At 41.6% G+C, this 230,686-nt stretch carries 216 protein-coding genes, 12 pseudogenes and 2 other annotated features (1 of these 230 cut by a window edge); of the genes and pseudogenes, 32 read left to right on the top strand and 196 right to left on the bottom strand.

Annotated features, from left to right (window positions below; genetic code table 11):
- Positions 1-453, bottom strand: the start of a protein-coding gene (locus tag O3642_RS01140) for an SEC10/PgrA surface exclusion domain-containing protein (protein WP_371605204.1). Its footprint begins 3,396 nt before the window's first position; 453 of the gene's 3,849 nt are visible here — the first part of the coding sequence; it begins with the start codon at positions 451-453; its stop codon lies off the left edge, out of view.
- A gap of 160 nt (positions 454-613) precedes the next feature.
- On the opposite strand from O3642_RS01140, the gene O3642_RS01135 reads away from it, so the two are divergent.
- A complete protein-coding gene (locus O3642_RS01135) occupies positions 614-940 on the top strand; it encodes a helix-turn-helix domain-containing protein (RefSeq protein WP_003013607.1) in 327 nt (108 codons plus the stop codon).
- Positions 941-1,010: 70 nt separating this feature from the next.
- On the opposite strand, the gene O3642_RS01130 is transcribed toward O3642_RS01135, so the two are convergent.
- From O3642_RS01130 to O3642_RS01095, 8 genes are all read right to left on the bottom strand, one after another.
- Positions 1,011-1,430, bottom strand: a complete 420-nt coding sequence (locus O3642_RS01130) for a hypothetical protein (protein ID WP_371605203.1) — start codon at positions 1,428-1,430, stop codon at positions 1,011-1,013.
- Positions 1,431-1,901: 471 nt separating this feature from the next.
- On the bottom strand, positions 1,902-2,594 hold the full coding sequence (locus tag O3642_RS01125; protein ID WP_371605202.1) for an HAD family hydrolase: 693 nt from the start codon (positions 2,592-2,594) through the stop codon (positions 1,902-1,904).
- Between the two features lie 27 nt (positions 2,595-2,621).
- Complete coding sequence (locus O3642_RS01120) at positions 2,622-6,617, bottom strand: ATP-dependent helicase (protein WP_371605201.1); 3,996 nt, start codon at positions 6,615-6,617, stop codon at positions 2,622-2,624.
- Between the two features lie 90 nt (positions 6,618-6,707).
- A complete protein-coding gene (locus tag O3642_RS01115) occupies positions 6,708-7,238 on the bottom strand; it encodes a hypothetical protein (protein ID WP_371605200.1) in 531 nt (176 codons plus the stop codon).
- A gap of 20 nt (positions 7,239-7,258) precedes the next feature.
- On the bottom strand, positions 7,259-9,892 hold the full coding sequence (locus tag O3642_RS01110; RefSeq protein ID WP_371605199.1) for an AAA family ATPase: 2,634 nt from the start codon (positions 9,890-9,892) through the stop codon (positions 7,259-7,261).
- Complete coding sequence (locus tag O3642_RS01105; RefSeq protein WP_000534985.1) at positions 9,886-10,137, bottom strand: hypothetical protein; 252 nt, start codon at positions 10,135-10,137, stop codon at positions 9,886-9,888. Before O3642_RS01105 ends, O3642_RS01110 begins: the two co-directional genes overlap by 7 nt.
- Positions 10,138-10,207: 70 nt before the next feature.
- The gene (locus O3642_RS01100) at positions 10,208-11,158 is read right to left on the bottom strand and encodes a helix-turn-helix transcriptional regulator (protein ID WP_371605198.1); all 951 of its coding nucleotides are present in this window, start codon (positions 11,156-11,158) and stop codon (positions 10,208-10,210) included.
- A 17-nt stretch (positions 11,159-11,175) separates the two neighbouring features.
- The gene (locus tag O3642_RS01095; protein WP_371605197.1) at positions 11,176-12,513 is read right to left on the bottom strand and encodes a hypothetical protein; all 1,338 of its coding nucleotides are present in this window, start codon (positions 12,511-12,513) and stop codon (positions 11,176-11,178) included.
- Between the two features lie 878 nt (positions 12,514-13,391).
- Between O3642_RS01095 and O3642_RS01090 the strand changes: the two genes are divergently transcribed.
- Complete coding sequence (locus tag O3642_RS01090; protein ID WP_214259338.1) at positions 13,392-14,357, top strand: phage integrase N-terminal SAM-like domain-containing protein; 966 nt, start codon at positions 13,392-13,394, stop codon at positions 14,355-14,357.
- Positions 14,358-14,823: 466 nt separating this feature from the next.
- Here the strand turns inward: O3642_RS01090 and O3642_RS01085 are convergent, their stop codons facing one another.
- The 4 genes from O3642_RS01085 to O3642_RS01070 are packed head-to-tail and all read right to left on the bottom strand — an operon-like array spanning position 14,824 to position 17,017.
- Positions 14,824-15,372, bottom strand: coding sequence for a DUF6036 family nucleotidyltransferase (locus O3642_RS01085; protein WP_371605196.1), 549 nt, complete (start codon positions 15,370-15,372; stop codon positions 14,824-14,826).
- Positions 15,365-15,652 (bottom strand): hypothetical protein, encoded by a 288-nt coding sequence (locus tag O3642_RS01080; protein WP_371605195.1) that lies wholly within the window; start codon positions 15,650-15,652, stop codon positions 15,365-15,367. The genes O3642_RS01085 and O3642_RS01080 overlap by 8 nt, the downstream gene beginning before the upstream one ends.
- On the bottom strand, positions 15,652-16,110 hold the full coding sequence (locus tag O3642_RS01075) for a hypothetical protein (RefSeq protein ID WP_371605194.1): 459 nt from the start codon (positions 16,108-16,110) through the stop codon (positions 15,652-15,654). The genes O3642_RS01080 and O3642_RS01075 overlap by 1 nt, the downstream gene beginning before the upstream one ends.
- Entirely contained in the window at positions 16,100-17,017 is a 918-nt protein-coding gene (locus O3642_RS01070; RefSeq protein ID WP_371605193.1) for an IS1595 family transposase, read from the bottom strand. Before O3642_RS01070 ends, O3642_RS01075 begins: the two co-directional genes overlap by 11 nt.
- A 960-nt stretch (positions 17,018-17,977) precedes the next feature.
- On the opposite strand from O3642_RS01070, the gene O3642_RS01065 reads away from it, so the two are divergent.
- On the top strand, positions 17,978-18,796 hold the full coding sequence (locus tag O3642_RS01065; protein ID WP_371605192.1) for a hypothetical protein: 819 nt from the start codon (positions 17,978-17,980) through the stop codon (positions 18,794-18,796).
- On the opposite strand, the gene O3642_RS01060 is transcribed toward O3642_RS01065, so the two are convergent.
- Together O3642_RS01060 and O3642_RS01055 are read right to left on the bottom strand one after the other, a co-directional pair.
- Positions 18,748-19,215: a hypothetical protein gene (locus tag O3642_RS01060; protein WP_371605191.1), complete on the bottom strand. Its 468-nt coding sequence runs from the start codon at positions 19,213-19,215 to the stop codon at positions 18,748-18,750. The two genes, O3642_RS01065 and O3642_RS01060, sit on opposite strands and share 49 nt — an antisense overlap.
- Before the next feature lie 161 nt (positions 19,216-19,376).
- A complete protein-coding gene (locus tag O3642_RS01055; protein ID WP_371605190.1) occupies positions 19,377-19,694 on the bottom strand; it encodes a hypothetical protein in 318 nt (105 codons plus the stop codon).
- A 224-nt stretch (positions 19,695-19,918) separates the two neighbouring features.
- Here O3642_RS01055 and O3642_RS01050 point away from each other — a divergent pair, with 224 nt between their 5' ends.
- Complete coding sequence (locus O3642_RS01050) at positions 19,919-22,147, top strand: hypothetical protein (protein WP_371605189.1); 2,229 nt, start codon at positions 19,919-19,921, stop codon at positions 22,145-22,147.
- 380 nt (positions 22,148-22,527) lie between these two features.
- Here O3642_RS01050 and rplL read toward each other — a convergent pair whose 3' ends face one another.
- The 32 genes and pseudogenes from rplL to O3642_RS00890 all read right to left on the bottom strand — a co-directional run bounded on the left by rplL (position 22,528) and on the right by O3642_RS00890 (position 59,439).
- A complete protein-coding gene (gene rplL / locus O3642_RS01045; RefSeq protein WP_155171911.1) occupies positions 22,528-22,896 on the bottom strand; it encodes a 50S ribosomal protein L7/L12 in 369 nt (122 codons plus the stop codon).
- Between the two features lie 75 nt (positions 22,897-22,971).
- The gene (rplJ, locus tag O3642_RS01040; RefSeq protein WP_003001722.1) at positions 22,972-23,472 is read right to left on the bottom strand and encodes a 50S ribosomal protein L10; all 501 of its coding nucleotides are present in this window, start codon (positions 23,470-23,472) and stop codon (positions 22,972-22,974) included.
- Positions 23,473-23,510: 38 nt separating this feature from the next.
- Positions 23,511-23,645, bottom strand: a sequence feature (ribosomal protein L10 leader region).
- Positions 23,646-23,706: 61 nt separating this feature from the next.
- Positions 23,707-24,504: pseudogene (locus tag O3642_RS01035) on the bottom strand (formate/nitrite transporter family protein).
- A gap of 169 nt (positions 24,505-24,673) precedes the next feature.
- Positions 24,674-25,378, bottom strand: coding sequence for a glucosaminidase domain-containing protein (locus O3642_RS01030; RefSeq protein WP_155126986.1), 705 nt, complete (start codon positions 25,376-25,378; stop codon positions 24,674-24,676).
- 149 nt (positions 25,379-25,527) lie between these two features.
- A complete protein-coding gene (gene yihA / locus O3642_RS01025; RefSeq protein WP_371605188.1) occupies positions 25,528-26,130 on the bottom strand; it encodes a ribosome biogenesis GTP-binding protein YihA/YsxC in 603 nt (200 codons plus the stop codon).
- An 11-nt stretch (positions 26,131-26,141) separates the two neighbouring features.
- Positions 26,142-27,374 (bottom strand): ATP-dependent Clp protease ATP-binding subunit ClpX, encoded by a 1,233-nt coding sequence (gene clpX, locus O3642_RS01020; protein WP_195327400.1) that lies wholly within the window; start codon positions 27,372-27,374, stop codon positions 26,142-26,144.
- A gap of 208 nt (positions 27,375-27,582) precedes the next feature.
- Complete coding sequence (locus O3642_RS01015; protein WP_371605187.1) at positions 27,583-28,092, bottom strand: dihydrofolate reductase; 510 nt, start codon at positions 28,090-28,092, stop codon at positions 27,583-27,585.
- 145 nt (positions 28,093-28,237) lie between these two features.
- Complete coding sequence (locus O3642_RS01010) at positions 28,238-36,505, bottom strand: CshA/CshB family fibrillar adhesin-related protein (RefSeq protein ID WP_371605186.1); 8,268 nt, start codon at positions 36,503-36,505, stop codon at positions 28,238-28,240.
- 203 nt (positions 36,506-36,708) lie between these two features.
- Complete coding sequence (locus O3642_RS01005; RefSeq protein ID WP_251458332.1) at positions 36,709-37,548, bottom strand: thymidylate synthase; 840 nt, start codon at positions 37,546-37,548, stop codon at positions 36,709-36,711.
- 89 nt (positions 37,549-37,637) lie between these two features.
- Complete coding sequence (locus O3642_RS01000; protein ID WP_021153285.1) at positions 37,638-38,597, bottom strand: ROK family glucokinase; 960 nt, start codon at positions 38,595-38,597, stop codon at positions 37,638-37,640.
- A gap of 86 nt (positions 38,598-38,683) precedes the next feature.
- Positions 38,684-39,202 (bottom strand): hypothetical protein, encoded by a 519-nt coding sequence (locus O3642_RS00995; protein WP_024055631.1) that lies wholly within the window; start codon positions 39,200-39,202, stop codon positions 38,684-38,686.
- A 9-nt stretch (positions 39,203-39,211) separates the two neighbouring features.
- Positions 39,212-41,080 (bottom strand): ABC-F family ATP-binding cassette domain-containing protein, encoded by a 1,869-nt coding sequence (locus tag O3642_RS00990; RefSeq protein WP_371605185.1) that lies wholly within the window; start codon positions 41,078-41,080, stop codon positions 39,212-39,214.
- Positions 41,077-42,288: a CCA tRNA nucleotidyltransferase gene (locus tag O3642_RS00985; RefSeq protein WP_371605184.1), complete on the bottom strand. Its 1,212-nt coding sequence runs from the start codon at positions 42,286-42,288 to the stop codon at positions 41,077-41,079. Before O3642_RS00985 ends, O3642_RS00990 begins: the two co-directional genes overlap by 4 nt.
- Positions 42,285-43,052 (bottom strand): 4-hydroxy-tetrahydrodipicolinate reductase, encoded by a 768-nt coding sequence (gene dapB, locus O3642_RS00980; RefSeq protein WP_371605183.1) that lies wholly within the window; start codon positions 43,050-43,052, stop codon positions 42,285-42,287. Before dapB ends, O3642_RS00985 begins: the two co-directional genes overlap by 4 nt.
- Positions 43,053-43,062: 10 nt before the next feature.
- The gene (locus O3642_RS00975; protein WP_003010964.1) at positions 43,063-43,911 is read right to left on the bottom strand and encodes a DegV family protein; all 849 of its coding nucleotides are present in this window, start codon (positions 43,909-43,911) and stop codon (positions 43,063-43,065) included.
- Between the two features lie 3 nt (positions 43,912-43,914).
- Positions 43,915-44,289: a DUF1149 family protein gene (locus O3642_RS00970; RefSeq protein WP_003001888.1), complete on the bottom strand. Its 375-nt coding sequence runs from the start codon at positions 44,287-44,289 to the stop codon at positions 43,915-43,917.
- A 201-nt stretch (positions 44,290-44,490) separates the two neighbouring features.
- A complete protein-coding gene (locus O3642_RS00965) occupies positions 44,491-44,928 on the bottom strand; it encodes a hypothetical protein (RefSeq protein WP_371605182.1) in 438 nt (145 codons plus the stop codon).
- A gap of 280 nt (positions 44,929-45,208) precedes the next feature.
- Positions 45,209-47,176, bottom strand: a complete 1,968-nt coding sequence (locus tag O3642_RS00960; protein WP_227038269.1) for a fructose-specific PTS transporter subunit EIIC — start codon at positions 47,174-47,176, stop codon at positions 45,209-45,211.
- The gene (gene pfkB, locus O3642_RS00955; protein WP_227038270.1) at positions 47,173-48,084 is read right to left on the bottom strand and encodes a 1-phosphofructokinase; all 912 of its coding nucleotides are present in this window, start codon (positions 48,082-48,084) and stop codon (positions 47,173-47,175) included. The genes O3642_RS00960 and pfkB overlap by 4 nt, the downstream gene beginning before the upstream one ends.
- A complete protein-coding gene (locus O3642_RS00950) occupies positions 48,081-48,824 on the bottom strand; it encodes a DeoR/GlpR family DNA-binding transcription regulator (protein ID WP_003001800.1) in 744 nt (247 codons plus the stop codon). The genes pfkB and O3642_RS00950 overlap by 4 nt, the downstream gene beginning before the upstream one ends.
- 229 nt (positions 48,825-49,053) lie before the next feature.
- A complete protein-coding gene (locus O3642_RS00945) occupies positions 49,054-51,375 on the bottom strand; it encodes a CAP domain-containing protein (RefSeq protein ID WP_371605181.1) in 2,322 nt (773 codons plus the stop codon).
- 139 nt (positions 51,376-51,514) lie between these two features.
- Complete coding sequence (trmD, locus tag O3642_RS00940) at positions 51,515-52,231, bottom strand: tRNA (guanosine(37)-N1)-methyltransferase TrmD (RefSeq protein WP_371605180.1); 717 nt, start codon at positions 52,229-52,231, stop codon at positions 51,515-51,517.
- On the bottom strand, positions 52,221-52,739 hold the full coding sequence (gene rimM / locus O3642_RS00935) for a ribosome maturation factor RimM (protein WP_014713408.1): 519 nt from the start codon (positions 52,737-52,739) through the stop codon (positions 52,221-52,223). The genes trmD and rimM overlap by 11 nt, the downstream gene beginning before the upstream one ends.
- A gap of 36 nt (positions 52,740-52,775) precedes the next feature.
- Positions 52,776-53,558, bottom strand: a pseudogene (locus O3642_RS00930) (alpha/beta hydrolase).
- A gap of 75 nt (positions 53,559-53,633) precedes the next feature.
- Entirely contained in the window at positions 53,634-53,966 is a 333-nt protein-coding gene (locus tag O3642_RS00925; RefSeq protein ID WP_049486148.1) for a MazG nucleotide pyrophosphohydrolase domain-containing protein, read from the bottom strand.
- A 42-nt stretch (positions 53,967-54,008) separates the two neighbouring features.
- The gene (kphA, locus tag O3642_RS00920; protein ID WP_371605179.1) at positions 54,009-54,248 is read right to left on the bottom strand and encodes an RNA-binding protein KphA; all 240 of its coding nucleotides are present in this window, start codon (positions 54,246-54,248) and stop codon (positions 54,009-54,011) included.
- 20 nt (positions 54,249-54,268) lie between these two features.
- On the bottom strand, positions 54,269-54,541 hold the full coding sequence (rpsP, locus tag O3642_RS00915; protein ID WP_003007475.1) for a 30S ribosomal protein S16: 273 nt from the start codon (positions 54,539-54,541) through the stop codon (positions 54,269-54,271).
- A 123-nt stretch (positions 54,542-54,664) separates the two neighbouring features.
- Positions 54,665-55,353, bottom strand: a pseudogene (locus O3642_RS00910) (YjjG family noncanonical pyrimidine nucleotidase).
- Positions 55,353-55,847 (bottom strand): YkgJ family cysteine cluster protein, encoded by a 495-nt coding sequence (locus O3642_RS00905; protein ID WP_003001664.1) that lies wholly within the window; start codon positions 55,845-55,847, stop codon positions 55,353-55,355. The pseudogene O3642_RS00910 and the gene O3642_RS00905 overlap by 1 nt, the downstream one beginning before the upstream one ends.
- Before the next feature lie 308 nt (positions 55,848-56,155).
- A complete protein-coding gene (locus O3642_RS00900; RefSeq protein WP_371605178.1) occupies positions 56,156-56,800 on the bottom strand; it encodes a hypothetical protein in 645 nt (214 codons plus the stop codon).
- Positions 56,801-57,108: 308 nt separating this feature from the next.
- Positions 57,109-58,935 (bottom strand): translation elongation factor 4, encoded by a 1,827-nt coding sequence (gene lepA, locus O3642_RS00895; protein ID WP_371605177.1) that lies wholly within the window; start codon positions 58,933-58,935, stop codon positions 57,109-57,111.
- A gap of 66 nt (positions 58,936-59,001) precedes the next feature.
- Positions 59,002-59,439 (bottom strand): GNAT family N-acetyltransferase, encoded by a 438-nt coding sequence (locus O3642_RS00890; RefSeq protein WP_371467914.1) that lies wholly within the window; start codon positions 59,437-59,439, stop codon positions 59,002-59,004.
- A gap of 195 nt (positions 59,440-59,634) precedes the next feature.
- On the opposite strand from O3642_RS00890, the gene O3642_RS00885 reads away from it, so the two are divergent.
- Genes O3642_RS00885 through pepT form a run of 3 tightly spaced genes read left to right on the top strand, consistent with a single transcriptional unit; the run spans position 59,635 to position 62,431 of the window.
- On the top strand, positions 59,635-60,390 hold the full coding sequence (locus tag O3642_RS00885) for an XRE family transcriptional regulator (RefSeq protein WP_031577084.1): 756 nt from the start codon (positions 59,635-59,637) through the stop codon (positions 60,388-60,390).
- Positions 60,387-61,208 (top strand): Cof-type HAD-IIB family hydrolase, encoded by an 822-nt coding sequence (locus O3642_RS00880; RefSeq protein WP_371605176.1) that lies wholly within the window; start codon positions 60,387-60,389, stop codon positions 61,206-61,208. The genes O3642_RS00885 and O3642_RS00880 overlap by 4 nt, the downstream gene beginning before the upstream one ends.
- 2 nt (positions 61,209-61,210) lie before the next feature.
- Entirely contained in the window at positions 61,211-62,431 is a 1,221-nt protein-coding gene (gene pepT / locus O3642_RS00875; protein WP_371605175.1) for a peptidase T, read from the top strand.
- A gap of 249 nt (positions 62,432-62,680) precedes the next feature.
- Here the strand turns inward: pepT and O3642_RS00870 are convergent, their stop codons facing one another.
- From O3642_RS00870 to O3642_RS00790, 17 genes are all read right to left on the bottom strand, one after another.
- Positions 62,681-64,420: an ATP-grasp domain-containing protein gene (locus tag O3642_RS00870; RefSeq protein ID WP_118095213.1), complete on the bottom strand. Its 1,740-nt coding sequence runs from the start codon at positions 64,418-64,420 to the stop codon at positions 62,681-62,683.
- Complete coding sequence (locus O3642_RS00865; protein WP_024055662.1) at positions 64,417-65,508, bottom strand: carbamoyl phosphate synthase small subunit; 1,092 nt, start codon at positions 65,506-65,508, stop codon at positions 64,417-64,419. The genes O3642_RS00870 and O3642_RS00865 overlap by 4 nt, the downstream gene beginning before the upstream one ends.
- 124 nt (positions 65,509-65,632) lie before the next feature.
- Positions 65,633-66,556 carry an aspartate carbamoyltransferase catalytic subunit gene (locus O3642_RS00860; RefSeq protein ID WP_031577073.1) on the bottom strand — a complete coding sequence of 308 codons (924 nt, stop codon included), beginning with the start codon at positions 66,554-66,556 and terminating at the stop codon, positions 65,633-65,635.
- Between the two features lie 46 nt (positions 66,557-66,602).
- On the bottom strand, positions 66,603-67,121 hold the full coding sequence (gene pyrR, locus O3642_RS00855) for a bifunctional pyr operon transcriptional regulator/uracil phosphoribosyltransferase PyrR (protein WP_003001719.1): 519 nt from the start codon (positions 67,119-67,121) through the stop codon (positions 66,603-66,605).
- Positions 67,122-67,380: 259 nt separating this feature from the next.
- Positions 67,381-68,019 carry a Pr6Pr family membrane protein gene (locus O3642_RS00850; protein WP_129824599.1) on the bottom strand — a complete coding sequence of 213 codons (639 nt, stop codon included), beginning with the start codon at positions 68,017-68,019 and terminating at the stop codon, positions 67,381-67,383.
- A 44-nt stretch (positions 68,020-68,063) separates the two neighbouring features.
- The gene (locus O3642_RS00845; protein WP_003016288.1) at positions 68,064-68,399 is read right to left on the bottom strand and encodes a zinc ribbon domain-containing protein YjdM; all 336 of its coding nucleotides are present in this window, start codon (positions 68,397-68,399) and stop codon (positions 68,064-68,066) included.
- A 128-nt stretch (positions 68,400-68,527) separates the two neighbouring features.
- Entirely contained in the window at positions 68,528-69,280 is a 753-nt protein-coding gene (locus tag O3642_RS00840) for an HAD family hydrolase (protein WP_129824598.1), read from the bottom strand.
- Positions 69,255-69,659, bottom strand: coding sequence for a PaaI family thioesterase (locus O3642_RS00835; RefSeq protein WP_049507390.1), 405 nt, complete (start codon positions 69,657-69,659; stop codon positions 69,255-69,257). The genes O3642_RS00840 and O3642_RS00835 overlap by 26 nt, the downstream gene beginning before the upstream one ends.
- Positions 69,660-69,742: 83 nt before the next feature.
- Positions 69,743-70,840 carry a hypothetical protein gene (locus O3642_RS00830; protein ID WP_129824597.1) on the bottom strand — a complete coding sequence of 366 codons (1,098 nt, stop codon included), beginning with the start codon at positions 70,838-70,840 and terminating at the stop codon, positions 69,743-69,745.
- Positions 70,841-70,843: 3 nt separating this feature from the next.
- Complete coding sequence (locus O3642_RS00825; protein WP_371605174.1) at positions 70,844-71,470, bottom strand: ATP-binding cassette domain-containing protein; 627 nt, start codon at positions 71,468-71,470, stop codon at positions 70,844-70,846.
- Positions 71,471-71,839: 369 nt separating this feature from the next.
- Complete coding sequence (locus tag O3642_RS00820) at positions 71,840-72,307, bottom strand: 8-oxo-dGTP diphosphatase (protein ID WP_173020169.1); 468 nt, start codon at positions 72,305-72,307, stop codon at positions 71,840-71,842.
- Between the two features lie 123 nt (positions 72,308-72,430).
- Complete coding sequence (locus O3642_RS00815; RefSeq protein ID WP_049493087.1) at positions 72,431-72,994, bottom strand: hypothetical protein; 564 nt, start codon at positions 72,992-72,994, stop codon at positions 72,431-72,433.
- Between the two features lie 30 nt (positions 72,995-73,024).
- Positions 73,025-73,648 carry an NAD(P)H-dependent oxidoreductase gene (locus O3642_RS00810; RefSeq protein WP_129824596.1) on the bottom strand — a complete coding sequence of 208 codons (624 nt, stop codon included), beginning with the start codon at positions 73,646-73,648 and terminating at the stop codon, positions 73,025-73,027.
- A gap of 13 nt (positions 73,649-73,661) precedes the next feature.
- On the bottom strand, positions 73,662-75,650 hold the full coding sequence (uvrB, locus tag O3642_RS00805) for an excinuclease ABC subunit UvrB (RefSeq protein WP_313790436.1): 1,989 nt from the start codon (positions 75,648-75,650) through the stop codon (positions 73,662-73,664).
- A gap of 262 nt (positions 75,651-75,912) precedes the next feature.
- Positions 75,913-76,602 carry a hypothetical protein gene (locus O3642_RS00800; protein ID WP_061590608.1) on the bottom strand — a complete coding sequence of 230 codons (690 nt, stop codon included), beginning with the start codon at positions 76,600-76,602 and terminating at the stop codon, positions 75,913-75,915.
- Complete coding sequence (locus O3642_RS00795; RefSeq protein WP_371605277.1) at positions 76,583-77,395, bottom strand: hypothetical protein; 813 nt, start codon at positions 77,393-77,395, stop codon at positions 76,583-76,585. Before O3642_RS00795 ends, O3642_RS00800 begins: the two co-directional genes overlap by 20 nt.
- A gap of 1 nt (position 77,396) precedes the next feature.
- Positions 77,397-78,107 (bottom strand): ABC transporter ATP-binding protein, encoded by a 711-nt coding sequence (locus tag O3642_RS00790; RefSeq protein WP_129299205.1) that lies wholly within the window; start codon positions 78,105-78,107, stop codon positions 77,397-77,399.
- A gap of 158 nt (positions 78,108-78,265) precedes the next feature.
- On the opposite strand from O3642_RS00790, the gene O3642_RS00785 reads away from it, so the two are divergent.
- Positions 78,266-78,937 carry a response regulator transcription factor gene (locus tag O3642_RS00785; protein ID WP_134974767.1) on the top strand — a complete coding sequence of 224 codons (672 nt, stop codon included), beginning with the start codon at positions 78,266-78,268 and terminating at the stop codon, positions 78,935-78,937.
- Positions 78,922-79,998 (top strand): sensor histidine kinase KdpD, encoded by a 1,077-nt coding sequence (locus tag O3642_RS00780; RefSeq protein WP_049493105.1) that lies wholly within the window; start codon positions 78,922-78,924, stop codon positions 79,996-79,998. The genes O3642_RS00785 and O3642_RS00780 overlap by 16 nt, the downstream gene beginning before the upstream one ends.
- 102 nt (positions 79,999-80,100) lie before the next feature.
- On the opposite strand, the gene O3642_RS00775 is transcribed toward O3642_RS00780, so the two are convergent.
- Positions 80,101-81,039 carry a type II CAAX endopeptidase family protein gene (locus O3642_RS00775; RefSeq protein WP_155124852.1) on the bottom strand — a complete coding sequence of 313 codons (939 nt, stop codon included), beginning with the start codon at positions 81,037-81,039 and terminating at the stop codon, positions 80,101-80,103.
- A 261-nt stretch (positions 81,040-81,300) separates the two neighbouring features.
- Between O3642_RS00775 and O3642_RS00770 the strand changes: the two genes are divergently transcribed.
- The gene (locus O3642_RS00770) at positions 81,301-83,484 is read left to right on the top strand and encodes an amino acid ABC transporter substrate-binding protein/permease (RefSeq protein ID WP_371605173.1); all 2,184 of its coding nucleotides are present in this window, start codon (positions 81,301-81,303) and stop codon (positions 83,482-83,484) included.
- Complete coding sequence (locus O3642_RS00765) at positions 83,484-84,224, top strand: amino acid ABC transporter ATP-binding protein (protein ID WP_003007564.1); 741 nt, start codon at positions 83,484-83,486, stop codon at positions 84,222-84,224. Before O3642_RS00770 ends, O3642_RS00765 begins: the two co-directional genes overlap by 1 nt.
- A gap of 348 nt (positions 84,225-84,572) precedes the next feature.
- Here O3642_RS00765 and O3642_RS00760 read toward each other — a convergent pair whose 3' ends face one another.
- From O3642_RS00760 to O3642_RS00730, 7 genes are all read right to left on the bottom strand, one after another.
- Entirely contained in the window at positions 84,573-86,315 is a 1,743-nt protein-coding gene (locus O3642_RS00760; protein WP_251457408.1) for an ABC transporter ATP-binding protein, read from the bottom strand.
- On the bottom strand, positions 86,312-88,039 hold the full coding sequence (locus O3642_RS00755; protein WP_251457405.1) for an ABC transporter ATP-binding protein: 1,728 nt from the start codon (positions 88,037-88,039) through the stop codon (positions 86,312-86,314). Before O3642_RS00755 ends, O3642_RS00760 begins: the two co-directional genes overlap by 4 nt.
- Positions 88,040-88,458: 419 nt before the next feature.
- The gene (locus tag O3642_RS00750; protein WP_155124848.1) at positions 88,459-89,658 is read right to left on the bottom strand and encodes an MFS transporter; all 1,200 of its coding nucleotides are present in this window, start codon (positions 89,656-89,658) and stop codon (positions 88,459-88,461) included.
- 58 nt (positions 89,659-89,716) lie between these two features.
- Positions 89,717-90,454: a DUF1003 domain-containing protein gene (locus O3642_RS00745; protein WP_371605172.1), complete on the bottom strand. Its 738-nt coding sequence runs from the start codon at positions 90,452-90,454 to the stop codon at positions 89,717-89,719.
- A 68-nt stretch (positions 90,455-90,522) separates the two neighbouring features.
- On the bottom strand, positions 90,523-91,869 hold the full coding sequence (gene asnS / locus O3642_RS00740) for an asparagine--tRNA ligase (protein WP_003007581.1): 1,347 nt from the start codon (positions 91,867-91,869) through the stop codon (positions 90,523-90,525).
- A gap of 149 nt (positions 91,870-92,018) precedes the next feature.
- Positions 92,019-93,197 carry a pyridoxal phosphate-dependent aminotransferase gene (locus tag O3642_RS00735; RefSeq protein WP_155198890.1) on the bottom strand — a complete coding sequence of 393 codons (1,179 nt, stop codon included), beginning with the start codon at positions 93,195-93,197 and terminating at the stop codon, positions 92,019-92,021.
- Between the two features lie 16 nt (positions 93,198-93,213).
- On the bottom strand, positions 93,214-93,627 hold the full coding sequence (locus O3642_RS00730; protein ID WP_371605171.1) for a DUF5590 domain-containing protein: 414 nt from the start codon (positions 93,625-93,627) through the stop codon (positions 93,214-93,216).
- 291 nt (positions 93,628-93,918) lie between these two features.
- On the opposite strand from O3642_RS00730, the gene O3642_RS00725 reads away from it, so the two are divergent.
- Positions 93,919-94,365 carry a MarR family winged helix-turn-helix transcriptional regulator gene (locus O3642_RS00725; protein WP_003001765.1) on the top strand — a complete coding sequence of 149 codons (447 nt, stop codon included), beginning with the start codon at positions 93,919-93,921 and terminating at the stop codon, positions 94,363-94,365.
- 118 nt (positions 94,366-94,483) lie between these two features.
- On the opposite strand, the gene yaaA is transcribed toward O3642_RS00725, so the two are convergent.
- Entirely contained in the window at positions 94,484-95,209 is a 726-nt protein-coding gene (yaaA, locus tag O3642_RS00720) for a peroxide stress protein YaaA (RefSeq protein WP_320910651.1), read from the bottom strand.
- Positions 95,210-95,275: 66 nt separating this feature from the next.
- Between yaaA and O3642_RS00715 the strand changes: the two genes are divergently transcribed.
- From O3642_RS00715 to O3642_RS00705, 3 genes are all read left to right on the top strand, one after another.
- Positions 95,276-95,776 (top strand): DUF1836 domain-containing protein, encoded by a 501-nt coding sequence (locus O3642_RS00715; RefSeq protein WP_049498294.1) that lies wholly within the window; start codon positions 95,276-95,278, stop codon positions 95,774-95,776.
- The gene (locus O3642_RS00710; protein ID WP_151378817.1) at positions 95,751-96,398 is read left to right on the top strand and encodes a hemolysin III family protein; all 648 of its coding nucleotides are present in this window, start codon (positions 95,751-95,753) and stop codon (positions 96,396-96,398) included. The genes O3642_RS00715 and O3642_RS00710 overlap by 26 nt, the downstream gene beginning before the upstream one ends.
- Positions 96,399-96,461: 63 nt before the next feature.
- On the top strand, positions 96,462-97,751 hold the full coding sequence (locus O3642_RS00705) for a PLP-dependent aminotransferase family protein (RefSeq protein ID WP_371605170.1): 1,290 nt from the start codon (positions 96,462-96,464) through the stop codon (positions 97,749-97,751).
- Between the two features lie 33 nt (positions 97,752-97,784).
- Here the strand turns inward: O3642_RS00705 and O3642_RS00700 are convergent, their stop codons facing one another.
- The 14 genes from O3642_RS00700 to O3642_RS00635 all read right to left on the bottom strand — a co-directional run bounded on the left by O3642_RS00700 (position 97,785) and on the right by O3642_RS00635 (position 111,507).
- A complete protein-coding gene (locus tag O3642_RS00700) occupies positions 97,785-98,033 on the bottom strand; it encodes a hypothetical protein (protein WP_371605169.1) in 249 nt (82 codons plus the stop codon).
- Between the two features lie 92 nt (positions 98,034-98,125).
- Positions 98,126-99,880, bottom strand: coding sequence for an ABC transporter ATP-binding protein (locus O3642_RS00695; protein ID WP_371605168.1), 1,755 nt, complete (start codon positions 99,878-99,880; stop codon positions 98,126-98,128).
- A complete protein-coding gene (locus O3642_RS00690) occupies positions 99,867-101,621 on the bottom strand; it encodes an ABC transporter ATP-binding protein (protein ID WP_371605167.1) in 1,755 nt (584 codons plus the stop codon). Before O3642_RS00690 ends, O3642_RS00695 begins: the two co-directional genes overlap by 14 nt.
- 1 nt (position 101,622) lies before the next feature.
- Positions 101,623-102,288 (bottom strand): MmcQ/YjbR family DNA-binding protein, encoded by a 666-nt coding sequence (locus O3642_RS00685; protein WP_371605166.1) that lies wholly within the window; start codon positions 102,286-102,288, stop codon positions 101,623-101,625.
- Positions 102,289-102,391: 103 nt separating this feature from the next.
- Complete coding sequence (locus O3642_RS00680; protein WP_320910645.1) at positions 102,392-103,027, bottom strand: copper homeostasis protein CutC; 636 nt, start codon at positions 103,025-103,027, stop codon at positions 102,392-102,394.
- Between the two features lie 21 nt (positions 103,028-103,048).
- The gene (locus O3642_RS00675) at positions 103,049-103,651 is read right to left on the bottom strand and encodes a hypothetical protein (protein ID WP_320910644.1); all 603 of its coding nucleotides are present in this window, start codon (positions 103,649-103,651) and stop codon (positions 103,049-103,051) included.
- A gap of 120 nt (positions 103,652-103,771) precedes the next feature.
- Entirely contained in the window at positions 103,772-104,728 is a 957-nt protein-coding gene (locus tag O3642_RS00670) for an ABC transporter permease (protein ID WP_003011503.1), read from the bottom strand.
- Positions 104,728-105,789 carry an ABC transporter permease gene (locus tag O3642_RS00665; RefSeq protein ID WP_049489017.1) on the bottom strand — a complete coding sequence of 354 codons (1,062 nt, stop codon included), beginning with the start codon at positions 105,787-105,789 and terminating at the stop codon, positions 104,728-104,730. Before O3642_RS00665 ends, O3642_RS00670 begins: the two co-directional genes overlap by 1 nt.
- Positions 105,782-107,317: an ABC transporter ATP-binding protein gene (locus O3642_RS00660; protein ID WP_371605165.1), complete on the bottom strand. Its 1,536-nt coding sequence runs from the start codon at positions 107,315-107,317 to the stop codon at positions 105,782-105,784. The genes O3642_RS00665 and O3642_RS00660 overlap by 8 nt, the downstream gene beginning before the upstream one ends.
- Positions 107,318-107,446: 129 nt before the next feature.
- Positions 107,447-108,508: a BMP family protein gene (locus tag O3642_RS00655; RefSeq protein WP_003001669.1), complete on the bottom strand. Its 1,062-nt coding sequence runs from the start codon at positions 108,506-108,508 to the stop codon at positions 107,447-107,449.
- 75 nt (positions 108,509-108,583) lie between these two features.
- Positions 108,584-108,973, bottom strand: coding sequence for a cytidine deaminase (locus tag O3642_RS00650; RefSeq protein ID WP_003007631.1), 390 nt, complete (start codon positions 108,971-108,973; stop codon positions 108,584-108,586).
- Positions 108,960-109,622: a deoxyribose-phosphate aldolase gene (gene deoC / locus O3642_RS00645; RefSeq protein ID WP_003001619.1), complete on the bottom strand. Its 663-nt coding sequence runs from the start codon at positions 109,620-109,622 to the stop codon at positions 108,960-108,962. Before deoC ends, O3642_RS00650 begins: the two co-directional genes overlap by 14 nt.
- A 17-nt stretch (positions 109,623-109,639) precedes the next feature.
- Entirely contained in the window at positions 109,640-110,917 is a 1,278-nt protein-coding gene (locus O3642_RS00640; RefSeq protein ID WP_049506549.1) for a pyrimidine-nucleoside phosphorylase, read from the bottom strand.
- Positions 110,914-111,507 carry a class I SAM-dependent methyltransferase gene (locus O3642_RS00635; RefSeq protein WP_037615364.1) on the bottom strand — a complete coding sequence of 198 codons (594 nt, stop codon included), beginning with the start codon at positions 111,505-111,507 and terminating at the stop codon, positions 110,914-110,916. Before O3642_RS00635 ends, O3642_RS00640 begins: the two co-directional genes overlap by 4 nt.
- A 90-nt stretch (positions 111,508-111,597) precedes the next feature.
- Between O3642_RS00635 and coaA the strand changes: the two genes are divergently transcribed.
- From coaA to O3642_RS00620, 3 genes are all read left to right on the top strand, one after another.
- Positions 111,598-112,518 (top strand): type I pantothenate kinase, encoded by a 921-nt coding sequence (coaA, locus tag O3642_RS00630; protein ID WP_003001846.1) that lies wholly within the window; start codon positions 111,598-111,600, stop codon positions 112,516-112,518.
- 96 nt (positions 112,519-112,614) lie between these two features.
- Positions 112,615-112,863 carry a 30S ribosomal protein S20 gene (rpsT, locus tag O3642_RS00625; RefSeq protein WP_128861136.1) on the top strand — a complete coding sequence of 83 codons (249 nt, stop codon included), beginning with the start codon at positions 112,615-112,617 and terminating at the stop codon, positions 112,861-112,863.
- 66 nt (positions 112,864-112,929) lie between these two features.
- Positions 112,930-113,439, top strand: coding sequence for a DNA topology modulation protein (locus O3642_RS00620; RefSeq protein ID WP_003001866.1), 510 nt, complete (start codon positions 112,930-112,932; stop codon positions 113,437-113,439).
- A 29-nt stretch (positions 113,440-113,468) separates the two neighbouring features.
- Here O3642_RS00620 and ldcB read toward each other — a convergent pair whose 3' ends face one another.
- The 16 genes from ldcB to hemW form a co-directional block, all read right to left on the bottom strand.
- The gene (gene ldcB, locus O3642_RS00615) at positions 113,469-114,248 is read right to left on the bottom strand and encodes an LD-carboxypeptidase LdcB/DacB (RefSeq protein WP_155126016.1); all 780 of its coding nucleotides are present in this window, start codon (positions 114,246-114,248) and stop codon (positions 113,469-113,471) included.
- Positions 114,249-114,258: 10 nt separating this feature from the next.
- The gene (locus O3642_RS00610; RefSeq protein ID WP_371605164.1) at positions 114,259-116,046 is read right to left on the bottom strand and encodes a hypothetical protein; all 1,788 of its coding nucleotides are present in this window, start codon (positions 116,044-116,046) and stop codon (positions 114,259-114,261) included.
- Positions 116,047-116,112: 66 nt separating this feature from the next.
- Complete coding sequence (locus tag O3642_RS00605) at positions 116,113-117,192, bottom strand: DUF6574 domain-containing protein (protein ID WP_155126019.1); 1,080 nt, start codon at positions 117,190-117,192, stop codon at positions 116,113-116,115.
- Between the two features lie 164 nt (positions 117,193-117,356).
- Entirely contained in the window at positions 117,357-117,641 is a 285-nt protein-coding gene (locus tag O3642_RS00600) for a rhodanese-like domain-containing protein (RefSeq protein ID WP_070449063.1), read from the bottom strand.
- A gap of 20 nt (positions 117,642-117,661) precedes the next feature.
- Positions 117,662-118,153, bottom strand: a complete 492-nt coding sequence (locus O3642_RS00595; protein WP_320910639.1) for a prolyl-tRNA synthetase associated domain-containing protein — start codon at positions 118,151-118,153, stop codon at positions 117,662-117,664.
- A gap of 12 nt (positions 118,154-118,165) precedes the next feature.
- A complete protein-coding gene (locus tag O3642_RS00590; RefSeq protein WP_320910638.1) occupies positions 118,166-118,750 on the bottom strand; it encodes a uracil-DNA glycosylase family protein in 585 nt (194 codons plus the stop codon).
- Positions 118,751-118,803: 53 nt separating this feature from the next.
- Positions 118,804-120,210 (bottom strand): dipeptidase PepV, encoded by a 1,407-nt coding sequence (gene pepV, locus O3642_RS00585; RefSeq protein WP_371605163.1) that lies wholly within the window; start codon positions 120,208-120,210, stop codon positions 118,804-118,806.
- A gap of 34 nt (positions 120,211-120,244) precedes the next feature.
- Entirely contained in the window at positions 120,245-120,850 is a 606-nt protein-coding gene (locus O3642_RS00580) for a nitroreductase family protein (protein WP_003001591.1), read from the bottom strand.
- A 148-nt stretch (positions 120,851-120,998) separates the two neighbouring features.
- Entirely contained in the window at positions 120,999-121,841 is an 843-nt protein-coding gene (locus tag O3642_RS00575; RefSeq protein WP_371605162.1) for a metallophosphoesterase, read from the bottom strand.
- Between the two features lie 10 nt (positions 121,842-121,851).
- Positions 121,852-123,687, bottom strand: a complete 1,836-nt coding sequence (uvrC, locus tag O3642_RS00570) for an excinuclease ABC subunit UvrC (protein ID WP_369087673.1) — start codon at positions 123,685-123,687, stop codon at positions 121,852-121,854.
- 192 nt (positions 123,688-123,879) lie between these two features.
- On the bottom strand, positions 123,880-124,863 hold the full coding sequence (locus tag O3642_RS00565) for a lysostaphin resistance A-like protein (RefSeq protein ID WP_369087674.1): 984 nt from the start codon (positions 124,861-124,863) through the stop codon (positions 123,880-123,882).
- Positions 124,860-125,480, bottom strand: a complete 621-nt coding sequence (locus O3642_RS00560; protein WP_371605161.1) for a TIGR01906 family membrane protein — start codon at positions 125,478-125,480, stop codon at positions 124,860-124,862. The genes O3642_RS00565 and O3642_RS00560 overlap by 4 nt, the downstream gene beginning before the upstream one ends.
- Entirely contained in the window at positions 125,473-126,243 is a 771-nt protein-coding gene (locus O3642_RS00555) for a TIGR01457 family HAD-type hydrolase (RefSeq protein ID WP_369087676.1), read from the bottom strand. The genes O3642_RS00560 and O3642_RS00555 overlap by 8 nt, the downstream gene beginning before the upstream one ends.
- The gene (locus tag O3642_RS00550) at positions 126,244-126,930 is read right to left on the bottom strand and encodes a hypothetical protein (protein ID WP_369087677.1); all 687 of its coding nucleotides are present in this window, start codon (positions 126,928-126,930) and stop codon (positions 126,244-126,246) included. It lies immediately after the preceding gene.
- Positions 126,920-127,675, bottom strand: coding sequence for an acyl-ACP thioesterase domain-containing protein (locus O3642_RS00545; RefSeq protein WP_070662416.1), 756 nt, complete (start codon positions 127,673-127,675; stop codon positions 126,920-126,922). Before O3642_RS00545 ends, O3642_RS00550 begins: the two co-directional genes overlap by 11 nt.
- A gap of 3 nt (positions 127,676-127,678) precedes the next feature.
- Positions 127,679-128,809 carry a radical SAM family heme chaperone HemW gene (hemW, locus tag O3642_RS00540; protein WP_371605160.1) on the bottom strand — a complete coding sequence of 377 codons (1,131 nt, stop codon included), beginning with the start codon at positions 128,807-128,809 and terminating at the stop codon, positions 127,679-127,681.
- Between the two features lie 319 nt (positions 128,810-129,128).
- Here hemW and O3642_RS00535 point away from each other — a divergent pair, with 319 nt between their 5' ends.
- Positions 129,129-130,652 (top strand): ATP-binding cassette domain-containing protein, encoded by a 1,524-nt coding sequence (locus tag O3642_RS00535; RefSeq protein ID WP_371605159.1) that lies wholly within the window; start codon positions 129,129-129,131, stop codon positions 130,650-130,652.
- A 32-nt stretch (positions 130,653-130,684) separates the two neighbouring features.
- On the opposite strand, the gene proC is transcribed toward O3642_RS00535, so the two are convergent.
- The 24 genes from proC to O3642_RS00415 form a co-directional block, all read right to left on the bottom strand.
- Positions 130,685-131,500 carry a pyrroline-5-carboxylate reductase gene (gene proC, locus O3642_RS00530; RefSeq protein WP_371605158.1) on the bottom strand — a complete coding sequence of 272 codons (816 nt, stop codon included), beginning with the start codon at positions 131,498-131,500 and terminating at the stop codon, positions 130,685-130,687.
- A gap of 3 nt (positions 131,501-131,503) precedes the next feature.
- Complete coding sequence (locus O3642_RS00525; RefSeq protein WP_371605157.1) at positions 131,504-132,751, bottom strand: glutamate-5-semialdehyde dehydrogenase; 1,248 nt, start codon at positions 132,749-132,751, stop codon at positions 131,504-131,506.
- Positions 132,752-132,761: 10 nt separating this feature from the next.
- Positions 132,762-133,871: a glutamate 5-kinase gene (gene proB / locus O3642_RS00520; RefSeq protein ID WP_371605156.1), complete on the bottom strand. Its 1,110-nt coding sequence runs from the start codon at positions 133,869-133,871 to the stop codon at positions 132,762-132,764.
- A 349-nt stretch (positions 133,872-134,220) separates the two neighbouring features.
- A complete protein-coding gene (locus O3642_RS00515; RefSeq protein WP_023918361.1) occupies positions 134,221-135,111 on the bottom strand; it encodes an RluA family pseudouridine synthase in 891 nt (296 codons plus the stop codon).
- On the bottom strand, positions 135,101-135,562 hold the full coding sequence (gene lspA / locus O3642_RS00510) for a signal peptidase II (RefSeq protein WP_023918362.1): 462 nt from the start codon (positions 135,560-135,562) through the stop codon (positions 135,101-135,103). The genes O3642_RS00515 and lspA overlap by 11 nt, the downstream gene beginning before the upstream one ends.
- Before the next feature lie 3 nt (positions 135,563-135,565).
- Positions 135,566-136,468 (bottom strand): LysR family transcriptional regulator, encoded by a 903-nt coding sequence (locus tag O3642_RS00505; RefSeq protein ID WP_003001728.1) that lies wholly within the window; start codon positions 136,466-136,468, stop codon positions 135,566-135,568.
- A gap of 127 nt (positions 136,469-136,595) precedes the next feature.
- Positions 136,596-138,002: a 6-phospho-beta-galactosidase gene (lacG, locus tag O3642_RS00500; RefSeq protein ID WP_049474595.1), complete on the bottom strand. Its 1,407-nt coding sequence runs from the start codon at positions 138,000-138,002 to the stop codon at positions 136,596-136,598.
- Between the two features lie 87 nt (positions 138,003-138,089).
- Entirely contained in the window at positions 138,090-139,787 is a 1,698-nt protein-coding gene (locus tag O3642_RS00495; RefSeq protein ID WP_023918364.1) for a lactose-specific PTS transporter subunit EIIC, read from the bottom strand.
- A complete protein-coding gene (locus O3642_RS00490; RefSeq protein WP_003007713.1) occupies positions 139,787-140,104 on the bottom strand; it encodes a PTS lactose/cellobiose transporter subunit IIA in 318 nt (105 codons plus the stop codon). The genes O3642_RS00495 and O3642_RS00490 overlap by 1 nt, the downstream gene beginning before the upstream one ends.
- A 34-nt stretch (positions 140,105-140,138) precedes the next feature.
- The gene (locus tag O3642_RS00485; RefSeq protein WP_049472541.1) at positions 140,139-140,972 is read right to left on the bottom strand and encodes a PRD domain-containing protein; all 834 of its coding nucleotides are present in this window, start codon (positions 140,970-140,972) and stop codon (positions 140,139-140,141) included.
- A gap of 450 nt (positions 140,973-141,422) precedes the next feature.
- Positions 141,423-142,403 (bottom strand): tagatose-bisphosphate aldolase, encoded by a 981-nt coding sequence (lacD, locus tag O3642_RS00480; RefSeq protein WP_155124826.1) that lies wholly within the window; start codon positions 142,401-142,403, stop codon positions 141,423-141,425.
- A gap of 1 nt (position 142,404) precedes the next feature.
- Positions 142,405-143,334, bottom strand: coding sequence for a tagatose-6-phosphate kinase (locus O3642_RS00475; protein ID WP_155124825.1), 930 nt, complete (start codon positions 143,332-143,334; stop codon positions 142,405-142,407).
- Between the two features lie 10 nt (positions 143,335-143,344).
- Complete coding sequence (gene lacB / locus O3642_RS00470; RefSeq protein ID WP_003002763.1) at positions 143,345-143,860, bottom strand: galactose-6-phosphate isomerase subunit LacB; 516 nt, start codon at positions 143,858-143,860, stop codon at positions 143,345-143,347.
- A gap of 16 nt (positions 143,861-143,876) precedes the next feature.
- Positions 143,877-144,302 carry a galactose-6-phosphate isomerase subunit LacA gene (gene lacA / locus O3642_RS00465; protein ID WP_003007724.1) on the bottom strand — a complete coding sequence of 142 codons (426 nt, stop codon included), beginning with the start codon at positions 144,300-144,302 and terminating at the stop codon, positions 143,877-143,879.
- Between the two features lie 201 nt (positions 144,303-144,503).
- Positions 144,504-145,979, bottom strand: a complete 1,476-nt coding sequence (locus O3642_RS00460) for a PTS galactitol transporter subunit IIC (protein WP_371605155.1) — start codon at positions 145,977-145,979, stop codon at positions 144,504-144,506.
- A gap of 94 nt (positions 145,980-146,073) precedes the next feature.
- On the bottom strand, positions 146,074-146,379 hold the full coding sequence (locus O3642_RS00455; RefSeq protein WP_003002828.1) for a PTS sugar transporter subunit IIB: 306 nt from the start codon (positions 146,377-146,379) through the stop codon (positions 146,074-146,076).
- 35 nt (positions 146,380-146,414) lie between these two features.
- Positions 146,415-146,891 carry a PTS sugar transporter subunit IIA gene (locus tag O3642_RS00450; RefSeq protein ID WP_049485466.1) on the bottom strand — a complete coding sequence of 159 codons (477 nt, stop codon included), beginning with the start codon at positions 146,889-146,891 and terminating at the stop codon, positions 146,415-146,417.
- 190 nt (positions 146,892-147,081) lie between these two features.
- Complete coding sequence (locus O3642_RS00445) at positions 147,082-147,828, bottom strand: DeoR/GlpR family DNA-binding transcription regulator (protein ID WP_003007732.1); 747 nt, start codon at positions 147,826-147,828, stop codon at positions 147,082-147,084.
- Between the two features lie 212 nt (positions 147,829-148,040).
- Positions 148,041-148,334, bottom strand: a complete 294-nt coding sequence (rpmA, locus tag O3642_RS00440; protein WP_003002805.1) for a 50S ribosomal protein L27 — start codon at positions 148,332-148,334, stop codon at positions 148,041-148,043.
- Positions 148,335-148,351: 17 nt separating this feature from the next.
- A complete protein-coding gene (locus tag O3642_RS00435) occupies positions 148,352-148,696 on the bottom strand; it encodes a ribosomal-processing cysteine protease Prp (protein WP_003002581.1) in 345 nt (114 codons plus the stop codon).
- 15 nt (positions 148,697-148,711) lie between these two features.
- The gene (rplU, locus tag O3642_RS00430; RefSeq protein WP_003002830.1) at positions 148,712-149,026 is read right to left on the bottom strand and encodes a 50S ribosomal protein L21; all 315 of its coding nucleotides are present in this window, start codon (positions 149,024-149,026) and stop codon (positions 148,712-148,714) included.
- 34 nt (positions 149,027-149,060) lie between these two features.
- Positions 149,061-149,148, bottom strand: a sequence feature (ribosomal protein L21 leader region).
- 140 nt (positions 149,149-149,288) lie between these two features.
- Positions 149,289-149,831: a hypothetical protein gene (locus tag O3642_RS00425; protein WP_254732382.1), complete on the bottom strand. Its 543-nt coding sequence runs from the start codon at positions 149,829-149,831 to the stop codon at positions 149,289-149,291.
- Between the two features lie 52 nt (positions 149,832-149,883).
- Positions 149,884-151,104 carry a tRNA uracil 4-sulfurtransferase ThiI gene (gene thiI, locus O3642_RS00420; protein WP_301356633.1) on the bottom strand — a complete coding sequence of 407 codons (1,221 nt, stop codon included), beginning with the start codon at positions 151,102-151,104 and terminating at the stop codon, positions 149,884-149,886.
- 18 nt (positions 151,105-151,122) lie between these two features.
- Entirely contained in the window at positions 151,123-152,265 is a 1,143-nt protein-coding gene (locus O3642_RS00415; protein WP_155126072.1) for a cysteine desulfurase family protein, read from the bottom strand.
- 192 nt (positions 152,266-152,457) lie between these two features.
- Between O3642_RS00415 and O3642_RS00410 the strand changes: the two genes are divergently transcribed.
- Positions 152,458-152,892 (top strand): DUF6556 family protein, encoded by a 435-nt coding sequence (locus O3642_RS00410; protein ID WP_371605154.1) that lies wholly within the window; start codon positions 152,458-152,460, stop codon positions 152,890-152,892.
- 222 nt (positions 152,893-153,114) lie between these two features.
- On the opposite strand, the gene O3642_RS00405 is transcribed toward O3642_RS00410, so the two are convergent.
- The 10 genes from O3642_RS00405 to O3642_RS00360 all read right to left on the bottom strand — a co-directional run bounded on the left by O3642_RS00405 (position 153,115) and on the right by O3642_RS00360 (position 162,403).
- Complete coding sequence (locus tag O3642_RS00405) at positions 153,115-153,552, bottom strand: hypothetical protein (protein ID WP_371605153.1); 438 nt, start codon at positions 153,550-153,552, stop codon at positions 153,115-153,117.
- Positions 153,553-153,589: 37 nt separating this feature from the next.
- Positions 153,590-154,060, bottom strand: coding sequence for a hypothetical protein (locus O3642_RS00400; protein ID WP_371605152.1), 471 nt, complete (start codon positions 154,058-154,060; stop codon positions 153,590-153,592).
- 120 nt (positions 154,061-154,180) lie between these two features.
- Complete coding sequence (locus O3642_RS00395) at positions 154,181-155,251, bottom strand: PotD/PotF family extracellular solute-binding protein (protein ID WP_371605151.1); 1,071 nt, start codon at positions 155,249-155,251, stop codon at positions 154,181-154,183.
- On the bottom strand, positions 155,248-156,021 hold the full coding sequence (locus O3642_RS00390) for an ABC transporter permease (RefSeq protein WP_320910614.1): 774 nt from the start codon (positions 156,019-156,021) through the stop codon (positions 155,248-155,250). The genes O3642_RS00395 and O3642_RS00390 overlap by 4 nt, the downstream gene beginning before the upstream one ends.
- Entirely contained in the window at positions 156,018-156,824 is an 807-nt protein-coding gene (locus O3642_RS00385) for an ABC transporter permease (protein ID WP_155126085.1), read from the bottom strand. Before O3642_RS00385 ends, O3642_RS00390 begins: the two co-directional genes overlap by 4 nt.
- Entirely contained in the window at positions 156,805-157,962 is a 1,158-nt protein-coding gene (locus O3642_RS00380; RefSeq protein WP_003002881.1) for an ABC transporter ATP-binding protein, read from the bottom strand. Before O3642_RS00380 ends, O3642_RS00385 begins: the two co-directional genes overlap by 20 nt.
- Positions 157,963-158,169: 207 nt before the next feature.
- Positions 158,170-159,066, bottom strand: a complete 897-nt coding sequence (gene murB / locus O3642_RS00375; protein ID WP_371605150.1) for a UDP-N-acetylmuramate dehydrogenase — start codon at positions 159,064-159,066, stop codon at positions 158,170-158,172.
- A gap of 117 nt (positions 159,067-159,183) precedes the next feature.
- On the bottom strand, positions 159,184-160,164 hold the full coding sequence (locus O3642_RS00370) for a hypothetical protein (protein ID WP_371605149.1): 981 nt from the start codon (positions 160,162-160,164) through the stop codon (positions 159,184-159,186).
- An 83-nt stretch (positions 160,165-160,247) separates the two neighbouring features.
- Positions 160,248-161,114: a homoserine kinase gene (thrB, locus tag O3642_RS00365; RefSeq protein WP_371605148.1), complete on the bottom strand. Its 867-nt coding sequence runs from the start codon at positions 161,112-161,114 to the stop codon at positions 160,248-160,250.
- Between the two features lie 2 nt (positions 161,115-161,116).
- A complete protein-coding gene (locus tag O3642_RS00360) occupies positions 161,117-162,403 on the bottom strand; it encodes a homoserine dehydrogenase (RefSeq protein WP_003010956.1) in 1,287 nt (428 codons plus the stop codon).
- 175 nt (positions 162,404-162,578) lie between these two features.
- Between O3642_RS00360 and O3642_RS00355 the strand changes: the two genes are divergently transcribed.
- Complete coding sequence (locus O3642_RS00355; RefSeq protein WP_371605147.1) at positions 162,579-163,457, top strand: polysaccharide deacetylase family protein; 879 nt, start codon at positions 162,579-162,581, stop codon at positions 163,455-163,457.
- A gap of 185 nt (positions 163,458-163,642) precedes the next feature.
- Here O3642_RS00355 and O3642_RS00350 read toward each other — a convergent pair whose 3' ends face one another.
- Both O3642_RS00350 and O3642_RS00345 read right to left on the bottom strand, forming a co-directional pair.
- Positions 163,643-164,212: an HD domain-containing protein gene (locus tag O3642_RS00350; protein ID WP_155126096.1), complete on the bottom strand. Its 570-nt coding sequence runs from the start codon at positions 164,210-164,212 to the stop codon at positions 163,643-163,645.
- 99 nt (positions 164,213-164,311) lie between these two features.
- Positions 164,312-164,881 (bottom strand): TetR/AcrR family transcriptional regulator, encoded by a 570-nt coding sequence (locus tag O3642_RS00345; RefSeq protein WP_371605146.1) that lies wholly within the window; start codon positions 164,879-164,881, stop codon positions 164,312-164,314.
- 129 nt (positions 164,882-165,010) lie between these two features.
- Between O3642_RS00345 and O3642_RS00340 the strand changes: the two genes are divergently transcribed.
- The gene (locus O3642_RS00340; RefSeq protein WP_371605145.1) at positions 165,011-165,853 is read left to right on the top strand and encodes a DegV family protein; all 843 of its coding nucleotides are present in this window, start codon (positions 165,011-165,013) and stop codon (positions 165,851-165,853) included.
- 193 nt (positions 165,854-166,046) lie between these two features.
- Here O3642_RS00340 and O3642_RS00335 read toward each other — a convergent pair whose 3' ends face one another.
- The 3 genes from O3642_RS00335 to O3642_RS00325 are packed head-to-tail and all read right to left on the bottom strand — an operon-like array spanning position 166,047 to position 170,097.
- Positions 166,047-167,693 (bottom strand): hypothetical protein, encoded by a 1,647-nt coding sequence (locus O3642_RS00335; protein ID WP_371605144.1) that lies wholly within the window; start codon positions 167,691-167,693, stop codon positions 166,047-166,049.
- Positions 167,683-168,426 carry an ABC transporter ATP-binding protein gene (locus O3642_RS00330; protein WP_003010968.1) on the bottom strand — a complete coding sequence of 248 codons (744 nt, stop codon included), beginning with the start codon at positions 168,424-168,426 and terminating at the stop codon, positions 167,683-167,685. The genes O3642_RS00335 and O3642_RS00330 overlap by 11 nt, the downstream gene beginning before the upstream one ends.
- A gap of 39 nt (positions 168,427-168,465) precedes the next feature.
- On the bottom strand, positions 168,466-170,097 hold the full coding sequence (locus tag O3642_RS00325; RefSeq protein WP_371605276.1) for a M20/M25/M40 family metallo-hydrolase: 1,632 nt from the start codon (positions 170,095-170,097) through the stop codon (positions 168,466-168,468).
- Between the two features lie 208 nt (positions 170,098-170,305).
- Here O3642_RS00325 and O3642_RS00320 point away from each other — a divergent pair, with 208 nt between their 5' ends.
- Positions 170,306-171,787 carry an alpha-amylase gene (locus O3642_RS00320; RefSeq protein WP_371605143.1) on the top strand — a complete coding sequence of 494 codons (1,482 nt, stop codon included), beginning with the start codon at positions 170,306-170,308 and terminating at the stop codon, positions 171,785-171,787.
- Positions 171,788-171,975: 188 nt separating this feature from the next.
- Here the strand turns inward: O3642_RS00320 and trxA are convergent, their stop codons facing one another.
- The 11 genes and pseudogenes from trxA to O3642_RS00265 form a co-directional block, all read right to left on the bottom strand.
- Complete coding sequence (gene trxA / locus O3642_RS00315) at positions 171,976-172,290, bottom strand: thioredoxin (RefSeq protein ID WP_003002728.1); 315 nt, start codon at positions 172,288-172,290, stop codon at positions 171,976-171,978.
- Positions 172,291-172,387: 97 nt separating this feature from the next.
- Positions 172,388-175,417, bottom strand: coding sequence for a CocE/NonD family hydrolase (locus O3642_RS00310; RefSeq protein ID WP_371605142.1), 3,030 nt, complete (start codon positions 175,415-175,417; stop codon positions 172,388-172,390).
- 120 nt (positions 175,418-175,537) lie between these two features.
- Complete coding sequence (locus tag O3642_RS00305; protein WP_155172098.1) at positions 175,538-177,523, bottom strand: peptide ABC transporter substrate-binding protein; 1,986 nt, start codon at positions 177,521-177,523, stop codon at positions 175,538-175,540.
- Positions 177,524-177,652: 129 nt separating this feature from the next.
- Positions 177,653-178,690 (bottom strand): M42 family metallopeptidase, encoded by a 1,038-nt coding sequence (locus O3642_RS00300; RefSeq protein WP_155172100.1) that lies wholly within the window; start codon positions 178,688-178,690, stop codon positions 177,653-177,655.
- A gap of 86 nt (positions 178,691-178,776) precedes the next feature.
- Positions 178,777-179,151 carry a hypothetical protein gene (locus tag O3642_RS00295; protein ID WP_155172102.1) on the bottom strand — a complete coding sequence of 125 codons (375 nt, stop codon included), beginning with the start codon at positions 179,149-179,151 and terminating at the stop codon, positions 178,777-178,779.
- 23 nt (positions 179,152-179,174) lie between these two features.
- Entirely contained in the window at positions 179,175-179,540 is a 366-nt protein-coding gene (locus O3642_RS00290; protein WP_155172104.1) for an EndoU domain-containing protein, read from the bottom strand.
- Between the two features lie 7 nt (positions 179,541-179,547).
- Entirely contained in the window at positions 179,548-180,072 is a 525-nt protein-coding gene (locus O3642_RS00285; RefSeq protein WP_241672661.1) for a hypothetical protein, read from the bottom strand.
- Between the two features lie 156 nt (positions 180,073-180,228).
- Entirely contained in the window at positions 180,229-181,227 is a 999-nt protein-coding gene (gene galE, locus O3642_RS00280) for a UDP-glucose 4-epimerase GalE (protein WP_371605141.1), read from the bottom strand.
- Positions 181,228-181,291: 64 nt separating this feature from the next.
- Entirely contained in the window at positions 181,292-182,764 is a 1,473-nt protein-coding gene (gene galT / locus O3642_RS00275; protein ID WP_155172108.1) for a UDP-glucose--hexose-1-phosphate uridylyltransferase, read from the bottom strand.
- A pseudogene (locus tag O3642_RS00270) lies at positions 182,761-183,420 on the bottom strand (HAD family hydrolase). Before O3642_RS00270 ends, galT begins: the two are co-directional and overlap by 4 nt.
- A 9-nt stretch (positions 183,421-183,429) precedes the next feature.
- A complete protein-coding gene (locus O3642_RS00265) occupies positions 183,430-184,596 on the bottom strand; it encodes a galactokinase (protein ID WP_151378755.1) in 1,167 nt (388 codons plus the stop codon).
- 141 nt (positions 184,597-184,737) lie between these two features.
- On the opposite strand from O3642_RS00265, the gene O3642_RS00260 reads away from it, so the two are divergent.
- Complete coding sequence (locus tag O3642_RS00260) at positions 184,738-185,739, top strand: LacI family DNA-binding transcriptional regulator (RefSeq protein WP_003002635.1); 1,002 nt, start codon at positions 184,738-184,740, stop codon at positions 185,737-185,739.
- Positions 185,740-185,768: 29 nt separating this feature from the next.
- A complete protein-coding gene (gene birA, locus O3642_RS00255) occupies positions 185,769-186,704 on the top strand; it encodes a bifunctional biotin--[acetyl-CoA-carboxylase] ligase/biotin operon repressor BirA (RefSeq protein ID WP_371605140.1) in 936 nt (311 codons plus the stop codon).
- Positions 186,705-186,752: 48 nt separating this feature from the next.
- Here birA and O3642_RS00250 read toward each other — a convergent pair.
- A pseudogene (locus tag O3642_RS00250) lies at positions 186,753-187,216 on the bottom strand (immunity protein YezG family protein).
- Positions 187,217-187,655: 439 nt separating this feature from the next.
- Between O3642_RS00250 and O3642_RS00245 the strand changes: the two are divergent.
- Together O3642_RS00245 and O3642_RS00240 are read left to right on the top strand one after the other, a co-directional pair.
- Positions 187,656-188,510: pseudogene (locus O3642_RS00245) on the top strand (VOC family protein).
- A gap of 86 nt (positions 188,511-188,596) precedes the next feature.
- Positions 188,597-188,854, top strand: a complete 258-nt coding sequence (locus O3642_RS00240; protein ID WP_003002739.1) for a metal-sensitive transcriptional regulator — start codon at positions 188,597-188,599, stop codon at positions 188,852-188,854.
- Positions 188,855-188,945: 91 nt separating this feature from the next.
- Here O3642_RS00240 and O3642_RS00235 read toward each other — a convergent pair whose 3' ends face one another.
- The 3 genes from O3642_RS00235 to O3642_RS00225 are packed head-to-tail and all read right to left on the bottom strand — an operon-like array spanning position 188,946 to position 191,213.
- On the bottom strand, positions 188,946-189,242 hold the full coding sequence (locus tag O3642_RS00235; RefSeq protein ID WP_155172116.1) for a rhodanese-like domain-containing protein: 297 nt from the start codon (positions 189,240-189,242) through the stop codon (positions 188,946-188,948).
- On the bottom strand, positions 189,232-190,887 hold the full coding sequence (locus O3642_RS00230; RefSeq protein WP_155172118.1) for an FAD-dependent oxidoreductase: 1,656 nt from the start codon (positions 190,885-190,887) through the stop codon (positions 189,232-189,234). The genes O3642_RS00235 and O3642_RS00230 overlap by 11 nt, the downstream gene beginning before the upstream one ends.
- A gap of 20 nt (positions 190,888-190,907) precedes the next feature.
- Positions 190,908-191,213: a rhodanese-like domain-containing protein gene (locus O3642_RS00225; RefSeq protein WP_003002677.1), complete on the bottom strand. Its 306-nt coding sequence runs from the start codon at positions 191,211-191,213 to the stop codon at positions 190,908-190,910.
- A 328-nt stretch (positions 191,214-191,541) separates the two neighbouring features.
- Here O3642_RS00225 and O3642_RS00220 point away from each other — a divergent pair.
- A pseudogene (locus tag O3642_RS00220) lies at positions 191,542-191,771 on the top strand (helix-turn-helix domain-containing protein); the annotation flags it as partial.
- Here O3642_RS00220 and O3642_RS00215 read toward each other — a convergent pair.
- From O3642_RS00215 to O3642_RS00155, 13 genes and pseudogenes are all read right to left on the bottom strand, one after another.
- Positions 191,769-191,986: pseudogene (locus O3642_RS00215) on the bottom strand (hypothetical protein); the annotation flags it as partial. The pseudogenes O3642_RS00220 and O3642_RS00215 overlap by 3 nt on opposite strands.
- A 359-nt stretch (positions 191,987-192,345) precedes the next feature.
- A complete protein-coding gene (locus tag O3642_RS00210) occupies positions 192,346-192,825 on the bottom strand; it encodes a hypothetical protein (protein ID WP_003011446.1) in 480 nt (159 codons plus the stop codon).
- Between the two features lie 157 nt (positions 192,826-192,982).
- Entirely contained in the window at positions 192,983-193,420 is a 438-nt protein-coding gene (locus O3642_RS00205) for a hypothetical protein (protein WP_371605139.1), read from the bottom strand.
- Between the two features lie 48 nt (positions 193,421-193,468).
- Positions 193,469-193,564 (bottom strand): annotated as a pseudogene (locus tag O3642_RS00200) (TipC family immunity protein); the annotation flags it as partial.
- On the bottom strand, positions 193,564-194,094 hold the full coding sequence (locus tag O3642_RS00195) for a hypothetical protein (RefSeq protein WP_371605138.1): 531 nt from the start codon (positions 194,092-194,094) through the stop codon (positions 193,564-193,566). The gene O3642_RS00195 and the pseudogene O3642_RS00200, both read right to left, overlap by 1 nt.
- Positions 194,095-194,218: 124 nt before the next feature.
- Positions 194,219-195,172, bottom strand: coding sequence for a hypothetical protein (locus O3642_RS00190; RefSeq protein ID WP_371605137.1), 954 nt, complete (start codon positions 195,170-195,172; stop codon positions 194,219-194,221).
- Between the two features lie 6 nt (positions 195,173-195,178).
- Positions 195,179-195,274 (bottom strand): annotated as a pseudogene (locus tag O3642_RS00185) (beta-carotene 15,15'-monooxygenase); the annotation flags it as partial.
- Positions 195,275-195,668: 394 nt separating this feature from the next.
- Positions 195,669-196,385 (bottom strand): hypothetical protein, encoded by a 717-nt coding sequence (locus O3642_RS00180; protein ID WP_371605136.1) that lies wholly within the window; start codon positions 196,383-196,385, stop codon positions 195,669-195,671.
- A 13-nt stretch (positions 196,386-196,398) separates the two neighbouring features.
- Positions 196,399-197,058 carry a hypothetical protein gene (locus tag O3642_RS00175; RefSeq protein ID WP_371605135.1) on the bottom strand — a complete coding sequence of 220 codons (660 nt, stop codon included), beginning with the start codon at positions 197,056-197,058 and terminating at the stop codon, positions 196,399-196,401.
- Between the two features lie 76 nt (positions 197,059-197,134).
- Positions 197,135-197,833 carry a hypothetical protein gene (locus tag O3642_RS00170; protein WP_371605134.1) on the bottom strand — a complete coding sequence of 233 codons (699 nt, stop codon included), beginning with the start codon at positions 197,831-197,833 and terminating at the stop codon, positions 197,135-197,137.
- 66 nt (positions 197,834-197,899) lie between these two features.
- Positions 197,900-198,670: a hypothetical protein gene (locus tag O3642_RS00165; protein ID WP_371605133.1), complete on the bottom strand. Its 771-nt coding sequence runs from the start codon at positions 198,668-198,670 to the stop codon at positions 197,900-197,902.
- A gap of 23 nt (positions 198,671-198,693) precedes the next feature.
- Entirely contained in the window at positions 198,694-199,098 is a 405-nt protein-coding gene (locus O3642_RS00160) for a glycosyltransferase (RefSeq protein ID WP_155172127.1), read from the bottom strand.
- A gap of 243 nt (positions 199,099-199,341) precedes the next feature.
- Positions 199,342-199,646, bottom strand: a pseudogene (locus O3642_RS00155) (hypothetical protein); the annotation flags it as partial.
- 174 nt (positions 199,647-199,820) lie between these two features.
- Here O3642_RS00155 and O3642_RS00150 point away from each other — a divergent pair.
- Together O3642_RS00150 and O3642_RS00145 are read left to right on the top strand one after the other, a co-directional pair.
- Positions 199,821-200,924: an ABC transporter permease gene (locus tag O3642_RS00150; RefSeq protein WP_371605132.1), complete on the top strand. Its 1,104-nt coding sequence runs from the start codon at positions 199,821-199,823 to the stop codon at positions 200,922-200,924.
- A 1-nt stretch (position 200,925) separates the two neighbouring features.
- Positions 200,926-201,615, top strand: coding sequence for an ABC transporter ATP-binding protein (locus tag O3642_RS00145; protein WP_155126137.1), 690 nt, complete (start codon positions 200,926-200,928; stop codon positions 201,613-201,615).
- A 48-nt stretch (positions 201,616-201,663) separates the two neighbouring features.
- Here O3642_RS00145 and O3642_RS00140 read toward each other — a convergent pair whose 3' ends face one another.
- The 20 genes from O3642_RS00140 to yghU form a co-directional block, all read right to left on the bottom strand.
- On the bottom strand, positions 201,664-202,983 hold the full coding sequence (locus tag O3642_RS00140; protein WP_155126139.1) for a HAMP domain-containing sensor histidine kinase: 1,320 nt from the start codon (positions 202,981-202,983) through the stop codon (positions 201,664-201,666).
- Entirely contained in the window at positions 202,980-203,633 is a 654-nt protein-coding gene (locus tag O3642_RS00135; RefSeq protein WP_002891287.1) for a response regulator transcription factor, read from the bottom strand. The genes O3642_RS00140 and O3642_RS00135 overlap by 4 nt, the downstream gene beginning before the upstream one ends.
- Positions 203,634-203,705: 72 nt before the next feature.
- Positions 203,706-205,082: an ABC transporter permease gene (locus tag O3642_RS00130; RefSeq protein WP_155126141.1), complete on the bottom strand. Its 1,377-nt coding sequence runs from the start codon at positions 205,080-205,082 to the stop codon at positions 203,706-203,708.
- 12 nt (positions 205,083-205,094) lie between these two features.
- On the bottom strand, positions 205,095-205,736 hold the full coding sequence (locus tag O3642_RS00125) for an ABC transporter ATP-binding protein (protein WP_155172136.1): 642 nt from the start codon (positions 205,734-205,736) through the stop codon (positions 205,095-205,097).
- A 6-nt stretch (positions 205,737-205,742) separates the two neighbouring features.
- A complete protein-coding gene (locus O3642_RS00120) occupies positions 205,743-207,005 on the bottom strand; it encodes an ABC transporter permease (protein WP_155172138.1) in 1,263 nt (420 codons plus the stop codon).
- A 206-nt stretch (positions 207,006-207,211) separates the two neighbouring features.
- Complete coding sequence (locus O3642_RS00115) at positions 207,212-207,409, bottom strand: DUF3272 family protein (RefSeq protein WP_371605131.1); 198 nt, start codon at positions 207,407-207,409, stop codon at positions 207,212-207,214.
- A 38-nt stretch (positions 207,410-207,447) separates the two neighbouring features.
- Complete coding sequence (dnaX, locus tag O3642_RS00110) at positions 207,448-209,124, bottom strand: DNA polymerase III subunit gamma/tau (RefSeq protein ID WP_155172140.1); 1,677 nt, start codon at positions 209,122-209,124, stop codon at positions 207,448-207,450.
- Positions 209,124-209,621, bottom strand: coding sequence for a GAF domain-containing protein (locus tag O3642_RS00105; protein WP_070449165.1), 498 nt, complete (start codon positions 209,619-209,621; stop codon positions 209,124-209,126). Before O3642_RS00105 ends, dnaX begins: the two co-directional genes overlap by 1 nt.
- Positions 209,622-210,107: 486 nt before the next feature.
- Positions 210,108-210,788 (bottom strand): YoaK family protein, encoded by a 681-nt coding sequence (locus O3642_RS00100; RefSeq protein WP_049472456.1) that lies wholly within the window; start codon positions 210,786-210,788, stop codon positions 210,108-210,110.
- 193 nt (positions 210,789-210,981) lie between these two features.
- Positions 210,982-211,620: a uridine kinase gene (gene udk / locus O3642_RS00095; RefSeq protein ID WP_003007856.1), complete on the bottom strand. Its 639-nt coding sequence runs from the start codon at positions 211,618-211,620 to the stop codon at positions 210,982-210,984.
- 140 nt (positions 211,621-211,760) lie between these two features.
- Positions 211,761-212,870: a hypothetical protein gene (locus O3642_RS00090; protein WP_155172143.1), complete on the bottom strand. Its 1,110-nt coding sequence runs from the start codon at positions 212,868-212,870 to the stop codon at positions 211,761-211,763.
- 124 nt (positions 212,871-212,994) lie between these two features.
- Positions 212,995-214,041 (bottom strand): dTDP-glucose 4,6-dehydratase, encoded by a 1,047-nt coding sequence (gene rfbB / locus O3642_RS00085; RefSeq protein ID WP_003002700.1) that lies wholly within the window; start codon positions 214,039-214,041, stop codon positions 212,995-212,997.
- A gap of 269 nt (positions 214,042-214,310) precedes the next feature.
- A complete protein-coding gene (locus tag O3642_RS00080) occupies positions 214,311-214,904 on the bottom strand; it encodes a dTDP-4-dehydrorhamnose 3,5-epimerase family protein (RefSeq protein WP_023918495.1) in 594 nt (197 codons plus the stop codon).
- Positions 214,904-215,773 carry a glucose-1-phosphate thymidylyltransferase RfbA gene (gene rfbA, locus O3642_RS00075; protein WP_049485426.1) on the bottom strand — a complete coding sequence of 290 codons (870 nt, stop codon included), beginning with the start codon at positions 215,771-215,773 and terminating at the stop codon, positions 214,904-214,906. Before rfbA ends, O3642_RS00080 begins: the two co-directional genes overlap by 1 nt.
- Positions 215,774-215,956: 183 nt before the next feature.
- Positions 215,957-216,391 (bottom strand): hypothetical protein, encoded by a 435-nt coding sequence (locus tag O3642_RS00070; protein ID WP_155172147.1) that lies wholly within the window; start codon positions 216,389-216,391, stop codon positions 215,957-215,959.
- Between the two features lie 118 nt (positions 216,392-216,509).
- Positions 216,510-216,791 (bottom strand): ZIP family metal transporter, encoded by a 282-nt coding sequence (locus O3642_RS00065; protein WP_155172149.1) that lies wholly within the window; start codon positions 216,789-216,791, stop codon positions 216,510-216,512.
- 252 nt (positions 216,792-217,043) lie between these two features.
- On the bottom strand, positions 217,044-218,135 hold the full coding sequence (locus O3642_RS00060; protein WP_371605130.1) for an NAD(P)/FAD-dependent oxidoreductase: 1,092 nt from the start codon (positions 218,133-218,135) through the stop codon (positions 217,044-217,046).
- A 6-nt stretch (positions 218,136-218,141) separates the two neighbouring features.
- Positions 218,142-218,939 carry a Nif3-like dinuclear metal center hexameric protein gene (locus tag O3642_RS00055; RefSeq protein WP_371605129.1) on the bottom strand — a complete coding sequence of 266 codons (798 nt, stop codon included), beginning with the start codon at positions 218,937-218,939 and terminating at the stop codon, positions 218,142-218,144.
- Entirely contained in the window at positions 218,926-219,615 is a 690-nt protein-coding gene (locus O3642_RS00050) for a tRNA (adenine(22)-N(1))-methyltransferase TrmK (RefSeq protein WP_270299623.1), read from the bottom strand. Before O3642_RS00050 ends, O3642_RS00055 begins: the two co-directional genes overlap by 14 nt.
- A gap of 177 nt (positions 219,616-219,792) precedes the next feature.
- On the bottom strand, positions 219,793-220,581 hold the full coding sequence (gene yghU, locus O3642_RS00045) for a glutathione-dependent disulfide-bond oxidoreductase (RefSeq protein ID WP_371605128.1): 789 nt from the start codon (positions 220,579-220,581) through the stop codon (positions 219,793-219,795).
- A 136-nt stretch (positions 220,582-220,717) separates the two neighbouring features.
- Between yghU and add the strand changes: the two genes are divergently transcribed.
- Entirely contained in the window at positions 220,718-221,737 is a 1,020-nt protein-coding gene (add, locus tag O3642_RS00040; RefSeq protein WP_371605127.1) for an adenosine deaminase, read from the top strand.
- 323 nt (positions 221,738-222,060) lie between these two features.
- Here add and O3642_RS00035 read toward each other — a convergent pair whose 3' ends face one another.
- The 5 genes and pseudogenes from O3642_RS00035 to recJ form a co-directional block, all read right to left on the bottom strand.
- Positions 222,061-222,744 (bottom strand): DnaD domain-containing protein, encoded by a 684-nt coding sequence (locus O3642_RS00035; RefSeq protein WP_045759626.1) that lies wholly within the window; start codon positions 222,742-222,744, stop codon positions 222,061-222,063.
- 9 nt (positions 222,745-222,753) lie between these two features.
- Complete coding sequence (gene metA / locus O3642_RS00030) at positions 222,754-223,698, bottom strand: homoserine O-succinyltransferase (protein ID WP_371605126.1); 945 nt, start codon at positions 223,696-223,698, stop codon at positions 222,754-222,756.
- A 101-nt stretch (positions 223,699-223,799) separates the two neighbouring features.
- Positions 223,800-224,312: an adenine phosphoribosyltransferase gene (locus tag O3642_RS00025; RefSeq protein ID WP_023022957.1), complete on the bottom strand. Its 513-nt coding sequence runs from the start codon at positions 224,310-224,312 to the stop codon at positions 223,800-223,802.
- 152 nt (positions 224,313-224,464) lie between these two features.
- Positions 224,465-224,996, bottom strand: a pseudogene (locus tag O3642_RS00020) (TipC family immunity protein).
- 58 nt (positions 224,997-225,054) lie between these two features.
- Positions 225,055-227,280, bottom strand: coding sequence for a single-stranded-DNA-specific exonuclease RecJ (gene recJ / locus O3642_RS00015; RefSeq protein WP_371605125.1), 2,226 nt, complete (start codon positions 227,278-227,280; stop codon positions 225,055-225,057).
- A 480-nt stretch (positions 227,281-227,760) separates the two neighbouring features.
- On the opposite strand from recJ, the gene O3642_RS00010 reads away from it, so the two are divergent.
- Entirely contained in the window at positions 227,761-229,653 is a 1,893-nt protein-coding gene (locus O3642_RS00010; RefSeq protein ID WP_371605124.1) for a Cna B-type domain-containing protein, read from the top strand.
- Between the two features lie 190 nt (positions 229,654-229,843).
- Here the strand turns inward: O3642_RS00010 and O3642_RS00005 are convergent, their stop codons facing one another.
- Positions 229,844-230,608 carry a hypothetical protein gene (locus O3642_RS00005; RefSeq protein ID WP_155173053.1) on the bottom strand — a complete coding sequence of 255 codons (765 nt, stop codon included), beginning with the start codon at positions 230,606-230,608 and terminating at the stop codon, positions 229,844-229,846.
- Between the last annotated feature and the right edge of the window lie 78 nt (positions 230,609-230,686).

Here is a 230,686-nt window from a genome sequence, read left to right as displayed (position 1 = left end):
TTCCTTTTTCTCAATATCAGCTTTTACTTCTGATATTTCATTCTTGGTTTTTTCAATTTTTTCAGGCGTAGCTGATTCTTTATTCGCCTCAGCATTCTTTAAGTCAACATTTGCATCGGAAACTTTTGATGCAGCGACTGCTTCCGAAGACTTAGCGTTTTCTAATGCACTTTCTTGATTTGAAACCGATTTATCCGTTTCTTCCTTGATAGTTCTAGCTTCTTCTACAATTTCCGCAGTTGGCGTTTTCGTTACGGTTGCAATTCCATTATGGACAAATACCCCGTCTACTTGTTTTATATTTGTAGACGAAGGAGACGCCGATTCAACACTTAATGTTGACTCATTTGGCTGAGTTGCAGTTACTTCATCCGCTTGTACAACAGAAAATCCCGCAAAAGCTGTAGCTATTGATACAGCGGATACAGTTGCTTTGATCGTTTTCTTTTTCATAATTCCCACCTTTATGATAGAGTATTGAGCAAATTATCACTATATAATTATAAACACCCGAATTATACTATATTTTAGCAACTTTGTAAAGTTGTAACCAACCTTTCGAGAACTAGAACCTAACCTTATAAGGCTGTAAAATAGTCTTAAGAGGTGAGCAATGTCAGAATTACAAAAGTATATAAGCAAACGAATACGGATTTTGCGGATTCAGTCCGGGATGACTCAGGAACAGTTAGAAGAAAAAGCAGATCTTGGTACCAATTATGCCTATAAGCTGGAAAATTTAGAGCCCAATATAAAAATTAGTACGCTTGAGAAAATTATAGAAGCTTTAAATGTTGATCTACAAACTTTTTTTGATTTAACACTTAAAGAAGAAAGTACTGACTTAGCACAGCTTATCGACACTATCAAATCTTTACCAGAGTACAAACAAAATAAAGTCATTTCAGCTATTAACACAATTATTAACGAGACAAAATAAAAAAGAGTGGAAAAGGATAAGTATAATAACGATTCCTTTCCCACTCTTTTTGTGCATAAAAATCTGGCTATTAGCTATTAGAGCCTGCGATTCTTGGGTAACCAAACGTCATATCGAGGTTATCTTTCTCGTAATTCTTGATCAATTCCCAGAAATCTGCAACTGATAACGCTGCAACTGATTCATGCCAATTGAATTTAAAAAACAAATCTAAGAGAAATTTAATTACTTGATGAACTTTGGCTGTCTGTTCTACAGTATCAAATGTAATTAAAATTTTCTCACACAACGGATCAATTAATTCAATTTCAATATTATCATTTACAAAATTGAATGACACTTCTTGGTCCTGGTCATTCAAGATTGAGATATACTGATCCTCTTCAAATGTTGAATAAAACATTCTAATATTAATTTCTTCATTGTGATTAATTAACTCTGAAAGATATTGTTGAGTTAAAGAAATCACATGGTTTTTATACGTTTTCATTTTGTTTTCCTCTAATTAATTTTTTTAAATATGATTTTTCATTCGTGAATTTTCACGGTGGCCTCACTCTCTCTAATATTATTAAATGATTGTTCTTGAGCATCTGCTACCTCCTTTTTTGAGGAACAAAAAAAGACAGTTCAGCACTGCCTTTTTTTTATCTATACTATTATTATGCCATTTTTCTGTAAAAATAAAAAAATGATTTTTCAAAAAAGGTACTGTCTCCAAAAGTTTAATTTTTACTGCCTAGTTTTTGGCTTGCAGTTCATAATCTGATGGAGGTTTTACAATATTTTTTTGTCTATCAAGAACAACTTTATATCTCCTCTGTGTCCTCAGAACCACACCAACGACATTTTTGAAAGTTATCTGTTTCATCGACATCATAGCTATAGTATCCTAAGCAATCATTACAGTAACGATCAATTTCCATATTATTATCCTCCGTCTGCACTTTTAGATCTAAATTTAACTAATGTCGGTTATAGAATAAATCACATCTTTACGTTCAACAACAACATTACAATCTACTCTCTCTTTTCTTAGTTTATCCAATAACTTTTGATTTGGATTTATAGCCGTAGGATGCCCAGTCATTTGAAGCATTGTAAAGTCACCTGTTGTATCTCCATAAGAATAAGAATTCTCTAAATCAAAAGGTAATCCTTCTAAAATTTTCTTCTTAGACTCTGAATCCCACATAGGAACAACTTCACCACTATACTTATTTCCATCATTTAAGTATTGGGATGCAAACCATAAATCAGCACCCAATTTCTCCGCCATTTTTTCTACTAGAAAATCGGGAGAACCAGAAATAAAAATAATCTTATGTCCTTGTTTTTTATGCCATTTAATACGATCGCGAGTAAAACGATAGAGTTTTTTACTTTCTTTTTCAATCACCTTTTTGGCTACAAACTCAACATCAAGAATTTCTTTATTTGAGATATATTTTGTATACAGTTTAGATGCTGTATACAGATAATCATCATAATCTAGTTCTCGATTTTGCCAAGCATTTTTATGAGGTTTTAGTTCCATCTCTACTGATATTGGAAAAACATCATAAGCAATACACTTCTCCATATGATGAAGAAGAAGGGAATCTCTAAAAATAGTCCCATCAATATCAAAAATTGCTGCAATTTCTTGACTCATTTATTCTCCTAACTCCCTAGCCATTATCTAATTTTTCTTATTTGAATGCGCTTCTACATTCTCTTTCAATAATTGAAAATCTACAAATTCTCCCAATCGACAATAATCACAATCATCCTTACCACAACCACTAGTAAAATCAGCTACATTCACTTTATCCCAGAATTCTTGAATCTGAGTTAGAACCAAATCCATATCCTCTTTTGTAACATTTACAGCATGGATGGAGTATCCTTCTTTTGCATAATCGTCATCTAGGAAAATATATTGCGTTTCAATTCGTTTACCAGTAGTATCTATTTCAGAAGAATTTTCTAATAAGATATTATATAAGACTGCTTGACGCCAATAATCACGTCCTACTGTAAGCTCTTCAACACCTCTCTGAGCAGAACCTGTCTTATAATCTACTACTCGAATAAGATCATTGTCAAATTCTAACTTATCTATAATCCCATTAATTGAGTATTTATCTCCTAATTTGACACGAAGTTCTTTCTCTAAGTTGACATTCTTCCCTTTTAAACTATCAGGAATATAATGATCAAAAAGATTGGTTAGTAAGCGATGCCCATATTCTTTTAATTCTTCTACGGACATTGTATCGATGATTTCCTCTTGATGAAGGCTCAATGAATTATCGTAATATTTAATTGCTTCCTCTAATTGTAAATCTTCTTTATAAATTCGTTCCATAGTTTCATGAATTACAGTACCAAACACAGGACCAGTTGGGGCATGTTTAGCTGTTACTTTTGCAGACTTTTCTTTTGATCCTGCTGATAATCCAGCTGGTTGAGATAACTGTAAAATATCATCAAAATAGATACTCTTCGGACAGTCTAAGAAATGATTTAACTTGCTAACACTTAGACTCTTATAGTTGGATCGGACTTGTTTATAGGTCGCAACCTCTAAGGCTTCGGTATTCTCAAATTTAGGTGCTGTATTAGCTAATGCTTGGAGGCAGTAGTAGCAAGGGTAATTATCTCTGTCCTTTTTCAATACTCCACAACCAGAATTAAAATCACCTTGTTTAATTTTCATAATAGATTCTTTAATCTGATCAAGTACTATATCAACTTCCTTTGGAGTGATTCGTATATCTTCTGTCTCAGAAAAACCATCTTCATTATTTGAATTCTCAACAAAAACATATTTAACGAGTATTTCTTTGCCAGAAATATCGACACCAGCATTTGTAATGAGGATATAATAGAATACAGCCTGACGCCAGTAATCACCACCGTGGGGTTCTTTTTCACTCGGTGGCACTAGTTTATCTTTAGCATTTCCTGCTTTTCCTGTTTTGTAGTCAATTAATCGTATAATACCTTCTTCACACTCAATTTTATCAATTTTTCCGTTTATCTCAACATCAGATACGGCCGATAAATCAACTGTTGTGTCCAATAAATCGCCTAGCTTGATTCCTTTGATATGCTGCTCGACTGCAATTACGCCATCTTTGAGGTAGCCATCTTTCTTGTAGAGATTTTTAATAATATTTCTTCCTCTAACATAAGCATCCTTCTTTATTCTATCTGAAGATAATTGATAAGATTTTTCTTCAAAGATTGTCTCAAATAATTGTAAAGCTTCTTCTAAAGGAAGAACTGTTTTTACTGTTAGTTCTGAACTTTGCGAATCATCCATAGAAATATATATTTTTTCTAATACTTCGTGAATGATGCTACCAAATACCATAGCTTCGTTTGTTTCAGATGGTAATTTTAATCCCTTATTGAAATAAAAACTCAAAGGACATTTAAGAAAAGCATTTAATGTACTAACACTTAAACTTAACTCACCTAAAATCTCACTCAGAATATCGTCAGAAAACTTTGGTATTACTACTTCGTCTATAGCTTGACATTCCTCGAAAGATCCTGTTACATCCACCGGATCGGTAAAATTCTCAAATTCATTAATAAAGTGTGTTTTAGCCGAATCATCAGAATAGGAGAGATGGAGAACCTTCTTTGCTCGAGTCATTGCAACATAAAATAGGCGACGATTCTCCTCTTCTTTTAGTTGAGATTCATTCTCAACTTTTCCATTTAAACTTGGTGGATAAGAGAATCTACCCGAATTATTTTCACCTCCTGGCCATTTTCCATTATTCTTTCCATCATTACATTTCATCATAAATACATGTTCAAACTCTAGACCTTTTGAACCATGGGCTGTCATTAATTGAACACAGTTACTTGGAGAACCTGAAATTTCTTCAATTGGTAAACTAACTTTCATTTCTTGTAAGGACGATAATTGATTCAAAAATCCTTTTACAGTCAATTTAGGGTGGAGCAGACATTCTGTTGACATTAACTTATAAAGTTCATTTAGAACTGAAACCAAATGATATTTTTCTTTTGATTTCATAATATATTCATCAATTCCTAGAGTTTTCAATATATCACTTAGGACATACATAGGAGATAAGTAATTTTCTGATCTACTAACTTTCTTTCGAATCGTTTCTAATTTTTTATCAATTTCTGCTATGGAAGGAATAGTAATTTTTTCATCCTTCTTGAGATTCCGTATTTTTGCGATTTCTGAGAGTTCCACCTCAAAAAAATCAAAATATACGATATTGCGAAGTGCTCTGATATCTCTGGATGGTTGACAAAGATATTTTAAAATAGCTACTATTTTTTTGAAGATAGGTTCTTTGAATAAATCCTGATTTTCTTTCATTTGAACGAAAATACCATTATCACGGAGAATCTTCGCAAACTCTTCTCCATAGGAATTTCTTCCATAGATGACTCCAATTTCCTGAGGAGATACACCCGACTGAATCAACTCTTCAATCTCACTCAGTACACCATACATTTCATCTTTTGCATTTGAATATGATTTCAAGATTGGCAATTGATAATCATAATTTTTATTATCGCCAGCTGCAACAAGAACTTTCTCTTCTCTTGGATTAAGACTGATTAGTTGTCTCGAAGCATCAATGATAGCTTGTGATGAACGATAATTTTCTTCAAGAACTATTTTCGTAGGTTTATACTTCTTATCAAAAATTTGAATATTATCTGCACTCACTCCTTGAAAACGATAAATACTTTGATCATCATCTCCTACAACAAAAATATTTGGATTCTTCTTCCCTTTTACTAATAAATCTACGAGTTTGTTCTGAATAACTGAAGTATCCTGAAATTCATCTACAAACAAATATTTTATACCCTCAGAGACACTTCTTTGGAAAGCATCATCTTCCTCCAACTTTTCAATGGTCCATAGAATCATATCATCAAAGTCAAAATAATTGTGATTGCTAATATCATCGCTATACTTTTCAACAATTTCAACTCCAGCAAGTAACTTTTCCATATTTTCTTGTAATTCTTTTAATGGTTTATCTTTATAATCTCCAACTTTCTTGTCTTTAGACTTAGAATTTATAGCATACTTAAATTTACTATACAACTCATCTCCAGGTATAGATAAATCAATCATTTTAAAGTATTCATCTATCTCTTTTTCGAAGTCATCCTTATTTAGATTCTCACGTTTCATTCTTGTAAAGAGTTCTAAAAGCTGTTCTTTAGAAGAATAACGATTCCCAGAATTTTTATATAAAGGACTCTCTTCTGTAACATGCTCATCTATAATTTCTTTGAGAATTTCATACTTAGCTGCAGTAGTAATTACTTTAGGCTCTTCACCAAATAAATCAGAGTTTTCTAATATCAACTCGCTACAAAAAGAGTGGATAGTCGATACTCTAACGTTACGGCCTTCTTCCCCAATCAATCCTTCCAAGCGATCCAACATTTCAGATGCACCTGCCTCTGTATATGTCAAACAGACAATCTCTTCTGGATTTGTATGATAATTTGTCAAAATATTGGCAACTCGACGAGAAAGAATCTGAGTTTTACCTGTACCAGGGCCAGCAATAACCATCACAGGCCCTTCTACAGTATCAACTGCTCTTTTTTGTTGTGAATTCAACTTTTGATATTCTTGTTCATATATGTCCTTAAAATTCTTCATTACCATTTTCTTCTCCTCACTTACTAATCATCGCTTTTAAAATAATTATAACATAGTAATAAATCTATTTGTATTCGTTTACAAGCATAAAGACTATTACATTTTAAAATCACTTCTCCTTGTTTCTATGATTCTTATTGCGGATTTTATAGCATGAAATTCATCAATCAAGTTTCCAATAAGATTGTAATTTTGCCTAGTCAGTCTTCCAGACATTACTTTTTGAGAGATTTCTTGGAATTTAAACAAATGACTCTCTACACTTAGCAACATTTCCTTTGTATCCTTTAGGTAATACTTTCTTGCTAAATTTCCAACTTCTTCCTTAAATGAGTCAACATTATACTCATGAATGGTAACCTTATTTCCCTCCATAAGGATATCATTTGCTTCATAACAAGTAATAAATTTTTGTTCAAGTGTATTACATACAAAGATGACACCATAATCTGAAATGTACTTTTTAGCTTCTGGTTGTTGTTCAACGGACGAATCATAAACTGTTAAACTGCCAATTTGTCGCCCCACCCATTTAGGAAGTAAATCCGTACTCACCTGGAATCGTTCCTGAGCTCTTTGAACAAAATGCTCCGTCCATGTATACTGTGGTGCATAAGAAAGTCCCATACTCATTCTCCTTCCATTTATTATTGACTTAAAACTTCAAAAACTAATTCAACCCCATCAGAATCTATAATCACCTTATCTCCCTTATTAAGACGATTATTGATAATTAACTCTGACAAAGGAGTTTCGATCAGTTTAGTAATACCTCTCCGAATTGGTCTAGCACCATTCTCAGGATCGTAGGTTCTTGTAGCAAGCAATTCTACTGCTTTTTCTGTACACTCAAGTTCATATCCACTTTCCTTAATCATCTCTACTTCTTTTTCAAGTAACAATCTTGTAATTCGAAGAATTGTTGATTCCGAAAAAGGTTTAAAGGTCACAATTTCATCAATACGATTTAAAAGTTCTGGACGGAAAAAATTATGGACTGCTTCCATCGTTTGTTCCCGAATAATCTGTTCACAAATTTCATTCGTTTCAACCATTGTGAATCCAACTCGTTTATCCTTTTTAATTGCATTTAAACCTAAGTTAGAGGTTAAAATAATGATCGTATTTGTAAAATCAACTTTTTGTCCCATACCGTCCGTTAGAATACCGTCATCAAAAACTTGTAACATCAAATCATAGACTTTAGGGTGAGCTTTTTCAATTTCATCAAGTAGCACAACTGATTTTGGATTACTTTTAACAGCATTTGTTAAAATTCCACCTTTACCAAATCCAGCATAACCTGGGGGAGCGCCTATTAATTTTGAGACTTCATGTTCTTGTTGATATTCTGACATGTCTAGTCGAATGAGGTCATCTACAGATCCCGTTAATTCCTCAGACAAGACTTTTGCTGTTTCTGTCTTACCAACACCACTAGTACCTAGAAATAAAAAGACTCCAATCGGTCGTTTAGGATTTCTAAACCCTGTTTTAGAACGAATGACAGCTTCCGCTATAGAATTTGTAGCATCCGATTGGTCAATAACTTTCTCAGCCAAAATATTTTTTAAATTAGAAAGACGGAGCAACTCTTCGTTATCTGCGTCTTTTCCAACCTTCATATCTTGATTTTTGACCTTAAGATTAGTTTTATGTTCCACAGCCTTTTTTATATCATCTTTTGTAATTTTAAGATCATAGTTAGTAGAAGTTAAATTATTACGTGCTCCCTGAAATTCACTTAGTTTAAGATTAAGTTTTCTTCGTATTTCTTCAACAGCCACCTCGTTGTATTCAATTCCTTGTGCAATTTCCAACTCTTTCTTTAATTCGTCAACTTCATTTTGATAGTCTCTAATTAGAGTAACTTCTTGATTCGCTTCAATACGAACCAGGGCTCCAGCGTTATCGATGATTGTAAAAGCAGAATCAGGAAGTTTTTCCCTTTTGAGATACTTTTTAGCTAATTTAACTGCTAACTCAATTGTGTCATTCTCAAAATTTGCATGATGAAAATTTTCATATGCTGGTGCTACCGTCTCAACAATTTTAATCGTATCTTCGACACTTGGTTCCTCTACCATTACTTTTTCAAACCGTCGTACGAAAGCTGTATCACCTGAAACATATGCACTCCATTCCATAGGGGTTGTTGCTCCAATAATTCGGAAATCACCACGTGCCATTAAAGGTTTTAACAAATCTGTTAGGTGTTTTGCTCTTCCTAGCATATGAATTTCATCAATAAATAAGATAACGTCTTTTTCCCGTTTCATCTCTTCTATGAATCTTTTAATACATTCGCTTGGAAATGCTCCAAATGTTGCACTTAAGTCATTTAAACTAAACTGAAGTATTTTCTTACCCTTTAAAGACAAAACTTCATCTCTAGCAATACGCATTGCAATTCCATCAACTATTGCAGACTTTCCTACACCACCATCACCTAATAAAACAACATTATTTTTATCTCTACGTGTGAGAGCAATCTCTACCTTTCGAATTTCATCATCACGTCCAACAACCTCCATTAACTCCCCATTTCGGGCTTTTAAAGTTATATCTGTTGCTATATCATTTAATAGAGAATAGTCTGGATTTGATAATTTTGAGGAGATATGCGCTGCTCTTCTTTCTTTACTAGCTCTCTCTCTTTCAGCCTTCCCATCAGATAAATCTCGAAATCGAAACCACGAATTCGTAAAGACATCTAATAGGCCATCATCAGAATAACTACTTCTACCAGTCGACAAATATTGTTTGTAAATCAGTTGATGCGCATTAGTTTCCTGCTCTTGAGAAATTCCTGATAAAAGCCAATAAGAATCGATTACACCATCAGGAGAATTCTGTAAGCGCATCTCTTCAGCAAAATCAAAAATCAACTTCAAATATTCAGAAATCGGAAATTCATCACACTCAGAAAGATAATACGTAGAAGAAGGCTCTTGAATAATTTCTACAGGTGATGAAGTAATCCATTCATGCATCACTCTCCTTTTAGATAAATTTTTTAACTCGTCGGTTTCAAGAGTACAACGTTGTTCACTTCCAATAAATTTTCCTTTAGAATACTCTTTTAACAACTTACTTTTTGTCAAAGAGTAATATCCTAAAGCATAACCCATCCCCGTATCGCAAATGTCTAATATACAAAATAGAATATCCTGTGTTTCGATCACCTTATAGTCTTTTTTAATAATCCGATGATTTAATTGTTCCAACGCAAGTTTTAATTGCCTACTGACTTTGTATTTAACAATATTTTTTTCTAGCATGAACTTTCTCCTTTTACAATTTTATTAAGGACCTTTTTGGCATCTTCATTCAAATACAATACCTCTGAATATTCATCAAATCCAGAGGACCAAGCAAGGAATTTACCTTCTACCAATTTTTTTAGATCTGACAAAGATAATGAGATCATCTGTCCACCGTAAAAGTTACGGTGATAATCTGATACTTCTTTAAAAGTTTCTAACCATTTAATTTCGAAATCCTCTTCAATTCTTTTGCTACCCATCTCTTAACCTCCTTTATAATTCGTAACTTAATTATAAAAAAAGACATGGACAAAATATGTCCATGTCTTTTTATTTTTTATAATTTTTTAACATTTTTTCTAGGGAATTTTGTATACTATCAGCTAAACTTTGAGGATATAATACTGTGATTTCATCTTCTTGTCCCAAAATCCATCTCTTAAGTCCTGGTGTATCCTGAGTTTCAATTTGAACGATCATATCTCCCTTATCACATGAAATAATTTCGTGATTTGGAAATTGATCAAAGACAATTTCCTGGATCCCTGTATAACGTAATTTTACATTAATTTTGTCTCCCTCGAAAGCGTCCACCTTTTGATTTCGTACATCCCCATCACGATACTTCCGTCCATAAGAAATCTCTGGTTTCTTTACATATGATTCACTAAGTCTCTCAATTCTATCAACTCGAAACGTTGTATAATTCTCGTGTTTCAAATGGTAGGCAACCAGATAAAAATAGTGGGCATCATAATAGAGAGAAACAGGAAAAATAATATGGCTTTTGGCATCTTTTAAAGGGGCTTTATATTCTATTTCGAGCATTCGTTCCCTACGAATAGCTTCCGATAATTTCCAAATCGTGTCAATTCTGTCCCTATCATTAGTCAGTGACTTATAGTTAAAACGCTCACTGCTAATAATGGAAATTACCTCTTTTTTTTCTTCAATTGAGAGTAAAGCTAGAAGGCCTTCGAGTAATGAATTAAGTTCTGATTTGTTTAGTGCACGATTCTCCAAAAGGATTTTTGAGATTACTAAAATATCCTTTTTATTAAAGATTGTTTTGCCAATCAAACGGTAAGTATTGTCTAAAGAATCGAATACAATCTCTAAGCCTAAATGAGATTTTTCTTCGAGTGTTCCTTTCAATCTACTTATATCTCTTTGAATTGATTTGGGATCAACACCAAACTCTGTAGATAATCTTGCTTTTGACAGTCTTTCACCTGCTTGTAAACGAAGAAAAATTGTTAGTAGTCGCTCTTGAGAGTTCATCATTATTCACCACTTAACTATCTTTCCACTTTAGTAAGTAACGATTTAATACTATTAAAGTCATTAAGTTTAGTTTTTTTGAATTCTTTAGAATTCTTTCTATTAACTGCTCTAAAATTAGGAACTGAGATAACATTACCATCTGTTATCCCCCCTCCTTGTCGTCCTGTTTGACAATAAAAGAAACCTTTTTCTAGCAAACTTAGAACTAACTCGTTATCAAAACTTTGATTTTTTCCTTTTACTTCTTTAAATATTTTTTCAAACAAGTTTTTCCATGCCGTATCATACTTACGAAGTACAAATATAGGGTTTTGCTCCTTCTCGTTTTCTTTTTTATTTATTAGATATAAATATACTCTTCTTAATATGATATAGATTCCTAATCGTGATAAATCTGAATAATTAATAAACTTGTATCCAATTTCTCCTGATTTTAAAGATGGATTAGATCCAGAAAAAGGATAGATTTCCAAATTACAGAATTGTTTACTAAACTTTTCAACTTGCTCTCTCTTCCCCTCTAGCTCCTTAATATTTGGCACTTTTTTGTCTTGTATTAGCTGATAATAGAAATTTTTTAAAAAATAAAATTCAATTAAATCTTTGCTACGTTTCGAAAAACTATATTCTTTTTCAAAATCTTCTTTAGTAAAGATGTTAAACATATGATTAAAATCACTTTCTAGCGCACTCTCCTCACTAAAAATAACTTTTTTTACAAACTCACTAAAAATAACTTTTTTTACAAACTCACTATCAATCTTTTCTAATTTATATCTATGCTCTAATTTATATCGTTCCTTTATAATCTCCTCAATGTTTTCATTTCTATTATTTTCCTCCCTATTATCAGCTGTTTTTTTATAATAATCTTTTAGAAATAACGCAGATTCTTTTTTCTTTCCCCATAAACTATCACTGACATAACCTCTTGGATTTTCCATACAATGAAAAATTATAGCTTTGTCAATATCTCCATGACAATGTTCTGGTATTTGATATCTCATATTCGTATATTTCTGTTTATTTTCTTTTATTTCTTTTTTTAACTTATCATCTTCAAATTCTTTCCATCTCTCATCAGCATCTAAAATATCTAACCAAGAAAAATCCTTATTAGAATCAGGATCATAAACAGCATTTACGAATTTATCAATTAAATCTATACCTGCTCGTTGATGCCAAGGACTAAACTTTTTTAAAAAACTCTCTTTATTTTCTATGTCTTCTATATCGAAACCCTTTGTATCAGGGCTCTTGACTATAGCCGCAAAAAATATCTCTAAATTTCTTTCTAAAATATCTCTTTCTTCTTTTGTTAATTTTTCTTCTACTTTTATTTGCTTATCCATAATATAATTCTCCTATGTTTGATTTTGATATTATTTTATTTAATAATTATATTTTAACACATTTAGTGGACAAATTATGTCCATGCTGAAAATTTTATAAAGAAAATATCAGAAAAGCAATTTGTTATATTATACATCACCTAAACGAACTATTGAATCTACAAGATGAAAACATAGAATGCATGGATTATACCATCTTAAATTTAATATTGAATATCTAGAATATGTTATGAAAAATGAAAAAAACTATCCACCTATGGATGTACTGACCCCAAAAGTTAAATTTTTACTGTCTATCTTTTGGGTTGCCGTTCAAAACGAGTGGGTTTTTCTTTTTTTTATTTTTATAAAAAAATGGCATACTATTATTGTAAATTAAATTGAGTAAGTAGAGCCATTAGTCATATGGTGAGAAAGTTTGTTACTGGGCACGGTTAACGTACTTATTTCTCATATGCTAGTCATTGCAAAGGAAAAAACTAAGAAAAAAAGAAAGAAAATCTAAATGGTTATTCTCTACTGAATAACATGAAGTAAAGAATAACCATTTAGTAGATAAAAAGTAAAGAAAAACGTGTTTAAGGTAAAATAAAAAAGGTGAAAATAAAAGTAAAAACTAAAAAAATAACTAGTTTACCAAAGTAAAAAAATAATGTAATAAAAAAAGTAAAATAGAAAAGTTTTATAAGCTCGAACAAGCAATGACATCTTTATGATCCTTCCAAACATAGATTACGGTGAGTACTGAAAATCTATCGCAAACATTAAACTTCAAGAGTTAGCCTCGATGGGAAGTATCAAAAGCATACCCAGCTTATTAAAAAAGGGTGGGAGGCAGTTTAACAATAATATGTATTTATTTTAGAAAGGAATGTATAATGCCAAGAAAAAGAAACTCCCTCAAGCACGATTTATTTATTGCAGCTTCAAAAAATATCACAAACAATCGAACGAGGACAAGCTATAAAAGAGCAATTACTCGCTTCACAAAGTGGGCTAAAGAACACAATATTAAGAAAAAATCAGATATTACTGAAGAAGTAATTCAACTATACCAACTAGATCTAAATGATGATCCAAAACAATACTCTGTTGCTACCATCCATACTTATTTAGCACCTATCTGCAAAGCAGTTGATATCAACATGAATAGAATTAGAAAAGACAAGCGTTCCAGTGACAAAATTATCCGAGGTCGTGTAAAATCAAAAAACTCACAAGGTAAACATCAAGAAACAGACTCTCGCTTCTCTCGGCTGGTTAATTTTCAGCGGGCAGTTGGGATTCGTAGATCCGAATTAAAAAAATTAAAAGGAAAAGATATTCGAAAAGATAATAATGGAAATTACTATGTTTTAGTTCAGCGTGGGAAGGGAGGAAAATTTCAACCTCAACTTATTCTTCCTCAAGATGTTCCAGTAGTCCTCGATACTTTTAAAAATAAACAAGAGGATGATTATATCTTTACAGATGTGGAAATGAATAATCTAATCAATCTACATGGGATGCGAGCTCAACATGCAAGAGAGTGTTATTACTTCTACTTGAAGAAACTCCAAGATAATCCAAATTTCAAGGTGAATTTAAAAAATTTTTTAATAGAACGTTGGGAGGTTGGTCACCAAAATTTAAGGGATAAATCATTAAAGAAATTTGAGAAACAAAAGAAAAACTTCATTAATGAACTAAGAGATGAACCTTATAAAATTCGTGGATCAAACTATAAAAAAGCCTTAAATTCAGCCCTGCCTACAAAATATAATCGTTTAGCCTTGATGGCTGTCTCGGTCTTCCATCTTTCCCACTGGCGTCTATCCGTTACAGTTACCAACTATATTCTTTAAAGTATTTCATTTTCGACTAAAAAATGAAGAAAAAAAACGGAAAAAAACAGTTTTTCGGCGTTTTTATGGCATACTCAAAATATAGACTGTTGTATAGCTAACAGTTTTAACACATTCTTCAGACATAATATAATTTTAAAGGAGTAAAAGAATGTCAATTAAAAATCTTTTGCAAAGAGAATTCAAAGGCTCAAATTTTGAAATTCGTTAAAAACTAATAACAGAAACCTATTTCACTAGCTTTTTAGATTACGTGAGTTTACCTGAGTCAATCTCTAAATTAATTAAAGAAGGCTATGCTGATAAAGGAAATCAGTTAGATGAATACATTGATTTTGCACTTCATCATAATTTAATTACTATGCAAAAAAATATGGGAACTATATACCAGTTTACACCAACCACAAGATATAGTATTTCCGATAATATCAAAAAAGGCGACTTCCTTTTGAATGGAAATCGTCTTTTAATAATGTCTAAATTCTTTAGAGTGTTCTCTCATATACTCTGCCAACCATTCCATACCATAGGCAATTTCAAAGACTTCCAATATCAGTGAAATGTCTGGTTGAAAACCGTATTCTTTGAGCTTGTGAATAACATCTTTTATGGAACGGATTTTAACCAGCTTAATAATGTCCCCAGCATCCTGCCTGTCTCTATCTCGTCCGCTTTCTAGTTTCATTCCGAGAATGTAAGAAAGTGTCGGAACAAGGACAGTCAGGTTTGAATAGCTATATGCCTTCTCACAGATAGAGCGTGGCGGTATTCTATTCATATTGGCAACGTTATTGTTTAACCACAGTTCTTCAGGCTCGTTCACTCCGAAATCATTTCCAACTTTCTCAATAATGCTTCTAATTTTAGTATCTTCTTGATAAAAGGCATCGACATCTTGCGTTCCTCGGAGATTATAATACTCAAGGACGAAGCCACCAACGCAGATAATTTCAAGTTCAATGTTTTCCTTAGTTAATTCAGTATTGAGAGCTTCAAATAAGATTTTCTTATCCATAATTCCCCTCTCTAAATAGCTTCAGAATATCTTTTGGTTGACTTTTACGATTTGCTTGTAAAACGTGTTCTCTTGTATATGTGCCGTCTGTCAAGGCATCTTGAAGAGTTGCCTTTTGGAAAGGTGTCAAGATAGGATTTTTCAACAACCTTTCCACGTCATCATTAGTCAATTTTGTATCGTCGTCTTGAATAACCTTATAAAGATAGCGAAACCATAAATCGCCATCACTTCCAGCATGTTCGCTGGCTCTTACCATGTAATCATACCATGTTGTCATTATTCGTCTCCCTTATCTTCTCTAGAGTTATAGTGCATTGCTATCCAAAGTTTCTTATCAAAATCAGATAGTTCTTTTTTCTTTGGATAAACGCAGTCATTCAAATCAGGGAATTTGAGACTATACTTTTTCTCAAAAAAGTTTTGAAACTCCTCTTTATTCTCTGCGACATCAATCAAGGCTTCTAGCTCTACCATGTGTTTAGCAATTGCTTTTTTATCTACTTTTTTGAGGCTTTCTTTCAACGCATCGTAGACACAAGTCTTTGTTAGTTGAGCGTAAAAAGAACGATGGTTAGTAACAAAATCAAAACTGTACTTCTTATTCCAGAATTTCGTATACTTGTCATAAAATCTATCAGAAAGACTAACCTGATACCCAATTAGTTTACTATCAACTCTTCGAGAAATAGACCTTTCCAATTCAAAATGTAAATCATTTAGTGTATTAGTAGCCATAAATCAGCTCCCTATATTTAGTACGGACACAGGCATTTGAAAGTAAGAAATTAAAACGCTGACTATCCGAATAATCACGAGTATTGTAACGGAAAACAAATTCATCTACATAGTCTTGAAGATATTTCTTAGACCATGAATGATAAATTCCTAAAACGCCACGTTTCAATCCAGCCCAAAAGCCTTCAATCGTGTTAGTATAAACATCGCCTTGTACATATTCACGAGCACCGTGATTTACAAAGTTATGTTGATACTTCTTAGCCACTTTATTATAACCCAGCCATTCGTCTGTGTAAAGTTGAGCAGTCTCTTTGACATATTTAACGATTTGCTCGGTCAATGTTTTTGTCTTTGTATCTGGCACATGATGAGCATTGACTTTTCCTTGGCGTTGTACCATACCTACTACAGCAGATTTATCTTTCAAAGAACGTCCTTGTGCGTTTTTGACTTTCTTAGAATTATGGCGGTTCTTGTTTTTACCGCCAATATAGGTTTCATCAACTTCTACAACATCATCAAGACCATTGCCATTTTCAGTACCAAAGCATTTGCGAATACGTTCCAGCATAAACCAAGCTGTTTTTTGCGTAACACCTATGTCTTTTGATAGTTGCACAGACGAAATGCCTTTTTTATGGGAAGTTACAAGCCAAATTGCAATGAACCATTTACGCAGTTCAATCTTAGTATTATCAAAAAGAGTGCCAGTTTTGACATTGAAGTATTTTCCTGTATTCTTGCAACGATATTTATTACCTTTGCATTTATACACTTTTGAAGTAGCATCAAAAGGACTGACAATCACATCACCCCAAATCATATTTTCTAAATGGTCTATACATGACTGTTCGTCAGGAAAAGTAGATTGTAAATCGAATAATGATTTAAATTCAAACTTCATAACTGTTACTCCTCACTTCTTAAGTGTATTATACCGAATCAAAGAGTATCTGTCAATAAAAGTGTAAACTTCTACTATACAAAATACAAAAATTTTGATATAATAGAAGTATCAAAACATAAAGGAAATTGAGTATTATGAACGCAATCACAGCTCACAGCTCACAGCTCACAGCTCACAGCTCACAGCTCACAGCTCACAGCTCACAGCTCACAGCTCACAGCTCACAGCTCACAGCTCACAGCTCACAGCTCACAGCTCACAGCTCACAGCTCACGCTGATTATGTAATCGGACGTGTTTTTTGTCAAGCACTAAAACAGGCTTTTTCACGTTTTTGTGGAGAAGTCTTTTCTGTTGTTCCTCAACTCAATGAGTTTATTGTTGGAGGTGTAAAATGACTCCTCTAGCTATTGATAGAAGTTGGCAATCTGGAAACGAAAGGGCTGACAATCTGTTTTTTTGGAGAACATTTGGCTTTGAAGAAAAGGAAACAATATAACCAAAAAAATTTTTAAGCCAATTATACTCAATTATGTACTTTATTTAAGTGAACACTGGAATTTTTTACTACTCTCAATTCAGGTGAAAATGTACTTTATTTAAGTGAAAACTAAAAATATTTCAAATGTACATTTTGACAATAAAAAAACACTCTAATATCAATTTAATGAAATTTAGAGTGTTTTTATTTATCTATATTTTTTTAAACTGTACAAAGTGTTCTTGCAAAATACCACTCCAGAATAATGTACAAAACAAAAATAAAGTACACTTTTTAAAGAATGTACTTTATGCTTCTAATTCAGTTGTATCAATGGTTTAAGTCTTGTTTAGTCAATTGTACATAAACTTTTAGTTTAAAACACTTAAAAACATAGAAGTTACTGAAGAAAGTATGACATAAAATTACGAAATATTATATAATAGAAATGTAAAAAAAGAAAGAAGAGGATTAAGAATGAAAAACCCATGGAAAAAAATCTACAAAGGTGATCGTTCTGGAGAAAGGTTTATTGTAGCAGAATCAGATAAGCCTTATATTGAAGAATTTTTAGATAATAAAAGATACGTTCCAAAAGAAGAGCATAAATTGCATTTCAACATGATGTCGCAACAATTTATCGGAAATATTCTAAAAGCAAAAGTAATCTTTCTATCGAATAACCCAAGATACGACGATGATTATCTTGATCAATATTTACATACAAATGGATATGAAGATATTGTCGAAAACAATCTAAAACTAACTCCAAGCGCAAAATTCCATGCTTTTGACCTTTCTTTAGAAAAACGTGGAAAATACTGGAGCGACAAATTTAAAGTCTGGTTTCCAGAAGAGGTTTCTGAAAAAATTAGGCTGAACGAATTGAAGTTGAATAGTCCAGAAGAATTTGGTGAAAAAGAAACAGAATTAAATGATAAACTAGACGAATTCTTCACAAAAAATATTGCAATTATAGACTTCTTCCCTTATTACTCCCTTTTTCTTGATAAAAAATGTGAAAAATTAGCAAACAAAGATTACTTGCCATCCCAAAAATTTGTCTTTGAGGTTCTAAAAGAAAGAATCGAAGACAAAAATGATGATGTTGTGATTGTTTTGCTAAGAGGCCAATCTTTGTGGCATAAAGCTATCCCAGAACTGAAAGACTATAAAGAACGCTATCATGTAACAAGTTGGCAAAATCCGTCAATCAAACCAGAATGCATTTTAGATGTATCTGGAAATCATGTGACAGAAAAAATTGAGCGATTAATTGAAGAAATGAAAAAATAAAACAGAAGGATTTTCCTTCTGTTTATATGTTTAGATAATTTTTTAATGGGGTCGGCAGGGCTTACATTTGCTTCAGTTAAGGATGAATTGGCTTTTATTGAACCTGTTTTATAATTGATGTCTAAACCTTTTTGAGCATTTGGGATAAAGACATTAAATTCATTCATGATAACATCATCTTCTTCTACTTCAAACGCTTCTTTATTTGGCGTTTTAGCTTCTAAAATAACACCTCTAGGAAGGTATTCAAATTCTTGCTCTGCCCCTTCTGAATTCTTTTTAAAGATAGGCGTAACTCTATATTCAACATCAATTCCTTTTTCTAATGTATTAAGTATAACATTCTCAAAATAGAACATACCACAAGCTTTTCCAGTTTTGTGCTTAGTATTAGCTCGATTGCACCAATTAGTGATCATAACGAGGTTTTCCCGTTTACGGTAATCAAATTCGTCACAATAAGCAATAATTGAATCTGCTATTAAATGTCCTCGATTAAAAATATCCTCACTTGAATGCACTGAACAATCAATGTCTATTTGTTGTTTGCCATAGGCATTATCAGGTTTAGTGCTCCAGTCTAAATACTTCCCTTTTTTTCCTTATGGGTCTTGGAAGATTCAGAATTATCTTTGTTATTATTAAACCGTTTAGACAACAATACCTTTATTGTTTTAATTTCAATATTTTGTTTTTCGTCCAAAATAACTTTATGCTGACAAATACTAGGCCATTTATCATCATCAAACATCTTATTGTTATTCAGAATGTAGAATCCACCATCATCATCTAAAGAATTTTCTAGCAAATTCTTTAATTTAGGGTAGTCAAGGTAAGCTTGTTTAATATCTAATTCTGAAGGCTTTAACTCTACTGTATATTTATCACTACTGCTCATATGTTGTCCTCCTAAAAGTATAATTTTCCTTTCCTAAATTATAACACGGCTTTTACATGATTTAATCAGATAAATATAGAACTAAAATGTACATTATTCACTTCCTAAAATAATGTACAAAACAAAAATAAAGTACACTTTTTAAAGAAGGTACTTTATGTTTCTAATTCAGTTATATCAATGGTTTAGTTCATGTTAAGTCAATTGTACATAAACTTTTAGTTTTGGTACTAACAGAGAATACAGACGGTATTGTAAAAGGTACTTTATTTGAGTTTAAGAATAATATTGCAGACCTTAATATTGTTCTCGTACAAGCTGTTCATTATCTTTCTAAGTTGAGAAACAAAGGTGGTATTCCAATACCTAGTAAAATTGTCTTAATTGATATTAGTAAAGACCATGCTTACGTTTATGATGCCACCCAATATCGTTCTGAAATTGAGCAAGATTATACAAATAGTGCTTCTAAAGATGTTAAACAAGTAACGCTTAAAAATGCTACAAAGCCTGAAAATGAGTTTGATTTTACAGTATTTCAACCAAACAATCCTAAAAATAAAGCACTAAAAGACCTGTTCAATGTGGAAGTCTATCAAAAATTTGATATAAATTTTCCAAATGTCTTAGGTTGGGCAAATTATATTTATCATTACGATAAATCCGCAACTAAATCCCAAATGTTTGAAATGCTTAAAAATCCATCTAATTCCATAGTTGAGAACTATATCTTACCTTGGAATGGAGACGAAACAGATTTTGATGCCGTGATGGACGCCTTGAATGACCCTGTAAACAGAAAAGACCTAGGAGCGTTTTATACACCGTTACCTTATGTTAAAGAAGCTACAAAACTTGTTCGCCAAGCTATTGGTAGTCTTCCTAAAGGTATGGACTATGTTATTTTGGATAGATGTGCTGGCACAGGGGCATTAGAGCATTATTTAACCGAAGAAGAGTTAAGCCATGTTGTCTTGAATACTTATGAAATCAAAGAATGGCTTGTTTTATATAACAAATACATTGGAAAGGTGAGAGCCATTATCCCACTGCTTACAATGGTACAAGCAGGCATGGGAAACTTAGTAACAGGTGGAGATGCCTTGGCAAAAGATTTTTTGACAATTCCAATGGAAACAGATGGAAAACATAATACCTTACAAGAAATCATAGATGACAAAAATGTTGCGATTATTGGTTATGAAAATCCCCCTTATTCTAGCGAATTAGCTCGTGCTCAAGAAGGAAATATTAAATCAAAAGAAAAATTCAGCTACATAAGAAAATTGATGTCTGATGAATTTACTGGTGATAGTAATCATGCTAAAGACTTACTCAATCAATTCGTTTGGTCATTTGAAAAATATTTTATGAGAGATGAAAATGACTATTATATTTTGTTTGCTCCTGTTAAGTATTGGAAATCAGTTGGTCTGATGAAAAAAGTCTTTGTTGATGGTTTTCTAGCAAACAGAGGGAACTTCAAAGCACAAGAAAGCTCTGTCTTAGTTGCACTTTGGAAAAACAATCAAGATACAGAAACTGAAAGTATTACTGTATCTGCTAAAGAAATTTGGAAAGATGATAAAAAATGGGGGACTGGAAAAGGGGTTGCAGTCATTGATGTCCCAGAAGATGCCGTTCTCAAAGAGGTTGAAAGGGTAAGCATAAAAAAAGTTTACAAAACGCTTGGAGAGTATTACTCAAAGAAGCTTAAATCAGACGCATTATCCAAAATAGCTACTGGTTATGATGGTAAAGAAGTTCCGTTGAAAAATTATGGAAAGCCTATTTATAACGATAATATTTTGGCAGTGATAGAAGCCAGTGGTTTTGGCATTACCCCACAGGATATACGAATGACTAGAATTGCAATATACCATGGTCGAGGTAGTCAAGTCAGAGTCAATAATTACGCGGAGCAGACAGCTTTATTTGTCGCTAAACAATATCCGCAGAAAAACTGGTATGAGAGAGATGTTTACTATACAACTGCTGATAAAGGGGATTTGTATAAAGAGGATACAGATTTTCTTAGAAAAGCTACATTATGGACTTGTATCTCTCAAAAAAATCATTGTTTGAGCTTTGATGGCTCTGATGGGAGGTTTTACAATAACGAAATGTGCCTAGATGAGAACTCTCTAGTCCGTAAAGAATTGGTCGAACAAGAAAAATATGGAAAACTTGATAGATCTGACTTAATGTTGCTAGGTGTCTTCGATGAATTACTTGAACTAGCTAAAAATACTCAAGAATATAATCCAAAATACAATTATGGCACTTATCAAATTGAATTGGATATAAATACATCATACAAAGATGGTAACGGTAAAAAGATTTTCAATAATGAAAAAGTTAACACTAAACTAAAAGAGCTTAAAACAAGGTTATCTGATTACTACGAAAATGAGCTTGAAAGTAAACTATTTGAGTATGAACTATTGAAATAGTGAAAAGACGATTTCTAAACGGAAATCGTCTTTTTTCGATATTGTTGAAGTACTACATCTTGTGATTGGTGTAAACTTGTATATAGTTCCCAAAAATATTATTCAAGCTACTGATCTTGGTTTAGCGTGGGTGTGGTGGGCTTATGCAACCAGTTGAATGCAATGATTGAATTTAGGTTAAAATAGCACTATAATTTCTGCATATCATAAAACTAACAAAAGAATAATAGTGTCTATTTTGTTGTAGAAAAAAATCCCCGCCAAGATCTAACTTGGCGGGGATTTGGTGGGGAATAACTCCCCTATTTAAAATTTAAATCACCTTAAGCAATTCTTAACCTTAATATACTAGGCTTTCGCATTCAATTTGCGTTACTCGATTATTTAAGAGTAACTGAAGCTCCAGCTTCTTCCAATTTAGCTTTGATTTCTTCAGCTTCAGCAGCTGCAACACCTTCTTTGATGACACCAGGTGCACCATCAACAAGTTCTTTAGCTTCTTTAAGACCAAGACCAGTGATTTCACGTACAACTTTGATAACGCCGACTTTCTTGTCGCCTGCAGATGTCAATTCGATATCGAATGAATCTTTAGCAGCACCAGCGTCAGCAGCACCAGCTGCAGCAACAGCTACAGGAGCAGCTGCAGTTACACCAAATTCTTCTTCGATAGCTTTTACAAGGTCGTTCAATTCAAGGATTGAAGCTTCTTTAATTTCAGCAATAATGTTTTCAATGTTCAATGCCATTGTTATTTCCTCCAAATAAGTTTTAATTTTATGTTTTTATTTTTTTGTAGCTAGGCTACGCTGCGTAGCTTAAGATTAAGCTGCGTCTTCTTTGTTGTCTGCAACCGCTTTGACTGCAAGAGCAACGTTGCGCACTGGCGCTTGAAGTACAGAAAGGAGCATAGAAAGAAGTCCTTCGCGGTTTGGAAGAGTTGCAAGTGCAAGAATCTCTTCTTTAGATGCGACAGCGCCTTCGATTGCACCACCTTTGATTTCAAGTGCTTCAGCGTCTTTAGCAAAATCGTTCAAAATTTTCGCAGGTGCGATAACATCTTCGTTAGAAAATGCTACTGCAGAAGGTCCAACGAATACAGATGCAAGATCTTCAAGACCAGCTTTTTCAGCTGCACGACGCAAGATTGAGTTTTTAATAACTTTAAACTCAACTTCGCTTCCGCGAAGGTTGCGACGGAGAACTGTATCTTGCTCAACTGTCAAACCGCGAGAATCTACAACGACGATTGATGCAGCAGCTTTCATTTTTTCAGCTACTACGTCAACTAGTTCCGCTTTTTTAGCAATAATTGCTTCACTCATTAGTGTGTTCACCTCCGTAATTATTTTGCTTGGGGAATTTTTCCAAAAGAAAAACGCGCCCAAACCTAGACACGAAAGTACAATACGCTTCTTTTAATTGATACGTTTTGTCCTCGGTAGGATTTTTATGAGTCGAGCTCCCCTACTGTCTTAGGCAGTTTTTTCAAACCGTAAAATAGTTTATCACATATAAAAAAAGAATGCAAGTACTTTTGCAAACTTTTTTTATATTTTTTAGTCGTTGTAAAGACTCTTGATATTATTCAACCAAGCATAGGCTAGTCCCATTAGGACTCCTCCTCCTACCCAGTTGGCAAAGAAGGTAACACCATAGTGACGTAAAATATTTAAAAATTCAAAATGTGGCAATTGACTAGATACTGAATTAAAGCTTAATAATGAGAAAGAAGCAAAATTAGCCGCCAAGTGTTCATTGGTCATAAAGACAAACATATAAATAGCAGATAGGGCTAAGAGCACTTTCGCTGTTTCATCTTTGAAATATAGATAAGAAAGAATAGCAATATTTACAAAGATATTGGCAATGACACCTTCAAAGAAAACCACTTGATTGCTCCGTTGGAGTTTATTTTCTGCCACCGTGGCTAGGAATCCTTTTGGATCGATATGAGCAAAGGCAGTGGTTTGATTGAACAGAAAAGCTACGATTAAAGCACCAATTAAATTAAAGAAGGTACAATAAAGAAGAATCTCCAAAGCTTTCTTCCAGTGAATTTTCTTTAGATAGGTTCCCGCCGTCAAATACATCATATTTGAGGTGGTTAATTCCGCATTTAAGAATAAGAGGTAAACCAACCCTCAGGCAAAGATGAATGGAAATAGGAAACGACCCGTTCCAGGTACAAAGGTATTTAATAAGTCAGCTGCAACCGCTCCGACCGCCGTACTTAAAGTAAGAAATCCTCCAGCAAAAATAGAGCGAACTGCATAGCGAGTTTTAGATTTCTGATAAAGATCCTCTTTCTTATTACACGCTGCTCCCACTTTTTGAATAAAACTAGATTCAGACATAATATTCTCCTTATGTAATGTTTGTGAATAAAATCATTATATCATAGACAAAATAGTTTGAAAAGGTTTTCAGGAAGAATTCTTAAAATTCACAATATATACGTTTTATATCGAATGTACGAATGTAGTAAAAACCAAACAAAAAAACAGGCATCTGCCTGCTTTACTTTTAATAATTTAAACGGTTAGCCCAAGCGATATCCAAATTCAAGATTTCTTGTGAAGTGAACTGTTGACGATATGGATTGTATACCGAACCAGTGATACCACCCTGAACATTTGGTGAATCATATTGAGTCAAATTATAGGTTTCAATGATATGATTGAGCTTTGCGTAGTAGCTAGTATCTGTCGCATAAACACCTGTCAAAGCTGCTGTTGCGTCTTGATAACTTGATGTGTTACTCTTCCAAGCACCTGCAAAATGTCCTTGTTTCAAAACTGCTACATAGTCTTGCAATGATTCATAGTAAGATGGGTATGAACGGAAAGCATCATTAATCGTATACGCATTTCCAGCACCATCATCTTCCCAAGTTTGCATCACTGCAGATTGCCCAGCATAACTTCCTTTAATCCCAAAAAGGTTGTAATGTGGATAAGAAGCCAAACCAGACTGTCCTGATCCACTTTCCAAGATCGCTTGTGCAATCATAACGGAAGCATAAAGATCATTCTCTTGACCAAGCTGACGAGCTGACTCACCAATTTGTGAGATGAAAGCTTCAGTTGGGTCTGAGTATGCTTGGTAAGTTCCATCATTAGCACCAACTGATGTTACGTGCTCGCTCATAGCAGCGGCAAATGTCCCCACTGCTAATACAGAAACGAACAAACCAAATAATTTCGTTTTATTCCGTATTTTCTTTCTCATAATACAATTTATCTCCAATTAATTTTTTATCATCTTTTATCTTTATTGAGATTATACCATATAAATAGAAGAAAACAAAGCCACTTATATTACACTTGTATTACAATTGCGAGATAAATCCAAAACAAAAATGACATTTTCATGTCATTTCAATTTATTTCGTAAAATGCATTTTCCAAAATAGCATCCCATGACTTTTCTAGTCCTTCCTTGGTTACCGAAGAAAAGACAATAAAAGTGTCTGCTGGATCAAAATCTAATTTTTTCTTAATGATGGATTCATGTTTGTTCCATTTTCCACGTGGAATCTTATCTGCCTTGGTCGATACTAAGATCACAGGGATCTCATAATATTTTAAGAATTCATACATCTGAACATCATCTGCAGAAGGTTCATGACGAAAATCGACTAGGCTAACGACTGCTTTTAAGTTCTCACGACTGGTGAGGTATTCTTCAATCATCCGTCCCCACTTCTCGCGCTCTTTTTTAGAGACACGTGCATAGCCATAACCAGGTACGTCTACCAAACGGAGTTTGTCATCGATATTGAAGAAATTTAGCAATTGGGTTTTTCCTGGTTTGCCAGATGTTCTGGCCAGGTTCTTTCGATTTAAGAGAGTATTAATAAAAGAAGACTTGCCGACATTTGATCGACCGGCAAGTGCAACTTCTGGAATCTCATCTTGAGGATAATGACTCTTATTTGCAGCGCTTAAGAGGATATCCGCATTATGTGTGTTAATTTCCATATTTAATCTTTCTATGCTGTTTCAAGAACTGGTTTTTCTATTCCGTCAACAGCTTCTTTTGTGATTCGTACAAGTTTGACATCTTCTTGACTTGGAATTTCAAACATGACATCCATCATGGTTTCTTCGATAATCGAACGAAGACCACGAGCTCCAGTCTTTCTTTCGATAGCTTTATTCGCAATCTCTTGAAGAGCTTCATCATCGAATTCCAATTCAACATTGTCATAAGAAAGCAAGGTTTGGTATTGTTTTACCAAGGCATTGCGTGGCTCTTTTAGGATACGGACAAGATCCTCAACTGTCAATTGTTCAAGAGCTGCAAAGACTGGAAGACGACCAATCAATTCTGGGATAATTCCAAATTTTTGAATATCTTCTGCAATGATTTCTTGCATGTAAGAGCTGGATTCATCGATGGCTTTATTGTTTTTACCGAAACCGATGACCTTTTCACCGAGACGTTGCTTAACAATTTCTTCGATCCCATCAAAAGCCCCCCCTACGATAAAGAGGATGTTCTTGGTATCCACTTGGATCATCTCTTGTTGAGGGTGTTTACGTCCCCCTTGAGGTGGCACACTAGCGACGGTTCCTTCGATGATCTTCAAGAGAGCTTGTTGCACCCCTTCACCAGAAACGTCACGTGTGATCGAGACATTTTCACTTTTCTTAGCAATCTTATCGATTTCATCGACATAAATAATGCCACGTTCTGCACGCTCAATATTGAAATCCGCTGCCTGAAGAAGTTTTAAGAGAATATTTTCAACGTCTTCACCCACATAACCGGCTTCAGTTAAAGCTGTTGCATCTGCAATAGCAAATGGAACATTCAGGCTACGAGCCAAAGTTTGGGCCAAGAAGGTCTTTCCTGAACCAGTAGGTCCAATCATGAGGATGTTTGATTTTTGCAATTCAACATCCGTCTCATCTTCGCGTGTATCGTGGAAGTTAATGCGTTTGTAGTGGTTGTATACCGCTACAGCAAGGGCACGTTTAGCCCGATCTTGACCGATGACGTAGTGGTTCAAGATATTGAGCAATTCGATTGGTTTTGGAACTTCGCTAAGGTCAGCAAGTACTTCTTCAGCAAGCTCCTCGCGGATGATTTCTTGAGCTAACTCTACACATTCATTACAGATAAACGCATTGTTTCCTGCAATGATTTTTTGGACTTCATCTTGACTCTTTCCGCAAAATGAGCAATAAACCATCATATCATTGTTTTGATTCGTTGGCATGTATTTCCTCTTTCTGTCATTTTCTGTTTCTATTTAGTTTAAAATAAGGTCATGTAAAAGGCGTGAATAGAATTCACAAGATTGGTAAAAGCATTTAGTAAGAATAAAATAGCGAGGCCGAACCGTTTTTTACGAAAGGTTTGTAAGGCGCAAATCAAACAGATGACACATAGGACAGCTGTAAAAAAACCAAAGACACTTCGCTCCATTAGTCTAAATCCTTTCTCTTATAATAGTTGACCGTAAAATCATATGGATTCTTCTCATCTTTCGGATGATAGACTTGACGGACTCTTTCATAGTGGCTCTCTTCAAATGTTGGTGCCAATGTATCTCCATCAATCGTTGCATGAATCATGGTCTGGATCAATTCTTCTAACTGGTCAGAGAAGAGCCTTAAAATCTGACTGCCTCCAATAATATAAAGATTCTTCTCTTGGTTCTGATACCACTCCAAGACTTCTTCCTTGCTGTGCATGACGAGTACAGCATCATTTTCAGGATCATAGGCTTGATCTTGCGTTAAGATAATGCTAGTCCGACCTGGTAAAACCCGTTTTTTCATACCATCAAAGGTCACTCTTCCCATAAGAATCGCTTGTCCCATGGTTGTTTCTTTGAAATGCTGAAGCTCAGCTGGCAGATACCAAGGCATGACTTGGTACTTTCCAATAATGCCATTTTCAGTTTGAGCCCAGATACCAATAATCTTTTTCATTCTCTCATCCTTTACACTGATACTTCTATTTTATCAAATTTTCTTATAAAAGACTGATTTCAACTATCTAGTTTGGAGGATATTTTTTCAAATACAAACAGAAAAACCGCGAGATTTTCGCGGTTTTTCTTAGCCACAAGTTAGCTTAGTCTTCTTTTTTGCGTTTTGCAAATCCGAATAATGACAGACCTGCTAAAGCACTAAAGATTGCAAGACCAGCAGTAGAAGATTCTTTTGTTCCTGTGTTTGGAAGTTGTGCAGTTGGATTTTGTGGATCGATATACTTCACTTCTTCTTTCGTTTCTGGAATGACAGGAATCGTTGGTTCTTCTGGTTTTGGTTGTGGAGTTGGTTGTGGTTCTGGTGTTGGTTGTGGCTGTGGAGTAGGCTGTGGTTGTGGCTCTGGTGTCGGAGTTGGATCCGGTGTTGGAGTTGGTGTCACAGTCTTCTTGTAGATATGTTGAATGTTTCCATCTTTATCTACAATAGTCTTCACAAAGTCATAACCTGGGATATCTTTCTTCGGTTGTTCCCCATCTTCTGTAGGGTTACCTGGGATAGGAACACCATTTTCGTCTACGTATGAAGTTGTAACTTTTTCATAGACGTGTTCAGTATCACCATTAGGCAATTTCTTCGTTTCCACAAAGCGGTAACCTGGAATTTCAGCTTTTGGTTCTTCTCCATCAACTGCAGGATATCCTGGGATTTCCTTACCTTCTTTATCAACAAACTTAGTGATTGGAAGGACAGTTGGTGTGTAAGTTGCAGAAGCTTTGGTTCCGTTCACATCTTCGCGAACCACTGTTACAGCTGGTGCAGTTCCAGTGAATTCAGGTTCTGGTGTGAAGGTTACGGTTCCGTCTGCTGCTACAGTGTATGTACCAACACCTGGAATTGTCTTCGTAGTTGAACCATCTTCAAATGTTGCTGGAACTTTGTCATTCATTGGTACACGGCTATCACCTTCTGTGAAGGTTGGTTTGCCTGTTTGGGTTTGACCCTTCTTACCAATTGAAGTAACTGATTCTGCAGTTGGTGTAACTGGTGTTACTGTTGGTGTGTAAGTAGCGGTTATTGGTGTACCGTTCTTATCAACACGTTTCACGGTTACGCCTGTACCTGTTCCTGTGAATGATTTTTCTGGTACAAAGGTTACGGTTCCGTCTGGAGAAACGGTGTAAGTTCCTTCTCCTGGAATAACTTTAGTAGTTGATCCATCTTCAAAGGTTGCAGGCACATCATCATCCATTGGTACACTTGGGTTACCAGGCGTGAAGCTTGGTTTACCTGTTTGGGTTTGACCTTGGATATCTGTAGATGTTGCAGGATCAGCTGTTGGTGTAACAGGCGTTACGGTTGGTGTGTAAGTTGCGGAAGCTTTTGTTCCGTTCTTATCTTCACGAACCACTGTCACTGCTGGTGCAGTTCCAACAAATGATTTCTCTGGTACAAATGTCACTGTTCCGTCTGGGGCTACTGTGTAAGTACCAACACCTTCAACTGTCTTCGTAGTTGAACCATCGTCAAATGTTGCTGGAACATCGTCGTTCATTGGTACACGGCTGTCGCCTTCAGTAAATACAGGTTTACCTGTTTGAGTTGCACCTTGCACATCAGTAGATACTGCTGGACTTGCAGTTGGTGTAACAGGCGTTACGGTTGGTGTGTAAGTTGCGGAAGCTTTTGTTCCGTTCTTATCTTCACGAACCACAGTTACAGCTGGTGCAGTTCCGACGAATGATTTTTCAGGTACAAATGTCACTGTTCCGTCTGGGGCTACAGTATAAGTACCAACACCTTCAACTGTCTTCGTAGTTGAACCATCGTCAAATGTTGCTGGAACATCATCGTTCATTGGTACACGGCTGTCACCTTCAGTAAATACAGGTTTACCAGTTTGTGTTGCACCTTGCACATCAGTAGATACTGCTGAAGTTGCAGTTGGTGTAACAGGTGTTACAGTTGGTGTGTAAGTTGCAGTAACTGGAGTACCGTTCTTATCAACACGTTTCACTGTTACGCCTGTACCTGTTCCTGTGAATGATTTTTCTGGTACGAAGGTTACGGTTCCGTCCGGAGCAACTGTGTAAGTTCCTTCTCCTGGAATAACTTTTGTTGTTGAACCATCTTCAAAGGTAGCTGGTACATCATCATCCATTGGGATTGCAGGGTTACCAGGTGTGAAGCTTGGTGTACCTGTTTGTGTTTTACCTTGGATATCTGTCGATGTTGCAGGATCAGCAGTTGGTACAACTGGAGTGATCTTCGGTGTGTAAGTTGTCTCAGCAACTGTTCCGTTTGTATCTTTACCTTGAACCTTAACTGGAACAACATCACCTGAGTAAGATTTATCCGTTGGTGTGAAGGTCACAACACCTGTTTCTTTATCAACAGTGAAGGTACCGATCACATCACCTGCTGGTGATTTAGCAACTACAGATTCTGCTGGCTGACCATTTTCGTCTAGAAGAGTAATGGTATCCTTGTCGATTGGTGCAACTGGGTCACCTTCAGTGAAGGTTACAGTTCCAGTTTGAACCACACCTTGAGGAGCTTCTGATTCAGCTGGACTTGCTGTTGGTGTTACCGGTGTCACAGTTGGTGTGTACTTAGCAGTAACTGGAGTACCGTTCTTATCGACACGTTTCACCGTTACGCCTGTACCTTCTCCTGTGAATGATTTTTCTGGAACAAATGTTACGGTTCCGTCTGGAGCAACAGTGTAAGTACCTTCACCTGGAATTGTCTTGGTTGTTGAGCCATCTTCAAAGGTTGCAGGTGTATCATCATCCATTGGGACATTTGGATTACCTGGTGTGAAGGTTGGAGTACCTGTTTGCGTTTGACCTTGTTTGTCAGTAGATGTTGTATCTTCTGCAGTTGGTGTAACTGGTGTTACGGTTGGTGTATATGTCGCAGAAGCTTTTGTTCCGTTCTTATCTTCACGAACCACTGTTACGGCTGGTGCAGTTCCAACGAATGATTTTTCTGGTACGAAGGTTACTGTACCGTCTGCTGCTACTGTGTAAGTACCAACACCATCTACAGTCTTCGTAGTTGATCCATCATCGAAGGTTGCTGGAACATCATCGTTCATAGGCACACGGCTGTCGCCTTCGGTGAATTTAGGTTTACCAGTTTGAGTCGCACCTTGGATATCAGTTGTTTCAGCTGGTGTAGCTGTTGGAGTTACTGGTGTCACAGTTGGTGTGTACTTGGCTGTGATTTCAGTACCGTTCTTATCCACCCGTTTCACTGTTACGCCTGAAGCAGTTCCAGTGAATGATTTTTCTGGAACGAAGGTTACGGTTCCATCTGGAGAAACAGTGTAAGTTCCTTCGCCATCTACTGTCTTAGTGGTTGAACCATCTTCGAAGGTCGCTGGAGTATCTTCATCGATTGGAACATTTGGATTTCCTTCGGTGAAGGTTGGTTTACCAGATTGTGTTTGACCTTGAATATCTGTCGATGTAGCATCTTCAGAAGTTGGAACAACTGGAGTAATCTTCGGTGTATAAGTTGTTTCAACTGTTGTTCCATTTGCATCAGCTGCTTGAACCTTAACTGGGACAACATCACCTGAATAAGATTTATCTGTTGGTGTGAAAGTAACTACACCTGTGTCTTTATCAACTGTGTATGTACCGATCACATCACCTGCTGGTGATTTCGCTTCTACTGATGCTGCTGGTTGACCATTTTCATCAAGAAGAGTAATCGAATCCTTGTTAATTGGAGCTACTTCATCACCTTCAGTGAAGGTTACAGTGCCAGTTTGAACAAGACCTTGAGGTCCAGTAGATTCAGCTGGTGTTGCAGTTGGAGTTACTGGAGTTACAGTTGGTGTGTAAGTTGCAGAAGCTTTAGTTCCGTTCTTATCTTCACGAACAACTGTTACGGCTGGTGCTTTACCTGTGAATGATTTTTCAGGAACAAAGGTTACAGTTCCGTCTGCTGCTACTGTGTAAGTACCAACGCCATCAACTGTCTTAGTTGTTGAACCATCATCGAAGGTTGCTGGAACATCATCGTTCATTGGCACACGGCTGTTGCCTTCAGTAAATACAGGCTTACCTGTTTGGGTTTGACCTTGCTTACCTGTTGTTTCAACTGGTGTCGCTGTCGGTGTGACAGGAGTTACAGTTGGTGTATAAGTTGCAGAAGCTTTGGTTCCGTTCTTATCTTCACGAACAACCGTTACGGCAGGTGCTTTACCTGTGAATGATTTTTCAGGAACAAAGGTTACAGTTCCGTCTGCTGCTACTGTGTAAGTACCAACGCCTTCTACTGTCTTGGTAGTTGAACCATCGTCAAATGTTGCTGGAACATCTTCATTGATTTCTACTGTTTTCTCAACGCCATCAACTGTTACGGTTCCACCCTTGAATTCAGGTTTACCTTTTTGAGTTGCACCTTGAATGTCAGTTGTTTCTGCTGGAGTTGCAGTTGGAGTCACAGGTAATACAGTTGGTGTGTATGTTGCAGAAGCTTTGCTTCCGTTCTTATCTTCGCGGACAACGGTCACGGCTGGTGCAGTTCCGACAAATGATTTCTCAGGAACAAATGTCACAGTTCCATCTGCTGCTACTGTGTAAGTACCAACACCTTCAACGGTCTTAGTTGTTGAGCCGTCGTCGAATTTTGCTGGAACGTCTTCATTGATTTCAACAGTCTTCTCAACACCATCAACAGTTACTGTTCCACCCTTGAATTCAGGTTTACCTGTTTGAGTAGCACCTTGGATATCTTCTGTTTCAGCTGGTGTTGCTGTCGGTGTGACAGGAACGATTTCAGGTGTGTAGGTTGTATCTACCTTGATACCGTTAGAACTTTCAGCTTGAACCTTGGCTGGTGTCACTGCACCAGTGTAAGATTTATCAGTCGGTGTGAAGGTCACTTGACCAGTTGTAGGATCGATTGAGTAAGTACCGATTTCAGTCGTACCATCAGCAGCATAAGCTGGTGTCGTTGAAACTTCGTTACCATCTTTATCTAGCAATGTGTAGCTATTGTCTTTAATGGTAATAGCTTTATCTTCACCGTTTACTTGAACAGTTGTTCCTGCAAAGGTTGGTGTACCGGTTTGAGTTGCACCTTGAACATCTTTAGAAGTTGCAGGGTTTGCAGTTGGAACTGCTGGCACAACAGTTGGTGTGTAGGTCGCATCTGAAGTAATGGTTGCAGTCTTACCATTAGCATTTGTAATAGTAGCAGTTGCCTGAACAGTTACTCCTTTTGCAGTACCGACAAAGTCTTTTTCTGGCGTAAATGTTACTGCTCCAGTCGTTGGGTCGATAGTATAGCTACCTTCACCTGCTACTGTCACTGTTGTTTCATCAGTTGGTTGACCAGTTGCTGGATCTACCAGTTTCTTGCTAGTGATTTCAGCAGTCTTATCATTACTCAAATCAAAGGTTGGTGTTTGTGTTTGAGGAACATTTTGAACATTCTCAGAAACCTTGTCTGTAGGAGTCACTGTGATTGGAGTAACCGTTGGTGTGTATTTAGCGCTTGCTGTCTTAAGGTATTCATCACGGACGGTACCGTCTTTATCTTTTCCGACAGGAGCTGTTACAGATACGGTAACACCTTGAGCTGTACCTGTGAATCCTGGTTCTGGAACAAAGGTTACTTTACCAGTAGCATCATCAATGCTGTAAGTTCCTTCGCCCGCTACTGTTACAGAGGTTGCATTGGTTACTTGACCAGTCGCTGGGTCCACCAATTTAGCAGGGTATTCCAAGCTTGGAGTGACAGAGATCTTTTCGCCATTAGCATTCGTTGTAGTTGTGTTAAAGGTAGGTGTACCAGTTTGAGTCGCACCTTGGACATCTGATGAAGTCTTATCTACCCCTTCAATTTCCGTTGGTGTAACTGTTGGGATGTATAGACCGTCCATAGTATTGATGGCAGTATCGACATTGGCTTCATCGGCTGGGAATTTTGTTGACCAACCCGTATCGTAGCCATTGCTGTCTGTACGACGGATAGAGATACCGTCAGCTGTTCCAAGGAAGTGATCTTCGGGAATGAACTCAACATCCACAGATGTTCCGTTTGAAGTGATCTTGTACTTCCCTTGACCAGCTACAGCATAGTAGCCATCTGCACCAGGTGTTACGACTTGCCCTGTACGGTTATCTATCATTTGTGGAGCTACTGTTTCATCAATTTTCGCTGCTTCTGTCAGGCTATACCCTTGCAAACCTCGAGCAGTAAAGGCTACAGTTGCAGTTTGCTTCGCCCCTTGAAGACCACTTGTTTCTTTGAATTCTCCTTTTGGTGGGTGGGTGATTTGAGTCTTGAAGTCCTCAACTTCCCCTGACAAGGCCATACCTGTTGGACTTTCAATTTCTTTAGCATTCTTAGCGATACGAATCCGAACACCCAATTCATTGACACTAGGATCAATATAGGTTTTACTCTTTGTAAAGCTTAACGTAGCCGTTCCATCTTGGGTAATAGTTGTTAAATCAGAACGTTCATCTTCATCGAAGGTTCCGTTTTGGTTGAAATCTATCCAACCATAGATGTTAGCTTCTGCTGCTCCATCCGTATGAGCTTCCACTGAAATCGTGTAATTACCTGGACGTGTCCGGTCCATCTTGATCAGCTCATTGGTTTTTCCTTTGAGATCATTTGGAAGCAATTGGTCGATGCCTTCATCCGCAGTGGTCGCCTTGTCATCACCAGTCCAATCAAGCGTATTGTTTTCATCCATATCAGGGCTTAAGTGACCTAGATAAGGTTGAGATACTTTTTTACCTGTAATTCCATCTACAGTTGCAATCGAATGAATCGCCTTACCGTATGATTCAGGCGCATCTCCTTCATCAAGCGGGAAAAATCCAACCATAGCAGATTGTTTACCACCTGAAGCAATGTAAAGACCGATTTCAGAAGCTCCCTTTGTCATAACAAGAGGAACAGCAACATCACTTGCAGAAATATTTGGACCGAAGACACCTGTACCGAGACCTCCAGTTGTTAAATCGGCACTTCCAAAATACTTCCAAGCGACCTCTTTTTTGTCTGGTCCAACTTGAGTTGTTCTACGAAGTTGGTCAAGATTAGTTCTACCGAAATTCATACCGTTTATTTTGGTGGTAGGATTTGAACCAAATAAATTGTCTGTATCTTGTGGAATGTAGTTTACATTATATCTTCTAGTCGATTTTTTCCATTCCCCTATATGTTTCCATCCTTCTCCATTGGTGGTAAACAGAACCAATTCACCAGGGTTAGCTGACTCACCATCTGCCATGACAATGGCAGGTTTGACGGCTTTGCCACGGAAGGTCGCAGAAACTTCAAACTGGATCCCAATGTTCCCGCCGGTTAATTCTGAACTAATAGTAGTTTTCTTAGTTGTACCAGTATCAATCCCCTCGCTTTTAATTTCAGTCCAACGGTTTTGAGGCTCGGCAATAACCTTAGCTTCTTCACCGGCATTAAATTCCGCCAAGGTAAACGGATTTGCATTTCCATTCACATAACCATTTCTAGCATTGGGGTCATAGGTCGCTTTTTCAGCTTCTGTTGCTCCTCGTTCTTCAAGGCGTTTTTTGTATATTTCTGTCGCTTGGAAAGGCTTCAAAGATTTTACCTTGATGGTTACAACATAGCCAGGCATGATTTCCTTGGTGTAGGTCGCGCCGACTTGGAGAGCAAGTTCCCCTTTTGATGTTGTAGTAGTCCCTGTCCAGTTGGCTGTATCGCCAAAGTCCAACCAGGAGATTTGACTAGCAAGGTCTGCAGCATTTACATTTGTTGTAAAGCCAGGTTTTTCAACTTTCGGAGTTGAAGTTGCGTCTTCAACGTCATCCCCGATCAAGCTTGGATCATTTGGGTCACCAAGAGCACGACGATTACGACGCTTAGGACCAGAAGTCTCTGCTGTCACAGCATTGTTTTCTGAGGCTGGTGCTACGACACCAGCAGCCACTTCTTCTTTCTTATCTGTTGCAGCTGCTTCTGGCGCCTTGTTTACTGGCGTAGCTGCTTCTAATTTTGGAGTTGCAGCTGTTGATGTTTCCGGTGCAGTTGAGGCAGCGGATGCTGCTGTGCTTGTGCTACTTGCTTCACTAGTTGAAGCAGGTGCTGTTGATGTTGCTGCAGCAGTTGAAGTCTCTGGTGCAGTGATTGCTGCGTTTGCATCATAAGTTGTAGCTGCTGTACTAGTTGTTGCGGCAGTTGATGCTGCTGAAGTAGCTGTTGAAGTTGCGGGCGCTTCCGACGCTGTTGCAACTGCTGCTACATTTTCACTTGTCGTATCTGTCTTTTCTTCTGCGGCTGCACTTGCGGCTGTCCCAACCATGACAAGTGTCCCCAAAAGTACTGAGCAAACACCCACATTCAATTTACGAATTGAGAATCTGCTAATACGATCATTAAATAAGTCTTTCCCCATCTAATGGACCTCCATATTTATCTATAAATTAACATTCTTTTTAAAATTGTTTAGTTTTTTCCAAACCTTATCTATTTTAACAAAATCCGAACGATTTTCAAAACATTTTGACTCAAAAATGAGTAAAAATTTTTAGCTAAAATTGTTTTAATTCTGAAAGGATTTTAGCAATAGATCAAGGCATCAAAAACTTGATTTTATCACTAAATCGCAAGATCAAACTTCAATTGTGGCTTCACTGGATCATAATCGACCAGTTCAAAATCTTCTGCTTTGATGTCAAAGAAATTGGTTCCATCTGGCACATTTAAAACCAAGTGTGGCTGGCAATCTGCTGGCTCTCGCCGGAGTAACTCTTCTGCCTGTTCAAATTGATTATCATAAATATGAAGGTTATTAATGAAGTAAAAGAACTTTCCAACCTTCCAGCCAAAGTGCTTGGCAATCATCATCTGTAGCGCTACATACTGCATGGCATTGATATGGTGGGCCACCAACATATCATTGGAACGCTGGGTCAAGGTCGCATCTAGATAGATTTCTCCATCCACGCGCCGCACGTCAAACATGGTTTGAAACGCACATGGCAAAAGACCTTCTGTCTCTTCAAAGGCATCATAGTCCCAGAGCGAGATAATATTGCGGCGATTCCAGGGATTGGCTTCTAATTGCTTGAGAATTTTATTGGTGATGTCATGCTTTTTGACCACTGCACCATAGCGCTGACCGATGGTCCGACTCTCCCCCACTTCCCAGTCCTTCCAATAATGGACATTGTACTTTTCTTCTAAAACTTCTAAACTATTGGACTGATCTTGGTAAATCCAGAGCATCTCTTTGATAGCGGATTTAATAGCGATAGGACGAAGGGTCGTAATTGGAAACTCGCCTTTTGCAAGATCAAACTCCATAAAGGCTCCCGTGATGTATTTGGAGTTGGCAGTTGTTCCATCCTTGTATTTAGGGCGTGCCTGTTCTGACCAAACGCCTTCTTCCATGATTTTCCGAATGTTTTCTTTAAAAATTGTATCTGCTTTTGTCATATACCCTCCTTGAATCCAGTTTTGTCTTCATTATATCACAGGATACAGAAAAAAGGAGATCCTAGCACGAACCAGATCTCCATTTCATCTTATTGTAATACAAGGGATGCAGCACCGATCACACCTGCGTCATTTCCCAAAGTAGCAAGCGCCAATTGAGTAGATTCACGTACTTGTGGGAATGAGTTTTCTTCAAAGACCTTGCGCACACCATCCAAGAGGAAGTCTCCAGCAGCAGATACCCCACCACCGATAACGATCTTAGACGGGTTCAAGGTTGAACCAATATTGGCTGCAGCAAGTCCAAGGTAACGTGAGAAGTTCTTATAAACGATCAAAGCAAGAGCGTCACCCTCTTTTGCTAGATCAAAGACCGTTTTAGCTGTCACTTCTTCACCATTGTCGATCAAGACTTTCAATTGAGAGTCCCCTTCGTACTCATCTGCATAACGACGAGTCAAGTTGACGATCCCTGTTGCTGACGCAACCGTTTCAAGACAGCCTTTTTTACCACAGGTACATTGGATTGGATCATCAAAGTCAACCGTGATGTGACCAAGTTCCCCAGCAGCTCCACGCACACCATGCAAGAGACGACCTTCAGCGACGATACCACCGCCAACACCTGTACCAAGTGTCATGAAGACAACATCTGGTTGGTTTTCACCAGCCCCTTTCCAACGTTCACCCAAAGCAGCAACGTTGGCATCGTTATCAATGAAGAATGGAATATGAAGAGCACTTTCGATCTTTTCTTTAACTGGTTGAAGGGTCTTCCAGTTCAAGTTGTAGGCCCCGATAACTGTACCTTTTTCACGGTCCACGACACCAGGTGATCCCATTCCAATTCCTTGGAACTCAGAAGCATCAAGCTCAAGCATTTTCAAACGATGCGCGATGGATTCGATCATATCATCTACGATATGGCTACCTTCATCCAAGATATTTGTTTTAATAGACCATTTTTCTTGAACTTCCCCATCCAAAGTAAGGATGGCAAACTTAATGGAAGTTCCCCCAAGGTCAATCCCAATAATTTTTTTAGACATCTGTAACTCCTTTCAAACTTGTAAACACCTACAGTTCTATTATATCAGACTTTTTATCAAACGCAAAGGTTTGCACGTAACTTTTCTTAACTTTTTAACAAGAGACTAAAGGATTGAAATCCTAGAATGAGGAAAATCAAGCCAATAATATTTAAAAGAAAGACACTAATCGAGAGTGGGCTAACAATTAAGAATAAACCGATGAAGAGCTGTAGCAAGGCAAAGAAAATATAACGCTTGGACAGTTCTTCAACCTTTCTCGAGTAGAAATTGGCTTTTCGGAAGTTTAGAATCGAACGGTAGATCAGCCAAATTCCTAAAGTGACTGGAAAGACAATCGGCAAGGTCTTGTAGCCATAGAGCAGTAAGTAGACCGCAAAAACCAAGGCGACCATACTATGAAAGAGCTGTTGCTGCTGAATGATACCAGCCTGACGCAATCGGTAATAGCGTGAAAAACGCGAAAGGGAGATTAAAAAGAAACCACAGGAAATCAACCAGCTAAAAGAGCCGATGTGCTCAATCGGATTGATAAACAAGACGATACCGATAATGGTAAAAATAGTGGCTGAAATCCCAAGGGATATCCGGTTCAATTGATTCATAGGGCCTCCTTATTCATCTAATTCGCTCAAGTATTCATAGCGATCGTACTTTTCAAGCAATCGCTCATTTTCCTGATCCAATTCCTTTTGAAGGGCTGACAATTTGCCAAAGTCAGAGCCGTTTTCATTCATCTCCACTTCAATCTCTGCGATCCGATTTTCAATGGCTTCGATATCTGCTTCAATGCTCGCCCACTCCTGCTTCTCCATGTAGCTCATGCGCTTCTTCTCTTCTTTTGGCTTAACTGGTTTCTCTTTTTCAACCTTGTGACTGGCCGTTACTTGAGCAGCTTCAAAGGCTTTTTCATCTAGGTAATCCGTATAATTGCCAAAGAACTCACGAATGCCCCCATTTTCAAAAGCCAGGATCTTGCTTGCGACCTTATCTAGGAAATAACGGTCGTGACTAACGGTAATAACTGGCCCACCAAAGTTTTGAAGGAAGTTTTCCAAAACCGTCAAGGTTGCGATATCCAAGTCATTGGTCGGCTCATCGAGGAGAAGCACATTGGGTTTTTCAATCAAGAGTTTCAAGAGAAAGAGACGCTTCTTCTCCCCACCGGAGAGTTTTTCGATCAAGGTTCCATGCATAGAGCGTGGGAAGAGAAATTGCTCCAAAAGATCTGCGATCGAAGTTGTTCCGACAGTCGTCTTCACTTCCTCCGCAACCTCTTGTAAGAAATTGATCACGCGCTTGCTCTCATCCAAGCCATCGATCTGTTGAGAGAAATAAGCCACCCTCACGGTTTCCCCAATGATCACTTGCCCTGACTGAGGCTGGAGTCGCTCAGCGATCAGATTGAGTAGGGTCGATTTACCGACACCATTGTCCCCGACGATCCCGATGCGGTCCTTGTTTTGCACCAAGAGGTTAAAGTCCTGTAAAATCGGCTTGTTTTCAAAAGCAAAACTCACCTCTTTAAACTCGATGACTTTCTTTCCAATCCGGCTGGTCTCAAAGTTCATCTCTAGATCCGTCTGGTTGCTTTGGCCAGACAAGTCTTGCTTAAGATCATGGAAACGATTGATTCGAGCCTGTTGCTTGGTCGCACGCGCCTGGGGTTGTCGCCGCATCCAGGTCAACTCCTGCTTATAGAGTTGCTGCTTCTTATGAAGAAGGGCTGCATCACGCTCATCTTGCTCGGCCTTTAAGCGGACATAATCCTGGTAATTGCCTTGATACTCAATCAAACTAGCTCGATCCAACTCAAAGATCCGTGTTGAAATATTATCCAAGAAATAACGATCGTGGGTAATGAAGAGCACGGTTTTCTTAGAGTTCTTCAAGAAATTGGTCAACCATTCAATAGTATCAATATCTAGGTGGTTGGTCGGCTCATCTAGTAAGAGAAGGTCGTGGTGAGACAGCAAAACCTGGGCCAGTTGAACCCGGCGACGCAAGCCTCCAGATAGATCTCCAACTTTTGCATTTAAGTCTTCAATCCCAAGTTTTGAAAGGACTGTCTTGACCTGACTTTCGATTTCCCAAGCATTAAGTGAATCCATCTCCGCCATCACCTTTTCCAGACGTGCTTGGTTCTCTTCTCGGTAATCCGCCATCAAGAATTCATAATCACGAATCAGCTGCATTTCACGCAAATCACTAGATAACACCGTATCCAAAACAGTTTTTTGATCATCAAAGTCTGGCTCTTGCGTCAAGTAACCAATCGTATAATCACTCTTGGCAGAAAAAGGACTCACATCTCCATCAAATCCAGAGCGACCAGACAACACATCTAACAGAGTGGTTTTTCCAGTCCCATTGACCCCGATCAATCCGATCCGATCCAAGTCGTGAATAATAAAGGAAATCTCACGAAAGACGGTCTTATCTCCGACAGATTTGGTTAATTTCTCGACAATAAAATCGCTCATTTTTCCTCCTCTTTTACTTGCTGGATATAGGCGATGATGGCCTCTTTTTCATTAGCCAATTCCCCATCGACAATGGCATATTCGATCTTTGTCAACATCTCTCCCAAGGCTGGACCTGGTTGAAAACCATAGTCTTTGATCAACATACCGCCATTGACCACCACTTCATGCTTATCATGAATGGTCAAGCTATCATAAACACGCTCGATGGCCAAATAATCCACACTCAAGGCATAGGCTTCCCGGAGCTCTTCTGCCACTAGCAACAAATGCTTCTCATACTTGTAGCAGGCACGCTTGTCTAGACTTCCATTTTCTCGGAGCTTAAGAATCTCCACGATCTGCTCCACCGTCTTGGCAAAGTCTCTAGAGGTCTTCCATTTCTTAAAGAATCTTGGAATATCTTGAATCTCTAGTGCTAAGACTAAAGCAGCCCAGGCTTGCTCAGAAGTTGAAAAGGTATACTCCAACTCTATGTCAAACAAACGCTCGATCGCTTCTTTGCGATCCTTCATCTCTGGCAGATAGTGATAGGCTCCACTTGCCAGCATAGCCTCCAAGCCCTGTCTCCAGTATGGAGAAAGCAAGAGTTTATCAAACTCGATGAAGGTACGCTCTACTGAAATCTTCTCAAGTAATGGAGCACACTCCTTCATGGCATCAAAGGTTGCCTCTTCTAATTCAAAGCCGAGACTGGCTTGAAAACGAAATCCTCGCATGATCCGGAGCGCATCTTCGTTAAACCGTTCATGAGGAAGCCCAACGGCCCGAAGGACCTTGTTTTCTAAATCTTCTAGTCCATGAAAGAGGTCAACAATTTCTCCTTTTTCATTTAAGGCAAAGGCATTAACCGTAAAATCACGACGCTTGAGGTCTTCTTCTAGTGAGCGTACAAAAGACACGGAGCTTGGACGGCGATAATCTACATAGACATCCTCCGTCCGGAAAGTCGTAATTTCATATTCTTGCCCATTTTCAAGGACCAAGACAGTCCCGTGTTCGATACCGACATCTACTGTGCGATCAAAAATCGCCTTGGTCTCTTCTGGGTATGAGGAGGAAGCGATATCGACATCGTGAATGGGACGATCCAAGAGGGCATCTCGGACAGATCCCCCTACAAAATAGGCCTCAAAACCAGCTGCTTTAATCTTCTCTAATATTGGTAAAGCCTCCTGAAACTCAGAAGGCATCTTTTCTAATCTCATAGTAAGTGTTCCAAACCATAAACAAGCTCATGACGCTTGACAACTTCTTTAATCCCTAGATTTACTCCTGTCATGAAGGAAACACGATCATAGGAATCATGACGGAGAGTCAACCCTTCGCCTTGGCTACCAAAAATCACCTCTTGGTGAGCGACTAAGCCAGGCAATCGAACTGAATGGATGCGCATCCCTTCAAACTCTGCTCCTCTTGCTCCAGGCATCAACTCTTCTTCATCTGCTGCACCTTGCTGGATCTTCTCGCGCTTCTCAGAAATCAACTCAGCTGTCTTAATTGCTGTTCCACTCGGTGCATCTTTTTTCTTATCGTGGTGCAATTCGATAATTTCCACGTTCGGGAAATACTTGGCTGCTTGCGCTGCAAATTGCATCAAGAGCACGGCTCCAATGGCAAAGTTCGGCGCGATCAAGCCACCCAAATCCTTTTCACGTGAAAGGTCTGTCAATTCTTGGATCTGCTCAGGAGTGAATCCAGTCGTTCCCACAACAGGCGCAAAGCCATTCTCAATTGCAAAGCGAGTATTCTCGTAAGCGACCTTGGGCATGGTAAAGTCGACCCAAACATCTGCCTCTAGACCCACAACATCTTCTTTGCGGTTAAAGACAGGGACTCCTGCAGCCTCTGTCTCATCAGTAAATGGATCGATCAAGCCGGCTAATTCTAGCTCAGGATCTTCAGAAACCATCTTATAGGCTGCTTGTCCCATTCTTCCCTTGAAACCTGCGATAATGACTTTAATTGACATAGAATTCTCCTTAAACGATAGGGATATACCCAACTGCTAAGCTATGGTCACCTAAGTGCGTCCCAATAACTCCTCCAAAGGTAGCAAAAGGAATGTCACCTTCCACTCCTTCTTCGATGAGCAGTTGGCGAAGTGCTTCTGCTTTTTCAGGGACATTGGCATGGATGACAAAGACTTGGTAATGACCATCTGCGATATCAGATACAACAATCTCTACCAAGCGTTTCATGGCTTTCTTTTCCGTCCGGACTTTCTCAAAGACCTCAATCACGCCTTCATCATTAAAATGAAGAATAGGCTTGATGCTTAAGAGGTTCCCAAGAATAGCAGCCCCATTTGACAGACGACCACCTTTAACCAAGTGGTTCAAATCATCCACCATGATATAGGCAGAGGTTCCATCAATCTGGTGTTGGACATTGGCAACAATTTCATCAAAGGAACGGCCTTCACCAGCCCATTTCAAGCAGTCTTCTGCCATCATTCCTAGAGGTGCACTGGTGATTTTTGAATCCGGAAATTCGACGGTCAAGCCTTCAAACTCGTCCTTCAAATATTGGATATTTTGGTAGAAACCAGAAATACCAGATGATAAGAAAAGACCGATAGCATGCGTATAGCCCTTAGCTGTCAAACCAGATAAGACTTCTTCTAACTCTGCTACACTCGGCTGGCTAGTCTTTGGCAATTCCTTAGACGCAGCCATCTTTTGGTAGAACTCATCGTGTGTCAGGTTCTTCCCTTCAACATAAGACTCCCCATCGATATAGATCGGGATCTCTAAAATAAATAAGTCGTCGTGATGGAGCACGTCTTGCGTTAAATAGGCAGACGAATCCGTGATCACTGCTAATTTCATTGATTAAAACTCCAAATTAATACCCGGTAAATCGAGGGCAATTTCTGTGACTTCATAAGTCAAACGGTTGAGCATATTCAAGCAAGGGCGAGCCAATTCTTCCACTTCGTCTTTGCTGAATTCGCTTGGTTCATTGACATAACGACCAAACAAGTGGTTGATTTGAGTGATGGTTCCACTGATCACAAAACCGTCAAAAACAATCATGTAGCTCAAGATGACAATCAAAGAAGTCGTGTTTTGTTCTTGATCACGATTGATCAATTGAAAGTTTACATCTACTTTTGTTTCAGGGATGCCATTTTCTTTTTCCCACTCAAAATTACGAGCATCATAGTGGTATTGGCTGACAAATTCTTTTTCACGTTGAATATCCATTTTTATTCTCCTAAAAATATGCGTTATGTTTATTATATCATAATTCAGCTCAAGATACCAACGTAGAATGAGGTGATTTTTTCGCTAGTACAAGAAGAAAAGACCAGGGAAGTTTGGCCAGTCTTTAACTTGTTTTGCTCAATTCTTCGCTAACTCTTTTGTAAGGATCGAAAAAACAAGATAAAGACTTTTGAATGAAGATTAGTCATAATAATACCAACCGCCATCCCTATAAATTCTTATGGGTTGCATCTCATAAATTCCAAATTCCTTTGGTGTGCTGGTAGCATTATTTATAGAAAAGCCAACCATGAATTTTGTTTGTTCATTCTGATTCACCTTTCCTCGCAGTGTTAACATATAGCCACCGCCTTGAGGTGTTCCATTGCCTACCTGACCAACTTCCATACTCTCCCAATCAAACTGAACACTTTTAACCTTAGGACTCAAAGATTTTACAAAATCAGCCATTTCTTTTTCGTGTTCCTTTAAATAAACCAGTTGCTTCTCTCTAGCGCTAGGTTGCTTGCTTGGTTGAGTGTCATTTAAAAAGATGTTTTGTTTTTGACTAGCGATAATCACACCTCCTGCTAATACAGAAGCGATGGCTAAAAGAATTGCCAGTTTACCTTTTTTCATGCTTCATCCTCCTTGATAAGGAAAAGTTATAATAATTGTATCGAAATCTATAGAGATAAGCAACTTCATCACTAGTTGGTGTTTTTGCGCAACAAAAAAGGGAGTGGGAAAGAACTCTGACGAATTAAAAGAGTTCGTATTCCCACCCCCGCACAGTTGATTAGGTCATCTTTGGAGCTTGTATAGTGAACAAAGATGCCAATCAACCACTGCGTCATATATTTATTTCTATCAGACTTCAAAGGCTGGACGATTTTTGCCCAGCCTCTTTTAGATAGAATTAGTTTTTAGGTTTGCGAAGCAATCCGAACAAGATACCACTTACGACTGCACCGATCAATACGAACAAGATGTAAAGAAGTGGATTTGATGTAAGGGCGATAACGAAGATTCCTCCGTGAGGAGCCATGAGTTTCAAGCCTGCAAGACCAACAAGGGCACCTGTCAATGCTGAACCTGCGATGAAGCTAGGGATGGCACGAGCTGGGTCAGCTGCACCAAATGGAATGGCACCTTCTGTGATGAAGGAAAGACCCATAACAATGTTTGTCAAACCAGAATCGCGTTCTTCTTGTGTGAATTTATCTTTAAACAATACAGTTGCTACGAATACTGCCAATGGAGGAACCATACCAGCTGCCATAACAGCTGCCATAACAATAGAACCACCTGAAGCAACAGATTCAGCAAGTGTACCTGTAGCGAAGACATAAGCGGCTTTGTTAACTGGTCCACCCATATCGACAGCCATCATACCGCCGACGAGAAGTCCAAGAAGGACAGCTGAGCTACCTGACAAGCTTGAAAGGAAGTTATTAAGACCAGTATTGATAGCAGCCATTGGAATATTGATGAGGAACATCAAGAATCCTGTCAAACCAACACCAAGTAATGGCAAGAGAAGGATAGAGCGGATACCATCGAGTGAACGTGGAAGACCTGCAAGGGCTTTGCGAAGTAAGAGAACAACTCCACCTGCAAGGAAACCACCTACCAAAGCTCCAAGGAAACCTGATGATACGGCTGCTGGTAATTCACCTTTAGCAGCACCGTAGGCGATATTTCCAAATGCTGACCCTGAGCTAGCAATAGATCCAGCGATAAACCCTGCTACAAAACCAGGTTTTTCAGCGATTGAGAATCCAATGTAACCTGCAAGTACAGGAAGCATAAAGCCAAAGGCTACTCCACCAATTGTTTTAAATTGTGCTGCTAATACATGATAAGAACCAAGACTAGACAATTGATCTTGAGGCACACCCATAACTTGGTCAATCAAGAAGGCAAGGGCGATCAAGATACCACCACCGATAACGAATGGAAGCATTTGAGAAACCCCACTCATCAAGTGTTTGTAGAAGGCTCCACCCAAGCTCAATTTTTCTTGGCTAGCGCTAGCTTGTGCAGCATTTTCAGCGTGGAAGACATCTGCTTTGCCATCCAAGATGGTTTGGATTAATTCTTCTGTCTGACGGATACCGGCTGCGACTGGTTTAGAGATCAATTTTTTGCCATCGAAACGAGCGGTTTCAACTGCTTTATCTGCTGCAATGATGACCCCTTCAGCTTTGGCGATTTCTTCAGCTGTCAAGCGGTTGCCGACACCAGATGCACCGTTGGTTTCAACGCGGACTGTAACACCCATTTCTTCACCTTTTTTGATGAGGGCTTCTTCTGCCATGTAAGTGTGGGCGATACCCGTTGTACATGCTGTTACGGCAACGATGAGAGGTTTGTCAGATGAAGCTGCTTCTTTGACAGCTTCTGCTTTTTTCGCTTCTTCAGCTGCAGCTTCTTGCTCTTCTGCATCAAAGGCTGCGATCACTTGATCAGGAGTGCTTGCTTGGCGAAGTTTGTCCGCAAATCCTGGTTTCATCAAGTACTTAGACAATTCAGCTAGGGCTGCCAAGTGAGTATCGTTTGCTCCTTCTGGAGCTGCGATCATGAAGAACAAGTCTGTTGGTTGACCATCAAGCGAAGCATAGTCCACACCCTTGTTTGATTTTGCAAACAAGACTGTAGCTTCTTTAACTGCTTCATTTTTGCTGTGGGGCATGGCAATTCCGTCACCCAAACCAGTTGAAGTCTGTGCTTCACGGTTCATGATTCCAGCCTTGAAGGTGTCAAAATCTGTCACCACACCATTGTCAACGAGCGATTGAACCATCTCATTGATTACGCCCTCTTTATCTGTTGCCTGAAGGTCAAACAACATCACGTTTTTGTTTAAAACGTCTTGAATTTTCATAGTTTTTCTACCTCTACTTTTTCATAAGTTTCTTTTATATAGTCAGCTGTTGCCAAATCATCTGAGAAGGTGGTCGCTGTTCCACAAGCCACGCCCCATTTGAAGGCTTCGATGACATCTCCCGTCGTTGCGAGCTTCCCAGTGAAGCCTGCTACCATGGAATCTCCAGCCCCGACAGAATTCTTCACTTGACCCTTGATTGGTTTTGCGAAGTAAGTGCCGCTTGGACTGACAAGGAGAGCACCATCACCCGCCATGGAAATAATGACGTTTTGTGCTCCTTTTGCCAAAATTTCTTTGGCATAGCGTTCAATTTCTGGCAATTCCGTCAAGGTAACGCCAAAAATATCTCCCAACTCATGGTTGTTTGGTTTGACCAATTGGGGATTGAACTCCAAGGAATCAATCAAGGTTTGCCCTTCAAAATCACAAACCACTTGCGCACCTGTCGCACGTGTTGCTGCGATCAATTGTTTGTAAATGGCATTGCCGAGTGAAGATGGAGCAGATCCTGCAAAGACTACAACATCATCTTCTGTTAAGCTCGATAAGATGTTGAGCAATTCTTGCAACTGAGCTTCCGTCACTTCTGGGCCATTCCCATTGATCTCTGTTTCCTCATCGGCCTTGATCTTGACATTGATCCGTGTATCTTGGTCCACTGTCACAAAGTTGGTTGAAATGGCTTCGCTAGTCAGTACGTCTTCAATGAAGCGTCCGGTGAAACCACCGATAAATCCAGTCGCTGTGTTCTCGATATCGAGACGTTTTAAGACACGACTGACATTGATTCCTTTACCACCGGCGAATTTATCTTCCGAAGCCATCCGATTGACCGCCCCTGTCTCTACATGATCGAGACGGACAATATAGTCAATTGCTGGATTCAGTGTTACTGTATAAATCAAACCTCTATAACCTCCGTTTTTTCTTTTAATACCTTTAATCGTTGCGGTTCACATTGATTGGTGATAATCATGGCTCGCTTGATAGGAGCCACTTTGACAAAGGATGTCACCCCAATTTTCGAATCATCCGCTAGGATATAAGTTTTTTTCGCATTTTCGATAATCGCACGCTTAACAGATCCTTCTTCCAGGTCTGGAGTGCTGTAAAATTCATCATCGATTCCATTCATTCCAAGAAAGGCCTTGTCAAAATTCAACTGACCGATCTGATTGAGCGCGATCCCTCCGATACTAGCATCTGTAGAAGATTTTACCTTCCCACCGATGATGACCGTTGGAACATTTCGCTCGACCAACTTGGTCGCATGGTGAATCGAGTTGGTCACCACGGTTACCGTTGGATTGACAATTTCTTGTACCAACAGTTCATTGGTCGTCCCGGCATCGATAAAGATCACGTCATGATCTTTGATCAATTCCGCTGCTTTTACCGCGATCTTTGACTTAACTTGAATGTTTTTGATAGATTTTTCTTTATTGCTTTCTTCCTCTTGAAGAAAATGCAGGCTTTCCGCACCGCCGTGAACCCGGCGAAGTTTACTTTCAGCTTCTAATTCATCCAAGTCACGTCGAACCGTTGATTCAGACGTCCCCAGCTCTTGTACAAGGGTTTCTAAGGAAACAAATTTTTCCTTCAGTACCTTCTCGAGGATGAATTGTTTTCGTTCAGACTTAAGCATTTCTCCTCCTTTTGCAATTGATTACAAAGACTATTATACTCCATCTCCAAAAAATGTCAACACTTTTTATCAATTTCTATCATTTTCTTTCAAAAATTCTAAAAGTGTACAAAAAAAGAGCAGGAAAGAACTCATTTTGTTAAAAGAGTTCTTTTCCCACCCTCATATATCTTCTTTGAAGATTTTAAGCAATAAAGTGTCTAAGTATCTATTCTATCTTCGGTATGTCTTAATCATTTTTTGAAGATTGTTTCTTTTTCTTGAAACCAAACAATCCAGCAAGTAACCCAACGGCAACACCTGTTGTTGCTACTGCATATTTGGAAGAATCTGTACTTGCCACAGCTTGGCTATTTTCTTTTTTGGGTTTGATTTCTTCTACTTTAGCTTCTCGTTTTGGAGCTGGAGTAGCTGTTGGTGCTTGCACTTGTGGACTATTGTTATTTGTTGGAAGAACCGTTGGTCTATCCGGGAAAGTTGTTGGATTGCTTGAGCGGATATCCATTGGCATATCTGCTGCTTCTAAAATAGCTGGATCTATCCGTGAGGCTAGATCTTCATATTGGGAATTCAACAGTTCCACGACACTTTGATAAGATTGAAGGGTTGTGAATTCTGCTTCCAATTTTTCTTTTTTATTCTCTAAATTAGCCACCGCAGCTGATAAAACGGATTGGGCTTTGACCAATAATTCTGGAGCATTTTTAAAGTCAGAAAGACGTTTTTCAGCAGCAACCAAGCGCTCTTGAGCCGCCTTCAAGCCCTCATGCGCTTCTTGAACGACTTGGGCTTTTTCTGCTTCTTCTGCTTTTAATAGATCTAATTTCTCACGCGTGGCCGCTAACAAATCTTTCGCTTTTTGAAGGGCTGCTTCTTTTGGTTGGATGGTTGCTTCAATCCGACCTCGAGATACATCAAGAGTCGCCTTCGCCTTTTCAACCGCATGGTCCTTGCTAACGAGAAGAATCTTGTAATTTTGGATGGTTTTTTGGACATTGGCCATCTCTACTGCCACATTTGAATTGGCATGGCGGGCATCTTCTAATTTGCCTTGCAAGATAATGATTTGAGACTCTTGATTGGCCTTGTCCAGCTTGAGATTAGCGACTTCATCAGATTTTGCTTTCACATCTGATCTTGTCGTCGTTGCGCCAGCTCCCTGACGCAATTGGTAAGCGAGTGCACTGGTTGACACTGCTGAATGGACCGGGCTGTGTAAGAAAGCTGCTTCTGACATGGCATTGCTAGGGTCATAAGCAACTGATAAAGCTGTCGCTTTGTTGTCTACCATTTGGAGGTAGTGACCAACCTTAGCAAAGGCCTCAGCCCCAATTTTCATATAAATGTCATTGGCATCGATTTGTGTTTCGTCTGTTGGTAGACCATATTGAGCCGCTACTTCCTGATAAGCCGCTTTTTCATTGTACCAAAAGTCTACCGCACCAGCAGGTGAGAAGCCATAAGCGATGTTCTCGTTTGGCAAATACTTAAACATATGCCAGTTGGCTTTTTTGAAGTATTCCAACTGTACTTGACTGGCTGGAAGGGAATAGGGATCCAGTTCCAATTCAGGCAAGCCGGCATTGCGACGATAGCTATTGATGGCATCCGCAATTTCAAGAGCTCGGAGGTTAGCTTGCAAAGAGCCAGACTCTCCAACCGTTAAGCCGTCTTCTTCCCGACCACGCTTGTAGAGGGCTAAAGCGCTTGCTGCAGCTTCATTGCCATTGTCAGCTAAGTGTTGCAAGTAACCTTCATAGGTTGCTTGACTTAACTGAACTGGGCTATTGGCCGCTGCTTGTTCTAAGGCTGCCAATTCTGCTTCCTTGGTAGCGATGACCGCTTTCAAATCTGTCAGACGCGTTTGAGCCAGTTGAATGTCGCTCTCAATTTGAGCCACTGTATCTGAGCCGGTTTGCTGACTCGCTTGCAAGGTTGCAAGGTAATTCTGAGATTCTCGGATACTTTGCTCGACTTGACTTTGCTCCAACAAAGCTTGGTTGAGCACATTCTCATCATTTGAAATCGGTGCTTTGACTTGGTTCAATTCATTTTGTGCTACATCGACCAAAGATTCCTGAGCAGTAACCTGATTTTCCTGTTGACGAACAGCCTCTACAACTTGATCATGTGCAGCTTCTGCTTCTCGAACTTTATTTTCTTCGATAGTCACATAGGCTTGAGCCACCTTGACGTCATTTTCTGCATTCTGAACTTGGGCATCCGAAGTCGTTGCGATCAGGTTTTCCGCATCCGTCACTTCTGCTTTCTTTTCTTCCAGCTCTTGCCCAGCCGCCTTGACTTCCGTTTGAGCATCGATCACTTTTTGCTCTTGGTAGTGGACATCTTTCACCACTTGGCCTTTTTGAGCAGTAATTTGCTTCAACTCATCAACTGTAATTGGTTTTTCAACTACTTCTGTGCTGTTGGTTTCTGGATTTTCATTTTGCTTGACCTCTTCGGCATTTGCTTTGTGATGAAACATACCAGATAGGACTGTTGTTGCAGCAATCCCAGTCGTGAAAACCGATTTCCCTAATTTCTTTCCCATTAAACTCACCCCCAAAACTTAATCATTTTCTTGAAGTTTCTCTACCCCTTAGCATACCACATTTTGTTACCAATAACTAGTAGGTTTAAAAAGTTTTTTTTCATAAATTTTTGAGGCAAAAGAAAAACAGCTGACGCTGTTAGTCTTCTTGTTTAATTTGTTCCAGTATCTTCTCTTCTTCTGCTGTCAACTCATAGTTTTCTAGCAAGTCTGGCCGACGTTCTAAGGTCTTTTTCAAACTCTGATAGAGGCGCCACTGACGAATATTTTCATGGTGACCACTCATGAGGACATCGGGAACCGTCATTCCTCTGTATTCATATGGCCGTGTGTATTGAGGATATTCTAGAAGACCAGAGGAGAAACTGTCATCCTGGTGACTGGACTCTTTTCCAATCACCTCCGGAATCAAGCGCACCGTCGCATCAATCATAGTCATGGCCGCTAGCTCGCCACCTGTCAAAACATAATCTCCAAGAGAAATCTCATCTGTCACCAAGGTCTTGATCCGCTCATCGTAGCCCTCATAGTGACCACAGATAAAGATCAATTCTTCTTCCTGAGCCAACTCTTCAGCATAGTCTTGGTCAAAGGTCCGACCAGCAGGATCCAGCAAGATCACGCGCGGATTCTTTTTCTCAATGGCATCAAAGGCATCAAAAATCGGTTGAGCGCGTAGAAGCATGCCTTGCCCGCCCCCATAGGGTTCATCGTCCACATGGCGCGCTTTCTCCGCATTTTCACGGAAATTATGGTAGTTGATCTCGAGAAGTCCCTTTTCACGCGCCTTTCCGACAATGGAATGCTCCAAAGGCGAAAACATTTCTGGAAAGAGGGTTAAAATATCAATCTTCATCGTCTAACCCTTCTAAGATATCTACATCCACCCGGTTTCCTGGAATATCGATATTGAGCACCACTGGTGGGATATAAGGCAAGAGAAGGTCTCGTTTCCCTTTGCGTTTCACGACCCAGACATCATTGGCACCTGGTTGCAGGATTTCCTTGATCTGACCGATTAGCTGGTCATTTTCGTAAACATCAAGGCCGATGATCTCATGGTAATAGAATTCGCCATCCTCCAAATCCGTCAAGTCTTCTTCTGCAACCTTGAGGCTAAAGCCTTTGAATTTCTCAATGGCATTGATATGGTACATATCCTTAAACTTGATGATGTCAAAGTTCTTGTGTTTGCGATGACTGGCAATGGTCACCGTCTGGACAAAACGATCCTTCTCATCAAAGAGAGCCAACTCAGCTCCTTTTTTAAAACGCTCTTCCGCAAAGTCTGTCACAGACAAGACCCGCATTTCTCCTTGTAAGCCTTGGGTATTGACAATCTTCCCAACATTAAAGTAATTCATTTTATTCTTTACATTCCTCTTTTAATTAATTTATCACTACAAGTCTCTAATAATAGTTGCAATTTTTTCCGACTCTGACCACTGTAGATAGTGGTGACTTCCACCTAGAATGAGTTTTGTATTAGAATTCCAATATTCTGAATCTCTGTACTCTTTTTCTCTATACGCCTGACAAAATACGAAAACAGGAATATTATCTGCTAAGGACAAACTATCAAAATCTTCAGCGGTAATAGTTACAGATATCTGAAATCCAGGAACTTGCTTTTCCAATTCTAAGCCCTTTTCTTCCATCAATTCCTAAATCAGGCTATCAGTTTCAGGTTCAAATGTTGCTTGAGTTAGTCCCTTAAAATAATTTTCCGGACCACATTCTTCAATCATCCTCATTTGCTCTTCCATTTCTGGATAAGGATTTTTTGAAAAATCAGCAAACATAATATTTTTTGTTGTTGGTTCAATTGCTATCAAAGCTTGACACTTAATTGGTTTACTCATTAACTTTAAAGCCAAAACACCACTTAAACTATGAACACAAAGTATATAATCGGAAATTTCCAACCCTTCCAGGATTTCGAATACCGCTTCAACAAGATTATCCAAATGAATTCCTGACTGACTATGAATCGGACTCCTACCTGTATTCGGAAAATCAATCGTTAAGTAACCTATTGAGGAAGGAAGTTTTTCAAGTATTGGTAGGAAATTTTCATAACTTGGTATCAAACCAGCACCATTTAAACAAACTAGTACTTTATTTCTCTTTTTATAAGTAACAGAGAGACAACCAATCTTTGTAGTTACTTCAAATCGGTTCATATCAAAATAACTCTTTCTAAACAACAATTCACTTAACATTCTTAGGTTTTATTTTATCACGTTCAAAAGATTTTCTCAAATGGACTTTCTTGCTAAAAAGCCTTCCAAATCTTGTTCGTGCTGATACTTGATGGCTGCCTTCTTGTCTTTTTCAAAAATGGTCTTCGTTAGGTCGATATGGTTGATAGCTGCAATTGCCACTGTGTAGTGAATGATATCTGCTAACTCCTTTGCTAATTCCTCGTTTGAATCTTGGACACCCTCTTTTCTACCTGAACGTCCATTTAAAACTTCAGCGACTTCTCCAACTTCTTCCACTAGTTTGATAAAAAGTCCTTCTTCTGTTCTAGATTGTTGGTAATGATCAAGTAAGTATTCCTCTAGTTGTCTAACTGTTAAATCTCTCATTCCTTCTCCTTGCAAAAAAAAGCGGGACCAAGTCCCGTCTTTTTATTTTTCGTCAATAACGATTCTTACTTTTTTATCTTCAGTTGGGACAGAGTAGACAATCGTTCTTATCGCAGAAATGGTGCGACCTTTTCGACCGATTACACGACCAACATCGCTAGGATCAAGGTCAAGGTGGTACTCCAAGAATTCAGGAGTATCTCCGATCTTGATGGTTAAGGCATCCGGTTGTGAAATCAAGGGTTTCACAATTGCAATAATGAGATTTTCAATCGTATCCATACATCAACCTACTTAAAAAATTATTTTGAGAATTTAGAATCGTGGAATTTCTTCATCACACCAGCTTTTGAAAGGATGTTGCGAACTGTATCTGAAGGTTGAGCTCCATCAGCCAACCATGCAAGAACGCGGTCTTCTTTCAAAGTTACTTGGTTTTCTTCAACAAGTGGATTGTAAGTTCCAACTGTTTCGATGAAACGTCCATCACGTGGTGAACGTGAATCTGCTACGTTAATACGGTAGTAAGGTTTTTTCTTAGAACCCATACGAGTCAAACGAATTTTAACTGCCATTTTTATAAGTCTCTTTTCTATATTTTAATTTTCGGTGAAATAGACAAGCTATTTAGCACATGATCTATTATAACACATTTTATAGAGCTGTCAAGAAAAAAACTTGACAGTATTTAAAATTTTTTATTTTATCAGTAAATCGGCGATTTCTTGATAGTTGCTAACGGTATAAGTCGGTACTACCAGGCTGGTATTTTCCTTACGATCAGGATTATACCAGACGGTATCAATCCCTGCAGCATTTCCTCCTGCGATATCCGCCGTCAAGGAATCTCTGATCATAAGGGTCTCTTCCTTGCTAAAACCTGGAATCAGTTGGCCAACTTTGTCAAAAAATGCAGGTTCTGGTTTCTGAGTATGAAGCTGTTCAGAGATAAAGACCTCTTTGAAATAAGAAGCAATTGTAGAATGAGCTAAGCGTCCTTCTTGAATGGCAGTCACTCCGTTCGTTGCACCATAGAGCTGGTAACCTGCTTTTTCAAGTCGAGCCAGTAAGTCCTCCGCACCGTGGAAAGACTGCCCCTGAAGACTGATGTAATCTTGGTAGCGAAGAGCCATCTCAGCCCCATCAACCGTGATCCCAAAGTGGGCAAACCCAATCGCAAACCGACTATCCACGAGCTCTTGCTTGGTTAATTCTTTTGTTCCAAATCCTTCCAGAGCCCTTGGTTCATGGGTTTGTAGTAATCTTTAAAGGCCTCTACATCTGGAAAATTCATGTCTTCTAACATCTGCGTCAAGGCTGTTTCTTCAGCAGATTCAAAGTCCAACAAGGTATGGTCCAAATCAAAAAGTAAAAATCTATATGCCATTACAAACGATCCTTCAATTTTTCTACAAATAAATAAGCCGCTGGGCAAGTGAGGGTATTCTTGATGGTTAGATGGTTGATCTGATAAATCTTCTTGCGATCGGTGTGAGGGAATTCCCGACAAGCTTTTGGACGAACATCATAAATGGAACAGAGATTGTCCCCACCAAGAAAGGGGCAAGGCATGGATTTAAAAACCTTGTCCCCATCTTCGTCAACTTGAAGAAATTCTGCCTCAAAAGCAGGAAGTTTCATCTTGAAATATTTGGCGATCCGCGTGATATCGGCTTCCTTAAAATCGGGCCCTAAGGTCTTGCAGCAATTAGCACAAGCCGTACAATCGATTTCTTGGAAAACTTCATCGTGGATTTCTTGCGCTATTTTATCTAAATTCTTAGGTGGCTTCTTCTTGAGATTCGCCAATACCTTGCGGTGCTCCTTTTGCTTTTGGAGAGCTAACTGATGGTATTTTTCAATATCAATTTCCTGTGTCATCCTCTATTTCCTCTTCTAAACAATAGAAGCATTATACCACAAAGACTGTGAAAAAGGGAGTGGGACAGAACTCCGAGAAATTCAAAGAGTTGAAAAGATTCCCCAAACCTTTTCAATCTTCCCACCCCCGCATAGCTCCAACAGTCTGGGAGACTGTTGGAGGTTGCAGATAAAGGAAACTTCGTTTCCCTCATTAGGCTATCTTTGGAGCTTAAAAAGCGAACAAAGATGCCAATCAACCACTGCGTCATACTGTTATTCTTATCAAACATCGAAGGCTAGATAGTTTAAGTCAAACTTCCTCTTCATCAATCCGTTACAGCGCCCGTTCCGTCTAAGCTCCATGTGTCTTCGATGTATGGGATAAAGGTTTTCAAGGTTTCTGCATCCCCTTCAAAAGAAATGGTATAAACTTTTTCACCCTTCTGGAAGATCCAAGTAATCAGGTATTGACCAGATTTCATGACAATTTGAAGCTGGTAGGCGTCTAGACCTGCGACTTTAGTCCGCGCTCCCGTCATCTTTCCAACATCCTGGTTATCTTGCCACATTACGGCTAGTTTCTTGGCTAGAAATTCAGCATTAAACTCGATATCTGCAGGAACTTTGGCCTTTTCCCGGGTAAAGCTGTTCAAGGTGACAATATTATAGCCACTGCCATCTGTATATTGGACAGCTTCTGTCCCATCGATATCCGTGAACTTGAACCATTTACTTGGAATATCGATGTATCCATAATCTGCATTTCCAATCCGCTTGGTTTCTTGACTGGGAGTGTTTTTCTTTGTAGAAGCAGTATTCTTTGACGAAGAGCTACTTGTTTGCTTTTCGACTTTACTGCTACTTTCTTTTGTAGAAGAAACTGCTGTGTCCTTTTGAGTAGTGTGACTACAAGCCATGAGTGCGCAGGTAGAAAGAATCGTCAGTGATGTGACCAATAATTTGTGTTTCATGCTCAACCTCCTTGAGAACGTTTTCTTTCTTCTAGTCTACCATGAAAGTGGGTATTTTAAAATAGGATAAGTGTCACATCTGATGGAACCTTTCTATTTCAGTTCATTTTTTTCAAGCCTAAAACAAAAGGCTGGGACAAAAGTCCTAGCCTCTTAATTGTTTTTGGATTGTCGAGCAAGACGCAGTGGTTGAGTGGGCTCTACTACACTGATTTCATCAGCTTTTACAGCCCTACTCAACTGTGCGGAGGTGGGACGACGAAATCGAATTCTAACGAATTACCGATTTCTGTCCCACTCTCTAATTGTTATTCTTCATCCATTGACAAGACAGATAAGAAGGCTTCCTGTGGTACTTCTACAGATCCAATTGCCTTCATCCGTTTCTTACCAGCTTTTTGTTTTTCAAGAAGCTTGCGTTTCCGTGAGACGTCCCCACCATAACACTTGGCCAAGACGTTCTTACGAAGGGCCTTGATATCTGTACGGGCCACGATCTTATGACCGATCGCCGCTTGGATAGGCACTTCAAACTGTTGACGAGGGATAATCTTCTTGAGTTTCTCAACGATCAACTTACCACGTTCATAGGCAAAGTCCTTGTGAACGATAAAGCTGAGGGCATCGACAGTATCGCCATTGAGAAGGATATCCATTTTAACCAATTTAGAAGGTCGGTATTCAGACAACTCATAGTCAAAGCTCGCATAGCCACGAGTAGAGGATTTCAATTTATCAAAGAAATCAAAGACAATTTCAGCTAGTGGGATTTGATAGATGACATTCACCCGATTTTCATCGATGTAGTCCATGGTCACAAAGTCCCCACGTTTGCGTTGGGCTAATTCCATGACAGCCCCAACAAACTCTTGTGGCACCATGATTTGGGCTTTGACATACGGTTCTTCGATCGAAGCGATCTTGGTTGGATCTGGGAACTCAGATGGGTTGGAGACATCCAGTGCTTCTCCATCTGTCAAATTAACCTTGTAAATAACAGACGGCGCTGTCATGATCAAGTCAATGTTGAACTCACGCTCCAAGCGCTCTTGGATAACGTCCATATGAAGGAGACCCAAGAAACCACAACGGAAACCAAAACCGAGGGCTTGAGAAGTTTCCGGTTCAAATTGAAGACTGGCATCATTCAATTGCAATTTTTCCAAAGCTTCACGAAGATCATTGTATTTGTTAGATTCAATTGGGTAAAGACCAGCAAAAACCATTGGGTTCATTTGCTTGTATCCATGTAGTGGCTCACTTGCCGGATTGGAAGCTAGGGTCACCGTATCCCCGACACGGGTATCCGCAACGGTCTTGATAGAGGCCGCTATATAGCCAACGTCTCCAGTTGCAAGGAAATCGCGTCCAACTGCTTTAGGAGTAAAAATACCAACCTCGGTGACATCAAATGTCTTACCATTGCTCATGAGTTGGATCTTATCGCCTGGTTTGACCATTCCATTGACCACTCGGACCTGAAGGATTACCCCACGATAGGCATCATATACAGAGTCAAAGATCAAGGCTTGAAGAGGGGCTTCAACATCACCCGTCGGTGCTGGAACTTTCTCAACGATCTGCTCCAAAATTTCTTCAATCCCGATACCAGCCTTGGCAGAGGCTAGGACAGCTTCACTGGCATCCAGACCGATGACATCTTCTACTTCTGCGCGCACCCGTTCTGGATCTGCAGCTGGCAAGTCAATCTTATTAATGACTGGCAGGATTTCCAAATCATTGTCCAAAGCAAGGTAAACATTGGCTAGAGTCTGGGCTTCAATCCCTTGAGCGGCATCTACTACGAGAATGGCACCCTCACAGGCAGCGAGCGACCGCGAAACCTCATAGGTAAAGTCCACGTGTCCTGGTGTGTCAATCAAGTGGAAGATATAGGTTTCCCCATCTTTAGCCGTGTAGTTCAATTCGATAGCATTCAGCTTAATGGTAATCCCGCGTTCCCGCTCTAGGTCCATACTGTCTAGAAGTTGGGCTTGCATCTCCCGACTAGACACGGTTTCGGTTTTTTCTAAAATTCGATCGGCCAAGGTTGACTTTCCATGGTCAATATGGGCGATGATCGAGAAGTTCCGAATCTTCTCTTGTCGTTTTTTTAATTCTTCAAAATTTGGCATAATCATCTTCCTAGTCAATTTAATCGTACTCTTCATTATAACAAAAAAGATAGGCCTTTGCCTATCTTAATTCATTATTTTCAAAAATCGCTTTTGTGTTTTATTTCCCTCATATCCAATCCGTTCGTAAAAGACATGAGCTTCTTTTCGATGAGAGGCAGAATTTAAACGGATAAAAGCATAATGCTTGCTTTTGGCAAGTTCTTCAACTCGCTCCATCAATTGGCGACCAATCCCACGTCCTTGAGCAGATGGAAAAACCGCTAGACCCAAAACATTCAGACCGGCGTCACTATAGAGACTTTCATAAACTTCTGCTTCCACATAGCCAAGAATATGGCCTGTTTGGTCCTCTTCATAAACAAAGCAAAAATGATCCGAATCTGGCGAATTAAATTTATCAATCTGAGCTGCCACTTTCTCCAGGGTCGAATCATACCCCAATGCTTGGTGACATAAATCTCTAATTTGACCTGCATCTTTAACTTGAACAGTACGAATCATGCCTTCACCTCCATGAACCCTTTGGTATTATCTTAGATCTTTTTCCTCAAAAAGTAAAGGAATATCTGATAAAATTTAAAATGAAAATCCGATTTATATCAAATTCATCTTTTTTCGCATTTCTCAGGGATTTCTATTTACTTTTTCGATTTAATTCATTATAATAGTAAGGGTAAATACAAGGAGGTGAGTACGTTGGCTAGAGGTCGTGGAAAAGCAAGCCCTCAAGACAAAGAGGCATTACGGATTATATCGGAAAAGATTAGAGAATTACTGAAAGAACAAGGAAAAAAACAGATCGAATTATCTCGTATTACTGGAATCCCTGCAAGTACCCTGACTGGATATGTAAAAGGAACTTCTCTTCCCGTTCCTGAAAATTTAGAGAAGATTGCAGCCTTTTTCCAGGTAGCAGTCGCTGAAATTGACCCTCGATTGCGCAATGATTTTGTAGTCATTGATTCAGAGATTGAACGATTGTATAAACAGCTCGATGAAGGAAATCAAGAAAATCTTCTTTCTTACGGAAAGAGTCTCTTGACCCATCAAAAAGAAAGACAGAAAATTGAAAAGCAATACCACTCTTATTCTGTCTATGATTCTTTTGCAGCTTACCAAAATCAGAAACAAGCGGATATCGTCTGGTTTGATCAAAAGATTCCTTACGATTTGGCTTTTTGGATTCATACAGATTCCCTCGAGCCTAAATACGAAAAAGGGGCTGTTGTGTTAATCAAGCAAACCTATTATGATCAGGCCGGGGCTATTTATGCCATTGATTTTGATGGGCAAACGTTGATCAAACGTGTCTTTCGTGAGGCCAACGGTATTCGACTGGTTTCCCTCAATAAGAAATATAGTGATCAGATCATTCCACTAGATGAGGAACCTGGGGTGATTGGAAAAGTGATTGATGGCTTTGTGCCTCTTGATTTGGAGGAAATCAAATGATTAAATTAATTGCGATTGACTTGGACGGAACTCTTTTGCATGAGGATAAGACTCTCTCTAAAGGCAATATTGAAGCTCTTCACCGGGCCCATGAAGCCGGCTATGATATTGTGATCTGTACTGGGCGTCCCTTAGCGGGTGTCCGTCCTATCTTTGAAGAGATTGGACTCCCTGACGGCAACTACTATATGATTATCAATAACGGGTGTACAACCTTGTCTACTCAGAATTGGGAAATCATTGGCAAGGAAGAATTGAGTCTTAAGGACATGCACCGGTTGCAAGTTTTGACGGAAGATACAGACGTCCAGCTAACCTTATTTGACATGGATCACTACTTAGTGGTCGCACCTGAAGCCAGTGAACTTGTCACGATGGATGCGGGCATTGTTAATAGTAAACCGACACCTGTCTCAGAAGAAGATCTGCCCAACCTTGTTCCTATTTTTCAAGCCATGTACGTAGGAGATCCTTCTGCTATTTATGACTTCCAAGCTCAGAACGAGGCTGCATTAGAGGCCGATTTTAACACTGTTCGTTCACAGGATATCTTGTTTGAAATCTTGCCAAAAGGCGCGAGCAAGGCTTCTGCTCTTCAAGCATTAAGTCAAACATTAGGCTACAGGAGAGACCAGGTCATGGCTCTTGGAGATGCAAACAATGACCTTGAAATGCTACGTTTTGCTGGTTACAGCGTCGCTATGGGAAATGGCAATGCTGCTGTCAAGGAAATAGCAGACTTCATCACCCTGACCAATGATGAGGATGGTGTGGCCCATGCTATTCACAAATTAATTGAAACTGAAAAAGGAGAATGATCATGAAATACCAAAATTTGTTGGACAGTTTTATTACCTATGTAAAAGTTAACACACGTTCAGATGAAAATTCTACAACCACTCCAAGTACCCAATCACAAGTTGATTTTGCAACAAACGTCTTGATCCCTGAAATGAAACGCGTGGGTCTTCAAAACGTCTACTATTTACCAAACGGCTATGCTATTGGAACGCTTCCAGCTAATGATCCAAGCTTTACACGCAAGATTGGATTTATCTCTCACATGGATACCGCTGACTTCAATGCCGAAAATGTCAATCCACAAATCGTTGAGAATTATGATGGGGGTGTCATTGCCCTTGGTGACTCTGGTTTCACACTCGATCCAGCGGATTTTGCTCATTTGAACAACTACAAGGGACAAACCTTGATCACAACGGATGGTACTACTCTTCTGGGGGCAGACGATAAGTCAGGTATCGCTGAAATCATGACAGCTATTGAATACCTGACAGCTCATCCTGAAATCAAACATGGAGAAATCCGTGTCGGCTTTGGTCCAGATGAAGAAATTGGAGTTGGCGCAGATCAATTTGATGCAGAGGATTTCGATGTAGACTTTGCCTATACTGTCGACGGGGGTCCTCTCGGAGAGCTTCAATACGAAACCTTCTCAGCAGCTGGAGCTGAAATTACCTTCAAAGGACGCAATGTCCACCCAGGTACAGCCAAAGGTCAAATGATCAACGCTCTTCAATTGGCCATTGATTTCCATAACAAACTCCCTGAAGGAGCACGTCCAGAATTAACCGAAGGCTATGAAGGCTTCTACCACTTGATGAACATCGATGGAACTGTCGAGGAAGCAAGTGCCAGCTACATCATTCGGGACTTTGAAACTGAAAGCTTTGAGAAACGCAAAGACCTCATGAAATCTATTGCCGATCAGATGAATGCGGAGCTCGGTAGCGAACGCGTTCTCCTCACCCTCAAAGATCAGTACTACAACATGAAGCAAGTGATTGCAAAAGATATGACGCCGATTACCCTTGCTAAGGAAGTCATGGAAGATCTTGGCATCACTCCAATCATTGAACCGATCCGCGGTGGTACAGATGGATCTAAAATTTCCTTTATGGGAATTCCAACACCAAATATTTTTGCCGGTGGCGAAAACATGCATGGTCGCTTTGAATATGTTAGCCTCCAAACCATGGAACGCGCCGTTGATACCATTATCGGTATTGTGACCAAAAAATAAGAAACAAAAAGGATTCGGATTATACATCCAAATCCTTTAAATATCATTGAGAATGTACCGAAACTTTCCGCTGTGAGAAAAGTGCCTGAAACAATTACGTTTCAGGCACTCGGAATTATTGAGACCTTAGGCTCAATAATTAGTCATGGAACTTCTACGAAGTTCGCTGACGTCCGTCCTCACCCAAGGAAAGTTTTAAAATATAATTTTATTTTCAATCTAAGGATTCGGATAGATTGTCCGGATCCTTTATTGTAGATTAGAAAGCTTGACAATTTCTTTGACCTGATCAATGGTCTGAATCAGGCGAAGGCTTGTCTCATTGATAGAAAGATAATAGACTTTATCTGCCAAAGATTCTGTAAAAGGACGATTCGTGAGTAAGATCACCTGTTGTCCTTTTTCTTTCAGCTCTTTCACCTGCTTTCTCACCTTTTGGTAAAAACGCTCATCGCAGATTTCTAGATCATCCACCAAGACACAAGCAGCGTCCAAACCCAATGATTCATTGGTTCCGTTTTGGGTCAGATAATAGGATGCGCCCGCTTTGACCTCATATAAGCCAGCTGATGGCTCAACCGGAAGGAAGGCTGGACCGGTTGCAACTTCTGCTTCTTTTTCCATTGCTACAAGATTGGCTAGGACCTGCAAATAGACAGGTGCTAATTTACTCAAATCCAAGAGTTCCTCAAACTCAAAACCACGTTTCAAAGCTTCTAAGATATAGAAGAGCCGGTGGGGCATATGACGAGCAATTTTCTGGATTAATTCATCATCGCTCATTTCCTCAGGAAAGATGGTCAGCAAGTTCTTGTCTTTAATGGTTTCTAGGGCTTGTTGATAAGCTTCATCGATTCTCTTTCCAAATCCATAAACTGCCCCATAAGAGTGAATTTGGGTATTGAGACGGGCATTTTTAGCAGCATCAGAAAAAATCGGAATCTTAAAGAAGATATAGTCCAAACTTGGTTCGTAAACGGCCTTTAAATCCTTTAACAAGGGGTGAGGCAAATGCTCAAGAGACCGCCCCAATTGCAGCTCTACTCCTTGCTCAAACAAGGAATAGCCCAAGCCCATAGAGGCCATCGAGATACTATCTGAAGCAAATGGATTAACTTCTAGGATATAAAAAGCATAGCTCGTCGGATCCAAAGCAAACTTGATCGAAATGGCTCCTGTCAGCTTCAAATAGCGACTGATGTGGATCGCTGCTTCACGAAGATTTTGAAACTCCCGGTCTGTCAGGGTGACCGCTGGCATAAATTGATAAGAGTCACTAGAGTGGATCCCGACAGGATCAATGCTTTCAATAGAGGCCGCCAGATAGTGATTGTCTTCGCGATCGCGCATGACTACAAAATCCAATTCCTTAAAGCCATAGGTCGAAAACTCTAGCAAACACTGCTGACTTGGAGAGACCGAAAGTCCCGTTTCTACTGCTTCGCACAAGTCATCTAGATTATGAGCAATCTTTCGCCCCTGCCCTTGCTTACTCGCTACCGGCCAGATCATAATGGGAAATTGAATGCCTTCAGAAAACTCAATGGCTTCTCGAACAGAACCAACCAGTGCGGAAGCGGGTACCTGGTAGCCCAACTCTTGAAAGAGGCGTCGTTGATCCGCCTGCTGATAAAAGGTGCGGTAGCGTTGAAGGCTCGGTCCGATAATTCTAATCGATGCGTCTTTGAAAAATCCAGTTTCTTCCAATCGAAACAAGAGGTTCAAAATCTGTTTATCCGCAAAGGTTAGGAGCAAGCGAGATCGAGTATAAGAAAGAAGAATCGTCCTAAGAGCATCCAGCTTAAGCTTACTGACTACAACCTGTTTTCCAGCTTCTTGGGTGATAGTATTTTCTTCGCCCAGATAAAGGACCAGAGCATTCCCATCCTTGGCATTAAGTTTTTGTGCTTCCTTTACCGCAGCCAAGAGGCTAATATCCTGATAAGAATCTCCACATAGGAGAAGCAATTTCTGGTTTTCTTTCATCATTCCTTCTCCCTTCTACTTTCGTGAATTTTGGCATCAATCAATTCTAAAAATTCATCGTAAAAATAGAGATTTTCCCTTGGCCCTGGACTCGCATCCACTTGGAATTGAACCCCTAAAATCGGTTGGTAACGATGGCGAAAAGCTTCGATACTATGGTCATTGACGTTTTCATGCGTGACCAATAAATCATGGGGTAGGCTATCGCGTGCGATACTATACAAGTGATTTTGACTCGTTATCTCGATTTTCCCTGTCGCAATTTCACGGACGGGAATATTTAAACCGAAATGCCCAACTTCCATGGGAGCTAGCTCAGCCCCGTAAGCTTGAGCCAATACCTGTGCTCCCAAGCCCATACCCCAGATTGGAATCTGACCATTGAGCTTTTTGATCAAGCGGCAGAGTTTTTTCACCTGATGGGGATCGCCAGGCCCACTGGATAAAATAACTCCATCGGGCTGCTGTTCCATCAGTTCATCATAAGAGATATCATAGGGATAAACTGTCACATTACAGTCCCTTTGACTCAGCTGGCGTAAGACAGAGTGCTTGACCCCTAGATCAATCAAGGCAATACTCTTTCCAAAACCTGGTACAGCATAGGCCGTTTTTGTAGAAACTTGACGCACTTGGTCTTTGGGAAGGACCGTTGCTCGCAACTGATCCAGTATATGCTCGATCGAATCCCCCTTGTTAATGACAGTCGCCTTCATCCGTCCATACTTGCGGACAATTTTGGCCACCTGTCGTGTATCAATCCCTACAATACCAGGGATCTTTTTTCGCTTCAAGAATTCATCCAAGGTCATCTGCTGCCGCCAATTGCTCGGCATCTCCACCAGATGCTGAACGACTACTGCTAAACAAGTGGGCGTAATCGATTCAGAATCATCCCGGTTGATCCCTGTTGCACCTATAACTGGAAAGGTAAAAGAGAGTATCTGGCCACTAAAAGCCTGATCTGTGATCAATTCTTGATAGCCTGTCATGGCTGTCGTAAAGACCAATTCACCAGTCACATATAGGTCTGCACCAAAGGCTTCTCCTTCAAATACAGTCCCATCCTCTAGGACCAATAATCGTTTCATCGAACCCCTCCCTTCTTTCATTCTAATCCAATTTTATCATAGTTCCTCAAAAAAAGGAAAGTCAGATTCCATGTAGCTCTCTACTCTGTCCTCTTTCTTTCCTTTCAATGAATTGTCAGTTATCTTATTTTGCACCGCGACCTTTAAGGACGGCTTCAATGATGGCCATACGGACAAAGACACCGTTGGTCATTTGTTCTACGATGCGTGATTTAGGAGCTTCTACCAAGTGGTCCGCAATTTCAACGTCACGGTTGACTGGTGCTGGGTGCATCAAGATCGCTGTATCTTTCATACGGTCATAACGTTCTTGAGTCAAACCATGAAGACGGTGGTAGTTTTCTTTAGAGAAGAGTGATTCGTAATCATGACGTTCGTGTTGCACACGCAAGAACATCATCACATCTACATCTTCAATGACTTCATCGATAGTGACGAAGGTTCCATAGTCTTCAAATTCCGCACTTCTCCATTCGTCTGGACCTGCAAAGTAGAGGGTTGCTCCCAAACGTTTCAAGATTTGCATATTTGATTTTGCCACACGTGAGTGATCCAAGTCCCCAGCGATACAAACTTTCAAGCCATCAAAGTGACCGAATTCTTGGTAGATAGTCATCAAATCAAGCAAGCTTTGGCTTGGGTGTTGACCTGAACCGTCACCACCATTGACGATAGAGGCTGTGATCGTTGGACTTTCAACCAATTCTTTGTAGTAGTCCACTTCAGGGTGACGGATGACACAGACATCCACTCCAAGAGCTGACATGGTTAAGATGGTATCGTAAAGTGTTTCCCCTTTGTTCACAGAGCTTGTCTTCACATCAAAGTCAAGGAGATCACATCCCAATTTCAACTCTGCCACTTCAAAGGCTTTGTGGGTACGAGTTGAAGGTTCAAAGAAAAGGTTAGAGATGATGTGTTGGTCTTCGTAGGATGCTTTAGCTCCGTTTTTGAACTCAATCCCACGTTTGATCAATGCCATTACTTCTTCATTGGTAAGAGTTTCCATTGAGACAAGGTTTTTAAGAGCGATTTGATTTTCAGACATGTTGATTCTCCTTTTATAATGTGAATGCAAATAATTTACAATTTGTTTAAGCTTCTTTGATGAGGACGCGGTCTTGACCGTCTAGCTCCACCATCTCGACAATGATTTCCTCTGACTTACTTGTCGGGATATTTTTCCCAACAAAGTCCGGACGAATCGGCAACTCCCGATGCCCACGGTCGACGAGAACCGCAAGACTCACTCGAGCAGGACGACCGTGACTGACCAGATTGTCAATGGCAGCGCGAATCGTGCGACCTGTATAGAGGACATCATCGATCAAAATGACTTCTCTATGAGCGATATCAACTGGTAAGACCGTCGTATCCTCAGTCGCCTTCATGTCATCTCGGAAAGGCTTGGTATCTAGTTCTGCTACAGGGACATCGATTTGTTCCAGCTGAGAGAGGCGTTCTTGGATCCGGCGAGCGATGTAAACACCACGCGTCTTGATCCCCACCAGCACAATCTGGCTCAAATCTTTGTTTCGTTCAATGATTTCGTAGGTGATCCGGGTAATGGCCCGTTTCATCGTCAAATCATCAACGACTTCTTTGGTTTTCATTCAGTCCTCCTTAGTTGTAAAAGAAAAACCTCCTTTTTCAAGGAGGTTCAGCAAATGGATGGTCTAAGAGGATAGAGTCTCGCTCTATGGTCCTAGCCATTGTTTTTCACAGTCTCCTTGCCTGCCTCACGGGACAGGATTAAAGGATTTATTTAATTGAGATAACTATATCACAGTTTCAAACGACATGCAAGAAAAAACTCAACATTTTTCAAAAAAATTTAAAAATATTTCTTTTCGTCCGAATAACGTTCGGCTTTTACTCAGAAACAGCCGATTTTCGCTTGATATTTTTGATCCCATAGAGCACATAGCCAGCCAAGAGATAGGCGATAAAAATGATCACCACCCATTTGCCAACAAAGGCCCAGCCGTATTTATTAACATTGATAAAGAAATAGGCAAAGGGACTATCTTTTGCACCTGGAATTGGCCACTTCAAGACCAATCCATTGAGAAGGGCAAAGAGCATGTAAGCCAGGGGAATCGAGGTCCAAAGGAAGGGATCGAGCTTACGGTATTGCTTGGCTTTATCAATCACTAGAGTATCAAAGAAGAACATCAAAGGAACGATGTAATGACAGAGGAAGTTTTCCAAACGATAAAACTTCTCTGGTGTCGCAATAGGCGCCAACATAAAGTGGTAGATGACACAGGTGATCATAATGGACATGGTAACTGCGCCTTTCATACGAAGGTAGCCCTGAGTCTGGGTCGAACGACCTCGAACCATGCGCCAAACCATGTCTCCCATAAAGAACATGACCAACATGTTAGATAAAATGGTGTAATAGAGCATCATGCCAAAGCCACCATGCTTGGTCAGTTGCAGATAAACACCGAGTACACTTAAGATAAACAATAGAAAACGATAGCTAAATAATAGTTTGAATTTCATAGTATCCTCCTGAAAGAAAAGGGGCTAGGCCCTTCTTTTTATCTTTAGATTTTCTTCACAAATTCTGATTTGAGTTTCATTGCACCAAAGCCATCAATCTTACAATCGATGTTGTGGTCTCCTTCCACGATACGGATATTTTTCACGCGCGTACCTTGTTTCAAATCTTTCGGTGCACCCTTCACTTTCAAATCTTTGATCAAGGTCACTGTATCGCCATCAGCCAATTTGTTTCCGTTGGCATCAATCGCTACGACACCCTCTTCTTCTTCGACCTCAGCTGGGTTCCATTCATACGCACACTCTGGGCACACCAAGAGCGCTCCATCTTCATAGACGTATTCAGAGTTACATTTTGGACAGTTTGGTAAGTTATTCATTTTTATCTCCTTATTCAAATTAACTTTCATAGTATACCATGAAAGCGAAAATTTGACAAATCCTGCTCGACTGTAGCATTTTCATAAAAAAAGGAGGCGACTTGGCCTCCCTACTTAGATGATATTTTTCAATCTTCCTGCAATTCTTGAATATCTCGAATCACGCGCACGCCTGCTTGATTCTTCTCGCGCAGTTCAGCATCAGAGTATGGGAAGGTATTGATCAAGACACTCTCCATCCCGATACTTTGGGCAACAGCGACATCTGTCGTAAAGTCATTCCCCACCATGACCGTTTTCTCAGAGTTCAACTGGTGTTCTTTCATCACTTCCAAGAGAAACTCTGGCTGAGGTTTGCGAATACCTGCATCAGATGACAAGTAAATGGCATGGAAAAGCTCTCTCAAACCAACCAAATCAATCTCCGGATTGGTAAAATCTGCTTGGGCATTGGATAAGAGAAAGATTCGGCAACCTGCAGCTTTCATATCCTCTAATACTTCTTTCGTATGAGGATAAAGCTCCAACCGCTTGCGAGAAAGGACACGGAAAGTCCGCGAAATCAAACGTCCCCACTCTTTGAGGTGGACAACACTATTCCCGCTTGGATGGCCTTCTAAATACAATTGCACAAAGATAACCGTCAGATCAATCTCAGGGTAGGCAACTTGTTTTTCCTTAGCCAAGTCTTCTTCTGCTTGTTGCACCAACTCTCTATAACGCAGTCGCAAGCCTTCTCCTGTGTAGCTTGCCCCGTAGGATTGGTAGATCTGAGCCATGGTATCCCATAAAATGGGACTCGACTCATCCGTTTCGATGTCGACCAAGGTTCCATAAAAATCAAAAATATAGTTTTTAAATGCGTACTTGTGCGGATTCATCTCTCACTCCCGTAACAAACATCGTAAAGGTTGCCTTGCAGACATTGGCCCCGTCTTGATTGGTAATATCGACATCCACAACTCGAGTCGTCCGTCCACTGTGGACACATTCGCCATGGATCGTGAGGACATCCCCCAGACGCCCTGCTTTTAAGTAATTGATCGAGGATTGCAAGGTCACCCCATCGACCCCTTGAGAAACCACGACTAAACCACTGATCTGATCACACAGGGTAAAGAGATAGCCTCCATGCGCATTTCCATAATAATTGAGCGAGGATTCCACGACCTTGGTTGTCACCACTACATGGCCATCTCTCATCTTTTCGATTTCATAATTTTCAAATGCAGCAATTGCATCAAAGTGAAAATCTTTCATATACTTGCCACCTTTTCTAGCATCTTTTCAACTCCTCTATCATACTACAATTAAGAAGCAGATACAAGCAAAGGGGCAATTCCTTAGAAGCAGAAAAGGAGACTCCAACTAAGTAAGAAGACGATACTAGGCACAATATATTTTCTTGGGTGCTTCCAACATTCTCTCTTTAAATTCCATTTTCTTAAAGGGAAATAGATTTCAATCAGTAAGTGCAAAACAGCTTCCACTACTGCTAGAATCATCACTCCTAGTAAAAATAGGATCCCCAAGTCAGGCATGACCACCATTTTTAATAACAGAGCAACAAATAGATTCACAGATAGGAAATAGGTCAGCAATACACGGTAATACATCAGGTAGAAGAACAGACTCTTAGGAAGAGACTTAACATGATCAATCAAATCTTTATCAGCGGAAATGAGAGTGGTTAATGGCGTATTGACAGAAGCAATCGTTAACAGGATGATGATTTTTAAAGGAGCCTCATAATCCTGTATCAGAATGAGAAGGAGGAAGATGAGAGTAAAGACAAAATTGATGGAAAAATAGCGCTCTTGAAATAAGGAAATCCAAAAATAATTGCCACTTTTTCTCTTTGCGACAAGCAACTGATCATTTTTTGAAATCGCGATTAAGTCCTCATTTTTAAAAATAAAGATAGTAACGAAGGCTGAAAGTAAGATCATATAGGACACTTGTTGAATCCATAAAGAAGATGCTGTAAGAACAGTCGTTACAAAAATGAGCACTCCTCCTAGAAGACTTGGCCTGGTATTGAACTGGATAAAGATATAAAACACACTCAATACCACCAGTAAAGAAAGGAGGACCAGCTTAAAGGATTGTAGCAGGTCTAACCTGACTCCTAAAAAGAGGATCAATAACAGCACGCGCTCTAGTAAATTGAGAAGAAAGGTTACCGTCAGAAAAGACCCTTTAAAACGATTGAGAGACAAAGGAAGCTGGTAGTAGGCCTGGACCCTGTCCATCGAAAAGTAGGAATACAGCAATTGAAAGGTTGATAGAGCAGTAACAATAGCCGTACTGATCAACAAGACTTGAAAGCTCGTAGAAAATTTTGCCCCAACAAGATAGTAATAAAGAGCAAAGGCTAAGGAAGTCAAGAACAAGAAGAGCCGATTTTTGGATACCACATCTCTAAAAATTGCTAGTAGCATGTTCTACCCCCTCTGACGATTGACGTCATGAAACCAATCTTCTAAATTCGATTCAATCGCGTCTAGGTGACCATCTTCAATATAATAAGCTGTATCACAGACCCGAACGATACTCTCTGCGATATGCGAACTCATCAGAATAGAGCCTTCTTCTTTATACTGCAATAGCAAACCATATAGAAATTCTGTCGCATCAAAATCAAGGCCATCAAATGGTTCGTCCAAAATAAGGAGGGTAGGTTTGAGATAAAAAGCTGTGATCAAGAAGACTTTCTTCTTATTTCCCGTTGACAAACTACCAATGTCTGTGTTGAGAAACTCTTCAAAATGAAAGCCTGAGATCAGGTCCTGCAATAACGTTTCATCTCTCTTTCGATGATACAAACGACAGACAAAATTAAAATAATGAACAAAATCCCAGTTTAAAAAACTATTGTTTTCAGTAAAAACTGTATAGGTACGGCTCTTATAGAAATTCGTATGAAAAGAGGTCGCCTTGTCTTCTATGGTAACAGTCTCAACTGCATACTGCCGATGATCAAAGACACTACTTAAAGCTTTTAGCAAGGTTGTCTTCCCAGCTCCATTTCGACCAATCAACCCCACTACAGAATGATTGGGTACAAGCAAATTCGTGTCTTTTATAACGGGCTTGTCTTTTTTATACCAAACGTTTAGCCCCCTTATGTTTAAACACTCACTCTTCATCGACGCACTCCTTTATAAAGGTAAGAAGCCCCAACTAAAAGCAACAGCAAAGCGTATAACCATTCCTTTTGAAAGGCAAAGACTAAGGCACCGATCAAGAAGCAAATTCCTATTAGAATTCTAAATTGTAATTTCATATCTTGCCTTCTTTCTATTCACAGTATGAAAGATTACAATTGTATTTTATGCTTATACTATAGTACTTTTTCTGAACAGATTCAAGCACGAATGAAATATTCTTTCTTCTTTTACCTTTCAAGCAAAAAAAGCTAGATCCCTCTAGCCCTTTGCTTAAAATCTTAATTTTTCCCAATCATCGTCTGTTCGTTTACGATAATAGTACTCGGACAAATCTGGGTCTTCCATCACTTCCAGCAGAGGAAGCATATCGTAGGATAAATCCAACTTTTCTAATTGATCCTTCTCAACCCAATAAACTTCTCCTTCTTCAGACGATCTTAGCTGGCCTGTAAATTCTGTCGCTTTGTAGCAAAAGACGATGTAGCGGCCGCCCTCATCTTGTGGCCAGTCTTTGACTGCGACCAGTTTTGGATTTGTAATTGTAAGTCCTGTCTCTTCGTAGATTTCACGAATGACGGATTCTACAAGGCTTTCTCCTTCTTCGATATGGCCACCTGGAAAAGCATAGCCAGCCCAGTGAGTCTTTTCAGGTGAGCGGTATTGGAGGACTACTTTCCCATTTTCAAGATCTTCGACCATGCAAAGATTGCACAGTATAGTAGGCGTTGTACGTGACATATATTTCCTTTCTATCATGTAATTCATTCATCAAAATAAACTTTTTTCTTTATCTCCTTATTCATCACAAAGGGATTCACCAACTCATGGTATTCATCAAAAATATCCAAAAGAAAGCCTCTCTCAAAGACAATGGTCTTCTTTTTTATCGAATTTTCCGACCTTATTTCTCTTATTTTTCCTCAATTTTATTATGAATAAGATCAAGGCCGCTAGAATGAAGAAGATCGCATAGGTCACGATAGGAAACCAGATGTATTTCAGATTCAAGGTGTAAAGTGCTGGAATATAATCTCCCATACGTCGTCCTTTGATCCCAAACCCAATATGCACAACAGACGTAATTGCATTCACGTACAAAAAGACGGTTGCGAAAAATTCAATGGAAGCTCGGTCTTCTTTCTGCACTCGAAAGACATTAAAATATAATCCATTCAGCAATAAATATAGATTCATAAATAAGGGAAATAGATAATTAAAATCACGGTAAGTCCTTGGGATTAGATGATTGTCAAAAAGAAAGACACCTAGGGTAGCTCCCATTGACAAAAACATGATAAAATCCAAAAGCATACCAATACCTGAATGCTTTTCAAGCCACAGGTTTAAGCGAACTAACCAGCTTCTTTTACTCTTTATTTTATTTTGATGGTTGACCTTCTTTACAGTATTTTTCTTCTGCTTCATTAACCTCATTTCCTAACGTTAAGGATTTACTCAGAGTTTTTTCATTTCTGCTGCTACCTTTTGGAGATGGTGTTCCCGCATGCTAGCGGTGTTCACATCCCGGCCGACTTCTCCCAAGATACAGACGCGCTTGGTTTTGATCCCACAGTGGTTCAAGACGGCATTCTTCAAAACAGAGATACCATAACTATCCGGAATGTTGAGAGGACCTGAAAAGATCTTGTACCACCAAGTAGGCGCCATGGAGGTCGCATATATACTAGCTGTTTTCCCTTTGAGCAACTTCTTGAATTGCTTGCCTCTGAGGTAATTCCAGATAAAGCTGCCCTGATCATTAGCCGAGTAAGCAATCCCAGGTGTGAAGACCCGATCAATCCAACCTTTCATGAGGCTCGGCATACTGCTCCACCAGATGGGATAGACAAAGATCAGGTGGTCCGCCCACTGGATCCATTCTTGAGAACGAAGGATAAAGGAATCTTCCTCCATCCGCTTTCGGTAACCATAGCGAAGGACCGGATCAAAGTCCTCTTCATTGAGACTGATCACTTGGAGCTCGTGGCGATTTGAGTCAATAGTTTCGACAATGGTTTGAAAAATAGCCTGACAGTAACTTTCCTTATCCGGGTGTCCATTGATGACTAAAATTTTCATACTTCCCCTCCGCTTAATCCAAAGCCTTGACTTCCAACATCCTATCGCGGATTTGCGCTGCCAGCTCGAAATCAAGCACTTCGACTGCTTCTTGCATTTGACCTTGCAGTTTCTTGACTAGTTCCTTGCGCTCTTGGCGGTTGAGACTGGTAATATCCACTTCCTTGTCCTCTTCCTTGGCCACCGCCTTGGTAACAGAGATCAGGTCACGGATTTCCTTCTTGATGGTTTGTGGAACAATGCCATGTTCTTCATTATAAGCCATCTGGATTTTCCGACGGCGAGCTGTTTCATCAATGGCTTTTTGCATAGACTGGGTCATGGTGTCCGCATACATGATGACGTGACCCTCACTATTACGGGCAGCACGACCGATGGTCTGGATAAGCCCACGTTCATTACGGAGGAAGCCTTCCTTATCCGCATCGAGAATAGCAACCAGACTGACTTCAGGTACGTCAATCCCTTCACGAAGGAGGTTGATACCGACCAAGACATCAAAAACGCCCAAACGCAAATCACGGATGATTTCTGTCCGCTCCAAGGTCTTAATGTCCGAGTGCATGTATTTGACCTTGACCCCCATTTCCTTGAAGTAATCGGTCAAGTCTTCCGCCATCTTCTTGGTCAGGGTGGTAACAAACGTCCGCTCTCCCCGTTCTACACGCACATTGATTTCACCCAAGAGATCGTCCATTTGACCCATGGTCGGACGCACTTCCACCTCAGGATCGAGTAGACCTGTCGGACGAATGATCTGCTCGATGACAGTATCCGTTTGTTCCATCTCATAATCACCCGGTGTCGCAGATACATAAACAATCTGGTGGACATGGCTTTCAAACTCCTCACGACGCAGTGGCCGGTTATCTAAGGCTGACGGCAAACGGAAACCATAGTTGACTAGCATTTCCTTGCGCGAGCGGTCTCCATTGTACATGCCCTTGATCTGTCCCATGGTCATGTGACTTTCATCGATCATAATGAGGAAATCTTCTGGGAAGAAGTCAAGAAGGGTGTAAGGAGGCTCTCCTTCACTCCGGCCATCCATGTGACGAGAGTAGTTTTCAACCCCATTGGTGTAGCCCATCTCCCGCAGCATTTCAATATCATACTCGGTCCGTTGTTTTAGACGCTGAGCTTCCAAGAGCTTGCCTTCTTTTTCAAAAACCTTTAACTGCTCTTCAAGTTCCGCTTGAATCTTGGCAATAGCTACTTCCATATGGTCGTCATTGGTCACGAAGTGAGTGGCTGGGAAAATAGCCAAGTGGTCCACATCTCCCAGAACTTGTCCCGTCAGAGCTTCAATCTCACGAATCCGCTCAATCTCGTCCCCGAAAAACTCCACCCGGAAGGCATGTTCATCACGCGAAGCTGGGAAAATCTCCACCACGTCCCCACGAACACGGAATTTCCCCCGTTGAAAGTCAATGTCATTGCGCTCAAACTGGATGTCCACCAGGTCATTGAGCAGTTTATCACGAGAAATCTCCAGACCCGGGCGTAAGCTGACCACGCTATCGGCATATTCCTTAGGCGAACCCAAACCATAGATACAAGAGACAGAGGCCACAACAATCACATCGTTACGCTCCAACAAAGCTGATGTTGCGGAGTGACGAAGCTTGTCAATCTCATCATTGACAGAGCTATCTTTTTCGATATAAGTATCGCTCGATGGCACATAGGCTTCTGGCTGGTAGTAATCATAGTATGAGACGAAGTACTCAACCGCATTCTCTGGAAAGAATTCCTTGAACTCTCCATAGAGCTGGCCCGCTAGCGTTTTATTGTGGGCGATAACCAGGGTCGGTTTATTGACTTGGGCAATAACCTGGCTCATAGTATAGGTCTTCCCCGTACCAGTCGCTCCCATCAGGATTTGCGCCTTCTCGCCACCCTCGATGTTATCCACCAACTGTTCAATGGCCTGCGGTTGATCCCCAGACGGTTGGTATTTGGATACTAGTTTAAATTTGTTATCAGTTACTCGATTAATCATCTCTTTGTCCTCACATATATAGACCTTATTTTACCATAAATCACTAGAATTCTCTGAGATGAGGAATGAAAGGGAAAACAACATATTACAAAATAATTAATTGGACACTCATTAGAGTGAAAACTAAACAAGACTCTCGCAATTACTTCGAAAGTCTTGTCTTTTATTCTAAAACAATGCAATACGTAATAAACTTCAGTGTCCATGATATACAAAATTAGCAAGGTTTGCTCATCGGTATCATTTTTACGAAATCAATTTACTACTTAACTTCTTGATTCCTTATCAAAAGGTAAAGAGTGGCTCCAAGTGAAAACACCAATTCCATAGCATAAACACATAGTTGCAAATAGGAAGCTCTCCCTAGTATTGTATCCGCAATAATATTGTAAAATAGATAACTAGTCATTGGTTCCACTACTCTTTCTATGAAAGGTTGTACCAAAATAGGAAATAGCAGCAAAATAGCTAAACTCCCCATTGGACTTTTGAAAAAATAACTTAAGAAGTAAGAAATCAAAAAATATTGGATGGAGCCAATCAAATAGAAACTGAAAAGTTCTAAACTGACACCATTTTCGCTACTAAAAAAATGAAACCATATAAGTAGTACAATGAAATTTAAGGTTGATTGGAGTACTACATCACATAATTCTACGAACAGGATCCGAATTGAACTTAAGATCCTTTTTCCACTTACCAAATAAACCAGTTTTGTTTCGTGTGATTGTAACTCAACAAATGCATTAACACACCCAATACCAACAGAGAGCATTGACGCAAAAACAAGAGCTTGCTTTATAGATAATTGTACAACAGTATCATTGATTGAAACTGGTAAAACACCTAAGAGACACACAAAACCTATCAAAAGTGACTGTATAGCTATCTGGTACTTTACGGGTTTTAAACTATATTTTTTGACGATAAGACTAAAAAATATTCTTGCCATTCTTCCTCCTCATTCGAATCATTTCTACAAGCATTATGAATACCAAGAACAAGATTCCTTCTACTACTAAAAGTGTAAATCCATATAATTGGCTCGTTTGAATCCCTTCAATTCGGCCAAAAGCAAATGACTTTGCTCCAATCAAAGGCAAGAGATTTTCTATTTTAGAAGAAATTCCTCTTAGAATACCTGATAAAGTGATTACCAATAACAAAACGTCTGCAATTAATGAAGTCATTGATTTTTTCGTTACTATTACGAAAAGTAAAGCTAATAAAGTAAGAACGATTGCAAATATCATAACTCTTACCGTGACATCTAAGAACAATGTAAATTCTAAATAATTCTTTAAAGTTGAATCTAGAAAAATGAGTAAGATAATAGCATTTACTATAGATAATACTAAAGTAGAAAGTATCGATAAAACAACCGAACTTGCAATAAACCCAGTAAGACGAACTTTCCAGTTTGGAATCAATAACTGGCTAAAATAATCATCACCAAATTGATAATGGGTTGAATAAACAAGTGAAACAAGAATTGGCAAGAAAATAACACTTGCTTGGTAGGGTGAAGATAAGAGAGCATCCCTGACTGTATGCACTGGATTCGATGATAACATAGATGGATCAAGGTTAACCGCTTGTCCATTTCCTTCTACTAAGGCATTTATCACCTGGATATTTTGAATTGAAAAAAATATGCTGACTCCCAAAATAAGAAAAAAAGTAACTTTAAAAGCAGGTAAACTACTATATTTATATAGGTCACTAAAAAAGGAACGCTTCAACAAATTATTCACCTTCTTTCCCTTCGAGTGCTTTAAAATATGCTTCCTCAAAAGAGCCAAACTGTTTCAAAATATCTTTTGTAGGAGCATCAATAACAATTTTGCCATTAGAAATACCAACCAAATGATCTACAGTTAATTCTAACTCACTCATATAATGACTTGTCATTAATACAGTTTTACCTTCATTGACAAAAGATTGTAAAAAATTACGTACCCAGCGAATTCCTTCTGGATCTAGTCCATTGATTGGTTCATCTAAAATTAAAATGTCAGGATTTGCTAATAAGGCTGTTGCTAACCCAAGACGTTGCTTCATTCCTAATGAATAGTCTTTTACCTTTTTATTTTTAGCTTCACTTAACCCCACCAACTCTAAACATTCCTTGCACCTATTTCTATCAACCCCACAAGCCAACCCAATCCACCGAAGATGCTGAAATCCTGTTCTGGTTGGGTAAGGTTGGCAACTGTCAAGGAACGATCCAACAATACAAAAAGGATTATCTCCCAATTGAGAGTATTTTTTTCCATCGATCAATGCCATTCCCATTTGACTATTTTCTAAGCCAAGTAAAATTCTGATTAAAGTTGATTTTCCAGATCCATTCGGTCCAATCAATCCAGTAATCTCACCTTTCTTAGCTTTGAAAGACACGTTTTGAAGGACAATTTTATTATTATATTCCTTATGTAGCTTTTGAATTGTTATCATTCATTCTTTTTCCCTTCTGACTTTTAGTGAAATTCCACCTTCACTTGGAGCAAGTATAACAGGAGAAAATCAGGAAATTCTCAGAATAATTATTTTTTTTATTTTCAACAAATTACATTCTATATTTGCTATAATATGCTCATATAATTGGAGGAACTATGAAGTATAAAATTTTAGCCATTGACGATGATGAAAAAATCTTACGATTAATAGGGAATTCATTAGAAGCAAACAACTTTCACGTGGAAACTCGTAAAAATATAGAGGAGATCAATATCTGTGACTTTACTGGATTTGATCTAATTTTACTTGACGTCATGATGCCTATTTCTGGTTTAGAAATTTGTCGTTCCATTCGTCCACAAATTGCTACTCCAATCTTATTTCTAACCGCTAAAGATTTTGAAGAAGATTTACTAAAAGGAATACAAGCCGGAGCCGATGATTACATTACAAAACCATTCAGCATTAAAGAATTGATTGCAAGAATTCAAATGCATCTTCGGAGAGAAGAAAGATCTCACCCTGCCTCTAAAGAAGAAATGAATTCAGATATTACTTTTTATCGAGATCGTCAAGAAGTTTATTATCAATCAAAGAGAATATCACTAACTAAGCGAGAGTTTGATTTACTTTATCTTTTAGCCAAAAATGAGAACCGAATATTTAGCATAGAAGAACTTTACAATTACCTCTATCCTGTAGACTCTGATGCACAACTACGATCCATTACTGAATACATCTATCAAATCAGACAAAAATTTAAGATTCATCAAATTGATCCAATCAAAACAGTATGGGGAGGAGGATACAAATGGAAAAAGAATTGACAATCAAGCAACTCATTAAGCGTACCTACCTTAAAATCATTTGGCAATTTCTTCTATGTCTGATACTTTTTTACATAGTTCCAGCTCTTCTATCTTCTGTGTCTGGAATTAATGAGAAAAATGCCAATCACTTTGCTTTATTTTTTAGCGTCAGTTCTTGGATTTATCTTTGCATCATTTTAATTTTTATCATTGTAATAAATATTAGACGGTTGTTAACCAAGATTCAAACAGAAATGAACATGGTTTATCATAGTGGTCTATATTTCACAAAAAATGAACATCACCATTTGCAGATTAAAGAATTCATTGAAACAAACGATCTGATCGAAAAAATGCAATCTGAAATAAAAAATAGAATTCAAAATGAAAAAGATCAAAAAAAAGAACTCATGTTTCAAGTATCTAGCGCTGCACATGATCTTCGTAGCCCTCTAACTGTCATCAGAGGAAATGCCGAATTCTTACAATCCACCGAGCAAACACCTCAAACAATGGAATGTCTAAAAGATCTGGAGCAAGCAAGTATTCAATTAAATGATTATTTTAACCACTTCATCCAATACTCCAAAACTTTTTATGACCATGATATTCAACTTGAAAACATATCAATTCAACAAGTAACTCATCAATTGAAGGAACAGATCACTCCTTTACTCCCGAGAAATACACAATTTGTTTTTTCAAATACAGTAACTCCATCAACACAAATTGCCATTCATTCCAATTTATTTTTTCGAGCAATCACAAATATTATTAATAATGCAATACAACATCAAAAAGATAATGATGCAAAGATCCAGCTAACAATGTCACAAGAAAAAAATCGATTAGTTCTAACCATATGGAATAATCAATCTACTTTTTCAAAAAATGTATTACAACATGCTGGAAATCTTTTCTATAAAGAGGACCAAGCAAGAACACCCTCTCAAGAAAGTCACTTTGGACTTGGTTTATCTTTCGTGAAACGCGTCATGAAACTTCATAATGGAACTATGCATTTAGAAAATACTCATAATGGTGCACAAGTCAAGCTAATCATTCCCATTATTATATAGAAAAAGCCGAACTCATCAATATGTGTTCGACTCAGAATGCAGACAAACGTCATTTTTGGTGTTTGTCTTTTTCATATATGACTTTCAGACATTACACAGAGGTTAGTCATCAAACTTTTCTTTCCTCTCACCTAAGCGATAGACAATCACTAGGGATACAATAAGAACTAGGGTGGTGATGATTGATCCTTCTGCTCCAAATGCCCCTCCGGTCAACCAATCAGGACCATATCCCATGCTAAAGCTAAAAATCGAGGCATCTGCGCCTGTGCCACTGACTTGAAAACCAAGGAGATTTCCTTGTACATAGTTCCAAGTGCCGTGTTGGGCGACCACTAGCCAGATACTATCCGTATAGATAAAAAGCAGACCAGCCAGCACTCCATCGAGGATGATATTCAGAACGGATAAGAAGGTCACTCCTGCATTTCCCATATGCAGAATGCCAAAGAGACTACTAGAAATCGCGATCGCTAAAGGCAGATTAGTTCTTGCAGCAATCCGAGTCAGAAGCCACCCTCGCGTCGCTACTTCCTCCGTCCCTCCTTGGAGGAGCCAAAATGGAAATAATCCTAGGATAAAAAGCAAGGGCTCTAAACTGAGCTCATTTAACACAAAAGACCCGATGCCACTTACTTGGTAGACAAGCGCGATCACTCCCATTTGAACAAGTGAAATCATGATCCCCCAGACTAGATACTTGAGCCAATTTCTTTTTACAAAGCCTAAGCTTGATAAAGCATTCTTCTCTATGACCTTCACCCAAAAAATAAAGAGAAATAATATGATTACAAAACTGAAAAGCTCATAATAGAGAAGATAATGGTAGAAAAATTCTTGAATACTTGCTGTCCCATTTCCTGGTGAAAAGAACTCCGCCAGAAAACCTATCACTAAGGAAAATGGTCCCACAAGTTCACTCCCAATCCAAAGTCCTCCTTCTATGAAGAGGGAGGCTAATAATATATAGAATAGTGTAGAAATAAGAACTGGCATAGATGTGTTTGTTTTTATATCCTGAATGATCTTTCCTTTCTTCATCGCAACCTCCTTGATCTAATAGGTCCATTGTAACAAAGAAAATCCGGAGCTGCAACACAGATTCATGTCAGATAATCTAACATGAACTAGTGAAAATTCTTGTTTTTAAGATTGATTTATGATATAATAGGTCTTGTAAAAAATAAATGATGAAATTCATACTTCTTTTCAGTATGAATTCTTTGTTTTTTTAAAGCCCTCTTAGGGTATCCCTTCCATTGCTCTTCTCGAGACAGTGGATTAGATATAAAGGAGAACGAAATGAAGAAAAAATTACTAGCATGTTTGCTTTTCTTATTTCCATTCGTTGCATTCGCTGGTCATGCTCATGCTGAAACGATCAAGGTCGTTTTCGACACAGCATATGCACCATTTGAATTTAAGGATTCAGATCAAACCTATAAAGGAATTGACGTAGAGATCTTGGACAAGGTCGCTGAAATCAATGGCTGGGATTTGGACAAATCCTTCCCAGGATTTGATGCAGCGGTCAACGCAGTTCAAGCTGGTCAAGCGGATGCCATCATGGCCGGAATGACCAAAACAACAGAACGTGAAAAAGTCTTCACCATGTCTGATACTTACTACGATACAAAAGTTGTCATAGCAACTACGAAAGCCGATAAAATCACGAAGTACAGCCAATTAAAAGGGAAGACAGTCGGTGTTAAAAACGGAACTGCAGCCCAACGCTTCCTCGATAAAAACAAGGACAAGTACGGCTACAAGATCAAGACCTTTGATACTGGTGATCTCATGTACAACAGTTTATCAGCTGGTGCGGTCGATGCAGTCATGGATGACCAACCTGTTATTCAATACGCCATCCAAAAGGGTCAGGACCTAGCTATCAATATGGACGGGGAAGCAGTCGGTGGCTTTGCCTTTGGTGTAAAAAAAGGCGGTAAGCATGAAAAGTTGATCACTGAATTTAACAAGGCCCTCGCTAAAATGAAAGCTGATGGAACACTTGATGAGATCATCAAGAAATGGACAGGTGAAAGCCAATCATCAAGTAACAGTGCCGTTCCAGAAACCACTACTCCTGCTGGTCAAAAAGCAACTCCTAAAAAATCAAAATATGTAATTTCAAGTGACTCATCTTTTGCACCATTTGTCTTCCAAAATGGAAAAAACAAATACACAGGAATCGATATGGACTTGATCAAAGCTATTGCCAAAGACCAAGGATTTACCATCGAGATTAATAATCCTGGATTTGATGCTGCGGTAAGTGATGTCCAATCTGGTCATGCGCAAGGAATGATCGCAGGGATGACCGTGACCGATGCTCGGAAAGAAACATTTGATTTTTCTGAACCATATTATACTGCTAACTCTATTCTTGCAGTCCAAAAGGATAGCAAGATTGATTCTTACGATGACCTAAAAGGAAAGACGGTCGGTGTTAAAAACGGAACTGCATCGCAGACCTTCCTTGAAAAGAATAAAAATAAATATGGCTACAAGATCAAAACTTTCTCTGACGGGGCTTCTATGTATGACAGTTTGAATTCTGGTTCTGTCGCTGCGATCATGGATGACGAACCTGTTATCAAATACGCTATTAAACAAGGACGTAAATTCAAAACACCTATCGAAGGAACTCCAAGTGGTCAACTAGCATTTGCCGTTAAGAAGGGTGAAAATCCTGAATTGATCGAAATGTTCAATAACGGTCTTGCAAACTTGAAGAAAAGCGGTCAATACCAAAAGATTCTCGATAAATACCTTAAAGCAGATAGCAAATCAAGTACTTCAAGTACAACAGCAGATGAAACAACGATCTGGGGCTTGCTCCAAAACAACTACAAACAATTGTTAAGTGGTTTGGGTGTCACTCTTGCCCTTGCCCTTCTCTCTTTCGCCATTGCTATGGTGATCGGTGTTATCTTTGGGATGTTTAGTGTTAGCCCTTATAAGTGGCTCCGCTGGACAGCTGAAATCTTTGTCGATGTCATTCGTGGGATCCCACTCATGATCCTCGCCGCCTTCATCTTCTGGGGAATTCCAAACTTGATTGAATCGATCACAGGTCACCAATCCCCAATCAACGACTTTGTCGCAGGTACCATTGCCCTCTCTCTCAATGCTGCTGCTTATATCGCAGAAATTGTCCGTGGGGGGATCCAAGCTGTACCGATTGGACAGATGGAAGCCAGCCGAAGCCTTGGGATCTCTTATGGAAAGACCATGCGCAAGATCATCTTGCCACAAGCAACCAAACTCATGCTTCCAAACTTTGTTAACCAATTCGTCATTGCCCTAAAAGATACAACTATTGTGTCTGCAATCGGATTGGTAGAACTCTTCCAAACTGGTAAGATCATTATCGCTCGAAACTACCAAAGTTTCAAGATGTATGCGATCCTTGCCGTCTTCTACCTCGTGATTATCACCTTGCTAACACGATTTGCAAAAAAATTAGAAAAGAAGGTTAACTAATGGCTAAATTAAAAATTGATGTCCATGACCTCCACAAATACTATGGTGAAAATGAGGTCTTAAAAGGAATCTCAACAAAATTCTACGAAGGGGATGTGGTCTGCATTATCGGACCGTCCGGCTCTGGTAAATCGACCTTCCTTCGTAGTCTCAATCTCCTCGAAGAAGTTACAAAAGGTCAAATTACAGTTAATGGATATGATCTAACCGATCCAAAAACCAATGTTGATTTGGTCCGTGAAAATATCGGGATGGTTTTCCAACACTTCAACCTCTTCCCTCACATGAGCGTCCTTGAAAACATCATGTTTGCGCCAGTAGAGCACAAACTGATGACCCGTGAAGAAGCTCAAAAAGTCGGTATGGAATTGTTGGAAAAAGTTGGACTCGCAGATAAAGCCGATGCCAATCCAAACAGCCTTTCCGGTGGTCAAAAACAACGTGTGGCTATCGCACGTGGACTTGCCATGAATCCAGATATTATGCTCTTTGACGAACCTACTTCTGCCCTTGACCCTGAGATGGTTGGAGATGTATTGAACGTTATGAAAGAGTTAGCAGAGCAAGGCATGACCATGATCATCGTTACCCACGAGATGGGATTTGCCCGCCAAGTAGCCAACCGCGTCATCTTCACCGCAGACGGTGAATTCCTCGAAGATGGCAAACCAGACCAAATCTTCGACAACCCACAACACCCACGTTTGAAAGAATTCTTGGATAAGGTTCTAAACGTTTAAAATGATAAAATAACGAGTGGTTTCTGAAGCATCTAGCAATTTTGCTAGATGTTTTTTTAGTCTAAAAAAGCATTTTCAGATTTGAAAATGCTTAGATTGAAGATAAAGACATATTAAAAACTTTCCTTAGGTGAGTACGGACGTCAGCGAACTTCTACGAAGTTCCATGACTTAGTTTTGAACCTAAAGTTTCAAAACTCCCGAATGCCTGAAACTAAATTGTTTCAGGCACTTTTCTCACGGCGGAAAGTTTTAATGTTCTCTTAATTCGTTATACAAATTAGGTAGATATTTATTTCTTTACAGAATCACTTTACTTATTTACTTTAAAAATAGTTTGTCTACATTCTAACTAATCTGTTGCTGAGCTGTCTGCATCTTGTAGTAAACACCTTGCGCTTCCATTAGCTCTTCATGAGTGCCATTCTCAACAATATCGCCATCCACCATGACAAGGATTATATCGGCATTTTGAATGGTCGACAAGCGGTGAGCAATGATAAAGCTAGTCCGTCCCTTCATGAGCTGATTAAAGGCATCTTGAATCAAGACCTCAGTCCGAGTATCGATGGAGGATGTCGCCTCATCCAGGATCAAAATCTTAGGAACTGAAAGGAAAACCCGCGCAATCGTTAAGAGTTGGCGTTGTCCTTGAGACAAAGACTCTCCAGCATCTGAAAGATAGGTATCGTACCCTTGTGGCAACTGCCGGATAAAGAAATCTGCATTGGCTGCTTTGGCTGCTTCGATGACTTCTTCTCTAGTTGCATCTGGACGAGAAAAGGCGATATTTTCATGAATGGTCCCGACCTTGAGCCAGGTTTCTTGCAAAACCATACCAAACTGTTGGCGGTAAGAAGCACGGGTGTAGTCCGTAATTGGCACCCCATCAATCGTGATCTCTCCAGAGTTAACAGGGTAGAAACGCATGAGCAGATTAATCAAGGTCGACTTTCCAGCTCCTGTAGGTCCTACAATGGCAACCTTACTGCCGGCTGGAACCTGAATGGTTAGATCTTTGATCAAAGTCCGCCCCAAATCATAGCCAAATGTGACGTGTTCAAAACCAATCGCACCTTTGACATTCTGACTTTCCAGAACCCGTTGCCCTGTCTCTTCGACCTCAGCTTGATCCAAAACGCTATATAAACGCTCTGCGCAGGCAAGGGCACTTTGGAGTTCTGACAATACAGAGGAGATATCATTAAAGGGCTTGGTGTATTGGTTGACATAATTGAGGAAGGTCACCAATTGACCAACAGTAAAGTGAGATCCCGAAATAATACGCACCGCACCAAATCCAGCCACTACTGCATAAATCAAGGCATTCACAAAGCGAGTGGCAGGGTTGACAGTTGAGGAATAAAAGACAGCGGATTGGGAATAATTGGCATAGCTTTCATTCGTCCCTTTAAAAGCCTTACGGAATTGATCCTGAGCATTAAAGGACTGGATCAAACTTTCCTGGGTCAAAGACTCTTCGATCAACTGGGTTTGAAGACCACGCGCCTTGGTCTGCTTTTGGAAAAGCGTATAAGAACGCTTGGCAATAAAACGAGCAATCAAGAGAGATAAAGGGGTCAAGACCAGAACCGCCACCATCATAAAGAAATCCAATTCCGCCATCGTCACGATAGTGACAAGAATGGTTAAGAGGCCAACAAAGAACTGGTTAAAGACCATCAGAAGACCACTATTGAGTTGCTCTACATCGGTCGTGAGGCGACTGACGAAGTCCCCGCTCCCTTGTTTATCTAGATAAGACAAGGGCAAGCGGTGTACTTTTTCCATCACTTCTGCTCTTAGGCTTTGGCTAAAACGATAGACCAATTGATTGTATAACAAGGGATTGATCCATTGGATCAAGGTATTGGCCACAATGACCAGAACCATTTGGATCAAAACAGGCCTTAAGACTTTCATCCCTTGAGGATTAATGACCAAGTCAACCGCATGTCCAATCAGGATCGGTAACCAGACTGTTAAGGCCACTTGAGCGATGGTTCCGAGACTAGCTAGAATCAGGAGCCCGGGATGGTGAGCAAAATCTCTAAACAGACGTTTTACATAACTAGAACGTTTTTGACTCATGCTTCCTCCCTCCCGTGTTGTGAATAATGAATTTCTTGATAAATCTCATTGGTAGACAAAAGGAAATCGTGATTTCCCAGTCCTACTTGATGTCCCTTGTTCAAGACTAAAATCTGATCAGCAGACTTGAGACTATTGGTTCGTTGAGATACTAAGATCAAACTCGTATCACTCAATTCTTCTTTTATCGATTTTAAGAGACGTGCTTCCGTCAAATAATCCAAGGCAGAAGTTGAATCATCCAGAATCAAGAAAGGAGCCTTCTTCAAAAGGGCACGCGCAATGGTCAACCGCTGACGTTGGCCACCTGAGAAATTTCGACCAAAGGCTTCCACTGGCTCATCGAGTTGTCCTTCTTTTTCACGGACAAAATCAGCCGCCTGAGCTGTTTCTAGGGCCCACCACAAATCTTCATCCGATAGATTTTCTTCCATCCCTAGTAAGAGATTCGAGCGGATAGTCCCTCTAAAGAGCTCTGCCTTCTGTGGGACAACAGCTACCCACTCCCGCCACTCCTTGAGGGTTTGAGGAGAGCGACCTTGATGATAGAGGGCTAATTTTCCCTGACTCACGGCATACAAATGACTCAATAACTGAACCAGAGTAGACTTCCCAGATCCTGTACCACCGATAATTCCCAACATCTGTCCATGATCCAGATCAAAGGAAATATTTTCTAGAGCTGGGCTTGAAGCCGTTGGATAAGTGAAAGAAACTTTCTCTGCGCTGATTGCTTCTTGCTCTGTTGCAGTTTCTACTGACAAAGCTTCTAAGAGGTCTTCTTCCTTCAAATCGAAAATCTCTTGCACACGCTTGGCTGAAATATAGCTGACATTTAAAGACGTGACCAGCATAGCCAGCTTGATCAATTCTGTTAAAATTTGTAATAAATAATTGACCAAAGCGACCAACATCCCTTGGGTTAAAAGACCAGCAGAGATATTCAATTGTCCTTGCCAAATGACACAAACCAAGGTCGTATTGACCACAAGGAAGGTCAAGGGGCTCACCAAACTAGACCAGATACCAGCGCGAATTTGCCAGATCTTGTAGCCCTGATTGACCTCTCTAAAATCCTCTAATTCACTAGCATCTTGTCCAAAGGCTCGAATCACCCGCATCCCTTGAAATTGCTGACGCGTCACCGTAACCATCCGGTCTGTGATTTTCCGAATCTTAGCAAAGAGCGGATTGACAAGCCGTGACATGATCACAATAATCAGGGTTAAAATCGCTACCATCCCCAAGAACCAAAGGGTTAATTTAGGACTGATGGTGAAGGCCATGATGATAGCTCCAAAGACAATAATCGGTGCCCTCAAAAAAAGCCGCAAGAAGAGATTGATCCCAACCTGGATTTGATAGGTATCAGAAGTGAGACGGGTTACCAAACTAGAAGTCCCGATCCTATCTCGCTTGTCCTTTGGAAGTGATAAGATCTTATCATACAAATCCTTGGTCATCTCTCGGGTAAAGCCGACAGCTGCTTTAGAAGAAAAATACTGGGCCGTAATAGCTACGACGACACCAAAGCTCGCAAATAAAAACAAAACACCGACCGTCATCACCACTGCGCTCGTTTCCTTTTTTGGAATGACCTGATCGACTAAGTGGGCGATGATTAAGGGGACACACAATTCAAAAATAGCTTCTAAGAGTTTAAAAACGGGCCCTAGAAAAGTTTCCCATAGATAGCCCTTAAAATACTTTAATAATGATTTCATACAACTCGATTCTTTTTAAATAGGATATACCTATTTTACCACAATTATAACTGACAAAAAAACTCTCCCTGCCAAGCAGAGAGTATGAGAACGTAGACAAACTGCTCTTTTATACAAATTAATTAACTTCTATAAAGATAAAATAATTTTATTTGTTAGAGCTATTCAATCATCTACTGAAACTTTCCGCTGTGAGAAAAGTGCTAGAAACACTATTGTTTCTAGCACTCGGAATTATTGAGACCTTAGGCTCAATAATTAGTCATGGAACTTCATAGAAGTTCGCTGACGTCCGTCCTCGCCTAAGGAAAGTTTCTAAGATGACTTTGTCTTCAATCTTACTATTCCTACATAGCATAGAAGGATTGTTCAGTTTTTCTGCTATTTAAATCTTGTTAGACTCAAGAACCCTATAAGTTTTATTCAGTCTTTGTCACCTCGCTTAAGGTCTTGCCCATTCTCCCTAAACCAATCAGTAAGAGAGGGAAAGATAGGAATGTTATAAGGCCTAGCACAAGAAAGACTGCTACAAATCCACAAGTATCGATCAACCAACCAGTCAAAGGGAAGATGACAATCATAGATAGACTAAACATCATCGAATTGATACTCAGCATGGTTGCTCGCACACTGGAAGGCAGATAAGCTTGTAAATCATTGTAGTAGATGGGTTGATAAACTGCATAAAGGGCATTGGTCAAGAGATAGACACTCAAATAGGCGAATGGAGTCTTCAAACCTACCAAAAACAAGGCCAACCCAGTCAGTGCAACCAGAATCGGAAAGACTTGATTACTATTCCATTTTTTCCCGATTTGACTGGCCAAATAAACCGCTAGGAGATTGAATCCACTACCAATCAACATGATAAGCGAAACTTGCCAACTAGTTAAGTCACTAATTTTCTGTTGGTAGTAAAAATAAAACATACACATGATGGTCCCTACCAACTGATAGGTGAGCATCCAGTAAAACAAGACTGGTTTTTCCTGCCATTCTTGTTTCACTACCTCCAATATCCGCTTTAAGGTCAAGTGACTTCTTTCATCACTCTTGCTCTCTGGCTCTTTCATTAGAAAGATCAAAAGAATGGAAATCAAGGATAGCCCGATAGCAATATAATAGGTCCAAGCCAATGCTCCGTGAATCAAGAAGCCTGCCACCACTGTACCTAACGTTCGGGTGACTTCGGCCACCCCAGACAAAAAGCTAGAAATCTGAAGATAACGGTCCTTTTGGCCCGCTTCTACTGCTGAATCAAATAAGAAAGCTGTACTGGTCCCCGAGTCAAAATTATAAGACCAAGCATTGACCATCATGGCAATGGCATAGATCCAAAAATTCCCCTGACCAAATAAAATCAAGATCGAAGATCCAATACTGGACAAGCGAGCCAAGTAGAGATTGGTCTTGTAGCTAAAGCGATCGGCTAGCATTCCCGATGGGATCTCACACAAGAGACTCGTCCCATGAAAGATACTCTCTAATAAACCAATCTGAAGCAAAGAAAGACCATTTTGAATAAAAAAGAGAATCCAAAAACTGGTGATTCCAAAATAAGATGTAAATTCCAGACCTGCTAGGAGTGAAATATTGCGTTTGTAAGTTCTTTTAAACATTGTTTTTCCTCTTTCAATAGATTATATAAGTGTTTCTAAAAGACTTACTTAGATTTGCCTACATCTTCTCCACCTCCTTCATTTTTTCTTGATCCATTTCTTGACGCAGCTGGGCCACTTGATTAGACAAGGACACCAACAATTCGGTTTGCAACTTTTGAATTTCCAGTAAATCCGTCTGGTCTTGTTGCACCATATGGTCAATCTTCGTATGCAACAAGCGAATTTCCCGTTCAGATTCCATATTGACGTTAAAGTCATTTCGTGCTTGCAAGCGATCGTAATCTGCCGCCCTGTTTTGGCTCATCATGATCAAAGGAGCTTGAATCGCCGCAATCGTAGAAAGTACTAGATTGAGCAAGATGAAAGGATAAGGGTCAAAATTCCAGCCAAAGGGATGCAAGACATTGATCAACATCCAGATAGCCATCATCATGATGAAGCTAATAATAAAGGTCCAAGAACCACCGAAGCGCGCAACAGAATCCGCCACCCGCTGACCGAAGGTATAGCTGGCTGTCAAGCGGTCTTCAACGTTAAAGGGGCGCTCGCTTTCGGGCATGACACCTGTCACCTGCTGTTTAATGGCTTCGTTTTTATCATTGGCACGCTCAATAATCTGACCTAGATAATCCATACAATATTGGCTCAAATTTTTATACGTGATAAAATCATCCATTTGACTTTCCGGATAGGATGTCTTGAGCATCTGTTGAATGGAATGGTCCAGATCCGCAATCAAAGATCCTTGGCCTTCTTCGTATTCTTTCCCATCAATGATGTCTATTTTCAGCATTGAAATTCCTTTCATAGTTTTTTGAAGCAGATAAAAGTGAAAAACGCCTAATGGCGTTTTTACGTCTATTAAGGTTTAATACGGTGCAACATACGTGGGAATGGAATAGCTTCACGGATGTGTTTTGTACCAGCTGCGAAGGTTACCATACGCTCAATCCCAATACCAAATCCACCGTGTGGAACTGTACCGTATTTACGAAGGTCAAGGTAGAATTCATACTCTGTACGATCCATGCCAAGTTCATCCATTTTTGCAACAAGGGCATCGTAGTCTTCCTCACGCATAGAGCCACCGATGATTTCTCCATAGCCTTCTGGAGCAAGCAAGTCTGCACAAAGCACGCGCTCTGGATTTCCAGGAACTGGTTTCATGTAGAAGGCCTTGATAGCTGCTGGGTAGTTCATGACAAATGTTGGCACACCAAAGTGGTTTGAAATCCAAGTTTCATGTGGTGAGCCGAAGTCATCACCATGTTCCAAATGCTCATAATCCGCATCTTCATCATTTTCATGCTCTTGCAAGAGATCAATGGCTTCATCATAGGTGATCCGTTTGAATGGTTCAGCAATGTAGCGTTTCAAGAGCTCTGTATCACGTTCCAAGGTTTCCAAAGCTTGAGGAGCACGGTCCAAAACACCTTGAAGCAAAGCTTTGACATAAGCTTCTTGCAAGTCAAGTGACTCATCGTGTGTCAAGTAAGAGTACTCAGCGTCCATCATCCAGAACTCAGTCAAGTGACGACGAGTCTTAGATTTTTCAGCACGGAATACTGGACCAAAGTCAAAGACGCGACCAAGAGCCATAGCACCAGCTTCCAGATAAAGCTGACCGGATTGGCTCAAGTAGGCTGGTGTTCCGAAATAGTCTGTTTCAAACAATTCAGTTGAATCTTCCGCCGCATTTCCTGAAAGAATGGGGCTATCAAACTTCATGAAGCCATTCTTATCAAAGAACTCATAAGTTGCATAGATGATAGCATTACGGATTTGCATAACGGCAACTTGTTTGCGTGAACGCAACCACAAGTGACGGTTGTCCATCAAGAAGTCTGTCCCGTGTTCTTTAGGAGTGATTGGGTAATCTTGAGATTCACCGATCACTTCGATGTCTGTAATATCCAATTCGTAACCAAATTTAGAACGCTCGTCTTCTTTGACAATACCAGTTACAAACACTGATGTTTCTTGGCTCAAGCGTTTGATGGTATCAAATTTTTCAAGCCCCACTTCTTCGCCGAATTTTTCGATAAAGTTTGGTTTAAAAGCCACACCTTGGAAAAAGGCAGTCCCGTCACGCAATTGCAAGAAAGCAATTTTTCCTTTACCTGATTTGTTGGCCACCCAAGCACCGATGGTCACTTCTTGACCAACATAGTCTTTTACTTCGATGATAGTAATCCGTTTTGTCATCATTCATCTTCCTTTTCTCGTTAAACTTGTCCGAAGACATTATCTTCTTAATTGTATCATAAAAAGGCTTTCAGTGCTAGATTCTACCTGTGAAAACAAGATTTTTTTTAAAAGAAAAAGATCCTCAGCTCATTACTAAGGATCTTGTAATTTTATTTTTCCATAAAGGCCTTGAGTCGGCGAACAGCTTCTTTAAGGGTATCCAAATCTGTCGCATAAGACAAGCGAACATTTTCAGGGGCACCAAAGCCAGCTCCCGTTACTAAAGCAACCTCTGCTTCTTCTAAAATTGCTGTGGTAAATTCCGTCACATCCGTATAACCCTTCATTTCCATGGCCTTCTTCACATTTGGGAAGAGATAGAAGGCTCCTTGAGGTTTGATGGCTTCAAAACCAGGTACTTCATTCAACAAAGGATAAATAGTATTCAAGCGCTCTTCAAAAGCTTGACGCATGATCTCAATAGAAGATTGATCTCCTGTGAGGGCTTCGATTGCAGCATATTGGGAAACGGTTGTTAAGTTGGAAGTTGTTTGGCTGATCACCTTGGCCATGGCTCCAATAATCTCTGGATCACCCACTGCAAAACCAACCCGCCAACCGGTCATAGCGTAAGTTTTGGAAACTCCGTTAATCACGATAGTTTGCTTGCGAATCGCTTCTGATAAGCTAGAAATGGGCGTAAAGGTATTGCCATTATAAACCAATCGACCATAGATATCGTCTGCCAAAATCAAGATGTCATGTTCAACAGCCCAATTTCCGATTGCTTCGAGTTCTTCTTTACTGTAGATCATTCCTGTTGGATTGGATGGCGAATTCAGCAAGACAACCTTGGTCTTGTCTGTCCGTGCTGCTTCCAGTTGCTCTACCGTTGCCTTGAAGTGATTTTCTTCTGTTGTTTGGAAAGTAACAGGTGTGCCTTCTACCATCTTGACCTGGTCTACATAAGAAACCCAGCAAGGGGTTGGAATGATGACTTCATCACCTGGATTGATGACAGAAGTAAAGAAGGCATAGAGGATAAACTTAGCACCAGTACCGACCACAACCTCATTTCGGTTCACTGCATAGCCATAAAACTCTTTCATATAGTCGCTAATGGCATCCTTCAATTCTGGAAGTCCAGATGCTACCGTATAAAAGCTAGCGCGACCATCCTCGATCGATGCGACTGCTGCTTCTTGAATATTTTTTGGAGTCGCAAAGTCAGGTTGACCAAGGGTCAAACTTAAGATATCACGACCTTCTGCTACCAAAGCTTTGGCACGCGCATTTGCAGCCAAGGTCACACTTTCTTCCATTTCCAATACACGATTTGATAATTTCATATTTCCTCCTCAAATCTTAAAAAAAACCGGTGACTTTCCCAGTCTTGAAATCCACCACATAATAAGAGCTCCCAGCCTTGACTTCCCAGATTGGTTTGCCTTTAAAGCGTCCAAAAGTTACCCGATCAATCGCGTCCTGACTCTTCTCTTTGACGACAGAAGCTGCCTCTTTGGAACTAACTCCTTCTTTCAAAGGGTAGGTATAGACTGCATCATCCGCCTGCGCCACCAAAACCGCTAGATCTTGCCCCTCTTGGTCCTTGCCAATAAAGGAAAGATAGGTTTCTTTGCCATGAAAGAAACTCTCCGTCTCAATAGTAGCAATCGAAGAGTGAGACAGAGCTATTTTTCTTGCTTGCGCCATTTGATCCTGCAAGCGATCAGAAGTTTTTTCAGCAAGAAAAAGCCAAGAAAAAAGTACCGTCAACACTAAGATACAGATTCCTATTATATGTTGCCACACTATAAAAAGATTATTTTTCTGTTTCACTCCCTCATTATACACCAAAGCCACCTAGAATTCTATAGATTTTCAAGAAAGAATTGTTACTAATATTTCATACCTGTTACAATGTTTTAGTATAAAATTGTTTGATAAACAAACTAAAATTAACACCTTTGCTATTATGTGTTCATAGTTTAATAAATTTGTCACAATTTTGTAACTAATTTGAAAATAAAATTAAACGACAGAAATACTATTTATTGATAAAATATAGATATGGAAAATTTAAAGAGATTATTCAAAGAAGCAAACGTAGATTTAAAAACCATGATCGTCTTCCACAAGGCAGAACGATTGATCCGTGCCTCTGAGGCTCATATCTTTAAAAAGCACCAGTTGACACCAACTCAATTCTCTGTACTTGAGACCTTGTACAGCAAAGGCGATCTCCGCATTCAAGATCTGATTGATAGCATTCTTGCGACCTCTGGGAATATGACTGTGGTTATTCGCAATATGGTCCGCGATGGTTGGATTACACGCGAAACCGATCCAGAAGACCGCCGTGCTTATCTTGTATCTATTACAGATGCCGGTCGTAAAAAAATCGAAGAAGCTCTTCCAGATCATATCAAAAATATTCAACGCTTGATGCAAGTCTTTAATAGTGGCGAGCAAGCTGAGTTGACAGAACTCTTGAAGAAATTCAAACATATCGCCTAAGCCTACTGCTCAAGACGATTCTGACTCCAAAATCCTCTATTTTGGAGTTTTCATCGTGCATTCTCTTTATCTAACAGATCAAAAAAATATTCCTGACGCTTCTCAGGAATATTTTTATTTATTCTTTCACAAAGACCCATTCTTTCTCTTGCGATAAATCCTCACGATAAGAGAAACCTGCTACTTCTAATGATTTCAGATCTTCTAGATGGGTGATTTCTTCCTTCATCATGGCTGTCACCATGGCCCCACGTGCTTTCTTTGAAATCGTCGAGTGAATCTTCAGTGTCCCATCACGATTCTCCATGAATTTGATCCGAATTATTCGCTCACGAATGGCTTTTGAAAAGACCTGTTCAAACTCAGAGGACAAAAGGGATAAGATCTGCTCCTCACCTTCTACTGCCTGATCATAGTCCTCTTTCCAGAGTACCTTTAGAGATTTTCCAGCTGGTTTTAACTTCATCATAAAATCCAAGCGATGGGGAGCAATCCCTTCATAGGCAGGTAGCACACCGTATAAAGCAGTCGTGATCAACAAATGCTCCTGCAGATAAGCCTGCTCTTTTTCGGATAAGTCTTGACGCTCGATACTACGATACATAAGGCCATCAAACAGTTCTAAAGCAGGATAGGTTTTAGCACTCCCAGCTAACAGAGCCTCAATTCTTTCCTTTTCTACTAGGGCTCTTTCCTCTGAGATACCGTAAAAGGTCGCTAATTCTTCTAGCGAGAATGCCTTCAAAGCTTGGAGGATGGTTTTTGTGTTCTCTGACAAGGGTTGGGGCTCGACGATACGAGCCTGTTCGTTCAGTTCTTTGGCGGATGGAATTAATAGTTTCATAGGTCTATTGTACCATATTTTTCAAATTTTCTTGACAGGAGTTTTTATTAATGTTATTATCTAGTTATGAAAACTAGATTAAAGAAAGGTGAAGATTTCGTGTCCACTTTTTCCTATCCAACGTGGGAGCAACTGCCTGAGCTAGACCTCTATCTCGATCAGGTCCTTCTTTATGTCAATAAAACCTGTGCACCTGTTCTCTCTTCTTCAGACAAGGGCTTGACGGCTGCCATGATCAACAATTACGTAAAACATGGCTATGTCGAGAAACCAGATAAGAAGAAATACCAGCGTAGACAGGTGGCCCGCTTGATCGCTATTACAACCTTAAAAACGGTCTTTTCTATTCAGGAGATTGCTTCTACCTTGAATTTCTTGCAGGACCAGGCAAGCTCAGATCTTCTCTATAATAGCTTTGTCGCTTATCTCAATGAGCAAAAAGAGCCAATCGCTCCTATCATTCGCTCTGCCTGTCAGACAGTTCAACTTTATCTTGAAACCCTATCTTATATTCAACCAGTAAAAACGGAGGAAGAAACTGATGAATTACACCATGAAACTAAGTAAAAAATTATCCTTTGGAGAAGAGATCGCAAATAGCGTAACCCATGCTGTTGGCGCCCTCCTCATGTTGATCTTACTTCCGATCTCAGCAGTCTATAGTTTTGAGCAACACGGTCTTCTCAGTGCTTTCGGGACTTCTATCTTTGTTATCAGTCTCTTTTTGATGTTTCTGTCTTCGACCGTCTACCATGCTATGTCTTACGATTCACCTCAAAAGTATGTGCTTCGTATTATCGACCATTCCATGATCTACATTGCGATCGCAGGCAGTTACACACCAGTTGTCCTCACCTTGATGAATAACTGGATGGGCTACAGCATTATCTTGATCCAATGGGGGACCACCATCTTTGGTATTCTCTACAAAATCTTTGCCAAAAGAGTCAATGAAAAGTTCAGTCTCGCTCTTTACTTGATCATGGGCTGGTTGGTCATCTTTATCATTCCCCAAATCGTTAGTCAAACCAATCCGATCTTCTGGGGTCTCATGCTCATGGGTGGTCTGTGCTACACGGTTGGAGCCGGCTTTTATGCCAAGAAAAAACCTTACTTCCATATGATATGGCACCTTTTCATCCTTGCAGCTTCTGCTCTTCAGTATTTAGCCATCGTTTACTTTATGTAATACTGCTACCACTCTTCGGAGTGGTTTTTTTGTGATTTTTTCTGTACAATAGAAAAAAACTGTATGGGGACAGTCAGAATGAAGACAAGCAAATACCAAGAAATTATTCATGTTTTAAAAAAAGGTATTCAAGATGGTGAACTAGAAACTGGACAGAAAATTCCTTCTGTTCGTCAATTAGCCAGTCAATTTTCTTGTAGTAAGGACACGGTGCAACGAGCCTTGCTGGACTTGACTTACCAGCACTTCCTCTATGCTAAGCCTCAAAGTGGCTACTATGTTTTGGAGCAAGAACCGAATCGACATGAGGATCTTCCACTAAAATTAGAGAAAGATCGCAACCAGGCTTTTGAGGACTTCCGGACCTGTATCAATGAAACCTTGATTGGACGGGAGAATTATCTCTTCAACAACTTTTCGGACCAAGCAGGCTTACTCGAAGTACGCCAATCCATTCAAGGCTTATTAAAGGAGGAAGGGATTTATACGACTGCGGATCAGATTGTTTTGACTGCTGGTACCCAGCAGGCGCTTAATATCCTCAGCCAGATTGATTTTCCCAATAAAAAATCGCAGATTTTGATCGAGCAACCGACTTATCACCGGATGAACCAACTCCTTGATTCGCAGCAACTTGCCTACCGTACCATTCAACGTAATTTAACGGGGATTGATCTCGAAGAACTTGAAGAGATTTTCAAAAGTGGCCATATCAAATTCTTCTACACGATTCCTCGTTTTCACTATCCGCTAGGTCATAGCTATTCGACCAAGCAGAAAGAAGCGATCTTGCAACTAGCTGACCAATATGATGTCTACCTTGTTGAGGACGACTATTTGGGAGATCTTGATGGCAGTAATGCTCCATCTTTTCATTATTTGGATCAAAAGGGCCGAGTCATCTACATCAAATCTTTTTCGACCAATCTCTTTTCTGCTCTTCGCATCACTTCCATGATCCTTCCCCAAGACCTTCTAAAGCCGGTCTTAACCTATAAGACGATTCTGGACTATGATAGCAATCTCATCATGCAAAAGGCCTTGAGTCTCTACATTGATAATGGTATGTATCTGACCAATAAAAAGCGACTCCTAGCCAGAAAAAAAGAGGAAGAAGCCAGTCTAAAGACCTTGATGGCCCAGTCTCCTCTTCTTCCCCATCTGACCCTGACCCACGATGGGATCCTTTTAGAACTCGGCCAAGTTCAATCACTTGCTGCCTTAAAACACAGTGGACTCCCGCTTGATTTCTTTGAAGCAGCCTACATCACTTCTTGTCCTTATCAACTCGCCAAGATCCAATCAGCAGAAGTGGCCAACGTTTTACCAAAACTTACAACTTTTTTTGAATGAGAAACCCTCGTACAGATTATACGAGGGTCTTTCTTATTTCTTCAATTGCTCATAAACAAGTTTGGCATTTTGAAGGCTGATCCGATAATCGAGGCGAATCAGGCGAATCGCTTCCATCTCTGGTTCTTTGAGGTACTTCTCTCTTTGTTCCTTGGAAATACTACCTGGTTTTAGAAGATAGTGAGTGAATTGATTTCTGACTTTAGTAAGCTCAACTTGAAGGGTGAAATAGAGTCCAAATAAGACAATCACAACTCCCATCAGGATCAGATCGTTTGACATGGTGTATGCTCCCTTTTTCTGTTCTTTTCTTTATTGTACAGCTTTCAAGAAAGAAAAACAAGGTTAAATTTGGATTTAGACCTTGTTTGTCCTTATTTCATCATACCGGCCTGGAGGTCATACATTTTCTTATACGTTCCTCCTAGAGCAATGAGTTGGTCGTGATTGCCCGATTCGATGATTTTTCCTTTATCGAGAACATAGATGCAATCGGCATCTTGGATGGTAGAAAGACGATGGGCAATGGCAATGGTTGTCCGCCCTTGGCGCATCTTCTTCAGAGAATTTTGGATCATCTCTTCCGTCTCTTGGTCGATATTGGCAGTGGCCTCATCCAAAATGAGGATCTTAGGCTGGGCAGCAATGGTCCGGGCAAAAGCCAGAAGCTGACGCTGACCGGTCGATAAGGTAGAACCCCGCTCTGTTACCGGATGATCATAGCCACCAGGTAGACTCTCAATAAAGTCTGCTACATCCACAAATGCGGCTGCTTGTCGGATTTCCTCATCTGTCAGTTCTTCATGGTACATCCGGATATTATAAGCAATGGTTCCGTGATAGAGGAAGGGTTCTTGCAACACTAAACCGATGGACTTGCGCAAGGCTTCCTGGCTGTAGTCCTTGATATCCTGTCCATCAATTAAGATCTGGCCACGATCAAATTCATAAAAGCGCATGAAGAGATTGATAATAGAGGATTTACCAGAACCAGTATGACCAACAAAAGCGATGGTTTGTCCATTTTTGACCTCAAAGGAGATATCTTTTAGGACATCCCGTTTGCCATCATAAGAAAAAGATACATGCTCAAAACGAATATCTCCCTGCTCGATTTCTTTCAGGCTACCAGCTTGCTTGGGCTCATAGTCGTTTCGATCCATCATCTCAAAGACACGTCCTGCAGAAATGGTTGAGGTCTGCAAGGTTGCAAAGTTCTGCGTAACATCAATCAAGGGCTGGAAAAGCTGGCTAACATACTGGATAAAGGCATAGATAAGACCAGCTGTAAAGCCTGAGGACTGCCAATTTAAGCCGAAAAAGGTCAGAATGACCGCATAGGCCAGAACCTGTAACAGGGTCATAGCTGGCCTCAAAAAGAGGGAATTGACATCGACAGAACGATTGGCATAATCCAAATGATCCCCATTAATCTGTTCGAATTCATCCGTCAAGCGCTTTTCTTGACGAAAGGCCTGCACGATCCGCATTCCTTCAATGGATTCCGATAATTTCACATTGATATCTGATAATTTTTGTCGGGTCATCTTGACCAAGCGATTGGATAACTTACGATAGAGACGAATAGAAAACCAAATGATGGGAAGAAAAGGCAGGATCCAAATGGTCAAATGCCAGTCCAAGCTAAACATAGTTACCAGGGTGACTAGAAAGAGTAAAAAGGATGAAATCAGGCTTGAAAAGACCGTAGAAAACATATCTGCGACTGCCTGTGTATCATTAGTCACCCGCGAAACAATCGAACCTGCTGCTGTCTGGTCATAAAAGGACATGCCCAGCCTTTGAAGATTTTGGAAAATATCTAGACGGATATCTCTTACGATAGAATTGGATACACGCGCAAAGGTTAATTGACTCAGGTAGGTTGCCAGCACGCGCCCAATGAATAAGCCATAGTAGAGAATGAGAAACCGAAAAGCTGTCAGTACTGGAGAGCCAGCTTCTGTCGGATCCACTAGGTGGTCAATATACCAGCGAGCTGCAAGAGGAATCGCCGTCAATAACAGACTAGTCAGGAAGGTAAAGACTAAGGCTAGGGCTGTTAACCACTTATAACGCCACATGTAAGTCAAGAGCCGCTTCATAACATGAGCTTCAGATGTTTTCATTCAGCTTTCCCTCCATTTCTTCTGATAATTGTTGGGCTTGGTAGGTTTCATAATACCAACCTTTTTGAGCCATTAATTCCTCGTGATTTCCTCGCTCCTTGATCTGTCCATTCTCTATTACCAGAATCATATCCGCATGAACGATAGCTGATAGGCGGTGGGCTGTGATGATCGTTGTTTTCCCCTTGCGTTCCAGCTTCATATTTTCAATAATTTGATGCTCCGTTTTAGCATCTACTGCTGACAGGGAATCATCCAAAATCAAGATCTCAGGATTCATGACCAAAGCACGACTCATGGCAATCCGTTGCTTTTGCCCGCCAGAAAGAGAGACCCCTCTCTCTCCCAACACTGTCTCCATCTGGTCTGGCATGGCCAGAATATCCTCATAGACTCCACAAGTTCTCAGAGCCTTCATTACCTCTTCTTCCTTGATCTGTGGATCTGAAAAAGCTACATTCTCGCGAATGGTCATGGCAAAGAGGATCTGATCTTGAGGGACGTAGCCGATCAAGCTTCGAAGATCTTCTAAGCGATAATGTTTGATGGAGATTCCATTGAGCAAGATATCTCCCTGCTCCAAGTCGTGCTCTCTAAGCAAGAGACGCAACAAGGTGGTCTTTCCAGATCCAGTTGGACCCACAATTCCAAGGGTTTGCCCTTTTTCTAAATGAAAGACAACCTTTTCAAGGACAGGCTCTTTCTCATAGGCGAATTCTTCAATGTCATATTCCAAATCGCCATTTTGAATGACTGTAACTGGTTGACTTGGATCTTGGATATCAGGTGTTTCTGCTAAAAGTGTCTCAATCCGATCATAGGAAACGCTAGCACGCTGACTAATATTAAACAAGAAGCCCATGGCTTGAAGGGGCCAGACGAGCATATTGAGATAGGTAATAAAGGTTACGATTTGTCCAACCGTCAGGCTCCCTTCCTGAACAAATAGACCTCCGAAGTAGAGCGTCAAAACATAGGAGAGACCGACAAAAAGAAGAGTAGTCGGATCAAACAAAGCATTGTAACCGGCTGAAGTCATATTTTTTCGAAAGACTATCTGATTGGTCTTTTCAAAAGCACGAATCTCATCTGCCTGAAAGCCAAAGGATTTGGTCACCTTGACTCCTGATACTGATTCCTGAACAAAGTTATTCAGCTCTGAGAAGCCTTCTTGGGCCTCTTTGAAGGCTTTGTGGTTTTTGCGGCCAATGGCGGAAGTCACTACCACCATAACCGGTAGGGGCAAAATAGCCAAGAGGGTTAAGCGCCAATCAATCATGAAAAACATGCTGACCAGGGTCACCAAGGCTGTCACAGAAGCATCTACAGCAGACATGACTCCACCACCAGCAAACATGGTTACCGCATTGATATCATTAGTAGCATGGGCCATGAGATCCCCTGTCCGATAACGCTGATAAAAAGACGGAGACATGAGCGTAAATTGCTTGAACAAACGGTAACGCAAGATCCGAGCCAACTTATTGGCCGTTCCAAAAATATAGCGTCTCCAGACAAAACGAAGGCCATACATGGCTAGAGCTGCGAGGACCAAAAGGGCAATATCCACAACTAACTGCCCTAGTGTCAGCCTTCTTTTATCGATCAAATCGATCACAAGTCCCATGATTCTTGGAGGAATGAGGTTTAAAAAGCTAACCAAGATCAAGGACCCTATCCCGATCAAGTAGCGCTTCTTCTCTAAATTAAAAAACCAAGATAATTTCCTCAACAGATTCATCTTATTTCCCCTTTTTGGTGAGTTGCCAGCTACTATCCACTAGAGCAAACAAGTCCTCATCAGTAATTGTTTCATCTAGAGGGATACTCACCCAATAGTTTTTATTCATATGAAAAGCTGGATAAATCCCTTTCTGCTGGATGAAATGGGCTACTTGATCAGACTTAACATTCAAAACTTCTATTTTCCCAGACTTGCCAGCATCCAGTTTTTTCCAATCAATGGTCATAAAGACACCATACCACTTGAGGGTGTCTCGGTGGCGAATGGCACCGGATTCCGGAGATCTCTCCCACAAATACTCAATCGTTCCCTGATAGTGCAGGGAGATATAGGCCATGAGACGCTTAGCTTGAGGATAGAGAAATTCTTCTACCTCAAAACAAGCTTGCCGAATCCTTGCAAGACTTTCCTGACAGGCTTCCCTGACTTGGCCGACGAAATTTCCTTGTAGCTGTTCCAGATGGATCTGGATATACTCGTCCCCTGTATCCTGATCATAGACCTGAAAAGAAATCTTCTGGTCGCAGACACGGACCTTTAAGAGAAAAGTGTCAGATAAGACGGGACACTGGTACTCATAGCCTGCCCCTCTCTTCTCAAATCCGTAAGCCAATCCCTTTTCTGGCTGAAAGGTGTACCGGTCAAAATAATGCTCTAAAAACATTTTCTCTCCCTTATTCATTTTTGCACTAGAAGAGGCTGGAAACAACGTCCCCAACCTTGATAACGGATCTTCAAAACTACTTCAAGCAGTGATCGTTTCTTCTTTAAAACACGATGCGCGTGCCATGCAGTTGACAAACGCCCAATTGCTCCAAAAAGAGCTGACGATTGTCAAGGGTCACACCTCCACCTGGCAGGATCTGAATTTTTCCCTTAGCCGCATCTAATAAACGATGATAGTGTGCAAAACGTTGCTCTAGTGGGTCACCTGGACTTCCAGCTCGTGATAAAATGCGGGCTACACCCTGATCAGAAAGCCACTCAATCGCTTCTAGCTGATCTGTATGAGCTAACTCATCAAAGGCCATATGAAAGACAACCTCTGCCTCTCCACAGGCTGCTAGTAAAAGCTGCATGATCCTCTGGTCCAACTTTCGATCGCTCGTCAGCGCTCCCAGCACAAAACAAGTAACCCCTATTTCTTTCGCAGCACGAATATCCGTCAGCATAGCTTCGACTTCCAGATCAGTATAGACAAAATCGCCACCTCGGGGTCGGATAATGACACATAGATCCACGGACTTCGCTCTTGTCAGTTTGATTGCTTCATTGATCACACCTATACTAGGTGTGGTCCCTCCTACTGCCAGGTTATCGCACAGTTCAATGCGACCTGCCCCAGCAGCAATCGCCTTATCAATATAAGTTAAATTCTCTGCACAAAATTCAAAGACAAGCATGACAACTCCAATTACAAAGACTTAAAACAAGGATATACTAACGGTTACCTTAGCATTGCCATTTTCCACTCTCGCTTTTGAGATGCTATAGCCTGCTTGAGGGATATCAAGGGTGATTTGATCACCATTCACTGTGAAGCCGCCTCCATTTTGATTGGATTGATCCTTCAAATAGTTGAGAACCAAGAATTTTGGAATGGGCATTTTCCCTAATTTAGCACCGGTCACGGTCAAATTCATGACATTGTTTTCAACTTGACCGGTCATGGTTAAATCTAGATAGCTATCAACTGGCCCTAAGGAAACAGGAACTTTGACATGAAGGTCATTGCCATCCATTCCTAATGCCATCTTTTGATAGTCAGAATTGTCAAGGGCGGATCCAGCACTTGTTTTTACGACCTGACTCAATTGCACTGAATTGAGACTTAGCTCAGTTGAGAGCCCTTCAGTGCTCACAGAGGCATTTGAAACAGCATTTTGAGCCAACTCAATCAAAGAACTCCCTGCCTGCACATTTCTCAGTTGCTCTCCTTCAGGGATAGATCCAGGAACCAACAAGATCACTAATAACATAAATAAAACGATCACCATGCCAATTAGGCGTCTCATCCACTTAAACATCTGCTCCTCCAATACGTGAAAAGTTGTATTCTTATTGTACCCTAAATCTAAAGAAATTGCGACTAAGAGGGGCCTTTAGAAAGCAAAAGAGACCGAGGAAACCTCGCATCTCTCTTTGCATTATTTCGATTTAATGTAGTTAACACCATCTGCTTTAGGCGCAACTGCTTGTCCGAAGAAGGCTGCCAAGACAACCATGGTCAAGACGTAAGGCGCAATTTGCAAGTAGATGGATGGGATACCTTTAAGCAAAGGCAATTGATTCCCGATAACAGCCAAACTTTGTGAAGCTCCAAAGAAGAGACTAGCAAGCATTGCCCCGATTGGGTTCCATTTCCCGAAAATCATAGCTGCGAGGGCGATGAAACCAGGACCAACAATAGTAGTCACCGCGAAGTTAACGGAAATAGACTGAGCGTAAATGGCTCCTCCGATTCCTGCTAGGGCACCTGAGATCATCACTCCTAAGTAGCGCATTTTATAAACATTGATTCCCAATGTATCTGCTGCTTGTGGGTGTTCCCCAACTGAACGAAGACGCAATCCAAATTTTGTCTTGAACATGATGAACCAAGCAAAGAATGAGAAGAGAATCGCAACCCAGCCGATGATGCTGGCATTGTTGAAGAAAATATCCCCAATTACCGGAATTTTAGATAAGACCGGAATGGAAGTCTTCCCAAAGGCAACTTTGATATTATCCGTTTGCCCCTTGTTATACATCGCTTTAACTAGAAAGACGGCTAACGGAGGTGCCATCAAGTTCAATACTGTACCTGAGACGATATGGTCAGCACGGAAATGAATAGTTGCCACCGCGTGAATCAAGGAGAAGAGTACTCCAATCCCTGCAGCAACAATTAAGGACAACCATGGTGTCAAATTCCCTAAGGTAGGCTCAAAAGTCAAGTTAAAGATAATTCCTGAGAAGGCTCCCATAACCATGATTCCTTCAAGGCCAACGTTAACAACCCCAGCGTGCTCTGAGTAAGCTCCTCCGATACTTGTGAAGATCAGCGGCGCCGCATACACAATCATAGAGGAAACAAGAATACTTAAAATCGTTACAATACTCATTAGTTTGCTCCTCCTTTTTTAGCTGAACGCATCGAGATCATCTTTTCGATAATGTAGTGAGCACATACGAAGAAGATAATGGATGCTGTCACAATTTGAACGACTTCTTCAGGGATTGCAGCTGGCTTCATACCAACTCCCCCAATTTGAAGTGCTCCAAACAAGAAGGCAGCAAATGGAATCCCAATTGGTGAATTCATCGCAAGAAGGGCAACGGCCATTCCGTTAAATCCAACACTCATCGAGCTGGTTTGAACGTAGACATTTGAGTAAATCCCCAGACCTTCTGCTACCCCACCGATACCAGCAAGAGCACCAGAAATGATCATAGAAAGGATAATGGTCCGTTTTGCAGACATCCCTGCGTATTCCGCCGCATTCGCATTGAGACCAACGGCACGGATTTCAAAACCAAGTGTTGTTTTCTTCATCAAGAACCAGATGACTACCACTGCGATGATAGCAAAGAAAATCCCAATGTTCATTTGTGATTTGTCCGTCAAATTACGCAACCACTCCGTCTGGTAGACAGCGTTGGCTCCCACATCAATAGTTGAGTCCTTGTTTTTCATCAAGGAAGCTGGGAAGCTATGGATCAAGGCATTCCCACCATAGAGAACAATATAGTTCATCATAATGGTGATGATGACCTCACTGGTTCCAAGATAGGCACGAAGGAAACCAGGAATCGCTCCAATAAATCCACCTGCGACAGCCGCAATCAAAACGGTCATCGGAATCATCAGTAAGCGAGGCATATTTGGGAAGGAAAGGGCAAACCAAGTCGCCATGATCCATCCAGCAAAAGCCTGACCAGGAAGTCCAACGTTAAAGAAGCCGGCCCGGCTAGCTACCGAAAATCCAAGAGCAACTAAAATCAGTGGCCCCATAGCACGGGAAATATTACCCCAACTCTTAATCGAACCAAAGGCTTTCTTAAACAGCAATTCATATCCCCAAAGGGCATCATAGCTGAAGGCCCACATAATAATGGCACCCAAGACCAATCCTAAAAGGACAGACACCAATGGAACGGCAATTTGTTTTAAATTCTTATTCATCTGATGCTCCCTCCTTTACTTGGCCTCCTGCCATGAGGATTCCAAGTTCTTGCTTATTCGTTGTTTCAGGGGTTACGATCCCTTGGATCTTCCCATCATGAATAACCGCAATACGGTCAGAAACATTCAAAATTTCATCTAATTCAAAGCTGACAACCAGAACAGCTTTTCCATTATCCCGTTCTTGAATCAAACGTTTGTGGATATATTCAATCGCTCCAACGTCCAATCCACGAGTTGGCTGGCTAACGATCAAGAGATCTGGATCGCGATCGATTTCCCGCGCGATAATGGCTTTTTGCTGGTTTCCTCCAGAGAGAGCCTTAGCTGGTACCACTTCACTAGCTGCACGAACGTCAAACTCTTCCATGAGCTTCTTGGCATAAGAGGTAATATTTGGATAATTCAAAATACCATTCTTGCTAAGAGGTTCTTTGTAGTAAGTTTGAAGAGCCATGTTTTCAGAGATCATCATATCAAGGACCAAACCATCCCGGTGACGGTCTTCAGGGACGTGCCCTACCTTCATTTCTGTGATTTGACGTGGACGTAGTCCTACAACATCCTTGCCTTTAATCTTAATTGAACCCGATTTTACCTTCCGTAGACCTGTAATGGCTTGGATCAACTCAGACTGACCATTTCCATCAATCCCTGCGATCCCAACGACTTCACCAGCACGAAGTTCTAGCGAAAGATTCTTAACAGCTGGGACTCCCCGGTTTTCGTTTACAACCAAGTTCTCAATCGACAAGACCACTTCTTTCGGTTCAGAAGGACCTTTTTCAGTCTTAAAGGAAACAGAACGACCGACCATCATTTCGGCCAAGTCTTGGTTCGTAGCTCCACCAATCTCGACTGTTTCAATCGATTTACCGCGACGGATAACCGTTACGCGGTCTGAAACAGCACGGATTTCATCCAACTTGTGCGTAATCAAGATAATGGATTTTCCTTCATTCGCCAAGTTCTTCATGATTGTCATCAATTCTTCGATTTCAGCTGGTGTCAACACTGCAGTTGGTTCATCGAAGATCAGGATGTCGGCTCCACGATAAAGCGTCTTTAAGATTTCCACACGTTGCTGCGCACCAACGGAAATATCCTCAACTTTAGCATTTGGATCTACTGCCAGGCCATATTTTTTAGACAAGTCAAGGATATCTTGGCTGGCTTTTTTAAGGTCCAAAACACCATGTTTAGTGGTTTCAGAACCAAGGATGATATTTTCAACAACAGTGAAGGCTTCAACTAACATAAAGTGTTGGTGCACCATTCCAATTCCTAAAGAAGCTGCTTTTGAAGGTGAGTCTAGGTTAACAGTATTTCCATTTACCACAATGTCTCCGCTTGTTGGTTCCAACAAACCAGCCAGCATATTCATCAGGGTAGATTTCCCTGCACCATTTTCTCCAAGAAGTGCATGGATTTCACCTTTGCGCAACTGAAGATTAATCTTGTCATTTGCTACAAAGTCACCAAATTTTTTGGTAATCTCACGCATTTCGATGACATATTCATGTGTCATGTGGGTGTTTTCCTCTCAAAATTTTTTTATTTCAATAAAATCTGCTAGAGAACTAACAGATTTTATTGAGACAAAAATGTCTCACTTTAAAAGAAACGGCCCTTAAAGGGAGGGCCGCCCAATCAAATATTATTTTTCAGGAACTTTAAGAGATCCATCAAGGATTTTAGCTTTGGCATCTTCGACAGCTTTTTTAGCATCTGCAGAAAGGTTGTCAGTTGTCAAATCAACTCCACCATCTTTCAAGCTATAAGTAATCACTTTACCGCCAGGGAATTTACCGTCAGCAGCTTTCTTAGCCAAGTCTTTTACAGATTCTCCGACTTTCTTCAAGCTTGAAGCCAAGACAAAGTTAGATTTTTTACCATCTTTAGAAGTGTATTCACCTTCAGCTTTTTGGTCACGGTCAACACCAAGAACCCAAACTTTTTCGTCTTCATTTTTCTTCTCGTTCAAGTCTTTTGCTTCAGAGAAGACACCTGCTCCAGTACCACCAGCTACTTGGTAGATAACGTCTGCACCTGCAGCGTATTGTGCAGCAGCAATTGTTTTACCTTTAGCAGCGTCACCGAATGAACCAGCGTAGTCTACTTGAACTTTGATAGATGGGTCAACAGATTTAACACCAGCTTCAAATCCAGCGCGGAAACGAGTGATAACTTCACTTTCCATACCACCTACAAAACCAACTTGTTTAGTTTTTGTAGTTTTCGCAGCAGCGATACCAGCAAGGTAACCAGCTTCGTTGTCGGCAAAGACAGCAGATGCTACGTTCTTTTTACCTTCAATACGGTCGTCAATGATAACAAAGTTTGTTTCTTCGTTGTCAGAAGCCGCTTTTTCTACTGCATCACGCAAGGCAAAACCAACACCAAAGATCAATTTGTAGTCGTTAGAAACAGCTTCATCAAGGTTTGTCGCATATTGAGATTCATCTGTTGATTGGAAGTAGTCAAATCCGTTCCCTTTAGAAAGACCGTTTTCTTTCCCCCAAGCTTGCAAACCTTCCCAAGCAGATTGGTTGAATGATTTGTCATCCACACCACCAGTATCGGTAACGATAGCAGCTTTCAAATCAGTTTTTGATTCTGAGTTAGCGCTATCTTTTTTAGACGCACGATTTCCACATGCTGCAAGTCCGATAGCAGCGACAGTTACTAGACCAAGGCCTAGCCATTGTTTCTTGTTCATTACTGAACCTCCTAAATTATTGTGCAACATTGTTGCGAAGTATTGAAAGGGTCAAAAGACCGCCTCACAGACCTATTAAGTCAAGTCTGTAAAGGAATATGGAAGTAATTCCTTGACCGTCATCACGACCGTCGATTTATCTTTAGATACTAAGGTTACAGGAAGGTCTGGCTCAAAAAATTCAGCCATGACCTGGCGACAAGCACCACATGGAGAGATGGGCTTTTCTGTTTGCCCGTAGATAATGAGTTCTTGAAACTCGCGAGCTCCTTCAGAAACAGCTTTAAAAATGGCTGTCCGTTCTCCACAGTTGGTCAAACCAAAACTGGCATTTTCGATATTGACACCTGTATAGATTTCTCCATCCTTCGTTAGCAGTACAGCTCCAATTGGGAAATGAGAGTAAGGCACATAGGCCTGTTGACTCACTTCAACTGCTAAGTCAATCAACTCAGTAGTCGCCATGAGCCACCTTTCCTTCCATGATGGCTACACCAGAAGAAGTCCCGATACGGGTCGCACCTGCTTCGATAAAAGCAAGAGCATCTTCATAAGAGCGAGCACCACCAGAAGCCTTAACACCCATGTCGGGTCCAACAGTTTGACGCATTAAGGCTACATCTTCTACCGTTGCTCCTCCAGTTGAGAAGCCAGTTGAAGTCTTCACAAAGTCTGCGCCAGCTAACTTAGCAATTTGACAAGCAACGATCTTTTCATCATCGGTTAAGAGACAAGTCTCAATGATGACTTTGACCAGCTTATCACCGCTCGCTTCGACTACAGCTTGGATATCTTCCTCAACTAGTGCTAAATTCTTAGACTTAAGAGCCCCGATATTAATGACCATGTCAATCTCATCGGCCCCGTTTTGAATCGCATTTTTTGTTTCACACGCTTTGACAAATGGTGTATTTGCTCCTAAAGGAAAACCAATGACGGTACAAACTTTAACGTCTGAATCGCGCAAGCCCTCAGCCGCAAAATTCACCCATGTCGGGTTCACACAGACACTCGCAAAATCATAAGCCTTAGCTTCTTCGATCAGCTTTTCGATCTGTTCTTGTTGTGCATCTGGTTTTAAAAGAGTGTGATCGATATATTTATTTAACTTCATACAATCTCCTGAGCTGCTTAAGATATTATTTCAATAATTTCTTTAACGCTTTCAGCCCTTTCTAGTATTTTAACATTTTTTTTGAATTCTGTAACTCTTTCTTGTGAATTTTTTTCATTCATGAAAATGCGGGCAATGCGTTCCCCTTTTTTGACGTGCTCTCCCACTTTTTTGTCAAACACAATCCCTGTTTCATAATCGAGGGGATCCGATTTGACAGCACGACCAGCACCCAGGCGCATAGCAAACAAACCAAACTCCATGGCAGGTAAAGCAGCAATAACGCCATCTTGGTCCGCTGTTACTTCAAGGACCTGATCCACTTTGACGGGACGATGCAAATCTTCTAAGTCTCCACCTTGAGCCACAACCATTTCTTCAAACTTCGCTAAAGCCTGACCATTGGTCAAGTGTTCATGGATGGCTTCAATTGATTGATCTACATTGGCCAATTTCAACATGATTTGCGCTAATTCACAAATAAACTCTGTGACATCAGCGCGTCCTTGTCCTTTCAGAATATCCAGGGCTTCTAAAATTTCTAAACGATTACCAATGCTGGTTCCCAAAGGTTGGCTCATATCTGTAATGACAGCGATGGTTTTCCGACCCACTGCATTTCCAAGATCCACCATGGTACGTGCTAAGCGACGAGCATCCTCAATATTCTTCATGAAGGCACCCTCGCCTACCGTCACGTCCAAAAGAATGGCATCCGCACCTGCAGCAATTTTCTTACTCATGACGGAGCTAGCAATCAAAGGAATGGTATCCACTGTCGCCGTTACATCACGCAGAGCATACAAAAGTTTGTCTGCCTTCACAAGTTGGTCAGATTGCCCAATAACCGATAAGCCAATCTCCTGAACCTGCTGGATAAATTCCTCTTGGGTCCGTTCAATTTGGAAACCTTTAATGGATTCCAACTTATCGATGGTTCCACCCGTGTGGCCTAAGCCACGACCGCTCATTTTAGCAACCGGCACTCCAAAACTTGCAACCAGAGGCACCAAGACCAAGGTCACCTTGTCTCCCACACCACCAGTCGAATGTTTGTCTACCTTGATTCCTGGAATAGCTGACAGATCAAACTGTTGCCCCGTTTGGACCATCTTCATGGTCATATGGGAGATTTCTTCCGTCGTCATCCCTTTAAAATAAACAGCCATAGCAAAAGCGGACATTTGGTAATCTGGAACCGTTCCAGCCACATAGCCCTCAATCAGCCATTCAATTTCTTCCTTGTTTAAGGCAAGACCATCTCTTTTTTTCTGAATGATATCTACTGCTCTCATGATTCTTTCTCACTTCTTAAAATATAATAGCCCTTGTCTTTTTTTACTGTCTCACAATTGCCAAAGGTCTCTTCCATCTTGGCCTTAGCACTTGGAGCCCCTTGTTTTTTCTGAATGACAATGGTCAAGTCTCCACCTGGTTTCAAATGTTCAAAACTACCAGTGATCACTTGGTGAACCACTTTCTTACCAGCTCGGATCGGCGGATTACTGATCACATGGTCAAAGACCCCTTCTACTGCTTCATAGACATCCGAAGAAAAGATCTGAGCTTCCACGCCATTTCGGCTGGCATTTTTCTTAGCCAAGTCCAGCGCCCGCTCATTAACATCCACCATAGTCACTGCAACTCCTTGCGCTTTAGCGAGAGAGAGGCCAATTGGACCATAGCCACAGCCAACATCAAGGACACTTTCTCCTTCTTGAAAATCCAGGGTTGATAAGAGCACCTGGCTTCCATAGTCAATCATTTTTTTACTAAAGACGCCGGCGTCCGTATAAAAATTCATCTTTTGCCCCAATAAAACTACAGCCAGATCATGAATATCATGGGCTGCATCTGGGTTTACATCAAAATACATTTTACTCATAAGGTTATTTTATCATAATTCACTCCTTTTTTAAATCGTTTACATGACCTCTAAAAATTGGTATACTAAAGACTACAATAGGAGTGACATATGGACAAAGAATTTCTACATTTTGAAAAAATTAATCGGGAAACTTGGCAAAATTTGCACCGCAAAACCACCCCACCTCTCTCTCAAACAGAGCTCAATTCTATTAAAAGTTTTAACGACCGCATCAACCTCCAGGATGTACGTGACGTCTACCTGCCTTTGACAAACCTGATAGGCATCTACAAGCGTTCCAAAGAAGATTTGGCCTTCTCAAAAGGTATTTTCCTTCAAAAAACGAGTGAACGCCAACCCTTTATCATTGGGGTTTCAGGGAGTGTTGCGGTTGGAAAATCCACCACTAGCCGTTTACTTCAAATCCTGCTGTCACGAACCTTTGAAGGCTCGACGGTGGAGTTGGTAACAACGGATGGCTTCCTCTATCCAAATGCTATCTTAAAAGAACAAGAGATCCTCAATCGAAAAGGATTTCCGGAAAGCTATGATATGGAATTGCTCCTTGATTTTCTCAATCAAATTAAAAACAACAAGAGCGTAGAAATCCCTGTCTATTCCCACGAAATATACGATATTGTCCCAGATGAGAAGCAAACCATTTTACCGGCTGATTTTGTCATTGTAGAAGGGATCAATGTCTTTCAAAATCCACAAAATGACAGTCTCTATATGACCGATTTCTTTGATTTTTCAATCTATGTGGATGCCGCAGTCAATGATATCGAATCTTGGTATATCGATCGCTTCCAAAAACTCCTTGCATTAGCTCAGAATGATCCCAATAACTACTACTATCAATTTACAGAGCAACCCCTAGAAGAAGTTTTAAGCATGGCCCACCAGGTATGGGAATCCATAAATTTAGTCAACTTGCAATATTACATCCAACCAACCAGAAACCGAGCTGATCTGATTCTCCATAAAGCAACCAATCATGAAATCGATGAAATTTATCTCAAACGCTAGAGAAAATGGCCTGTTAACGGTACTTTTTTAAGGAAAAGCTATTTTAGGCTTGTCAAATCTTAACTTTTCATATATAATGAGATAGTTAGATTATCAATGGAGGTGAATAACTTGGCAAACATTAAATCAGCTATCAAACGCGCTGAATTGAACGTTAAACAAAACGAAAAAAACTCAGCTCAAAAATCAGCTATGCGTACTGCAATCAAATCTTTTGAAGCAAACCCATCTGAAGAACTTTACCGCGCTGCTAGCTCAGCTATCGATAAAGCAGAAACTAAAGGTTTGATCCACAAGAACAAAGCTAGCCGTGATAAAGCACGTCTTGCAGCGAAACTTGGTTAATCAAGAACAGCATAAAAATCAAGCTCTCCGGAGCTTTTTTTGTGCCTAATTTTTTGAGAGGTGCTTATGAAAATCGTTATTATCGGCTATTCTGGATCAGGTAAATCCACCTTAGCTGAAAACTTATCCCGCCACTACTCCATTCCCAAGCTCCACATGGATACCCTTCAATTTCAACCGGGCTGGATAGACAGTGACCGGGATACGATGGAAGGTGAGATGAGACAGTTTCTCAGCGATCATAAAGCCTGGGTCATTGATGGCAATTACTCTTGGTGCTGCTATGAGGAGAGAATGGAGCAAGCCGACCAGATTATCTTTCTCAACTTCTCTCGTTGGAACTGCCTCTTTAGAGCCTGGAAACGATACTGCCGTTATAAGGGACGCGTCCGTGAGAGTATGGCAGCAGGCTGCCCTGAACGCTTTGACTGGGAATTCATCCGTTGGATCCTTTGGGATGGACGAACAAAAAGTGCCAGAGAAAGGTATCAAAGCATCCACTCCACCTACCCTGAGAAATTTCTCTCTCTCAAGAATCAAAAAGAGCTAGATGCGTTTCTAAAAAACATACAATAAAAAGGTTGGGATATCAATCCCAACCTTTTTTATTTATCAACGTAATCGCCACCGGTGAAGCCATAGTATTCTTCCAGACTCAAGCCTGAGTCCGCGATATCTTGTGCTTCTTTTCCGATATAGCGGAGATGCCAGCTTTCTGGCATGTAGCCTGTCACTTTTTCTTTTCCTTCTTGGTAACGAACCACAAAGCCATATTTAGCGGCATTCTTGAGCAACCACTTACTTGGTCCAGGTTCTGTCACCAGATTACCACTGGTATCGATCAAATCAAAGGTCAAACCTGTCTGGTGTTCACTATAACCCGGTCTTGCGGAATAACGATCTGCTGCTTCCTGACCATCTTGATTGACATAGTTTTGATAGAGGCCAACTTGGGTGTCGTAGCTACGAAAACCACTGTATTGATCACTAATTGGATAACCCTCTGCCTGCATGGCTGCGATCAATTCATGAAGGGCTGAAACAGCTTCAGGATCTTCACCTGGGTTAAAGTCAGGCGACAAGGGATAATGTTTGTTGGCGATCATGACCTCACCATATTTCCCTTTTACACTATAGTAAGAACCATTATAGCTGACACCAGAGTCCACTTTCACATCTGACTTGCCAGCTTTTGACGACTCTTCTTTGCCAGTTTCTTTTGACGTATCCTTTGTAGAAGACGTTTCTTTGGAAAACTTGGTTTGCGTTTGTTTAGTTTCTTCTTTTGCAGAAGATTTAGAACTAGTGGATTGAGATTGGGAGCAAGCTGTCAGGGTTAACAAGGCAACTGTCACCAAAGTTAATTTGGAAAATCTTGCTTTCATGGGGAATCTCCTATGATTCTTTTGTTACGACAATATCCGTAATCACATAACTTGCACCTACTTTTTTCAAGGTGTAGGTCTTGTACTTGCGGTTTTGTGAATCTGGATGGCTATCTGTATAATGCACGGTAAAGTCTTCATAAGTCTTGATCGTCACCACACCATTTTCTTCCGTGACACTTTGAATGTCCAAAGCTCCTGGAGTATAGTAGTCAATTTTAGCCTTTCGAACCCCATCACCAGTTGTGAATTCAACCATGTCCTTGTAGGCTTGACTTTGTGTGTCATAGTATTTAGAGTAGGTGTTGTTTCGATTTGAAACTGAGCTAAAGACAGCGTCGCGGTACTCTTTCAAGAACTCTTCTGCCAAGGTCCGATTTTGTTCTTCTTTGGCTGCTTGCGCTTTCTTAGCATCTTGTGCACTCTTGATGCGTTTTAGGGTATCTTTGGCTAGTTTAAGTTCGATCGGATCGTTCTCACCCTCTTCAATCGTCACCTTAGCCTTTTCAGTTGTATAGGTTTCCCCATTCATGTTGAAGACGGCATGTACTTCAATTTCTTGATAAGGGATGCTATCTACCTCAAAGGTCGTGCTCGTTCCGACTTCTTTGCCGTTGACCACAACCTTCACATCTGTTGGGTTTTCAACTTCATCTGGAAACTCAACTTCTAAATTGCGTTTTTCAGAATTCAACTGCAATTCTAAATTATTCTTGGTTGCTTTTTTAGGATTGAGATGGATCTTAGAAGTAACATTTCCGACCTCTGTTTTAGCAGTTAATTCCATTTCTTTTGTATTGTAATGGAAAGAACCAAGATCTGTCACTGCATCTTTTTTCAAGGTTACCGTTTTATTGGCAGCCACTTTGAGTTTGGCTTGGTCCAAATTGGTCTTGACCTTCACTTGTACTGGATAGCTGGCCACACGGTATTCTTGGAAGATTCCAAATTTCTTGTCCGCTTTTTCCAAACCAAAGATCTTGTTTCCAGATTTATCCGTATAGCTGCCTTCTCCACCATTATCAATGATCTTGTTCAACTCTGTGCCGATATCGACCCCTTGATCTTCCATGCTGGTAATAAAGCTTTCGGCTTCATCCTTTGTCCATTTATCGTTATCGGTTGAAAGTAGATCTGCTGCTTCGCGATAATCCTTGGTGTCCACTGCCTTAATAAATTTATCTGCAGTCACTTCGACACGCGTTGTTGACTGGAAGTAAAAGAAGGCTGCTACCATAGCGATCACAAGGACTGCAATAGCAGAAATAATCCCAATTTTCTTCTTGGAAAGTTTCTTTCCACCCTTCGTTTTAGGAGCCTTTTGTTTTTTCTGAGCTGGACCTGCTTCTGTAACATTTGGACCAGCAAAGACCTGCGTTTGCTCAGCAGCAAGTGGAGCCGTATACGCTTGAGTCGGCTGTTGAGGCACATATTCCTGTGTTACTTCTGTTGCATCTAGGTTCGCAAATTCTGCTTCAGGAACAGGTCCTACAAAAAACTCAAAGTTTTGACTTTTAGCCGCGGTAAATTCTTCTGCACTTGGCTTGCGCCCATAGGTTTCTTCAAAATGTTGCAACCAAGCCTGACGAGCTGCTAGAAGTGGATCAACATTCTTCACTTCTTCAACTGGTTCAAGCACTGGTTCCTCAACAGGAGCGACTTCCTCTGCTGGGGCATTCCCTGCGATAGACTGAATTTGTTTCAAATCAAATCCACAAGCTTTCCCAGCCATAAACTCTTCTGGTGACGGTTTGCGACCGATCACTTTTTCAAATAATTCAACCCATTTCTTTTGCATGGATCTCTTCTCCCTCATTATAAAATAGGGAAAGTGGGTCCCCCCACCTTCCGTTTTGTGATATTGTTAGAATCCAAAGTTAGAGAAATTTGGAGCACTTGGAATAAATCCTACGGCTACTTGTTCTAAAATACGAGCATTCACATAAATGACAAAGATGGCAATGAGAAGCAAGACAACAAATGATGCTACTAGAAGTAAGAATTTATCTGCTTTAAAGCTTGTCTTGTTCAAACCTTGATGAACAACATAGCATGTTCCAACAAAGAACAAGAAGAAAATAAAGAAATTTACAAAGCCATAAAATTCATAAACTTTTACAAGACCTACTAAGAAAGCAAGAAGGGCAAGTGGCAAAGTGTAGACAGACAAACGTCCAAATTCTTCAAATGAACGACTATAACTGTATTCCTTATCTTGAAGAAGTACACGGCGAACAAAGAATCCTGCTACTTGGAAGGCGTAAACGCTAAAGAATAGGGAAATCAATGTCAACATAAAGGCACGGAAATCCATTCCATAACCACCTGTAGCTCCACTAGCTGTGAAGAAAGTTGATAGGGTCAAGACAAAGGCAGTTAAGACATACTGTAAAATTCCGTTAAGAGCTTTTGGATTTTCTACAGCAGTTGGACGTTTCAAAGCTGAAAGGAACCAATTCCAGTAACCACCAACGGCTACACCAAATTGACTTGGTTGGCCAGGATAAGGTTGTCCTGGTTGACCTTGGTAAGGAGCTTGTTGATAAGCTGCTTGAGTAGGTTGTTGGTAAGCTTGTTGTGGAGCTTGTTGGAAAACAGGTCCATTCGTTGGAGCTGCTTGAGGGGCAGGCTCTTGAACTGGAGCTGCGACTGGCTCTTCAAAAGGTGCAGTTGGGGCTGCAACAAACTCTGGGGCTTGAGGAGCTGCAACTGGTTCTTCAGTAGGGGCAGTTGGCGCTGCGACAAACTCTGGGGCTTGTGGAGCAGCAACTGGTTCTTCCACAGGTGCAGTTGGCGCTGCGACAAATTCTGGAGCTTGTGGAGTTTCTGGAACCACTACTTCTTCTTGAAATTCTCCTGCAGCCAGTGCTTGAGCAATTTCTTCTGCACTAGCAGAACGACCATTTACGGCTTCGAAATAATCCAGCCAATCTTGTTTTGACATAATGAATCTCCTTAACTATTGTTCATACTAGGATATTATACAAAATTTCTTAACCATTTTCAATGAAAGACTGGAAAATCCCTGTAATATCTTTTGAAAAACATACAAATTCTACTCATTTTTAGAAATTAGTAAAGAAAAAACCTCTTTTCAGAGGTCATTTTTTAGGATTCAAATGCATCCATGCCACCTTGGACGTTGGTCACATCATAGCCTTGCTCTTCCAAAAATTGGCAAGCGCGTGCTGAACGTCGACCTGACTTGCAGATGACATAATAGGGATGATCCTTCTCTAATTCCTGGTAGCGATCTGCTAACTCAGATAAGGGAAGAAGACGAACCCCATCTAAGTGAAGGGCATCATATTCCTCCTGCTCGCGTACATCAAGAACGTGTAAGTCTCCTTTTTGATAAGCTTGGTAAAAGCTTGAAAATGGAATTTCTTTCATGATTTCTCCTATAAGTTATGTTATGGAAGGGTTAGAATTTCATAGCTAAAGCCAATTGACTCTAAAAATCGGAACAAGTCTTGGGTTTTAATAAAGATCGTTTTTTCGTTGGTATTGGGATGGAAGGTCATGATCTCCTCTGACACAATGTCTTTATCGAAATATACTCGAATATCTTTTTCTTCATTGTTCAATAAACCAAATGGAGAAACCGTTCCTGGCGATAATTGCATTTTTTTAGCTAAAGAATCTGCTGAGGCCATGCGGATCCGGTTGGCTTCCACTTGCTCTTTGAAATCATCCATATCCAATGGCTTCTGGTCATCCATGATGAGCAGATAGTATTGGGTTTTCTTCTTGTTGGTCAAAAACATGGTCTTGGTCCGGACACCTTCTAAGCCTTCAATATAAGAATCCGCCTGCTCCGTCGTAAAGGCAGGTGGGTGTTCCACCACATCAAATGAAATTCCTAACTCATCTAATTTTTCTTTAACTTGTTGATAAGGATCCATCGTCGCTCTCCTTTATTTTTGAATGATCTCTTGTACTAAGGTTTGCAATTCCGGCACCACCTTTGCCTCAAACCAAGGATTTTTAGCCATCCAGATTTGATTGCGAGGGGAAGGGTGAACGAGTGGAAAATAGGTTGGCAAATAATCTTTAAAATGGTGGACCCGTTCGGTTACTTTGCCACTAACCTTCTCATGAAGGTAGTATGCTTGGGCGTATTGTCCAATTAAGAGTGTCAACTCAATATCCGGACACTCTTTGAGAAGTTGAGGGTGCCACTTTTCCGCAAAGCCTTTGCGAGGTGGAAGGTCACCAGATTTTCCATGCCCTGGGAAATAAAAATCCATGGGAATGACCGCAAACAAACCAGAATTATAAAAGGTGTCTTCGTCAACTCCTAACCATTCGCGCAAGCGATCACCACTCTTATCCTTCCAGTAAATGCCTGCTTCTTGTGTTTTCAGTCCAGGTGCCTGTCCGATGATATTGATGCGAGCTGTCTTTGGAGCTGCAAAGAGTGGCTCGATTCCTTTATCCGTATATTCTTTATTTTGAGGATCTGCCATAATGACTTGTTTAATGGTTTCAATCCTTGACATAAGTCCTCCTTCTATGGAAAAACTCAGCCAGAAAAAACTGGCCGAGTAGTGGATTATTTGATTAGTTCATAGATAGCTTCTGCGTAAATAGCAGCTGCACGATAGAGATCTTCGACATCTGCGAACTCATTAGCTTGGTGCATGGTATTGACATAGTCTGGGAACATAGCACCAAAGGCAACCCCACGTTTCAAGAGACGACCAAAGGTACCACCACCGATCACTTGTTCGTGTCCTTTGAGGCCAGTTTGTTTTTCGTAAACACGCAAGAGAGTGGATACCAATTCGTCATCCATCGGAACATAGTGAGGTGTGTGACCATGAGCGGACAAGCTTACTGTAGCCACTCCTTCAATCTTTTCAAGGGTGGATTTGATGGTTTCAGGATCTGTACCTTGGGGGTAACGGATATTGAGGGCAATAGTGTTGTCTGCTTGGCTATCATCAAAATGGAAGACACCTGCATTCATGCTCAATGGTCCCATTTTGGCATCCGTATAGGCAATACCTAATTTTTCACCAGCAAAATCTTCGTGAAGAAGTGAAGCTGTCACATGAAGGTAAGCCTTAGCAGCACCACCAAAATCAAATTGGTTCAACAAGAGAGCCAAGTAGGTCGCACCATTGATTCCATCTTCAGGAGTTGATCCGTGAGCAGATTTCCCGATAATCGTAACGGTATAGGTTTCTTCGTCAACAGTTGAAATTTCATACTGAAGCTGGTGTTCCTTGGCAAAAGCATCTAAGAGGCCAGCAAGATCTGGAAGTTGTCCAGAAACCACTGCAGTCGCTGATTCTGGTACCATGTTTTCACGAAGACCACCTGTAAAGCTATGAAGATGGGCACTTCCTGTGTTATCATTTCCAAAATGAAGGTACTCAGTGATGTTTCCTTTTTCCCCATTGATGATTGGGAATTCCGCATCTGGTGAGAAGCCAAAATCTGGCTCAGGAAGTCCGACGTGTTTGAAATAGTAATCCATGTCTCCCCATCCTGATTCTTCATCCGTACCGACAACAAATCGCACGCGCTTAGAAACAGGGAGTCCTAGGTCTTTAATGATCTTCAAACCATAGTAGCAGGCCATTGTAGGCCCTTTATCATCAGACGAACCACGCGCATAGAGCTTGCCATCGATAATTTCTGGTTTGTAGGGATCCGTCTTCCAACCACTACCAGCAGGCACGACGTCCATATGGGCAAAGATCCCAAGCTCTTCTTCTCCTTCACCAAAAGTAAAGTGACCGGCATAATTGTCGACATTCTTGGTTTCATAGCCATCACGTTTGGCAATTTCCAAGAATTTTTCAAGAGCTTTTACAGGACCAGGTCCAAAAGGATGCTCCGCATCTGCCTTGCTGTCATCGCGTTCAGAATTGATTTCCAAGAGGCTGTATAGGTCAGCCATCATCTCATCGCGACGTTTTTCTACTTCTGCTTTAAAGTCAACTGTTGTCATGAATTCCTCCTCGATCTTCTATTTGCTAATTGGCTTAGCGTTTGTCAATGATTTCGTCCACTGGTAAGCGGTAGCTTGGCTCTACTTTTTCAGCCGCATAGCCAACCGTAATCAAAACTTCTGGACGGAAACGCTCTTCGATGTCCAATACTTCATTGATTTTTGATTTATCAAATCCCAAAATAATATTGGTTCCAATGCCTTGGTCCGTCAAAGCAAGTACCAAGTTCATAGCCACAAGACCGGCATTCAAAGCCAAGTAATCGCTTGTCTGTTGGGCATCATAGCGCGCAAATTCGGCAGGAAGATTTTGCATAAAGTATTGCAACTGCTCATCTGTGAAGTTTTTCACCCCACCGACACGCGCAATCTTGCGAGCCCGTTTTTGCAAATCAGTATCTGTAAAGAGGGCAATGGTCACAGGTGCTTCCATGACTTGATCGTAGTTTGCACCATAGGCTAATTTTGCCAATTCAGCATTTTTTTGACGAACGACCACAAATTTCCAAGGCTGGCTATTGTGGGCGCTAGGGGCCAATGTTGCGATCTCAATGGCAGTCCGTACATCCTTTGGATCGACCGGTTGGTCAGTGAAATGCTTGATCGCATGGCGTTTTTTATTGAGCTCTAGAAATTTCATAAGCTTCTTCCTTTTCTATTTCTGTTACCTCTATTTTAACACAAAATGAAAGAGCTTGCAGGGTTTTACAGCCTAAGATTGTGAAAAAAGAAGCAGACATTTTGAAGATCCGCTTCTTTGTTATAGGTTGAATACACAAGAGACCCATCTATGATTCATTAGAAAGATTGAAATAGGCAGCTACTTCTTTGGCATAACCGTATTTCTCAATTAAGCTAGTTAGAAGCTCGATGTTATGGCCCCGATAGTTATCCTCGCGTCTTAATTCTTCGTACATCTCAATAAAGGGAAGGCCCTTGTCCTTAGCATCTTGGAGCTCTGCTTCATAGTCATAGGCCACCTTACGAAATTGCAGGTTGGTCACCCCATCTTCTTCGACATCAATCAGTGCATACTGAGCTCTGTGGTTTTGAATTGGTTCCCAGTCGAAATAAGGCATGCCAATAGTCCCTGGATTGAGAATCTGCTGGCCCTGACTGCCATAGCGAAGTAACTGCTTGTGGACATGACCGTAGATCGCCACATCCGTCTGATCATCCAGCAATTGGTCAAAGTTCTCCGTCGCATTTGCTGGACGCAAGTCCCCACCATAATTCTTTTCTGGTAAATTATGAGTCAGTGAAAAGCGAATGCCATTGACCTCCTTCTTCTCTACCAATGGAAGCGAACGAAGCCAATCGATCCGCTTAGGATCTAGTCCTTCCATGAGATACTGAGTGAGTCGAAGAAGTTGGATCTCCTGCGGATCCTCAAGCCCGTACTCGCCATCCAAAGCCTCTAGGACACAATCGTCCCAATTTCCACGAACAGCCGCTGTAATAGGAATCGCATCCAGCAACTCAAAAAGGTCCTCTCTTCCAGGCCCCGGAAGCAAAATGTCCCCCAAAAGCCAGTATTCCGTTGCGCCTAGAGCACGCGCATCCGCAATCACTGCCTTGAGGGCAGTCGTATCTCCGTGAATATCAGATAAAATAGCGATTCGATGGTTCATTATAAACTCCTTATGATTGGTATGGTTCAGAAGCCTCCGCCACTTCCATCAAGGGACTTGCTTCTTCCTGCTTTCCTTGTTGGAGCTTGGCTTGCACCGCCTCCGCGACTGCTCGCGGGATGCCGACTGTGACAATCTCATCTACAGTAGCTTCTTTGATCTTGGTCAGCGACTTGAAGTGCTTCATCAGCAACTGCTTGCGTTTTGGTCCCAAACCTTCGATGCCGTCCAGCTGGGAGGAGAAGGAATTCTTGGATCGGAGCTGGCGGTGGAAGGTGATGGCGAAACGGTGGACTTCATCCTGGATCCGTTGGAGGAGGAAAAATTCCTGCGAGGTTCGAGAGAGTTCGATGACTTTAAGGGGATCACCGAAGAGCAATTCATGGGTCTGGTGCTTGTCATTCTTTTGCAGACCTGCAATGGGAATATCTAACCCCAACTCTTCTTGGATCACCTGTTTAGCGATATTGACCTGGCCCTGACCCCCATCGATAACGATCAGATCTGGTGGCGTCAAGCCATCTCTCATGACGCGGCTGTAGCGTCTGCGGATGACCTCCCGCATGCTGGCATAGTCATCTGGTCCGACGACGGTCTTGATCTTGTACTTGCGATAGTCCTTTTTACTTGGCTTCCCATTGACAAAGACCACCATGGCTGAGACTGGACTGGTCCCCATAATGTTGGAGTTGTCAAAGGACTCAATGCGCACAGGAGTTGGGATTTGCAGGAGTTTTCCAAGGTTTTCAATAGCACCTTGGGTCTTCTCCATCGATTTTTCAAGGAGATTGAACTTCTGCTCCAGACTGACACGCGCATTTTTAATAGCCAGATTGACCAACTGCTTCTTCTCCCCACGCTGGGGCTTGAGAACCTTGGTATCCACTAGGACCTTGACCGCTTCCTCATCGATGTCTTGAGGGATCAGGATTTCATTGGGGATCAGGTGAGATTTCTCCTGGTAAAACTGCCCCACATAGGTCAAAAAATCCTCGTCTGGATCATTGTAGTAAGGAAAGAGATTGACGTCACGCTCGATCAGCTTGCCCTGACGAACAAAGAAGACCTGCACACACATCCAGCCCTTGTCCACGTAGTAGCCAAAGACATCTCTATTCTGCAAATCCTTGGCCATGACCCGCTGTTTGGTCCGTAGGGTCCCGATGGCCTGGATTAGATCGCGGTACTCGGCCGCCCGTTCGAATTCCATGTTTTGCGCAGCGGTATTCATCTTGAGCTTGAGCTCATCGATAATCTTGTCATCCTGCCCCTTGAGGAAATCAGAAACCTCCTGGGCCATGCCCTTGAAATAGGCCTCGTCCTTGTGGCAGACCGTGTGGGCCATGCATTGCCCTAAATGGTAGTAAAAGCAGACCTTGGAAGGCAGATTGGTACACTTGCGGAATGGGAAAATCCGATCCAAAAGCCTCTTGATCTCATTGGCCGCTCCCACATCTGGATAGGGACCAAAATAGAGACCACCATCCTTTTTCACCTGGCGCGTGATGATGAGGCGCGGATAGCGCTCATTGGTAATCTTGATGAAGGGATAGGACTTATCGTCCTTGAGCATGATATTGTACTTGGGCTTGTTCTCCTTGATGAGGTTGATCTCAAGAAGCAAGGCCTCAATATTGGACTCGGTGACGATAAACTCAAAATCCACAATCTCAGATACTAGTGCTTCTGTCTTAGTATCGTGGCTTCCTCTGAAATAGGACCGCACCCGATTGCGAAGATTCTTGGCCTTCCCCACATAGATGATGGTACCGTTCTTGTCTTTGTGAATGTAACAGCCCGGACTCGTCGGCAAGAGCTCGAGCTTGGATTTAATCAAGTTATTCATACTCTCTATTATAGCAAAAAAGAGAGGGGGTAGCCTCTCTCTAGTATGTTTGTATTATTGTTATCCACCTTCACCAAGTAAAAAATAATTATTAAATGGTATATCAGACACTCATCCTCAATCTTTTATCTTCATTTGTCCTTTTTAATAGCAAAAAAGAGGGATCTAAAAAAATCCCCCCTTTGATAATACTTATACTTTGAGATTAACCATCTGGAAGACCGGAATCACATAAGGAACAATAGACATCAGGATAGTAAATAGTACGAAGAACCAGAACCAGAAGGACGCGAGGGCACGCTGGAAAACTCCCGGTTGAGGTTTATTAGCTTGAATATAAGCCTTGATAGCTGGCCATTTAGTCGCAAGAACCACTATCATCACAATGGAACCAATAACTAAAACACCAATTTGTAGCCAATTCGCTAGTCCCTCGTCCACATGATAAGTAACATAATGCAAGCCTTGGGAAATGACAAAGTTATTGAAAATGTGATAGAAAATCGCCCACCAGATATTGTATTCAAAGGCAATGTAGCCAAAACCTAGACCAATGATACTTGCGAAAAAGAGCTGATCAAAATTGGCATGAAAGAGTCCAAACAAGATAGCCGTCATGACAATGGCAAAGATCTTGCCATACCGTTCCAAGCCTCGCAAACCGGCCCCACGGAAGAAGAATTCTTCTGTGATTGGACCAAAAAAGCCAGCATACAAGAGCATGGTCCATGATCGCTCAATCGTATCACCTAGATCGGGTGTTGGAGAATGAAGGCCAATGGTCTCAAACATGCGCTCAATCACTTGTGTCATCACAGATGAAAAGACTTGAGAAAAGCCTAAAAATGCTAGAAGAATAAAGAAGACTGAAAGAGTCATCTTACGTCCCTTGTGCTTAAGATCATATTTATAAAGGGCCTTCTTGCGATAGGCATTAAAGAGAAAGAGGCCAATGAATATGGAAATGAAGTAAGGGATGCCCGACCAAACATTCAAGGAGTTTAGTTTTTCCGTTACTTGACTTGGATCTTTTCTAAGAGATCCTGAAATAATCATACCAAGGAGGACTTCCCACAGGACGCTCACCAAGGTCATCACCAAGAGATAAATGGCAAGTGTCCCGGAATACCTTCCTATATCTTTTTTAGGGTCTAATAATCGGTTGTATTGGTTCATTTTTTCCTCCTAGAAAATAGATAAAAACTCGCACACATTCCTTCGTATAAGACAAAGAAAATCAAAAAGGCATGCATAAAGTAGTCTTCTGGTAATGCAAGAATAATCGAATCCACGCGCGGATCAAAGAGCCAAGTATTATCCCCAGCAAATAAGACCTGATGAAAGAGCGTAAAGAATTGATCAAAGCCAATCATAACAGCCACCACTGCAATCACCACTGGTAAAACCATCATCCAAAAGAAGAGACTACGGTACAAGGCCAGGTAGCCTTTTTTGACAACTGTCCGCATAAACTGGATAAAACCAGGGAGAGTGACCACGAAAACAACTGTCACTAAGTGAAATAGGTACTTGACAGCCTCAAAATGGTGCAGTCCATTTTTTGAAGAGGGGAATTGGGGCATCTTCAACACCCATTGAAAAGGATTGGTCAAGTAGTTCATCAAGACATTAAAATTCTTCATGATGACAGATGCCGAAAAACCAGTACGGCTTTGAATCCCCAACCAATGAATCTCCATGGGATAGAGGACCCAAGCTAGAGCAATGGTGAGAAGGATTGCAGCTGACAAGATAAAGAAAAATTGGTTGATTGATTTCAGACTTTTAAGCATCAAAATCCCACTCCGCTAGACTGGCAACAACATGTGTCGGTGCGATTGGTAAGGCCGGCACTTCTTCTGGTTTAGTAAAACCTGTCGTCACCAAAAGGGTTGGAATCCCATTATCAATACCTGCACGAATATCTGTTAAATAATTGTCCCCGACCATGACCACTTCTTCTCTTGCAAGCCCCAGGTGTTCAATGGCCTTGTCCATAATGATGGCCTTTGGTTTGCCAATGATCACAGGCTTGACCCGTGTCGCTGCTTCAACAAGGGCAATCAGAGATCCTGCTCCTGGCAGCAAGCCACGCTCTGTTGGAATGTTGAGGTCAGGATTGGTCCCGATAAAGTGCGCTCCCTTTTGAATCGCCAAGGTCGCAATAGCAAACTTCTCATAATCCACTTGCCAATCCAGTCCAATCACCACATAATCAGGTGCTTCTTCATCCATGATATAGCCAGCTTCTTCAATAGCATCTTTGAGCCCCGCTTCGCCGATCACATAAGCCTTCTTGCCCAGATTTTGATCCTTCATATAATCAATGGTCGCAAGGGTAGCTGTATAGATGGTCGACACAGGGGTTTCAATATTGAAGTGAGTCGCCAGCATATCCCGAACAGTCTCTGGTGTGCGGGTTGTGTTATTGGTGACAAAGAGATAGGGAATCTCACGCGCCTGCAATTCATGGACAAAAGCTTCTCCTGCTGGAATTCGTAATTTTCCTTTGTAAATGGTGCCATCCAAATCAATTAAATAGCCCTTGTAGTGCATTTATTCTTCCCTTTCTGTATCAGCTTTTTCATGCAACTTCTCTGCATCGACTCGTCCACCAGACCCATACAAAAGCAAGGCTCCACCATAGAGGACAAATTGTAAAATCAACCCTGTAAAATTGATCCCTTGATTGCCTGATTGGGTAAACAAGAAGGAAGCCACCATGAGGATCACAATGGTCAATAACAAGCCTATTACGGTTGCCTGATCCACACTGATTTGATAAACCGTGCGCTTGGTGCTCCGGTTCCGGCCGTCTGACTTGGTTTCTGGTTGCAAATTTTCTACAAAATCCGTTACCAAGGTCGCAGCGAGGCTAACAGTTGTGCTAAAAAGCACGCCTTGAGACAAACGATGATAGAAATTAGACCAGAAGGAGCCTGATTGGCTGGTAATGCCGACCGAAAAGATCACGACAGGTAAGAGAAAGGCCAGGGTGAAATGGATCCAGACCCGATACCAACGTACATCTTCTTTCAAGAAACGGCTAAAACTCTCTAAATTCAAACGGTAACGGAAAAATTTGTAAATTTCTTCCACCAGGATGATGCCCAAAGCACAAAGAGTCAAGAGCCAATCTCCTAACATGTACAAAGGGTTCTTTTGACGCTTTGCATAAGCCACAACCCGTTTTTGGTAGCCTGCTAGCTCTTGTTTTTTATTTTTTAATCTTCTACTTTCCATAAGTCCAACCCTTTTCTTCTACTTCTTCCCACTCAATTTCAGCTTGGGCATTGATATGACCATCTGAGCTAATTTGGTGCTGGGTTTTCAAGCCCTCTTGTTCATATTGAGAGGTGATGATACCTCCTGCCAGCACTTCTTTGACATATTTTAGATGAACTTTCTTAGGGACATGTTGGGTCAAGAAGTCCGCTCCCATCACCTCAAAAACCCAGTCCAAGTACTTGCTATTGTTGACATGTCCGTTCATATCCAAGTCGTAAAAACGAACCCGGTATTCTTGTTCCACGCCCCCTTCCAATTCTTTGAAACGGGGACCACGGAGCATGGTTTTTGAAAACTCTGAATCAAAGGCATCCGTGATTTCGCTCATAACAGGATGGACCTTGCGTGTATCACGATCCATCAAGACAAAGGTCGCCACCATCTCAATGATGGTATTTCCCGCTTCGTCCTTGATGTTAAAGGCCCGGTAGCAAAACAGGCGATTGTGACTCATGGCATAGGTTTCGATAGTGATCTTCTCATCAAAAACTGGGAGACGATCGATCTTCATATTGTAATCCGTGATAATCCAGACTAGATTGTAATTCTCTAAAATGTACATATCACTCATGCCCAGCTCAATCGATTGCATGCCTGATACCTGCAAAGACAGCAAGATCAATTGGGGAATTTTTATAAATCCATTGACATCGCTCATATCAAAAGGAATTTTCATGCTGTATTCAAATGTTTTTGCCATCTTCTACTCCAAAATAAACTTCTCTGCTACAGTGTCTCCTAAAAAGAGACCTTTCTTGGTCATGCGAACAATATCCTTGTCAGGCACCAAGAGTCCCTGCTGGGTCAATTCCTCAACCACTAGTCCATATTGTTGGTCAAAATTCACACCAAATTTTTCTTCAAAACGCTTCTTAGAAACGCCTGTTTTCTTACGCAGTCCCAGAAACATCTCTTCTTCCATCATTTCTGTCTGACTCAGATGTTCTTCTTGGACACGCGCATTTCCCTCTTCGACAGCCTGCATATAGTGACGGATAGGCCCATGATTCTTGTAGCGAATCCCATTGACGTAGCCGGATGCACCAGCTCCCAGACCATAATACTCCGCATTATCCCAATACATGAGGTTGTGGCGACTTTCAAAACCAGGCTTGGAGAAATTGGAAATTTCGTAATGCTCAAAGCCCGCACGCTCCAACTCCTGAATGATGTATTCAAACATCTCCGCTTCTAACTCCTCTTTTGGTAGAGGAAGCTTGCCCCGTCTCATGCGATTCATAAAGACGGTGTGATTCTCCAGAATCAAGCTATAGAGGCTCATATGAGGAATGTCGAGAGCAAGAGCCTTCGCGACATTTTCCTGGACCTGCTCCATAGTTTGCGTCGGAAGGGCATAGATGAGGTCGATCGAAATATTGTCAAAACCAGCCAGCTTTAGACGATCGATATTGTCATAGATATCCTGCTCTTGATGGCTCCGACCAATCTTTTTGAGCAAGCGATTATCAAAGGTCTGTACCCCCAATGAAACCCGATTAACCGGTGAATCCTTTAAGACAGCGATCTTATCCGGATCCAAATCACCAGGATTAGCCTCGATGGTCAACTCCTCCATCTGAGAAAGATCAAGCGACTTGGTTAGCTCCTTGAGCAGATAATCTAGCTGATCCGCAGTTAAGGCTGTCGGTGTCCCACCCCCGATATAGAGAGTCCGTAAATTTGTGATATCTTCCCGACGAAATTCTTGGATCAAATGATCTAGATAAGCATCGACCGGTTGGTTCTTAATAAAGACCTTCGAAAAATCACAATAAAAACAAATCTGGGTACAAAATGGGATGTGGACATAAGCGGACGTTGGTTTTGTATGCATAGCTTTAATTATACCATAAATTCCCCCCTAAGTCCGAGAAGAAAAGGTGGATGAAGCAAGGTTTTCCTTGACAAGAAGGAATGAAAGGAATAGAATAAAGCTAATTACATTCGGAGGTAAGGAGATATGAACAACTAAGTTTCGTTAAATAAGATACTTTATTTAGTGGACTGCTTGTTCTATCTCTTTTTGTGTACCCTCTCGCCTCTTCTCCAACTATTTGTTGGCTAAATTAGGTCTTTTTATGCTTGGGTTCCACTTGAAAACAGCTCTACTAAATAAGTAGAGCTGTTTTTTTGTCCCAGTAGAAAGGAATCTTATGCTAAAACTATCCCACCTCACCATCCGCCACACAAAAGATTTACGCGATCTGGTTCGCGATTTATCCCTAACCATTCATGAAGGGGAAAAAGTTGCCATTATTGGCGAAGAAGGTAATGGAAAGTCTTCTTTGCTTCATGTCCTCATGTCCCCAAAATCCCTACCAGATTATCTGACAATAAAAGGGGAAATCACCACTTCCTTTCACTCCTATGCCTATATTCCCCAGTCTTTGCCGGAAGCCTTGAAGGGAAAAACATTGGAAGAATATTTTTTTGGAGAAGACGAGCTAGACTATGCCACCCTCTACAGACTGGCTGATCAATTGGAATTTGATAGCGACCGCTTTTCAAGCGACCAAGCTATTGGAAGTCTATCTGGAGGAGAAGCCCTCAAAGTCCAACTGCTTCACGAACTTTGTCGTCCTCATGAATTACTATTTTTAGATGAACCTTCAAATGATTTGGATTTGGAAACCCTAGACTGGCTCCAGCAGATGATCCAAACGAGCCCCCAAACCATTTTATTTATTTCCCATCATGAGGATTTTTTGACTCAGACGGCGGATACGATCATCCATCTAAGACAGATCAAACACCGCAAGGAGGCTGAAACCATTGTAGAGCACCTAGGCTATCAAGACTACAGTAGCCAGAGGGAGCAACAATTCAAGCAGCAGTCCCAGCAAGCTGCCAACGATCAACGAACCTACCGAAAAACAATGGAGAAGCATCGTCGCGTCCGTCAGCAAGTTGAAACATCCTTACGAAACACTAAGGATAGCACTGCTGGACGTCTCCTGGCAAAGAAAATGAAGTCCCTCCTCTCACAAGAAAAGCGCTACGAGCGAGAATTCCAATCCATGACTCCCCAACCCTATGATGAGGAAGTCATCAATCTGCATTTTCCTCCCCTTACTCCCTTGTCTCCTCAAAAACGAGTCCTTCTATTAGATCAGGAAGAACTCGCAATTGGTGACCTAGTCCTGGTCAAGAACCTCTCCCTTACTATTCTAGGACAGGATAAAATAGGGATTATCGGTTCCAACGGTGTGGGGAAATCCACTTTTCTAAAAATGATATGGAAAAGTCTACAGAAGAATGAAAGTATCCGCACTGCCTATATGCCTCAAGATTACACTGAAGGCCTCCCTCTGACTCAGACACCAGTTCAATTCTTACAGCATTCAGGCGATCGCGAAGAAATCAACACCATTCAATTGCATTTAGCCTCCCTCAACTTTACCTATTCTGAAATGCACCATCCTATCTATGAACTTTCTGGTGGCCAGCAAGGAAAACTCTATCTCCTTCAACTAGTGCTCATAAGTCCCCAGTTTCTGCTCTTGGACGAGCCTACTCGCAATTTTTCCCCCACTTCCCAACCAGAAATTCGACGCCTATTCGCAGACTACCCAGGTGGACTAGTCACGGTCTCCCACGACCGGACCTTCCTCAAAGAAGTCTGCCAAAAAATCTATCGTCTGACGGAAAATGATTTGGTAGAAATAGAGTCGCTCTAACGTAAAAAAGATTGGCGAAAACCAATCTTTTTCTATTCCTTCGTTGCCTCTTGTCCCATCTCTTGGGTGCGTTTATAGGCTGCTTCCACTCCTGCAATGATATCGCCCCGCAGGCCGACTTGTTCTAAGCGGTTGACTCCTGCGATGGTAGAGCCGCCTGGGCTACAAACTGCATCTCGCAAGTGGGCTGGGTGTTCTCCTGTTTCTAGGACCATACTCGCAGCTCCTTTGAAAGTCTGTGCAGCCATCTGCAAGGCTTGTTCTCGTGTAAGTCCTAATCCTACTCCTGCATCTGCCATGGCTTCAATCATCTGATAGACAAAGGCTGGCCCACAGCCCGCAACAGCCGTTGCAGGATCCATCAATTTTTCTTCAATTTCGAATAGGGCCCCTGCTCCTGATAAGAGCTGGTTGACTTTGGCTACTTGCTGGTCTGTCACTGCTTGGGAGCGGGCCAGACTGATGACACCCTGGCCAATGGCTACGGGCGTATTGGGCATGATGCGAATTAGCCCTAGATGGTCGTTCTGGATCACGTCAGCCATCTTTTCTAGTTCCAGGCCTGCAGCCATGGACACTAGCAAGAGATTAGAGTGTTGGGCCAAAATGCCTTGATACTCTTCTAAGAGAGGGCAAATCTGATAGGGTTTGACCCCTAAAAAGATCACTTCAGCTTCTTGAAAGACTTGTTCAAGATCAGACGCCGTTCCCCCATACTGGCTGATAAACTCTTGCACCTTTTGAGGAGAGCGATTGACCAAGAGCAGGTCTTGCGCGTCCACTTCTTTTGCGACTGCTTTGGCTAAACTAGCCCCCATGTTTCCAAGACCGATAAATGCTACTTTCATTTCTTACCTCACTTGACCATTTCCACTGACGATATACTTGTAACTGGTCATTTCCCGGAGTCCCATCGGTCCACGAGCATGGAGTTTTTGGGTTGAGATTCCCATTTCACAACCTAGGCCAAATTGACCTCCATCTGTAAAGCGTGTAGAAGCATTGACATAAACGGCTGCTGAATCTACTTGCTTGGTGAAATAAGCGGCTGTCTCAGGATTTTCAGTCACAATAGCATCCGAATGATGGGTGCTATGAGCTTCAATGTGGTCCACTGCTTCCTCTACTCCATCAACAACCTTGACTGCTAAAATATAATCTAAAAATTCGGTATCAAAATCCTGCTCTTGCACTGCTGTTCCAGAAATAATAACCTGCGCTTGCTCATCAAGGCGCAACTCAACGGATCTTTCCCGTGCATCCACTAAACGCTCCTTGACCAAGGGCAAGAAGTCAGACGCGATCGCTCGATCGACCAACAAGACCTCCATGGCATTGCAGACAGACGGCCGACTAGTCTTAGCATTTTCAATAATGGCGAGTGCTTTCTGGAAGTCAGCATCTTTATCCACATAGACATGGACGATCCCAGTTCCTGTCTCGATCACGGGGACAATGGCATTTTCAACCACCGCTTGGATCAAGCCAGCTCCACCACGTGGAATAAGCAAATCCAGATAGCCCTTAGCCTTCATCAACGCAAGGCTAGAAGCTCGACTCGTATCTTGGATCAGTTGGAGAAGATCTGGATTCAGTCCTGATTCTTCCAATCCAGCCTTGAGGGCTGTCACGATCGCTTGGGCAGAATGAAAAGCATCCTTTCCTGTACGAAGGACCACTGCATTTCCACTCTTGATGGCAAGCGCTGCAGCATCAGACGTCACATTTGGACGGCTTTCATAAATGATGCCAATAACACCCATGGCGACTCGAACTTTCTGGATTTCAAGGCCATTTTCTAAGACTTCAGTATCCAGCACTTCCCCAATCGGATCTGGCAGGTCTATTAAAGCACGAATTCCTTGTGCCATCCCTGCAATCCGCTCTTGATCCAGAAAAAGGCGATCCAGCATGACTTCAGAGATCTTCCCTCGTGCAGCTTCCATATCGATCTGATTGGCTACTAAAATGGCTTCCGTCGCTTTCAAAAGCTGGCTAGCCATGGCCTCCAAGGCCTGATTTTTAAGAGCTGTATTGGCTGTATTGATGCTTTTCTTAGCTGATCTGGCTAAGGCTAATTGTTCTTGTGTTGTTCCCATACGTTTTTCTCTAGAATTCTGTAAAGAGTAGGTCAATCTCAGGAGTTACCGAGATCCAATCATCCCGGTGGATGAGGATTCCCTTAGCTTTTTTAGATTGGAGCATATCACGCACAGCTGATTGACCGAGACGGACCTTGCCTTTTCCTAGTAATTGACCAGTCTCTTGATGATAGACGCTGACAATGTCGTGATAAGAGAAATCCCCTTCTGCCTTGGTCACACCAGAAATCAATAAACTCTTCCCATGATCCAACAGGGCTTCCGCTGCTCCAGCATCCACCCAAACAGCACCTTTGCTTTCAGCATAAAAGGCTAGCCATTGCTTCTGTGTTTTTAAGCCCTTGTCCTCTGCAAGGAAGTAACTGCCATCTGCTTGCTCTTGCGCTGCTTCGAGCAAGGCATCAGGCTTGAGAGATGAGCAAATATAGACAGGAACCCCTGACTCGGTCGCAAGGGTCGCTGCCTTGAGTTTGGTCAGCATTCCACCAGTTCCGTTGCTACTGCCAGCACCACCAGCCATCTCGATCATCTCACGAGAAATGTGTTCGATTCGATCCAAGCGCTTAGCTGTTGGATCCTGAGAAGGATTGGCTGTATAGAGGCCATCTACATCTGTTAAAAGCACCAAAAGATCCGCTTGAACCATGGCTGCAACCTGCGCACTTAAGGTATCATTGTCTCCTACTTTTAACTCAGCAATCGAGACCGTATCGTTTTCATTGATAATCGGGATGGCTCCACGATTGAGCAAGACAGAAAGGGCCTGGTGGGCATTCTTATAGCGACGCTGATCCGCAAAGTCATCCTGGGTCAACAAAATCTGCGCAGAAACAATGTTGCGTAAGAGCAGGTTAGCTGTGTATTCTTCCATCAGTAAGCCTTGCCCAACTGCCGCAGAAGCTTGCTTGTCTGCCACCTTGGTCGGCCGTTTCTTAAAACCAAGGGCACCAAATCCAGCAGCGACAGCCCCTGATGAGACCAAGATCAACTCATGACCTGATTCATGTAAGAGAGCCAACTGCTGCGTAATGACCTTGACCTTCTGTCTGGAGAGGCTCCCATCGGGATTGGTCAACGACGAGGTCCCTACTTTAAAGACGATTCGTTTTGCTTTCATCGCTATGATTCTTTCTAATACTATTTATTTCGTATCTAATGAAAGTGAGGCTGGACAAATACTGTCCAGCTCTCTATGTTTGATAGTAATAACTGCATGACGCAGTGGTTGATTGCTCAAAGCACTGCTTTGAGGTGGCGGATAGAACTTGCGAAGCAAGTATCCTAAGTCTTTGTTCGCTTTTTAGGCTCCAAAGTTAACCTAATGTTGGAAACAAAGTTTCCTTTATCTGCAACCTTCAACAGTCTCCCAGACTGTTGAAGCTATGCTGGTTGGGAAAATTGAAAAGGTTTAGGGAACCTTTTCAACCTTTTTATTTTTAGGAGTTCTTTCCCACTCCCATTCTCCATTATCCTTTTCGAAGGTCTTCCAGCGTTTTCTCAAAGATCGCTGGCACTTCTGCTGTAAATTCCAAAGTCTCTCCTGTGCGAGGGTGGGTGAAACCAAGTGTCCGCGCATGAAGAAACTGTCCTTGTCCTTTGAGTGTTTTCTTAGGTCCATAAGCAGGATCTCCAGCTACTGGATGGCCAATATAGGCCATATGCACCCGAATTTGGTGGGTCCGACCAGTCTCCAGTTGCAACTCTACCAGCGTGTAATCCCCAAAGCGTTCCAAGACTTGAAAACGGGTCACTGCAGGTTTTCCTTTAGCCGTCACTGCTTGTTTTTTCCGGTCCTTTTCACTGCGACCAATTGGTGCTTCGATCATGCCCCGATCGTTAGGAAGATTGCCATGGACAATGGCCCAATACTTCCGGAGAGATTTTTTGTCTTTGAGTTCCTCTGCTAAGGCGACGTGGGCTTGGTCATTTTTTGCGACCATCAAGAGGCCTGACGTGTCTTTGTCGATCCGATGAACGATCCCTGGACGCAATTCTCCATTGATCCCTGAAAGGTCCTTGACATGGTATAACAGTGCATTGACCAAGGTCCCGCTGGTGTGGCCGGCACTCGGGTGAACAACCATGCCTTGGGGTTTATTGACGACGACGACATCCTGGTCCTCATAGACGATGTCTAAGGGCAGATCTTCTGCTTCATAGCTGACCTCTTCCACTTCTGGGACTTCATACTGGATGATGTCTCCTTCTTTGACCGTATACTTAGCTTTTTTCACAGTTCCATTGACCAGAACTTTTCCTTCTTTGATCTGCTCATTGGCTACAGCTCGTGACAAGGGAGTCAAATCCGCCAAAGCCTTATCCAGTCGCGCACCGGCTACTTCGATTTTAATTTCCATGCGTTTCCTCTTTCAACATCAGGATCAGGAGCAAGAAAACTCCAACTGTCAAATAACTATCTGCTACATTAAAAATGGCAAAATTCATAAAATCCAGGTGGAACATATCGACCACAAAGCCCTGACGCAGGCGATCGATAAAATTCCCCAAGCCACCTGCAATCACCAAGGTCAAGCCCATCACCATCCAAAGCGACCCCTTAAGGTGCTTATAAAGATAGTAAAAGGCCCCTACCATCACGACTAGAGTGATGAGGGTAAAGAACCATTGCTGATTTTCAAGAAGTGAAAAAGCTGCACCTGTGTTTTGAAGATAGGTCAGGCTGACCACATGGGGAATAAAAGACTTAACGACACCCAGTGGAATGTTCTTGACTACATACCATTTGACCAACTGATCCAGTAGGACCAATAGCACAATTGCTACTGGAACCATTATTTTTCTCTTCATTTCTTACCTCTTTTGATCAAAATACTCTACCATGACCTCGACAAACTTCTCTGCTACAGGGGAGAGATCCATCTCTTCGCGTTTGACATAGACCATTTTATTGTCCAAGTTGTCTTCTAAAGGAATCACGGTAATACCATTCACGGACTGGCTATCTAAAAAGCCTGATCCTGTCGCATAAGCATCTGTCCGCTCCAAGATCCCATTCAAGGTGGCCCGGTCGGTTACATTGAACATTTGGGAGCTCGAACTGGTATCGACAAAATTCTCTGAATAATAGAGGTACTCATCTTTTTCTTGGGTAAAGCGAACAGTTGGCAATTGAGCTAGATCTTCCATGACCAGTTTTTTCTTCTTAGCCAGAGGGTGTCCCTTGCGAAGGTAAATATGAGTCTGAAAAGGAATCAAATCCACCACTTCAAGTCCTAATTTATCAACCCGTTGCATAATTCCCTTGGTATTTTGACGGTTGAGATAAATAATCCCCAACTCACTATGCCCTTGAGCCACTTCATCCAAAATTTGGACCGTCGTTGACTCAAAGATGCGGAAGTTTTTATTTTCCGGATAGCGGATCGAGAATTCCGTCATCAATGGTGGCAAGAAGTCATAGTGTTGACTAGAAATAGAGAATTCTTTCTTCTCTTCTTCAGGACTGGCATATTGATTTTGAAAAATATCAAACCCCTTAACCACGTCCTGCGCTTTTTCATAAAATTCCATTCCCCGACGGGTCAAAAATGTCCCCGAACTAGTTCGACGAAAAATTTTAAAGCCCAGTTCCTTTTCCAGATCGCGTACTGAAATAGACAAGCTCGGCTGACTCACATACATTTTTTCAGCAGCCTCACGAAAAGTACCACTATTGGCAATCGCCACTACATATCGTAATTGTTGTATATTCATTCTATTTTCCTTATTACAGTATCGATCTATTATACCATAAATTAGGGGCTGAAAGAAGAGATGCGTTTAAGAGACCTTCATCAAGTGAAAATAAAAAAACTGGAACTAAAACAGTTCCAGTTGATACTTATTCAATCACTTGAGTTTCAGCTACTTTCTTGTACCAATGAGCCGATTTCTTCGGATAGCGCTCTTGGGTTTCAAAGTCTACATAGAAGAGACCATAGCGTTTTTCGTAACCATTAGACCAAGAGAAGACGTCCATAAGAGACCAGATGAAGTATCCTTTGACGTTTGCACCATCAGCAATCGCATCCGACAAGACTTCCAAGTGTTGTTTCACATAATCAATCCGGCCATCGTCATAAACCGTATTGTCCACAAACTCATCTTTGTATCCAAGTCCGTTTTCAGTGATGTAGATCTTCTTGTAATTTGGATAATCTTTCTTGACACGCATGATTTGATCATACAAACCTTGAGGGTAGATGATCCAGTCCCAGTCAGTACGAGGTACATAGTCAGGAGCTACACGACGTCCAACACCTTTGATTTGGTATTTAGAGCTTCCTTTTTCCCCTTTACCATTATGAATGATTTCTGTTTCGCCATCAAAGGCTTCCATCCAATCACTCATGTAGTAGTTAATTCCAAGGAAGTCGTTCAAATCTTTAGCTGCTTCAAGTGCTGCAAAGTCTTCGTCCCGAAGATCCAGACTACCACCATTAACTGAAAGAATGTGGTTTACCCCTTCCATGGTTGCATCTGAATAGTGTCCGAGGTAAGTCGCATCCAAGATAAACTTGTTGTGGATGATATCTTCCAACTCAGCAGCACGTACGTCTGCAGGATTTTTAGGATCCAATGGATACTTAGTTGGAAGTGCGTGAACAACCCCGATTTCACCTTTATAACCTTTGTCTTTGTACAATTTCACAGCACGTGCATGAGAAACCATCATATTGTGGTGAGATTGGAAGACTTTGGCAAGGTCATATTGAATACCTGGTGGGAATTTACCAACCAAGTATTGACCATCACCGATTGGGCCAATTTCATTGAAGGTTGTCCAGTAGTTGACTTCTGGGAATTCTTCAAAACAGAAAGCAGCATAATCTACAAAGTGTTCGATATTTTCACGATTCAAGAAGTCTCCATTTGAGTGAAGAGCTTCAGGAGTATCAAAGTGGTGAAGAGTTACGAATGGTTCTACATGACGTTTATGGCATTCTGCAAATAACTTATGATAGAATTCTACCCCTTTTGGATTGACTTCACCATAGCCAGTTGGGAAAATACGTGACCAAGCAATAGAAATACGAATTCCGTTTACGCCATATTCTTCCGCCAACTGTAAGTCTACTGGATATTTATGGTAGAAATCACTCGCTGGTTCAGCAGTATACCAATAGTTGTCTGCTAAATATTTATCCCATGCAACAGGTCCTTTACCGTCTGTATGAGTCGCACCTTCTGCCTGATAAGCTGCAGTTGCGCCACCAAAAATAAAATCTTTAGGAAGTGTTTTTGTCATATTTTCACCTATTTCTTGATTGGATAAAATGAAAAGCGAGGGGAGAGGAGTTAGTGAGCCATCCATCTCCATCTCACTTTTTAGTTCTTATTCTTCAAATTGAGCTTGAACAAAGGCTAGAGCACCTTTTCCATCACGGGTTAACTTGATGTACTGAGCACCTTCTGTCTTCGCCAATTTGATGCCTAGTTTATCTGTTTCAGCCTTCATATCTTCGAAGTTGGAAGCAACCTGAGGCGCCAAGATAACAAGGTCAAATTCTGGCAACATTTCACGGTGGGCTCCATAGCCACCTGCTGCAGCTTTAACTGGAACTTTATACTCTTCTGCGGCTTTATTCAAAGCATTGGCAAGAAGACCACTTGTTCCTCCACCAGCACAAAGAACGAGGACGTTTGTTTCTTCAGTAATTGTATTTTGTGCTGAATCTACTCCAGCTTTTTCAAGAATAGCATCTGCTTTTGCAGTGTTAAAGTTTGCAGCTACCTTTTCTTTTAATTCATCATTAGTTTTACCTGAACGTTCTTCTTCAAGAATTTGTTCATCATAAACCTTGAGGAATGGATAGTAGATAACAATATCTACTACAATTAACAATGCTGCAAGAGCGAATGATAAGAACTGGAAGTTTGTACCAAGAACAATACCAAGAGGTCCTGGTGTAGTCCATGGAAGGTTGGCAGTAAATGAGTTCATGCCAAGTGTTTCAATAAAGAACTTAAAGATCCATACGTTTGCAATTGGTGCAAAGATGAATGGGATAAAGAAGATTGGGTTCAAAACAAGTGGTGCACCAAACAAGATTGGTTCGTTTACACCAAAGAATGTAGGAACTACTGAAGCGCGTCCAATAGCACGATTTCGTTTCGATTTACATAACCACATAAACATGAACGGAACAACAAGAGTTGCACCAGTACCACCCATAGTGACGATGAACATTTGTGTACCAGATGTAAGGATCTTATCAGCGTGCATACCTTGTTGAAGGAGGTTCAAGTTGACTTCGGCATTTGCATAAGTGATCGCTGCAATCGCAGGCTCAACGATAGATGGGCCGTGAATACCAATAAACCAGAAGAATGCAAAGGCACCGAAAATAATCGTAATACCAACATAACCGTCTGCTGCTGAGAATAGTGGAGCAAGAAGGGTACCGATTGATTCAGCAACCGTTACATGAAGGCTTGCTTTCACAACTAATTCAAGTGCATACAAGAGTACAACTGACAATGTAAATGGAATCAGGTCTTTAAATACTTGTGAAATATTTGGTGGAACCTCGTCTGGCATGCGAATCGTCACATTATTTTTCACACAGACCTTATAAACATTAACGGTAACAAAGGCTGCAATGAAGGCTGTCAACAGACCTTTTGTACCCATGAAGGCTGTTAAGAATCCACCTTCTTTAGCAGGTTCGGCAGCCATGAGCAAGAAGCCAACCATAGAAGCCAACATTGTAGAAATGAAGTTGATTTGGTTAGTTGCTGGAAGGTCGCGGTTCATTGAATCAGTCAAAGCCTTAGCCGTTGTACCACCAACGAAGAAGGCCAAGATGCCCATAGAATAGCTATATGGAGTCATCAAGAAAGTTTCAATATCTTTAGACCAATGGAATCCCCAAGCGTTTGGTACATACGCAATTAGGATGAAGATAGATGAGAAAAGGATAACAGGCATCCCTGCAATAAAGCCATCCCGAATCGCTCGCAAATATTTGTTTCGAGAAATCTTTTCAAAGAAAGGTTTCCCTTTTTCAATCAGTTCAATCAGTTTATTCATTATTTCGCTCCTCTTTTATATAGTTCAATCAGATGGTGAATCACGTCTTTTAATAGGATTGTTGTCATGAGATGGTCTTGACCATGCATCATGGTAATGCTATAGGGGATTTCTTCTCCTGCTGCTTCATGCGCTAGCATGGTCGTTTGAGATTTGTGAGCCTCAGCGATACAAGACCCCGCTTCTTCTACTAAGGATTCTGCTTTAGCAAAATCACCATTTTCAGCAGCTTTTAAGGCTTCCACTAATTTTGATCGAGCGTCACCGGCATAAGCGACAATTTCAAACCCAAGTAATTGGACTTCTTCTTTATTCATGTTGGTTCCTCCTTATGATACCTTTTGAAAATTTTTATAATAGACGTTGAATATGAAGGGCTAAATAGACTTTTTCATTAGGAGATATCTTGGCTCCTGTCTGTTCAGCGATGGTTTGGTAGATTTGATGACTAATCTCATAAGCCTTTGGATAACTTAGCTGAATCAGTTGTTCCATCTCGCTCAAACCTTCTGGATCTTCTCTTCCCTTATCTAGCGAATCTAGGAAATAATTGAGATGGATCATAAAGCGATCATAGAAATGACTGTTTTCTTCTTTCCGTTTCAATCCATTTTGAGCTAGTTTTTCTTCTACAGCTTTCAAAATAACTTGTCGGTCCTGAACATCTGGATCTTGCTCATGAATCATTTGCCCTTGTGCATTAATGAAATGATAAGCGATGCGATTCACTTCATCGTCAGGAAATTGATCCAAGAGCCGCTTTCGAAAGATCTCAATCGCTTCTTTTGCGATTTTATAGGGAATCGGATGCATAGCAGACACATCAGGAAGGTCACTGTATTTATATCTTCCCTGTTGAACTGCCTGGTAAGAACAAAAGATGTGATCTGTTAATGTCACATAGATATATTCTTGAACAGGATAGGCATATTTCTTAGACAAGGTATCAATCACTTCATAAGTGGTTGTAATGAAATCAAGAGGAACATTCTTTAGAAGGGCCATAAAGTTTTCTCTTGACTCATCCGTGTTTAAACGAAATACTTTTTCGACCTTATCATCAGCTACTAGATCATTTTTCTTTTTCCCAAATGCAATCCCACTCCCAATAACAATCAACTCTTGTTGTAGTTCATTTTGAACCAAAGCAACATTATTGTTCATTGGATGGATAATACGATACATGAGGCTCTCCTTTGTAAAATTTGTTAAAAGCAAATAAAAATGACCACGAAGCAACTGAAAAAACTAGCATACACTAATTGTTCAGTCTACTTGTGGTCACGCCTAATCTAACTTAGTAACGCTCACTGCTATTCAACTTATAAACTTATTCTATCATAAACTTTTTGTTTTGTAAACCCTTACAGCGAAAATTTTTAAACATTTTTTTATAAAAAATAAACAAGACCTTGAAATAATGAAGAGGCTGGGATAAAAGTCCTAGCCTCTCAATCATCTTTGGATTGTCGAGCAAGACGCAGTGGTTGAGTGGGCTCTACTACGCTGATTTCATCAGCTTTTACAGCCCTACTCAACTGTGCGGAGGTGGGACGACGAAATCGAATTCTACCGAATGACCGATTACTGTCCCACTCTCTAACTGTTGCTTTAGGAGGCAATCATCATTGAATCTTATACGCGTTCTGTCCAAGGTGTTGCTACTTTATCCAAGACTGCGTTCAATTCTTCAATATTTTGACGCCCTTCTGTACGAAGCCATTCACGAGCAGCTGCTTCTCCATCTTTGATGTAAGCTTCTACTGAACCTGCCCATGTCGCACGTCCACAAAGAACGCCGTTGAAGTTTGCACCAGATGCATGAGCAAATTCCAAGGTTTCTTGGAAGAGTTTTGCAGATACACCTGCACTGAGGTAGATGTATGGAAGGTTGGTTGCTTCTTCTTGTTCTTTGAAGAAAGCAGCTGCTTCTTCACGACTATAGACAACTTCTCCTTCTCCAAATCCTTCCACGAAGTTCACATTAACTGGAACTTCCACTTTCAAGACATCGATATTGAAACGAGGATCTGAAAAGACTTTCATAGCCTCAATCACCTTACGAGGTTTCACTTTCGCATATTCAGCAGAGGTTGCATCTGCAATTCCTTCATCATAAGCCAAGATTTCAAGGAAGAATGGAATATCTTCAGCAGCGCATTCAGAACCGATGCGTTCGATATAAGCTTGTTTTTCTTGGTTGAGTTCATCTGCACTGTCTACATCATAGTAGAGCAAGAATTTCACAGCATCTGCGCCTTGTTCTTTGATGCGTTTTGCTGACCAAAGGTTCAAGCAGTCTGGCAAGCGCTTGGTGCTTGATGTATCGTAACCTGTTTTTTCATAGGCAAGTAAGAGACCAGCATCTTTGTCCAAGGCTTTTGTAGCAGGTAGACCATATTCTGGGTCCAATAACATAGATGAAGCATATTTTGTCAATTCATCAGCTACAAGGACTTTTAATTCTTCCATTTGTGCTACTGTTGGTTCTGTGTCTTGATATTTGGCCATCAAGCGTTTCAAAGCCCCACGTTGGTCGAAGGCCAAAGCTGAAATGACACCGTCTTTTGTACTAAGACGTTCCAAATAGTTGCGTTTTTGTTCTGTTAATACCATTTTATACCTCTTTTACGATTAATTGTTGATACAAGGCATCATAATGCCCCATGTTGACATGTCCTGTTTGTGCTTCTTGCGCATTTAACATTCCAAGAACATTTGCTTTCTTGAGCAAGTCTGCGTCACTCTCATGATGATAGAGACCAGATGCAATCCCTGCAACAGTCGAATCACCAGATCCGACTGGATTGACGACATCGATCTTAGGAATATCTACCTTATAGAAGACATCCCCATGCTTAGCGAAAGCGCCATTTGCACCAAGGGAGACAATCACCCATTCGATGCCATCAAAGAGAGAATCCTGAAGAACTTCTTTTAAGTCTTCCACATTCTTACTCACTTCTTTTCCTAACAACTGAGATAATTCTTCATTGTTTGGTTTAATGACCGTAGGCTTGACAGCTGTTTGAATGGCAGCTTCTAAAGAAGCTCCCGAGCAATCAAGTACGACTGGTTTCCCAGCTTCCCTTGCAATCTTGACAAGGCTAGCATAGTAGTCCACTGGTAAACCAGCAGGAAGACTTCCAGAGATGGCAACAACCTCTACTTGTTCAACCAAGTGACGATAATGGTCGAGAAAGTCTTGGCCTTCTTTCTCAGAAATGGTTGGACCTTTTTCTAAGATTTCTGTTTGCTTGCCTTCGTGAAGGATGGCGATACAATTACGTGTATCTCCAGCAATTTCAAAGAAACGTTCCTCTATCCCTTCTCCTAAATGATCGAGAATGAATTGCCCCGTCCGACCACCAAGTAGGCCAGTCGCTGCCACTGGATCCTTTATCTCAGAAAGTACACGGGTAACATTGAGACCTTTTCCACCAGCTGTCTTACTCACCTCAGCTACACGATTGACTGTATCCAACTGGAGTACATCCAAAGGATAAGAAATATCAATCGAAGGGTTCATCGTGACCGTTAATATCATACGTCACCTCTTAGTCGTGGTATTCACCACGGTCCCATTTTTCAAGGAATTCTGTAAAGAAATCAGCATCCGCTTGATGAGCATTATGGGTTTCCACATGTTGGATCTTAGCGATCAATTTTTTATTTTCTTCAGTTGGTTTGTATTCAGCGTGGATGAATGCTTCAATGATATCGCACATGAGCAATTCACCAGTAATTTTACCCCCAAACCCGATGACATTCGCGTTCAATTCTTCTTTTGCATAAAGAGCAGTTGTCATATCGCGTACCAAGGCAGAACGGATACCAGGTACTTTGTTAACAGCATTGTTAATCCCAACACCAGTACCACAGATACAAACACCAAGATCTGCTTGGCCACTTGCTACGGCTTCACCGACTTTCTTACCAAAGATTGGATAGTGGGTACGTGTATGGTCATAAGTCCCAAAGTCGAGCACTTCGTATCCTTTTGATTTCAAAAAATCAGAAACAGCCATTTTTTCATTTGTCACAATGTGATCACAACCAATTGCAATTCTCATTTGAATTCTCCTCTCATTAGCACATCTTATTCAACATATCGACACGGATTTGGTGACGACCACCGTCGTATTTACCATTGACGAAGCCTTTGGCAATGTTCTTGGCCAATTCATCCCCAACAATTTCAGCACCCATGGTAATCATACGAGAATTGTTGTGTCCACGTGTCATATAAGCAGAACGTTCATCTGAAACTTCTGCTGCGACCATTCCTTTGATTTTAGTTGCAACCATAAATGGACCAGCACCGTAAGCATCAATCACGATTCCAAGATTTTGATCGTTTTTGTTCACTTCGCTCGCAACTGCAAGTGTCACATCTACAAAATCTTGACCTTCAGCAGTTACATCCACAACGTCGAAGTTTTCTTTTACAAGAAACTCTTTCACGAGATCTTTTAATCTTAATCCTGCAGCATCTGCACCAATTACAATAGACATGTCCTGTCCTCCTTTTGTTCGTTTCAGCAAATATCCCTGTTGTTAATTTTTCACAAAGGAACATTTTCTTACTTTTGATATTATATTACACCTATTTTGAACGAAAGTCAACATTAAATTGTTTATTTTCGAACATTTTTTAAAATAAAAACACCATATCCACAACAGATATGGTGTCAGTTTTCAAACTACATGCAACGATTATTTTGCATTTGCAGCATATTCTTCGTTACGTTTGATCATTTGTTTTCTGTACCAAGCGAAGATTCCGATATAGAATGCCAAGAAGACAACTACACCAAGGATAGCTTTGATATCACCAGTTGTTGCGTTACCGATTGTCCAACCGAGCAATTTTTCAACTGGTCCTTCAAGAGTTGAGTGAGTGATCAATTGAGTAGAAGCTACCCCTTTAGGGAAGGCATCAACACTCTTAGCCAATTGAGTTGCAAATGGTGCAATCAATGTACCTGAAAGAAGGAAGAGTGGCAAGAGAAGGCTTCCGAAGATGATCATACGGATCAATTTACCGCGTGTTACAACCAATAAGGCTGGAGTTACACCCATAGCGATGATACCTGCAAGTGGCAAGATACCATTTCCGACTTTAGAAAGAAGCACTGCTTCTATCAACATGATTGGTGCAAGTACGTTCGCACAAGCCCAGATTTCAGCACGACCAGCGATAAATGGCCAGTCCAAACCGATGTTGAATTTACGTCCTTGAAGACGTTTAGTAGCAATGTTTGTAATACCTTGTGACAATGGTTCTACCGCTGCGATGAACCAAGAACCGATCAATGAGAACAATTCCAAGCAGACACCGGCAGTCAAACCAAGGCTCAACCAACCTTTAATAACCAATTCCCATTTGGCAGCATCTTGCACACCAGCAACTGGATGTGGAGTACCCATGATACCGATGACGATACCAAGAAGGAAACCGATAAAGAATTTAGATCCCCAGAAACCGATCTTCTTGTTCAATTTAGCAGCGTCAAAGTCGTATTTATCAAGACCTGGGAAGAATTTGTCAAAGATTTTATCCAAGACCATGATGATTGGGTTCATCATGTAGTTCATGTGAGTAGATGTCATTGGTGATGAACTTGGTGCATTCAACAAATCATCAAATGTTGGTTTCATCAAGTCTGAGTTGATGATCTTCATGATCCCAACAAGAACGACTGCAAGAGTTGCAACGAAAAGTGAAACTCCTTGGCTAACTCCATTGTTATCGGCATACCATTTAATCAAAAGACCAGTGATTGACAAGTGCCAAATATCGAAGATGTCGACATCAAGTGTGTCAGTTTTCTTCATTAACAACATCACGATGTTGACAATCAGCATAACCAACAAGAAGTAGAGCGTCCAAGCAGAACCCCATGTGATGGTTGCAAGTGGAGCCCAACCAACGTCAGTAATAGTCAATTGGATACCTGTATTCTCAACAAATTTTGCAAGAGAAGCTGAGAAAGCACCATTCAACATACCGATGATTGCACCGATACCAGTAAGGGCGATGGCAAGTTTAATACCACCTTCAAGAGCTTTGGAGAATTTCACTCCAAACAAGAGGGCCAAAACCGTCAAAATGATTAACATGATGATCGGACCACCCATGTCTAGGATGGGTTTGAAAAATTTATTGGCAAAATCAATAATGCCATTCATAATAAATCCTCCCGATTTATAATTTTATATATTACGCTTTAATCATTTCCAACTTTATCATTGGATAACGCTTACAAACTGTTTTAAAAAAATATTAACTTAATCCATGTTCTTTAATGGCAGCTTCGATGTTATCAAAAACTGGCGCACTCATTGCTGGAATACGGAATAAAATTGGTCCTGCTTCTACCACTGGAATACCAGGATCGAATCCCAAATCAGTTGCAGCAATTGGAGTAAAGATGTCATAGCCTGAAATCAAGTCTTCATTCACGTCTTTGACCATGACAGCGTCACAACGCACATCATAACCGCGGTTTGACAACTCTTCTTCCAAGGCATTCTTAATTTGGTGGCTAGAGTTAACACCTGCACCACAGGCAGCTAAAATTTTAATCATTTGGATGTCCTCCATTATAAATATTTACGAATGTTTTAGGAAATAGTTTCCGTAATGTATTGATAAAGCTTATCTTCACTATCTAATTTTGATAGAGCTTCGAGATTTCCATTGGATGTAAAGAAATCCATCAGCTGGGCCAAAATATTGGTTTGGCTAGAGCTTGAATTGTTGATAATGAAGAATAAAAGTGAAACTTGAACTTCCTTATCTGGAGCAATCATATTATGGAAGGTTACCGGTTGATCCAAACGAACCACGACCACATTCTCAGTGAGATTATGGACAATGTCTGTGTGCGGAATCGCCACATTTGGTAAGTCCTTACCAAGAAATTCCATGTCTAATCCAGTCGGGAAAGACTTTTCACGCTCAATCAAAGCGGAACGATAGGTTGGTGTCACAATCTGTCGCTCTTCCAATAAGCTTGCTACCTGCTCAAAGAGATCTTTTTGATCCTTGGCATGAAGGCAAAATACAAGATCTTTGTTAAAGAGTTGATTTAATCCCATTGTTGCCACCTCCTTATCTAACTATTTATTTTATGGTTAGAGTATATCACTATATTGATTGAATGTCAATCATTTTTTGTCGTATTTTGTTTATTTTTGTTCATATTACTCTTTAAAGCGCTTCCTAACCGTCATTTTCTAACATCCTTAAATAAGTAAAAAGTGGTCTCTTTTTTGAGACCACTTGATCTTAAATGATTTTCGTATACAAGGCGTATTTGTCTTTGATTTTCTTTGGAATACTATCATCGGTAATAATGGCATTCAGATCTTCCACACGATAGAAACTGTAGAAGGAATAACTATCAAACTTGCTGTTATCAGCTACCACATATTTTTCTATCGCATTGTTCAGAATAATGGCATTGCCATTTCCTTCTTCTTCATTAGCTGTGGAGACACTATGGCCATCGATTCCATTGACCCCGATAAAGGCTTTAGAAACCTTGATTTCTTTCAAGAGTTTATTGGCAAATTGACCGACAAAGGTTTGTGTCTTTACCCGGTAGCGACCACCAACTAAGATCAAGTCATAATTCGGGAAATCCTTGAGCTTCTCAAAAATAGGCAGGGAGTTGGTGACGATGCTAATTTCTTTCCCTTCCAAATAATCTCCGATAAAGTCTGTTGTTGTACCTGAGCCAATAAAGACGGTATCCCCATTTTCGATCAAGTCTGCACATTTTTTGGCAATGGATCGTTTCTCATCAATATTGATCAGATTTTTCTCACTGTGAGAAGCTTCTAATAAACTATCTTTGACTTTTTTGTGGGCCCCACCATGTACACGAACTAAAAGACCTTGTTTTTCAAGATCGATCAGATCGCGACGAATGGTCATGTCTGTCACCCCAAAGAGTTCCTTAAGCTCTTTGACCGATACCACACTTTTTCGATCCAGTTCCTGAAGAATTTCAACATGTCTGCTATCTTTCATGGTACTACTTCCATTCCTACTATATTTGTCTCTATTATACTACATTTTTCAAAAAACACAAATTCAAACATTATATTAACAAGAGTAAACAAGATATTTTTAAATAAATAAAAAAAAAGCCTTCCGTCAATCCGGAAAGCTTTGATTTATGCTATTTCTAGCTTCCTCACCTTTGGATCAAGGCTCGGGATAAAAAGGTTAAGGAAACCTTTTTATTTTGCGATTGGGTAAACAGAAACTTGTTTTTTATCGCGACCTTTACGTTCGAAGCGTACTACGCCTTCAACTTTTGCGAACAAAGTATCGTCTCCACCACGTCCAACGTTCACACCTGGGTAGATGTGAGTACCGCGTTGACGGTAAAGGATAGATCCACCTGTTACAGTTTGTCCATCAGCTGCTTTAGCTCCAAGACGTTTTGCTTGTGAATCACGTCCGTTTGATGTAGAACCTCCACCTTTTTTGTGGGCGAAAAGTTGCAAGTTAGCAAGATTCAATTTCAACATAATTGTTTTCCTCCATGTTAGTTTTCTGTGATAACTCTTGTTTGGACGAACTCTGATGAGTTCTCCGATAAGTTTGCCATCCCTAAGAAAAATGATTCAAAGAATAGTTGGGTCATTTCTCTTTGATGAGGTGGAATATCTGTCGGGATCGTCACCCGCAGGAAGCCACCTTCTTCTTCGTTTAATTCTAGATCCGGTTCGTAGCCTGCAAATTTCTCAACAGAGTTGACAAAGTTAATGGCTAGAGTCGAAACCGATGCACACACGACATCAAAGCCGTATTCACCGCTTCCAGCGTGCCCAGTGATTTCTGCACTCCTCAGCTCGCCATCTTCGGCTCGTTCAAAGACTGCTTGTATCATGTGTTCTCCTAAAAATTAAGCGTTGATAGCGTTGATGACAACTTTAGTGTAAGGTTGACGGTGACCTTGTTTACGGTGGCTACCTTTTTTAGGTTTGTACTTGTAAGTAACAACTTTCTTTTGTTTTCCTTGTTTTTCAACAGTTCCAACAACAGTAGCTCCTGAAACAAGTGGAGTTCCGACAACAGTGTTTTCACCACCAACAAGAACAACTTCGTTAAATGTAACTTCTTGACCAGCTTCAACGTTCAATTTTTCAACGTAGATAGCTTGACCAACTTCAACTTTAACTTGTTTTCCGCCAGTTTTAATGATTGCGTATGTGCTCATTATGCACCTCCTATGTATTTTTGGGTTTCCCCGTATTTTTGTGAAGACTCGCCTAGCATCGTGGGACGAACCACTTACTCTCATGGAAATGAGCGACGATGTTCGAGCGGTTGCACAGGCATGTGCATAGTCAACTCTCTTAGTATATCACTTCTATCAGACAAAGACAAGTATTTTTGCGCTTTGAAAACGAATTTCTTTTATAAAAGCGATTATTTTATATCTTTTATTTTAAGATCGCTTGTAAGACCGACTTCTTCTTCTACTTATCTTTAAATTTGAAGTCTTTGAAACTCATTTTAGCTTTAGATGAATCGTTCATGCTCTTCATTTTTTCTTCTTGTTCCTTGGTGATTTTGATAGGCATGGCTGCAACCGTATTGGGTTTCAATACACCAGATTCGTTGATTTCATAGTCAACTGTGACATCTTTGAAAAGTGGCTCCCCATCATATTCCAAATTCAGAACAAAGGATCCATCACGATCGATGGTTGTAGTAGTACGATTCACGATAAAGAACAAGGCGAAGCGATTTTCCTCATCTCCAAAGGTATAGCCTGGGAAAAATACAAATAATTTTCCAGGTTCTCCAAGCATTGGATGTTCCTTGATAAATTTCTCAGATGCTTCCAAGACTTCGTTGTTCTGATCTTTGTACTGGTCGGCTCTGACAAATGTGAGGGGTTCTTTTTTTCTGCTGGTTGACTGGCTGGTCTTTTCTTCTTTTTTCGGGCCAGTAAACGATACTTTGACGCAGCCTGTCAACAGAAGCAAACTTGTCATTAAAACGATAATTTTTTTCATCTTGTCTCCTTTAAGTTGGTTAGAAAAAGAGGCTGGATACTCCCAGTCTCTCCTATAGCAAATCCTCGATCAGGTCATCGACCTCATCTTTTTCTGCTTTTGGTGTGATCTCTGTTACGATGATGCCTGCTACCGCACGCTCAACCAAAGCTTCCACATCCATGCGTTGCTCATACTGCTCCGCATTTTTGAGTTTTGGATTGGTCTTTGGACGATCCGGTGCAAAGATGGTACAACAATCTTCGAATGGCTGGATAGAGATTTCAAAGGTATCAATCTCTTGGGCAATATCGATGATTTCTAACTTGTCCATGGTCACCACCGGACGGATAACCGGCGTATTGGTCACTGCATTGATGGCCTGCATACTCTCTAAGGTTTGGCTAGCCACTTGTCCCAAGCTTTCACCATTGATAATTACCAAACCACCGCGAACCTCGCGAATACGGTCTGTAATGCGCATCATAAAGCGACGGGTCAAAGTCATGAGGTAAGCTTCTGGCGCTTTTGCCTTGATTTCCTCTTGGATCTCTGTGAAGGGCACCTCGATAAATTGGATATTGCCCCCAAACTTGGTCAACTTCCGTGTTAAGTCATGGGCTTTTTTAAGAGCTCCCGGGCTGGTATAAGGCGGGCTAGCAAAGTGAACCGCCTCGATATCCACTCCACGCTTCAAGGCTAGGTAACCAGCCACGGGAGAGTCGATCCCGCCAGAAAGCATGAGCATGCCCTTGCCAGACGTACCAACAGGAAGACCACCAGCTCCCTTAATAGTTTCATAAGAAATATAGGCTGCTTCTTCTCGAATTTCAACTTGCAAGTTGATATCTGGTTTTTTCATCTGAGCTTGGATGGTCGGGATCGCTTCAAAGACAGCACCTCCCAAAGTTTGGTTGAGCTCGCGACTATCGAGTTCAAAGGTATGGTCACTGCGCTTACTTGAGATTTTAAAGGTCAAGCCTTCCTTGTAAATCTCCTTCATGATCTCTTGCACTGCCGATTTTAAGGCCGGAACAGATTTTTCAATCTTGTAAACGGGTGAAAAATTTTGGATTCCAAAAACCTGCTTGAGGGATTCTGCTACTGGCTCATAATCCGTCCCATGCAGATAAGCATGCGCCCGATCGCGGTCGGCTGTCACTTTGACAGCCGGATAAATAGATAAAACATCTTGGATATTATTGCGAAGTTTATTGATGAAACGCATACGGTTCTTCCCTTTAGTAGAAAGCTCTCCATAGCGAATCATAATTTCTGAATAGGTTAAGGTCATGTTGATTTCCTTCTAAAATTAACGTACTTTTCGTGTTTGTTCGTAAATCAGTTTGAACTTGGTCAAGAATTGCTCGACTTGACTCATGTCATTTTCAAGATCGAGACTAAAGCGAACAGCTGTCTGTGCGATACTCTTATCCACTCCCATAGCAATCAAGGTCCCAGCTGGCTTACCAGCTTTGGACGAGCAGGCACTGGTTGTCGAGATGTAAATATCAAACTCTTCAAAGGCATGGACCACTACTTCTCCACGAACTCCCTTGATTCCGAAAGTCAAGATATGAGGCGCAAAGTGATCCTCACCAGAAAAGATGGTAACATCTGGATAGTTGGCCAATTCTTTGCGGATGACTTCTTTCATCTGCTGGGTCTTGCTGGCAAAAGCTTCTTGGTTTTCCATTGCTAAGCGTAGGGCTTTTGCTGTTGCTGCGATACCTGCCACGTTCTCCGTTGTCGAGCGCATTTCTTTTTCTTGACCACCTCCGGTTAAGAGAGGGGTGATCTTTTTGCCTTCTTTGATGTAGACAAAGCCGACTCCGCGAAGTCCATGGAATTTGTGACTAGAGAAGGTCGCAAAGTCCACGCGCTCTGGTAGATAAACTTCTGTTGCTACCTTTGCCAAGGCTTGCACAGCATCGACATGGAAACTAATAGTTGGACGATCTTCCAGAAGAGCCGCGATGTCATGGATGGGCTGGATGGAGCCAATCTCATTGTTGACGGCCATGACAGAGACCAAGGTCGTATCCGGACGGAGTAGGTTAGCCAAGGCATCTACCTTGACAAAACCACGCGCATCCACTGGAGCGTAATCCACTTCGAATCCCTGCGTCTTTAACCAAGCAGCCGATTCCTTGATGGCAGGATGCTCGATGTCAGAGACAATGATATGCTTTCCATAAGGAGCTTTCTCAAAGGCGACACCCTTGAGGATCCAGTTGTCCCCTTCTGTCCCACCAGACGTGAAGTAAATTTCATCATCTTTCTTGCCAATTAGCTCCGCAATTTGTTTCCGAGAAGCTTCCAAAATACGAGTAGCTTGACTACCTAAATTGTGCAAACTAGAAGGGTTTCCCCAGATCCGAGTCGCTACTTCTGTATAAGTCGCAAGGGCTTCTGGATAGGGTTTAGTCGTTGCTGAATTGTCAAAATAAATCATGTCCTACGCATCCATCACTTTCTTTTTACGTAACTTCTATTTTATCATTTCTGACCGCTTGGGACAAGGATTTGATAAAGAGAGATGCGGCAAAATCACTCTATAAAATTCAGTTCTTTTTAGACATTTTTCAGAAAATGACTTATAATAGGAAAGTGTTAAAAAACAATTTTTGATAGAAAGAGAATGAACATGTCACAATATTCAAGAAGTAACAAAAACCAAAAACCTGAGGAAAAAGCAGATACAAGACCATCTCGCGGTGAGAAAGTCAAACAAGGTTTGTCCGTATTTCAAACCGTTGTAGCTACGATTGCCAGTCTCTTAGGGATTATCGTCACTTCCTTTACCATTATGAGCCTGCTCAATAAAGACAATCAAAAAACAGAAGACAAACCATCTAGTAGCACCAGCGTCGTCGTGGTTCACGATAAGGGATCTGACTCAAGCGCTACCAATACAGATGCTAACACCAATACACAAACCAATTCAAGCAATACAGAAACAAGTTCACAAAAAGAAACCGATAGCTCATCTGCTACAGAAACCAGTTCATCTGCCGCACAAGTCCAAGGCTCCACAGCAACAGACAGTGGCGCAGATACAGCATCATCTGGAACCAACTAAAAAAACAGTAAGGACAACCTTACTGTTTTTTTTTATCTTTCGATTCCAGCATTTTCTGATTTTTATAGAAAGCATCTATCTCGTTGTCATACTCCCATTTGAGCTTTGAACGCTCTTCCTGGATTTGATCCAATTGTTCATATGGAAACTTGTTGGAGTCTATCTCTATATGTTGATTCAGCTAATGAAGCATATTGATTATCAAAACTGCTCAAATTCCAATTAGTCAAATAATTTCCCCCCTACTCTAATGTAGGATCCTACATACATCTCATCTAAATTTAATGTATTATCCTCATTAATTGGGATATCTACTCCCCAACCCGATTCTTCAATATTATTTATACGTCCAAAAACATTCATATAATATTCAGGAGTTGTCAGTCCACCATCACTCCATTGTGTCTGATCCCAATCAATCTGAACGGATTCAACTTTTGAATTTTGTACTTTGACTAAATCGACGATTTCTTGCTCGTACTCTTTGAGATATGCGAGCTGTTTGTGTTTAATAGCTTCTTTGTCTTCTTTGGTTGATGAAGAGATGACAGTTTGCGCTTGTTTCGTTTGTTCTTTTGATTTTATAGTGCATCCTTCGATACTAAATAAAGCAATTATCGATGTTACTGTTAGCAAAATAATTTTAGTATGTTTCATCATAATTTTTCCTTAAATTTGAACATAGATCGAAAAACTACTACTCCAATATTTCTTCTCCTATGGTTATATCGTTGAATATGGAAATTTTTTTCAAATCAATTGAATCGTCATCATTAATCGGCATAGAGGCACTCCATCCAGAATTTTCAATATGATTTACTGTTCCATAAACCTCAATTGAATAATCAGGAAGTAAGAATCCTCCATCACTCCATCTCACATCAGTCCAATCAATCTGAACTGACTCAATTTTTGAATTCTGAGCCTTCACATAATCCACGATTTCTTGCTCATGCTCTTTGAGATAGGCTACTTGCTCTTTTTTTATTTCTTCTTCTGATTTCTGAACTACTTTCTTTGAAGAAGAGGCCGTTACCTTCTGTTCTGGTTTCTTGGTCATGTTCATAATCTTTCCTCCAAGAAGTAGAAGGCCTAGGATCGGTAACAGGATGATCAAAAAAAGTTCCAGTCGTCTTTTCATTTTTTCTTCTCCAATCCTTCCTTTCATGACTGAATGGGCCAGTCACTTTCCTTACTATTATAGCATCTTTCATTTGAATCTCAATCTAACTCACTAGTTAGAGACTATATGCAGCAATCAAAAAGGAACCCTGAGGTTCCTTTTGTGTTATTTTCGATACATCTTGACCTGAAGGTAAAGATCGTTATAGACTCCAAGCAATTTCTTGCCTAATTGTTGATAGACTTCCAAATGGTCCAGCGTTTCATCGCTTGGATAGAAGGATTGGTCATCTTGGATTTCTTTTGGCAACATGGCTTTGGCTTTTTTATTTGGCGTTGAGTAGCCGACATAAAGAGCATTTTTCAAAGCATTTTTAGGACGAAGCATGAAGTTAATAAAGGCATATGCTGCTTCTTTATTTTTCACGGTTTTTGGAATGACAATGTTATCAAACCAAAGGTTGCTGGCTTCAGTTGGGACGACATAGCGAAGATCCTTATTGGCTTCGAGCATTTGGCTGGCTTCTCCTGAGAAAGTAACCCCAATAGCCGCATTGTTTTGGATCATATAGCCCTTCATCTCATCGGCCACCAAAGCTTTGATATTTGGCGTCAAGGTGTAGAGTTTATCTACGGCCTCTTGCAATTTCTTGGGATCCTTTTCATTGAGGCTATACCCCAAGGTATTGAGACCAATTCCCATGACCTCACGCGCACCATCGTACATCATGATGTCATTTCTGTACTCTTCACGCCAGAGATCTGACCAATGTTCCGGAGCATTTTTGACCATCTTGGTATTGTAGACGATCCCCAAGGTACCCCAGAAATAAGGAACAGAATATTGGTTGCCCGGATCAAACGATTGGTTCAAGAGTTTTGGATCGATATTTTCCATCCCTTTGATCTTGGATTGGTCCAACTTTTCTACCAGATGTTCATCCATCATCTTGGCAATCATGTATTCACTAGGAATCGCAATATCGTAGGTGGTTCCCCCTTGCTTGATCTTAGTATACATGGCTTCGTTGGAATCAAAGGTATCATATTGCACCTGAATCCCTGTCTCTTTTGTGAATTCCTTGAGCAAGTCTGGATCGATATAATCTCCCCAGTTGTAGATGACCAGCTTGTCACTATTCTTGGTATTCATGCTCGCTTCGATCTGGTGGCTAATTCCCCAGAGGAGCAGAATGACAAGGACAATCCCAGTTAGAAATGAATAAAGTTTTTTCATGCTGCTTCCTCCTTTTCACGGGTAATGAAGTAATAACCGATGACCAAGAGCACACTAAAGAGAAAGACAAGGGCGGACAAGGCATTGATACTAAGGGAAATCCCTTGACGCGCACGTGAGTAGATCTCTACTGACAAGGTTGTAAAGCCATTTCCGGTTACAAAGAAAGTCACGGCAAAGTCATCTAGAGAATAGGTAAAGGCCATAAAGTAGCCCGCGATAACGGCTGGTGTCAGATACGGCAACATGATCTCTTTGAGCATTTGCACTTGGGTAGCTCCCAAGTCATAGGCCGCATTGACCATATCCCGGTTCATTTCCTTAAGGCGTGGCAAGACCATCAAGACCACAATAGGAATCGAGAAGGCGACGTGGCTAGCCAGAACAGATAGGAAACCTAGCTGGTACTTGACCGTCGTAAAGAGAATCAAGAAACTGGCCCCAATCATAACGTCTGGCGCTACCATGAGAATGTTGTTGATGGAGAGCAATGGTCCTTCTAACTTCTTCTTTGATTGATAAATATAAATGGCTCCAAAGGTTCCGATCACTGTCGCAATCAAGGCTGACAAGAAGGCCAAGAGGAAAGTCTCTGATAAGATCAGCATTAGGCGACTATCTGCGAACAATTCATTGAAATGCTCAAGCGTGAAGCCCGTGAAGGCATTCATATCTCCCCCTTTATTGAAAGCATAAAAGATCAAATAGAAGATAGGGAGATAGAGAATCAGAAAGACGAAACCTAGATAGAAATGAGATACTTTTTTCATCGTTCTCTCCTTTCTCTCGTTGCCCACATGGTTAAGAGCATAGCAAGGATCAGAACAACTCCGATGGTAGAACCCATTCCCCAGTTTTGTGTTGTCAGGAAGTGCTGTTCAATCGCAGTCCCTAAGGTAATGACGCGATTTCCACCGATCATCCGTGTCAACATGAAGAGACTCAGACTAGGAATAAAGACAGATTGCACACCTGAGCGGACACCATTCATGGACAAGGGGAAGACCACATGACGGAAGGTATCCCAACGATTGGCTCCTAAATCATAGCTGGCATTAATCAAGTTTGGATCTAAGTCATCTAAGACATTAAAGATCGGTAAAATCATAAATGGCAACTCGATGTAGCTGGCTACAAAGATAAAGGAGAAATCGGTAAAGAGGATCTGCTGGGGAGCGAATCCGAGAAAGCTTAAAAAGCTATTGATGGAGCCGTTTTGACCAAAAATTCCGATAAAGGCATAGGCCTTGAGCAAGAGATTGACCCAGGTTGGCAAGACAATCAACATCAACCACAACTGCCGGTGTTTGAGCAGCGTCAAAAAGTAAGCAGTCGGGTAGGAGATCAAGAGCGTCACCAGGGTGACGATTCCAGCATAAAGGACCGAATTAAAGCTCATCTTTAAATAAGTCAGATTTTGCGAAGTAAAGAACTCTTTGTAGTTTTCAAGTGAAAACTGCCCTTCAACGTTAAAAAACGATTGAAAGATGATCATGACTACAGGAGCCAAGACAAAGAGAAAAATCCACAAGAAATAGGGGAGGATAAATAGATTAGAGGTTGTTTTCTTCATCTCTTTCCTCCTCAATGGCATTAATCAAACCAGCTTCTTGCTCTTCCACTTCAACGTACTCTTCGATCCGCGCATCGAATTCTTCTTCGGTTTCATTGAGACGCATAACGTGGATATCTTCTGGTTCAAAGTCTAGCCCGATAACTTCTCCTACGATGGCCTTCCGAGTGGAGTGAATCATCCACTCATTTCCCAAATCATCATAAGCGATGATCTCATAATGAACACCACGGAAGAGCTGGGTGTCCACCTTCACTTGGAGCTTGCCTTCTTCAGGAAGAGTGATTTGCAAGTCTTCAGGACGAATGACGACTTCAACTGGTTCATTTGGACGCATTCCCCCATCGACGGCTTCAAAGCGTTTTCCATTGAACTCAACCAAGTAGTCCTCGATCATGCGACCATCTAGAATGTTAGACTCCCCGATAAAAGTCGCTACAAAGTGGTTGATCGGTTCATCATAGATATCCACGGGAGTACCAGATTGGACGATCTCTCCTTCATTCATGACAAAGATCCAGTCACTCATGGCAAGGGCTTCTTCTTGGTCGTGGGTAACAAAGACAAAGGTAATCCCCAAGCGTTGTTGCAATTCCCGCAACTCATACTGCATGTCTGTCCGAAGTTTCAAGTCAAGGGCAGACAAGGGCTCATCTAAAAGGACCACTCGTGGTTCATTGATAATAGCCCGTGCAATAGCTACCCGCTGACGTTGACCACCAGATAATTTTTGGATCGAGCGTTTTTCAAATCCCGCTAACTGGACCATTTTCAAGACTTCTGAAACCCGACGTTCGATCTCAGCCTTGTCCACCTTTTTCAAACGAAGGGGAAAAGCCACATTTTCAAAAACCGTCATATGTGGAAACAGGGCATAGGACTGAAAGACAGTGTGGACATCCCGTTTGTTGGTAGGGACATCGTTGATCCGTTCCCCATCAAGGTAGACATCTCCAGTTGTCGCATCCAAAAGACCGGCAATGATATTAAGGATGGTCGATTTTCCTGATCCAGATGCACCGAGCAGGGTATAGAACTTCCCTTCTTCCAATTCAAAATTGATATCCTTTAGGACAACGGTACCGCTATCTTCAAAGACCTTTGAAACATTTTTAAACTCAATAATTGGTTTTTTCAATTCACATAAATTCCTTCTTTACTGCGATTAGCAAACTGCTTTTCAAACGAAAATGCAGCGGCTGACAGGAAAACCTGTCAGACCACCAATACCTCTCGGGGACTTACTAGACTGCCCCACCTATTTACGGTATCGATAGGCACTCACCCCCTCTCCGACTGATGCTATCGATGGTTCACAATCAATTGTTCTTCAATACTAAAGTTCTTAGGCTTGACCGATAATGCGAACTTCTGGTTCTAAACGGACGCCTGAGTGAGCTTCTACTGCCTCAATGACATGGGCGATCAAATCTTCGTAGTCCTTAGCTGTTCCATTATCGACATTGACCATAAAGCCGGCATGCTTTTCAGAAACTTCAACACCACCGATTCGATAGCCTTTCAGACCTGCTTCGTTGATCAATTGACCTGCAAAATGACCGACAGGACGCTTAAAGACGGATCCACAAGAAGGGTATTCAAGGGGTTGTTTCAACTGACGAAGATGGGTCAACCGATCCATCTCCTGCTTGATCGCCTCGTGATTGCCTGGTGACAAAGCAAATTTGGCAGAGATGACAACAGCACCTGTCTCTTGAATCTTAGAATGACGGTAGCCAAAAGCTAGTTCACTCGCTGACAGAGTTTCGATCTCTCCGTCTTTGGTCAAGACCTTACAGGATACTAGGACATGCGCGATCTCTCCTCCATAGGCTCCCGCATTCATAAAGACTGCGCCACCGACACTGCCTGGAATGCCACTAGCAAACTCGAAGCCTTTCAAACTATGGTGCAAGGCCACATGGGTGGTGTCGATGAGTTTAGCTCCTGCCTCTGCTTCGATCACATAACCATCCACACTGATGTCACGCAAGCGATCAAACATAATGACAAATCCCGGAATGCCCCCATCGCGGACAATGATATTGGACGCATTGCCCAGAACCATCCATGGGATTTGCTCTTGGTTGGCAAATTGAACGATGCGTTTTAATTCATATTGGTTGCGAGGAAAGGCTAAAAATTCAGCATTCCCACCTACCTTTGTGAAGGTATAATGTTTTAAAGCTTCTTGAAAACGGATATCAATCCCTTCAAGAATTTGATTTATTTTTTCATTCATCTTTCTGTCTGTTCTCTCTCTATAAAATACAAACTATTATACCAAATTTTTGACTATTTTTCGACCCTAAAAAACAAAAGAAGACCTATAATATTCAGGCCTTCCTTTTATCATTCATTATGCAATTTTACGAGCAATGGCACGATTCTTCTGTCCATCCAGAGCTGATTTGACCGAAATCCAAGCACCACCAAGAGTGAAGACAGCTAACATTCCTAGATTCAAGTAAAATTTGTCTGGGACATCCCCTTGAAATGTCGCTTCATTGACAATCGTCCAGGACAAATCAAATGGAAGATTGAGCTTACTCATGAGCGCCAATGTATAATCTAATTGGTTGACCAAAAAGACCGTCAAGACCATCAAAATAGCTGAAACTACCACACCTTTTTTAGTCAATTTCTTACCAAGGATCTCATAACCTTTGATAGTACAATAACCGAGGGCAGCCCCTGCTAAAACAGATACATAGCCAAGACGCGCTACCAAGAGGGCAACTGCACCACCGATGATTACACCTATCACAGCGCCTACAATCCCTAAAAGGAAATTCTCTTCCCGCGCTTCATAAGCCTCAACTGTATCTTGCACTTCGGCTTGGTAGGCTCTAAAGGTTGCATCGTCGATTAAAAAGATCGCATCTCCAATTTGATACAGTCCGATCGGTCCTTCCTCGCCCGTTTGCGCATTCACTTGCACAAATTGGTGGTTTAGTAAGAAATCAACAATATCTTGGATAGCTGTCCATAAGGTTTCGACAGCCTTCCCTTTGGTCATTCCACCTTTGACAACGATCGAGGTCAAATAACCATCAGAAGAGATAGCATTAATGGCTTTTGATTGTTCTTTTAATTCATTCCAAAGAATTTCACTATCTTCGATCAAGTCTCCTTCGGAACCTTGTTTCACACTGAGTGAAATGGTAAATACATTCTTGGTTTGAGCGCCTTCAATGACTAACAAGAAGCCTTCACGCTCTCCATACATCACACGGGCTTCGCCATCAAATTGCAGTCCAAGATCGGTAGCAATACTATATAAATATTCTGGTTTCATGTTTCCCCCTAAACTTTCGGGAAAGCTTGAGCTTTTCCCCATACAATTCCCATTCTACCATAGGAGAGGCAAAAAAGACATATACATTCGTATACATCCTTCTTTCATTTGTGTTACATTAAGGTTTATTTCTCAACACGAACACCAAATGTGTCAATTTTAAGTTGGAAGATCTGACCATCTAGCCCGAGCTTTTCGAGAGCTGCGACAAATGTGGCTGTATGCTCTGGGGCTATGAGGTTCATGATTGTTGGGCCTGCTCCTGACAGATAGGTGGCGTAAGCCCCATGCGCATGTGCTACTTCTTTGACCTGAGGGAACTCTTTGACAAGAGATTGACGGTAGCGTTCGTGGAAATGATCTGACTCGATGGAGCGACCAGCCGTCAGCAAATCTCCCTTGAGGAGAGCTGCAATAGCGACATTGGCTACGCTACTAGCTGCAACAGCTTCCTTATAAGACCATTCTTTCGGTAGGACATTTCGACTATCACTGGTCTTCAATTGGTAGCTCGGTACAAAAGCCACAAGGTCACAGCTTGGGAAGTCAGCCGTGACATATTGGACATCTTCACCGATGTAGCTCGCAATGACCATATTCCCAAAAATAGCTGGAGCTACATTATCCGGATGACCTTCGATCTTGGTCGCGATGCGCAATTTCTCAGCATCTGATAGCTGGAGGTCAGCTAATTGGTTGGCCAATTCAATCCCTGCGACAATGACCGAGCTAGAAGAACCCAGACCACGCGCCAAAGGTACTTCACTGGTCATCTTGATCCGATGGGGTTGCATATCAGTTGAGATAGAAAGAGCTGTTGAGAGCAAGAGGTTTTTCTCATCTGTCGGAATCCCTGCTCCAAGATCATGCTCAATGAACCAAGCATCAGCTGGTTCAAGGACTTCAATGGTCAAATAGCGAGTCACGGCAATCCCAACCGAATCAAATCCTGGACCGACATTGGCACTGGTTGCTGGAACAATAATTTTCATGCTTATTCTCCCAAGACTTTAAAGGTATTCAAGAGTTCGAAATTCGCCTCTGAATCCAATTTTTCAACCAAGTTCTTGAATTGAGTTTGGTTAACTTGGTGAGTAATGATGACAACACTTGCATAGTGACCATCTGAGTCTTCTTGGAGGATTTGCTTGAAGGAAGCTCCTTCTGCATTAAAGATCTCCGCAAGACGCAAGATTTGACCAGTCGCATCTGGTGCCTTGATTGAGAAGTAATAATTGTTCTTCACGTCTTCTGGCTTAGCCAATTGAAGAGGGCGACTGTATTCATTGAAGGCTTTACCAATCGTTCCTTCTTTTAGTCGACGGACAATGCGAACGAGGTCGGCTACGACACTTGTCGCAGTTGGTTTTTGACCAGCACCTGGTCCGTAGTACATAGACTCACCAATACCGATGGATTCCACATAGACCGCATTCATGACATCATTCACTCCTGCGAGTGGATGTTGTTTTGGAAGGAAGGTTGGTGTCACTTCTGCTGCGATCCCTGACTCTGTTTCAACGATAGAGCCGACAAGCTTGATGACATATCCAAGGCTTTGGGCAACAGAGACATCCTGAGGAGTGATCTGGCTGATTCCTTTGTGACCTACTTGGTCAAATTGGATATTCATTCCAAAAGCGAACTGGCTCAAGATCACCATCTTGTAGGCAGCATCGATTCCTTCAACGTCATTAGTTGGATCACTTTCAGCGTAACCAAGACGTTGCGCTTCTGCTAAAGCATCTTCATAAGTCCAGCCTTCTTCGACCATTTTGGTCATCATGAAGTTAGAGGTTCCATTGACCACACCAAGAACCTTGGTCACCTTGTCTGAGGCCAAAGAATTCACCAAAGTCCGAAGGATTGGGATCCCACCAGCTACGGCAGCTTCATAATAAAGGGCCACTTGGTGTTTTTTTGCAATCTCTAGCAACTCGCTTCCATGAACGGCAAGAAGGTCTTTGTTAGCAGAGACTACGTGCTTCCCTGCTTCCAGCGCACGGGTGATAAAGGTCTTAGCTGGCTCGATACGACCCATCAATTCAACCACGATGGCAATGTCCTTGTCTTCAATGATCTCATCGACATTGGTCACAAAGTTGTAGTCGTGACCCGCCGCTTGCAAGCTTTTCATCTCCGCATCATCTCGAACCAAGACCTTAGCGATCTCGATTTCATCTTGAGCTGCCTGGGTGATTTTTTCATGGTTTTCTTTTAATAAAAATGGTACGCCACTTGCAACAGTACCAAATCCTAGTAAGGCAATCTTAACAGACATCCTATTGACTCCTTGAATTTTCTATAGTAGCTCCATTATAACAAAAACTTGAGCGTTTGACAGCCAATTGCCTTAAAAATTCTGAATTTTCATGACAGGATCTGCCTGTAGCAAGTTCTGGAAAAGAACATAGAATTTGTGGTACAATAAAGAAAATAATGAAAACGGTGACACTATGAGTAAACGAAGAGTACCTAAAAAAATCAAAGTCCTACTTGGAATCAATGCCCTCCTACTGGTCTGTATCTTTATTTGTAGCTTTCTTCTGATCAAACGGATCACTCAGCCGAGTGACGGAAATACAAGTGGCACTGCCATGACGCGCTCACTAGAGGAAGGTAGCTCCTCTATCGAGTGGACTCGGGTGAAAAAGCCGGTCAAACTGCCCATCCTCATGTACCACTCCGTGCACGATATGGCCGAGTCCGAAGCTGCCAATGCCAATTTGATTGTCGATCCAGAGACCTTTGAAAGCCAACTAAAGGCCCTAAAAAAAGCGGGTTACTACACCCTGACACCTGAGGAAGCCTATCGCATCCTCGCTAAAAATGAAGTCCCCAAAGGAAAGAAATTTGTCTGGCTCACGTTTGATGATGGTGTCGAAGATTTCTATACCATCGTCTATCCGCTTCTTAAGAAGTATAAGATGACCGCCACTAACAATATCATCACGGACTTTACCCAAAAGGAAAAAGAAAATGTCCTGACCTTTGACCAAATCAAAGAGATGAAAAATGCTGGCTTGACCTTTGAAAGCCATACGGTCAATCATCCAGACCTAGCCAATTCCAGTCTTGAGACCCAAAAGAATGAGTTGGTCGCTTCTAAACGCCTGCTAGATAAGGTGCTAGATCAAAATACCAGCGTTATCGTCTACCCATCTGGTCGCTACAGCCAGGTCACGATCGACCAAGCCAAGAAAGCTGACTACAAATTAGGCCTCACCACTAAAAATGGACTAGCCAGCTCCGCTGATGGCCTCTATGCCCTCAAACGAGTCCGGATCCTTCCAACCACTACAGGAGATGATCTCCTAGCCATGATCCAAGAATAAAGAAAGAGAGTGGGACAGAAATCGGTAATTCGTTAGAATTCGATTTCGTTGTCCCACCTCCGCACAGTTGAGTAGGGCTGTAAAAGCTGATGAAATCAGCGTAGTAGAGCCCACTCAACCACTGCGTCTTGCTCGACAATCCAAAAATAATTGAGAGGCTAGGACTTTTGTCCCAGCCTCTTTTGTTAGAGTTCCTTCTCTAGTTCTTTTAGAAAGATGATTAAAAATTGATGGCGACTTTCTGCTATTTGCTTAGCAGTCTCCGTGTTCATTTCATCTTTTAAGAGGAGCAACTTGTCATGGAAATGTTGGACAGTATCAGTAAGGGACCTCCCTTTGTGACCACCATAGGAAAAAGTTCGCGCAATTCCTACAGCTCCTATCGCATCCAGGCGGTCAGCATCCTGGACAATCTTGCCTTCTAAGGTTTCTGGATGCTTACCGCGATTTTTGCTGAAAGAAACAGCATTGATAACCCGACAAATCTGGTCGATTTGGTCTTGAGGAATACCGATTTCTTCTAGAAACATGCGAGCATTCGCATTATTCTCAGTTTGAAACAATTTATCATCATCAGCATCGTGAAGAAGAGCTGACAAGGCCACTATCTCCAGATCACATGGACCTTCTGCTTGTGCGATTCTCATTGCATTGGTATAGACGCGGAGGGTATGCTCCACATCATGGCCATCCGCTCGATCAGCAAATAAAGTTTTAACATACTGCTTAGCAGCTTGGAGTCGTTCTTCAATCATCGTTCTTGTCCTTTGTACAATCTGTGCTCAGTTTAATCTATTCATATGAGCTCGTTATGGAGAAGAGCAGTTTACTTTAAAACCACCTCTCGGTGGTGATTACTTCTTCTTTTGTGGAAAGAGGGGGAGGCCTAGGGTCGCGATCTTCTCGGCGGGGATCTTCATGCCATCCTTGATCCATTTGGAGATGACAGAGACAATGGCTGAGCTCCAGAAGGAATTGAGGTAGCTGCCAGCGCCATTCGAGGAGTTGCCATTTCGTTTTTCTAAAAAATCATAGACTGCCTTGGTCAAGAGCCGCTCGAAATTATAATCAATGGCTAGACTGATGATCTTGGCTTCTTTCTTGACTTCCTTAAAGAGATAGACCCAGACTTGATAGAGGTCTGTCTTGAGGTTGTAGCCATCTAAAGACTTGGTAATCTTTGCGATACTAGATTGAAAGATGGACTCTAGAATCTCTTCCTTGGAATCATAATTACGGTAAAAAGCTGCTCGAGAGACACCTGCACGCTGAACCAGCTCAGAGATAGTGATCTTTTTCAGATCTTTTTTCTCCAACAATTGCAGGAGAGAGGTTTCGATGGATTCTCGTGTAATCGCATTGTTTTCTCGGTTAAATCGTTTGAGATTTTCCAAGGATTTCTCGGATATTTTTCTTTCTGCCATAACATTTACTTTCTATCTGTCTCACCTGATGATATCTGCTTGGATAGCATTGCTCTTCATGATATAATTGTAAAAGAAGACATACTACTTGTCAATGTACATTTTTATACAATTATGAGGTATGAACTGATGAAATGGAAAATTATTGCGGATTCAGGCTGTGACTACCGCTCTTTGGACATTCTTGCACCGGATACGGAGTTTGTCAGTGTCCCATTGACCATCCAAGTGGGTGATACCATCTATACAGATGATGCCCACCTCAATATCGATCAGATGATGGAGGAGATGTATGCGACTACGACTGCTTCTAAGTCTGCCTGTCCGAGTCCTGATGACTACATGAAGTCTTTTGAAGGGTCTGAAAATATTGTCGTTGTGACCATCACTGGAACCCTTTCTGGTAGCTACAATAGTGCTGAGGTAGCTAAGAAGATTTATCTAGAAGAGCATCCGAATACCAATATCCACGTCATCAATAGCTTATCAGCTGGGGGTGAGGTGGACCTAATCGTTCGCAAGCTTAATCAGTTGGTCGCTGAAGGCCTCGATTTTGATCAAGTGGTCGATGTGATCACGACCTACCAGTCTAAGACGAAGTTGCTCTTTGTTTTGGCCAAGGTTGATAATCTGGTCAAAAATGGGCGTCTCAGCAAATTGATTGGGACTGTTGTCGGGCTCCTCAATATCCGTATGGTAGGCGAAGCTAGTAAGACCGGTACCCTTGAGTTGCTTCAAAAAGCACGGGGTCAAAAGAAAGCGATCAAGGCTGCTTTTGATGAACTGATCAAGGCGGGGTATGCTGGCGGTCATATCACCATCGCCCACCGCAACAATGAAAAATTTATCGAGCAATTCTCTGCATTGGTTCGAGAAAAGTTTGCCCATGCAATGATTGAAGTCCTTCCTACTTCTGGACTTTGTAGTTTCTACGCTGAAGAAGGCGGCCTCCTCATGGGCTATGAAATTTAAGTTACCACTAAAAAGAGGCTAGGACAAAAGTCCTAGCCTCTCAATTGTTTTTGGATTGTCGAGCAAGACGCAGCGGTTGAGTGGGCTCTACTACGCTGATTTCATCTGCTTTACAACCCTACTCAACTGTGCGGAGGTGGGACGACGAAATCGAATTCTAACGAATTACCGATTTCTGTCCCACTCTCACTTTTTATTCTCCGATCTCTTGGTAGAGAGTACGGATCTTTTTGCGGTAGATGGTATAGCTGATTCCTGCTCCAATTAGCAACAGGACACTATAAAGGATCGCAGCTAGCAGGGTGCTGACGGAATGATAGGTCCAAATGAAGCTGACAATGATCAAGAGAAACATCACAAAGAGAAAGACAATTAAGAGAATAGACTGAAGAACTGCATTCCCACGATGACGGGTCATCAACTCTGTGATATTGGTCCAATTGGTGCTAAAGTTCTGAAAATCTTTGACATAGTCTCGAATGCAGATCGGAATGGTGGTTACCACCCAGATCAATAACATAGCTAGGATAGCCAAGGGATGGACGCCAAAATAGAGACAAACGCCAACTAGAAGAATGACAGGAAGGATGGATTGCACCAGATAGAGCAACCAAAACTTCATAAAGAGATAGCGTTTGAAATCAATAGGGAGGGATCTCAAGTACTCAAAGTTTTCGCGCTCTAGCGAAATACCGATACTAGTCAAGCCTCCAAAACTATTGAAAACACCAATCAAGATGGCAACAAGGGTCAGTGGCACCAGATACTGGGGCGTCAAGTAAGAACTGAGTCCTCCTATATTTTTAGACGCTCCTGCTGCTCCACTGAGGAGGAAAATATATGGCAGAATACTCATCATCAAGAGGACTTGCACCATAAGGGTTCCATCGCTCAAGAGTCTGCGATGATACTGAATGACAAATCGCCTAAAGGAATCTTTCTGACCAACATGGAGCACTTTCACGCGCTCTTTGACGGTTTGGTTGGTCGCAACTGCAAGGGCTGCATCATAGAACTGCGGGATCACAATTTTTCGAACCAGGCCGATCAAGACCAGAAGGACCAGGATCCAGCTCAGAAGGCCAAGGATCGCTTCTCCATCAAAAGGATGGAGGATGAACTGATGAAAGGCCGTAAAAGGTGGAAATAGAATGGGAATCTCTGCGCCCCCCGACACTTCTAGCCGATGGGTCTGGACTAGATTCAGATAGAGATAAGCTCCTAGACTCAGAAGAGAACCAATTCCGACCATGATGTTGGAGACCAGGGTCGTGTGTTTTTTGAAAAAGAGGGTCTTAGTGATCAGATGGGATAGGATGATCGTCGCTAAAAAGAGAACGCCTAAGAGAATTAAGGCACAAAAGAGGCCTAGCAGGATCCCTAACAGATTAAAGCCGCCTGCTTGGACAGGCAGGATCAGAAAATAGCTGACCAAGGGAAGGATAGCCATGAGAAGGGTCAGGATGACCGAGATACTCTTTCCAGCAATGACTTCCGCATCTGAGAAGGCATAGGGCCGGTAAAACTGGAGGTCCTTGCTTTCATAAAAGACATTGTAAAAGCTCATAAATCCTTGGGAAATGGTCATCAAGGAAAAGAGGGCCACCATATTGACAAAGAAGGCTGGTTGGTTCACAAAATCATAGATACTAAAGAGCAAGCCAAATATGACGAAATAGACCAATCCTAAAAAGAGGTAGTTGAGCACCGATTTGCGGGCGACATTGAGTTTGACGTCCGGTTTTTTAGCCTGTTTGGCACGTAATTTTGCGATCTGAGCGGGCTGACTGGCATAGATGATATTGACATTGACCAGTTGCTGGATAATCTTAAGACGCATGATCGCCACCTTCTTCCTTCCGACCCGCTAGGCTGAGATAGATACTTTCCAGACTTTGTTCGGGGTGCTGGCCCTTCAATTCCTCGATCGTCCCATAGAAAATGAGATTACCCTTTTTGAGAATGGCGATTTTATCACAGAGTTGTTCAGCTACTTCCAAGACGTGGGTAGAGAAAATAACCGTCTTGCCGCGATCCGCATGCTGGCGCATCATTTGTTTTAAATCGTAAGAAGCCTGTGGGTCCAAACCGGTCATCGGTTCGTCCAAGACCCAGATATCTGGATCTGACAAGAGGGCTGCAATGACGAAGACCTTCTGGCGCATCCCATGTGAAAAGGATTCAATCACTTCATAGCGGTGGCTCTGAAAATCAAAGATCCTAAGAAGCTCTTCCAAGCGTTGATCACAGTCTTTCTGACTCATATCATAAGAGGTCGCAACCAACTCCCAGAATTCATTGGCTGTGAGACGCAAGAAAAGATCTGGCGAATCTGCCACATAACCGATCTTCTTTTTGATCGCAAGTCGATGGCTATAGAGGTCCTGACCATCCACTTCAATGGAACCAGTAGTTGGGGTGATGACACTGACCAGGCTCTTGATGGTCGTTGACTTTCCAGCTCCGTTGTGGCCAATCAAGCCGACAATTTGCCCGTCTTCGATGGTCAGATCCAAGTGGTTGAGGGCAATGTGCCCATCGTAATCTTTGGTAACTCCGTGAAATGTAATCATGTTAACTCCCTAATTGATCCTCATTGGGACCGTTTTTTCTTATTCTGTTGATAAGCGATCATCGAAATGGTAGAGCAATTCTAGTAAATAGTTTGGAATGGTCTCCAAGAAGTCTTCTTTGTAGACCCGCTCTCCTCGCTTGTGCAATTCTTTCCCCCAAGGGCCTAGATTGACCGCTGGAACCTGAATTTGGGCAATTTTTTCCAGATCCAGATCATAGACCTGGGCTGGTGTGGCTAGGCTATCTAGGACGACTTGATAAGAAGCCACATCCTTTTCCAAGGCGCAATAACTGGTGTCGTTAATCCCCATAAAGTATTCTTCCACTTTCAAGAGGTAACCTCTTGTGTCCAGATACTCGCGGTAATCAGTGATGAGGGACACGATATTGAAATCGGTATTGTCTAAAAAGCGACAATTCATGGAAGGATAATATGGGGGCGCAAAACCGATGACCACCATAGGATCCTTATCTCCGAGAAACTCAAGGAGCCGCTGGATTTGCTGAATCGCAAGGCTCTGGTAGCTGGTCCCATTACGAAAATCTTGCTCCGCTTTTTTATTAGAAGCTTCTCTAAAGGCTTGGTAGCCCTCTATGGCTTGGCAACGTTCCTCTAGTTCTTGATAGGTGATGACTCTTGGCCTTGCAATCATATGTTCTTGGCCAGCCTGATCCTGCAAGTGCTCATACTTCTTGTAAAAGGCGTCCAAGGCCTCTTGACTAAGCTCATAGATTCGTTGCATGAGCTCTTGGGGTGTTTTCTTCAAATGCAACACACTGAAATAACCAGCTGCATAAAGCACGGTCGATACATCGTATTGCTCCTTCAAATCTCTGAGATAGGACCAAGAAGGAAGGGGAGACGTTTCTCCCAAGGCCTGATCTGCCAGATCGGGATGAAGATCTAACTGGCCTGCAATGGCTACTAAGAGGGACAAGGCATTGATCCCTTTAAGGGGCTCCTTCATATGGGACAAGACACCTTGCGCCACAACGACCGGCATGAGTTTGCCGACTGTGCCGATGTGAAGGACCTTTTCTTTTCCTACTTCTGATTCAAAGGGTTCTGAATCCACTGCTAATACATAATTCAGATCAAACTTTTCCTGCAAATCTGTGAGGAGGCCCAAGGCTCCTCGCATCCCACGTGAATAGGATTCCTCGTCTCCAACAGAGAGATAGAGCAGATTGACCTGACCTTCCACGGGATCTGCAGCATAGGCTTCCAGAACCCCCAATTGAAGGGCCAATGCTGCTTTCATATCGCAAGCCCCTCTGCCAAATTTCCACTCCCCAGAAGCTAAATCTTCCTGCATATCTGGTCGCCTATCTAGTGTTTTCAAGGCTTCTGCTACTTTATCAGAATCGAGTGCGATTTCTGCCAAATTTCCATAGTCTTCTAAATCGACTGTATCATGGTGGTGGAAAAGTATAACTGTTTTTTTCTTGCCCTTATCAACTAAGGCCCAATTGACCGACCGATGCAAGTGGTCCTGTGGCACCTGATAGCGCCCAAAGTGATCCGGATGTTCCTTGAAATAGGGGATCTGGGCAAGCCGTTGATCCAGGTAGGCTTCGATTCCTTGCTCAGTCTCAGTGTTGGTAAAGCTTGGGATCGCCAAGGCTTCGGTAAAAATCGTTTCGATGCTCTCTCTATTGGTGGTTTTCACTTTCAAACCAATCCTCCTTTGATATGATCAAACTATAAAATGAATAGAAATATATGTATCAGACTGATATTTCTACGTAAATAAAATGCTACTTTTTATATTCTCACTTCATTTCTTTCATGTATGCGATTTCTTTTCTAGAAAGGGCTTGCTTCCAGCGCAAAAGTTTGTCGCATCCAACTATTTTTGGTAAAATAGGGACATTCACATGAAAGAAGAAATAAAAATGGAAAATCAAACCTTAATGCAATATTTTGAGTGGTATTTGCCCGCTGATGGGAACCACTGGACGCGTCTTGCTGAAGATGCGCAACACTTAGCAGACTTGGGTATTCGCAAGGTCTGGATGCCACCTGCCTTTAAAGCTACTTCTAACAATGACGTTGGGTACGGAGTCTATGACCTCTTTGATTTGGGCGAGTTCGATCAAAAAGGAACGGTTCGTACCAAATACGGTTTCAAAGACGATTATCTTCAAGCCATTCAAGCCCTCAAAAATGCAGGGATTCAACCAATGGCCGATGTCGTTCTCAACCATAAAGCTGCTGCAGATGGCTTAGAAGAATTCGAGGTCGTTGAGGTCGATCCGATGGATCGAAACAAGGTTCTCACTGAACCCTTCACCATTCAAGGATGGACCAAATTCACCTTTGATGGCCGAAATGGCGCCTATAATGACTTCCACTGGCATTGGTACCACTTCACCGGTACGGACTACGATGCTTCACGTAATAAGAGTGGGATCTACCAAATCCAAGGGGACAACAAAGGTTGGGCCCATGGAGATCTGGTTGACAAGGAAAACGGAAACTACGATTACCTCATGTACGCCGATATCGATTTCAAACATCCCGAGGTTGTAGAAAATCTCGATCAATGGGCTGAATGGTTTATCGAAACGACAGGGGTTGAGGGCTTCCGTCTGGATGCCGTCAAGCACATTGACTCCTTCTTTATGAAGAATTTCATCCACAATATTACCAAAAAATATGGTGAAGATTTCTACGTCTTTGGTGAATTTTGGAATGGGGACACAGAAACCAACGATGAGTACTTGGAATGCATTGATTACCTGTATGACCTGGTCGACGTAGCCCTCCACCAAAATCTCTTCAGAGCTAGTCAAGAGGGTGAAAATTTCGACCTTCGAACTATTTTTGATGGAACACTAGCGCTCAATCATCCTGAACAGGCCGTAACCTTTGTGGACAACCATGATACCCAGCGAGGGCAAGCCTTGGAATCTACGATCCAAGAATGGTTTAAGCCTGCAGCCTATGCCTTGATCTTACTTCGTGAAGCTGGTTTGCCTTGTGTCTTCTATGGAGACTACTACGGTATCAAGGGCCAATTTGCGCAAGAAAGTTTCCAAGAGGTCCTCGATCGCCTCTTATGGGTTCGTAAAGATCTGGCCTACGGGGAACAAACAGACTACTTCGATGATCCTAATTGCATCGGTTGGACACGCTCAGGTACAGAAGAATCAGCACCAATCGCCTGCTTGGTTTCGAATAACCAAGCTGCTACAAAAGTCATGGAGATCGGCTCATCCTACGCAGGCCTCACCTACTATGATGTCTTAGAAAATTGTAGCGAAACTGTCCAAGCTCAAGAAGACGGTACTGCTGAATTCCCAGTGGCAGAGCGCTCCGTCAGTATCTGGGTAGCCCAAGATACAGAGGGCCAATAACCTTTATATGTAATGTTCTCCTAGGATCGACATTGTCCTAGGAGAATTTTTTCCTGTAAAAATTTTATAGGAAATACAGCTTCATTTTAGCACTATAAGAAAGCGCTGTCAATGGGTGTCGCGTCTATTTAAAAGAAATAAAGAGCATCAAAAAACTCGTTTTCCATATTGGAAAACGAGTTTTCATTTTAGCTCAATTCTGCAATGATTTCTTTCAATTGGGCTTTCGTATGAACTCCAGCCACTTGTTTGACAACTTGTCCATCTTTTTTAAAGAGAAGCGTTGGGATCGACATGATACCGAATTGACGTGCTGTATTTGGATTTTCATCTACATCCATCTTACAGATTTTCAAATCATCTTCATGTACTTCTTCTGCTAACTGATCCAAGATTGGAGCTTGCATGCGGCATGGTCCACACCAAGTTGCCCAAAAGTCAATCAAGACAAGTCCTTGGCTGGTTTCTTGTTCAAAAGTTGCATCTGTGATTACGTGTGCCATATTTCCTCCTTTTTCAGTAGTGACTACTGATTCTGCATTTCTACTTTTATTTTACACTAAAAGATGTCATTTTAGAAATATTTGCTACGGGGAGTCCTTAGGCATCTTCTCTCTTTTTGCGCCAAAAGATGAGACTTGAAGCTGTTAGGCTGATCACACCTAAGAGACCCAGAGCATGGTCTTTGCTGCCTGTTTGTGGAAGCATATTGTCTGCTTGTTCTCCTTCTACTGCAGGAGTCGCAACCTTACGAGCTTCTACCAATCCTTGTGAAACAAATTGAGGGCCATAGGATACTGCTAGGGCACGATGAGGTTGCTCTTGTGTAGCTGATCCTGTCTTCATCTCCTCTACCTTGTCAGGAGTATTTGGACTTGGTTGGACAAGGTGTTCTGGGCTTGGAAGCCTATATTCTTCCTTGTAGTGCACTTCTGGAGCGACTAGAGCAGCTCCTTCTATTTCTGGCAATTTCGCATAGTCAGTATCTGTTGCACTTGGTACATAGGCTGCCTTTTGAACGCGGGTCTTTTCGACAATTGGAATCGCAGCCTGGATAGAATCTGTCTTGAAGGTCACTTCATATGGATGCTCCACCGTTAAATCAGACGGGTCATAGGTGTTGAAAACAAGCGCTAACTTGTGACCTTTCTTAACTGTATAAAGATTTGGTTGGAGATAAACCGTGTAATCGTGGTATTCACCAACTTTTGGCTCGATGCTTGCGCGTGAGCTTGCTGAATCGTAGCCAGACTCAGGATTCGCAAGGTTGATCCAGCCTTTTGCGATCACCTTGTACTTGGTCTTGATGGTTTCGTATTCGGCAACAGATAGGTTGCTTAAATTGCTTCCCATCCAGAAACCGTCTGCTGTTTTATCTTGCTTGACGCTACCATTTCCTACCACGTCAAAGTCCTCATCTGCCACATCTACCAAGAGGGCGTTGATTTGGAAATTCTTTCCTTGACCCTTGGCAAGAGCTGCCTTGAAATGAACAGGGATGTGGCCCTTGATCGTAGTGTCCTCAGTAACATCAGAAACGAAGGTCAGATTGGCCTTAGAGGAGGCTTTGCTGACTGTTTCATTACGGTTAGCGATCTCAACACCTGCAGCCGCATAATCACTAGAAATGGTTTCTTCTAGACGTTTCGAGCTTGCATTCAAGAAGAGACGTTGATTGCTCTTCCAGTTATCATAGCTTGCCCACTTGCTTGGATCATAGTTGTTTTGAGCTAGAACCGCTGGCAAGCTTTCGACGTGATTGTCCACACCGTAGAGGTAATGGGTCAGCCAGGTATTGAGCAGGTCATAAAAATCCTGACCATTGGCGGTGATGCCGTATCCCCGTGACATAGCCGCTGGGTAGACGTGATCTCCTTGGTGGAGATAGAGCTTGACATCTTGCCCTGCTTTCTTGAGAGCATCATACATGAGTTCAAAGTGTTTGGTCTTGACATTGTCATCATTCAAGCCATGGACGATCAGGGCGCTGGTCTTGAGATTTTCCGGATGAAGGGTATAATCCCGCTCCTTCCAGACATCACTGTAGTTGCGATCATGAGCGTACTGGTCCTTGTTCAATTGGTTGATGTAGCTGGAATAGTTTTGCCAAATACCTGCCCAGTCGTCTTGGTCCAGCATTCGCGTGCTAACGTAGAGGGAAAGCCATGAAAGGTCACTATAAGGTGCATTGCCAAATTGGGTTCCTTGGCTATTGAAATAATCATACCAAGAGGCAATTCCTGCTGCCGGAACGATGGTCTTCAATCCTTCTACGCCTGTCGCTGCCACACCAAAGGTCGTTGTTCCAGCCCAGGACAGACCCGTCATGGCGACATTGCCTGTAGCCCAGTCGGCCTTGATTTCAACATTGCTAGTCTTATCGGTGTAGGCCTTGCGTTTGCCATTGACCCATTCGATGATATTCTTGAAGGCATTGATTTCGAGATCAGACCCCGTCGTGTTAAATCCTTCTGATCCCTTGGTACCAAGTCCAGCGCTAGAGATAAAGGCATAGCCTCTGACCAAGAAATAGTCGTACCAGTTCAGATCTTCGTAGTCATAGATATACTCGTAGGGACTGTAGTAATACCAATCCGATGCCTTGGCTTTTTTCGCTGCTTCTACTGTTGTTTCACTGCTTACTGGCTGTCTCTTTGCAGGTTGACTGTGCAGTTTCTTCATATCGTAGCTACCGTCTGTTGGAAGCCCCAAACTTTCAAGAGTCACGTAGTTTTCGTCTAGTGTCCCCGCTACGTAAGGGCGCGCTTCGAGAATAGTGGCTGCCTTAAAATCGCCTTGCGCGACTGCTTTTGGTAATTGAACAATGGCTTTGACCAAGTCTGGCTTGCCATCTGCATCGGTGTCATAGTCCGTTTCGACATAGACTGGGAAACGTACAATTTGGCTGTCTTCATATTTGTAGTCTTGGTCTTCTTTTTTTCCCGTCGTATAAGGAAAAATAGGCTGGGCACGACCATTTAAAAAGAGCGGACTTTTCTTTTCAGCCCGGTAGGCATCGTAGAGTTTCTTAGCTGTTTCATACATCTTGGCCAATTCTGGCTGACTGACCTTACGGGTCAGATCTTCTGATTTTTCAATCAAGCCTAAACTCTTGGCAAAGCGTTCGCGATCTGCTTGGCTTTGGCCCAATTGGCTAGGATCTGTTGCTGCCCATTGAAGCAAGCCATTAACAGCATCTTGGACCGTCAACTCATTAGAGGCCTGATCCGCTGCAAGGGTGGTACCTGTGACCTTTGCCAAATCCTGAGATGTTACCGGAGCTTCTGAAGTAGGAGCAGATTGAGGTACAGCTTCCCTGTTTGTTGCTGCTGGACTTGCTACTGGGACAGTCGGCTCACTTTGTCTTGTGTGTTCTTCTGTAGCAGGGGCTGCTTGATTTGCACCTGCCGTCCGATCCAGTGATGCCTCATTCGAGCTTGCAGCTTCTTCACTAGTGGCAGTACTTGTGTCACTTGTTGTCGGTCTTGCTTCGGTAGCTGGAGCATGGACCACTTCTGTCGATGGGGCTAACTCTTCCGTTTGCTCATCTGCTGCTACTACTTGATGCAAGACCATCGGCGCGATCAGTAAACTCGATGCGACAATGGAAACCATTGTTTTCTTTTTCATGTCAGTCTCCTTACTTTTTTGTAATCAACACTTCTATTATACTTTGTAAGCGTTTTTATATCAAGTAGATATTCAAATGATCCCACAAAAAACCGAGGCATCAGCCTCGGTTATCGATCCTTATTTGACGTGTTTCTTAAGATCTTCTTGTGCTTTTTTGTTTGACTCTGCTTGTTCTTTTTGCCATTTTTCAAGGGCTTTGTTGTAGTCAGCAGTTGTCACAGCTTTATCTTGGAGTTTCATTCCTTTGTAGATCACGTGGTCTTTTCCTTTACCACCAGTCCATGCAAATGGAGCTGAGAATGGTTCGATACGTGTCAAGAATGGACGTCCAGTTGATGAAGAAGTTGGGATAACAAGGGCACTATCTGTCAACCAAGCTTGCGCTGCCGCATATTTTTCGTAGCGTTTGTTGACGTCTCGTGATTCTGCACCAGCATCTTTGATCATCTTTTCAAAATCGTAAAGACCAACTTTTTTAGCTGCTTCATTGTTTTCACTTGGGTCAAATCCAAGGAAAGTCTTAGTATTTTCACCAGATGAAGCTTTCAAGATATCCATGTAAGTTGATGGATCTTGGTAGTCAGGGTTCCAACCAACATTATCAGAGAGATCCCAATCTTCGCCAGCCGCATTTGGCGCAAAGAGGGTCACATTTTGAAGGTCTTCTTTCGAAAGCATTTGGATATCGATGACGATATTTTCTTTACCAAGTGCTTCTTCAACTGATTGTTTGAAGGATTGTACCCGTTGAACTCTTGATGGTGTGGTTTGGTCTACAGGCATATCGATGTGAATTGGGAATTTCACACCTTCTGCTTCCAAGGCAGTCTTCGCTTTTGCAAACTCTTCCTTCGCTTTCTTAGCATCGAAGAGACCATTTTGACCATCGTCTAGTTTAGTAGATTTCCACTCATCTCCGTAGGTATCCAATTGTGTTTTCACCATTTCACCAAAGGTCTTGCCATCAGCTTGGACAAATGTTGGTGGAATGTAGAGGTTACGGATGATCTTGCTTGCTCCGTCTTTTCCGTTCAATTGAGCAGCATACGCTTCACGGTTGAAGGCAAAGCTGATCGCTTGACGGAAGTCCTTGTTCAAGAGAGCTTTCTTAGTAGATTGTTTTTCTTCATCGGTCTTCTTAGCAGTGTGTTTGTAAGATTGACGGTCGATGTTGGTACCAATAACATAAGAAGCGGCGTCTTGAGGAGTGTAGGTGATTTCATCTTTGAATTCTTTAGCTTGCTCTGAGTAACCAGATCCAGTTGGGAAGAGTTTTGCCAAGCTAAGAGCATTTTCTCCGAATGATTTGGCCAATTTACTTTGGTCTTGTCCATCGTAGAATTCCAATTTCACATCTGAGATGTAGACCTTGTCTTTATCCCAGTAGTTTTCATTCTTGGTCATTTCGATAGAAGATTTTGAAGTAAAGCTCTTCAAGATGTAAGGACCATTGTAAAGAAGGGAGCTAGTATCACTTGCTTGAGCGAATTTATCCCCTTTTGATTTCACGAATTTTTCGTTGACAGGGAAAGTGATCCCAAGAGTCAATTTAGAGTTCCAGTAAGATTCTGGTTGGTTCAAAGTGATTTGAAGGGTATGATCATCAACTGCTTTTACTCCTACAGCTGAGAAATCTTTATTTTTACCACTGACGTAGTCATTCAAGCCTTTGATAGAATCTTGGATGATGTAGAGCATTTCTGATTTGTTATCAGCCGCATATTTGATCCCTGTGACGAAATCTTTAGCTGTTACATCCGCATACTCTTCGCCTTCTGAATCATACCATTTAGCATCATCACGAAGTTTATAAGTATAAGTCAAGCCATCTTGCGAAACTGTCCAATCTTTTGCAAGAGATGGAATCAAGTTCCCGTATTTATCATTTTCAAACAAACCATCAATCAAGTTTCCTGTGATATCGTGGGTTGCTGCTTTACCAGATGTGATATAGTTTAGGTTTTCTGGCTCAGTCTCATAGACATATGAGAATTTTTGACCGTTGCTTGAGCTAGATGATTTAGAACCACCTGAACAAGCTGCTAGGATACCTGCTGAAAGGAGGGCAACTCCCGCAAGTGCAATGACATTTCTTTTTTTCATGTAAAACTTCTTAAGAAATTTTAAGTTTATTTTAAGATTATACCACAAAGATTTTCAGAAGAAAAGGAATTTTCAGAAAATTTTAGTTTTAGTTTAAGAAAAAACTACTCCGGAGAGTAGTTCCAAATTTTAATCTACCAAGTCGCTCTTGAGGTAGGCATCGACCATGCGCTCTGTTGCGACTACAGAATCCAAGTGGGTCCGCTCATATGAGTGGCTAGATTCGATCCCTGCTCCGAGAAGGGCATGCTTGACTTCTGCTCCTGCGCTCATGGCTGCAGAAGCATCTGATCCATAGAAAGGATAGATATCCAACTTATAAGGGATTTCTTGAGCTTTTGCCAAGGATACCAAATGCTGACGAAATTCGTAGTGATACGGTCCAGAAGCATCTTTGACACAGATGGATACCGTGTATTCATCCGTCGCTTGGTCATCTCCCATAGCCCCCATGTCCACTGCCAAGTATTCGACTACTTCAGCCGGAATACTAGAATTAGCACCATGCCCCACTTCTTCAAAGACTGAAAAGGCAAAGGTGGTCGTTACTGGCAATTGGATCTGTTCTTCCTTGTACACGCGCAGAAGATTCAAGAGAATCGCCGCGCTCACCTTGTCATCTAAATGGCGAGATTTAATAAAGCCAGTATCTGTCACAATAGTCCGAGGATCAAAGCTGACAAAATCACCTACTTCAATGCCAAGGGCACGAGTTTCTTTTTCATTGGTTACTTTTTCATCCAGACGGACTTCCATATTGTCCTGAGTCCGCTCGACAGTCCCTGCATCCTTGTAGACATGGCAAGAAGTCTGATGGACCAAAATCGTCCCAGAATGGGTCTTTCCGGTATTGGCTACATGGACCGTACAATTTTCCCCTTCAATCATATTCCATGGGAAACCACCGATACGGTCCAACTTGAGACGGCCATCTGGTTTCACCGCGCGGACAATAGCTCCCAAGGTATCCACATGGGCTGTGACATAGCGTTGTTTGTCTGTGATCACACCAGGCACGGTTACATTCACGCCGCCCTTAGCAGTCCGAGTTACTTCGTACCCAAAGCCTTCAATGGTTTTAACCAAGTAGTCCGCGATCTCACGTGTATAACCGGTCGGGGAAGGAATGGCTGTCAATTCCTGCAAATAAGTCACTGTCTGATTCATAATGCCTCCAAATATGTTTTTATTTATTCTATCATGAAATGGGGGGAATAGCTAGAGGAGAGGGGTATAGGGTGAGTTTTTCAACATCAATCCTCTAAAGTCAGTGGAAAAATATCTGCTCCACTGTGCATTTTCTCTTCCATCTCTTTCCACTCTAAAACCAATTTATATAGTTCATCAGTTGGGATAAAGCAAGGTTCTCCTAATATTTCTTCCTCAAATTGGAAGTAAACTTCTGTTATTTCTTTTCCAACTTCGATCCCCAATAAATTACCATCAAAAGCGTACTCCTCCATATTTCCAGAAATGACAGTCTCCAAAGCTTCTAGAACATCTGGATAAAAATTATGGACCTCCGAATTTAAAAAATTTGATAAGGAGTGACAATTGGAACTATCAAATTCTACTAACAAAAATTTCTGACTATCATTATTTACTTTTACAATATAGTTTCGTCTCATTTATACGCACCTTTAAAATTATTCTATTTTTGCGGATAAGCAGTAATAATTTTTCCCTCAGAATTTAAAATTATTTCAATTCTTATTCCATTTTGACCTGTCCCTACATAACGACTACCTTCTATCAATACCTTGTTGGAATATGCCTCATTAATGGCATATAGAACCTCCTGCGGACTCATATGGTCAGGGAAGAAGGTTGATTTCCCTCCATTAGCTTTCTTAAGAATCCCATTCACTTCAACTTTCGCTTCATAAACTCCAGACTTATTCAAAACAGGTTCTTTAGTACCTTCTATGACGTTTCCTGCAGTACCCTCTACCATATCATAGTGATATCCTCCCGCTCGACCTTTTCTATTGATATCACCTTCAAAAATGTGACTCAAAGACTTCTCAGTAAAATTCTCTGTTTGTTTGAGATTTGCTAACTAAGTCATCCACATTGTACATTTTGAATTCAGAAGCATTCCTATAACAACTTTCAATTTTTCTATTGGAGAAAGGAATCTTTCCTTTTACCTTACTATATACATCTGAGAAAGTTGTGTAGGGTTTATTGTAGTACTGATTATAGCCAACATAAGAGGTATACAAGGTACTTGCTAGTTGAAGGCTATCAGTAAAAGCCCTCACCTTCTTGATATCTTTTGCCCAATTGATTTCTTCCTGTGTAGCAGGTTTGCCTGTAAAAGGATCGATTCCTTCTTCAATTATATAATAATCATATTTAGTTTGAAAGGCGGGATCTCGCCAACTAAGCATTTTTTGACTATCTAAAAGGAAATAGCGATCTAGTAGGTAATCATAATTAGCGCGTTCTGTTTCAGATTTAAATAGTTGTGCATAGGGATTCACATGAGCCATGGAGATCAATATTTTAAGTTCTGGGTAGGCCTCTTCTAACGCTTCTTGATCCATTGCATCGATACGTTTCCTAAATTTCGGGTCCACCTTGGCTAATTCTGAAGGTAATAATCCTAAACTTCATTATTCACATAAAAAAGCCTAATTAGTGGTATTCCCAGCACATTCGCCCACACAAAAAACTCAAGCCAACTGACTTGAGTTTTCTTCTTATCGATCATTGTAGCCGTCTGGGTGGCTGGAATGCCAAGCCCAAGCTGTTTGGATGATGGTTTCGATATTATCAAATTTTGGTTGCCATCCGAGGATAGCACGCGCTTTCTCAGAGGATGCGATCAAGGTATCTGGATCTCCTGGTCTGCGATCAGCAATCTCAAGTGGGATCGGATGTCCTGTCACCTTGCGGGCTGCTTCAACGATTTGAAGATTAGAGAATCCGGTCGATGAGCCCAGATTAAAGGCAGTCGATGGGTTGCCATTTCGGAGATACTCCACCGCAAGCAGATGGGCATCTGCCAAGTCAAATGGATGGACATAGTCCCGAACATTGGTGCCATCTGGTGTCTTGTAGTCATCTCCAAAAATAGAGATCTTCTCGCGTTTGCCTTGAGCCAATTGTAAGACGATTGGCAAGAGGTGTGTCTCTGGTCCATGGTCTTCGCCAATCGAGCCGTCAGGTTTAGCACCCGCTACATTAAAGTAACGAAGGGGCACATACTTGATGCCGTAGGCTTGATCTGCCCAGCGCATAATGGTTTCCATCATAAGCTTGCTTTCGCCATAAGGATTAATCGGTTTTTGTGGAGTGGTTTCAAGAATCGGAATTTCTTCTGGAATACCGTAAGTGGCAGCGGTTGAAGAAAAGACGATGTGGTGCACCCCACATTCATGCATGACTTCCAAGAGTTTGACCATGCCAGCTGTATTGTTATCAAAGTATTTCAATGGATCTGCCATGGACTCGGCAACCAGTGAGTAGGCCGCAAAGTGGATGACCGCATCAATATCGGCATGTTCCTTAAAAACAGTGCGCATAAAGTCTTGATCCGCCAGGTCTCCTTGGTAAAAGACGGCATCTGGATGCACCGCTGCACGGTGGCCTGTGACCAAGCTATCGACCACGACGACTTTTTCCTGTCCTTCATTGACCAAACGGTCCACCATGTGGGAACCGATATAGCCAGCTCCTCCGAGTACGAGTATTGCCATTTGTTTTCCTTTCGCTTCTTTGTCTTCTCTCTTATTGTACCAAATTTCTGCCGCTTCTCCACACTTAAAGCGTCGCAACAAAGCGTCTAAAGGCAGCTTGTCCTTCTGCTGTTCGCTTGTAGACTCCAGCATCTTCGAGCACGCGCGCAAAAATCTGGCCGACTGATTCACGGACAAGGGCTTCTGCCTCTGCTTCGTCTGTGATGGCTGGGTGAGCAGCTTTCAAATCATCTGCCCAAGGCTGGTGGTAGGTCGCCACAGAGCTCTCACGTCCAAGCAAATAGTCTTGAACCTGCTTGAGCTCTTCTTTGAGGCGAGGTGGTAAAATGGCCAAGCCCATGACTTCGATCAGTCCGATATTTTCTTTTTTGATGTGTTGCACATCCGCATGTGGGTGATAAATGCCATCGGGATGCTCTGGTGAGGTTTGGTTGTCACGGAGCACCAAGTCCAGTTCATAATGCCCATCACGAATCCGTGCAATGGGGGTAATGGTATGGTGGGGCTGACCGTCGGATGCTGCTAAGACTTGAACTGCTGGGTCCGAGTAGCCTCGCCAGGCTGTGAGGATATGGTCTACCAGGGCAATCAATTGCGCCTTGTCATCTGAATTCAAACGAAGAACCGACATGGGCCAGTTAACAATTCCTACCGATACAGCTTCAAAGCCCTTAATGGTGAAACTTTCCTCTACAGGAGCTAACTCCATAGGGAAGGTGTGGCGTCCCCCTTGGTAATGGTCATGAGTCAGGATGGATCCCCCTACAATGGGCAGATCTGCATTGGACCCCGCAAAATAGCCTGGGAAAGTCTCGACAATGGTCAAGAGTCGCTCAAAGGTCTTGCGGCTAATGGCCATGGGCACATGCTGGCTATCGAGGAAAATGCAGTGTTCATTGAAGTAGGCATAAGGGGAATACTGAAAGCCCCAATCATGACCGTCCATATCAAAGCGAATAATCCTGTGATTGGCCCGAGCTGGATGGTCTAGGCGACCTTGATAGCCTTCATTTTCAAAGCACAATTGGCAGGCTGGATAATGACTGGCTTTGGCAAGCTTGGCCGCCGCAATGTCTTTAGGATCTTTTTCAGGTTTTGATAGATTGATGGTGATTTCAAGAGAACCGTAGGGAGTTTCTGCCTCAAAGGCAATATTTTGCGCAATGGCCTCTACCTTGATGTAATCATTGCGCTTAGAGAGGGCATAGAAATCCGCAATCGCGTCTTCCTTAGACTGACGGTAGGTCTCCCAGAAACAATGGTTGACTTGACTAGGGCTAGGGGTGATCCAATCCATCAACTCCGCACCCAAACTGTCTTTTGCGGCCATGCTGTCTTGGATCTTGTTATTTGCAACAGCGATCTCTACCAGCTGATCTTTGAGCGCAATCAAGTCTGCCTTATGAGCTGGAGCGTCTAGCCCTTCTTCTCCAACGCGACTCATGACGCGATTTTTTAGATAAATCCGATCCATCTCTTCGTAGTCACTTGCCGCAATGACGGCTGTGACAAATGCATCCAAAATTCCCTGATTCATTGATTCTCCTTCTTACGTTTTAAATAGTCTCTGACAGCATCCAAATCCTGGAAAACTTGTTCTGCTTTAGTTAAGAAAGACTGTGCTGGTACTTTTAAATCTGGAACACATATGACTGGTATTCCAGCCCTATAGGCTGCTTCAATCCCTGCCTCACTATCCTCTAGTACTAAGCAATTCTCTGGTAAAGCATTCAAATCACTTCAAGCCTTTAAAAATATATCTGGGTAAGGTTTACTTCGTTTGACATCTTTTGCAAAAACTAGATGGTCAAATACGGACAGGATCCCATTGCTATCCAAGATCATTCTAGCCCGAGATTCAACACTTGAAGTTGCTAGAGCGATTGGGATACCCTCTGTTTTCAAAAAAGTAAGTAAATTCTTAGCACCTTTTTTTAAATGAACACCTTGGGCTAAGATTTGAGCTTCCAGTTCATAGACTTTAGCCAAGGTTTGGTCAAAGTTCCATGGTAAATCATAGGTATCCAAAAATCGTTGAACATTCTCCTCTTCCCTATGTCCACTGTAGTCTCTAGAATAAGTTTCTTCTGTGAAAGGAATTCCAAAATCTCTAAGCAATTCTTGATAAACTTTTAGAGAAATGATTTCCGTATCGGCTAATAAGCCATCTAAATCAAATATTACAGCTTCCATTATTATCACCTAGTCTAAAACTCGTGTCCCTGCCGCAACTTCTGCAATATAAAAGCTAGGCGCATAGCCAACGACTTCTTCATAGCGTTTGCCGACAGCTTCTTCAAATGCTTCAACTTTATCTTTGTTTACAAGGGCGATGGCGCAACCACCAAAGCCTGCTCCTGTCATACGAGCGCCCAAGACGCCTTCTTGTTCCCAGGCTGTATGCACCAAAGTATCTAATTCTAGACCAGTCACTTCGTAGTCATGCTCCAAGGATACGTGGGAAGCATTCATGAGACGGCCAAAGCCTTCCAAATCACCTGCTTCAAGTGCCTTACGTGCTTGGAGAGTCCGTTGGTTTTCAAGTACAGCATGACGAGCCCGTTTGATGCGATTTTCATCCTTGATTAAGTAGCTGTAGGCATCAAAAGACCAGAGATCCAATTCCCCTAAGGTTTGGATATCCAATTTTTCTTGGAGTTCAGAGACTGCGGTTTCACATTCTGAACGACGTTCATTGTATTTTGAATCCGCTAATTCCCGGCGTTTGTTGGTGTTCATGATGACCACGACATTGTCTTTGAGGTCCAGCGGTACCAAATCATACTCTAGGGTGTTGGTATCGAGATAAATAGCCCGTTGATCAGCCCCCATACCGATGGCAAATTGGTCCATGATCCCAGAGTTAACTCCGATGAAGTGATTTTCGGTTTGTTTCCCGATCTTGACCAAATCTAGACGGTCTAACTGAAGATCATATAGTTTCTCAGCAATGACGCCAATCAAGAGCTCAAGCGATGCTGAAGAAGAAAGACCGGATCCGTTTGGAATATTGCCGTAGACATAGACATCCATACCGCTATCAATGACATGACCAGCTTCTTGCAAGAAGTGGAGCACGCCTTTTGGATAGTTGGTCCAGTTGTGCTCTTTTTCAAAGTGGAGATTTTCAAGTGGAACTTCAATGATCCCCTTGTCTTCAAAGTTTCCTGAGAAGAAACGCAAGACCTTATCCTCACGCTTTCTTGCCGCTCCGTAGGTACCAAGAGTGATGGCTGCTGGGAAGACATGCCCACCATTATAGTCAGTGTGTTCACCGATCAGATTGATCCGTCCTGGTGAAAAGAAAGTGTGATCTGCTTCTGCTCCAAAGACTGTTTGAAAAGCTTCCCGAAGTTCTTGAGTATTCATTGAGATTACCTCACTTATATAGTTATTTACCACTAGTGTAACCCCTTTCATGCAACAAATCAATTATTTTACTAAAGTTTTAGTAAAATTCGCTAATATGACGAAACCTATGATATACTAGAAGAAAGAAGGAGAAAACGAATGGCCACATTAAAGGATATTGCTAACCTCGCAGACGTATCCATCGCCACTGTCTCTCGTGTTCTGAACCAAGATGCCAGTCTTTCTGTAACGGAGGAAACCCGCCACAGAATTTTGACTGTTGCTGACGAACTAGGCTACACCAGACATCAGAAAAGTGGGAACTTTAAAAAAGAAAAACAGCAAATTGTCATCATCCAATGGAAAAGTGAAGAGGGAGAGCTGGACGACCTCTACTATTACAACATCCGCTTAGGCATTGAAAAAAGAGCACAGGATCTCGACTATGGGATTCTCCGCTATTTCAATGATATTCCTTTTCGATTAGGTGAGGAAGTTATTGGGGTCCTTTGTATCGGAAAGTTTAGTAGGGTTCAGATTGTCGAGTTAGAAAGGCTAGACAAACCTCTTGTTTTTGTCGATAGTAACACCCTTAACCAAGGTCACCCTTGCGTCGCGACTGAATTTGAAAATGCTGTACAGACTGCTCTTTCCTATTTACGAAAACAAGGCTGTCAAACAATTGGGCTCCTTAGCGGTGAGGAAAAAACAACTGACCTATTGGAAAGTATTCCCGATCCTCGGCGACGAGCCTATCGAAACTATTGTATTGAAAGAAGTATTTATCACCCTGAACTCATCCTCACTGGAAGTTTTACAGCTCAATCAGGCTATGACCTCATTTCCTCTAAGCTTCAGTCTGGCTTACCCTTACCAGATGCCTATTTTGCTGCGAGTGATAGTTTAGCCATTGGGGCTCTCCGGGCTTTTCAAGAGGCCGGCATTAAGGTCCCTGATGATATCCAACTCATTTCCTTTAATGATACCAGTTTAGCCAAGCAAGTCTTTCCTCCCCTCTCTACCATCACCGTTTTTACAGAAGAAATGGGACGAACCGCAATGGATGTACTAAATAAACAAGTCCTATCTCCGAGAGAAATACCAACCCTCACTATGCTAGGAACCAAGCTAACTATTAGAGAAAGTACGAAGAATGGATGATCTTCCATCCTTTCCAAGAATAAAAAACTATGAAAACACACGAAATCCTCTTTCAAACCCTTTCTCAGGCAGATGATTATGTCAACGGAGAGCAGCTGGCAAAAGAACTAGGTGTCTCCCGAACCTCTATCTGGAAGGCCATCCAACGTCTAGAAAAAGATGGGGTCGTCATCGAATCCCTCAAAAAGAAGGGCTACAAACTGGTCTCAGGCGATATTCTGCTTCCTGCAGTGATTGCAAAAAATACCCAATTGACCGTTTCCTTAAACGAACAATGTAGCTCCACCCAATTGGATGCCAAATTAGGCATAGAAACCCATAAAGAAGGCAAGGCGCTCTACCTGGCCAATTCGCAATCCGCTGGAAAAGGCCGCTTTGGTCGTGACTACTACTGCCCTGATCAAGGTGGCATCTACATGTCCCTTCATCTCAAGCCTCAACTGCCACCTGCGGAGCTCCCTCCTTATACCTTGATGGTCGCTGGAGCTATCTACAAGGCTATTAAAAACTTGACCCTGATCGATATCGATATCAAATGGGTCAATGATATTTACTACCGCCATAAAAAAATTGGGGGAATCCTCACCGAAGCTATCACGTCGATTGAGACTGGTCTCGTCACGGATGTTATTATCGGAGTCGGTCTCAATTTAGCCATCCCTACTTTTCCAGATGAGCTACAAACCAAGGCTGGTTCCTTATTTGAAGGACCTTGTCCCATCACCCGCAATGACCTCATCAGCGAGATCTGGAAAGAATTCTTCCAAACGGATATCGATGAACTGGTCTACCTCTACAAAGAGCGCTCCCTGGTCTTAGGACGAACCGTTACCTTTGAGCAGAACCAGCAAACCTATCAAGGCATCGCCAAAGATATCTCTGATACCGGCCAACTCTTGGTCCAATTGGACAATCAGGAAGAAATCTGGCTCAATAGCGGAGAAATCTCTTTGACGAAATGGTGAAAACGAGTATAAAAAAGCCACCCGAAGGTGGTTTTTTGATTGTTTCATCTAGTTTCCATTATGCTCTCTTTGGAAAGCTGCCATAGCCTTGAACTGTTCAAGCTCTTTTTCATTCGCTGGTTGCTTGCCGAGATATTTATATTCAAAGAAATCTATTCTATCCGTTGGTCCAAAGTCGCTTTCGAGCCATGGCGCATAGTCAAAGTCCAAAGAGACTTTATTATTTTCATCCACCTTAATTGTAAAGGCAGACCACTCTGGAAGACTGTTTCCAATGAAAATTTTCTTCATATCTTCACCTAATGCAAATAGAATTATATATATTCCATTCTAAATGCTGTCTTAGGGATACCAAATGAAGATGGAATATCCATGTAATAATGCTATTCTCCTTTATATTTAAAGAAAAATATGACGCTACCACTAAGCGTTTTATCCACTTCAAAGTTGATATAAAGGTCTTCCCATTCAACCGGAATCATATCATTCACTTTATATATAATCTCTGTCATTTTTTCATTAATTTTTTTCCATTTTATCCTCCGATTTGGTCTTACACTGATTTTTATTTATAACGACACTATATTTCTAGTATAGCATAACCATTAGGTATTATAGGTTTTCAAACCAAATATGAGTCAATCGTTTTTGCCCCACTTTTGCCCCATTTTGAAATAATTACATTTAAATCTTCTTTAATTATCTTCCGAAAATCACTTATATTTCAATATTTTTAATTTCTTTCAAGATGAGAAAGCCTCCCAAATCCATGCAGGGAGCATCTAAATCAACAGGAAAAAGCCTTGAAATCAAGGCTTTTTTGCTTGTCTTTAACTGATTCGTCCCAGACTCTTCTTATTTTTATCATCTCTAAGCATCTAGATTGACATTACCATATAAGCTTGTATATATAGATGTAGCAAATAAAGTTATAACGAAGAGAGGTTTTCTATGGTTTACGAATATAATAGTCAGATTTATTTGGCTGAAGTAGCTTTAAATGTCAAGGACTTAGAAAGTCAGACAGCATTTTATCATCAGTTGCTTGGCTTGGAGATTTTGAATCAATCGGAAAAAGAAGTTCTTTTAGGTGCTGGTGGGAAATCGCTAGTTCGGCTAATTAAGACAGTTGACATTAGCAATCCTAAGCAAAGTTATGGTCTTTATCATATGGCACTTCTTTTGCCGACTCGTGAAGATTTGGTTAATGTTTTTTAACACTTGTTAGACTTAAAGATTCCATTAGTTGGTGGAGCTGATCATGGCTATTGTGAGGCTATCTATCTAGAAGACCTGGAGGGTAATGGCATAGAACTCTATAGAGATAAGCCTGTGACAGTCTGGGATATTCGTGAGGATGGTCATATTATTGGTGTGACAGAAGAACTGTCTGCACAAGCTATCTATGAACTAGGCAAAGAACTTGATCCTTTTGCAATTGCAAGTGGTACTCGTATGGGTCATGTTCACCTATCTGTAAAAAATGGCCGAGAAGTGAGTGCATTCTCCCAAGAGTCTCTTGGTCTTGAGGATAAATTCACGATTCCACATGCCAGTTGGATCGCATCAGGGGCTTACCATCACCATTTAGCTGTTAATGAATAAGGTGGTAAAGATTTAGCTCGACGTGAAAATAGCATGGCAGGTCTTGCTTACTATGTGGTTGAAGTTGAGAATAAAGAGGAGTTGTTGAAAGTATTTGCTCAATCTCAAACTAACAAGGCGATAACTAAGTAGTTTTCGTCTGCTGAATTCAGCGTGACTGACAAAGATGGTATTGTTACGCGAGTTAGAGTAGAGAACTAGGAGGCTTTATCTTTAAGAGAAGTGATACTTTTGACAAAGGGCTTTATTAGAGATATAATGTAAAAAAATCGTTTAAGGATAAATAGATGACAAAATCAAAGTACATTACACGCCTCAAACGCTCAGAAGGTCAATTGCGGGGTATCCAAAAAATGATGGAGGAAGAGCGGGATTGTGTCGATATCATCACCCAATTAACAGCAGTTCGTTCAAGCGTTGATCGTATTATTGAGTTGATGATAACCGAGAATTTAACAGCTTGTATTAATGAACCTTTAGGCGACCCTCAAGCGCAGAAGGAAAGATTGGAAAAGGCAGTTAAATACTTGATTAAACGGAAGTAACAGAATAAAGGCTTACTTGAAAAGTTGATAGAATAGTAAAAGAGCAGTTGGTTTTCTTTAGAGTAAACCAACTGCTCTTTTTGTATTTGATTTATTCTACATCACCGGGCCAGGCATTCATACCACCTTCTACATTGGTAACGGTGAGGCCTTGGGCGCTGAGAAATTGACAGGCAGAGGCAGAACGCACTCCACCTTGACAGATGACATGGTATTCATGGTCAGGTTTAAGTTCTTTGTAGCCTTGCTCCAAGGTACTTAACGGAAGATTTTTGGCACCTGGTGCATGTCCTGCTTGGAATTCATGTACTTCACGGACATCGATAAGATCTAGATTTTCATTTTGATATTTTTCATAAAAGTCAGCCATGCTGATATCAGTTACCATATTCTACTCCTTCTGGGTTAGCCATTTTGTATAGTGAATAAGCGCCGTCAAGGTTTTGGACGGTAAATCCTGCTTGCTTGAGGATACGCTCTGCGATATAGCTGCGTAAACCACTGTGGCAGCTGACGATGTAGTTTTGATTTTTGTCTAGTTCATCCAAGCGTTCCCGTAATTCGTTTAGGGGAATATGAATGGTATCGACTTTGAGTCGACCACTCTGGAATTCGCTACTTGTCCGTACATCTAGAAATTTCTTTCCCTTAGCCAGTTCGTCTTCGAGCTGGTACCATTGAACGTTGTCGCTGAGACCTTCGATAAGGTTCAAGGCTGCGTAACCCAGCATATTGACGGGATCCTTGGCAGATCCAAAAGGTGGCGCATAGGTAAACTCTAACTCTGGTAAGTCAAAGACGGTGAGATTTCCCTTGATAGCAGTTGCTAGGATATCAATTCGCTTGTCAACACCTTTCTTCCCAACTCCTTGGGCACCATAGATTTTTCCAGTGGTTGGGGCGAAGAGGAGCTTCAAGGTCATCTCAGTAGCGCCAGGATAATAACCGGCGTGGTCTTTACCGCTGACATGAAGCGCCTTGTAAGGAAATTGATTCATGCTAAGGATACGCTCGCTGAGACCAGTCGAAGCAGCTGTCATATCAAAGGCACGAACGATAGCAGTGCCGATACTGCCCTTGTTTGTACGACCGAGTCCTGCGATGACGTCCGCCACTTGGCGTCCCTGACGATTGGCAGGAGAAGCGAGAGAGATGAGAGCATCTTGACCTGTAATCTCTTGCTTGACGACGATGGCATCCCCAACTGCAAAAATATCTTTTTGACTGGTTTCGTAGTTTTCGTTGACGAGGATACCACCTCGAAGTCCCAGCTCAATCCCCGCAGCTTTGGCCAGTCTGTTTTCAGGTTCAACACCGACAGAAAGGATGGTGAGGTCAGAAGTGATCTTTTGACCATTTTCGAGAATGATGATTTTTCCTTGGTCTTCAAATCGAGTCGCAGATTGAGAAGTGATAACACGGACACCGTTTGCCAGTAATTCTGCTTGGACAAAGGCTGCCATTTCATGATCTAATGGTGGCAAGACATGAGGAGCTTTTTCGACGATGGTGACTTGCAATCCCCGTTTCGACAGGTTTTCAGCCATTTCAAGCCCGATAAAGCCTGCACCGATAACGACAGCTTCTTTTGGATGCTTGTCCAAGGCGGCCATAATCTCGTCAAGATCGGGAACATTGCGGAGTGTGTAGGCATTCTTAGCTTCTGCCAAACCTTCAATGGTAGGAACAAATGGTTTAGCTCCTGGGGAGAGGATCAACTTGTCGTAGCTTTCTGTGAATTCCTGTCCATCATGGCGTACGGTCACAGTGTGCTCTGCTGGTGAAATCTGGATAACCTCGTGAAATGGTCGCACATCGAGGTTAAAGCGTGCCTTGAGACTTTCAGGAGTTTGGACCAATAAACTATCACGGTTTGCAATTTCTCCTGAAACATAGTAAGGAAGGCCACAGTTGGCAAAGGAAACAAAGGGCCCTTTCTCAAAAATAATGATCTCAGCGTCTTCCATGAGACGTCTGAGACGGGTTGCTGCTGACATACCGCCTGCAACTCCTCCGACAATGATAATTTTCATTGGCTTTCTCCTTTAAACTTTTAGATGACCTTACCTGTCCAAGCCCTCATACCACCTCGGACATTGATGACATCATAGCCTTTTTTCTTTAGCTTTTTAGCAGCCATCTTACTACGCACACCAGAATGACAAATGACATAGAGTGTTTCTTTTGTCGTGGGCTTATAAGAACCGATTTCAGTTAGGGGGACATTTTTTGCGTTTTTGATATGGCCTCTACGGAATTCTGTAGGCGTTCGAACGTCCAGTAGCTGAATAGGTTCCTTTAGTTTAGCTTCTAATTCGCTAGTAGAAATACTATCAATTTTTGTAAATAAGTGAAACATAGGCACCTCCAAATATACCCTTATGGGGTATATTAAACTACTAAGTCAAGCTTTTGTCAAGCAAGTTGCATTGATTAGTGTTATCTCTTTTTTATTAAATTGTTTTATTCATTTTCAGTATACAAGATGCCAACTCACAACCTAAAGAGAGAAATTTTTAGTTGGTCGGTAGGTTCATTAATAGAACCTGTCCTATTTATTCAACAACTATTTCCTAGAAAATTACCTTTTCTGAAAACAGACCCCATGCCCTGTTGTAAAATGAAGTGCAACACAAAAGACGTGTTCATCTGATATACTAGAGTTGCGAAAAACAGTATAAAGAAAGATGAACATGTCCGCTAATTATCCTACCACAAATCAATCCTACAAGCACTTATCTGAAGCTGAACGAGGGAAATTGAAGCTTATTTAAGCGTAGGACTCAAACCAGCTGAGATTGCTCGTCGTCTGGGGAGAAATCGCTCTACTATTACTCGTGAAATTAATCGTGGTTCCGTAACACAAGTGAAACAAGTAAATGGACAGAAGGTCTATTACCAACACTACTATATGGAGTTCCGAATTATACTCCAACTGGTCTGTATTGGGATAAACTTTCAATGTAACACTTTGACCAGGCTGGAGGGTGTAGCTTCCATAAGTAAGAATCGAATAAACAAACCAGACTGCAAATGAAGCAAATAAGAGCCATTGACCTTTCGCGAACGTTTGCTTTTAAAACGACGTAAAAGTAGGACGAGAGAAATAATAAATATCAGCGGTGTTACCATTTAATTGTTTCCTTTCTTATAATCATCCATACCATCTTGAATTGCTGCCGCATCACCTTCATTATCTCCATATTGCCCCATTAATAAACTTATATCGTATTTTAAATCTGCTCCTACAAAATAATATTTATCAAACTTTAAGAAATCTGAAATATGCTGAGCCTTTCCTGCACCAAGTTTTATTAACTCATTCCTTTAAATCTACAAGAGATACTGAACTAACTTGACCAAACGGCATTCCTGGCATTAATAGTTTGTTTCCCATCACTATTCTCCCTGTTTCTTTTGCCATCTCGAAAGTGGTAACATTTATCATCCGTTTTCTTCTTGAACTAGTCAGTCATAAAAGAAAGAAATATCTATAGAAGGATGTCTTGAGATCCAATCTCAGACAGAATACCATTGGTAAATTTTATCCCTACTCCGTTTTCCTTGTCCCAATCACAATCACATATAAAACCAAATTCTTCAACATGTTCATCAAAAGTCAAAGGGAACATAATTTGTTTGGGTTTCAACAGAGAATAAATTTGTTCTTCGTCTCCAATTTTATCAAGAAAATATTGTTTTGCGCTGATATTGGTGTAACCCGAAACAATGCCTGCTATTTCACTATTATAGTAAGACACAATGGCAGCATTCGTTTCGTTGATAATTTCATCTAAGTGCTCTTTAAAATAGATATATGCTCTTTCTTGATTGACTTCAAATTCTCCATCAGCATCTGCGTCAATATTCATTTCTATGACAGAATTCTTACCAAAAATAGTTACAGTAATATCCTGAGTCCAACCATAGTTATAGTTTATTTTTCCAAAAATTTGATGATTCAATTCCATTATTTACAACTTCTTATCTACAAACCTAATCTTTTTAGAACAACTGACACATTCTTCAATGATTTCCCAAAAATTCAAGTACCCTTTTGGTAATTCTTCTATTCACCTGTCACCTGTGCTTCAAACCTAATATCCCTGTCTGAAATATTCGTTATTTTTATTTGTTTTGAGTTTGGAATCTCAAATTCCCAAGATTCTTTAAATTGAAGAACGACACCTTCTTTTGATAAATATATACTCTTATCTGGATTATTTTTGTTGGGATATTGCTTGATGATGAGTAGATCTCGCTAATTTCTTGCTTCAAAACATCATAGTTAGTCCCTACAAGGTTTCCTTCTCCACCCTGCCACCATGAGGTTTTCCCAGATAATTCTAATTTCCCACCAGAAATCTGAGATAGATATAATTTGGGAGAATATTCCTTTTGTTTTGAGGTCGGAACTTTTAAAACTATGGAATCCCCTGGTTTCAAGGTGTAACTCGCATTTTTGAAATACAAATAAATATAATAGGAAAACACAATCGCTACAATCGCAACCACTCCAGAACATCCTAGATTCCATTTATTAAGTTGTTTTCTTTTGTTTTTCACACGCACTTCTCCCCATTCTTCGTCAGAAACTCAGATTGAGACATATCACTAATCTGCTCCAAGATTCTCTCTCCAAATATCCTTGTCGGTCACATCACCCCAATTTTTGGGGCTAAAGCGACTAGAGTAGATGGAGGTCCAGTTTACCGATCCACTACTCGAGCTTCAAAGTGGGCCGGTTTATCGTCTACATTGGTGATGGTGATGTTGTAGGGCTTTCGTTCTGTCACCCCAAATACTTCCTCAACTTCCCCTTGAACCACTATTCCATCGTTTTCTAAGTAAAAACTCTTACTTTTATCATTCGGTAAGTCTTTACGCTCGGTTTTGTCTTTTAAAAAAATTAGCTCCGTTATTGTTTGCTTTTCAACATTATAGACTATATTACTGTCTTTCATTCCCCAACCTTTTCGACCGGACAATTTTAACTTCGCATCATCTAATTTTTTAAAATGTAGTTCCGAATTATACTCTAGCTGATCTGTATTGGGATAAACTCTCAATTGAACACTTTGACCAGGCTGGAGGGTGTAGCTCCCATAAGTAAGGATCGAATAAACAAACCAAACCGCAAATGAAGCATATAAGAAGACAATGATCATTCTAGAACGCTTGCTTTTAAAACGACGTAAAAGTAAGACGAGAGAAATAATAAATATCAGTGGCGTTACCATTTGTCTTCCTTTCTTGCAACTAGAATAAGATAAAAGATACTATTATCAACCACTTAAACTGTTTCATTTTATCTAACACCTCTTTCCAAATAGTCAAAGAAGGCTTTCTACTTCTTCTTTTTCCCTATCTCTTCTTTTTAATCTGATAAAAAACAAAACTAATCGTAGCATCCAATAGAATCGAATAACCGAAAATTCTTATGGTTGCTATGAGCCAACTTGGGCTATTTTCAGCATCTATATTCAATAGTTTTAAAGACACTGCTAGAATCAAAAATAAGACAACTTCTGTAGTTAAGCGGTGCTTGGCCTTTTTGAAATCTATGGCTTTCAAAAAGAACTGACTCTGGCCTTCCTTCGATCCTTCTTCCCAATAGGTCTTATCCTTACTTCTCAGATAAAGGAGATAGCCAACTTCGACGATTAATCTTGAAAAAGCTGAAGTAAAGACTATATTGCTCACAATCCCAAATGTTTGCACATAATACCCAGATAAACTAGCCAGCCCTCCGCCTAACAAAGTGATTCCGAAAATAATCCAGAGGGAGGATCTGCTAAAGACACTAGAGGTGGCGATAGAATTCCCAGCAGCTCGTTTTTCTGAAAAGCCTCGCTTTAATTGCTTTTTTAACCAGCTGACATTATAAACTGTCAAACCGAAAAATAAAACAGTGAAACTCAACCAATAAATCTGCGAGTAGATCAGCGAATCTTTTAGAACCTCATTCGTTAAAATAGTGAGAATATAATCCATTAAAACTAATGATAGATGGATCCCATTGATCAGTACAAAGAGCATCACCGTACTCAAGAGTTGATGCTTGTAGATGAATGGTTTGCTGAATGACATGAATTGACAGCCCAGCATGAGCAATAGAAGGAGACACAGAAAAAGAAAAGGGACATTCGAAAAGGGATCTACTGTGAATTGCTCCTTGATAAAAAAGTATACATGAGTCAGGTCGATACTCAATACAAACAAACCAGCCCAGGCCAAACTCAACATTCTCACAGAAGCTCGTGTGGAAACCAGCTCCTGAAAATAGTCCTTATTTAATGCTTCTGACTGATGGTTCATCCCCCACTACTCCTCTTCTAGCTGACCACTTTTGACCAACTTTTTGTAATAGCGTTTGCTGTACCAGTCGTGGTCGCTAATTTCTAGGTATTTCTTGTATTCCAGAAGTCGTCTCAGAAAAAACATATTGACCTCTTTCTATTTCCTATGTTATATTTACTTCTTAACTCGACTATTTCTATAGCGTTCAACTGCCTTCAGCCATCGAATCATATTATTTTGCCATAGCAATAAAACTGCGACCGCTGGCAAAATTCCCATCAGACTTAAAGGGAATATCTCACTGCCAATGGGGGTTCCCATCATCTTCAAAACGAACATGGAGAGGATAGAAATCGTACCCACCAAGCCCATGACAGCCATAAAGGCTGTGAAAACCCAAGCAAATCACGAAGAACTATAGATTGTTTCTTCATTGACTCCATCCAATTTTATTACACTCTTGATCAATCGGTCTAAAATGATTGGCCAGTTAACGGCCACTTTTTTTGTAAAATCACAACTCTTCATATTCTGGATGCTTTCGGATATAGATGGCTGCGTAAACGGCATCCACGATAACCGCCGGAAACGTCAATGTGATTAACATCCCCAAGAAAAGACCGAAGATTCTCTCAACATAGCCTGTCATCACGGCTATGAACAGCAGCATAATTCCAATAATTCCCAAAATGTTGAAAAGCCATTCTTTTTTCTTACTATTCACCTTGTAGGTCTCCCATTGGTTAATCTTCCAAATTTTTCCTTGATTTTGAGGGAGGTAATACCAGGCATAAATCAAGGTCATCCCAACAAATAGGATCAAGATGGGAATGAGATAAAAGAAGGTTAAGCTAGAATCATTGACCGTTCGTGCACTAATAGAACCCTCGCCCAAGGTAAACATCAATAGACCAATAAAGGTGAAGCTGACGATTATTGTCCAAGCTACCAAGCCGATTAAGATGTAGGTCAGAGATTTAAAGCGATTCACTAAAGAGTTAAAAAGCCCTAAGATAATACTGAATCCATTAATAAAAATGCAAGAAAGAAATAAAACCTTGATAATACCAATCGTGTCTTCGTAGCCACCCGCAAAATATAAAAATGTCGTAATCGGTAGCATGATCCGAGGATAAAATTTAATATAGCCTAGACTAACCTCATTTGTTATTATAGGACCGTGGTAACGTTCTTCGATCACTACTTTCTTTTTCTTTGAAGCTTTTGACATGAACTCCCTCTCATCAACTCTCTGCTTCTTCTTTAAAAAGCACTTTCCCTTGGCTGTACAGTTTCATAATCTTCACAAAACGAACTGGGTTGTTTTGGTTGTAAAGCAATATCATTGTAAACCAGATTATCCCTATCCCCCAGAACTCATAATTAGTCTCAATAGGCTGACCAAATGATTTAATACAACTATAAATAACATATATAGAATGAAAATTAAAAAGCACAAGAATCCATCGAACAATTCGAAAAATAGTAGCTGAGCACTTAGCCGGATCAAAATTTTCTTCACCTATCATTAAATTATGAGAAGCTGCATAATGAAAAATCTTCTCTGTCGTAGGTTGTGCTTTGCGAACATTTTTATAAAGTCCTCGCTCAAGAATAGCAACCAAAAGCAAAAATTCAGCCAACCAAAATAGTAGGATATAGGTCAAACTGGTCCAGTTATAGACCCCGATACTCATAGCCGCAAGGAAGCCAAAGCCACCCGTTCCACCGGCCATGAAGAAAATCACCAATTCAGGAATGTAAGCGTTGGTCTTCCGAGCCCCTTCAGTATTGAGCAGAAAACTTTTGGGAGCGGCTAAAGCCTCTCCTGTCTGTTGGTCATAATAGACCGCCTGACCATCACATTCGCCGATAAAGACACGGCGCCGTCTAAGAAAAAACATACATACCTCTTTCTATTTATGAAAATAAGTTCTTAAAATCTCCTAACCATTAGGAATAAATTGCACGACGAGAATCCTACTCTTCATATTCTGGGTGTTTGCGTACATAGCGAGCCGCCTGAACTCCATCCACTATGAGAGCCGGGAAAACGAAGTTCATTGAGATGCCCAAGAAAACACCAAAGATATTCTCAATGTAGCCAGTAATAATAGCTGGTGCTAACAATACAGCTACAAAAGCAACTCCAAAATTAAACATCCGCTCTTGCTTCTTGTCATTGTCATCACCACCATAAGTCTCCCATCGGTTGAAAGCCCAGATTTTCCCCTGATTTTTAGGAAGATAATACCAGGAGTAGAGCCCTGTAGAAAAAAGCAGGATACAGAGAGCTACCAGATTGTAAATAAGTGCCCAGACTGAATAGATCCCGTCATTACCAACTAGCATAATCAAGCCTATAAAAGTCATGTCAACGTTTAAAATCAAAACAAGTATGGAAACAAAAAGATAGATAAAACTCTTAAATCTCACAATAAAACGATCAAAGAAAGAGAGTGGGATTGCTACACCACTAATAACCATGCAAACAATGAACAAGATTTTATAAATGCCGATATGATCGATATAGGTCGTCCCAAAATACGCCATAAAAGATACTGGTAGTGTAATAGAAGGTAGAAGCTTGATATAGCCTAGACTAACCCCATTTGTAATCAAAGGGCCGTGGTATCGTTCTTCGAGCACTGCTTTCTTTTTCTTTGAAGCTTTTGACATGAACTCCCTCTCCTTATCTGGTCAGATTGATTTTATACAAGAAAACTTTTTTCTACTCTCTACCTTCTACTTCAAAACTTGGTTTTCATTTTTCTGTAGTTCGGTGATGATAGGTTCTTGATCTGTTCCCATCCTCACTTCTAGATAGACATCTGGATCGTCATCAGCTCTACATATCACACTAATTTTTCCCTCCTCAAACCGTTGTGACAATTTCAAGATTCTAACGAAATTATTTTGATTGAACCCAACAAAAGCAACTCCCAACAAAAGACCTGCAAATATAATCTTAAAAATCTCTCCTCCAATCGGTTGCCCCAACAAGTCTTTAAAGCGGGAAATAAAATCATAGACATAGTAGAAACCAACTGCAGGAGCAGTAAATAAGAGTGCATTAAAATATAAAAAAGCACCTTTGCTAAATCCTTTTTTTTCCGTCTTTTCCTCTTCGTCTTGATTTTCGTCATCGGGATAAATCATAGTAGTCAGACAAACCGTTTGAGTAGTCACTTGAGCTTTATTGACATTTCTATACAAGGCTCGTTCTACAAGGAGAGTGACAAAAGCAAATTCTGCTATCCAGATAAGAATAACACTCCAAAAAGCAGTCATACTATAAGTTCCTTGTAAAAATAGACTAAAGAAAGAAGTAAGACCACCTCCGCTAAACATAAAGAAAACAACTAATGAAGGAATATGCCTGTTCATTTTACTTGATTTCTCTGTATCTAATAGTTTACTCTTTGGCGCTTCTAAAACTTCATGGGTCTTACGATCATAATAAATGGCTTTGTCATAATATTGATTCAAATAAAAACGACGTCTTCTAAAAAACATATCTGTCCCTTTCTCACCCAAGTCTATTTCAAGTATTTTTTGCCATAGTCTTCGTAGCTTGGTTGCTCTTTTTTATTCATCGCATACAGCAAGAGTCCGCTCAAATCATCCTTTTCTGAACTCGGTTGGATCATGATGGCAATATTTCTATCCTGATCTGGGAAAATCACAGAATAAGACTCACCATGTTGCTCGATTTTGTAGTATACAAGATTCCCTTTTTTCTCAATAGATTTTTGTTTATAGGGATATTCTTTTCCGTCTACTGTCACAGTGTCTTTAGTAAAGACCAGCACACCATTTTTCTTATCGCCTGTTTGGACTTTCCATTCCCCTTCAAGCTTAGCCGAAGACGTACCACAAGCCGCTATCAGAACCAAAGAAAGAGACAGAAGAACCGCAGCCATTATTTTTTTCATTTTACCCATTATGATTTCACACTCCTAAAATTTTATTATTTCCCTCTCCTACAAAAGAACTCGGACCCCTTTCACTCACTTGTAAAAACAGCCCTAGACTCATAGGATCGGAGAAATTTACATAGAACTAGTATACCATAAATGCTAGGTGGCAACATTGATTTTGCACAAGAAAACCACTTAAAAAGGTGGCTTTTGTCTCAATCATTCTAGTGGACTTTTTTATGTAGAATTCTTCCTGACAGCAAATCCCTACATGCCTTTTGCCAGCTCTCCTAATTTTTCAATCCGATCATGAAGGGTTTCTACATTGAGATTTTCGTTCTGGTAGTCGCACAACACACCATTCTCATAAAAGACTTGCTCGGGTAGCTGGACCTGCGGTGGCTGAGGACACTGAATCATGGCTACACTGAAGACTCCACCAGGCCCAGTTTGCTCCAGGGTATTGCCTACGAAATGATAGGAAAAGCTCTGAATTGCCAGTCCTTGTAAGCACCTGAGATCACATAGGCTACCTTTCGCTCATGACCACGGCCAAAGGGATAGTTCCTAAAGAGGGATTGTCAAGGCGATCCATATTATTATATGCACAAAAAAACTTGAACTGTTTCATTCGTCTATACTTCCCAAACACCATCCCCCCATTCTCCCACCACTTGTGGTATGATGATAGAGTATGTTTAGGTGCCGAGCTACTCGAGCATCTCCGTGCTAAAAGGAGAACGAATATGAAAATCGCATGGAATGAAATTAAATACCAACCCAAGAAGTTTATCCTGATTGAACTCCTCATTACCATCCTCATGTTTATGGTGGTGTTCTTATCCGGGCTGACAAATGGACTGGGCCGTTCGGTATCAGCTCAAATCGATAACTATGGGTCGCTGCACTACATCCTTTCGACGGATTCAGAAGGGATTATCCCCTTTTCAACTATTACGGCGAAGGATTTAGATGAGGTCCAAAAGATAGAGGGGATGGACTATTCGGGCTTGTCCATCCAGCGAGCAACCGTCTCAAAAACAGAGGATTCCAACACTCTGGATATCACCTACTTCGCGACCGACTACAATGAAAAAGAGATCCTCAATCCAATCATGGAAGATACAGACCTCAAGATCTCCGACTTAAAGAAAAACGAGGTCATTCTGAATAGTTCTTTCAAAGAGGATGAAGGGATCCAAGTCGGCGATCAAGTGATCGACAAAACTTCTAAGCAAAAACTAAAGGTCGTGGCCTTCGCGAAAAATGCCAAATACGGCTATAGCGAGATTGGCTTTATCAGCTCTGAGACCTACACAGGCATGCGGCAAAAAACAGATCCAAGCTATCAATGGCAAGCCCAAACCCTTGTGACTAAGAAAAACATCCCTTCTAGCGATCTAGCCAGCAACTTGATGGTGGCGGATAAGAAGCAGGTGATCGATAAAATCCCTGGCTACAAGGCTCAAAACCTGACGCTACGGATGATCACCTGGGTGCTCTTACTCGCTTCTTCTGCTATCCTTGGGGTCTTCTTCTATATCCTCACCCTGCAGAAGTTGAAACAGTTCGGTGTCTTGAAGGCTATTGGCATGTCCATGAGCCAGATTACCTATGTCCAACTATCCCAGCTCACCATCATCTCCCTCATCGGAGTGCTGTTGGGGCTTGGCTTGGCAACTATGATGGCGCCATTTTTACCCAATAGCGTCCCTTCCTTTATGACCCTGAAGGACAATCTCACCATCTCGCTTAGCTTTATCCTGACCTCTATTTTGTGTGGTGCCTTGTCCCTTGTCAAAATCAAAAAAGTAGATCCAATCGAAGTCATTGGTGGAAATGGAGAATAAGATGGCCATTATCGAATTAGAAAATATCAGAAAATCCTACGCCGATGGCAGCCAGATGCACCATGTCCTCAACCAGCTGAATTTAAGCGTCGAACCCAACGAATTTGTCGCGATCTTGGGCCCTTCAGGATCTGGTAAGTCCACGCTTTTAGCCATCGCTGGCTTGCTTTTGTCAGCAGATGAGGGGCGGATTCGTATCGCTAGCCAAGACTTGACCGGTCTTAACCAAAGTCAGTGGACGCAAAAACGGCTGGAATTGCTCGGCTTTATCTTTCAAGATCACCAGCTCCTCTCCTACATGAAAATCGGTGACCAGTTAGAACTGGTGGCCAAATTAAAAGGGGAGAAGGACAAGAAAAAACGCCAAGAGGAAGTCAAAGTCTTGTTGGCAGATCTTGGCATCGAAGCTTGTTACCACCAATATCCGAATCAGATGTCCGGTGGGCAAAAGCAACGAGCAGCCATTGCTCGGGCCTTCATCGGAAATCCGCAGGTCATTTTAGCCGATGAACCAACGGCTAGCCTAGACCCAGATCGAGGGCAAGAAATCGCCCAGTTGATCCGGAAAGAAGTCAAATCCAAAAACAAGAGCGCCATCATGGTGACCCATGACCGCTCCATCCTGACCTATGTGGATACCATTTATGAATTAAAACACGGCCAATTGCTAAAGGTCGAAAAAGTTGATTAAATGCAAACTAGCGAACAAGAGTCTCTCTTGTTCGCTAGTTTTTTATTCTTACGGATCTTTGGGCAGTTCCATACGGAAGCGTAAGCCCATAGCCGTTTTGTCAAATTGGTAGGCCAGTTCTTCATGGTCTAGCAAGTGTTGGACCACGAAGAGTCCCAAGCCGCCTTCCTTCTTCTGACGGCTAGCGGTCATTGGCATTTCAGCGGTCTCTACCATTTCCTGGCTGGTATTTTCAACCGCCAAGTGCGTCCCTTCCTCTTCGAGGCGGAGCTGGATCTCTCCACCGGCATCCGAATGCTTAACGGCATTGCTGATGACATTTGAGAGGACCAATTTCAGAATCGCTGGGTCCATATAGACTGGTTTGGCTGGGATCTGATTGTCAATCGTGAGCGAGCGAGATTGCGCCAAGACCTTGTACTGGTCGAGGATCTGCTCTAAGACCTGATCCAGCTGGATCCACTCCTTGTCTCCAGCCAATTCTTGGACAGAGGACAGGGACAGGATTTCTAGGACGATCTGGTTCATCTCATCGACGATATCGAGGGAGACCGACAGGTAGCGGTCCCGATCCTTGTAGCGGCCGATCTTATCCCGCATATTTTCAAGGATAATCTTCAAGCTGGCTAGAGGCGTCTTGAGCTCATGTGAGGCTCCACGTAGGAATTCGACCTTCATCTGCTCCAACTTCAGATTTTCTTGTTTTTGCTGCTCTAGATTGTCGATCACTTCTAGAAGATGGTGATAGAGGTCGTTGATCTGTTGCTTAAGAACACCGATCTCATCCTGCGAATGAATGGGAAGACTAGCTGTCCGATCCAAGCGCTTCATCCGCTTGGTCATCTGCTTGATCTCAAGGATCGGAGCAGAAATCAGGCGGGCATAGAGATAAGAGGCAAGCAGTGACAGGACAAAGGAAGCCAGAAGACTATAGGGAAGGAAGCCCAAACTGATGTCCCGCGCTTCCTTTTGGGAATCGACAGTTGCTAAGAATTGCAAGGTCAAGTCCTTCCCCTCTTTGGTCTCAATCTTTCGCTCTTCAATGACCAAGGAATTGTTCTGGCTGTTAGGGTTCAGGAGCAAGTCATCCTTGACCTCTAGGGCATTTTGTTTTTCCTTGCCCTTAATTGAGACCTTGATATCATTGGTCTTGGAATAAAGGTCGATGACCGACTCAATGGTTCCTTCTTCCTGACCCTGGAAACTCTTGGCCAGGGCCTGTGATTTCTTCAAAATCGTCTGGCGCTGAGACTCGATATAGGTCGAGGGGAAAATAAAGTAAACCGAAGCATGTAGAAGGATGACTAAGCCACTAAAAAGGGCAAAGGTGATCAGAAAGATCTTTGCAAAGATACTTCGTTTGGTCATGGTCTCTCCAATTTATAGCCGACATTGCGTACCGTAACGATACAGTCCAGCTCTAGTTTTTTTCGTAGTTCCTTGATATAGACATCGATTACCCGGTCAAAAGGAATCTCCTCCGTCTCCTTCCAGACGGCATCGAGGATCTGAGAGCGGGTCCGGGCCTTACCCTCATGCTGGAGCAAGTATTCCAAGATTTCCAACTCCTTGGCATTCATGGAGATGGCTTGCCCAGCTAGGCTGGCAGTGTAGCTCTCAAAATCCACCCGTGCCTCTCCATAGGTGAAGACCCGGGAAGGCTGGAGCTTTTTAAAAATAGCTTCGATACGGACCTTCAAGAGGGACAAGGAGAAGGGTTTTTCCAGGTAGCCGTCCGCCAACTCTCCAAAGGCCGTCAACTTATAGTCCTCGTCATGGAAGGCCGTCAGCATAAGGACAGGGACCGAGCTGGTCTTCCGGATGGTCTTGAGCACTTCCAAGCCATTGAGGATAGGGAGCTGGATATCCAGCAAGACCAGATCTGGCGCTTCTTTGTGAAAGAGGTCCAGGGCCTCCTGCCCATCACCTGCTTCAAAGACTTCATAGCCACATTCCATGAGATAGTCGCTCATCCCTTCGCGAATCAGGACTTCATCTTCTACGATTAGTATCTTCATACACTTTCCTTTTATCTAAGAAACTTCTTCTACCTCCTATTATACCCTATTTCTATTTTAGGAAACAATCTCTTATTCGACATCCACCAAGAGTTCCTTTGGTTTCTTATGCAAGAGCCATTGTGAAGAAAGGATAGATACCAGAATCAAGAGAAGGCCACCGACCAACACAATCACCAGCAGTTGGCTCGGTTGGATGTCCATATGGAGGTCTGTCAAGGTCTTACTGAAGCTTTCGGCCTCAGCTCCTCCACCAAGGTTGGCTGCAGAAGATTCTTGAGCCATTTGTTTGGCAATGCCACTGGTGACGTTCTTAAGCACCGTATCTCCCACTCCTTTAGCAAGAAGACCTGCGACTCCATAGGAAAGGAGGAAGGCTGGGATGGAGATCATGATCAATTCTGCCACGAATTGCCCCGCAATCTGCACCTTGGAGAGCCCCAGAGCCAGCAAGATTCCCACTTCTCTGCGACGGGCATTGAGCCACAAGACGAGGAGAAGGGTGAGAAGCAAGCTAGCAAAGATGAGGCTACCGATAAACAAGTAGTCCGCCACTTGGAACATGCTACTGATGGATTTTTGCAAGGCTGGGTAGTTGGAAGAACTCTTAACCAAGTCAAAGTAATTCCATGGGATATCTAAGGCTTTGATTTTTTCGATCAATTGATCGAGGTCCTGATCCCCCTTGGCAAAGAAGGTCGCATCCTCATAGGTAGCTGTTTGGACAGTATTGCCATAGAGCTTGGCAGCTGTATCTAGGTCAGAAATGAGGGTATCTTCATACAACTCTTGGGCGTAAGTTAGAGGAGCTTGGTTCTTCCCTGAGAACAGACCCTTAATGGTCACTTCGACAGTTTCATTGGCCCCTTTTTCATTGTCAGCGTCGTAGAGATTGGACTTGAGACGCACCTTATCGCCTACCTTGAGACCATTCTTTTTCGCCAAATCTTCGTGCATGAGGATTTGGTTTTTATCTTTGTCTGTCAGATGCTCCCCTTGGACTAGTTTGTAGGCTCCAGAGACAAATTTATCTTCTTTTGAAGAGTCATTGACCCCTGTCACCATCAAGGTATTCTTGAAGTGCTTGGCCCGCTCTGGAGATTGATTTTGCAGGGTTTCTTCAGTCTCAATGATCTCGTGGTCTAGGATATCTGCGATGGCATTGATCCGCTTGATGGAGGAGGTGATCCCCTCTACCTGGCTGATTTTTTCGATATCTTCTCCTCTGAGATTCCCAGCTCCCCGAGGGGTTCCCGGATTGGTCCTGCGATTGATCTGCATGGAGAAGCTATTGGTGATGGATCCCAGGCTTTCCGATGAAGCTTTTTGGGTCGCCCCCTTCATAGAGAGTCCGATCAAGCTCAAGGTCCCCATGAGGAGAATGATGGCAAAGAGCAAGAGAGACTTGGGCCATTTACGTGTGATATAAGCAAAAGCATTGCGCAACATAGCATTCCCTCCTTACTTGCTCTTCTCAACGAGGCTACGGCGACTCAATTCCAAGACCACATCGGAGGCCTCTGCCACTTCCTTACTGTGGGTGACGACGATGACACATTTTTGGCGTTCCTTGGCTAACTTCTTCAAAATGGCAATGATGTCACCTGCTGTCTGTTCATCAAGGTTTCCTGTCGGCTCATCTGCCAAGATAACAGGTGCTTCTGAAACGAGTGCACGCGCAATAGCCACCCGTTGCTGCTGCCCTCCGGATAGTTGGAGAACATTGCGTTTGATTTGCGTTTCATCCAATCCCAATTCCAAGAGAATGTCTTTCCCAGCTTGTTTGTTGACCAGGCGGACATTTTCAAGTGGTGTCAAATAATCAATCAGATTGTAATTCTGAAAGACCAGGGAAACATGGTGCTTGCGATGGTAGCTAGACCCTTTGGTCTGAATGTCCTCCCCATCAAAGAGAACCTGCCCCTTCTTGGGATTGTCCAGACCAGCCAAGAGGGAGAGGAGGGTTGATTTCCCAGCTCCTGACTGACCAATAATACTGTAAAAGGTCCCATTTTCGAACTGATAGTTCACGTCTGAGAAGATCTCTTCTTGATAACTTTGGTAACTATAGGCTACATGTTTGAGTTCTAACATAGGTGTCATTTCTCCTTAACTCATTTTTGTTAATATTTCTTTTGGACTCTTGCGCCAGATCATGCTGGTCGTTACACCGAGCGACAGAAGGATCAAGCACAAGAGGCTAGCATAGGCGATTCCTAAGGAAAGGCCTTGAGGGATTTGGTTGAGCAAGTCTAGGGTCTGCTGTTGGCCTGTCTGTCCGACAAACTGTTCTAAGAAACGATGGCTGACCAGCCGCCCGATGAGAAAGGCTGGGATCACCGCTAGTAAGGATACCAGCACCACCTCCAAGAGGAACTGTCTAAAGATCCGGCCCTTGCTCTTCCCAATAGATAAGAGCACACCGATTTCATGGATCCGCTCCCGTGTCCAGAGACTGAGTAAGAGCGATAGCGTACCAGCTCCTGTCACCAGGAGGACGATCATCATGATCCGTACCAGGCCTTCTAAGGTCTGAGAGGATTCTTTCATCTGGTCAAAGGCCTTGCGATCTTCGACCACGCGCAGAGACTGCCAATCTAGATCCAAGCTTTTAACTTGCTTCAAGAGGGCATCGATTTTCTCAGGATCTTTGACTCCAAAGGTGACCTGGGTCACTTCTTGCTGACTGAGACCAAGAAGCTTAGTCGCATCCTCATAAGGGAGGTAGACTTGATTCTCACTCAGATCAGAGGTCATCCCTGTGAATTTTTCCTGTTTCTTACCCGAAAAGATCCCAACGATTTTAAAGGTTTGCTCTTTGGCAGGAGTCTCTCCCATCTGAAAGCTGGATAAGGTCAAGGAATCTCCGACCTTTAGCTTGTTCTTCTTAGCCAACTCTTGGTGGATCAAGATCTGGCCGCGAGCCTTGTCGGATAAGTGCTTGCCTTGCACCAGTTGGAAACTACCACTGCGGAAATCCAAGTGCTGGTCTGTCTTCTGGGTAAAGACAGCGCCTAGCGCTTGCTTGGCTTCCTGCCCCAAATCGTCTCGCTCCACCGACTGCTGTCCCGTCACCGCTTCTTTATCAAGAATGCGAACGGGACTTTCATATTGAGGAACCATAGATCCAACTCCAGCTAGCTGCTGCACCTTTTCAGCTTCTTTCAGAGCAAAGGGAGTAGCCCCCTGCTTACTGGTCAGGGCAAAGCTGGTCCCAGCCGACTGTTTGATATGGTCCTCCAGCCTTCCTCCTACTTGCATCAGTGAAAAACAGAAATACAAGCAAGAGAGGATCAAGAGGAGAATTAGAAAGAGGACCAGATTCCTCGTTCTTTTTCGAGAAATATAGGCGATTGCCTGTTGTAAGAGCATGATCTTACCCTCCATTTCAAGGTCCACGACAATACAATGTGGACGCTTTCATCATTTGTTATAGTTATTATAGAAAAGAAATGTGAAATGTTTATGAAATAGAAAAAGTTTCCTAGAAAAATTTAGGAGAGCTAAACAGTCTTTTAAAGTCACTTTATCTATTGACATAGAAAAAACCTTTGAAAAAGAATTTCTTTTCAAAGGTTTTATTTTCTTTTCTTTCTGATTTCTTTTTCAATGGCACTCGCAATCTTCTCCACCATATAGGCTGTCTGGAGATTGCGCAAGATCAAGAGGGCCCAAAAACATGCAAAGAGCATTTGACCCGCTATGGTCGCTTCATTGAAAAAGTATGTCTCCATAGCAGTAAAGACTGCTATCACTGCAAATTGTTTTCTATTCATAAAATTATTTTACCATGATTCAGTAAAAAATTCATGTATTAATCGTCTTGCAGGGTGATTTTATCGGATAAAAAGTGAAATTCCTCAGGGATGACACTTTCCTCTTCTTCTACCACTTCCGCTTTTTGCCCACGTGCCTTAGCCGAAAACTCTGCCCGGATTTGGGTCCATTCTTCCATCGAAACCGCTAAAATCTCTGGCGAGAAGCCAGCAGCATTGCTGAGGATATTTCCAAACATGGTATTGAGGTTGTCCCGCTTCATGGTCTGTTCAGCATTAAAGGCCGATTCAAAGGCTAAAATAGCGTGATTTTCATTGGCAGCGACCGGCTGAGATCCGATTAAGAGGGCCTTATCCGCACCTGTCAAGCTCTCGATGATTTCCCCCCAAGCGTTCTGAAGACGGATCAAGTTGGTCCGTGCCAACTCTGGGTTTTCAACCGCCTCTTGTAAAATCGTGTTGACCTTGTTTCGATCTGCACGGTAGCCCTTGCTCGACTTGGTTGGACGAGCTACTGCCGGTTTTGAAGCAGGAAGACTGCTACCTGATTGCGCTAACTGTTGCTTGAGTTGAGCGACTTCCTTCTTCAAGTCTTCCAGCTGAGCTAGCACATTGGAAGGAAGCTCCACTGCAGCTGAGTTAGAAACTTGGCCCGTGCTTTCAGCCAATTTAATGGTCATCATTTCAGTGTAAATGCGCGGTTGCAGACTATTTTTGATATCCGCTAGACTAGTCGTCGCCTGGTCAATCAGGGCAAAAAGACGGGCTTGATCGGCTTCGAGATTCGCCGCAAACAAGTCACTATTGTGGGTATTTTCTCCACCTGTCTGGACAATCAAGAGATCTCTCAGGTATTGAAGTAAGTCCGTGACAAAGCGGGCCATATTCTTCCCATTATCAAAGATAATCGCCAGCTGATCCAGCGCCGCTGTCGCATCATGAGCCAGGATGGCAGCCACGTACTGATCGAGCGCAGCTAGACTGATGGAGCCCGTAATCTCTTCAGCTATTGCTGTCGTTAACTCACTACCCGCAGTCAGACTCAGGGCTTGGTCCAAAATGGACAAGGCATCCCGCATCCCCCCTTCAGCGCGCCGGGCGATGATCTGCACAGCATCTGCTTCATAGGCAATCCCTTCAGTAGCTAGGATATTTTCCAAGTGTTGGACAATATCTGGCAGTTTGATGGATTTGAATTCAAAGCGTTGCACCCGTGACAGGATGGTGGCTGGAATCTTGTGTAACTCGGTTGTAGCGAGGATAAAGACCACGTTTTCCGTTGGCTCTTCTAAGGTCTTCAACAAGGCATTAAAGGCCCCTGTTGAGAGCATATGGACCTCATCGATAATGTAGACCTTATGCTTGGCTAGACTCGGAGCATAAGTGGATTTGTCGCGAATATCGCGAATTTCATCGACCCCATTGTTGGAGGCCGCGTCGATCTCGATGACATCTTCTAGGCTCCCATTGGTAATGGATTCACAGATATAGCAGTCGTTACAAGGCTCCCCGTTGACTTGATTAGGACAGTTCATAGCCTTAGCAAAGATCTTGGCCACACTGGTTTTCCCAGTACCACGAGGACCCGAAAAGAGATAGGCATGGCTGATCTTCTCTTGCTCGACGGCCTGTCTCAATGTCCGTGCCACCACTTGCTGGCCGACTAATTGGCCAAAGGTCTGGCTCCGGTATTTCCGATATAAAGCTTGATACATTAGTTCTTAACTCCAAACATCTTAAAGTCCCAGTTTGTCTTTTCGATCAAGAGAGCGACAAACTTTTCCAAATACTCTTGATCCAGCTGATCATAGTCAGAGACACACTCTGAATCTAGATCTAAAACTCCAAGGAGCTGACCGTCCTTGACCATAGGGACCACAATCTCACTCATAGCGCGACTATCACAGGAAATATAGTTGGCATGCTGGCGGACATCATCGACAATCATGGTTTCTTGCTTCTGGGCCGCTTCTCCACAGACACCCTTTCCAAGCGCAATGTGGACACAAGAGACGCCCCCCTGAAAGGGTCCCAAGATCAATTCTGACTGGTCATACAAATAAAAACCCGCAAAGACAGAACGAGGCAGGGCTTGATTTAAGAGAGCACTGGCGTTAGACAAATTGGCCAAGGCATTGCTTTCTCCTGTTAAGAGAGCGTCTAACTGTGCCAGTAAAAGTTGGTATTGTGATTCTTTTTCCGAATGTTTCATACCTTTCATTATACCAAATCTTTGCCCAAAAATTAAGCTTCAAATAGCGAAAGAAAAGAGAGTGGGACAGAAATCGGTCATTCGTTAGAATTCGATTTCGTCGTCCCACCTCCGCACAGTTGAGTAGGGCTGTAAAAGTTGATGTAATCAGCGTAGTAGAGCCCACTCAACCACTGCGTCTTGCTCGACAATCCAAAAACAATTAAGAGGCTATGACTTTTGCCCCAGCCTCTGGAATATAGATAAACTAATTTTTAGTAAAATAACTTAAGCGATTCTGCAAAGAGATAAAATCGAGGTCTCATTAATTTAAATTGATAAAGAATATACTAAACTTTCCGCTGTGAGAAAAGTGCCTGAAGCTTAACTGCTTCAGGCACACGGAATTATTGAGACCTTAGGCTCAATAATTAGTCATGGAACTTCTTAAAAGAAGTTCGCTGACGTCCGCACTCACCTAAGGAAAGTTATTTATGATACTTTTATCTATTCATGTCGCCGATTGAAGCGAAAGACTTCAAAATATTGAATGGCCCGGTAGATTAAAAAGATGGTCAAGATGATGGCCACTAGCCAGATAGTTTTTAAACCATAAAACTGGATCAAGTAGGTCGAAAAGATGGCCCCACAGACGAAACTCCCGATCAAGCAGGTCATAAAGATGGCTTCCCAGAGGAATTTCATCTCCTTTTCTCTGACAAAATTTCCATAAGCCACCATGGTTTTCTTGAGATTTCCGGTCATAAAAGAGTGGTTGTAGGCATAGCTACCTACTTCTCCAAATGAGGTCGCTACGATTCCTAAACTCAGGCCAAAAAAAGGCACGATGAAGACATTTTTTACCGATGCTGGTAAAAATCCTGTCACCAAAGTTGTGAGGATATAGGGCACTAGGGTACTCAAGCGCCAGACTGAATTATCAATCAAGCGACGCAAGACCGTCATTAAAAAGATCCCCAGCATAAAGGCCAGCATCGTGGCTAACTTCACTTCTACATCTGAGATCTGCTGGCCGATCAAACCAACCGATAGAAAGACCACATTTCCCGTCTGGCCTGCCGCCAAGGTCCCACCCCGACAAATAAAGGTATAAGCATCTGAAAAACCAGCACACATGGTCAATAAACAAGCGAACGCCTTGGTCCGCGAATGAAACTCCCTTTTCATTTCCATTCTCCTTAGGAAAAAGAGGGAGTGGTACAGAACGTTACATAACGTTTTTCGTACCTCCCCCGCAACATTGATGGAGAACTCTTCTGAGTCTTTTAGCGAATGAAGAGTCTCATCAACTACTGAGACATTCCGTCACTCCTCATATCCGTAGACACTTGGTGACCAGTTGCCCTTCTTCTCTCTTTTTCTATTTTCCCTCACGCGCTTCGTTGAGGATTTTTTCAATCTTGGTTGTGATCAAATCAATCGCTACCGTGTTGGTCACTCCTTCAGGAATGATCACGTCCGCATAGCGCTTGGTTGGCTCAATGAACTGATGGTACATGGGTTTCACCACTCCAAGGTACTGCTCAATAACGCTATCGAGACTCCGTCCACGCTCCTCCATATCGCGCTTGATTCGGCGAATGATCCGAACATCATCATCCGTATCAACGAAAATCTTGATGTCCATCAAGTCTCGAAGGCGCTTGTCTTCAAGGACTAAGATTCCTTCCACGATAAAGACATCCTGAGGTTCCTGGCGATAGGTCTTACTACTGCGCGTATGCTCTGCATAGTCATAGGTTGGGATATCCACCGGACGACCTGCCAAGAGTTCATTGATCTGCGCAATCATCAAGTCCGTATCAAAGGCAAAAGGATGGTCATAGTTGGTCTTGATCCGCTCCTCAAAGGTTAAATGACTCTGGTCCTTGTAATAAGAATCATGCTCAATCATAGCAATCTTTTCATTCGGAAAATTAGCCAAAATGGCACGAGACACACTGGTCTTTCCACCACCAGAACCACCAGTAACACCAATAATAATAGGTCTATTTTGCATTTTCTACTCCATTACCTGTAGTCGCCTGAGAAGAAATAAACATCTCAGACACATCTTATCTATTTTACCATATTTTTACCTAGACATGAATCATTTTTACGATGAAATTTCCAGTAGAAAAGGACCTTGCGGTCCTTTGATTATTTCACTTTTTCTATTTTTCCATCGTACTCAAAATGATTGGTTAAAACAATAATAGTTTTTCCACCATTTGTTACTAGAAAGTAAAAATAATCCCCAACTTTTTTATAAATATCTTTTGGATTATTTACATGATATCCCTGAGCTTCTAATTTTGATTGAATTTCATAGAATTTTTCTTTAAATTTATCTTCACTAAATTTTTCTCCATTTTTAAGGGCTTCATCTTTTTCAGCCTCCTCAAGAGAATAAACCGCAAATATTTGTGGATCCCTCTGTCTCCTTGTTAAAATACCATTTTTACTAATTGTAATTGTATCGTTATAAGTATTATTTTCATAATACATATTCCACTTTCCAACAAAAGCTTGAGCCATAGCGACTTTACGATAGGTCATCGTTTTTTTCAATTCTTTTGGTTCAAAATATAGAGATCTCAATCTATATTGATCATTCGTAAACGAAACCATAGTTCCATCTTGTTGAATAAGATTATAATAGGTATTTTTCTCACTATGAGCAACAATAACTTCTTTCGTTTTCAAGCTAAAAATACGATCAAAATCTTTTAGTGATTTAAGATCAGACTTATTCACTTTTTCTAAAAATTGAGAAAGTTCCTTATTAGCTTTATCTCCTTTTGTTAATGATTGAATTTTAATATTCCCATCTTTTATCATTCCTTTTTGATTCGTTTCATACACAATCGCATCCGAATCTGAAATGTTGGACCAAACACCATCTAGACTTGGTCCACCTGAAAAGAAGAAGAACCAAGCAAAGGAAATCACTGCGACAAGACCCGCAACTGCGGCCCCAATTTGGGGTTGTTTATTGAAAGAAAATGTCAATTTTTTCGGTCTTGGAATAGGTTGTAAGATTTTCGCCGATGGCTGCGGTTGGACAACAGCTGTCTGCTCTTGTGAAAGAGGTGCGCTAGGTGCAACAGGTGCTTCCTGAGCAGGAGCCTGTGCTTTAGTTGCTGGAGCTGGTGTTTCTTTTCGCTCTACGACAAACTCCCCTTTTTCACGCGCTTCTTGAAATTCTTGCATACTTGGCTTGCGACCATTGATCGCTTCAAAATATTCAACCCAATCGTTTTGATTCATCATATCCCCCTTATTGATTCATTATAAAAACTAACCACATTATACCACAAATCCATGGTTAATTTTTTGATTTTCAGAAAATAGAAGAAAAAGTCCAAGCAGTTTTCCACTTGGACTTTCTTTACTATTTCAAAACTTTTTGTGTTTTCGCGTAGTTGGCTTCTACAGCTTCTTTTTCAGCTTTCCACCAGTCTTGGTGATCTGTGTACCACTTGATGGTGTCTTCCAAACCAGCTTCGAAGTTTGTGAATTGTGGTTCCCAACCTAATTCTTCACGCAATTTGGTTGAATCAATCGCGTAACGCAAATCGTGACCAGCACGGTCTGTTACACGGTCGTAGGCGTCTTTTGGTTGACCCATTTTTTCAAGGATCAACTCAAGCACTTCTTTGTTGTTCTTTTCACCATCGGCACCGATCAGGTAAGTTTCACCGATACGGCCTTTAGTGAGAATAGCCCAAACACCAGTTGAGTGGTCGTTGGTGTGGATCCAGTCACGGACGTTCTTCCCTTCACCATAAAGTTTTGGCTTGATGCCAGACAAGATATTGGTGATTTGACGTGGGATGAATTTTTCGATGTGTTGGTATGGCCCGTAGTTGTTTGAACAGTTTGAAATCGTTGCTTTGACACCAAATGAACGTACCCAAGCTTTCACAATCAAGTCTGAAGCAGCCTTGGTTGATGAATAAGGGGATGATGGGTTGTATTTGGTTTCAGCAGTGAATTTTTCACCAGGACCTTCCCCATGTCCGGGAAGATCTTCGCGCAATGGAAGGTCTCCATACACTTCGTCTGTTGACACGTGGTGGAAACGAATATCGTACTTACGAGCCGCTTCCAAAAGTGTATAAGTTCCAACAAAGTTTGTGTAGATAAATGGAGATGGATCTTTGAGGGAGTTGTCATTGTGGCTTTCAGCCGCATAGTGGACAATGGCATCAGCCTTGGCAGCCAATTTATCAACTAATTCAGCATCAGCGATGTCTCCCACCACCAACTCGACACGGTCTCCAAGGATTTCTTCGATATTGGCACGGTTACCAGCATAAGTAAGTTTGTCCAAGACTGTCACATGGACATCTGGATGGTTGTTGTAGACATAGTGGACGAAGTTTGAACCAATGAAACCAGCTCCACCGGTTACGATGATATGTTTATATTCTGACATTTTTTCTCCAAATAGTTTTTAGTTTTGATTGTTCCTTAAATCAATCTTTTTTTAGCTTTCCTTAGGTGAGTACGGACGTCAGCGAACTTCTTCGAAGTTCCATGACTAAGTTTTGAGCCTAGTGTCTCAAAACTTCCAAGCACCTGAAACAAAAGTAGTTCAGGTGCTTTTCTCACGGCGGAAAGCTAAGTACATAGCTCGCTTCGCTCGTTTATAGCAAAGCTAAAAACTATATAAATGATGTTCTTGATTGTTTTAAGATTTATATTTTACAAATCTTCTGCTTTTAGGGGTTTGACATCTTTGAGCAACGGGTGGTTCTTGTCTGCTTCTGAGACTTCTGCTTCTTCCAAGTTTTCCCACTGGATGTCTAGGCTTGGGTCTGCGTAGTTGACAAAAGCATATTTTGGCTTGAGTTCCAGTGCCCAGTAATCATTGACTAAGTATGTATAGGCAACTTTGTCTGTCAAAACTTGGAACCCATTGGCAACACCACGAGGAACGAAGATGCCTTTTGAAGCATCGATCACGGTTTGGTAGGTGTTCCCAAAGCTATCGCCTTCACGAAGGTCTACCCAAGTTCCAAGAACCTTTCCTTCATCTGCTACAGAAATGTACTTGTCCCAAGGCTCTGCATGCAAGCCACGCAAAACATTTTTGCGAGAGAATGAAATATTGTTTTGCAACTTGCCTTCCGCAAAGAAGCTTTCAGGGAAGCCAAGAGGAAGCATTTTCTCTTTTTGGAAGTTTTCTTTAAACCAACCACGGTTATCTCCGCGCACAGGAATATCAAACTCCATCAAGCCTGGGATGGCTTCAATTTTGCGTGCTGCTAATTCTTTATCAAAAAATTGTTCCGTCATTAAGCTTCTCCAATCAAACGGAGCAAATATTGTCCGTATTCGTTTTTCTTCAGTGATTGCGCTAATTCATGGACTTGTTCTTTAGTGATATAGCCCATACGATAAGCAATTTCCTCAAGGTTAGCTACTTGGACATTTTGCAAGCGTTGAACAGTTTCGATATATTGAGAAGCCTGCAAGAGACTTTCGTGAGTTCCAGTATCCAACCAGGCAAAACCACGGCCCATGAGCTCAACAGAGAGATCTCCACGCTCCAAATAGGCCTTGTTGACATCGGTGATTTCAAGCTCTCCACGAGGACTTGGTTTGATGTTTTTGGCAATCTCTACCACATCATTGTCATAGAAGTAAAGTCCTGTCACTGCAAAATTCGATTTTGGATGTTCTGGCTTTTCTTCGATAGAGATAGCATTCATATCCGCGTCAAACTCTACCACACCAAAGCGTTCTGGATCTTTGACTTGGTAACCAAAGACAGTCGCTCCTTTTTCCTTTGATTCTGCCCGTTGCAACATCTTGGTTAAGCCGTTTCCGTGAAAGATATTGTCCCCAAGGATGAGGGCAACGTGATCGTCCCCGATAAAGTCTTCCCCGATGATGAAGGCTTGCGCCAAGCCATCTGGACTTGGTTGCTCTGCATAAGAGAGAGAAATTCCTAGTTCAGAGCCATCTCCAAGAAGCTCTTCAAAACGAGGTAGGTCTTGAGGAGTCGAGATGATCAGGATATCTTTGATCCCAGCCAACATGAGGGTTGACAGCGGATAGTAGATCATTGGTTTGTCATAAATGGGCATCAACTGCTTAGAAGCCGCACGTGTCAATGGATACAAGCGAGTTCCTGAGCCCCCTGCTAAAATAATACCTTTCATAATGGTAGGCCTTTCTACGTAGTCATTACCCTTATTTTATCATGTTTATATAAAAAAGTCACCTTGCATTTGTGTTACGAGGTGATGACATGATGTGAGCAATAGTCTCGTTAACGATCTTCATTATCGTGATTCAAATAGGACGATCGGACTAAATCTCCTTGATATACTTTAATTCACTGATCACTGCTTCTCTTCTGAACCATCCGAATATCTTACCCTTACTCTTGATTTTGTCGTTCCTCTCCTAGAATCCATAAAGCTCTGAAATTCCTCATCTTCATTATGATAGACCCCTATCTTAATTTTATTCGCATCTTTATCATAAGCTAGTACATGTTCCTTGGAACTCCCATCAGAAAATGTGAATTTTACATCTGCTCCCCATGCGTCTGAAGGAGTAGAGCTATAAGATGGGGTTTTAATCTCAATTTCTTCAATTCCCTCGTAAGAATTCTTCAAGGTCTTTACAAGGCTGACTTCATACTCTCTATTGCGTTGTTTTTCCTCTAATTTTTTATTCACATAAAACAACGAAATCCCAATTGCAAAAAGGAGAGCCAAAGCGATGACACTCATCATCCTTTTGCTTTTCTTTTTAAATTTGATTTTGACCATAAGACGATACTCCTTACTAACGAAGATTCCTTTGAGCTGTATCTGACTATCTTTTTTCTCAAAGAAAATAACAGCAATCAAAAAGAGAGCTTGTCCTGACGCTCTCCTTTTCAGTTCCTTATCCCAAAGCTACGTCGAGGATCATCATAATGACAAAGCCAACCATGAGACCGAGGGTCGCAACGTCTGTGTTGCCATTGGTCTGGGAATCTGGGATCAACTCTTCGACCACTACAAAAATCAACGCACCTGCCGCAAAGCCCATCATGATATCCAGTAATTTGCGACTAATATGCTTGAAGAAAAAGACGATAGCTGACCCGACAATGGTACAGCCCCATGTAAACAATCCTGCGAGAAAGGCCTGCAAGACCACGGATTGCGATTGAAACCAATTCATAATAACTCCCATTTTCTTGATGATTCACTCCCTCTATTCTACTATTTTTAGCCAAATTACAGAAGGTCTTTCGAAAAAAAGAGAGTGGGACAGAAATCGGTAATTCGTTAGAATTCGATTTCGTCGTCCCACCTCCGCACAGTTGAGTAGGGCTGTAAAAGCTGATGAAATCAGCGTAGTAGAGCCCACTCAACCACTGCGTCTTGCTCGACAATCCAAAAACAATTGAGAGGCTAGGACTTTTGTCCCAGCCTACTTCTTCACATATTGTTCAACTGGATAATCTGCTGGATCCAAGCGCAGGTTTCCTCCTGCCACGAGTTGGGCTAGGTGCCAACCAATGAGGGGACCAGTTGTGAGGCCAGACGAACCTAAGCCACTGGCAACATAAAGACCAGCTTGATTGGGAACGGCTCCCCAAAATGGTGAAAAGTCACTGGTGTAGGCCCGTGTTCCCACGCGCTCGCCGACAACTTCGGCTTGAGCTAGTTCTGGATAGTAGGCCAAAGCTTCTGTTTCCATCTGATTTAGCAGAGCTTGATCCACCGTCAGGTCAAAGCCCATCTCATTTTCATGGGTGGCTCCCATACTGATCTTGCCCTGCTGAAATGGAATGATATCCAGCTCTCCTTCAGGCATGACCACTGGATAATCATCAGTATCTCGGTCTAGCTGATAATCCCTCAACTGTCCTTTTTGAGGACGGACATCAACTTGGTAGCCAAGTGGTTCGAGGATTTTCCCCAACCAGGCTCCTGTTGCCAGGATGACTTGGTCATAGCTTTCTCCAGCAATCTGATAGCCATTACTTGAGACAGAGAAAGCAACCTCTTCCTTGATCACTCTTGCCCCACTTGCCTGAAGAAGGGTTTCCGTCAGAAGAGCTCCTTCTACATGGGCTCCACCTGAGGCATAAAGGAGTTTCTCAAAGCCTTGTAGATCAGGAAATTGCTGGGCTACTTCTTCCTTAGTCAAAATTGCCAAGTCCCCGATTAAGGGAGATTCTTCTCGTCGACTCAGCGCCAACTGATAGAGTTCGTCTAATTTTTCCTCATTTTTCTTGAGGAGATAGACACCAGTCTGCTGGTAAAAATCTGTTTTAATTCCGTCCTTGGCCAGGTCTTCTACCAATTCTTGGTAAAAATCTGCTCCCAGACGAGCCAGGCGATACCAGGCCTTGTTTCGACGCTTGGAAAACCAAGGGCTGATAATGCCCGCTGCCGCCTTAGTTGCTTGGCCAACTCCATGGTCGTAGACGGTCACTTCTACCTGTGCTTCTTTGGATAAATAATAGGTTGCAGTGGATCCCACGATCCCTGCACCGATAATGGCAACTTTCATCATGACCCCTTAGATATGGTAAAAAGGATTGGTACTGGCTTGACTGCCAATCACCTCAATTTCCCACGCTTCTTCAGCCTTCCACTGATTGAGCTTTTCTACTAATTTTGACACAAAGAGAACCTCGATATGGTGTCCTGGATCCAAGGCCAAGAGCCCATCGCTCAGCATGTCCTGAGCCGTGTGGTAGTAGATATCTCCGGTGATATAGACCTCTGCTCCCTTGGCAAGAGCATCCTTGTAAAAGGACTGGCCACTTCCTCCACAAATTGCGACACGCTCAATGACCCGATCCAGGTCAGCCTGGTCATAGCTAACCAAGCGCAAAGCATCTAGGCCAAAGGTTTCTTTAACCTTGTGAGCCAACTGGCCAAAGGTTTGGGAAGCTACTTGACCGATGCGACCGATTCCCAGCCCTTCTCCTGTCATACTGAGGGGCTCTGTATCTTCAATGTCCAAGAGCTGGCAAAACCAATCGTTGAGACCATCTGGGACAATGTCAATATTGGTATGGCTGACATAGACCGCGATATCATGCTTGATCAAGTCGATATAGATCTGATTTTGAGCCCGGTCAGCTACCAAATCTTTAAGCGGGCGGAAAATCGGCGCATGCTTGACGATGATCAAGTCCACCCCATGGGCGATAGCTTCCGCCACCGTCTGCTCGCGGATATCTAAGGCCACCATGACCTTATGAATGTCTTTTTGCAAAGTGCCGACCTGTAGCCCACGGACATCTCCCTCCATGGAAAGTTCCTGAGGACAGTAGGCTTCATAGCGTTTGATGACTTCACTTGCTAACATGTAGAACCTCCTTGATGTGAGCGATGCGCTCTTCTAACGATGCTCTGGCGGATTGATTCTCAACTGGGACCTGCTCCAAGGCGAAGGCTAATTTCTCCACTTCCTTGGACCACTTTTGGACAAAGGCTGGAGCTTGTTCCCGCATCAAATAGGGACCAAAGCGTAGTTCCTTGGCTGTCAACTCTTGAGAACCCTGTTCCACCACAAGGATCTCATAGAACTTCTCATTTTCTTCCAAGATAGCTTCATCGACAATGCAGAAATCATGATCTACTAACCAAGCCCGCAGTTCATCCTCTCGATTATTGGGTTGCAGGACCAAGCGAGAGACACCAGCTAATTTCTCAAGACCTGCCGCTAGGATATCTGCAATCAAGCGTCCTCCCATGCCGGCAATAGTGATACAGGAAATGCTATCTGCTGGTTCAAAGGCAGCCAATCCATCAGCCAGGCGGACCTCAATCTTGTCCTCTAAGCCATTATCGGCGACATTTTGCAGGGCAGACTGATAGGGGCCCTCTACCACTTCACCAGCAATGGCAGCCTCAATCTTGCCTTCTTGTAAGAGGGCGATTGGCAGATAAGCATGGTCACTCCCCACATCCAACAGACGCGCCCCAGCTGGGACGAAGCTAGCCACCAAGTCCAAGCGATTTGATAATTTAGTAAATTCCATGTGCTACTTTCTAAACTTTTATTCCATCCTTTAGTATACCATGTTTGCACCATTAAAAAAAGGCGCAACGGCGCCTTGTCAAATTGCTTCTAAATTGTTCTAGCTAGCTATATAAGTCGAGAAATCTCTTGTTTTTGGAGCCAACAATCTAGGTATTGAGTTTTCTATGCTTAGACTTTAGTCAATTTCCTTATATTCTACTTCCAAGCCACGTTTTACAGCTGGGCGATTGGAGATTTTCTCTGTCCAAGCCTGCAAATACTTGTATTCCTTCACATTTAGGAAAATCCCTGCACGGTCCCAGACCTTGTCTTGGGCTAGACGGCCATACCAAGACCAGATGGCAATATCTGCAATGGTATAGTCATCCCCTGCGATATAAGGTTTAATGGCCAGTTCCTTGTCCAGTAGGTCCAATTGGCGTTTGGCTTCCATGGCAAAGCGGTTGATTGCATATTCGATTTTCTCCGGCGCATAGTGGAAGAAATGACCAAAGCCTCCACCTAGGAAAGGTGCTGCACCCGTCTGCCAGAAGAGCCAGTTGAGTACTTCTGTCCGTTTAGCCAAATCAGTCGGGATTAATTTGCCAAATTTCTCTGCTAAATACAGGAGGATATTGGCCGATTCAAAGACCCGAATCGCTTCCTCTCCTGATTGATCCAACATGGCTGGAATTTTCGAGTTAGGATTGATGGCTACAAAGTCACTTCCAAACTGATCTCCCTCGCCAATCTTGATCCGATAAGCGTCATAGCCTGCATCCACTCCCAGCTCTTTGAGTTCCTCCAACATAATGGTGGCCTTGATCCCATTGGGTGTTGGAAGGGTATAGAGTTGGAAAGGCTGGTCGCCTTTTGGAAGGGTTTGTTCAAAGCGGGCACCTGCTGTTGGTTGGTTCAAGCCACCCCAGGCTCCTCCCATTTGGCTCGGTGCTTCCCATACTTCTGGTAATTGATAATCTGACATCTTTCTTCTCCTTTATTTTTCTACTCTTAGCATATCAAATCTCGGGCTCCCTTTCAAAGATCTGCTACGCGAAGGCTACTTGACTTTTTTTGTCAAAATGATAGTATAGAAAAAATACAATTTTAAGGAGAAAACCATGTCCACGATCGATTTTCATAGTTTGGCAAAGACAGAATTGCACTGTCACTTAGACGGTTCCTTGTCGCTTCCAATCATTCGCCAACTGGCAGCCATGGCCCATATTGACCTACCTGCTAGTGATGAAGAGCTCAAGCACCATGTCACTGCCCCTGCCCACTGTGAGAATCTTTTGGACTATTTAGAGGCCTTTGACTACATTCGGCCCCTTCTTCAAACCAAGGAAGCCTTGACGCTTGCTGCTTACGATGTGGCCAAGCAAACTGCTCTTGAAAATGTCGTCTACATCGAGGTCCGCTTTGCCCCAGAATTGTCCATAGATCAAGGGCTCACCGTCCCAGAAACTATCGATGCTGTCTGTGAAGGACTGCGTCAAGCCCAGGAGGAATTTGGCATTGTTGCAAAAGCCTTAGTCTGTGGCATGCGCCAGTCCGATCAAGATCTCACCTCTCGCATTCTTGCAGAAGCCAACCAAGTTAGTGATCAGGATTTTGTTGGTTTTGACTTTGCCGGGGATGAGCACAACTACTCTCCAGAAGATATTCGAACTCTAATTGAGCAAGTCAAGAGTTACCATCGGCCCATGACGCTTCATGCAGGTGAGTGTCATTGCCCACACTTTGTTGCCCAATCGATTGCATTTGGCATCAAACGCAATGGCCACGTGACAGCTCTATCTCATGAACCAGCCTTACTCCAATCCTTTATTGAAAATGGGGTTACTGGTGAACTCTGCTTGACTAGCAACTTACAGACAAAAGCCGCACCGACTTTAGAGGATTTCCCTTATTTGAAAATGAAGGAAGCAGGTGCTCGAATCAGTATCAATACCGATAACCGGACTGTATCTGATACCGACCTCACCAAGGAATATGCCCTCTACCATCAGCATTTCCAAACCAAGAAAACTGACTTTTACCAGCACAATGTCGATGCCATCCAGGCTTCCTTTGCTAGTGAGGAGGAAAAACAAGAACTCCTTAGCAAACTAAAAAAAGCCTACGCGGACTATCTATAAACGGATTAGCTTACATTTGATTAAGCAATCGTTTTAGATTGAAGACAGTAACTTATTAGAAACTTTCCTTAGGTGAGTACGGACGTCTGCGAACTTCTCCGAAGTTCCAAGACTTAGTTTTGAACCTAAAGTTTCAAAACTCCCGGGTACTTGAAACAATAGTGTTTCAAGTACCATTCTCACAGCGGAAAGTTCCAATACATCCTAATATTGCTCTAAAATCCTCATATTTCTTCTATCTTCGCGAAATTATGCAGGTTATTTCATTCAAAAGAAGTTTGTCTACATTCAAAAACTAGCACTTTTATAAAGTGCTAGTTTTTTTAATCTTTCCACAAATCCATGGCCTTCAAGAAATCATCTGAAACGGTCACATTGCGTGGGTTGGCTTGCTCGCGTTCTTGTAGTTTCGCCTCTACTTGGGCCAGGCTGTTGATGCCTTCACTGCGCCAGTTGCGTAAAATAGCTTGGATATATTTCCAGTGAGGCTTGCCGTTAAAGACAGCTTCTCGTAAGGCTGCCTTGATCACATCTGGATCTGTCTGATCCTCGCGCACAGTCTTGGTCAAGTCTTCAATCTCAAAAGGCGTCAAGAGTCGTCCCAGTTCTTGTTGGAAGGTTTCCACCAAGTCCTTGATGACATTTCCCTTAGCAGGCGCGCTCTGTGTCTTCCCTTGTGTCTGGGCTTCTAAAATCTCATCCAAGCGCTCCAGGGCAATGGTCGCATCAAAGATGGCTTCAATCTCGCCATTGAGCTCAATGGTCCGGTACTGAAGGAGTCCCTTGGTGGTCAAATTGGACATGATACGATTGACCTCTGTCACGGTTTTTCCTAGATGACTGGCAATCTGATTGGGAGTCAAGGTCTCTTGACCGGTCGTATTTTGAAGGAAGAAAAACTGCCAAACCAAGTAGTCATCTGCTTGGTCAAATAACTCATGATAATGAAAAAGTAAGGCACTTGGAAGAACCAAGTTGCCATACTTAAATGCTTGTGAATATGTCATAATTCCCCTTTATAGGTAACCATAAAATGAAATATCTTTTTCCAATTCTTCCAAGCGGTAAGGTGTTTCTTGATAAACCGCATAGTTGATCCAATTACTAAAGAAGGTCGTCGCAGCAAGATTCCAACGAATGCGAGGTTCTGTATTGGCATCATTCTCATCAAAGTAATTTTTTGGAAGGGCTGGATCCAAGCCTGCCTTGACATCTCGGTGGTATTCTTTCGCCAGCGTATCGCGATCATACTCCAGATGGCCAAAACTGTATACCTCACGCATGTCTGGACTGGCAATGATAGACAAACCAACTTCATTTCCCTGAGCGATCACCTGAAGATTGCTCTTTTCAAGAACTTCCTTCAAAGGAATATCCGTATAGCGAGAATGAGGGGCAAGGAAGCGGTCGTCAAATCCTCTCATGAGCAGACTATCGGGACGCACCACTGCTTGGTCATAGATACCCGATAGCTTGTCACAGAGCTCTACTTTTTGAATTCCGTAACGGTGGTACAGTCCAGCCTGGGCTCCCCAACAAAGGTGCAAGGTAGAAAAGACATGACGCTTAGACCATTCAAAAACCTGGGTCAATTCTTCCCAATAATCTACTTCCTCAAAGTCCATCTTTTCGACAGGCGCCCCCGTCACAATCAAGCCGTCATAGTAATTATCCTTGATATCCTCAAAAGTCTTGTAAAAACTCTCCATATGCTCGGCCGCTGTATTTTTAGACTTATGGCTCGCCATATAGAGGAAATCTACATTGATCTGCAAGGGCGTATTGGCCAGGAGGCGTAGCAGTTGAGTCTCAGTTGCTTCCTTAGTCGGCATGAGATTCAAAATCAGAACATTTATAGGACGAATATCCTGGTGAGTTGCTCGAACATCATCCATGACAAAAATATTTTCTGAACGAAGAATATCTACTGCAGGTAATTTTTTATCTAGTGTAATTGGCATAAAAATCTCCCATCGTGCAAGTTCTTAACTAACATTATATGATAGGAGCTTATAGTTTTCAATTATGGTTTTTCTGTATCCAGTTATAGTATTAGGCTATATTAGTAATGCATCAAGACTTTGTAGTCGTAATCGCCGATCGCTTCGCGACCTTTCAATTCATCCAACTCGATCAAGAAGGCACACCCTGCAACGACGCCACCGAGTTTTTCGATCATTTCGATGGTTGCTTTAACGGTACCACCCGTAGCCAAAAGGTCATCAACGATGAGGACGCGTTGGCCTGGTTTGATGGCATCTGCGTGCATGGTTAAGGTATCTACACCGTATTCTTTTTCGTAGTCAGCAGAGATGACTTCACGTGGCAATTTTCCAGGTTTACGAACAGGCGCAAATCCAATTCCCAACTCAAAAGCGACCGGACATCCAACGATGAAACCACGCGCTTCAGGACCAACGATCATGTCGATTTTCTTATCCGTCGCGTATTGAACGATTTCACGAATCGCATAACTATAAGCATTGCCATCTGCCATCAAAGGGCTGATATCACGGAAGGTAATTCCTTCTTGTGGATAGTTTTCAATGCTTGCAATGTAATCTTTTAAATTCATGGTTAACTTTCTTTCATAAAAAATTTTTACATTCCATTATACCATGAATTCTACTAACTTGCATCATTTTTGCCAAATCATTTTCCCAAGCTCCCGCGTCAAAAGCAAAAATCCCACATCCGAAAAATGATGTGGGATTGGAAACATGCTTACTATTCATCTATCAATTTATTGTACTCGATTTTCATATCACCTAGGTTCTTCAAGGAATAGCGAGAGCTTCCATTTTTGAACCAGGTACCAAGGATGTATTGCTCGGTCACTTTCTTACTTTGCTTTTTCAACCAAGTCCGGTCTTTGCCATAGGCGGCAAGTTGATCAAGGAGTTGCTGGTCTTTATAGATTTTGTTATCTGTTTCTAGATATACTTTTTCTTGCACTATAGCTTTTTTTATGAGAGTCATAAACAAATCCAAATCCAATCATGGTTTTACTATCCAACTCATGATCATACAAATATAACCAATCAGAAGTTCCCTTAAATACTGTTACAGAAAGATGTTGCTTATCATCAACAATATTTTTGGAAAAAGAGAAAGTTTTATGTCCTTCACCCTCTTGAAAAGTATCATCACTTCCAATGATCTGCGTATAAGGCTTGAACATCACGTAGCGTATCCACCCACCATTTTCAGAGTAAACAATCTCCTCCATAGGATTTTTGAGACTCAGGTAGATTCCCAACCAATAAAGAGCTAAAAGCAGGAAGAGCTGAGCCAGAGGAATTTTTTTAGATGTTTTTTCATGAGGCCTGTCCTGTCAGATAGTCGTAGATTTCACGAACCGTTCCAAGGGCCATCAACTCCTGCTCTTTCACCGTTTGTTTGAGGTTTTGGTAGACGCTGCTTTCTGCGATTTCCCGTTTTTCTGCTTCTTTATTAACCTTCATGATGCCATTTTCAATGGTCACGAAGCCCAACTCTTGGAAGATCTGGATCATTTTGACCAAGAGGATCTGCTGGATCTTGAGATAGGCCGCTAGGTCTTTGAGTTTGTAGCGGACATCAAACTCTGGGTACTGATAGATGGTTTTATAGAGTTTGGCATACTGGTCCCTGCTACCGTAGCCTGTTAGATAGTAGGCTTTGGCGATCTCATTTTTGAAATAAACGGCCTGGAAATCATGCTCTTGGAACATTTGCCGTAGTTGCTCTAAATCCTCAGGGATATTTCCAACTACAACAGCGGGCTCGCCTGTAAGATCTGGCAATTCTTTAGAAAAATCAAGAACGGGAACACCTGCGGGGAGGCTGGCATTTTTAGAGCGGATATTAAAGAGCTGCACACCATCCACACGCGCATCAACCAGCATGAGCTGCAAGGTTGTTTGGCCATTCCATTGGTTGACCGACAACTGCACAGCTAGCTCTAGGTCTTGCGCCTGTGCAAACTCTGCCTCTAAGCTTCCCAAGCCAAAGGCAACCACCTCAAAGGTCGCATCTTCTTGAGAAATTTTGAGTTTTAAGTGGGTATTGCCAGCTCCCATCGAGCGTGCCCCTTCTACCTTGAAATTACGGATTAGAAAGACTGGTTTTTTATTGTCCATGCCAAAAGGACTCAAGCGATCAAAGCTTTTCAAGGTCTCAAGCGTTAGTTCTGTTAGATGCAGTTCCTCATCGATCGCTAAGCTAGACTTGCTACTGAGATCAATCTCTTGTTCTGCAATGTAATCCGTAAGAGCCTGAGACAAGGCAGGGAGTTGGTCCACCTCGAGCGTCATCCCTGCTGCTCCGGCATGTCCTCCAAAGGCGACAAAGAGCGACCGGTGAGGATCGAGGGCATCAAAGATATTGACCGTCTCAGGACTCCGAGCGCTCCCCTTAGCTCGTCCATCTTCGATGCTTAAAACAACAACTGGCTGATGAAGCTCTTCTAATAGACGACCGGCAACAATACCAAGGACCCCTGGATTCCAGCCTTCTTTGGCCAAGACCTGAGCGGACAAGTTTGGATCGACCATGGTTTTTGCTTCATCGTAGATGCTTTGAACAATCTCTTTTCGTTCTTCATTCTTCTGATGAATCATGAGGGCAATCTCGTGCGCCTCTTCATCGTCAAATCCTGTCAGGAATTCAATGGCCGGATTGGGATCATCGAGGCGTCCAAGGGCATTGAGACGAGGAGCAATCTGAAAACCAACTGTTTCTTCATTGATATCCTCCGGACGAATCCCTGCGATCTCCAAGAGTTCCTGCAAGCCCATGCGCTGGGTATGTTGGAGAACATCCAGACCGTACTTGACCAGAATCCGATTCTCATCTGTCAGGCTGACCATGTCAGCAATGGTCCCAATTGCTACCAGGTCTAAGAGATCGACTGGTACTTCCTCTAGGAGGGCACAGGCCAACTTAAAGGCCACACCACATCCTGCTAGATAATGGAAGGGATAAGCCGCATCTGGATGCTCTGGATGGATGATCGCATAAGCATCCGGCAAGTCCTCTGGCATAGAGTGGTGGTCCGTCACGATGACATCCACTCCCATTGCCTGGGCCATGGCGATGGCTTGATTACCTGCCACGCCATTGTCAACCGTGACAATCAAAGAAATACCTTGCTGATCGATAAAGTACTTGTAGACACTCTCATTGGGACCATAGCCGTCTGTGAAGCGGTTGGGTAGGTAGACTTGCACCTCTGCACCCATCTGCTCCAAGGTTTCCTTCATAATAGAGGCCGAGGTCATCCCGTCCGCGTCATAGTCTCCGTAGATGAGGATCTGCTCATAATCTTCGATGGCCCGTCGGATGCGCTCCACTGCCTTGTCCATATCATGGAGCAAATAAGGGTCATGGAGTTTCTCTAACTTGGGCTCTAAAAAGTCTTCTAAATCCTCTTTGGTCTGAATGCCACGCTCATACAGCAAGGTTGCCACGGATGCTTCTAGGCCTGCTTTTTTGGCAAGGGCTAAAAAGGCCTCATCTGCTCTTGGCGAAGCTAACTGCCAATCGTATTTTGAAGTGATCATCTAGCTTTTGGTCTCCTCTTTTTCTTATCTGAATATTATATCATGAAAGCCGAAAATGGCGGTGGAAAAAAGGTCAAGAAGTGGTTGCGACGAAATGAACAATATCTTTTATTTTTGTTACATTTAGATTGACTTGTATACATAAAAGCTTATAATATTAGTGATAATAATCTTTTTTAAATATGTAATGGAATGATTGTTCTGTTAAAATTTGTAACGCTTATTATCACTTGAACATTATGACGCTTGTCATTTCTCTCTTTTTTCTATCTAAACAAACGTAGTTAGAGGGTTTGAGCTGATTTTATCGGTGGGTTTGTTTTCATTGTTTCCATTAAAGGAGCAAACGTTTCATCGGTCCATCCTAAATTGAGGCGGCTGATTTCATGGAGTGTAAATTAGAAGTCTTTCTATTTTAGGATATATCACTAAATAGAAAGACCTCGGAAAGGGCAGGCAGAAGAAAGGAAATGAGGCCAATTGAAATCTCTTTATAAAAAGATAGTTGCATTTGTAGCTATCATCGGTGTGGTAGCCTTAGGCTTGTCTGTGATCAAACCTGTTAGTGCCGCCACTGTTTCACCAACTGTCTCCAACTTAAAGGCCCAAGCAAGTGGACAAAAGGTTAACTTTTCATTTGACTGGGACTTAACAGGAATTTCTGTTAAGGAGGGTGATACCTTTACCATTGATGCTCCTGAAGGTGTCAATATCACCAAACTTGCAACGGAGTCACTTCAAGCCAACGGAGCTGAAGTCGCAACCATTTCGATGACAAACAAAAAGATTACTTTTACCTTTAAAAAAGCCATCGAATCCATGAACCAAAACGTTAAGGGTGGCTTCTCATACAAAGCAGAATGGGACAACACTCCTGGAAATCCTGGAAACAAAACTGCCACCTCTAAGGTTGGTTCCGAATCCGTTGTCATCACACGTCCTGATGGTCCTGGAGTATTTGAATCTGTGTTGAACAAGTACAACCTTACGGGTGACTATGTAACTAAGCAATTCAAATTAGACGCATCTGAAAACTGGGCATGGTTGAATGTTGGGGATGACTACTATCTAACAAAATGGTTTATCCGTATCAATGGAGATGGTAAAAAACAAGCCATCACAAACCCTGTTGTATCAGATAAAATCCAAGCTCCAGCCGTCGATTACTCAAAAATCACTTTTGCTCCTGCTGCTAACCACGCTGCAAATGAATTCTTTGTGGGAACTTACTTGAAACCATCCTTCACTTTAAGAAAAGGTGGACAAGTGATTGCTTCAGGTTGGGACTTCTGGAAACATGTGAAATTCGATGCAGACGGTAATGGATTTACCGTGAATTTATCAGATGTCAGTGATGTCTTTAAAACAGCATCTAGCGATGAATTGATCGTTGAATACCAAACATTAATTCCTAAGACAACCATCCGTGTTGATAACAACGCTACTTTGACAGCTGATGAAATCACAACACCTCAAACTGACCCAGCCTTCTGGAACAACAACGAGTTGAAATTCTGGGTATCTGGTGACACCACTGTGACGGTTCAGAAAGAGTGGGTTGGTGACGAGGAAGCTGACCGTAAAGATATTACTGTACAATTGTATGCGGACGGCAAAGCCTTGGATGGGTTAACACAAACCCTTACAAAAGCTTCTGGCTGGAAAGCAGAATTTACGAAATTGCCAGGTATCAAAGACGGTAAGAAGATTGAGTACTCAGTAGTGGAAACTAACACTCCAGAAGGTTACACTTCTAAAGTTGAGAAAATTGATGATGACAACGTGATTAAAGTGGTCAACACATCAAATAAACCAACTACAACTACGACAACCACTACTACAACTACAACTACGACTCAAGAGCCTACAACTACAACTACTACGACTCAAGAGCCTACAACTACAACCACTACGACTCAAGAGCCTAAGACTACTGTAACTACTACGCCTGAGACTCCTGATACAACTGTTTCAACAGAAGAGCCTAAGACTACTGTAACTACTACGCCTGAGACTCCTGATACAACTGTTTCAACAGAAGAGCCTAAGACTACTGTAACTACTACCGATGAACCTAAGACTACCGAAGCGACTACAACACCAGAAGAACCAGAAAACCACAATAGTAGTGAAGAAGATACAACAACTACTACTGTAGAACCTAAGACTACACCCGAAAATCCAAATAAACCTGAACATTCTGGTACTACAACGACACCAAGTGCGCCAGGTTCCAATGGTGAAAACAATGGTGGAGGTCACAAAATACTTCTTCCTAATACAGGTGAAGTTGTTGCATCTGGACTTGTCTTCTCAGGAATTCTTGTCTTAGCAGGTGCTGTTGGAATCAAACGGAAATTGACTGATAACTAATCGTATCATTAGGAACAGTCCTTACTTCTATCAACCCCCTAACGAAGAAACTTCTACTCTCATTCATAGAAGTTGAAACAAATAGAGAGAACCGAAAGGTTCTCTTTTTTATCCTGTTTTTCTTTAATAGATAACAAAAACAGCTCAGGGACCTTCATCTTGAGCTGTCGTTTTTCCTATTTCACCTTTTTTACTGATCCAATTTCACAACCTGTCCATCCTTAACGTTAAAATGATAGGAGATGGATTCATGATCTTTATTCTTGAAATCCAGGTAATAGAAATCATAGTCACCATCTGGAAGAACACTAGCATCCAACTTTTTAGCGGCAGCTTTTAAATCCTTTTCCTGGATGGATTGGTCGTCTTCTACTGAGATCATCATACGAACCAGCCCCTTTTGAATGAGGGTGGCGTACGGAATCTGGTAATAACCTGCGAAATCGTTCTTTCCTTCTTGCCTATTTTGAGCCGCCAGTTCTTCCAATTCTTCTGTAGCCTCCTTTTGATAAGAAGAACTAACGTTGGGGAGAAAATGAAAATGAGAGAGAGTCATTCCTAAATCCTGCTTTTTAAGCTTATCCAGTAGTTGGGGCTCTTTTTTCTGTACTTCCTTCTGCTCTGTAAAGACTTCTTTATAACTTGGAGTGGTTTGTCCATAGGGATCAGACCAGTCATTTTGTAAGAAAGCATGCACCTCAAGAGGTACGGTTTGACCGTCATAGGTTTTCTCCAAATAAGTAAAATCGACCTTATAACCCGGAATTTCTAAAGCCTGCCAGGAAAGACGGTTAATTTTGACATTCCCATGCAGACCAACCTTAGCAAGCTCACTGCTGACAACTTCCTTAGCCTTTTTGTAATCACTCGATGTCATGATCTTACAACTGGAAAGAAGGAGGCAACAAAGAATCAGTGGGATTCCTGCGAATAGTTTGAAATAATTGAGTTTCATAGCCTGACCTTCTTTCTAAATTCGACCTAATCTCCTCCTCATTTTACCATCAATCCCCCCTTTTGTCAGTCAAATAGA

Source organism: Streptococcus sp. 27098_8_66, from assembly GCF_041431945.1.
GTDB classification, from domain to species: Bacteria; Bacillota; Bacilli; order Lactobacillales; family Streptococcaceae; genus Streptococcus; species Streptococcus dentalis.
Note: the sequence above shows the minus strand (reverse complement) of the source record. Positions and strands in the feature narration are given on the sequence as shown.

Coding starts and splice junctions, on each gene's coding strand:
- rfbA (WP_049485426.1), bottom strand. CDS start 215,773: ATGAAAGGTATTATTTTAGCAGGGGGCTCAGGAACTCGCTTGTATCCA.
- O3642_RS00175 (WP_371605135.1), bottom strand. CDS start 197,058: ATGTTTTTTCTTAGACGGCGCCGTGTCTTTATCGGCGAATGTGATGGT.
- O3642_RS00765 (WP_003007564.1), top strand. CDS start 83,484: ATGGCTAAATTAAAAATTGATGTCCATGACCTCCACAAATACTATGGT.
- O3642_RS00780 (WP_049493105.1), top strand. CDS start 78,922: ATGGAAAAAGAATTGACAATCAAGCAACTCATTAAGCGTACCTACCTT.
- pepV (WP_371605163.1), bottom strand. CDS start 120,210: ATGACAACAGTTGACTTTAAAGCAGAAGTAGAAAAACGTCGCGATGAG.
- birA (WP_371605140.1), top strand. CDS start 185,769: ATGAAAACACACGAAATCCTCTTTCAAACCCTTTCTCAGGCAGATGAT.
- O3642_RS00390 (WP_320910614.1), bottom strand. CDS start 156,021: ATGAAAAAAGTATCTCATTTCTATCTAGGTTTCGTCTTTCTGATTCTC.
- O3642_RS00705 (WP_371605170.1), top strand. CDS start 96,462: ATGGGGACAGTCAGAATGAAGACAAGCAAATACCAAGAAATTATTCAT.
- rimM (WP_014713408.1), bottom strand. CDS start 52,739: ATGAATTACTTTAATGTTGGGAAGATTGTCAATACCCAAGGCTTACAA.
- O3642_RS00690 (WP_371605167.1), bottom strand. CDS start 101,621: ATGAATCTGTTGAGGAAATTATCTTGGTTTTTTAATTTAGAGAAGAAG.
- O3642_RS00995 (WP_024055631.1), bottom strand. CDS start 39,202: ATGAATCAATTGAACCGGATATCCCTTGGGATTTCAGCCACTATTTTT.
- trmD (WP_371605180.1), bottom strand. CDS start 52,231: ATGAAGATTGATATTTTAACCCTCTTTCCAGAAATGTTTTCGCCTTTG.
- lepA (WP_371605177.1), bottom strand. CDS start 58,935: ATGCCAAATTTTGAAGAATTAAAAAAACGACAAGAGAAGATTCGGAAC.
- O3642_RS00650 (WP_003007631.1), bottom strand. CDS start 108,973: ATGGCGACTACTGAGTTGATTGACTTAGCAGTTGAAGTGAGTCAACAG.
- O3642_RS00665 (WP_049489017.1), bottom strand. CDS start 105,789: ATGAATAAGAATTTAAAACAAATTGCCGTTCCATTGGTGTCTGTCCTT.
- O3642_RS00115 (WP_371605131.1), bottom strand. CDS start 207,409: ATGAATAGAAAACAATTTGCAGTGATAGCAGTCTTTACTGCTATGGAG.
- O3642_RS01010 (WP_371605186.1), bottom strand. CDS start 36,505: ATGGGGAAAGACTTATTTAATGATCGTATTAGCAGATTCTCAATTCGT.
- O3642_RS00090 (WP_155172143.1), bottom strand. CDS start 212,870: ATGAATCAAAACGATTGGGTTGAATATTTTGAAGCGATCAATGGTCGC.
- O3642_RS00345 (WP_371605146.1), bottom strand. CDS start 164,881: ATGGCAGAAAGAAAAATATCCGAGAAATCCTTGGAAAATCTCAAACGA.
- O3642_RS00800 (WP_061590608.1), bottom strand. CDS start 76,602: ATGGCAAGAATATTTTTTAGTCTTATCGTCAAAAAATATAGTTTAAAA.
- O3642_RS00025 (WP_023022957.1), bottom strand. CDS start 224,312: ATGAATTTAAAAGATTACATTGCAAGCATTGAAAACTATCCACAAGAA.
- O3642_RS00415 (WP_155126072.1), bottom strand. CDS start 152,265: ATGATTTATTTTGACAATTCAGCAACGACTAAACCCTATCCAGAAGCC.
- O3642_RS01075 (WP_371605194.1), bottom strand. CDS start 16,110: ATGGCTACTAATACACTAAATGATTTACATTTTGAATTGGAAAGGTCT.
- O3642_RS00820 (WP_173020169.1), bottom strand. CDS start 72,307: ATGTCACGTACAACGCCTACTATACTGTGCAATCTTTGCATGGTCGAA.
- O3642_RS00700 (WP_371605169.1), bottom strand. CDS start 98,033: ATGTCAAACGATCTGATCCTGATGGGAGTTGTGATTGTCTTATTTGGA.
- O3642_RS00330 (WP_003010968.1), bottom strand. CDS start 168,426: ATGATTACATTTCACGGAGTTACCAAAGATTACGATGGGCACATTGCC.
- lacD (WP_155124826.1), bottom strand. CDS start 142,403: ATGGTATTAACAGAACAAAAACGCAACTATTTGGAACGTCTTAGTACA.
- O3642_RS00295 (WP_155172102.1), bottom strand. CDS start 179,151: ATGAGACGAAACTATATTGTAAAAGTAAATAATGATAGTCAGAAATTT.
- O3642_RS00870 (WP_118095213.1), bottom strand. CDS start 64,420: ATGATGAAAGAAAACCAGAAATTGCTTCTCCTATGTGGAGATTCTTAT.
- O3642_RS01090 (WP_214259338.1), top strand. CDS start 13,392: ATGCCAAGAAAAAGAAACTCCCTCAAGCACGATTTATTTATTGCAGCT.
- O3642_RS00455 (WP_003002828.1), bottom strand. CDS start 146,379: ATGATTAAAATTTTAGCTGCCTGTGGTGCAGGTGTTAACTCTAGCCAC.
- O3642_RS00140 (WP_155126139.1), bottom strand. CDS start 202,983: ATGACCAAACGAAGTATCTTTGCAAAGATCTTTCTGATCACCTTTGCC.
- O3642_RS00845 (WP_003016288.1), bottom strand. CDS start 68,399: ATGAATAACTTACCAAACTGTCCAAAATGTAACTCTGAATACGTCTAT.
- O3642_RS00680 (WP_320910645.1), bottom strand. CDS start 103,027: ATGCTTGTCTTTGAATTTTGTGCAGAGAATTTAACTTATATTGATAAG.
- yaaA (WP_320910651.1), bottom strand. CDS start 95,209: ATGAAACTATTAATTCCATCCGCCAAAGAACTGAACGAACAGGCTCGT.
- O3642_RS00850 (WP_129824599.1), bottom strand. CDS start 68,019: ATGAAATTCAAACTATTATTTAGCTATCGTTTTCTATTGTTTATCTTA.
- O3642_RS00990 (WP_371605185.1), bottom strand. CDS start 41,080: ATGAGCGATTTTATTGTCGAGAAATTAACCAAATCTGTCGGAGATAAG.
- rpsT (WP_128861136.1), top strand. CDS start 112,615: ATGGAGGTGAATAACTTGGCAAACATTAAATCAGCTATCAAACGCGCT.
- O3642_RS00905 (WP_003001664.1), bottom strand. CDS start 55,847: ATGACACAGGAAATTGATATTGAAAAATACCATCAGTTAGCTCTCCAA.
- O3642_RS00035 (WP_045759626.1), bottom strand. CDS start 222,744: ATGACATATTCACAAGCATTTAAGTATGGCAACTTGGTTCTTCCAAGT.
- uvrC (WP_369087673.1), bottom strand. CDS start 123,687: ATGAATAACTTGATTAAATCCAAGCTCGAGCTCTTGCCGACGAGTCCG.
- O3642_RS00900 (WP_371605178.1), bottom strand. CDS start 56,800: ATGAAACACAAATTATTGGTCACATCACTGACGATTCTTTCTACCTGC.
- O3642_RS01085 (WP_371605196.1), bottom strand. CDS start 15,372: ATGGATAAGAAAATCTTATTTGAAGCTCTCAATACTGAATTAACTAAG.
- udk (WP_003007856.1), bottom strand. CDS start 211,620: ATGCAAAATAGACCTATTATTATTGGTGTTACTGGTGGTTCTGGTGGT.
- O3642_RS00840 (WP_129824598.1), bottom strand. CDS start 69,280: ATGAATCCGCACAAGTACGCATTTAAAAACTATATTTTTGATTTTTAT.
- deoC (WP_003001619.1), bottom strand. CDS start 109,622: ATGAAGTTAAATAAATATATCGATCACACTCTTTTAAAACCAGATGCA.
- O3642_RS00695 (WP_371605168.1), bottom strand. CDS start 99,880: ATGAAAACATCTGAAGCTCATGTTATGAAGCGGCTCTTGACTTACATG.
- O3642_RS00065 (WP_155172149.1), bottom strand. CDS start 216,791: ATGAATTGGTTTCAATCGCAATCCGTGGTCTTGCAGGCCTTTCTCGCA.
- pepT (WP_371605175.1), top strand. CDS start 61,211: ATGAAATACCAAAATTTGTTGGACAGTTTTATTACCTATGTAAAAGTT.
- O3642_RS00790 (WP_129299205.1), bottom strand. CDS start 78,107: ATGATAACAATTCAAAAGCTACATAAGGAATATAATAATAAAATTGTC.
- O3642_RS01000 (WP_021153285.1), bottom strand. CDS start 38,597: ATGTCTAAAAAAATTATTGGGATTGACCTTGGGGGAACTTCCATTAAG.
- O3642_RS00770 (WP_371605173.1), top strand. CDS start 81,301: ATGAAGAAAAAATTACTAGCATGTTTGCTTTTCTTATTTCCATTCGTT.
- O3642_RS00180 (WP_371605136.1), bottom strand. CDS start 196,385: ATGTCAAAAGCTTCAAAGAAAAAGAAAGTAGTGATCGAAGAACGTTAC.
- rpmA (WP_003002805.1), bottom strand. CDS start 148,334: ATGTTGAAATTGAATCTTGCTAACTTGCAACTTTTCGCCCACAAAAAA.
- O3642_RS00070 (WP_155172147.1), bottom strand. CDS start 216,391: ATGGTCAAAATCAAATTTAAAAAGAAAAGCAAAAGGATGATGAGTGTC.
- O3642_RS00815 (WP_049493087.1), bottom strand. CDS start 72,994: ATGAAGCAGAAGAAAAATACTGTAAAGAAGGTCAACCATCAAAATAAA.
- O3642_RS00515 (WP_023918361.1), bottom strand. CDS start 135,111: ATGGAAATTAAAATCGAAGTAGCCGGTGCGCGACTGGATAAGGCTTTG.
- galT (WP_155172108.1), bottom strand. CDS start 182,764: ATGAATCAGGGAATTTTGGATGCATTTGTCACAGCCGTCATTGCGGCA.
- O3642_RS00410 (WP_371605154.1), top strand. CDS start 152,458: ATGTCACAATATTCAAGAAGTAACAAAAACCAAAAACCTGAGGAAAAA.
- rplL (WP_155171911.1), bottom strand. CDS start 22,896: ATGGCATTGAACATTGAAAACATTATTGCTGAAATTAAAGAAGCTTCA.
- O3642_RS00160 (WP_155172127.1), bottom strand. CDS start 199,098: ATGGGTAAAATGAAAAAAATAATGGCTGCGGTTCTTCTGTCTCTTTCT.
- O3642_RS00485 (WP_049472541.1), bottom strand. CDS start 140,972: ATGTATCGTATTATCCATCCAATGAACAATAATGTTGCTTTGGTTCAA.
- O3642_RS00595 (WP_320910639.1), bottom strand. CDS start 118,153: ATGGATCCTTATCAACAAGTTAAAGAAAAATTAGATGAGTTAGGAATT.
- O3642_RS00230 (WP_155172118.1), bottom strand. CDS start 190,887: ATGAAAATTATCATTGTCGGAGGAGTTGCAGGCGGTATGTCAGCAGCA.
- uvrB (WP_313790436.1), bottom strand. CDS start 75,650: ATGATTAATCGAGTAACTGATAACAAATTTAAACTAGTATCCAAATAC.
- asnS (WP_003007581.1), bottom strand. CDS start 91,869: ATGATGACAAAACGGATTACTATCATCGAAGTAAAAGACTATGTTGGT.
- O3642_RS00120 (WP_155172138.1), bottom strand. CDS start 207,005: ATGCTCTTACAACAGGCAATCGCCTATATTTCTCGAAAAAGAACGAGG.
- O3642_RS00560 (WP_371605161.1), bottom strand. CDS start 125,480: ATGCTTAAAAGTCTGAAATCAATCAACCAATTTTTCTTTATCTTGTCA.
- O3642_RS00165 (WP_371605133.1), bottom strand. CDS start 198,670: ATGTTTTTTAGAAGACGTCGTTTTTATTTGAATCAATATTATGACAAA.
- O3642_RS00655 (WP_003001669.1), bottom strand. CDS start 108,508: ATGAACAAGAAACAATGGCTAGGCCTTGGTCTAGTAACTGTCGCTGCT.
- O3642_RS00735 (WP_155198890.1), bottom strand. CDS start 93,197: ATGAAATTATCAAATCGTGTATTGGAAATGGAAGAAAGTGTGACCTTG.
- thiI (WP_301356633.1), bottom strand. CDS start 151,104: ATGACCTTAACCTATTCAGAAATTATGATTCGCTATGGAGAGCTTTCT.
- O3642_RS00310 (WP_371605142.1), bottom strand. CDS start 175,417: ATGAAAAAGAAAACAATGGTTTCCATTGTCGCATCGAGTTTACTGATC.
- recJ (WP_371605125.1), bottom strand. CDS start 227,280: ATGATCACTTCAAAATACGATTGGCAGTTAGCTTCGCCAAGAGCAGAT.
- O3642_RS01110 (WP_371605199.1), bottom strand. CDS start 9,892: ATGCTAGAAAAAAATATTGTTAAATACAAAGTCAGTAGGCAATTAAAA.
- O3642_RS00755 (WP_251457405.1), bottom strand. CDS start 88,039: ATGAAATCATTATTAAAGTATTTTAAGGGCTATCTATGGGAAACTTTT.
- O3642_RS00425 (WP_254732382.1), bottom strand. CDS start 149,831: ATGAAAAAAATTATCGTTTTAATGACAAGTTTGCTTCTGTTGACAGGC.
- O3642_RS00830 (WP_129824597.1), bottom strand. CDS start 70,840: ATGCTACTAGCAATTTTTAGAGATGTGGTATCCAAAAATCGGCTCTTC.
- O3642_RS00945 (WP_371605181.1), bottom strand. CDS start 51,375: ATGGGAAAGAAATTAGGGAAATCGGTTTTCACGACTGGGATTGCTGCA.
- O3642_RS00675 (WP_320910644.1), bottom strand. CDS start 103,651: ATGTTTAAGTGGATGAGACGCCTAATTGGCATGGTGATCGTTTTATTT.
- O3642_RS00475 (WP_155124825.1), bottom strand. CDS start 143,334: ATGATATTAACGGTCACGATGAACCCTTCGATTGATATTTCTTATCCT.
- O3642_RS00335 (WP_371605144.1), bottom strand. CDS start 167,693: ATGCGTCTTAAGATTATCCAGCAACTGGTCAATGTCAATATCATCTAT.
- O3642_RS01115 (WP_371605200.1), bottom strand. CDS start 7,238: ATGGGACTTTCTTATGCACCACAGTATACATGGACGGAGCATTTTGTT.
- O3642_RS00125 (WP_155172136.1), bottom strand. CDS start 205,736: ATGACACCTATGTTAGAACTCAAACATGTAGCCTATAGTTACCAAAGT.
- kphA (WP_371605179.1), bottom strand. CDS start 54,248: ATGGATACGATTGAAAATCTCATTATTGCAATTGTGAAACCCTTGATT.
- O3642_RS00965 (WP_371605182.1), bottom strand. CDS start 44,928: ATGAAAAAAGGTAAACTGGCAATTCTTTTAGCCATCGCTTCTGTATTA.
- O3642_RS00760 (WP_251457408.1), bottom strand. CDS start 86,315: ATGAGTCAAAAACGTTCTAGTTATGTAAAACGTCTGTTTAGAGATTTT.
- O3642_RS01120 (WP_371605201.1), bottom strand. CDS start 6,617: ATGGTAATGAAGAATTTTAAGGACATATATGAACAAGAATATCAAAAG.
- O3642_RS00590 (WP_320910638.1), bottom strand. CDS start 118,750: ATGTCAAGGATTGAAACCATTAAACAAGTCATTATGGCAGATCCTCAA.
- O3642_RS00565 (WP_369087674.1), bottom strand. CDS start 124,863: ATGAACCAATACAACCGATTATTAGACCCTAAAAAAGATATAGGAAGG.
- lacA (WP_003007724.1), bottom strand. CDS start 144,302: ATGTCTATTGTAATTGGTGCAGATGCTGCAGGATTAAGATTAAAAGAT.
- dnaX (WP_155172140.1), bottom strand. CDS start 209,124: ATGTATCAAGCTTTATATCGGAAATACCGGAGCCAGACCTTTGGCCAA.
- O3642_RS00490 (WP_003007713.1), bottom strand. CDS start 140,104: ATGAATAAAGAAGAAGTCCAATTACTTGGGTTTGAAATTGTCGCTTAT.
- O3642_RS00970 (WP_003001888.1), bottom strand. CDS start 44,289: ATGGATATTCAACGTGAAAAAGAATTTGTCAGCCAATACCACTATGAT.
- O3642_RS00545 (WP_070662416.1), bottom strand. CDS start 127,675: ATGGCAAAAACATTTGAATACAGCATGAAAATTCCTTTTGATATGAGC.
- O3642_RS01015 (WP_371605187.1), bottom strand. CDS start 28,092: ATGAAAAAGATTATTGGTATCTGGGCTCAAACTGAAAATGGCATTATT.
- trxA (WP_003002728.1), bottom strand. CDS start 172,290: ATGGCACACGTAATCACAGATGCAACTTTTGAACAAGAAACCAGCCAA.
- O3642_RS00860 (WP_031577073.1), bottom strand. CDS start 66,556: ATGTCTGAAAATCAAATCGCTCTTAAAAACCTTGTCTCAATGGAAACT.
- O3642_RS00235 (WP_155172116.1), bottom strand. CDS start 189,242: ATGGTAACTGATATCAGCATGGCTGACTTTTATGAAAAATATCAAAAT.
- O3642_RS00670 (WP_003011503.1), bottom strand. CDS start 104,728: ATGAGTATTGTAACGATTTTAAGTATTCTTGTTTCCTCTATGATTGTG.
- dapB (WP_371605183.1), bottom strand. CDS start 43,052: ATGTCAATTAAAGTCATTATCGCAGGTTTCAAGGGAAGAATGGGACAA.
- O3642_RS00055 (WP_371605129.1), bottom strand. CDS start 218,939: ATGTTAGCAAGTGAAGTCATCAAACGCTATGAAGCCTACTGTCCTCAG.
- O3642_RS00550 (WP_369087677.1), bottom strand. CDS start 126,930: ATGGAAAGTAGAAGATTAAAAAATAAAAAACAAGAGCTAGCAGGCTAC.
- O3642_RS00320 (WP_371605143.1), top strand. CDS start 170,306: ATGAAAGAAGAAATAAAAATGGAAAATCAAACCTTAATGCAATATTTT.
- proC (WP_371605158.1), bottom strand. CDS start 131,500: ATGAAAGTAGCATTTATCGGTCTTGGAAACATGGGGGCTAGTTTAGCC.
- O3642_RS00435 (WP_003002581.1), bottom strand. CDS start 148,696: ATGATACAAGCAGTCTTTGAACGAGCCGAAGATGGCGAGCTGAGGAGT.
- O3642_RS01105 (WP_000534985.1), bottom strand. CDS start 10,137: ATGGGTAGCAAAAGAATTGAAGAGGATTTCGAAATTAAATGGTTAGAA.
- O3642_RS00865 (WP_024055662.1), bottom strand. CDS start 65,508: ATGAAACGATTATTGGTCCTAGAGGATGGGACTGTATTTGAAGGAGAA.
- murB (WP_371605150.1), bottom strand. CDS start 159,066: ATGAATGAAAAAATAAATCAAATTCTTGAAGGGATTGATATCCGTTTT.
- O3642_RS00260 (WP_003002635.1), top strand. CDS start 184,738: ATGGCCACATTAAAGGATATTGCTAACCTCGCAGACGTATCCATCGCC.
- O3642_RS00340 (WP_371605145.1), top strand. CDS start 165,011: ATGAAATGGAAAATTATTGCGGATTCAGGCTGTGACTACCGCTCTTTG.
- O3642_RS00810 (WP_129824596.1), bottom strand. CDS start 73,648: ATGAAAATTTTAGTCATCAATGGACACCCGGATAAGGAAAGTTACTGT.
- O3642_RS00610 (WP_371605164.1), bottom strand. CDS start 116,046: ATGCAAAAGAAATGGGTTGAATTATTTGAAAAAGTGATCGGTCGCAAA.
- O3642_RS01095 (WP_371605197.1), bottom strand. CDS start 12,513: ATGGATAAGCAAATAAAAGTAGAAGAAAAATTAACAAAAGAAGAAAGA.
- O3642_RS00445 (WP_003007732.1), bottom strand. CDS start 147,828: ATGAAAGATAGCAGACATGTTGAAATTCTTCAGGAACTGGATCGAAAA.
- proB (WP_371605156.1), bottom strand. CDS start 133,871: ATGAAAGCAAAACGAATCGTCTTTAAAGTAGGGACCTCGTCGTTGACC.
- O3642_RS00400 (WP_371605152.1), bottom strand. CDS start 154,060: ATGAAAGGAAGGATTGGAGAAGAAAAAATGAAAAGACGACTGGAACTT.
- O3642_RS00405 (WP_371605153.1), bottom strand. CDS start 153,552: ATGATGAAACATACTAAAATTATTTTGCTAACAGTAACATCGATAATT.
- O3642_RS00005 (WP_155173053.1), bottom strand. CDS start 230,608: ATGAAACTCAATTATTTCAAACTATTCGCAGGAATCCCACTGATTCTT.
- O3642_RS01060 (WP_371605191.1), bottom strand. CDS start 19,215: ATGATCACTAATTGGTGCAATCGAGCTAATACTAAGCACAAAACTGGA.
- O3642_RS00745 (WP_371605172.1), bottom strand. CDS start 90,454: ATGCTGAAAATAGACATCATTGATGGGAAAGAATACGAAGAAGGCCAA.
- coaA (WP_003001846.1), top strand. CDS start 111,598: ATGGACAAAGAATTTCTACATTTTGAAAAAATTAATCGGGAAACTTGG.
- O3642_RS00975 (WP_003010964.1), bottom strand. CDS start 43,911: ATGAAATTAGCAGTGATCACGGATTCGTCTGCCTATTTAACGCAAGAC.
- rfbB (WP_003002700.1), bottom strand. CDS start 214,041: ATGTCAGAATATAAACATATCATCGTAACCGGTGGAGCTGGTTTCATT.
- hemW (WP_371605160.1), bottom strand. CDS start 128,809: ATGCATACAAAACCAACGTCCGCTTATGTCCACATCCCATTTTGTACC.
- O3642_RS01070 (WP_371605193.1), bottom strand. CDS start 17,017: ATGAAGTTTGAATTTAAATCATTATTCGATTTACAATCTACTTTTCCT.
- rplJ (WP_003001722.1), bottom strand. CDS start 23,472: ATGAGTGAAGCAATTATTGCTAAAAAAGCGGAACTAGTTGACGTAGTA.
- O3642_RS00640 (WP_049506549.1), bottom strand. CDS start 110,917: ATGAGAGCAGTAGATATCATTCAGAAAAAAAGAGATGGTCTTGCCTTA.
- O3642_RS00300 (WP_155172100.1), bottom strand. CDS start 178,690: ATGAATCAGACAGTGACTTATTTGCAGGAATTGACAGCCATTCCTTCC.
- ldcB (WP_155126016.1), bottom strand. CDS start 114,248: ATGAAAGCAAGATTTTCCAAATTAACTTTGGTGACAGTTGCCTTGTTA.
- O3642_RS00555 (WP_369087676.1), bottom strand. CDS start 126,243: ATGCACTACAAGGGCTATTTAATTGATTTGGATGGCACCATTTACAAA.
- O3642_RS00960 (WP_227038269.1), bottom strand. CDS start 47,176: ATGAAAATTCAAGACGTTTTAAACAAAAACGTGATGTTGTTTGACCTT.
- O3642_RS00190 (WP_371605137.1), bottom strand. CDS start 195,172: ATGAACCATCAGTCAGAAGCATTAAATAAGGACTATTTTCAGGAGCTG.
- O3642_RS00710 (WP_151378817.1), top strand. CDS start 95,751: ATGAATTACACCATGAAACTAAGTAAAAAATTATCCTTTGGAGAAGAG.
- O3642_RS00450 (WP_049485466.1), bottom strand. CDS start 146,891: ATGGGATTAAATCAACTCTTTAACAAAGATCTTGTATTTTGCCTTCAT.
- O3642_RS00620 (WP_003001866.1), top strand. CDS start 112,930: ATGAAAATCGTTATTATCGGCTATTCTGGATCAGGTAAATCCACCTTA.
- O3642_RS00660 (WP_371605165.1), bottom strand. CDS start 107,317: ATGACACATGAATATGTCATCGAAATGCGTGAGATTACCAAAAAATTT.
- O3642_RS00240 (WP_003002739.1), top strand. CDS start 188,597: ATGACAAAATCAAAGTACATTACACGCCTCAAACGCTCAGAAGGTCAA.
- rpsP (WP_003007475.1), bottom strand. CDS start 54,541: ATGGCAGTTAAAATTCGTTTGACTCGTATGGGTTCTAAGAAAAAACCT.
- O3642_RS00890 (WP_371467914.1), bottom strand. CDS start 59,439: ATGATTCGTACTGTTCAAGTTAAAGATGCAGGTCAAATTAGAGATTTA.
- add (WP_371605127.1), top strand. CDS start 220,718: ATGTCCACGATCGATTTTCATAGTTTGGCAAAGACAGAATTGCACTGT.
- O3642_RS00050 (WP_270299623.1), bottom strand. CDS start 219,615: ATGGAATTTACTAAATTATCAAATCGCTTGGACTTGGTGGCTAGCTTC.
- O3642_RS01135 (WP_003013607.1), top strand. CDS start 614: ATGTCAGAATTACAAAAGTATATAAGCAAACGAATACGGATTTTGCGG.
- O3642_RS00305 (WP_155172098.1), bottom strand. CDS start 177,523: ATGAAAAAAAGAAATGTCATTGCACTTGCGGGAGTTGCCCTCCTTTCA.
- yihA (WP_371605188.1), bottom strand. CDS start 26,130: ATGGAAATTAACACACATAATGCGGATATCCTCTTAAGCGCTGCAAAT.
- O3642_RS00880 (WP_371605176.1), top strand. CDS start 60,387: ATGATTAAATTAATTGCGATTGACTTGGACGGAACTCTTTTGCATGAG.
- O3642_RS00925 (WP_049486148.1), bottom strand. CDS start 53,966: ATGAGAGATTTAACAGTTAGACAACTAGAGGAATACTTACTTGATCAT.
- O3642_RS00060 (WP_371605130.1), bottom strand. CDS start 218,135: ATGATGAAAGTTGCCATTATCGGTGCAGGGATCGTGGGATCCACTGCA.
- lacB (WP_003002763.1), bottom strand. CDS start 143,860: ATGAGAATTGCAATTGGTTGTGATCACATTGTGACAAATGAAAAAATG.
- O3642_RS00750 (WP_155124848.1), bottom strand. CDS start 89,658: ATGTTTAAAAGAACTTACAAACGCAATATTTCACTCCTAGCAGGTCTG.
- O3642_RS00785 (WP_134974767.1), top strand. CDS start 78,266: ATGAAGTATAAAATTTTAGCCATTGACGATGATGAAAAAATCTTACGA.
- O3642_RS00145 (WP_155126137.1), top strand. CDS start 200,926: ATGGCCATTATCGAATTAGAAAATATCAGAAAATCCTACGCCGATGGC.
- O3642_RS01065 (WP_371605192.1), top strand. CDS start 17,978: ATGAAAAACCCATGGAAAAAAATCTACAAAGGTGATCGTTCTGGAGAA.
- O3642_RS00370 (WP_371605149.1), bottom strand. CDS start 160,164: ATGGGGAAAAGCTCAAGCTTTCCCGAAAGTTTAGGGGGAAACATGAAA.
- O3642_RS00360 (WP_003010956.1), bottom strand. CDS start 162,403: ATGTCTGTTAAGATTGCCTTACTAGGATTTGGTACTGTTGCAAGTGGC.
- lacG (WP_049474595.1), bottom strand. CDS start 138,002: ATGACAAAAACACTTCCTAAAGATTTTATTTTTGGTGGCGCAACTGCA.
- O3642_RS00395 (WP_371605151.1), bottom strand. CDS start 155,251: ATGAAAAAACTTTATTCATTTCTAACTGGGATTGTCCTTGTCATTCTG.
- O3642_RS00715 (WP_049498294.1), top strand. CDS start 95,276: ATGAAAACTAGATTAAAGAAAGGTGAAGATTTCGTGTCCACTTTTTCC.
- O3642_RS01130 (WP_371605203.1), bottom strand. CDS start 1,430: ATGAAAACGTATAAAAACCATGTGATTTCTTTAACTCAACAATATCTT.
- O3642_RS00130 (WP_155126141.1), bottom strand. CDS start 205,082: ATGTTGCGCAATGCTTTTGCTTATATCACACGTAAATGGCCCAAGTCT.
- O3642_RS00460 (WP_371605155.1), bottom strand. CDS start 145,979: ATGAATGGCATTATTGATTTTGCCAATAAATTTTTCAAACCCATCCTA.
- yghU (WP_371605128.1), bottom strand. CDS start 220,581: ATGTCAGATTATCAATTACCAGAAGTATGGGAAGCACCGAGCCAAATG.
- lspA (WP_023918362.1), bottom strand. CDS start 135,562: ATGAAGAGAAAAATAATGGTTCCAGTAGCAATTGTGCTATTGGTCCTA.
- O3642_RS00535 (WP_371605159.1), top strand. CDS start 129,129: ATGCTAAAACTATCCCACCTCACCATCCGCCACACAAAAGATTTACGC.
- O3642_RS00080 (WP_023918495.1), bottom strand. CDS start 214,904: ATGACGGAACAATTTTTTGATAAAGAATTAGCAGCACGCAAAATTGAA.
- O3642_RS00525 (WP_371605157.1), bottom strand. CDS start 132,751: ATGGGAACAACACAAGAACAATTAGCCTTAGCCAGATCAGCTAAGAAA.
- O3642_RS00170 (WP_371605134.1), bottom strand. CDS start 197,833: ATGTCAAAAGCTTCAAAGAAAAAGAAAGCAGTGCTCGAAGAACGATAC.
- O3642_RS00105 (WP_070449165.1), bottom strand. CDS start 209,621: ATGAAACATTCGGAAAAAGAATCACAATACCAACTTTTACTGGCACAG.
- O3642_RS00355 (WP_371605147.1), top strand. CDS start 162,579: ATGAGTAAACGAAGAGTACCTAAAAAAATCAAAGTCCTACTTGGAATC.
- O3642_RS01055 (WP_371605190.1), bottom strand. CDS start 19,694: ATGAGCAGTAGTGATAAATATACAGTAGAGTTAAAGCCTTCAGAATTA.
- O3642_RS00195 (WP_371605138.1), bottom strand. CDS start 194,094: ATGGTAACGCCACTGATATTTATTATTTCTCTCGTCTTACTTTTACGT.
- O3642_RS00135 (WP_002891287.1), bottom strand. CDS start 203,633: ATGAAGATACTAATCGTAGAAGATGAAGTCCTGATTCGCGAAGGGATG.
- O3642_RS00575 (WP_371605162.1), bottom strand. CDS start 121,841: ATGAACCATCGAATCGCTATTTTATCTGATATTCACGGAGATACGACT.
- O3642_RS01100 (WP_371605198.1), bottom strand. CDS start 11,158: ATGAACTCTCAAGAGCGACTACTAACAATTTTTCTTCGTTTACAAGCA.
- O3642_RS00285 (WP_241672661.1), bottom strand. CDS start 180,072: ATGGATCAAGAAGCGTTAGAAGAGGCCTACCCAGAACTTAAAATATTG.
- thrB (WP_371605148.1), bottom strand. CDS start 161,114: ATGAAAATTATTGTTCCAGCAACCAGTGCCAATGTCGGTCCAGGATTT.
- pyrR (WP_003001719.1), bottom strand. CDS start 67,121: ATGAAAACCAAAGAAGTCGTTGATGATTTGACGATGAAACGGGCCATT.
- clpX (WP_195327400.1), bottom strand. CDS start 27,374: ATGCCAACGAATCAAAACAATGATATGATGGTTTATTGCTCATTTTGC.
- O3642_RS00150 (WP_371605132.1), top strand. CDS start 199,821: ATGAAAATCGCATGGAATGAAATTAAATACCAACCCAAGAAGTTTATC.
- O3642_RS00950 (WP_003001800.1), bottom strand. CDS start 48,824: ATGCTTAAGTCTGAACGAAAACAATTCATCCTCGAGAAGGTACTGAAG.
- O3642_RS00505 (WP_003001728.1), bottom strand. CDS start 136,468: ATGAATATACAACAATTACGATATGTAGTGGCGATTGCCAATAGTGGT.
- O3642_RS00225 (WP_003002677.1), bottom strand. CDS start 191,213: ATGTTTCACTTATTTACAAAAATTGATAGTATTTCTACTAGCGAATTA.
- O3642_RS01005 (WP_251458332.1), bottom strand. CDS start 37,548: ATGACAAAAGCAGATACAATTTTTAAAGAAAACATTCGGAAAATCATG.
- O3642_RS00495 (WP_023918364.1), bottom strand. CDS start 139,787: ATGAATAAACTGATTGAACTGATTGAAAAAGGGAAACCTTTCTTTGAA.
- O3642_RS00985 (WP_371605184.1), bottom strand. CDS start 42,288: ATGAGATTAGAAAAGATGCCTTCTGAGTTTCAGGAGGCTTTACCAATA.
- O3642_RS00100 (WP_049472456.1), bottom strand. CDS start 210,788: ATGAAAAGGGAGTTTCATTCGCGGACCAAGGCGTTCGCTTGTTTATTG.
- O3642_RS00835 (WP_049507390.1), bottom strand. CDS start 69,659: ATGAAAGATTTTCACTTTGATGCAATTGCTGCATTTGAAAATTATGAA.
- O3642_RS00605 (WP_155126019.1), bottom strand. CDS start 117,192: ATGTCAAAACAAGATTGGCTGGATTATTTCGAAGCCGTAAATGGTCGT.
- O3642_RS01030 (WP_155126986.1), bottom strand. CDS start 25,378: ATGAGAAAGAAAATACGGAATAAAACGAAATTATTTGGTTTGTTCGTT.
- O3642_RS00210 (WP_003011446.1), bottom strand. CDS start 192,825: ATGGAATTGAATCATCAAATTTTTGGAAAAATAAACTATAACTATGGT.
- O3642_RS00775 (WP_155124852.1), bottom strand. CDS start 81,039: ATGAAGAAAGGAAAGATCATTCAGGATATAAAAACAAACACATCTATG.
- metA (WP_371605126.1), bottom strand. CDS start 223,698: ATGCCAATTACACTAGATAAAAAATTACCTGCAGTAGATATTCTTCGT.
- O3642_RS01080 (WP_371605195.1), bottom strand. CDS start 15,652: ATGACAACATGGTATGATTACATGGTAAGAGCCAGCGAACATGCTGGA.
- O3642_RS00685 (WP_371605166.1), bottom strand. CDS start 102,288: ATGTTTTTAGAGCATTATTTTGACCGGTACACCTTTCAGCCAGAAAAG.
- galE (WP_371605141.1), bottom strand. CDS start 181,227: ATGGCAATACTCGTACTCGGAGGAGCTGGCTATATCGGTTCCCACATG.
- O3642_RS00265 (WP_151378755.1), bottom strand. CDS start 184,596: ATGAATACTCAAGAACTTCGGGAAGCTTTTCAAACAGTCTTTGGAGCA.
- O3642_RS00385 (WP_155126085.1), bottom strand. CDS start 156,824: ATGAAGAAAACAACCTCTAATCTATTTATCCTCCCCTATTTCTTGTGG.
- O3642_RS00350 (WP_155126096.1), bottom strand. CDS start 164,212: ATGATTGAAGAACGACTCCAAGCTGCTAAGCAGTATGTTAAAACTTTA.
- O3642_RS00580 (WP_003001591.1), bottom strand. CDS start 120,850: ATGAAATTTCTAGAGCTCAATAAAAAACGCCATGCGATCAAGCATTTC.
- O3642_RS00635 (WP_037615364.1), bottom strand. CDS start 111,507: ATGAGTAAAATGTATTTTGATGTAAACCCAGATGCAGCCCATGATATT.
- O3642_RS00600 (WP_070449063.1), bottom strand. CDS start 117,641: ATGAAAGAAATTCCATTTTCAAGCTTTTACCAAGCTTATCAAAAAGGA.
- O3642_RS00725 (WP_003001765.1), top strand. CDS start 93,919: ATGGAAAATTTAAAGAGATTATTCAAAGAAGCAAACGTAGATTTAAAA.
- O3642_RS01125 (WP_371605202.1), bottom strand. CDS start 2,594: ATGAGTCAAGAAATTGCAGCAATTTTTGATATTGATGGGACTATTTTT.
- rplU (WP_003002830.1), bottom strand. CDS start 149,026: ATGAGCACATACGCAATCATTAAAACTGGCGGAAAACAAGTTAAAGTT.